This is a genomic window from Undibacterium pigrum (genome assembly GCF_003201815.1).
In the GTDB taxonomy this organism is placed as follows: domain Bacteria; phylum Pseudomonadota; class Gammaproteobacteria; order Burkholderiales; family Burkholderiaceae_D; genus Undibacterium; species Undibacterium pigrum.
The window spans coordinates 57672-288357 of record NZ_QJKB01000001.1; the positions used below are offsets into that span (position 1 = coordinate 57672).

206 protein-coding genes, 9 tRNA genes and 2 pseudogenes (2 of these 217 only partly in view) are annotated in these 230686 nt (G+C 50.2%); 157 read left to right on the forward strand and 60 right to left on the reverse strand.

Annotation, left to right across the window (positions count from 1 at the left end):
- The 21 genes from leuB to DFR42_RS28935 all read left to right on the forward strand — a co-directional run.
- Positions 1-10: the 3' end of a 3-isopropylmalate dehydrogenase gene (leuB, locus tag DFR42_RS00275; RefSeq protein ID WP_110252972.1), read on the forward strand. 1061 nt of this gene lie to the left of the window's left edge; 10 of the gene's 1071 nt are visible here — the last part of the coding sequence; its start codon lies off the left edge, out of view; the stop codon is at positions 8-10.
- A 230-nt stretch (positions 11-240) separates the two neighbouring features.
- Positions 241-1371 carry an aspartate-semialdehyde dehydrogenase gene (asd, locus tag DFR42_RS00280; protein ID WP_110252973.1) on the forward strand — a complete coding sequence of 377 codons (1131 nt, stop codon included), beginning with the start codon at positions 241-243 and terminating at the stop codon, positions 1369-1371.
- A 360-nt stretch (positions 1372-1731) separates the two neighbouring features.
- A complete protein-coding gene (locus tag DFR42_RS00285) occupies positions 1732-4590 on the forward strand; it encodes a motility hub landmark protein FimV (protein ID WP_245936773.1) in 2859 nt (952 codons plus the stop codon).
- 72 nt (positions 4591-4662) lie between these two features.
- Complete coding sequence (gene truA, locus DFR42_RS00290; RefSeq protein ID WP_110254161.1) at positions 4663-5478, forward strand: tRNA pseudouridine(38-40) synthase TruA; 816 nt, start codon at positions 4663-4665, stop codon at positions 5476-5478.
- Positions 5479-5648: 170 nt separating this feature from the next.
- On the forward strand, positions 5649-7442 hold the full coding sequence (gene lepA, locus DFR42_RS00295) for a translation elongation factor 4 (protein WP_110252975.1): 1794 nt from the start codon (positions 5649-5651) through the stop codon (positions 7440-7442).
- Complete coding sequence (gene lepB / locus DFR42_RS00300) at positions 7439-8341, forward strand: signal peptidase I (RefSeq protein WP_110252976.1); 903 nt, start codon at positions 7439-7441, stop codon at positions 8339-8341. The genes lepA and lepB overlap by 4 nt, the downstream gene beginning before the upstream one ends.
- 31 nt (positions 8342-8372) lie before the next feature.
- Positions 8373-8780 carry a DUF4845 domain-containing protein gene (locus DFR42_RS00305; RefSeq protein WP_245936774.1) on the forward strand — a complete coding sequence of 136 codons (408 nt, stop codon included), beginning with the start codon at positions 8373-8375 and terminating at the stop codon, positions 8778-8780.
- A gap of 9 nt (positions 8781-8789) precedes the next feature.
- Entirely contained in the window at positions 8790-9710 is a 921-nt protein-coding gene (gene rnc / locus DFR42_RS00310) for a ribonuclease III (RefSeq protein WP_110252977.1), read from the forward strand.
- A gap of 7 nt (positions 9711-9717) precedes the next feature.
- Positions 9718-10620, forward strand: a complete 903-nt coding sequence (gene era / locus DFR42_RS00315; RefSeq protein WP_110252978.1) for a GTPase Era — start codon at positions 9718-9720, stop codon at positions 10618-10620.
- Positions 10621-10628: 8 nt separating this feature from the next.
- Complete coding sequence (recO, locus tag DFR42_RS00320; RefSeq protein WP_110252979.1) at positions 10629-11516, forward strand: DNA repair protein RecO; 888 nt, start codon at positions 10629-10631, stop codon at positions 11514-11516.
- Positions 11513-12283 carry a pyridoxine 5'-phosphate synthase gene (pdxJ, locus tag DFR42_RS00325; RefSeq protein WP_110252980.1) on the forward strand — a complete coding sequence of 257 codons (771 nt, stop codon included), beginning with the start codon at positions 11513-11515 and terminating at the stop codon, positions 12281-12283. The genes recO and pdxJ overlap by 4 nt, the downstream gene beginning before the upstream one ends.
- Before the next feature lies 1 nt (position 12284).
- The gene (gene acpS, locus DFR42_RS00330) at positions 12285-12686 is read left to right on the forward strand and encodes a holo-ACP synthase (RefSeq protein ID WP_110252981.1); all 402 of its coding nucleotides are present in this window, start codon (positions 12285-12287) and stop codon (positions 12684-12686) included.
- A 45-nt stretch (positions 12687-12731) separates the two neighbouring features.
- Positions 12732-14600: an excinuclease ABC subunit UvrC gene (gene uvrC, locus DFR42_RS00335; protein WP_110252982.1), complete on the forward strand. Its 1869-nt coding sequence runs from the start codon at positions 12732-12734 to the stop codon at positions 14598-14600.
- A 76-nt stretch (positions 14601-14676) separates the two neighbouring features.
- Complete coding sequence (gene pgsA, locus DFR42_RS00340; RefSeq protein WP_110254163.1) at positions 14677-15258, forward strand: CDP-diacylglycerol--glycerol-3-phosphate 3-phosphatidyltransferase; 582 nt, start codon at positions 14677-14679, stop codon at positions 15256-15258.
- A 92-nt stretch (positions 15259-15350) separates the two neighbouring features.
- Positions 15351-15426, forward strand: a tRNA-Gly gene (locus DFR42_RS00345).
- A gap of 51 nt (positions 15427-15477) precedes the next feature.
- Positions 15478-15553 (forward strand) — tRNA-Gly (locus tag DFR42_RS00350).
- A 36-nt stretch (positions 15554-15589) separates the two neighbouring features.
- Positions 15590-15665 (forward strand) — tRNA-Gly (locus DFR42_RS00355).
- Positions 15666-15774: 109 nt separating this feature from the next.
- Positions 15775-15848: transfer RNA gene (locus DFR42_RS00360), tRNA-Cys, on the forward strand.
- A gap of 76 nt (positions 15849-15924) precedes the next feature.
- Positions 15925-16017, forward strand: a tRNA-Leu gene (locus DFR42_RS00365).
- Positions 16018-16258: 241 nt separating this feature from the next.
- Positions 16259-18679 carry an ATP-binding protein gene (locus tag DFR42_RS00370; protein WP_110252983.1) on the forward strand — a complete coding sequence of 807 codons (2421 nt, stop codon included), beginning with the start codon at positions 16259-16261 and terminating at the stop codon, positions 18677-18679.
- A gap of 483 nt (positions 18680-19162) precedes the next feature.
- Positions 19163-19396, forward strand: a complete 234-nt coding sequence (locus tag DFR42_RS28935; protein ID WP_146218762.1) for a hypothetical protein — start codon at positions 19163-19165, stop codon at positions 19394-19396.
- A 178-nt stretch (positions 19397-19574) separates the two neighbouring features.
- On the opposite strand, the gene DFR42_RS00380 is transcribed toward DFR42_RS28935, so the two are convergent.
- Both DFR42_RS00380 and DFR42_RS00385 read right to left on the reverse strand, forming a co-directional pair.
- Positions 19575-20678, reverse strand: a complete 1104-nt coding sequence (locus DFR42_RS00380; RefSeq protein ID WP_110252985.1) for an acyltransferase family protein — start codon at positions 20676-20678, stop codon at positions 19575-19577.
- Positions 20679-20728: 50 nt separating this feature from the next.
- On the reverse strand, positions 20729-21454 hold the full coding sequence (locus DFR42_RS00385; protein WP_110252986.1) for a hypothetical protein: 726 nt from the start codon (positions 21452-21454) through the stop codon (positions 20729-20731).
- 289 nt (positions 21455-21743) lie between these two features.
- On the opposite strand from DFR42_RS00385, the gene DFR42_RS00390 reads away from it, so the two are divergent.
- Genes DFR42_RS00390 through DFR42_RS00400 form a run of 3 tightly spaced genes read left to right on the forward strand, consistent with a single transcriptional unit; the run spans position 21744 to position 25007 of the window.
- Complete coding sequence (locus tag DFR42_RS00390; protein WP_110252987.1) at positions 21744-23630, forward strand: CHASE2 domain-containing protein; 1887 nt, start codon at positions 21744-21746, stop codon at positions 23628-23630.
- On the forward strand, positions 23627-24148 hold the full coding sequence (locus tag DFR42_RS00395) for an SH3 domain-containing protein (protein ID WP_110252988.1): 522 nt from the start codon (positions 23627-23629) through the stop codon (positions 24146-24148). Before DFR42_RS00390 ends, DFR42_RS00395 begins: the two co-directional genes overlap by 4 nt.
- A gap of 1 nt (position 24149) precedes the next feature.
- Positions 24150-25007 (forward strand): M48 family metallopeptidase, encoded by an 858-nt coding sequence (locus DFR42_RS00400; protein ID WP_110252989.1) that lies wholly within the window; start codon positions 24150-24152, stop codon positions 25005-25007.
- 84 nt (positions 25008-25091) lie between these two features.
- Here the strand turns inward: DFR42_RS00400 and DFR42_RS00405 are convergent, their stop codons facing one another.
- Positions 25092-25910 carry a substrate-binding periplasmic protein gene (locus tag DFR42_RS00405; RefSeq protein ID WP_110252990.1) on the reverse strand — a complete coding sequence of 273 codons (819 nt, stop codon included), beginning with the start codon at positions 25908-25910 and terminating at the stop codon, positions 25092-25094.
- Between the two features lie 308 nt (positions 25911-26218).
- On the opposite strand from DFR42_RS00405, the gene DFR42_RS00410 reads away from it, so the two are divergent.
- Positions 26219-26827, forward strand: a complete 609-nt coding sequence (locus DFR42_RS00410; protein WP_245936775.1) for a TetR/AcrR family transcriptional regulator — start codon at positions 26219-26221, stop codon at positions 26825-26827.
- A 41-nt stretch (positions 26828-26868) separates the two neighbouring features.
- Here DFR42_RS00410 and DFR42_RS00415 read toward each other — a convergent pair whose 3' ends face one another.
- Positions 26869-27429: a TetR/AcrR family transcriptional regulator gene (locus tag DFR42_RS00415; protein ID WP_110252991.1), complete on the reverse strand. Its 561-nt coding sequence runs from the start codon at positions 27427-27429 to the stop codon at positions 26869-26871.
- 291 nt (positions 27430-27720) lie between these two features.
- Between DFR42_RS00415 and DFR42_RS00420 the strand changes: the two genes are divergently transcribed.
- The 11 genes from DFR42_RS00420 (at position 27721) to motD (ending at position 41486) form a co-directional block, all read left to right on the forward strand.
- On the forward strand, positions 27721-28923 hold the full coding sequence (locus DFR42_RS00420; RefSeq protein WP_110252992.1) for an FAD-dependent oxidoreductase: 1203 nt from the start codon (positions 27721-27723) through the stop codon (positions 28921-28923).
- A 105-nt stretch (positions 28924-29028) separates the two neighbouring features.
- Entirely contained in the window at positions 29029-30282 is a 1254-nt protein-coding gene (locus DFR42_RS00425) for an MFS transporter (protein WP_110252993.1), read from the forward strand.
- A gap of 96 nt (positions 30283-30378) precedes the next feature.
- Positions 30379-31524 carry a zinc-ribbon domain-containing protein gene (locus DFR42_RS00430; RefSeq protein ID WP_110252994.1) on the forward strand — a complete coding sequence of 382 codons (1146 nt, stop codon included), beginning with the start codon at positions 30379-30381 and terminating at the stop codon, positions 31522-31524.
- Between the two features lie 75 nt (positions 31525-31599).
- Positions 31600-33423, forward strand: a complete 1824-nt coding sequence (locus DFR42_RS00435) for a zinc ribbon domain-containing protein (protein ID WP_110252995.1) — start codon at positions 31600-31602, stop codon at positions 33421-33423.
- Positions 33424-33673: 250 nt separating this feature from the next.
- On the forward strand, positions 33674-34861 hold the full coding sequence (gene flhB, locus DFR42_RS00440) for a flagellar biosynthesis protein FlhB (RefSeq protein WP_110252996.1): 1188 nt from the start codon (positions 33674-33676) through the stop codon (positions 34859-34861).
- Positions 34858-36951, forward strand: a complete 2094-nt coding sequence (gene flhA / locus DFR42_RS00445) for a flagellar biosynthesis protein FlhA (protein WP_110252997.1) — start codon at positions 34858-34860, stop codon at positions 36949-36951. Before flhB ends, flhA begins: the two co-directional genes overlap by 4 nt.
- On the forward strand, positions 36948-38321 hold the full coding sequence (gene flhF, locus DFR42_RS00450) for a flagellar biosynthesis GTPase FlhF (RefSeq protein WP_110252998.1): 1374 nt from the start codon (positions 36948-36950) through the stop codon (positions 38319-38321). Before flhA ends, flhF begins: the two co-directional genes overlap by 4 nt.
- Positions 38314-39144, forward strand: coding sequence for a MinD/ParA family ATP-binding protein (locus DFR42_RS00455; protein WP_245936776.1), 831 nt, complete (start codon positions 38314-38316; stop codon positions 39142-39144). The genes flhF and DFR42_RS00455 overlap by 8 nt, the downstream gene beginning before the upstream one ends.
- A 5-nt stretch (positions 39145-39149) precedes the next feature.
- Positions 39150-39881: an RNA polymerase sigma factor FliA gene (locus DFR42_RS00460; protein WP_110252999.1), complete on the forward strand. Its 732-nt coding sequence runs from the start codon at positions 39150-39152 to the stop codon at positions 39879-39881.
- Positions 39863-40603, forward strand: coding sequence for a flagellar motor protein (locus DFR42_RS00465; protein ID WP_110253000.1), 741 nt, complete (start codon positions 39863-39865; stop codon positions 40601-40603). Before DFR42_RS00460 ends, DFR42_RS00465 begins: the two co-directional genes overlap by 19 nt.
- Positions 40604-40640: 37 nt before the next feature.
- A complete protein-coding gene (motD, locus tag DFR42_RS00470) occupies positions 40641-41486 on the forward strand; it encodes a flagellar motor protein MotD (RefSeq protein WP_110253001.1) in 846 nt (281 codons plus the stop codon).
- Positions 41487-41608: 122 nt separating this feature from the next.
- Here motD and DFR42_RS00475 read toward each other — a convergent pair whose 3' ends face one another.
- From DFR42_RS00475 to flgA, 3 genes are all read right to left on the reverse strand, one after another.
- The gene (locus DFR42_RS00475) at positions 41609-42100 is read right to left on the reverse strand and encodes a flagella synthesis protein FlgN (protein ID WP_110253002.1); all 492 of its coding nucleotides are present in this window, start codon (positions 42098-42100) and stop codon (positions 41609-41611) included.
- Between the two features lies 1 nt (position 42101).
- A complete protein-coding gene (gene flgM, locus DFR42_RS00480) occupies positions 42102-42413 on the reverse strand; it encodes a flagellar biosynthesis anti-sigma factor FlgM (protein ID WP_110253003.1) in 312 nt (103 codons plus the stop codon).
- A gap of 137 nt (positions 42414-42550) precedes the next feature.
- On the reverse strand, positions 42551-43276 hold the full coding sequence (gene flgA, locus DFR42_RS00485; RefSeq protein ID WP_110253004.1) for a flagellar basal body P-ring formation chaperone FlgA: 726 nt from the start codon (positions 43274-43276) through the stop codon (positions 42551-42553).
- Positions 43277-43475: 199 nt separating this feature from the next.
- Between flgA and flgB the strand changes: the two genes are divergently transcribed.
- From flgB to flgL, 11 genes are all read left to right on the forward strand, one after another.
- Entirely contained in the window at positions 43476-43880 is a 405-nt protein-coding gene (gene flgB, locus DFR42_RS00490) for a flagellar basal body rod protein FlgB (protein ID WP_110253005.1), read from the forward strand.
- Between the two features lie 15 nt (positions 43881-43895).
- Positions 43896-44300, forward strand: coding sequence for a flagellar basal body rod protein FlgC (gene flgC / locus DFR42_RS00495; protein ID WP_110253006.1), 405 nt, complete (start codon positions 43896-43898; stop codon positions 44298-44300).
- Between the two features lie 22 nt (positions 44301-44322).
- Positions 44323-44997 carry a flagellar hook assembly protein FlgD gene (locus DFR42_RS00500; protein WP_110253007.1) on the forward strand — a complete coding sequence of 225 codons (675 nt, stop codon included), beginning with the start codon at positions 44323-44325 and terminating at the stop codon, positions 44995-44997.
- 72 nt (positions 44998-45069) lie between these two features.
- Positions 45070-46407 carry a flagellar hook protein FlgE gene (flgE, locus tag DFR42_RS00505; protein ID WP_110253008.1) on the forward strand — a complete coding sequence of 446 codons (1338 nt, stop codon included), beginning with the start codon at positions 45070-45072 and terminating at the stop codon, positions 46405-46407.
- A gap of 75 nt (positions 46408-46482) precedes the next feature.
- On the forward strand, positions 46483-47223 hold the full coding sequence (gene flgF, locus DFR42_RS00510; protein ID WP_110253009.1) for a flagellar basal-body rod protein FlgF: 741 nt from the start codon (positions 46483-46485) through the stop codon (positions 47221-47223).
- Between the two features lie 91 nt (positions 47224-47314).
- Positions 47315-48097 (forward strand): flagellar basal-body rod protein FlgG, encoded by a 783-nt coding sequence (gene flgG / locus DFR42_RS00515; RefSeq protein ID WP_110253010.1) that lies wholly within the window; start codon positions 47315-47317, stop codon positions 48095-48097.
- Positions 48098-48139: 42 nt separating this feature from the next.
- Entirely contained in the window at positions 48140-48805 is a 666-nt protein-coding gene (locus DFR42_RS00520) for a flagellar basal body L-ring protein FlgH (protein WP_110253011.1), read from the forward strand.
- A 59-nt stretch (positions 48806-48864) separates the two neighbouring features.
- On the forward strand, positions 48865-49953 hold the full coding sequence (locus tag DFR42_RS00525; RefSeq protein WP_245936852.1) for a flagellar basal body P-ring protein FlgI: 1089 nt from the start codon (positions 48865-48867) through the stop codon (positions 49951-49953).
- Between the two features lie 9 nt (positions 49954-49962).
- Positions 49963-50880, forward strand: coding sequence for a flagellar assembly peptidoglycan hydrolase FlgJ (gene flgJ, locus DFR42_RS00530; protein WP_110253013.1), 918 nt, complete (start codon positions 49963-49965; stop codon positions 50878-50880).
- A gap of 105 nt (positions 50881-50985) precedes the next feature.
- Positions 50986-53244 carry a flagellar hook-associated protein FlgK gene (gene flgK / locus DFR42_RS00535; protein ID WP_110253014.1) on the forward strand — a complete coding sequence of 753 codons (2259 nt, stop codon included), beginning with the start codon at positions 50986-50988 and terminating at the stop codon, positions 53242-53244.
- An 8-nt stretch (positions 53245-53252) separates the two neighbouring features.
- A complete protein-coding gene (gene flgL, locus DFR42_RS00540) occupies positions 53253-54479 on the forward strand; it encodes a flagellar hook-associated protein FlgL (RefSeq protein WP_110253015.1) in 1227 nt (408 codons plus the stop codon).
- Positions 54480-54582: 103 nt separating this feature from the next.
- Here flgL and DFR42_RS00545 read toward each other — a convergent pair whose 3' ends face one another.
- From DFR42_RS00545 to DFR42_RS00555, 3 genes are all read right to left on the reverse strand, one after another.
- Positions 54583-54852 carry a hypothetical protein gene (locus DFR42_RS00545; RefSeq protein WP_146218763.1) on the reverse strand — a complete coding sequence of 90 codons (270 nt, stop codon included), beginning with the start codon at positions 54850-54852 and terminating at the stop codon, positions 54583-54585.
- 133 nt (positions 54853-54985) lie between these two features.
- A complete protein-coding gene (locus DFR42_RS00550) occupies positions 54986-57256 on the reverse strand; it encodes an OPT family oligopeptide transporter (protein ID WP_245936777.1) in 2271 nt (756 codons plus the stop codon).
- 158 nt (positions 57257-57414) lie between these two features.
- Positions 57415-58683 carry an MFS transporter gene (locus tag DFR42_RS00555; protein ID WP_245936778.1) on the reverse strand — a complete coding sequence of 423 codons (1269 nt, stop codon included), beginning with the start codon at positions 58681-58683 and terminating at the stop codon, positions 57415-57417.
- 496 nt (positions 58684-59179) lie between these two features.
- On the opposite strand from DFR42_RS00555, the gene DFR42_RS00560 reads away from it, so the two are divergent.
- Positions 59180-60040 carry a DUF1653 domain-containing protein gene (locus DFR42_RS00560; RefSeq protein WP_342766827.1) on the forward strand — a complete coding sequence of 287 codons (861 nt, stop codon included), beginning with the start codon at positions 59180-59182 and terminating at the stop codon, positions 60038-60040.
- A gap of 49 nt (positions 60041-60089) precedes the next feature.
- On the opposite strand, the gene DFR42_RS00565 is transcribed toward DFR42_RS00560, so the two are convergent.
- Positions 60090-61598, reverse strand: coding sequence for a peptide MFS transporter (locus DFR42_RS00565; RefSeq protein ID WP_211324099.1), 1509 nt, complete (start codon positions 61596-61598; stop codon positions 60090-60092).
- Positions 61599-61765: 167 nt separating this feature from the next.
- Here DFR42_RS00565 and DFR42_RS00570 point away from each other — a divergent pair, with 167 nt between their 5' ends.
- The 6 genes from DFR42_RS00570 (at position 61766) to DFR42_RS00595 (ending at position 67390) form a co-directional block, all read left to right on the forward strand.
- Positions 61766-62755: an XdhC family protein gene (locus DFR42_RS00570; RefSeq protein WP_110253020.1), complete on the forward strand. Its 990-nt coding sequence runs from the start codon at positions 61766-61768 to the stop codon at positions 62753-62755.
- 29 nt (positions 62756-62784) lie between these two features.
- Positions 62785-63654 (forward strand): PhzF family phenazine biosynthesis protein, encoded by an 870-nt coding sequence (locus DFR42_RS00575; RefSeq protein WP_110253021.1) that lies wholly within the window; start codon positions 62785-62787, stop codon positions 63652-63654.
- Between the two features lie 168 nt (positions 63655-63822).
- On the forward strand, positions 63823-64941 hold the full coding sequence (gene ribBA, locus DFR42_RS00580; RefSeq protein WP_110253022.1) for a bifunctional 3,4-dihydroxy-2-butanone-4-phosphate synthase/GTP cyclohydrolase II: 1119 nt from the start codon (positions 63823-63825) through the stop codon (positions 64939-64941).
- Positions 64942-65041: 100 nt separating this feature from the next.
- On the forward strand, positions 65042-65539 hold the full coding sequence (ribH, locus tag DFR42_RS00585; RefSeq protein WP_110253023.1) for a 6,7-dimethyl-8-ribityllumazine synthase: 498 nt from the start codon (positions 65042-65044) through the stop codon (positions 65537-65539).
- 117 nt (positions 65540-65656) lie between these two features.
- Entirely contained in the window at positions 65657-66121 is a 465-nt protein-coding gene (gene nusB, locus DFR42_RS00590) for a transcription antitermination factor NusB (protein WP_110253024.1), read from the forward strand.
- Between the two features lie 102 nt (positions 66122-66223).
- Complete coding sequence (locus DFR42_RS00595; protein WP_110253025.1) at positions 66224-67390, forward strand: pyridoxal phosphate-dependent aminotransferase; 1167 nt, start codon at positions 66224-66226, stop codon at positions 67388-67390.
- 80 nt (positions 67391-67470) lie between these two features.
- On the opposite strand, the gene DFR42_RS00600 is transcribed toward DFR42_RS00595, so the two are convergent.
- Positions 67471-68373 (reverse strand): transglycosylase SLT domain-containing protein, encoded by a 903-nt coding sequence (locus DFR42_RS00600; protein ID WP_110254166.1) that lies wholly within the window; start codon positions 68371-68373, stop codon positions 67471-67473.
- 534 nt (positions 68374-68907) lie between these two features.
- On the opposite strand from DFR42_RS00600, the gene ubiD reads away from it, so the two are divergent.
- From ubiD to DFR42_RS00640, 8 genes are all read left to right on the forward strand, one after another.
- On the forward strand, positions 68908-70392 hold the full coding sequence (ubiD, locus tag DFR42_RS00605) for a 4-hydroxy-3-polyprenylbenzoate decarboxylase (RefSeq protein ID WP_110253026.1): 1485 nt from the start codon (positions 68908-68910) through the stop codon (positions 70390-70392).
- A gap of 70 nt (positions 70393-70462) precedes the next feature.
- Positions 70463-70960, forward strand: a complete 498-nt coding sequence (locus tag DFR42_RS00610) for an acyl-CoA thioesterase (RefSeq protein ID WP_110253027.1) — start codon at positions 70463-70465, stop codon at positions 70958-70960.
- A 148-nt stretch (positions 70961-71108) separates the two neighbouring features.
- The gene (locus DFR42_RS00615) at positions 71109-72068 is read left to right on the forward strand and encodes a bile acid:sodium symporter family protein (protein WP_110253028.1); all 960 of its coding nucleotides are present in this window, start codon (positions 71109-71111) and stop codon (positions 72066-72068) included.
- Positions 72069-72078: 10 nt separating this feature from the next.
- Complete coding sequence (gene otnI, locus DFR42_RS00620; protein WP_110253029.1) at positions 72079-72882, forward strand: 2-oxo-tetronate isomerase; 804 nt, start codon at positions 72079-72081, stop codon at positions 72880-72882.
- Positions 72883-72983: 101 nt separating this feature from the next.
- Positions 72984-73763, forward strand: coding sequence for a substrate-binding periplasmic protein (locus DFR42_RS00625; protein WP_170133380.1), 780 nt, complete (start codon positions 72984-72986; stop codon positions 73761-73763).
- The gene (locus DFR42_RS00630; protein ID WP_110253031.1) at positions 73764-75668 is read left to right on the forward strand and encodes a PAS domain-containing protein; all 1905 of its coding nucleotides are present in this window, start codon (positions 73764-73766) and stop codon (positions 75666-75668) included.
- Positions 75665-76105: a response regulator gene (locus DFR42_RS00635; protein WP_110253032.1), complete on the forward strand. Its 441-nt coding sequence runs from the start codon at positions 75665-75667 to the stop codon at positions 76103-76105. The genes DFR42_RS00630 and DFR42_RS00635 overlap by 4 nt, the downstream gene beginning before the upstream one ends.
- A 29-nt stretch (positions 76106-76134) precedes the next feature.
- Positions 76135-77763: a hybrid sensor histidine kinase/response regulator gene (locus tag DFR42_RS00640; protein WP_110253033.1), complete on the forward strand. Its 1629-nt coding sequence runs from the start codon at positions 76135-76137 to the stop codon at positions 77761-77763.
- Between the two features lie 67 nt (positions 77764-77830).
- Here the strand turns inward: DFR42_RS00640 and DFR42_RS00645 are convergent, their stop codons facing one another.
- Positions 77831-78856 carry an NADP-dependent oxidoreductase gene (locus tag DFR42_RS00645; protein ID WP_110253034.1) on the reverse strand — a complete coding sequence of 342 codons (1026 nt, stop codon included), beginning with the start codon at positions 78854-78856 and terminating at the stop codon, positions 77831-77833.
- A gap of 260 nt (positions 78857-79116) precedes the next feature.
- Between DFR42_RS00645 and purU the strand changes: the two genes are divergently transcribed.
- The gene (purU, locus tag DFR42_RS00650; protein WP_110253035.1) at positions 79117-79989 is read left to right on the forward strand and encodes a formyltetrahydrofolate deformylase; all 873 of its coding nucleotides are present in this window, start codon (positions 79117-79119) and stop codon (positions 79987-79989) included.
- A complete protein-coding gene (locus DFR42_RS00655; protein ID WP_110253036.1) occupies positions 79989-80531 on the forward strand; it encodes a YaeQ family protein in 543 nt (180 codons plus the stop codon). Before purU ends, DFR42_RS00655 begins: the two co-directional genes overlap by 1 nt.
- Here the strand turns inward: DFR42_RS00655 and DFR42_RS00660 are convergent.
- From DFR42_RS00660 to yjgA, 5 genes are read right to left on the reverse strand one after another with little or no spacing between them, the layout of a single operon-like run.
- Positions 80528-81259 (reverse strand): phytanoyl-CoA dioxygenase family protein, encoded by a 732-nt coding sequence (locus DFR42_RS00660; protein WP_110253037.1) that lies wholly within the window; start codon positions 81257-81259, stop codon positions 80528-80530. The two genes, DFR42_RS00655 and DFR42_RS00660, sit on opposite strands and share 4 nt — an antisense overlap.
- Positions 81256-81933: an alpha/beta hydrolase gene (locus DFR42_RS00665; RefSeq protein WP_110253038.1), complete on the reverse strand. Its 678-nt coding sequence runs from the start codon at positions 81931-81933 to the stop codon at positions 81256-81258. The genes DFR42_RS00660 and DFR42_RS00665 overlap by 4 nt, the downstream gene beginning before the upstream one ends.
- The gene (locus DFR42_RS00670; protein WP_110253039.1) at positions 81930-82478 is read right to left on the reverse strand and encodes a metal-dependent hydrolase; all 549 of its coding nucleotides are present in this window, start codon (positions 82476-82478) and stop codon (positions 81930-81932) included. The genes DFR42_RS00665 and DFR42_RS00670 overlap by 4 nt, the downstream gene beginning before the upstream one ends.
- Before the next feature lie 21 nt (positions 82479-82499).
- Positions 82500-83150, reverse strand: a complete 651-nt coding sequence (gene mog, locus DFR42_RS00675; protein WP_245936779.1) for a molybdopterin adenylyltransferase — start codon at positions 83148-83150, stop codon at positions 82500-82502.
- Entirely contained in the window at positions 83131-83745 is a 615-nt protein-coding gene (gene yjgA, locus DFR42_RS00680) for a ribosome biogenesis factor YjgA (protein WP_110253040.1), read from the reverse strand. The genes mog and yjgA overlap by 20 nt, the downstream gene beginning before the upstream one ends.
- 179 nt (positions 83746-83924) lie before the next feature.
- Here yjgA and pmbA point away from each other — a divergent pair, with 179 nt between their 5' ends.
- Both pmbA and DFR42_RS00690 read left to right on the forward strand, forming a co-directional pair.
- On the forward strand, positions 83925-85277 hold the full coding sequence (gene pmbA, locus DFR42_RS00685; protein WP_110253041.1) for a metalloprotease PmbA: 1353 nt from the start codon (positions 83925-83927) through the stop codon (positions 85275-85277).
- Between the two features lie 398 nt (positions 85278-85675).
- Positions 85676-86767 carry a TRAP transporter substrate-binding protein gene (locus DFR42_RS00690; protein ID WP_110253042.1) on the forward strand — a complete coding sequence of 364 codons (1092 nt, stop codon included), beginning with the start codon at positions 85676-85678 and terminating at the stop codon, positions 86765-86767.
- A gap of 153 nt (positions 86768-86920) precedes the next feature.
- Here DFR42_RS00690 and DFR42_RS00695 read toward each other — a convergent pair whose 3' ends face one another.
- From DFR42_RS00695 to argH, 3 genes are all read right to left on the reverse strand, one after another.
- On the reverse strand, positions 86921-88687 hold the full coding sequence (locus tag DFR42_RS00695) for a TRAP transporter large permease (RefSeq protein ID WP_110253043.1): 1767 nt from the start codon (positions 88685-88687) through the stop codon (positions 86921-86923).
- Positions 88684-89226 (reverse strand): TRAP transporter small permease subunit, encoded by a 543-nt coding sequence (locus DFR42_RS00700; RefSeq protein WP_110254168.1) that lies wholly within the window; start codon positions 89224-89226, stop codon positions 88684-88686. The genes DFR42_RS00695 and DFR42_RS00700 overlap by 4 nt, the downstream gene beginning before the upstream one ends.
- Before the next feature lie 332 nt (positions 89227-89558).
- Positions 89559-90953: an argininosuccinate lyase gene (gene argH, locus DFR42_RS00705; protein ID WP_110254169.1), complete on the reverse strand. Its 1395-nt coding sequence runs from the start codon at positions 90951-90953 to the stop codon at positions 89559-89561.
- A gap of 207 nt (positions 90954-91160) precedes the next feature.
- On the opposite strand from argH, the gene DFR42_RS00710 reads away from it, so the two are divergent.
- Both DFR42_RS00710 and DFR42_RS00715 read left to right on the forward strand, forming a co-directional pair.
- Positions 91161-92198: a sensor histidine kinase gene (locus DFR42_RS00710; RefSeq protein WP_110253044.1), complete on the forward strand. Its 1038-nt coding sequence runs from the start codon at positions 91161-91163 to the stop codon at positions 92196-92198.
- The gene (locus DFR42_RS00715) at positions 92198-92995 is read left to right on the forward strand and encodes a LytR/AlgR family response regulator transcription factor (RefSeq protein WP_110254170.1); all 798 of its coding nucleotides are present in this window, start codon (positions 92198-92200) and stop codon (positions 92993-92995) included. The genes DFR42_RS00710 and DFR42_RS00715 overlap by 1 nt, the downstream gene beginning before the upstream one ends.
- 38 nt (positions 92996-93033) lie before the next feature.
- On the opposite strand, the gene DFR42_RS00720 is transcribed toward DFR42_RS00715, so the two are convergent.
- Positions 93034-93261, reverse strand: coding sequence for a hypothetical protein (locus DFR42_RS00720; RefSeq protein ID WP_110253045.1), 228 nt, complete (start codon positions 93259-93261; stop codon positions 93034-93036).
- Between the two features lie 125 nt (positions 93262-93386).
- Positions 93387-93463 (reverse strand) — tRNA-Met (locus tag DFR42_RS00725).
- 281 nt (positions 93464-93744) lie between these two features.
- Between DFR42_RS00725 and ppnN the strand changes: the two genes are divergently transcribed.
- On the forward strand, positions 93745-95115 hold the full coding sequence (gene ppnN / locus DFR42_RS00730) for a nucleotide 5'-monophosphate nucleosidase PpnN (protein WP_110253046.1): 1371 nt from the start codon (positions 93745-93747) through the stop codon (positions 95113-95115).
- 66 nt (positions 95116-95181) lie between these two features.
- Entirely contained in the window at positions 95182-96138 is a 957-nt protein-coding gene (locus DFR42_RS00735) for a chemotaxis protein (RefSeq protein WP_110253047.1), read from the forward strand.
- A 100-nt stretch (positions 96139-96238) separates the two neighbouring features.
- On the opposite strand, the gene DFR42_RS00740 is transcribed toward DFR42_RS00735, so the two are convergent.
- Positions 96239-96700: a hypothetical protein gene (locus tag DFR42_RS00740; RefSeq protein ID WP_110253048.1), complete on the reverse strand. Its 462-nt coding sequence runs from the start codon at positions 96698-96700 to the stop codon at positions 96239-96241.
- 193 nt (positions 96701-96893) lie between these two features.
- On the opposite strand from DFR42_RS00740, the gene DFR42_RS00745 reads away from it, so the two are divergent.
- The 5 genes from DFR42_RS00745 to DFR42_RS29970 all read left to right on the forward strand — a co-directional run bounded on the left by DFR42_RS00745 (position 96894) and on the right by DFR42_RS29970 (position 103518).
- Positions 96894-98843 carry a CocE/NonD family hydrolase gene (locus DFR42_RS00745; protein WP_245936780.1) on the forward strand — a complete coding sequence of 650 codons (1950 nt, stop codon included), beginning with the start codon at positions 96894-96896 and terminating at the stop codon, positions 98841-98843.
- 24 nt (positions 98844-98867) lie between these two features.
- Positions 98868-100919 (forward strand): M13 family metallopeptidase, encoded by a 2052-nt coding sequence (locus DFR42_RS00750; protein WP_110253049.1) that lies wholly within the window; start codon positions 98868-98870, stop codon positions 100917-100919.
- Positions 100920-101058: 139 nt separating this feature from the next.
- Entirely contained in the window at positions 101059-102189 is a 1131-nt protein-coding gene (gene nadA, locus DFR42_RS00755) for a quinolinate synthase NadA (RefSeq protein WP_110253050.1), read from the forward strand.
- A gap of 43 nt (positions 102190-102232) precedes the next feature.
- Complete coding sequence (gene nadC, locus DFR42_RS00760) at positions 102233-103099, forward strand: carboxylating nicotinate-nucleotide diphosphorylase (protein ID WP_110253051.1); 867 nt, start codon at positions 102233-102235, stop codon at positions 103097-103099.
- Positions 103100-103113: 14 nt separating this feature from the next.
- Entirely contained in the window at positions 103114-103518 is a 405-nt protein-coding gene (locus DFR42_RS29970; protein ID WP_110253052.1) for a pentapeptide repeat-containing protein, read from the forward strand.
- A 72-nt stretch (positions 103519-103590) separates the two neighbouring features.
- Here the strand turns inward: DFR42_RS29970 and DFR42_RS00770 are convergent, their stop codons facing one another.
- The 6 genes from DFR42_RS00770 to nadB all read right to left on the reverse strand — a co-directional run bounded on the left by DFR42_RS00770 (position 103591) and on the right by nadB (position 111324).
- Positions 103591-104358, reverse strand: a complete 768-nt coding sequence (locus DFR42_RS00770) for a hypothetical protein (RefSeq protein ID WP_110253053.1) — start codon at positions 104356-104358, stop codon at positions 103591-103593.
- 59 nt (positions 104359-104417) lie between these two features.
- Positions 104418-105653: an ABC transporter permease gene (locus DFR42_RS00775; protein WP_110253054.1), complete on the reverse strand. Its 1236-nt coding sequence runs from the start codon at positions 105651-105653 to the stop codon at positions 104418-104420.
- Positions 105650-106903, reverse strand: coding sequence for an efflux RND transporter periplasmic adaptor subunit (locus tag DFR42_RS00780; protein ID WP_110253055.1), 1254 nt, complete (start codon positions 106901-106903; stop codon positions 105650-105652). The genes DFR42_RS00775 and DFR42_RS00780 overlap by 4 nt, the downstream gene beginning before the upstream one ends.
- Entirely contained in the window at positions 106900-108855 is a 1956-nt protein-coding gene (locus DFR42_RS00785) for an HlyD family secretion protein (protein ID WP_110254172.1), read from the reverse strand. The genes DFR42_RS00780 and DFR42_RS00785 overlap by 4 nt, the downstream gene beginning before the upstream one ends.
- Positions 108856-108890: 35 nt before the next feature.
- Positions 108891-109562 (reverse strand): ABC transporter ATP-binding protein, encoded by a 672-nt coding sequence (locus tag DFR42_RS00790; protein WP_110253056.1) that lies wholly within the window; start codon positions 109560-109562, stop codon positions 108891-108893.
- Positions 109563-109716: 154 nt separating this feature from the next.
- The gene (gene nadB / locus DFR42_RS00795) at positions 109717-111324 is read right to left on the reverse strand and encodes an L-aspartate oxidase (RefSeq protein WP_110253057.1); all 1608 of its coding nucleotides are present in this window, start codon (positions 111322-111324) and stop codon (positions 109717-109719) included.
- A gap of 435 nt (positions 111325-111759) precedes the next feature.
- On the opposite strand from nadB, the gene DFR42_RS00800 reads away from it, so the two are divergent.
- The 13 genes from DFR42_RS00800 to DFR42_RS00860 all read left to right on the forward strand — a co-directional run bounded on the left by DFR42_RS00800 (position 111760) and on the right by DFR42_RS00860 (position 122561).
- Positions 111760-112032: an HU family DNA-binding protein gene (locus DFR42_RS00800; RefSeq protein ID WP_110253058.1), complete on the forward strand. Its 273-nt coding sequence runs from the start codon at positions 111760-111762 to the stop codon at positions 112030-112032.
- Between the two features lie 51 nt (positions 112033-112083).
- Positions 112084-112159 (forward strand) — tRNA-Val (locus DFR42_RS00805).
- 33 nt (positions 112160-112192) lie between these two features.
- Positions 112193-112269: transfer RNA gene (locus tag DFR42_RS00810), tRNA-Asp, on the forward strand.
- 86 nt (positions 112270-112355) lie between these two features.
- Entirely contained in the window at positions 112356-114278 is a 1923-nt protein-coding gene (locus DFR42_RS00815) for a SurA N-terminal domain-containing protein (RefSeq protein ID WP_110253059.1), read from the forward strand.
- Between the two features lie 233 nt (positions 114279-114511).
- Positions 114512-115951 carry a cytochrome-c oxidase, cbb3-type subunit I gene (gene ccoN / locus DFR42_RS00820; RefSeq protein ID WP_110254173.1) on the forward strand — a complete coding sequence of 480 codons (1440 nt, stop codon included), beginning with the start codon at positions 114512-114514 and terminating at the stop codon, positions 115949-115951.
- Between the two features lie 26 nt (positions 115952-115977).
- Entirely contained in the window at positions 115978-116595 is a 618-nt protein-coding gene (gene ccoO / locus DFR42_RS00825) for a cytochrome-c oxidase, cbb3-type subunit II (RefSeq protein WP_110253060.1), read from the forward strand.
- 49 nt (positions 116596-116644) lie between these two features.
- The gene (locus tag DFR42_RS00830; RefSeq protein WP_110253061.1) at positions 116645-116791 is read left to right on the forward strand and encodes a cbb3-type cytochrome oxidase subunit 3; all 147 of its coding nucleotides are present in this window, start codon (positions 116645-116647) and stop codon (positions 116789-116791) included.
- 2 nt (positions 116792-116793) lie between these two features.
- Entirely contained in the window at positions 116794-117795 is a 1002-nt protein-coding gene (gene ccoP / locus DFR42_RS00835; RefSeq protein ID WP_110253062.1) for a cytochrome-c oxidase, cbb3-type subunit III, read from the forward strand.
- Positions 117796-118072: 277 nt separating this feature from the next.
- A complete protein-coding gene (gene ccoG / locus DFR42_RS00840) occupies positions 118073-119485 on the forward strand; it encodes a cytochrome c oxidase accessory protein CcoG (RefSeq protein ID WP_110253063.1) in 1413 nt (470 codons plus the stop codon).
- Between the two features lie 9 nt (positions 119486-119494).
- A complete protein-coding gene (locus tag DFR42_RS00845; RefSeq protein WP_110253064.1) occupies positions 119495-120040 on the forward strand; it encodes a FixH family protein in 546 nt (181 codons plus the stop codon).
- Between the two features lie 58 nt (positions 120041-120098).
- The gene (locus DFR42_RS00850; protein WP_245936781.1) at positions 120099-120356 is read left to right on the forward strand and encodes a hypothetical protein; all 258 of its coding nucleotides are present in this window, start codon (positions 120099-120101) and stop codon (positions 120354-120356) included.
- Between the two features lie 11 nt (positions 120357-120367).
- A complete protein-coding gene (gene hemN / locus DFR42_RS00855) occupies positions 120368-121771 on the forward strand; it encodes an oxygen-independent coproporphyrinogen III oxidase (protein WP_110253066.1) in 1404 nt (467 codons plus the stop codon).
- A gap of 1 nt (position 121772) precedes the next feature.
- The gene (locus DFR42_RS00860; RefSeq protein ID WP_110253067.1) at positions 121773-122561 is read left to right on the forward strand and encodes a sulfite exporter TauE/SafE family protein; all 789 of its coding nucleotides are present in this window, start codon (positions 121773-121775) and stop codon (positions 122559-122561) included.
- A gap of 13 nt (positions 122562-122574) precedes the next feature.
- On the opposite strand, the gene DFR42_RS00865 is transcribed toward DFR42_RS00860, so the two are convergent.
- From DFR42_RS00865 to trpS, 9 genes are all read right to left on the reverse strand, one after another.
- The gene (locus DFR42_RS00865; RefSeq protein WP_110253068.1) at positions 122575-122898 is read right to left on the reverse strand and encodes a flagellar basal body rod C-terminal domain-containing protein; all 324 of its coding nucleotides are present in this window, start codon (positions 122896-122898) and stop codon (positions 122575-122577) included.
- A gap of 135 nt (positions 122899-123033) precedes the next feature.
- Positions 123034-124962, reverse strand: a complete 1929-nt coding sequence (locus tag DFR42_RS00870; protein ID WP_110253069.1) for an MASE3 domain-containing protein — start codon at positions 124960-124962, stop codon at positions 123034-123036.
- 117 nt (positions 124963-125079) lie between these two features.
- Complete coding sequence (locus tag DFR42_RS00875; protein ID WP_110253070.1) at positions 125080-125919, reverse strand: universal stress protein; 840 nt, start codon at positions 125917-125919, stop codon at positions 125080-125082.
- A 124-nt stretch (positions 125920-126043) separates the two neighbouring features.
- Positions 126044-126931: a helix-turn-helix domain-containing protein gene (locus DFR42_RS00880; RefSeq protein ID WP_110253071.1), complete on the reverse strand. Its 888-nt coding sequence runs from the start codon at positions 126929-126931 to the stop codon at positions 126044-126046.
- A gap of 53 nt (positions 126932-126984) precedes the next feature.
- Positions 126985-127341 carry a response regulator gene (locus DFR42_RS00885; RefSeq protein ID WP_110253072.1) on the reverse strand — a complete coding sequence of 119 codons (357 nt, stop codon included), beginning with the start codon at positions 127339-127341 and terminating at the stop codon, positions 126985-126987.
- Between the two features lie 596 nt (positions 127342-127937).
- On the reverse strand, positions 127938-128579 hold the full coding sequence (locus DFR42_RS00890; protein ID WP_110253073.1) for a response regulator: 642 nt from the start codon (positions 128577-128579) through the stop codon (positions 127938-127940).
- Between the two features lie 113 nt (positions 128580-128692).
- Complete coding sequence (locus tag DFR42_RS00895; RefSeq protein WP_110253074.1) at positions 128693-129148, reverse strand: universal stress protein; 456 nt, start codon at positions 129146-129148, stop codon at positions 128693-128695.
- Between the two features lie 140 nt (positions 129149-129288).
- A complete protein-coding gene (locus DFR42_RS00900; protein ID WP_110253075.1) occupies positions 129289-130515 on the reverse strand; it encodes a winged helix-turn-helix domain-containing protein in 1227 nt (408 codons plus the stop codon).
- A gap of 68 nt (positions 130516-130583) precedes the next feature.
- Entirely contained in the window at positions 130584-131603 is a 1020-nt protein-coding gene (gene trpS, locus DFR42_RS00905) for a tryptophan--tRNA ligase (protein WP_110253076.1), read from the reverse strand.
- Between the two features lie 300 nt (positions 131604-131903).
- Here trpS and hemC point away from each other — a divergent pair, with 300 nt between their 5' ends.
- From hemC to ppa, 5 genes are all read left to right on the forward strand, one after another.
- A complete protein-coding gene (gene hemC, locus DFR42_RS00910) occupies positions 131904-132851 on the forward strand; it encodes a hydroxymethylbilane synthase (protein ID WP_281275103.1) in 948 nt (315 codons plus the stop codon).
- 11 nt (positions 132852-132862) lie between these two features.
- Positions 132863-133663, forward strand: coding sequence for a uroporphyrinogen-III synthase (locus DFR42_RS00915; RefSeq protein ID WP_110253078.1), 801 nt, complete (start codon positions 132863-132865; stop codon positions 133661-133663).
- Positions 133660-134838 carry a uroporphyrinogen-III C-methyltransferase gene (locus tag DFR42_RS00920; protein ID WP_110253079.1) on the forward strand — a complete coding sequence of 393 codons (1179 nt, stop codon included), beginning with the start codon at positions 133660-133662 and terminating at the stop codon, positions 134836-134838. Before DFR42_RS00915 ends, DFR42_RS00920 begins: the two co-directional genes overlap by 4 nt.
- A gap of 4 nt (positions 134839-134842) precedes the next feature.
- Positions 134843-136039 (forward strand): heme biosynthesis HemY N-terminal domain-containing protein, encoded by a 1197-nt coding sequence (locus DFR42_RS00925; RefSeq protein ID WP_110253080.1) that lies wholly within the window; start codon positions 134843-134845, stop codon positions 136037-136039.
- A 138-nt stretch (positions 136040-136177) separates the two neighbouring features.
- Positions 136178-136714, forward strand: coding sequence for an inorganic diphosphatase (ppa, locus tag DFR42_RS00930; RefSeq protein ID WP_110253081.1), 537 nt, complete (start codon positions 136178-136180; stop codon positions 136712-136714).
- 93 nt (positions 136715-136807) lie between these two features.
- Here ppa and DFR42_RS00935 read toward each other — a convergent pair whose 3' ends face one another.
- Positions 136808-137848: a serine/threonine protein kinase gene (locus DFR42_RS00935; RefSeq protein ID WP_110253082.1), complete on the reverse strand. Its 1041-nt coding sequence runs from the start codon at positions 137846-137848 to the stop codon at positions 136808-136810.
- Positions 137849-137879: 31 nt separating this feature from the next.
- Positions 137880-139061 (reverse strand): GNAT family N-acetyltransferase, encoded by a 1182-nt coding sequence (locus tag DFR42_RS00940; RefSeq protein ID WP_110253083.1) that lies wholly within the window; start codon positions 139059-139061, stop codon positions 137880-137882.
- A gap of 26 nt (positions 139062-139087) precedes the next feature.
- Here DFR42_RS00940 and DFR42_RS00945 point away from each other — a divergent pair, with 26 nt between their 5' ends.
- From DFR42_RS00945 to DFR42_RS00955, 3 genes are all read left to right on the forward strand, one after another.
- A complete protein-coding gene (locus DFR42_RS00945) occupies positions 139088-140701 on the forward strand; it encodes an NAD+ synthase (RefSeq protein ID WP_110253084.1) in 1614 nt (537 codons plus the stop codon).
- Positions 140702-140821: 120 nt separating this feature from the next.
- Positions 140822-141160, forward strand: coding sequence for a P-II family nitrogen regulator (locus DFR42_RS00950; RefSeq protein ID WP_110253085.1), 339 nt, complete (start codon positions 140822-140824; stop codon positions 141158-141160).
- A 2-nt stretch (positions 141161-141162) separates the two neighbouring features.
- A complete protein-coding gene (locus DFR42_RS00955; RefSeq protein ID WP_110253086.1) occupies positions 141163-142350 on the forward strand; it encodes an ABC transporter substrate-binding protein in 1188 nt (395 codons plus the stop codon).
- A gap of 45 nt (positions 142351-142395) precedes the next feature.
- Here the strand turns inward: DFR42_RS00955 and DFR42_RS00960 are convergent, their stop codons facing one another.
- Together DFR42_RS00960 and trxB are read right to left on the reverse strand one after the other, a co-directional pair.
- A complete protein-coding gene (locus tag DFR42_RS00960; RefSeq protein WP_110253087.1) occupies positions 142396-143031 on the reverse strand; it encodes a Smr/MutS family protein in 636 nt (211 codons plus the stop codon).
- A gap of 21 nt (positions 143032-143052) precedes the next feature.
- The gene (trxB, locus tag DFR42_RS00965; protein ID WP_110253088.1) at positions 143053-143997 is read right to left on the reverse strand and encodes a thioredoxin-disulfide reductase; all 945 of its coding nucleotides are present in this window, start codon (positions 143995-143997) and stop codon (positions 143053-143055) included.
- A 270-nt stretch (positions 143998-144267) separates the two neighbouring features.
- Here trxB and DFR42_RS00970 point away from each other — a divergent pair, with 270 nt between their 5' ends.
- The 5 genes from DFR42_RS00970 (at position 144268) to serS (ending at position 151592) form a co-directional block, all read left to right on the forward strand.
- Positions 144268-146604, forward strand: a complete 2337-nt coding sequence (locus tag DFR42_RS00970) for a DNA translocase FtsK (protein ID WP_110253089.1) — start codon at positions 144268-144270, stop codon at positions 146602-146604.
- Between the two features lie 81 nt (positions 146605-146685).
- Positions 146686-147321: an outer membrane lipoprotein chaperone LolA gene (lolA, locus tag DFR42_RS00975; protein WP_110253090.1), complete on the forward strand. Its 636-nt coding sequence runs from the start codon at positions 146686-146688 to the stop codon at positions 147319-147321.
- 15 nt (positions 147322-147336) lie between these two features.
- Complete coding sequence (locus tag DFR42_RS00980; RefSeq protein ID WP_211324100.1) at positions 147337-148644, forward strand: replication-associated recombination protein A; 1308 nt, start codon at positions 147337-147339, stop codon at positions 148642-148644.
- Positions 148645-148757: 113 nt separating this feature from the next.
- A complete protein-coding gene (locus tag DFR42_RS00985; protein ID WP_110253091.1) occupies positions 148758-150203 on the forward strand; it encodes a DUF4139 domain-containing protein in 1446 nt (481 codons plus the stop codon).
- A gap of 93 nt (positions 150204-150296) precedes the next feature.
- A complete protein-coding gene (gene serS, locus DFR42_RS00990) occupies positions 150297-151592 on the forward strand; it encodes a serine--tRNA ligase (RefSeq protein WP_110253092.1) in 1296 nt (431 codons plus the stop codon).
- Positions 151593-151661: 69 nt separating this feature from the next.
- Here serS and DFR42_RS00995 read toward each other — a convergent pair whose 3' ends face one another.
- Entirely contained in the window at positions 151662-153431 is a 1770-nt protein-coding gene (locus DFR42_RS00995) for a GGDEF domain-containing protein (RefSeq protein WP_110254175.1), read from the reverse strand.
- Between the two features lie 318 nt (positions 153432-153749).
- On the opposite strand from DFR42_RS00995, the gene DFR42_RS01000 reads away from it, so the two are divergent.
- A tRNA-Ser gene (locus DFR42_RS01000) sits at positions 153750-153839 on the forward strand.
- Positions 153840-154174: 335 nt separating this feature from the next.
- Here the strand turns inward: DFR42_RS01000 and DFR42_RS29595 are convergent.
- Both DFR42_RS29595 and DFR42_RS29975 read right to left on the reverse strand, forming a co-directional pair.
- Positions 154175-154330, reverse strand: a pseudogene (locus DFR42_RS29595) (IS21 family transposase); the annotation flags it as partial.
- Positions 154331-154340: 10 nt separating this feature from the next.
- Positions 154341-154523 (reverse strand): annotated as a pseudogene (locus DFR42_RS29975) (IS3 family transposase); the annotation flags it as partial.
- A gap of 690 nt (positions 154524-155213) precedes the next feature.
- Between DFR42_RS29975 and DFR42_RS01010 the strand changes: the two are divergent.
- The 5 genes from DFR42_RS01010 to DFR42_RS01030 are packed head-to-tail and all read left to right on the forward strand — an operon-like array spanning position 155214 to position 162453.
- Positions 155214-156041, forward strand: a complete 828-nt coding sequence (locus DFR42_RS01010; RefSeq protein WP_110253094.1) for an ABC transporter permease — start codon at positions 155214-155216, stop codon at positions 156039-156041.
- Positions 156031-157380: an ABC transporter ATP-binding protein gene (locus DFR42_RS01015; RefSeq protein WP_110253095.1), complete on the forward strand. Its 1350-nt coding sequence runs from the start codon at positions 156031-156033 to the stop codon at positions 157378-157380. The genes DFR42_RS01010 and DFR42_RS01015 overlap by 11 nt, the downstream gene beginning before the upstream one ends.
- Before the next feature lie 46 nt (positions 157381-157426).
- The gene (locus DFR42_RS01020) at positions 157427-160021 is read left to right on the forward strand and encodes a methyltransferase (RefSeq protein ID WP_146218764.1); all 2595 of its coding nucleotides are present in this window, start codon (positions 157427-157429) and stop codon (positions 160019-160021) included.
- Positions 160022-160075: 54 nt separating this feature from the next.
- On the forward strand, positions 160076-161242 hold the full coding sequence (wecB, locus tag DFR42_RS01025) for a non-hydrolyzing UDP-N-acetylglucosamine 2-epimerase (protein WP_110253097.1): 1167 nt from the start codon (positions 160076-160078) through the stop codon (positions 161240-161242).
- Positions 161239-162453, forward strand: coding sequence for a glycosyltransferase family protein (locus tag DFR42_RS01030; RefSeq protein ID WP_211324101.1), 1215 nt, complete (start codon positions 161239-161241; stop codon positions 162451-162453). The genes wecB and DFR42_RS01030 overlap by 4 nt, the downstream gene beginning before the upstream one ends.
- 10 nt (positions 162454-162463) lie before the next feature.
- Here DFR42_RS01030 and DFR42_RS01035 read toward each other — a convergent pair whose 3' ends face one another.
- The 3 genes from DFR42_RS01035 to DFR42_RS01045 form a co-directional block, all read right to left on the reverse strand.
- On the reverse strand, positions 162464-163501 hold the full coding sequence (locus DFR42_RS01035) for an acyltransferase family protein (protein ID WP_110253098.1): 1038 nt from the start codon (positions 163499-163501) through the stop codon (positions 162464-162466).
- Between the two features lie 425 nt (positions 163502-163926).
- On the reverse strand, positions 163927-164607 hold the full coding sequence (locus tag DFR42_RS01040) for a Fe2+-dependent dioxygenase (protein WP_110253099.1): 681 nt from the start codon (positions 164605-164607) through the stop codon (positions 163927-163929).
- A gap of 59 nt (positions 164608-164666) precedes the next feature.
- Positions 164667-166961, reverse strand: a complete 2295-nt coding sequence (locus DFR42_RS01045; protein ID WP_110253100.1) for a catecholate siderophore receptor Fiu — start codon at positions 166959-166961, stop codon at positions 164667-164669.
- Positions 166962-167367: 406 nt separating this feature from the next.
- Here DFR42_RS01045 and DFR42_RS01050 point away from each other — a divergent pair, with 406 nt between their 5' ends.
- The 5 genes from DFR42_RS01050 to crcB all read left to right on the forward strand — a co-directional run bounded on the left by DFR42_RS01050 (position 167368) and on the right by crcB (position 170420).
- Positions 167368-167889 (forward strand): outer membrane lipoprotein, encoded by a 522-nt coding sequence (locus DFR42_RS01050; protein ID WP_110253101.1) that lies wholly within the window; start codon positions 167368-167370, stop codon positions 167887-167889.
- Positions 167890-168065: 176 nt separating this feature from the next.
- On the forward strand, positions 168066-169268 hold the full coding sequence (locus tag DFR42_RS01055; protein ID WP_245936782.1) for a molybdopterin molybdotransferase MoeA: 1203 nt from the start codon (positions 168066-168068) through the stop codon (positions 169266-169268).
- Positions 169269-169307: 39 nt separating this feature from the next.
- Complete coding sequence (gene moaD / locus DFR42_RS01060; RefSeq protein WP_110254177.1) at positions 169308-169565, forward strand: molybdopterin converting factor subunit 1; 258 nt, start codon at positions 169308-169310, stop codon at positions 169563-169565.
- Positions 169566-169578: 13 nt separating this feature from the next.
- On the forward strand, positions 169579-170040 hold the full coding sequence (moaE, locus tag DFR42_RS01065; RefSeq protein ID WP_110253102.1) for a molybdopterin synthase catalytic subunit MoaE: 462 nt from the start codon (positions 169579-169581) through the stop codon (positions 170038-170040).
- The gene (crcB, locus tag DFR42_RS01070; RefSeq protein ID WP_110253103.1) at positions 170037-170420 is read left to right on the forward strand and encodes a fluoride efflux transporter CrcB; all 384 of its coding nucleotides are present in this window, start codon (positions 170037-170039) and stop codon (positions 170418-170420) included. Before moaE ends, crcB begins: the two co-directional genes overlap by 4 nt.
- A 14-nt stretch (positions 170421-170434) precedes the next feature.
- Here the strand turns inward: crcB and DFR42_RS01075 are convergent, their stop codons facing one another.
- Complete coding sequence (locus DFR42_RS01075; protein ID WP_245936783.1) at positions 170435-171463, reverse strand: phytanoyl-CoA dioxygenase family protein; 1029 nt, start codon at positions 171461-171463, stop codon at positions 170435-170437.
- A gap of 163 nt (positions 171464-171626) precedes the next feature.
- On the opposite strand from DFR42_RS01075, the gene pip reads away from it, so the two are divergent.
- The gene (pip, locus tag DFR42_RS01080) at positions 171627-172592 is read left to right on the forward strand and encodes a prolyl aminopeptidase (protein ID WP_110253104.1); all 966 of its coding nucleotides are present in this window, start codon (positions 171627-171629) and stop codon (positions 172590-172592) included.
- Between the two features lie 31 nt (positions 172593-172623).
- Here the strand turns inward: pip and DFR42_RS01085 are convergent, their stop codons facing one another.
- Positions 172624-173166 (reverse strand): hypothetical protein, encoded by a 543-nt coding sequence (locus DFR42_RS01085; RefSeq protein WP_110253105.1) that lies wholly within the window; start codon positions 173164-173166, stop codon positions 172624-172626.
- Between the two features lie 117 nt (positions 173167-173283).
- On the opposite strand from DFR42_RS01085, the gene clpB reads away from it, so the two are divergent.
- Positions 173284-175887: an ATP-dependent chaperone ClpB gene (gene clpB / locus DFR42_RS01090; RefSeq protein WP_110253106.1), complete on the forward strand. Its 2604-nt coding sequence runs from the start codon at positions 173284-173286 to the stop codon at positions 175885-175887.
- Between the two features lie 98 nt (positions 175888-175985).
- Here the strand turns inward: clpB and DFR42_RS01095 are convergent, their stop codons facing one another.
- The gene (locus DFR42_RS01095; RefSeq protein ID WP_110254179.1) at positions 175986-176771 is read right to left on the reverse strand and encodes an AraC family transcriptional regulator; all 786 of its coding nucleotides are present in this window, start codon (positions 176769-176771) and stop codon (positions 175986-175988) included.
- Positions 176772-176906: 135 nt separating this feature from the next.
- Here DFR42_RS01095 and DFR42_RS01100 point away from each other — a divergent pair, with 135 nt between their 5' ends.
- The 3 genes from DFR42_RS01100 (at position 176907) to DFR42_RS01110 (ending at position 179753) form a co-directional block, all read left to right on the forward strand.
- Positions 176907-178139 carry an MFS transporter gene (locus DFR42_RS01100; RefSeq protein WP_110253107.1) on the forward strand — a complete coding sequence of 411 codons (1233 nt, stop codon included), beginning with the start codon at positions 176907-176909 and terminating at the stop codon, positions 178137-178139.
- Positions 178140-178191: 52 nt separating this feature from the next.
- The gene (gene rraA, locus DFR42_RS01105) at positions 178192-178686 is read left to right on the forward strand and encodes a ribonuclease E activity regulator RraA (protein WP_110253108.1); all 495 of its coding nucleotides are present in this window, start codon (positions 178192-178194) and stop codon (positions 178684-178686) included.
- Positions 178687-178811: 125 nt separating this feature from the next.
- The gene (locus DFR42_RS01110) at positions 178812-179753 is read left to right on the forward strand and encodes an N-acetylmuramoyl-L-alanine amidase-like domain-containing protein (protein ID WP_110253109.1); all 942 of its coding nucleotides are present in this window, start codon (positions 178812-178814) and stop codon (positions 179751-179753) included.
- Positions 179754-179755: 2 nt separating this feature from the next.
- Here DFR42_RS01110 and DFR42_RS01115 read toward each other — a convergent pair whose 3' ends face one another.
- On the reverse strand, positions 179756-180499 hold the full coding sequence (locus tag DFR42_RS01115) for a helix-turn-helix domain-containing protein (protein ID WP_110253110.1): 744 nt from the start codon (positions 180497-180499) through the stop codon (positions 179756-179758).
- Positions 180500-180628: 129 nt separating this feature from the next.
- On the opposite strand from DFR42_RS01115, the gene DFR42_RS01120 reads away from it, so the two are divergent.
- The 8 genes from DFR42_RS01120 to ftsB all read left to right on the forward strand — a co-directional run bounded on the left by DFR42_RS01120 (position 180629) and on the right by ftsB (position 190522).
- Entirely contained in the window at positions 180629-181447 is an 819-nt protein-coding gene (locus DFR42_RS01120; protein WP_110253111.1) for a hypothetical protein, read from the forward strand.
- 48 nt (positions 181448-181495) lie between these two features.
- Complete coding sequence (locus tag DFR42_RS01125) at positions 181496-182302, forward strand: TatD family hydrolase (RefSeq protein ID WP_110253112.1); 807 nt, start codon at positions 181496-181498, stop codon at positions 182300-182302.
- A gap of 3 nt (positions 182303-182305) precedes the next feature.
- On the forward strand, positions 182306-184747 hold the full coding sequence (locus DFR42_RS01130) for a DNA internalization-related competence protein ComEC/Rec2 (RefSeq protein WP_110253113.1): 2442 nt from the start codon (positions 182306-182308) through the stop codon (positions 184745-184747).
- A 16-nt stretch (positions 184748-184763) separates the two neighbouring features.
- Positions 184764-185579 (forward strand): alpha/beta fold hydrolase, encoded by an 816-nt coding sequence (locus tag DFR42_RS01135; RefSeq protein WP_110253114.1) that lies wholly within the window; start codon positions 184764-184766, stop codon positions 185577-185579.
- 31 nt (positions 185580-185610) lie between these two features.
- Positions 185611-186555 (forward strand): lipid A deacylase LpxR family protein, encoded by a 945-nt coding sequence (locus DFR42_RS01140; protein ID WP_110253115.1) that lies wholly within the window; start codon positions 185611-185613, stop codon positions 186553-186555.
- A gap of 111 nt (positions 186556-186666) precedes the next feature.
- Positions 186667-188310, forward strand: a complete 1644-nt coding sequence (locus DFR42_RS01145; protein ID WP_110253116.1) for a CTP synthase — start codon at positions 186667-186669, stop codon at positions 188308-188310.
- 470 nt (positions 188311-188780) lie between these two features.
- Positions 188781-190064 (forward strand): phosphopyruvate hydratase, encoded by a 1284-nt coding sequence (gene eno, locus DFR42_RS01150; RefSeq protein ID WP_110253117.1) that lies wholly within the window; start codon positions 188781-188783, stop codon positions 190062-190064.
- 131 nt (positions 190065-190195) lie between these two features.
- On the forward strand, positions 190196-190522 hold the full coding sequence (ftsB, locus tag DFR42_RS01155) for a cell division protein FtsB (protein WP_110253118.1): 327 nt from the start codon (positions 190196-190198) through the stop codon (positions 190520-190522).
- A 16-nt stretch (positions 190523-190538) separates the two neighbouring features.
- Here the strand turns inward: ftsB and DFR42_RS01160 are convergent, their stop codons facing one another.
- Genes DFR42_RS01160 through DFR42_RS01175 form a run of 4 tightly spaced genes read right to left on the reverse strand, consistent with a single transcriptional unit; the run spans position 190539 to position 193922 of the window.
- Positions 190539-191249, reverse strand: a complete 711-nt coding sequence (locus tag DFR42_RS01160) for an ABC transporter ATP-binding protein (RefSeq protein ID WP_110253119.1) — start codon at positions 191247-191249, stop codon at positions 190539-190541.
- Entirely contained in the window at positions 191246-192013 is a 768-nt protein-coding gene (locus DFR42_RS01165) for an ABC transporter ATP-binding protein (protein ID WP_110253120.1), read from the reverse strand. The genes DFR42_RS01160 and DFR42_RS01165 overlap by 4 nt, the downstream gene beginning before the upstream one ends.
- Positions 192010-192981, reverse strand: a complete 972-nt coding sequence (locus tag DFR42_RS01170) for a branched-chain amino acid ABC transporter permease (protein ID WP_110253121.1) — start codon at positions 192979-192981, stop codon at positions 192010-192012. Before DFR42_RS01170 ends, DFR42_RS01165 begins: the two co-directional genes overlap by 4 nt.
- Before the next feature lie 20 nt (positions 192982-193001).
- The gene (locus tag DFR42_RS01175; protein ID WP_110253122.1) at positions 193002-193922 is read right to left on the reverse strand and encodes a branched-chain amino acid ABC transporter permease; all 921 of its coding nucleotides are present in this window, start codon (positions 193920-193922) and stop codon (positions 193002-193004) included.
- 211 nt (positions 193923-194133) lie between these two features.
- Between DFR42_RS01175 and DFR42_RS01180 the strand changes: the two genes are divergently transcribed.
- The 12 genes from DFR42_RS01180 (at position 194134) to DFR42_RS29600 (ending at position 207562) form a co-directional block, all read left to right on the forward strand.
- Positions 194134-195774, forward strand: a complete 1641-nt coding sequence (locus DFR42_RS01180) for an AMP-binding protein (RefSeq protein ID WP_110253123.1) — start codon at positions 194134-194136, stop codon at positions 195772-195774.
- A 25-nt stretch (positions 195775-195799) separates the two neighbouring features.
- Positions 195800-197002, forward strand: coding sequence for an ABC transporter substrate-binding protein (locus tag DFR42_RS01185; RefSeq protein WP_110253124.1), 1203 nt, complete (start codon positions 195800-195802; stop codon positions 197000-197002).
- Between the two features lie 44 nt (positions 197003-197046).
- Entirely contained in the window at positions 197047-199440 is a 2394-nt protein-coding gene (locus DFR42_RS01190) for a bifunctional salicylyl-CoA 5-hydroxylase/oxidoreductase (protein ID WP_110253125.1), read from the forward strand.
- A 2-nt stretch (positions 199441-199442) separates the two neighbouring features.
- Positions 199443-200225, forward strand: a complete 783-nt coding sequence (locus tag DFR42_RS01195) for an SDR family NAD(P)-dependent oxidoreductase (RefSeq protein ID WP_425450856.1) — start codon at positions 199443-199445, stop codon at positions 200223-200225.
- Positions 200225-200788 (forward strand): MarR family winged helix-turn-helix transcriptional regulator, encoded by a 564-nt coding sequence (locus DFR42_RS01200; protein ID WP_110253127.1) that lies wholly within the window; start codon positions 200225-200227, stop codon positions 200786-200788. The genes DFR42_RS01195 and DFR42_RS01200 overlap by 1 nt, the downstream gene beginning before the upstream one ends.
- Positions 200785-201639: an enoyl-CoA hydratase family protein gene (locus tag DFR42_RS01205; RefSeq protein WP_110253128.1), complete on the forward strand. Its 855-nt coding sequence runs from the start codon at positions 200785-200787 to the stop codon at positions 201637-201639. The genes DFR42_RS01200 and DFR42_RS01205 overlap by 4 nt, the downstream gene beginning before the upstream one ends.
- A gap of 14 nt (positions 201640-201653) precedes the next feature.
- On the forward strand, positions 201654-202835 hold the full coding sequence (locus DFR42_RS01210) for an acyl-CoA dehydrogenase family protein (RefSeq protein WP_110254180.1): 1182 nt from the start codon (positions 201654-201656) through the stop codon (positions 202833-202835).
- Positions 202832-203245, forward strand: a complete 414-nt coding sequence (locus DFR42_RS01215; RefSeq protein ID WP_110253129.1) for an acyl-CoA thioesterase — start codon at positions 202832-202834, stop codon at positions 203243-203245. The genes DFR42_RS01210 and DFR42_RS01215 overlap by 4 nt, the downstream gene beginning before the upstream one ends.
- A 62-nt stretch (positions 203246-203307) precedes the next feature.
- Entirely contained in the window at positions 203308-203700 is a 393-nt protein-coding gene (locus DFR42_RS01220; protein ID WP_110254181.1) for a RidA family protein, read from the forward strand.
- A 2-nt stretch (positions 203701-203702) separates the two neighbouring features.
- Complete coding sequence (locus DFR42_RS01225; protein WP_110253130.1) at positions 203703-205235, forward strand: 3-hydroxyacyl-CoA dehydrogenase; 1533 nt, start codon at positions 203703-203705, stop codon at positions 205233-205235.
- Positions 205236-205327: 92 nt separating this feature from the next.
- Positions 205328-206503, forward strand: a complete 1176-nt coding sequence (locus DFR42_RS01230) for an acyl-CoA dehydrogenase (RefSeq protein WP_110253131.1) — start codon at positions 205328-205330, stop codon at positions 206501-206503.
- A gap of 270 nt (positions 206504-206773) precedes the next feature.
- Positions 206774-207562: a potassium channel family protein gene (locus tag DFR42_RS29600; RefSeq protein ID WP_245936784.1), complete on the forward strand. Its 789-nt coding sequence runs from the start codon at positions 206774-206776 to the stop codon at positions 207560-207562.
- Between the two features lie 30 nt (positions 207563-207592).
- Here the strand turns inward: DFR42_RS29600 and DFR42_RS01240 are convergent, their stop codons facing one another.
- Positions 207593-209236, reverse strand: a complete 1644-nt coding sequence (locus DFR42_RS01240; protein ID WP_110253132.1) for an isovaleryl-CoA dehydrogenase — start codon at positions 209234-209236, stop codon at positions 207593-207595.
- 127 nt (positions 209237-209363) lie between these two features.
- Between DFR42_RS01240 and DFR42_RS01245 the strand changes: the two genes are divergently transcribed.
- The 6 genes from DFR42_RS01245 to DFR42_RS01270 all read left to right on the forward strand — a co-directional run bounded on the left by DFR42_RS01245 (position 209364) and on the right by DFR42_RS01270 (position 215343).
- Complete coding sequence (locus tag DFR42_RS01245; protein ID WP_110253133.1) at positions 209364-210002, forward strand: TetR/AcrR family transcriptional regulator; 639 nt, start codon at positions 209364-209366, stop codon at positions 210000-210002.
- Positions 210003-210011: 9 nt separating this feature from the next.
- A complete protein-coding gene (locus DFR42_RS01250) occupies positions 210012-212354 on the forward strand; it encodes a DNA polymerase III subunit gamma/tau (protein ID WP_110253134.1) in 2343 nt (780 codons plus the stop codon).
- Between the two features lie 81 nt (positions 212355-212435).
- The gene (locus DFR42_RS01255; protein ID WP_110253135.1) at positions 212436-212762 is read left to right on the forward strand and encodes a YbaB/EbfC family nucleoid-associated protein; all 327 of its coding nucleotides are present in this window, start codon (positions 212436-212438) and stop codon (positions 212760-212762) included.
- A gap of 2 nt (positions 212763-212764) precedes the next feature.
- Positions 212765-213361, forward strand: coding sequence for a recombination mediator RecR (gene recR, locus DFR42_RS01260; RefSeq protein WP_110253136.1), 597 nt, complete (start codon positions 212765-212767; stop codon positions 213359-213361).
- 31 nt (positions 213362-213392) lie between these two features.
- On the forward strand, positions 213393-214058 hold the full coding sequence (locus DFR42_RS01265; RefSeq protein ID WP_110253137.1) for an HD domain-containing protein: 666 nt from the start codon (positions 213393-213395) through the stop codon (positions 214056-214058).
- Positions 214059-214095: 37 nt separating this feature from the next.
- Positions 214096-215343 carry a CaiB/BaiF CoA transferase family protein gene (locus tag DFR42_RS01270; RefSeq protein WP_110253138.1) on the forward strand — a complete coding sequence of 416 codons (1248 nt, stop codon included), beginning with the start codon at positions 214096-214098 and terminating at the stop codon, positions 215341-215343.
- Between the two features lie 150 nt (positions 215344-215493).
- Here the strand turns inward: DFR42_RS01270 and DFR42_RS01275 are convergent, their stop codons facing one another.
- A complete protein-coding gene (locus DFR42_RS01275; RefSeq protein ID WP_110253139.1) occupies positions 215494-216096 on the reverse strand; it encodes a MarC family protein in 603 nt (200 codons plus the stop codon).
- A gap of 40 nt (positions 216097-216136) precedes the next feature.
- The gene (gene elbB / locus DFR42_RS01280) at positions 216137-216787 is read right to left on the reverse strand and encodes an isoprenoid biosynthesis glyoxalase ElbB (RefSeq protein WP_211324102.1); all 651 of its coding nucleotides are present in this window, start codon (positions 216785-216787) and stop codon (positions 216137-216139) included.
- Between the two features lie 222 nt (positions 216788-217009).
- Here elbB and DFR42_RS01285 point away from each other — a divergent pair, with 222 nt between their 5' ends.
- The 14 genes from DFR42_RS01285 to DFR42_RS01350 form a co-directional block, all read left to right on the forward strand.
- Positions 217010-217210, forward strand: coding sequence for a DUF1289 domain-containing protein (locus DFR42_RS01285; RefSeq protein WP_110253141.1), 201 nt, complete (start codon positions 217010-217012; stop codon positions 217208-217210).
- Between the two features lie 68 nt (positions 217211-217278).
- Entirely contained in the window at positions 217279-219537 is a 2259-nt protein-coding gene (locus DFR42_RS01290) for a xanthine dehydrogenase family protein molybdopterin-binding subunit (protein WP_110253142.1), read from the forward strand.
- A gap of 222 nt (positions 219538-219759) precedes the next feature.
- Positions 219760-220221, forward strand: coding sequence for a type II secretion system major pseudopilin GspG (gspG, locus tag DFR42_RS01295; protein WP_110253143.1), 462 nt, complete (start codon positions 219760-219762; stop codon positions 220219-220221).
- A gap of 9 nt (positions 220222-220230) precedes the next feature.
- On the forward strand, positions 220231-220695 hold the full coding sequence (gene gspH / locus DFR42_RS01300) for a type II secretion system minor pseudopilin GspH (RefSeq protein WP_110253144.1): 465 nt from the start codon (positions 220231-220233) through the stop codon (positions 220693-220695).
- A gap of 1 nt (position 220696) precedes the next feature.
- Complete coding sequence (gspI, locus tag DFR42_RS01305; protein WP_110253145.1) at positions 220697-221074, forward strand: type II secretion system minor pseudopilin GspI; 378 nt, start codon at positions 220697-220699, stop codon at positions 221072-221074.
- Complete coding sequence (locus tag DFR42_RS01310; protein WP_110253146.1) at positions 221064-221747, forward strand: PulJ/GspJ family protein; 684 nt, start codon at positions 221064-221066, stop codon at positions 221745-221747. Before gspI ends, DFR42_RS01310 begins: the two co-directional genes overlap by 11 nt.
- Entirely contained in the window at positions 221744-222754 is a 1011-nt protein-coding gene (gspK, locus tag DFR42_RS01315) for a type II secretion system minor pseudopilin GspK (RefSeq protein ID WP_110253147.1), read from the forward strand. The genes DFR42_RS01310 and gspK overlap by 4 nt, the downstream gene beginning before the upstream one ends.
- Before the next feature lie 6 nt (positions 222755-222760).
- Positions 222761-224008: a type II secretion system protein GspL gene (gene gspL / locus DFR42_RS01320; protein ID WP_110253148.1), complete on the forward strand. Its 1248-nt coding sequence runs from the start codon at positions 222761-222763 to the stop codon at positions 224006-224008.
- Positions 224008-224508, forward strand: coding sequence for a type II secretion system protein GspM (gene gspM, locus DFR42_RS01325; RefSeq protein WP_110253149.1), 501 nt, complete (start codon positions 224008-224010; stop codon positions 224506-224508). The genes gspL and gspM overlap by 1 nt, the downstream gene beginning before the upstream one ends.
- A gap of 15 nt (positions 224509-224523) precedes the next feature.
- Positions 224524-225303, forward strand: coding sequence for a type II secretion system protein N (gene gspN, locus DFR42_RS01330; protein ID WP_110253150.1), 780 nt, complete (start codon positions 224524-224526; stop codon positions 225301-225303).
- The gene (gene gspD, locus DFR42_RS01335; protein WP_245936786.1) at positions 225300-227477 is read left to right on the forward strand and encodes a type II secretion system secretin GspD; all 2178 of its coding nucleotides are present in this window, start codon (positions 225300-225302) and stop codon (positions 227475-227477) included. The genes gspN and gspD overlap by 4 nt, the downstream gene beginning before the upstream one ends.
- Before the next feature lie 3 nt (positions 227478-227480).
- Positions 227481-228911 carry a type II secretion system ATPase GspE gene (gene gspE, locus DFR42_RS01340; RefSeq protein WP_110253152.1) on the forward strand — a complete coding sequence of 477 codons (1431 nt, stop codon included), beginning with the start codon at positions 227481-227483 and terminating at the stop codon, positions 228909-228911.
- Positions 228912-228915: 4 nt separating this feature from the next.
- On the forward strand, positions 228916-230136 hold the full coding sequence (gspF, locus tag DFR42_RS01345; protein WP_110253153.1) for a type II secretion system inner membrane protein GspF: 1221 nt from the start codon (positions 228916-228918) through the stop codon (positions 230134-230136).
- Between the two features lie 11 nt (positions 230137-230147).
- On the forward strand, positions 230148-230686 hold the 5' portion of the coding sequence (locus tag DFR42_RS01350) for a type II secretion system protein N (RefSeq protein ID WP_110253154.1). Its footprint extends 61 nt past the window's final position; 539 of the gene's 600 nt are visible here — the first part of the coding sequence; its start codon is at positions 230148-230150; its stop codon lies off the right edge, out of view.

A 230686-nucleotide genomic window follows, 5' to 3' on the forward strand; every position in this document is an offset into this window, starting at 1 on the left:
ATTGAGTTAATTTAGTCTTTACGCAAAACCGCCCCAGCTGCGTTGCAGCTCCTAGCCGTACTAAAGTACTGTCTTCGTCGCTAACGGTGTAGCTGGGGTTTCAGGCAACATGTTGCCTGCCAGCATAACGAACCTCTCTTGCAAGAGAGGTTTCCTTGGCGATAGCCTTGCTGGGACAATTTTGCATAAATCCTATTTGTTCGTGAAGGGCAGGGACGTCCTGCAAAATTTTAGGGAAAAATGATGAAGCTGGTAGGTCTGGTAGGTTGGCGTGGTATGGTGGGTTCTGTCCTGATGCAACGCATGCAGGAAGAAGGTGATTTCGATCATATTGAACCCGTGTTCTTTTCAACGTCCAATACAGGTGGCACGGCCCCTGCAATGGCAAAGAATGAAAAGACCTTGCAAGACGCAAATAATATTGATGCGCTCAAGAAGTGCGAAATTATTATTACCTGCCAGGGTGGTGACTACACCAATGAAATTTATCCCAAGCTGCGTGCTACTGGCTGGAATGGCCACTGGATAGATGCAGCATCCAGCCTGCGCATGAATGAAAACGCAGTCATCGTACTGGATCCGGTCAATTTGCCTGTGATCAAGCAAGCCTTGGTCAATGGACAAAAGGACTGGATAGGCGGCAATTGCACAGTCAGCTGTATGCTGATGGGCGTTGGTGCTTTGTATAAGGCAGGTCTGGTCGAATGGATGAGCACACAAACTTACCAGGCAGCATCTGGCGGCGGTGCCCAGCACATGCGTGAATTGTTGACGCAATATGGCACTTTGAACGCAGAAGTTCGTTCACTGCTGGATGATCCAAAAAGCGCCATTCTTGAAATTGACCGTAAAATTATCGCCAAACAGCGTTCCCTGACTGCGGATGAAACCGCCAATTTTGGTGTGCCACTTGGTGGCTCACTGATCCCATGGATCGATAAGGATCTGGGTGACGGTATGTCGAAAGAAGAATGGAAAGGCATGGCTGAGACCAACAAGATATTGGGTCAGGGCGAAGGCTTTGGTACAGCCGCTGTTCCAGTTGATGGTTTCTGTGTACGTATTGGCGCCATGCGTTGCCACAGCCAGGCTTTGACATTCAAGCTGAAAAAAGAAGTGCCCCTGGCAGATATCGAGGCAATGATTGCCGCTGACAATGAATGGGTAAAAGTTGTGCCGAATACCCGTGAAGCCAGCATCCGTGATCTGACTCCTGTAGCTGTTACTGGCACGATGACAATTCCAGTCGGTCGTGTCCGGAAACTGGCGATGGGTCCTGAGTATGTGGGGGCGTTTACAGTCGGTGATCAATTGCTGTGGGGCGCTGCAGAACCATTGCGTCGCATGCTGCGGATTTTGATCGAAGATTGACGTTTTGGGGTAGCCTGAAAAAGATGTTGTAAAATAGAGGGGGGCGTTTAACGCCCCCTTGTCGTTTTTGAAACTTCAAAAACTTCGTCGATTTTACTGACGGGTATTTAGTTTTAATTTTAATAATAAATAATTAGGATTTTGGCGATTATTTTTTCACTTGTCATTTGGCAACAACATTTATGCGATATCCTTGCAACTCAAGGTTCTTAATGTATTTACCACTGTGATAAATCGCGTTAAGCTTGCGTGGCTATGTTTGTAATGTTAATGTGAAACATTAGGACGCGTCGCTAGGTAATGTGAAAAGCGTCAACCAGCGGACTTTGTTCGCCAAAAATTCCCAATATGTCTGACAAAATGCATAATCAAAAAAAATCGTCTGTGATTACCCTGGGACGCAAGGCGTTAAGTGTTGCTGTAGCGTCGTCCTTGTTCATGCTCTCCAGTGCGCATGCTACCGGTCTCGGTAAGCTGACCGTATTGTCCGCTCTGGGGCAGCCGCTTCGCGCTGAGATAGAGTTGACTTCTCCCTCTAAGGATGAAGTCGATTCACTGGTGCCTAAACTGGCATCTCAGGAATCTTTCAAGCAAGCGAACATAGATTTTAATGCGGCATTATTGTCTCTGCGTTTTGCCATTGAGCAGCGCGGCGCCAACTATGTGATACGCGTCAGTTCTTCGCAGCCTATGAACGAGCCATTCGTTGATATGTTGGTGGAGATGAACTCATCCAACGGCAAGCTGTTAAGAGAATACACCTTCTTGCTAGACCCCGCTGAATTGCGAAATAGTCAATCTGCGCAAGTCAGCAATCCAACGGTTGTTGCTGTTAAGCCACAAAATGCCAACATTCCTCCTAACGCAAAAAATAACCGTCCTGTCCCGGCGGAAACCAGTGCAGGAAGCAGGCCCGCAACAAAAAACACTGACGCCGGCAAAGAAGTCACTGCTGCCGGCGAGTATCAGACCAAAGCAGGCGATACCCTGAGCAAGATTGCAGGCGGTTACCGTGCTGAGGGCGTGTCACTTGACCAGATGCTGGTCAGCCTTTATCGCGCCAATCCGCAAGCATTTGCTGGCAACAACATGAATCGCCTGAAGTCTGGGCAGATTCTGACTATACCCGATGCCGATTCTGTACGTGCCAATGCTGGCACCGGTAATGAGGCGCATTCTGTTGTCGTTGCTCATGCCGCCGATTTCACTGCTTACCGTAATAAATTGGCAGGCCAGGTAGCAGAGGCGCCAGCCGAGAAGGCGCCAACCACCAAGCAAAGTGGCGGTGGCAAAATCTCTGCCAAGGTCAAGGAAGTGCCAAATGCAACAACTGACTCACCTGATAAGCTGAAGTTGTCCAAGGTTGGCCCAGCATCTGCGCGCAGCGCAGGTAAAGGTGCAGGGGAAGAAGATAAACTGGCCAAAGAGCGCGCAGCGCAAGAATCCAATGCACGTGTCAAAGAGCTGGAAAAGAACGTCAGCGATTTGAAAAATCTGCTGGAAGCGCAAAAGATAGAAATCAAAAACAAGGAATTGGCAGCCAAGCAAGCTGAACTGACCAAGGCCCGTACTGAAACAAAAGCAAGTGTGCCTGCGGCAGCGAGCGCACCTGCTGTGACTGCGCCTGCACCAGCGCCAGTGTCAACGCCAGCCGTTGCCAGTGTTGCATCGGCTCCAGCGCCTGCATCAGCACCGGCGGCAGCTTCTGTTGTAGCAACTCCAGCGAGTGCACCTGCCAGTTCGCCAGCAACAACTTCTCCAGCCTCTGCGGCCTCGGTAGAAACACCTAAGCCACCGGTAAAACGCAAGGTTGTTGCACCGCCACCACCGCCTCCGCCAGAACCAAGTTTCTTCGACAGTATTTCTGATTACCTGCTGCCAGGCGGCATAGCTTTGCTTGCCATACTCGGTGGTGTTGGTATCTGGAGTAGCCAGCGCAAGAAAAAAATGCAACAGTTTGAAGATAGTATCCTGACTGGCTCCAGCATGAAGGCCAACTCCATGTTTGGTTCTACTGGTGGTCAGAGCGTAGATACTAACAATAGTGTCTTCAATTCAAACTTCGCTCCATCAGCCAGCCAGCTTGATGCTAATGAAGTCGATCCAGTTGCTGAGGCAGATGTTTACATTGCTTATGGTCGCGATTCTCAAGCTGAAGAAATTTTGAAAGAAGCATTGCGTACCCAGCCAGATCGTCACGCGGTCAGGGTTAAATTGCTGGAGATTTATTTTGGCCGTAAGGATGCCAAAACCTTTGAGCGTCTGGCCAGCGAGTTGTATGGCATGACCAGTGGTGAGGGTGATGACTGGGCGCAGGCGGCCTCTATGGGTATCGTACTGGAACCAGGTAATCCTCTGTACGCAGGCGGTAAGGCCAAGGCTGAGATGGCTGCCGCATCTGGCCTGGGTTCTGGTACGCAACCACTGGAAGATCTGGATCCGGAAGCACTGTTGGCCAATTCCTTGTCGCAGGACATGCTGGAAGCCATCAGTATCATTGACACAGCAGAGCGTAATGGTGGTGCTGCAAAAACCAAGGCAGAAGAACCTGCCATGGATGAGCATGCACTCGACTTTGATCTGGATATCTCTGCAATGGCAGAGCCAGAAGTGCCAAAAATTCCTGAGCCTGCTGCTGCCCGCACGGCTCCGGTTGAAGAGTCAGCCGCAGCACCTGAGGTGGATTTCGGTACCATAGATTTTGATTTCGGCACCAAGGACCCGGAGCCTGCTCCGGTGGTTGCTGAAGCTGCTCCAGTTATTGCTCATGAGTCAGAGGCTGACAAGTTTGATCTTGATCTTGGTCATATTGATTTCGCTGATGATAAGTCTGCGTCGGAACCTTTGTCCCTTGATAAATTGTTGGCTGATGACAAGGGCGATGAAAAAATCGATGAGAATCTATTGGCAGCTTCACTTGCAAGCGATGCTGCAGATACACCATTGCCAGAATTGACAACAGCTAAAGAGGCTGAAGCAGAAGCAGTTTCCGCTTTCGAGTTTGACTTGTCTGGTATTGATCTGGATCTGGAACCTGCTGCAACTGAAGCAGAAGTGCCTGCACATAATGCTGAAATGGCAACCAAACTTGATCTGGCCGTTGCTTATCATGAAATTGGTGATAAGGAAGGTGCCCGCGAATTGCTCGACGAAGTGCTTAAGGGCGGCACTGCTGATCAAATTGAAAGAGCCAAGTCCATGATGGCACAAATGGCTTGAGTTTTTTGATGTAGTCACGACGGGCGCGGCACATGCTGGCGCCCGTTTTGTTTTTTTGGATATGGGATAGTGGTGAAGCGATTAGTTTTAGGTGTTCAATACGACGGCAACTCCTGGCAGGGCTGGCAAACACAGCCATCAGGAAATACAGTGCAGGATGCGCTGGAGCGGGCTTTGCAGCAATTCACCAAGGCTGAAGTCAAGACCACCTGTGCGGGTCGTACTGATGCAGGTGTTCACGGTATAGAGCAGGTTGTGCATTTCGATACCGATCTTGTGCGTGAACCTTATTCCTGGGTGAACGGTGTTAACGCTTTTCTACCTGGCACTGTCGCTGTTCAATGGGCAAAGGAATTGCCTGTGCACCCTGAATCTGACGACAATTTTCATGCGCGTTTTAGTGCCCGTGCCCGTACTTATCATTATGTTTTACATAATGCTGCCATTCGCTCGCCCATGTGGAGCGGCAGAGCAGGGTGGACTTTCCGTCCTCTTGACGTAGATCGTATGCGCGCTGCTGCCGCGCATTTACTGGGGGAGCATGATTTTTCCGCCTTTCGTGCCTCGGGTTGTCAGGCTAAAACCCCGGTCAAGCACATGTATGACATTCAGATACGACGTCAGGGTGAAATGATTATTTTTACCCTGCGTGCCAGTGCCTTCTTACATCATATGGTCAGAAATATCGTTGGCTCTCTGATCTTTGTTGGTACTGGTAAGAGGGAGCCGGAATGGATGGGCGAAGTGCTGAGCAGCATGAATCGAGAAATCGCCGCGCCTACCTTCATGCCCGACGGCTTATATCTGGCCAGAATTGACTATGAAGACAAATGGGGCCTGCCACAAAGAGAATTGGTGGAAACTCTGGCTTTCTTGTCTTTTTTGTAGTGCTCAACTGACATCAACTCGACGATTTATCGGCTTTCCGGGGTGAAATCCGGTAAAATGGCGTTTTGCAAAACCCGAACTGAAGGCGCTCGCCTGGGGAAGCTTGCCCAGCTCAGAGCGCTTTTTTTATAGCTGGTATTCGCTTCACCTTTGTTTCTTTCGTAATTTCAATGAATAACATCCGCAATTTTTCGATTATTGCCCATATTGATCACGGCAAATCCACACTGGCAGATCGTATTATCCAGCTTTGCGGCGGCCTTTCCGACCGCGAGATGGAAGCGCAAGTGCTTGATTCCATGGATATCGAGCGTGAACGTGGTATCACTATCAAGGCCCAGACTGCTGCCTTGCATTACAAGGCCCGCGATGGTCAGATTTACAACCTGAACCTCATTGATACGCCAGGCCACGTCGATTTCAGCTATGAAGTCAGCCGTTCCCTGTCTGCTTGTGAAGGGGCCTTGCTGGTGGTCGATGCATCCCAGGGTGTGGAAGCGCAGACAGTAGCCAACTGCTACACCGCGATTGAGTTGGGGGTGGAAGTCGTACCCGTTCTGAACAAGATTGATTTGCCATCTGCTGACCCTGACAATGCTTGCCAGGAAATCGAAGAAGTCATCGGCATAGATGCTTCAGATGCGGTGCATTGCTCTGCCAAGACCGGCCTGGGTGTTGAAGATGTATTAGAGTCGCTGATCGTTAAAGTACCACCTCCACAAGGTGATCCAACTGCACCTTTGCAGGCACTGATCGTCGACTCATGGTTTGATAATTATGTAGGCGTTGTCATGCTGGTGCGTATCAAGAACGGTACGCTGCGCCCTAAAGACAAGATTTTGTTCATGGCGACCGAGGCACAGCATCTGGTTGAAAGTGTCGGTGTATTTACACCCAAGTCACTCAGTCGTACAGAATTGACTGCTGGACAGGTAGGTTTTGTCATTGCTGGTATTAAAGAATTGAAGTCTGCCAAAGTCGGCGACACGATCACTGTTGCCAATAAACCTGCTGCCGAGCCCTTGCCTGGTTTTAAAGAGGTGCAGCCTCAGGTGTTTGCTGGTTTGTTCCCGGTTGAAGCCAATCAATACGATGCCTTGCGTGACTCCCTGGAAAAACTCAAGCTCAATGATGCGGCCCTGATGTATGAACCTGAAGTGTCACAGGCGCTGGGCTTTGGCTTCCGCTGTGGTTTCCTTGGTTTGCTGCATATGGAAATCGTTCAGGAGCGCCTGGAGCGTGAATTTGACATGGACCTCATTACCACTGCGCCAACAGTGGTGTATGAAGTGGTTATGGCTGATGGCACCATTCTGATGGTGGATAATCCCTCTAAAATGCCTGAACCATCCAAGATAGAAGAAATTCGCGAGCCTATAGTCACCGTAAATCTCTACATGCCACAAGAGTATGTAGGCTCAGTCATCACCCTTTGCACACAGAAGCGCGGCGTGCAGATGGACATGAACTACCATGGTCGCCAGGTCAAGCTGACCTATGAAATGCCGATGGCCGAGATTGTGCTGGATTTCTTTGATCGCCTCAAATCCACTTCTCGTGGCTATGCTTCCATGGATTATGAATTCAAGGAAAACCGTGCCGCAGACGTTGTCAAAGTTGACATGCTGATCAACAGCGAGAAGGTTGATGCACTGGCAATTATCGTCCACAGGGCAAATAGTCATTTCCGTGGTCGCGCTGTGGCTGCCAAGATGCGTGAACTGATCCCGCGTCAGATGTTTGATGTGGCAATTCAGGCTGCTATCGGTTCCAACATCATCTCGCGTGAAAACGTCAAAGCCTTGCGTAAAAACGTTTTGGCGAAATGTTATGGTGGGGATATCAGTCGTAAGCGCAAATTGCTGGAAAAACAAAAAGCAGGTAAGAAACGCATGAAGCAGGTGGGTTCAGTAGAGATTCCGCAAGAAGCGTTTTTGGCGATTTTACAAGTGGATGAAAAATGAGTTTTCAATCAATTTTAGGCAATTTTGCTCTGATTCTGTTTGTCTTGACTATAGTGACCGGTGTCATCTGGTTCCTTGATGTCTTTGTCTTTGCCAAACAACGTCGTAAAAATGCTGACAAAGCTTTGGCTGAATATGACGCCCGGCGCACCAAACTGACCGCCGAAGGTTTGAGGCTGGAAGAAAGTACGCGCCACGAACTGGAAGCCAATTTACTCAAGCAGCCCGTCTGGATAGAGTATTCAGGCAGTTTCTTTCCAGTGATTGCGCTGGTGTTTTTCTTGCGTTCTTTCTTGTTTGAGCCATTCAAGATTCCGTCAGGTTCGATGTTGCCAACCTTGTTTATTGGTGATCTGATACTGGTGAATAAATTCACTTATGGCATACGATTGCCAGTGATTAATAAAAAAATCATTGCCATCAATGATCCACAAAGAGGGGATGTCATGGTATTTAAATACCCTGTAGACCCATCTGTAGACTATATTAAACGTGTGATCGGTGTGCCAGGTGATAAAATCGTGTATAAAAACAAGCGCTTATCAGTGAATGGTAAAGATGTTTCGTACACTAACATGCCTGATTTTCGTGATAATCTGGATTACCTCAAACATTACAAAGAAGACCTGACTGGAGTCAGCCATAGTATTCTTATCAATGAACAAAGGCCTGCCTATGTCGAGCCATATGATTTCAAGGATAAAGGACTATGTACTTATGATAATGAAGGCTTCTCCTGTACCGTACCTGCAGGACGTTATTTCATGATGGGTGATAACCGTGACAATAGTCAGGACAGCCGCTACTGGGGTTTTGTACCAGATGAAAATATTGTCGGTAAGGCATTTTTCATCTGGATGAATTTTGGTGATATCGAACGTGTCGGTAGTTTCCATTAAACTTCAATCTTTAATCAGGAACTGAATACTTATGTCTAAAAATAAACATTTTTTCATGAAAAAACAAAAAGGCATTACTTTAATTGGTCTGATTATGGCTATGGCGGTAGTGATTGTGCTTGCTATGGTTGCAATGAAAGTTGTGCCTACCGTGATTGAATATAACTCCATTAACAGAGCCATCAATAGCACAAAAAACGCTGGCTCTACGCCTGCAGAAATACAAATCGCTTTCGAGAAGCAGAGGGAAGTCGGTTATTTCGACGCTGTTACTGGTAAGGATCTGATTATCACCAGGAATACGGATGGTGGCTTCGATCTCCATTTTTCCTATGCCAAGAAAATACCTCTGGTAGGCCCTGCAAGTATCTTGATGGAGTATTCTGGTACGACTGCGAAGAATGGTGTTGTCGTTACCAAGCCTGTCAAGGCAGATTAAGTTACGCGTATGAATCAACAACTATTGCAGAAAAGGCTGGGGCACCAGTTTAGCAACCCCGCTTTGTTGCAGCAGGCTTTGACACATCGTAGTCATAGTGTTTTGCATAATGAACGTCTGGAATTTCTTGGCGACTCAGTCCTGAATTGCGTTGTCGCATCCCTGCTGTTTGACAGCTTTGCCAATATCGATGAAGGTGACTTGTCACGTGTACGTGCCAATCTGGTCAAACAACAATCGCTGTATGAAATCGCCCAGAGAATAGAGCTTTCCCAGTTCCTGCGGTTGGGCGAGGGTGAATTGAAATCCGGCGGATTCCGTCGCCCGTCTATTCTGGCTGATACGCTGGAAGCCTTGTTCGGTGCAATTTTCCTTGATGCTGGTTTTGATGCGGCACGTGAAGTTATCCGTGCCTTGTATGCGCCAGTGCTGGCAAGCGTTGATCCTACTACGCTTGGCAAGGATGCCAAGACCTTGTTGCAAGAGTTTTTGCAAAGCAAAAAAATCGCTTTGCCGCAATACAATGTGGTGGCTACCCACGGTGCTGCACACAATCAGGAATTCGAAATTGAATGCCTGGTTCCTAAACTCGAAATACAAGTTTTTGGTACTGGCGGTAGTCGTCGTGCAGGCGAGCAAGCCGCCGCAAAACTGGCGCTGGAAACAGCCCTGGCCATGTTGGTACGTTCACCTGCTGCCAAGAAATCCAAACCGCGCGCATCACAATTAAAACTGGCTGGCATTGCTACCGTACAAGGCGAGCCTGCCGCTGAAACCAAAGTACAATCTGGCAAACAAAAAAGTTTGCTGGATGCTGAAGCACCCAAGGCTGACAAGCCCAAAGCCGCTCAAAGTACGGCCAGCACGGCTGCAGCAGATGAACTGCTGACGCATGACGCACTCCCCGAGACTCACCCTAAGACTGCCTGACGACCGCATGACTGAATTAATAGACAATCCTGATTTCCGCTGTGGTTACATCGCCATCGTCGGGCGACCCAACGTCGGTAAATCGACCCTGATGAACGCCCTGATAGGCGCCAAGGTCAGTATTACCTCGCGCAAGGCACAAACTACCCGCCATCGTATTACTGGCATACAAACCAAAGACAATACCCAGTTCGTGTATATCGATACGCCAGGTTTTCAGACCCGTCATTCAAATGCATTGAACCGTACGCTGAACCGTACTGTCACCACGACCCTGACAGCGGCAGACGTGATTTTGTACATCATAGAAGCAGGTACATTTGGCCCGGCAGATCAGCAAGTGATAGAGTTGCTACCAAAGAATGTGCCTTGCATCCTCGTCATCAATAAATCAGATCGCGTCAAAGACAAGGCTGTAATGATGCCGTTTGCCCAAAAAGTGGCAGCGCTGCATAATTTCGCGGCTATCGTGCCAGTGTCGGCCACCTTGCGCTTCCAACTGGAAAACCTGGAAGGTGAAATCCGCAAATACCTGCCACTGAACCCGCCCATGTTTGGCGAAGACGATATCACTGACCGCAGCGAGAAATTCCTGGCCGCAGAAATTGTCCGTGAAAAACTGTTCCGTTTTGTTGGTGATGAGCTGCCTTACACCAGCACTGTGCTGATAGAAAAATTTGAGCAGGAAGGCAATCTGCGCCGCGTATTCGTTGCTATCCTGGTCGACAGGGACGGCCATAAATCCATGGTCATTGGTAACAAAGGCGCGCGTCTGAAAGACATCTCCACCCAGTCACGCCAGGATATGGAAAAACTGTTTGGTGGCCCCGTGTATCTGGAAATCTGGGTCAAGGTCAAATCTGGCTGGGCAGACAATGAAGCCGGTTTGCGTGCCTACGGTTACGAGTAAAACCCTCCATGGATGAGCAGGCAGTCGCCGTGCAGGAAGACAGTGTCGTAGCAAATACGGCGACTGTAGCGCAAGCGCCACCTGCTGCCAAAAAAACTGCTGCAAGACCACGCACACCTAGAGCAAACCCGGCAAGCACGGCTAGCTCAACAAGCCCGCGCGCTGCCAGCAAATCTCCCGCCAAAGACTTGCGCATACTGGAACAGCCAGGCTTTGTCCTGCATTCCTGGCCGTACAAGGAAACCAGCCTCATCATCGATGTATTGACGCGTGACCATGGCCGCATCGCCCTGGTTGCCAAAGGCGCAAAGCGCCCGCATTCGCAATTGCGTAGCGTGCTGCAGACTTTTCAGCCTCTACAACTGGGCTGGACAGGCAAGGGCGAGATACGCACGCTGACGACCGCAGACTGGGTAGGCGGCATGCTGCCACTGGAAAAATCTGCCTTGCTATGTGGTTTTTACCTTAATGAATTATTGGTCAAGTTCCTCATGCGCGATGAAGCGCACCCGGATTTGTTTGATCTCTATGTCTCGACTCTTAACCAGCTTGCTCATGATGAGCCGGCCACCATCGTCCTGCGTCGCTTTGAGCTGGCGCTACTGCGTGAGTCTGGTTTGCTGGGTGATTTGACTCGTTGTACCCAACAGCGTGAACGCGTACAGGCTGAACAGTTTTATGTGCTTGATCCTGAGCGCGGCCCCAGGCCAGCGATGCCGGCCGACAGCGTGCCCAGGGTCAGCGGCAAGACTTTGCTGGCTATGCAGCGCGGCGACTACACTGAACAAAGCACGCAATTGCAAAGCAAGTTGCTGATGCGCTTTTTGCTTGCCCATCACCTGCACGGCGCTGCACTGAACACGCGGCAAATACTGATTGATTTGCAAAATCTATGAATATCCATCAACAAAGCCAGTTGATAGAACTGGGCGTGAATATCGACCACGTTGCCACCCTGCGCAATGCGCGAGGTACGACTTACCCAGATCCTTTACAGGCCGCCTTGTTGGCAGAAGAGGCAGGTGCAGATTGCATTACCCTGCATTTGCGTGAAGACCGCAGGCATATCCGCGATGCAGACGTAGAACAGCTGCGTCCACGCATATTGACGCGCATGAACCTGGAAACCGCAGTCAATAATGAAATGCTGGATCTGGCCTGCCGCATCCTGCCGCAAGATGTTTGCCTGGTGCCAGAACGCCGTGAAGAAGTCACAACAGAAGGTGGCCTCGATGTTGCCCGTGATTTTGCCAAAGTGCAGGCCGCAGTCCGGCAATTGCAGGCGGCAGGGATACGTGTGTCACTCTTCATCGATGCAGATGAGCAGCAGATACAAGCCAGCTCAGAAGCAGGCGCAAGCGCCATAGAAATTCATACTGGCCGCTACGCTGATGCGGCTGATCCGGAATTGCAGCTGAAAGAACTGGCGCGTATATCACAAGCTGCTATCGCTGGCATACGTCATGGTTTGAAAGTGAATGCCGGACACGGCTTGCACACGACTAATACTGCTGCAATTGCCGCAATTCCGGAAATCTCAGAATTGAACATAGGCCACGCCATCGTCGCTCAGGCCCTGTTCGTAGGCTGGCAAAAAGCCATCAGCGACATGAAAGCCCTGATGGTCACGGCCCGCCTGTCGAGCTTGCATAGAGCAGCCTGACATGATCTACGGCATAGGCACTGACATCGTACAAATCTCGCGCATGCAAGAAGCCATTGCGCGTAACGGTGAACGCTTTGCTGAAAAAATCCTGGGACCAGAAGAGCTGGCGATTTATCGCGAACGCAAAGCCCTGGTTGAGGCTCGCGGCCTGCGTTATCTGGCTACCCGGTTTGCTGCAAAAGAAGCTTTTTCCAAAGCCGTAGGCATGGGCATGCGTGACCCAATGAACTGGCATGCCATGCAAACCCTGAATAACGACCAGGGCCAGCCTCAGGTGCGGGCCAACGGCAATATGCTGGCATGGATGCAGGAGCGTAATCTGAAGGCGAGTATCTCCGTCAGTGACGAAACTGATTACGCTATTGCCTTCGTCATCATCGAACTGAACAATCCCTGCTAAAGTAGCGACTTCTACCTTCTTCCGGCGCCGCAGATTGATTGCATCATGAACGAACCAAATATCTCAGAAGCACGCCAGCAAGTGCTCGATCTGGTTGCCAAATTGCCCAACCTGCCGGGTGTGTACCGCTATTTTGATAGCAATGACCAGGTGCTGTACGTGGGCAAGGCACGTGATTTAAAAAAACGCGTCTCCAGCTATTTTCTCAAAAACCTCTCCAGCCCGCGTATCGCTATGATGGTAGAGAAAATCGCCAAACTGGAAACCACAGTCACCCGCAGCGAAGCCGAAGCACTGATCCTTGAAAATAATCTCATCAAGGCATTAAAGCCGCGCTACAACATCCTGTTTCGTGATGACAAGTCTTATCCATACCTGAAAATCACCACAGAAAAAACGCCGCGCATGATGTATTACCGTGGTGCGATAGACAAAAAACATCAGTACTTTGGGCCATTCCCATCCGGCTGGGCGGTTAAGGAGTCAATGCAGATTTTGCAGAAAGTCTTTTTGCTGCGCAGTTGCGAAGACAGTGTGTTTGCCAATCGCACCCGGCCATGCCTGCTGCACCAGATCGGCCGCTGCAGCGCACCTTGCGTCAAGATTATTGCGCCAGAAGACTACCAGCAAGACGTCAATAATGCCGCCGACTTTTTGCGTGGCCGCCAGCTCGAAGTCATGCAGACTCTGGAAAAAAAGATGCTGGACTTTTCCATGGAGCTCAAATTCGAGCAGGCAGCCGCAGTACGCAATCAAATGCAGGCCTTGTCCAAAGTCTTGCACCAGCAAAGCATGGAAACTGCAGGCGATGTCGATATCGACATTCTGGCCGTGGTAGTGGAGGGCGGTCGCGCCTGCGTCAACCTGGCCATGGTCAGGGGCGGGCGGCATCTGGGTGACCGGGCCTATTTCCCCACCCATGTTGATGATGCGGTCAGCGTCGCAGAAAATGAAATCGAAGTCGAGGTCATCTCTGCCTTTCTGGCGCAGCACTATGTTGACCAATTCATCCCGTCCACACTGGTCATGAATGTAGAACTCGATGCGCCTGATCTCATGCTGGCGCTGGCTGAGCAATGTGGTCACCGCATCAATCTGTCCTTCCAGCCACAGGAGCAACGCCGTGCCTGGCTGGACATGGCCGTCAAGGGAGCCAAACTGGCACTGGCGCGCATGCTGTCCGAGCAAGGCTCGCAACAGGCGCGTACACGAGCCCTGGCAAGCGTGCTGGAGCTCGAGGTAGAAAACCTCGAAGAGCTGCGTGTAGAGTGTTTTGACATCAGTCACACCCAGGGCGAAGCCACCCAGGCATCCTGCGTGGTGTTCCATCATCACGCCATGCAAAACAGTGAATATCGCCGTTTCAATATCAAGGACATTACCGGCGGCGATGATTATGCCGCCATGCGTCAGGTATTGTTCCGTCGCTATGAAAAAGTAGCTAACAGTGACGAGAGTAACGAGCGTCGCATGCCAGATATTGTCCTCATCGACGGTGGTAAAGGCCAGGTGGAAATTGCGCGCCAAGTTTTTGTCGAGCTCGGCCTGGATATCAGCCTCATCGTTGGTGTTGCCAAAGGCGAGGGCCGCAAGGTAGGCCTCGAAACCCTGGTGTTCGTCGATGGCCGAACAGAAAAGGAACTGGGCAAGGAATCTGCCGCCCTCATGCTGATCGCCCACATCCGCGATGAAGCACATCGCTTTGCCATTACCGGCATGCGTGCCAAACGCGACAAGGCCAGACAGACTTCGCAACTGGAAGAGATAGAGGGCATAGGCCCAAAACGCCGCCAGCGCCTGCTGGTGCGTTTTGGGGGCTTAAAAGGTGTCAGCGATGCCAGCGTCGCTGATTTGGCCAGTGTCGAAGGTATTTCCCGTCAATTGGCAGAAGAAATTTACAAGCGGCTGCGATAGAGAAATATAATTGCGTCAGGCGCTGGCATTGTAGGCAGCGAGCCTGATGCATAAACCGAATAAAAACCAAAAAGACATGCCTTTCAATTTCCCTATCCTGCTGACCTGGCTACGTGTCGCGCTGATACCGCTGGTTGTCGGTGTTTTTTATTTGCCAGACCTCTGGCTCAGCCCCTTTGAAAAAGGCATGGCATCCACCACGATTTTTATCGTCGCCGCAGTCACTGACTGGTTTGATGGCTTCCTGGCACGCAGGTGGAACCAGACATCCTCATTCGGTGCCTTCCTGGACCCCGTGGCCGACAAACTCATGGTTGCCGGTGCCTTGCTGGTGCTGGTGCAACTAGACCGCGTTAACGCCGTGATTGCCTTTGTCATCATCGGTCGTGAAATTACCATCTCTGCCTTGCGCGAATGGATGGCGCAGATAGGCGCATCCAAGTCAGTCGCAGTCAGCTCGTTGGGCAAGATCAAGACCACAGCACAAATGGTCGCCATTCCCATGCTGCTGTATTACGACATGCTGTTTGGTGTTGATACCAAGATGCTCGGCTCCTGGTTATTGCTGGTGGCCGCCGTGCTGACAGTCTGGTCCATGTTCTATTACCTGCGCAAGGCATGGCCTTTAATCAAGGAAACTACCGACAGAATGGGTTAAGCGTGGGGTAGTGGTGTAATAAGTATGTAATGATCTTGGAATGGGTAGTTGACAGAATGGCTGGATGATATATAATTCTGGTCTTTCGCGATGCGGGAGTAGCTCAGTTGGTAGAGCGCAACCTTGCCAAGGTTGAGGTCGAGAGTTCGAGACTCTTCTCCCGCTCCAAAGTTTTTGGAATGGCAGCGAAAAGCAGTAAAGCAGCACGGTAGTAAAAATGCGGGAGTAGCTCAGTTGGTAGAGCGCAACCTTGCCAAGGTTGAGGTCGAGAGTTCGAGACTCTTCTCCCGCTCCAAAATGGCGTAGTACCTGAAGTATCAGCAGCACATCTGCGGGAGTAGCTCAGTTGGTAGAGCGCAACCTTGCCAAGGTTGAGGTCGAGAGTTCGAGACTCTTCTCCCGCTCCAGATTCTGAAGGGAAGCAAGGCTTCCCTTTTTTGTTCAAGTTGCACCGCATTTCAGCAATCATCAAGCGTGATAAAATCACATTGGGCGATTAGCAGAGATAGCACCCCTGGCGGGGTAGCAAAGTGGTTATGCAGCGGCCTGCAAAGCCGTAGACGCCGGTTCGATCCCGACCCCCGCCTCCAAATACAAAAAGCGCTTTTAGAGCGCTTTTTTTCCAGAACCCGACTTAGCGTTTCGCTAAGCAGGTTGTAGTAGTGGGCCCGAGTGGTGAAACTGGTAGACACATCGGACTTAAAATCCGCCGCTTCGTTAATAGCGGGCGTGCCGGTTCGATTCCGGCCTCGGGCACCACATACTTTCCTTGATAGTAACCTCTATCGCTGCATTTCCTCGCTTTAATTCCGCAAAGCTTGTTTTGATTTAAATTTGTTGAGCGCCGCGAACGAGCAATTATTCTGGTGACAGATATCGTTTCTTTGTGTAAGTTTTTTATTGAATAAATCAAGGCAACGTAAAAAATTGTCAATTTAATTATTTGTTAAATAAAATCGATATAATCTTTTTATTAACTTTTAAATTGATATGCGTTGAAATGAAAACATACTTTGATACTCAAGTTGAAGAAATCACTAAGTGTGCCTCCGACATTGAGCGCCGAGTCCGAATAGTTTCATGTTTTCGGATGCTAATGCAGCAGATTACATACGGGTTACTTGAGTGGATTACATATCAAAAACCTGTGCCAGAAATGTATCCTGACCAATCAATTGTTTATGCTTTGCGTGTGCCAGCGGACGGGACTTTAGTCGATGGCTTAGAGGCAATGCTCGTGTCATGTGAACGAATGGGATGGGCTGGAATAGCTAGAGTCTTGAACAAGAGCGTGGAGCACAGACCGGCCAGTAGGTTATGCACAAATTTTCAGAAAACTCTAAAAGGACTTCTTAGAGCAGTCGTGTTTTTAAGGAACGATGGAGCCGAAGGACATGGCCTTGTTGGAGGTTATGATCCTACAGCAGAAATTGATGCGTTGCGTTTTATTTTAGATTGTTTGGCTAGTGTAACTCCAGTCATAGATAACGTGACTGGCAAAGCTTCTATCGATAATGGTTCTGTTAAAGTTATTCTAAATCTCATTCGAAGCAGTAATGGAAAACCTGCACTCATACGTAAGATACAGATTCTTTCTCAAGACAGAGTTCGTGTGCACTGCCAAATTGATACAGGGGGCAATACTAGAGATGAGCTAAAGTTTGAGACATTAAATCCATTTAAATATGTATCTGGAAATCATCAACCAACCTTGTCTATTCGGGAAAATAGCTGGGAGCCATTATGTTACCTGCCAGATAGAATTACAGATTCATTTACTGGCAGAGAAAGTCAAATTAAAGATTTATTGGACTGGATAAATGATGTGGAGTCACGAGCATGTTTAATATATGGAGATGGAGGGTTCGGAAAGACTACGCTAGCTTTAGAGTTTCTCAACAGAATGCTGGATGATGACTTGCAAGTCGAATCTCGTCCAACAATAATAGTTTTTTATACTGCAAAACGGTGGCAATGGAGTTTGGATGGTTTGCAGGCTGTTGGAGCTGGTCAACCACATCTATTAGAACTTCTCGCATTCATTTATACCTTGCTTTTTGGTGAGTACCCTTCCCCAGATTTTTACACTAGTGAGCTAACTAAAGCTACTCAGAACTTGCAGCGAAAAATCAAAGAAGAGTTAAAGTTAGATCGACAGGAAATATTAATTGTTATTGATAATGCTGAAACATTGATTGAAAATGATGCGGAACGAATAACTCTTGGTAAAGAAATAAAAGAGATTTCAAGAAGAATAGCCAGAATAATTCTAACATCTAGACGGCACGAACATATTGAAGCGTCTCCAATTGGTATTGATGTATTTGATGAGACGGAAGCAATTCATTTTTTACGCGATAGAGCAAATAAACTTCAAATTAAACCCTTACTAAGGGCAAAAGATGAGGATATTCTAAATGCATTGAAAAAACTGGAGCGGAGACCATTGGTACTGGAGGCCTTCGCAAATTCCTTTTTAGATCCCTCAATAACAAGAATTGATCAAGCAGCTACTCGCATTGGTAATATGCTACGTGAAGATTTAGGTAATTTCCTATTTGCTGATGCTTGGTCGCGGCTAAATCAGAGCGTAAGAAGACTCCTTCTATTAATGGCTCGCGTTGCGGATGTTCACGATGGGCAATCACTAAAAATATGCTGTGATGTTTTGGGTATTACTGTTCAAGATGCGCAGACAGCACTTGAAGAAACTGGTGGTATAGCCTCTTTAATCATTTTTAAAGGAGATCTCCAATTAACTTTTTCAAAAAATTTCCTTGACTATGCTTTTGAAAAAACTGAATTGCTTTCGGATGGAACAAGGAGCCCAAGCGAATCTGAATTAAACCGAGCTCGAACTGAATACTCAAGTTTTATCAGAGGGAGTCGCCTCTATTCAGGAGATCGAATTGCGGCTGCGTTCAGAACACCATTGGCTAAAGCAGCTCATAGAGCAAGATACGAGGGAAAGTTAGAGGAAAGTAAGCGACTATATGAGTCAGCTTCAATGGTCGATAGCACTAATGGATGGTTGTGGGATCGATATGCCTATTTTCTGTTTCATGATATTCGAGACAATGAGGCAGCGCTTCATAAGGCAAAAAAGGCAGTTGAATTTCTGCCAAATGAAGGGGAGGTATGGTTAACGCAAGGCATAATTGAGGCGAGGTTGGGAGACATTCGTGCTTGCGAACTTTCAGTGACGAAAGCTGAAAAACTTGGAGTTGCGTGGCAGCGCTGCTCAGTTCAGAGAGCATGGGCATATTTGAAAGCGAAACCGAGTCAGTTGGGGCTCGCAGATAAAGAACTGGTTAGGCTGAAAGCTTATAGTGAATTGCATGTTCACGATCTTAGAATAAAAGAAGAGTTACGATTGTTAGAGGCTAGGAAGAGTTCTATTTCTCTGAAACTTAATCGTTAATGTGAAACTGCAAAAAACATGAACTCCTTGTTCAATCGGCAGAGTTTCTAATATTGGATTACAAAACTATTGTGTCTGTACTTATTTCGAATGTATTTTGCTGCGACAAATTTTACCTTGGTATCAGCGTTGCTTGATCTGAAAAATGCTTGTCATTGGTCTATTTGTCGCTTTCTTGGCAAAGGTGATAGGAAGTTAGTCTTACATTATATGGATGTGTTAATTCTGCCGTCATCGAAAGTCATGTCGCGACTTGCTTGAGTTTGCTGGCTTGCACCCTGAAACCAGCAAATAGGTAACCTCGTATTGGTGTCTATATCTCGTTTGCCTAATTCCACTCTTATCCGCACGAGGGAGGCTAGCGGTAGGATCAGGTAAGGCTGTTCCTGCCACATCGACTTTTGCGATTTCATTGTGTTTTAGGGAATTAACATTACACTATGTGACGAGCAATTCTAAACTGATACGAAAAAGGTGATAGAAATGGAATCTATGCATGAAGTTCTGACTTTAAATTTTAAATCCTCGACAGACGACAAAAAAAATGCGGTAACAATTCACATGAAAAGTGGAATATCCCATTTCGGCTACGTCAGGGAAATAAGTGATGCGTCGAAAATTGTAAAAATTCGCTTAGTTAATCCAAGTGGAAAATCATTTCAAGATGCCTATCTGGATATCAGTAGTATTGAATCAATTCTGGCAACTTCTGTTTAATAGTTATCGTAGCGCAGGTGTATGGCTACCGGGGTCAGGAGTGTGAACGCGCAGTTCCTGGACTTTCGCATTTTCAGACGACAATCAGATTTCTCTTGTGAGCACTACTATTCAATAGTCACGTCAGCGAGATTGGGATTTGTTTATCTGACACATGCTTTGCTGCTGTGATACATGATCAATTTGCCTGTGCTTGCTGGCCCAGGCTTGGAAACCAATGCGCTCGTATCCGCATAAACGGCGTCTCCACCAAGCGATATAGCAGCCATCCACCAAACACCCCCGCAGCAGTCACCAGAACAATAGTCAGCGGTGCGCTCGCATTCACGTGCCGTTTGGCTAACTGTTCACCAATCAGCATGAATACAGGCTTATGCACCAGATAGACAGCATACGACCACAGCGCCAGTTGCGCGGCACCTGGCAGGCGCAGGCGGTGCAGGTAGCTGTTAGGGCTGAGGGCGGCCAGGGTGAGGATGGCGAAGCTGATGGCGATGAGTGAAAAGCCCATTGAGTTGACGATCATCAGCTTGTTGTAGTCGTCGCTGTTGATGCAGTACAGGGTGCAGCCAGTGGCTAGCAGGCCTGTGATAAGCAGGGCCTGGCCGTGTCGCATGAGCCTTTCGTATAAGCTCGTATGAAAATTCTTAAGCATGGCGATGGCGACACCGGGGAGTAGCTCGTCAAAGCGGCCAAAGCTGGAGTAATAGACTTGCGCATCAAATGCTGGATGACCGTCCATAAATGCCATGCCACGAAATAGCATACCGCCGCCTATCGCTGCGATGAGCAGGCCCCAGGCCAGCCACAGCGGGCTTTTGAGTCTGACCAGGATGAAGCTGACTATGGGCAGTATCAGATAAAACTGTTCTTCTATGCACAGCGACCATGAATGGGTGAAGGTTTGCCCGTATTCCAGGCCTATGTTTTGGGTGAATGTAAGGAACTGCCATAGCGGTGAAGTGCTGCGCCCGGCCAGTGCCGTCGGAAAAATAAAATAGGCAGCCAGCACGACATAGTAATTGGGCAGGGTACGTAACAGGCGTCTGGCGAAAAAATTCTTTAGCGACAGCGCTTGCCCCTTGGCTACGGCAGACATGATCTGGTTGCCTATGAGGTAGCCACTCAGTACAAAAAATAAATCGACGCCTGCCCAGCCTATGTCGCCAGCAAAACCAAAGGTTTGCTTCCTGCTGACAAAGCCACAGTAGTGCGACATTAATACCAGCAATATGGCGAAGGCGCGCAGGGTGTCCAGGCCGTTGATTCTTTTAGCTTGCATGAAATAAATTGTTTATACCTAAAGCATGGCCGCGATGCGGGGAGGGTCCTTTATTTTCCTGCTTTGCAGATGCGCAAATTGGTACGTGTCGCCTTGATCATGGACAAATATTTTTGATTGTATTCGTCAGTGCATCTGTCGCAATTATTGATGATCGCATTGTCTGCCATTGCGGCTTCTTCGGCGAGGGACTGTAGTGTCGTCATGCAGCGGTCTGGCATTTGCAATTTGTATTGCACCAGGGCCAGGTCATTACGCAACCAGCCCATTTCCAGAGGTTCAAGGATTTTGCCGCAATTGACAAAGACAGGGTCCAGCTTGGCCATGGCTGCTGAATACTCTTTTTTGTCGTACAAGGCTTTGAATTCTTTTCTTGCCTGGCTACGTTCAGGGGCAGTGCAGCCTGGTGGTTTGAAATACAGGTTGGTAATGCTGGCCAGTTCGCAATAATTTTGTTCGCAAATGTCTATCGTTCCATCAACTTCAATATCGTTCTTTTTTTGAGTGAAGCGTAAAAGACAGTTTTGTTTCATGCCGCTTTTGCGTAGTGTTGCTTTGCCAGCGATGATCTCGCCTTTCATTAAACACGAACCTTCGCCATGAGACTCAAGACTGAAGATGAGTTTGCCTGCACTGTTAGTGGTGATATTCAGTTTGCTATAAGCCGCCTCACTGAGATATTCGCCTGGGGTAATCTGCTGTGCCTGTGAATATAAAGACAGGCTGCTCAACACGACTAGCAGGCAAAATTGTAAGGGACGATGGAAAGCGGTCATAGCGAGTTTTGAAGATGGAGGAAATGAGAAATCGGGCCTGTGCCCATTCGTAAAGTGCACAAGGCGGCGGTATCATATCAGAACTGTTTTGCTGCAGGCCTGGAAACTGGATTGTGTGCTTTAGTCTGGCATCAGACGGTTTGTGCGCTTGTTTGTGTGGCTTGTGGCATACACATTCATATTGCTTGTTGTATTTTTGATTATTTGTCTTTGCTGCTGGGCAAACGTATGGAAAATTGCAGGTAAACTCGCTCAACACATATCACCAGTATTACTTCTATCCTGCGGCATGCTCAAAAAACTTTTCCCCTTCATCAATAGTGCCACTTTGCGCTGGTATGCCACGCTGACTTTGTTTCTTGTGACTGTCATGGGTGTTGAGCTGTTTGGCCTGCATTTGCTGGCGACGACAGAGTCACGTCTCGGTGATGTTTATCTGCGCCGTCATGCCCCTGCTTACCAGCCTGATCCCGATATTGTGATTGTGGATATTGACGATGCCAGTATGTTGGGTATGCAAAAGATAGCGGGCTTGTGGGTGTGGAAGCGTGAAATTCACGGTTTTTTGCTGGAGGCGCTTGCGGGGTTTTCTCCAAGGGCAGTGGTGTTCGATATCAGTTTTCAGGAGCGTGATCTGGCAGCGCCCAAGAGCGATGCATTTTTATCGGATCAGATCAGGGATTTTCCTCATACCTATCAGCAGGTGCTGATGCTACAAGATACTAAAAGCAATGCGACTGTAGCTTTGGCAGAGCTGGCTGACGCATTTGCCGTTCGTCAGCCAGGTAAAGCGAATGCCAGGCTCAGCATGCAACTGCCTCTGGCAATTGAGCGCAATGCCTGGCGTCTGGGGTTGGTGAACAGCATCAACGATGCAGATGGCGTGGTGCGGCGCTATCGCCTGTATTCTGATATTGATGGCTGGCGTTTGCCTTCATTGCCTGCACGGGTGGCGGCAGATCTGGGTGGCCAGCTGCCGCCTGGCACTGACTTTCAAATGTTCTGGCCAGCACTGGGACACAAGCGTTTTTCCTATGCAGATTTGTTCAAGATATTGACCGAGCAACGTCCAACTTTGACAGCAGAGCAAGCTACTGAACTGGACAAATTATTTCGCAATAAAATCATTATCATCGGCTCTTCTGCGGCTGGTTTGTTTGATCATCACCTGACACCGCTGGAGCCTGGTTATCCTGGTGTCGATATTTTGGCGGTGGCTTTGGATAACCTCAAAAATGGCCGGAGTATACGGCGTGTAGCGCCTGGCTGGCCCATGCTGGCCGGGGTGATGATGATCTCCTTGCTGGTGCTTGCTTTCCGGCAGCGCCTACATCCCGGCCTCACTGGCGGTTCTTTGCTGATATTGTCACTGGTGGCAGTGTATCTGGCAGACCAGATGGTAACTCATCACTGGATGTTGCCAATAGTAACTCCTCTCATCTTTGCCTGGACCTGGTTTTTGTCGGCAGCCCTTGCCGGATACCTGCGTGAGCGCCGCACTCGTGATCGCACAGTGTCACTGTTTGGCCGCTTTCTTAATCCTGATGTGGTACGCAAGATAGTTGATCATGGCGAGACGGTAGAAAGTCTCTCTGGCCAGATGCGCCTTATCACCGTGTTGTTTTCTGACATACGTGGCTTTACTACGCTGGCAGAAAGCAAGGCTCCGCAAGATGTAGTGAATATTCTCAACCGTTATTTTGAGCGGCAGGTAGAGGTTGTCTGGAAGCACGGCGGCACACTGGATAAATATATAGGCGATTGCATCATGGCTTTTTGGGGCGCACCTATGGATGACCCCGAGCACGCCAGCCATGCTGTGGCAGCGGCCCTGGAAATGCAGGAAAACCTGCTTGCCTTCAGGCAAGAACTGCTTGCAGAAGATGCAGACCTGGTGGACTTTGACGTTGGCATCGGTGTACACACCGGAACGGCTGTGGTAGGCTTTATTGGTGCCAAACGCAAGCTTGATTACACCGCTATTGGCGATAACGTCAATCTCGCCAGTCGGGTTGAGGGCTTGACCAAAGGCATTGCCAGGGCCCTGGTGACCAAAGAAACCATGCTGGCCTGTGGCGACAATGCTGATTTCACTTTCAGTTTGCGCGGCTTGTTTGCCGTCAAGGGCCGGGCTGCTGAAGTCGAATTGTATGAACCTCTGAGGAAGAACGAATGAAAATACCGTTTTTTATGATCGCTGTTCTGCTGGCGGGCAATGTGATGGCCGATTCAGCGACGACATCACAATCCACCGATCTAATGGATAAGGCCAGCCTGGATGCGACCGTGATCCGCACATTGGCAAGCCAGACCAGAGTTGAATTACTGCAGGTTGGGGGGGCATGGACGAATGTCAAGACCTCCTCTGGTCAGGCAGGATGGGTGAAGCTGACCGCCTTGCGCTTTGATGCCAGCCCAGGTAGCAATGCTGCGCCTGTTTCTGGCGGCAATGGGTTTAATGCTTTGCTGACGGGTGGGCGTACTTCGAATACAGGCTCGGTTGGTACAGGTGTCAAAGGTCTGGATAAGGAAGACTTGCGCCGCGCTTCACCGAATTATTCTGAACTACAGAAAATGCAAGCCAATGCTGTCAGCAAGGACAGTGCGCGTAGCTTTGCGCAAAGGTCCAATTTGCCAGCAGTAAATGTAGAGTACATGGATCAAAACAACACTGGCAAGCGGGGGAATAATTAATATGCGCGCTACAAAAAAAATACTGATCGCCAGCCTCATTATTGCACTCTCTGGTTCTGCATTTGCGCAGCTTGGTGACCTCTTCAATAAATTGCCTGGCAACGTAAAAACTCTTGCTGAGGGGGCAAAAAATCTGGTGGATAAAACCAAGGAAATTGATGAGCCCAAAGAAATTGCCTTGGGCAATGAATTTGCGGCCAGTTTATTGGGTGCAAAGCCTTTGTTGAATGACCCAGCTTTGCAGCGCTATGTAAATACATTGGGCCGCTGGCTGGCTTCGCAAACTGAAAGGCCAGATTTGCCGTGGACATTCGCTGTGCTTGATGATGTCGGTTTCAATGCTTTTGCTACGCCTGGTGGTAATATTTTTGTGACCAGAGGTTTGTTGGCGCGCATGCGCAGCGAATCTGAATTGGCAGGTGTGCTAGCACACGAGATTGCTCATGTATTACGTAAGCATCATTTGAATGCGATTCGTAATGCGGGTGGTGTGGGAGTGTTTGCTGATCTTGCAGCATCCCAGCTTAAATGGGATGCTAATCTTAAGACTTTTGCAGCCAATGTTTTTAAAGATTTGTATGCAAAAGGTCTCGACAAGGCAGATGAATATGACGCTGATCGTGTGGGTGTCGTGATTGCCGCACGTGCAGGTTTTGACCCCTATGGATTGCCTGCTGTAATACAAACCTTGCAGTCACAAAGTGCCCAGGATAATAATTTTACTCTGCAGTTTGAAACCCATCCTTCGCCGGCGGACCGCCTGGATAGCCTGGACAAAGCCATGCGCAATCGCTTTGAATCGACTAACGGTTCTCAGGGGCGTCCGTTTAATGAACGTGTCAAAGAATTCAGTCGTTGATCGATTAAGTACTGAATGAAAAACGCCGCACCAGTTTCAACTGATGCGGCGTTTTTTTATGATGAACTGATAATCACAAAACTGCTAGTAAAATTTTGCCAGTACTTTCGGTAGCTTACCGTTCGCCGTTCCTTTGCGTATCACCGCATTCAATTTATCCATCTCTGCTTCGTATTTGCCATTTGCTGCGGCGAAATGGGTAGTGTCGTAAAACACAGGTTTGGCAGAAACATAGAAGGTCTTGCCTGTCAGTTCAGGGTCGTTGAAGCTGGGCACTAGCTGGTCGCGCAGGTAGGCTTCTACCTGGCTTGCGCGTTGCAACTGGCGCACTGGCCAGAGCATGATGTCGCTGCGGCGGTTCATCAGTTTTTTAAAGCGGGCGGCAGATGAGGCAGAATCTTCCTGTACCTGGAACACAACATTTTTGGCCTTTTCAAAATCCATGCCGTGACTAAAGCCGCGGCCTACACTGACAGTTTTGCCGCGCAAGTCTTCCACTGTTTGAAAGTTGGGGCGAGGGTCGCCATACGTAATCGCCCAGATTTTTTCACTGACGACGGGGATGGAAAAGTGATAGAGCTGCAGCCGTTCTGGGGATCTGGAAATGCCAAAAATAATACCTTCGCCATTTTGCGCCATGAGCTGAGCACGGTTCCAGGGCAATATCTGTTTGTCAAATTGAATGCCGGATTCATGCTCAAAATAAATGAGGATGTCTTCCAGATCGCGATCCAGCGGCAAGGGCCGGCCATGGATGTCCAGGTTTTCTTGCAGGAAGAGTTTGATGATGGGTTTGATGGCTGGTTTGCTTGTGCCAGTTTTTGCCGTTGCGGCAAATACAGACGAGTGAGCAAATGCTGACAATAAGAGAAGGCAGATAAACTGTTTAAAGCGGTGCAACATAGGTGGTCTCGACGACAGTTCAACTGCCAATTGGTATTTCTAAAAAAATGTTGCAATGAAGTGGCATTGCATTTTGATAAGCAGATTGTTTTTTTACGTAGACATCATGGTATCAATAAGCCCATGAAGATGGATATCTGAATGCTGTCTCAAAATTCGTGTTTTGGTCCGGCCTGATTGTAGTCTGCAATTGCCCGAATTTTGTGCGTTCTTCAGTCAGGAAAACTTTGTTTGCATTCTTGTGCTTATATTAAGTTGAAAACAAGTAGAATTTGGTCTTGTAACCAAAATAATCAACAGTCTTTCCCATGTCCAGAAAATCCAATACCGAGCAGCGTCGTAAAGAGATCGTTTTTGCCTTGTTGTCTGTCATGGCAGAGCATGGCTATGAAAAGGCGACCATACTGGCGATTGCCAAACAGGCAGGCCTGGCACCGGGTTTGATTCATTACCATTTCAAGAGCAAGGGCGAAATCCTGCTTTATCTGGTCAAGTTGCTGGCGACGATGTCACGGGCACGCTATGACTTGCTGGCGGCAACGGCCAATACCTCACAAGAAAGACTGCAGGCTTATATCAATGCACGTCTGGCCAAAGGCGAGGGCGCGATGCCTGAGGCGGTTTCAGCCTGGGTGGTGATAGGTGCTGAAGCAGTACGCCAGCCAGAAGTGCGTGCGGTATTTCAGGAGGCGATTGCGGCTGAGTTGTTGTTGATACAGGATTTGCTGGCGGCATGTCTGCAAGACCAGAAGAAGGTCATCAGCGGCGTGGCAGAACTGGCTGCTGGCCTGCTGGCCTTTATGGAGGGGGCATTTCAACTCGCCAGTGCAGCGGGGGATATCATGCCACAAGGCTATGCAGCAACCACCGCCAGGGCATTTATAGAGAATAGTCTGGCAGCACAAGCACCAGCCTGATTGATCTTAAGGCTTTCGATAGAGAACCGTGCCCAGGAGCCTCATTCTTTCCAGCCATTCTTCATGAGGCTGAACAAGGTATGCAGTGAAGCTATGGGATCTTCAGCGTCTTTAGAGCGATGGAAGGCATCCAGGATAAAGTGGGCGATGGCTTCTGCCTCAGCTGGGGCAAGTGCATGCTTTGTCTCTTGTTGCAGCGCGACCGCCAGTGATTTTTCATAACGCATCCAGATTTGTTTTGCGTAGATATACAAGTCTGGCGTGGAGTAAATCAATTTTTTGAAAGCCGCCACTTCCTTTTTCTTGTTGGCGTCAAAGGCGGTGTAGCTTGAAAAATGTTCAAGCAGGGCATCGAGGATGGATACACCTTTTTTCCTCTGAGTGACGGCTGCAATCAATCTTTCTTCCCGTTCATCTTCTTCATCAAACACCAGGGTTTCTTTAGTGGGAAAGTATTTGAATAGCGTAGGCACGGATACTTCAGCCAGTCTGGCAATTTCTGCTGTCGTGACTTCGTTATAACCTTTTTCTATGAACAGCCCAGTCGCCAGATCAGAAATCATCTTCCTGGTTTTCGCTTTCTTTAATTCCCTCAGTCCCATCAAAGGCTCCAAATTGTGTTCATGTCACATTTTAGCAGATTTATTACCTCAATAAATAAATTAAGTGACTTTACTTTTTAATTTGATTAAATTATAGTGTGACTCAAGGCAGTATTCAGGTTGCTCATTTTTGGCAAAGATTTTTGACTTCAGCAAAAAATCCCAGCTCTCCTGCAATATTTGCAATTTCAAAACGTCTATCCATTGAGTATGTAATTAAGTTGCAATATCGCAGAGCTATTGCGGTAAAAGCATGCGATGAGATGGATAAAAAAACCCGGAATGACCGCGATGAGACAAATCCATAAGCAAAGCCCAATACAAGACAAGCAAATTGCCATCATCGGTGCAGGGCCGGGTGGATTGACACTGGCGCGCCTGCTGCAAATGCATGGCGCGAAAGTGAAGGTGTTTGAGAGGGATATCAACCAGTTTGCCAGAGTGCAGGGCGCCACCCTGAATTTGAATGAAGGCTCTGGTTTGTCTGCCTTGCGTGCCGCCGGTTTGATGGAGGCGTTTGAACTGGCATATCGTCCAGGGGCCGAGAAAATGCTGTTTGTGGACGCACAGGCAGCAGTCATCATTGATGAGCTTGATTCAGAAAGCAATGACAGACCAGAGATAGATCGTGGTCCTTTAAGGAACTTGCTGCTGGCTTCGCTGATGGATGACACGGTGGTCTGGGATGCCCGTTTCTCTTCCTTGCAAAGAACAGAAGAGTCGGTCGAGATTGCATTTGAAAATGGCAACAAATTTACTGCCGATTTGCTGATCGCTGCCGATGGTGCCAACTCAAAAATACGTCCTTATATCACTCCGCTGGCACCGGAGTATTCTGGGGTGACTGTGCTTGAGGGCAGTGTCGCTGACGTGGCAAACACTATTCCAGAATTGTATGAATTACTGGATGGTGGAAAAGTTTGTGTGCTCGACGATGAAAAGACATTATTCATTGTCTTGAAAGGCGATGGCAGTGTCGCTTTTTATACCGGGCATAAGGCAGATCAGGACTGGTGCAGACAGTGTGGAATTGATTTCTCTGACCGTGAGCAGGTATTGGCCTGGTTCAGACAAGAATTCAAGGGCTGGAGTGATATCTGGGCAGAACTGTTCAGACATGCCACTCTGCCTTTCATGCCGCGCCCGCAATTCTGTGCACCTGTCGATCAACACTGGCAGTCTTTGTCGAATCTGACCATGCTGGGTGATGCTGCCCATGTCATGCCACCCTATGCAGGTGAGGGCGTGAACATGGCGATGCAGGATGCTCTGGTGCTGGCGAGCCAGTTGCTGAACCCGGATATGCCTGATATGCGCGCAGCTATTGCCGCCTATGAAACCGAGATGCGTGAAAGAAATGCACAAACAGCAGCAGAGACACTGAAATTTACCAGGGTCTTTCATTCTTATGAAGCCGTACCATTTTTCAGGGAATTCTTTTCCGGGAACCAGGACGTGCTTTTACAAAATGATGGCTTCAGGGTCGCTGCATAAAAAAACTACGCAAAAACAACGCAAAGCAACACAAAACAAACCCAATAACAATATCTGCTCAGCTAACAATAAATAGCCTGGGTTTTAGTCCAAAAGAAAGAAAATATGAATCAATCCATACCTATAGAATCGCCAGCAAGCTTTACTGGCTATCAAAAATTTGTGCTCGCCATACTGGCGTTTTTGCAGTTCACCATCATCCTGGATTTCATGATCATGTCACCGCTGGGTGCGATCCTGATGCCAGCTTTGAATATCTCACCTTCACAGTTTGGTGTGGTGGTATCTGCCTATGCCTTCAGTGCTGGTATTGCCGGTTTTGCGGCTGCGGGTTTTGCAGATCGTTTTGACCGTAAAAAGCTGCTGCTGTTTTTCTACGCCGGTTTTATCCTGGGTACTTTCCTGTGCGGTATCGCGCCTAATTTCTACTTCCTGTTATTTGCCCGCATAGTGACGGGTTTGTTTGGCGGTGTCATCGGTGCCATCGTGCTGGCGATCACGACAGATTTGTTCCCGTTCTCCATGCGTGGCAGGGTCATGGGCGTGTTGCAAACAGCTTTTGCAGCCAGCCAGATTCTGGGTTTGCCTATTGGTCTTTACCTTTCTGCACACTGGGGCTGGCATGCACCTTTCATGATGATCGTCGGCATGGCAGCTATCGTCGGCGTCATTATCATCGCCAACCTGAAACCTATTGATGGTCATTTGAAATTGCAGTCTGACCGCAACCCCTTCCATCACCTGAAAGACACGATAGCAACCCCAAGATATTTGCTGGCGTTTGCCGCGACTGGCCTGTTAAGCATAGGTGGTTATATGCTGATGCCATTCAGCAGTGCCTTCTCAGTGAATAATCTGGGGATTACGATGAAAGAGTTGCCGATGGTCTATCTGGTGACTGGCCTGGGTGCCATCGTCACCGGCCCGCTGGTTGGCAAACTGAGCGACAAGTTTGGTAAATACCGCGTGTTTTTATTTGGCGCTGTCATGACGATTATCATGGCAGTCATTTATACCCGTCTTGGTGTGACACCTTTACATACGGTCATCCTGGTCAATGTCTTGTTGTTCGTCGGTATCTTTTCACGCATCATTCCGGCTCAGGCGATGATGTCGGCTGTGCCCGCCGCTGACAGCCGTGGTTCATTCATGGCGATTAACTCATCCCTGCAACAAATCGCCGGTGGTGTTGGTTCTGTGGTTGCTGGCATGATAGTCAGCCAGCCTGCTGGCGGCGGACCTATCCTGCATTTTGATTTGCTGGGTGATATCCTGGTGCTGACGGTGCTGATTACCGCAGTCATGATGTATTTCATACACCGCATGGTTGCCGTGCCTGCGGTCGCCCAGCCAGCATAAGGCATTACGTGTCGGGTTGATGTTTGGTTGAGGTCTGGTTGAGTATATGGCAATTTTCTGAGATCATGCCATATCACTCAATCAGGATGAACACGAATGCTCAATTGCGAAAACTGCGGTACTGAAAATAAAGACGGGGCCAAGTTTTGCAAATCCTGTGGATCAGCCATCACTGTCAATGCAGATAACGGTGCCCCGCCCGGTTCGGCCTTGTCATGTGCAAATTGCCAGACCGATTTGGCAGCCGGGGCAAAATTTTGCAAGAAGTGCGGGACCAGCGTCATCGCCCCAGCTTCTGCCGCTGACCCCTTGGCTTCCAGCGAAACTCTTGACATCGATATTGATGATGAGATTCTCAATGGCACCAGCCCGTTAATACAAGCTGACACACCAGCTAACAAACAAGCTGATATAGCATCGCCCAGCCAGGATACTCCCAAAGAGTTACCGCCGGAGCCAGATGGGATTAGCGTCACACCAGCCCCAGACCCTGTTGCCATAGCAGCGCAGGTTGAACTGCCAGCCAGCAAACCAGTTGACCTGAACAAAAAAAGTGCCAGCCCCGATGTCGCCGTACCCGGCGATGTCATCAAATCCAGCATACAGCCTTCTCATGTCATGGCAGCCGCAGTGGCCTTGCTGCTGGTGCTGGTATTGGCTGGTGGCTATTTTTGGCTATCGCCAGGTAAGCCTGCAGATAATCTTGCGCAAAGCAGTAAGCCGTCTGTGCAGAGTCCGATGCTTGTTACAGAAGCTGCTGTCGCCACTCCAGTCGCTGCATCAGCCGTCGCTATGCCACCGCCAACTCCTGCGCCAGAGATTGCGACAACACCGAGCCCGGCAACTGAGCCTGTGCAGTCGGCCCCAATCCCAGAACCAGCTTCAGTTGCTGTCGCATCGAATGCACAAAATGCGAAAAAGAAAACCAAAAAGAAAAATGACGATGATTTCGATGACGACGATGATTTTGATGATGAGCATCCTGCAACTGGCAAGCGCCAGCGCAACCTGAATGCGCAACATCAGGAGTTTGGACGTGGTATGCCCACCCCTTTCGGCAACGGCGGGTTCGGTCAGGGGCAAGGCCAAGTAGTGGCTTTGTTGGCGCGTTCGGACAGTTTTCTCGCCAGTGGCGATTATGACCGTGCCATTGCGACCGCACAAAGCGCGCTGGCTCTGGACCCCAATAATGCGGCAGCCAAAGCCAGGATAAAAAAAGCCCGGCGCTTGCAAGGTGAGTAAATTGCCGCTGAATTTCCACACAGCTCCACTGAGTCCCCTTAATCCCGACGATATTTCAAATAAAGAGTTGCGCGCATGAGCTATGAATTCAATCCGGAAAGCCAGTTATTTGAATTTCCCAATCCTTACAAGGTAGAAAATCTTGCCAGCATGATTTCCGGCGGCTTGTTGGTACTGGCAGGCACCTGGATTATGTTTGATGTGCGCGGGCGTCTGGCACATGCGCCAGATTTGCCGGTCTTTGCTGTACTGGGGATTGCCGTAATACTGTTGTTGTTCGGGATATTATTGTTGGCGCGTGCATTTTCTCAATTGCGCTATTTCTTTGGCCGTAATCGCCCTGAAAGTCTGGCGCCACTACTGCCTGCCGATAAAGATGGTGACTCTGACTATGCCCGTCACTATAAGGAAAACCTCAGGCAAAATGCGATTTCGCTCAAAGAGCCAACAGGGCCTTTGAATGGCCTATTGTATTCATGGGTGCCGCAGTTGATATTTGCACCCATCGTCATCCAGTATTCTGCGCAGACACAGTTTTATAATTTCCTGTCCCTGACCGCGACATTGATCAGCTTTTTATTTTGCTGGCTGGTGTTTGGTCAAGGCGCTGCCCATGCCTGGATAGGGCTGGTATATGGTGCATTTGTGTTTTTCCAGATCATGCGTCCGATGGTGGCGCGCACTGCCACCACGACAGGTGCAATCAAGGAAAGTGCCAATGTGGGTATCAGCAGTCTGATTATCCTGATCGTACTGGCAGTGCTGGGGCCAGTCGTACTGGGTTTGCTGGCATCTCATTTGCCGCCGGTTGAGAATTTGTCTGTCAATGGTGTGGTTTTGCTGACCTTGTTATGTGCACTGGCTGCCTGTGCAGTTTTTGGTCTGGCGTTGAAAAACCAGTTGCAGGCTACTCCGCAAGTCATAGGCGCGGCGCGCGTGGTGGAAACGGTGACCATGAATGCCCATCCCAATAAATTACTGGAAGAGCTGGACAGGATATTGATGGAGAAATGGTTCAGCCGCACGCCTAACCGCAAATATTCGCGCCGTTCACCCATTATCGAAGGCCCACAAGGGCAATTCACTGCCGAAATTTTTGAGGAAACCCAGCCTTGCCCGCAAGTTGGTAAGGTGGCAGAAGGTCTTCAACATGCGTTGTCTACCAAAGAATTTTTCTGGCTGACCTGTCTGACGGCGCTGGCCTTTGTCTTGATTGCCAGTGGTACCCTGATGGCAGTCTGGCTGACACGCGCCATCCTGGCTGGTGACGCAGTGTGGACTAATCTTACGCTGACTTGCAGCTTGTTTGGCGTAGGCATGTATTGCTACCGCGCGTCGCATGTGCTCTGGGGACGTTTTGATTTTGTCTCGAAACTGATCTGGGTTGATATCCAGGGCAGTTTTGAGTCTGCCAGTGTCCAGCTTGGCAATCAAATCTCTGGCAATCTGCAAACCAGCAAGAAAGTCATCAACATAGAATCCATGACTTTGCGTGTCTGGGTATCAGAAATTGACACGGTGATTTTTGGCCGCGACGCACTCCGTCAAATGACAGGCATGCGCGGTCTGCCAGCCTATGCTGAAGAACTGGCGCAGAGCTTAAAGGGCTTTGCTGAGCAAAATTCCATGGTGGTGGCACCGACGTCTGCAAAAGACCTGGCACGTGCAGAAAAAGTCGGCATGATGAACCAGGTGATTGCTGATCCTGCTAATGCAGCAGCTACTGCACTGGCTGCAGGAAAGCAGCAATTGCCAGACCATAGCGAGAAAGAAAAAATGCAATACGCAGCAGCGATGGATAAGATCAAGACCATGCAGGCATGCCGTGCCTGTGGTGCCTCGGTTGATGTGGACGCCAGCTTTTGCGGGGAGTGCGGCAATCGCGTCGCTACGGCGTAGGTCGCCCAGGTTTTACGTCCCGTCTTGAATTGATTAAAAGGCAAAAATCTCTCTGCCTGGCCAGTCTCCAATGCTTGTTGAACAGGCATTTCCTCTGTTTTTTCAGTCTTCACCCCTTCCTTGCTGAGAGGAAGGGGGTATTTCCTCCCTTATTCCACGCATCTTGCGTGTCTGTCATAGCCAATAATTACACCTGTATATTTGCGTAATCAAAGCAGAGCTTGCTTTGTGGAAATAACAGGAGTCGGCAATGGCCGAAGATAGCGATCTCGAAAGAACCGAACCGGCCTCGCCCAAGCGCCTTGAACAGGCGCGGGAAGAGGGCGATGTTCCGCGTTCGCGTGAACTGTCTACCTGCACCATCTTGCTGGCGGCAGGCGGTGCGCTCTGGGGTATGGGCGATGGCCTGGTCAGGCATTTGAATCAAGCTCTGGTGGCGGGCCTGTCGCTGGAGCGGGCGATTATCTACGATCATGAACTGCTGTTTTCAAAAATTGCTGTCAGCCTGATGGATGTGCTGGTGGCTTTTGCACCTGTTGCCGGGCTGTTGATGATAGTGGCACTGGGTTCACCTTTGCTGATAGGCGGCTGGCTGTTCAGTGCCAAGGCATTGACCCCTAATTTTTCGCGCATGAACCCGATTTCTGGCCTGGGCAATATGGTTTCTACTCGCGCTGGCGTCGAACTCATCAAGGCCATCGTCAAAACCATCCTGGTTGGGTCTGTAGCCTGGATCGTCATCATGGGCCAAAAAAATGCCATCTTTGCCTTGCCGCTGGAAGCCTTGAAGTCTGGCCCTGCCCACGTGGGTCATATGATGGGCGTGTGTTTCCTGGCCATTGTCGGTTCACTGGCTGTGATTGCCGCCATTGATGCGCCTTATCAAATGTGGCAATACGCACAAAAACTGATGATGACACATCAGGAAGTTGTTCAGGAATCCAAGGAAGCCAATGGTAACCCGCAGATCAAGGCAAAAATTCGCGCCCAGCAGCGTGAAATGGCACGCCGCCGCATGATGTCTGAAATCCCGACGGCTGACGTTGTCGTCACTAACCCGACGCACTTTGCCGTCGCCCTGAAATATACCGAAGGCGGCAATGGCGCTCCTAAAGTCATCGCCAAAGGTGCGGATGAAGTCGCCGCCAAAATCCGTGAACTGGCAAAAGAACACAAAATACCTTTGCTGGAAGCGCCGCCACTGGCCCGCGCCCTCTATAAGCATACCGACCTCGGTGACGAAATACCTGAAGCCCTGTATGCCGCAGTAGCTGAAGTGCTGGCCTATGTTTATCAACTGCGCAGCTATACCAAAGGCGGCGGTAACAGACCTGAAAAACCAAATGATTTGCCTGTACCACCTGAGCTTGATCCCAATAACCAAGCAAATATTCAAACAAATAATCAAGCAGGCAACCAAGCAGGAGTCCAAGCATGAATAGCTTCACCTTACCTGGCTGGATGAACGGTATCAATACCAGGGCACTGGCAGCGCCTTTCCTCATCATCCTGATGCTGGCGATGATGATTTTGCCCTTGCCAGCCTTTGTTCTCGACGTGTTTTTCAGCTTCAATATCGCCATTGCGATCATTGTCTTGCTGACCAGCCTGTATACCGTCAAGCCGCTGGATTTCATGGTATTTCCTACCGTGCTGCTGGTCAGTACCATGCTGCGTCTGTCACTGAACGTAGCATCTACCCGCGTTGTTTTGACTGAGGGCCATACCGGTCCAGATGCAGCAGGTAAGGTGATTGAAGCTTTTGGTCACTTTTTGATTGGCGGTAACTACACAGTTGGTATCGTGGTGTTCGTCATTTTGACCATCATTAACTTTACGGTTGTCACTAAAGGTGCTGGCCGTATCGCTGAGGTGGGCGCACGTTTTGCCCTGGATGCGATGCCAGGTAAACAAATGGCGATTGATGCTGACTTGAATGCTGGTTTGATTGCCGAACAGGAAGCACGCCGCCGCCGTACCGAAGTTGCGCAAGAAGCTGAATTTTATGGCGCTATGGACGGTGCCAGTAAATATGTACGTGGTGATGCGGTCGCCGGCATCATGGTTACTGTCATCAATATCGTGGGTGGTCTTGTCGTGGGGATGGTGCAGCATGACCTGGATTTTTCCACTGCGCTGAAAAACTATACCTTGCTGGCAATTGGTGACGGCCTGGTCGCACAAATTCCTTCTTTGATTATCTCTACGGCGGCCGGTGTCGTGGTATCGCGCGTGGCCAGCGATCAGGACATCAGTGGTCAGTTGATAGGCCAGTTGTTTGCCAAGCCTCAGGTCATGATCATCACAGGCGGCATCATAGGTGGCATGGGTTTGATACCAGGCATGCCGCATATTGCTTTCATTTTGCTGGCAGCAGTACTTTGTGGTGGCGGTTACCTGCTCAACAAGCGTAATGAAGTCGCACCTGCTGCTGGAGCAGATGAAAGGGTGGAGGCCCCAACTGCCGCGCCACAGGAAATGGAAGAAGCAACCTGGCAAGATATCTTGCCTGTCGATACCCTGGGTCTGGAAGTTGGTTATCGCCTGATCCCGCTGGTGGATAAAAACCAGGGTGGCGAACTCTTGCGTCGTATTAAGGGCATACGCAAGAAGTTTGCTCAGGAAGTCGGCTTTTTATCGCCACCTGTGCATATCCGTGACAACCTGGAACTGAAGCCATCTGCCTACAGGATTACCCTCAAGGGTGTTGAAGTCGGTGCAGGTGAAGCCCTGAGCGGCCAATACCTTGCCATTAACCCAGGCATGGTGACTGGCAATTTGCCAGGCGCAATGACGACTGATCCAGCCTTTGGTTTACCTGCTGTCTGGATTGATGGCGCAATTCGTGAACAGGCCCAAGCCATGGGTTATACCGTGGTCGACTCCGGTACTGTGATTGCCACCCACTTGAATCATCTGATTACCAGCCATGCTGCTGAATTGCTAGGCCGTCAGGAAGTGCAATTGCTGATGGATCATCTGGCAAAAGAAATGCCAAAAATGGTGGAAGAACTGGTGCCAAAATCCATGCCATTGTCCACCTTGCAAAAAGTCTTGCAAAACCTGCTCACGGAAGGCGTGCATATTCGCGATATGCGCACCATCATAGAAACCCTTTCTGAGCAAGCCATGCATACCCAGGATGCCAATGAATTGACAGCACAGGTCAGGATAGCCCTGGGCCGTGCCATAGTTCAGCAAATCTTCCCGACCGGGAATGAGATGACAGTCATGACGCTGGATAGCCGTCTTGAACGTCTGTTGATGCAAGCCCTGCAAACCAGTGGCGCTGATGGATCTGGCATAGAGCCTGGCCTGGCCGACACACTGGCAAGTCAGACCCAGGCAGCGGCTGAACATCAGGAGCAGATGGGCCTGACGCCAGTGCTGTTGGTGCCAGCACCATTGCGTGCCTTGCTGTCGCGTTTCTTGCGCCGTAATTTGCCGCAATTGAAAGTCTTGTCGCACGCAGAAATACCTGAAACAAAAACCATTAGAGTCACCAGTCTGGTCGGAGGTCAATCATGAACGTCAGAAAATTTACCGCGAATACTTCTCGCGAAGCTTTACGCATGTTGCGTGATGCTTTGGGGGCAGATGCCGTGATCCTCTCGAACCGCAATGTGGGCGGCAAGGTCGAGATTCTGGCAATGGCAGATGAAGCCATCAGTGCCATCGCACCGGATGCTGAGCAGGAAGTTGAGTCGCAGCAAATTCTGCAAACCCAGCAAGTACCTCAGGTACCGCGCTTTGCGCCACGCTTCCAGAACGAGGAGGCAGTCAGCTTTCATCGCTCAGTGGAAAGGTCGGTAGAAAGACCAGTAGAGCGCAGCATGAATGTGCCAACTTTCAAGGCGCAGACAGGTGCCAGCAGCTTTGCCAGTGACATGGACACACCGGTCAATGCCAATGAATTGAATGATGTGATGTCAGAAATCCGCGCCATGCGCAGTATGCTGGAATCTCAACTGGCAGAAATCTCGTGGACGCAGACACAAAAACGCCAGCCACAAAAGGCCGAGATCTTGCGCGAATTGCTGGCTACCGGTTTCAGTGCCAGCCTGTCACGCTATCTGGTAGAAAAACTGCCGGAAGCTGGCAAGGTCGAGGATGGCCTGGAGTGGATCAAAAATATCCTGGTGCGCAATCTGTCAACCATCGCCAATGAAAATGAAATGCTGGAAAAAGGCGGCGTGTATGCCCTGGTTGGACCTACCGGTGTCGGCAAAACCACCACCACAGCCAAGCTGGCAGCACGCTGCGTCATGCGTCATGGCCCATCCAAGCTGGCCCTGATCACAACTGACGGCTATCGTATTGGCGGCTTTGAACAATTGCGTATCTACGGCAAAATCCTGGGTGTGATGGTACATGCTGTCAAGGATGAGGCAGATTTGCGCATCGCCTTGTCCGAGCTCAAGAATAAACATACGGTCCTGATTGATACTGTGGGTGTCAGTCAGCGCGACAAGATGGTCACTGAGCAGGTGGCGATGTTGTCTGGAACAGACACTCCAGTAAAGCGTTTGCTGTGCCTGAATGCGACATCGACAGGGGAAACCTTGAGCGAGGTAGTGCGCGCCTATCAGGGTAATGGCCTGGCTGGTTGCATATTTACCAAACTCGATGAAGCTGCAACCATAGGTGGCGCACTCGATATTGCGATACGCCAGAAACTCATGGTGTATTACGTTGCCAGTGGCCAGCGTGTGCCTGAAGACCTGCATATCGCCAACAAATTGTATTTGATCGATCGTGCCTTCAAACTCAAGCGTGAGACTGCGGCTTTTCGCTATCTCGATGAGGAATTGCCTCTGCTGATGGCTGGTGCGGTTTCTGCATCGGCATCAGCTTCCAGAGCAGGTAGTCGTGCAGGCAAGGAGGTGTTCCTTGGCTAGTTTCGATCAGGCAGAAGGCCTGCGCCGCATGCTGGCGGGGCCAAAACCAAGAGTGTTTACCTTTTTGTCGGCCTTGAGGGAAGATGAAAAGAGTGGCATGCTGGTCAATCTTGGTGTGTCTCTGGCGCGCCAGGGCAGCCAGGTTTTGATGGTAGACGCCCGCGCTTCCGAGAATAGTGTGGGGGCATGGTTGAACGCCCGCCATGATCAGACCTTATTGGATGTAGCGAGACAACAGCGTACAATGAAGGAAGCGGTAAAATTGGTAGCTGCTGGCCTGTCCGTAACGATGCTGGCCAGGCATGCTTGGTTGCCGCCAGAAAGTGCGCGTCAGCTGTCCAGGGTTTTTGATACGGTCGCCAATAGTTCAGACCTGGTGATCGTTGATAGCGATATCAATCTGGATGATGCCTTTCCGCTGGCAACGCTGGATGATAGTGAGCTGGTGATACAGGTATCGGCTGATCCCGACATGATCAAGGCAGCATATGGCTTGATCAAGCGCGTCAGCAACCGGGTAGGGCGACGTGGTTATGGTATCGTGGTGTCCGGTGCATCAGAAAAAGAGGCGAGATTGATTTACACTAATATGGCGCAGGCAGCCAGTCGTTATCTGGCAGTGCCATTACACTATGTCGGCAATGTGCCGGAAGATGAACATGTCAGAAAGGCGGCGCATTTGGGACGCTCTGTGATTGATGCTTTTCCTAAAGCCCTCGCATCACTGGCATTTTCCAGGCTGGCCGAGCAATTGGCGCGTACTGCGCGTTCGACTTTATGTTTAGAGGGAGTCCCTGAGCTGGGTGTCGGTCTTGGAATGTAATCAAAATGTACACCGCTAGCGGAAAATCAGATAAAAACTTCCTGTTAAGGGAGCATGCCCCACTGGTCAAGCGTCTGGCTTACCAGTTGAAGGCGCGCCTGCCTCCCAGTGTGGAGGTGGATGACCTCGTGCAGGCCGGTATGATAGGCCTGCTGGATGCCGTTAACCGCTATGAAGATACCCATGGTGCTCAATTCGAAACCTATGCGGTACAACGCATACGGGGTGCCATGCTGGACGAATTGCGCAGTAGCGACTGGTTGCCGCGTGGCGTGCGCCAGAACATGCGCAAGATAGAAAATGCCATGAATGTGCTGCAGCAAAAGCTGGGACGGCCACCACTGGAAACCGAGGTTGCCAAGTCACTCAAGCTCAGCCTGGAAGAATACCAGGACTTGCTGACTGACAGTGGCGGGCATCAACTTGTGTATTACGAAGACTTTCACGACTCGGATACCAAGGAACATTTTCTCGATCATTATTGCTCAGACTTGTCTGGCAATCCTTTACAGGATTTGCTCAATGACGATTTCCGTGATGCCGTCATTGGTGCGATCGACAGCTTGCCAGAGCGAGAGAAACTGCTGATGGGCCTGTACTATGAGCAGGAATTGAACTTGAAAGAGATTGGTGCCGTGATGGGCGTATCAGAATCGCGGATTTCACAATTGCATAGCCAGGCCGTCGCCAGGCTGCGGGCATTTTTAAGGGAGAAAGCGTGGACTGGGCTAGCATAGTCGGATTGATACTGGTGGTATTTGGCATCATCTCCGGGCAATTGCTGGAAGGTGGGCGTCTTTCTTCTCTGGTGCAACCAGCCGCCTTCGTCATTGTGGCGGTAGGTACGCTGGGAGCGGTCTTGCTGCAAAGCAGATGGAATAACTTCAAGCAAGGTGTTCGCATGTTGCGCTGGGTGGTGTCCGAACCACCCGACAGCAGCAAGAAGAATATTGCAGATGCACTGATCTGGAGTGTCGTTGCCAGGCGCGAAGGCTTTTTGAGCCTGGAGCGTTATATGAATGCCTCCAGCGACCCCTTCATAGGCAAGGGCTTGCGCCTGGTCATCGATGGCATAGACCCGATACGTCTCAAAGACATACTGGATGTCGATATTTCCCTGTATGAAATGGAGCAGCGCCAGGCTGCCAAAATCTGGGAAGCGGCAGGCGGTTATTCACCCACGATCGGTATTCTTGGTGCAGTACTGGGTTTGATCCACGTCATGGAAAACCTTAGCGACCCGTCCAAACTTGGTGGTGGCATCGCAGTCGCCTTCGTTGCCACGATTTATGGCGTGGGTATGGCTAACTTATTATTTTTGCCTGTCAGTAATAAGCTGAAGGAAATTATAGGCCGGGAAGTGACGCGCCGCGAAATGCTTTCCGACATTTTTTACAGTATCGCCCTGGGTGACAGCCCGCGCGTGGTGGAAGAAAGACTGACTAATCACCGTACTTAATCTCCAGGCTTGAGCCTGTATATCTGTATACCTATTTATGGCAAGAAAAAAATACCACGAAGAACCAGACAACCATGAGAGGTGGCTGGTTTCTTACGCGGATTTTATTACCTTGCTGTTTGCCTTCTTTGTCGTCATGTATGCCATATCCTCGTTAAACGAGGGTAAGTACCGGGTCTTGTCCAATTCTCTGACCGGTGCTTTTGGCAAGGTCATGACAGTCAATCCCAAGCCTGTCGATGCGCCTAACGAGCAATTGTTGAAGCTTGATCCCTTGCCTTTGGTCAAGAATCGTATCAGCGAGGGTTTGCGTAAAGAGCGGGCGCAAATGACTACCATGGCCAAGGATATTTTGACTGTGCTGGAACCACTGGTACGTGAAGGCAAGGTACGCGTGACCCAGACCAGTCGCGGTATCACGATAGAAATCAATGCCAGCCTCTTATTTGCACCGGGTGATGCGCGCCTGAATGTTGATTCCATACAGGCATTGAAGGCAATTGCCGGTGTCCTCAAACTTGATAATCATGCTATACAGGTGGAAGGTCATACCGATAACCTGCCTATCAAAAATTCTATTTTCCCTTCAAACTGGGAGCTATCTGCGGTGCGGGCCAGTACGGTAGCACGTCTGTTGACCGAGAATGGTGTCGATGAATTCAGGGTCACGGCAGTGGGGCAGGGCGCGAAATTGCCTGTGAGCGAGAATGAAACACCCGAGGGCAGGGCCAGGAACCGGCGTGTGTCTGTAACCATTTTGGCGGTATTGCCAGAGCCAGTAGTGGAAGTGCCGATTGCACCGACACCTGCGGCGACTTCATTGCCCGCACCAGTTGCACGGCCAACTGCTGCGTCTTTGCCTCAAACGGTAACAGACCCATGATTCAGGCGTTAGCCGGAAAAAATAAAACGGGAAAGTGGGTAGCCGGAGCAATCAATATAAGCTTAAATGCGAGCTTAATGCGGGCTTAAATACACAGCGACGCGCCGTATGTGAAAAGCGCCTTAAGTGGCGATATAGCCTTTGCCAGGCGTGGTCTTGACGGTAGACTGGCCATTCGGGCCATACATGGACCCAGCCTGATTTGTATTTTGCTGCAGCAGATTCAAGGTTGCCTGGTTCAGTGACAGGCGACGGTTGATCAGTGAGCCATTGGTGCGGTTATCTTCTTTGGCTTGCGCGGTCAATTCCAATAGCGCATCCCAGCTTTTGGCAATGTCAGGGGTATCAACAGCTTGCTGCAAATAGGCTTGCATGCCTTCTATGTCGGCATTAAAACCCAGGTCATTCAAAAAACGATTACGCTTTTTTTCCAATTCATTCATTTTAACGACAAGCTGTCCCTTGCTCTGGGTATAGTCATTGAGCTGGACCACATCGCTCTCTATCAGTGCAGATTGCTCTTTTTTGAGCAAGTCGGCAAGAGAAGACATGATGCTGACTTCTTCCTGCAGGCATTGTTGGATGGCAGTGTGTCCGGAACTTCTTGTGTTCATGTTATCGTTTTCTGGCGTTGAGCAAATCTTTAACTGTTTCCAGAAGCCCGTCAGCGACTTTTTCCGAGTTCACTTGAAAGCGCCCTTCGGAAATGGCCAGCTTGATTGCTTCCACCTTCTTCGTCTCAAACACGGCACTGCCAGCTTGCGTGTTCTGCAAAGCCTGCAATTGCGTCGAGAGAGTCGAAATCTGTACTTTCGACGAATTAGAATTCGCTACCGGAACCGCAGTATCAGCGGGTTTTTCCGTGCGAGCCTGTTGCGGGCTGACTGGTAGCCCCGCGGTCTTGTTCAGTGCGTCATCAATTTTCACAGCGATACCCTCTAGTGTGGGACTTACAAAGATCTACATCCAGTTTATCGGCCGTGTAATTTTAAACTTTAACCTTACTGTGAAAAAATATTGCATTCACTTAATTCTGCCTGCTTAAACTTTGCAATTACTTGCTATTAGTAAATTATTTCTATAATGCCACCATTTTTTGCAACACCGCTAATGGTCTGGCCAGAATTGGTTTTTGCCTTAGCGACTTGGCCATCGGCCGCATTATTGAGTGCGATGGCATCCGTTGCTACCTGGAAACCCGGGCCAGAACTGACGACCCGCACAGATTGCCCCTGTTGTACTACTACCGGGTTTTTTAATGCATCTATACGCATGACACTGCCAGAAGCCAGGGAAACCTGCATGCTTTTTCCTATGGCTTGTTCAGGAGCAGTAATGACACCGGCAGGCAGTTTTGAGATATCGCCCCTGACTTTGCTCAAGTCTGAGAGGGCAATGACTTGCCCCTGAACAAGTGCATTGGCAGCAACATAATAATCTGCCGTGACTTGTACATTGGCTTGCAGATAGACCAGCCAGGCAGTGGGTGCGGTGCAGCGTATGGCGAGCGTCACTTTGCCCCAGGGTTTGCTGCCTGGTAACATATAGGGGCTAGGGCTGTCGCAAGCCTGCAAATTAAGCCGTTTATCAACTTCACCCACGGTGACCTGTACCTGACCACTCGTGCCAGATGCCTGCTGCGTCAGAAAATCCAGCGCAATCTGGCGTAACTGGCTGGTATCTTGCGGCGCACTGACAGGCGCAGCCTGGCTGATGCCAGTCAGGCATGCCAGTACCAGCGCTAACACTTGTCTGCTGGCGAGTTTGCCAACTATCTTTGCGGCTTTCATCATGATTTCCTGCCTGGGTTGTTCTGAACTCCATTTTAGGATTCACAGATTTTTTTGAATGCGTGAATAAACGGGTTTTTCCCTTTCTGCTTGCCTGATCAAACTTGCGTGGTGACGAATAAGATGCAAGGTATAGAAAACCCTTGTGTGCCTTGAATGTTGAAATACTGCCCGGGGCGCAAGAGTAAAGGAGAGCAAGATGGCTGGCAAACTAGATGACTATTTCCGCTTCCACGAGACTGCACTTTCAGTCCGGGGACAGCGTCAGCAATTGCTGGCATCCAATATTGCCAATGCTGACACACCTAATTACAAGGCCAGGGATGTTGATTTTGCCCGTGCACTCAGTAATGCTCTGGGGCAAAACCTGACGCAGTCGCCTACGGTTTTGAATAAAACCGCCAGCCAGCATATTGATACCCCAGGTGCCATAGGTGGTGTGGCAGCGCAATACAGGCCTACCGTGCAGGGCAGTGTGGATGGCAATACCGTAGACATGGACGTGGAGCGCAATCAGTTCACTGACAATGCGCTACGGTATGAGGCCAGCCTGACCATTATCAATATGCAGATCAAAGGTCTGCTGGCAGCCATACAGGGATAATCAAGGATAACCATTATGTCACTCTTTAATGTCTTTAATGTTGCCGGTTCAGCCATGAGTGCGCAGTCACAGCGCCTGAACGTGGTCACCAGCAATCTGGCCAATGCGGATAGTGTCACCAGTTCAGACGGCACGCCTTACAAAGCCAAGCAGGTTGTATTTAGTGCGGTGCCCGTTGCAGGCACGACTTCGACTGCGGTTAAGGTAAATGAGGTTGTAGAAGACACCAATCCGCCTAAACTGATGTATGACCCTAAGCACCCGATGGCGGATGAAAAGGGTTATGTCGCCATGCCAAATGTGAATGTGGTGGAAGAAATGGTGAATATGATTTCGGCATCACGTTCATATCAAAACAATGTAGAAGTCATGAATGCAGCAAAAACCATGCTGCTGAAAACCTTGACTTTAGGGCAATAAGATTTTCTGTAAGGAATAGATCATGGCTACCAGTGGCGTACAAAGCAGCACCGTTGATCCAGCATTGCTGACAACGATGAACGGGGCAAAAGCTTCGACGAATTCGACAGAAGATGCGAAAAACACCTTCATGACTTTGCTGGTGACCCAGCTCAAGAATCAAGACCCGCTGAACCCTATGGACAATGCCCAGGTGACGAGTCAACTGGCGCAATTGTCGACGGTTTCGGGCATCGACAAGTTGAATGCTTCTGTCACTGCGCTGGGAGCCAGTTTCCAGAGCGGGCAAAACCTGCAGGCTGCCAATATGATAGGCCACGGTGTAATTGCACCGGGCAATGCCATGATAGTCACAGAAGGCAAGGGTATTTACGGCGTTGAATTGCCACAGGCTGCTACTAAGGTAGATGTGGTGATACGTGACAGCTCAGATGCTGTCGTCAGGAAAATAAGCCTGGGCGCCTTGCCACAGGGTGTGAATACCCTGACCTGGGATGGCAAGACCGACGCCGGTACCACAGCTGCCAATGGCGCATACAAATTTGAATTTGTCGCCAATGCAGCAGATAAAAAATTGACGACCACCAGTCTGGCATTTGGCGTGGTGTCGAGCATTACCTCAAGCTCCCAGGGCTTGAAGCTCAGCTTGCCAAATATTGGTGATATCAGTATGAATGATGTAAGACAAATCTATTGATCCTTGGAGTAATCCTGTATCAAATCCTGCAGTAAAAAGTGAATGAACTAGCCTAAGTAAGGGAGAAATATCATGGGTTTTCAACAAGGACTGAGTGGACTTAATGCCGCTTCCAAATCCCTGGATGTGATTGGTAATAATATTGCCAATGCCAGCACCGTGGGTTTCAAGCAAGGACAAACGCAATTTGCCGACGTTTATGCCAACTCGCTGAATGGCTCTTCCGCAGGTACTGTGGGTATTGGTACCAAGGTATCCGGCGTTGTGCAGCAATTCACTCAGGGGAATATCTCGACGACGAATAACCCGCTTGATATTGCGATCAACGGTGGCGGCTTCTTCCGCATGTCGACCAATGGCGCAATTACCTATACACGCAATGGCCAGTTCCAGCTGGACAAGCTGGGTAATATCGTCAATGCACAGGGTGCGCAATTGACGGGTTATGTGGCCAATGCTGCGGGTGTTTTGTCTACCGGTGCTGCTGCGCCTATCAATATCAATACAGCTGATATTCCACCAGCACAGACAGCAACCATCAATGCCGTCATGAACCTGGATTCACGCAAACTGGTTCCGGGTACGCAATTGCCAGTGACTATCCCACCAGTGATTACGCCTATTGCGTTTAGTCCAACAGATCCAACGACTTATAGTAGTTCTACCTCAATCGCTGTGTTCGACAGCTTGGGTAATTCACATGTGGTCCAGTCATTCTTTGTGAAGCGCGACAATATTAACCCGGCTCCTCCAACTCCACCTGTCACCATAGAATGGGATGTATTTGCTACGGTAGACGGCGTTCTGATTGCAGGTGCTGGTGCCACCGCGAATTCCGTTACCCGCCTCGGCTTTGATAATCTGGGTAGATTGAGTAATGTGACGCCACAGTTTTCTGCAACTGATCCGCGTGCAACCACGTTGACAGTGCCTGTCAGTACAGGTGCGGTGACGCCAATTAATACGACGCTGGATATCAAATACGATTTCACCGGCACGACGCAATTCGGTTCTGATTTCAGCGTCAGTAAGAATACCCAGGATGGTTATGCCTCCGGCAAACTTGCAAAGTTCAATACGGCCAAGGATGGCACTATCGTCGGTAGCTACACCAACGGCAAGACTGCAGTGCTGGCGCAAGTTGTCCTGGCGAATTTCACCAATCCTAATGGCTTGCAATCGACTGGTGACAATCAGTGGATAGAAACAGCAACCTCTGGCAATGCGCTGGTCGGGCCACCAAATTCTGGCGCACTGGGAACCCTGACTTCGTCTGCAACAGAAGATTCCAATACTGATTTGACAGGTGAACTGGTGAACATGATCACGGCACAACGTGTCTATCAGGCCAATGCGCAGACCATTAAAACCCAGGATCAGGTTTTGCAGACGCTGGTTAACCTGCGTTAATAGTGAAGTTTTTTATCTGCATTGATATGTGTGTTTTAAACCGTATCTTAAACTTTAAGAGAACAGGAGCAGCTCATGGATAGACTGGTATATACCGCGATGACCGGTGCCAAGCATATCCTTGAGCAGCAGGCCACCGTTTCACATAATCTGGCAAATGTCTCGACGACTGGTTTTCGGGCGCAACTGGATTCTTTCCGTGCCGTGCCAGTCAAGAGCGATGGCTTGCCTACCCGCGCCTTTGTCGTCGATGCTACGGTAGGCACGGATTTTTCTACTGGTGCCATGCAAATCACGGGCCGTGAGCTGGATGTGGCAGTGCAGGGCAAGGGCTGGCTGGCGGTGGAAATGCCGGATGGAACAGAGTCATTCACTCGCCACGGCAGCCTGAAAATCAACGAGAACGGTATCTTGCAAACCCAGAGTGGCCTGAATGTTGTGGGTGATGGCGGGCCTATTACTGTACCGCCCGAAGTATCAATTGCCATAGCCAAGGACGGTACGGTATCGACTGTCCCCACTGGCACCACGCCAAACGCGGTGCAGGTCATAGGTCGTCTGAAACTGGTCAACCCGCCTGAAGAGAATCTGGTGCGGGGCGATGATGGCTTATTCAAAACCAAGGATGGTACAGCCGTTGATGCCGATCCCCTGGTGGGAGTGGCTGGCGGCATGCTGGAAAACAGTAATGTGAATGTCGTCGAATCCATGGTCAATATGATCAACCTGGCGCGCAGCTTTGAAATGCAAATGAAACTTTTGCAGAATGCCGAGAATAACGCCACTAAAGCCAGTCAGATCCTGACTTTGAGTTAAGTGCTTATGTAGCACAATAGCCTTGTAGAAGTCTTTGCTATCAACATCAATCAGGCAAAGTAAAAACACGCAAGGCAAAAAGGGGAAAGCAATGATACGTTCACTATGGATAGCCAAGACTGGTCTTGATGCGCAACAAACGCAGATGGATGTCGTGTCCAATAACCTGGCCAACGTCAGCACCAATGGCTTCAAGCGTTCACGTGCCGTGTTCGAAGATTTGCTGTACCAAAATATACGCCAGCCTGGCGCACAAAGTTCACAGCAAACACAATTGCCTTCTGGTTTGCAATTGGGTGTTGGTGTCCGCCCAGTGGCGACAGAGAAGATTTTTACACAAGGTAATTTGCAGCAAACTGGTAATAGCAAGGACGTGGCAATTCAGGGCCAGGGCTTTTTCCAAGTGCTGATGCCGGATGGTACGACTGGCTATACCAGGGATGGTTCTTTCCAGACCGATAGCCAGGGACAACTGGTTACCTCCAGCGGCTTCGTGATACAGCCAGCGATTACCATTCCTGCCAATGCACAATCCATCACCGTTGCGCGTGACGGCACAGTGTCTGTGACACAGCCAGGTTCGGTCGCTCCGGTACAGGTTGGCTCTTTGCAGCTCGCCACTTTTATCAACCCAGCTGGTTTGATGGCACTGGGTGAAAACCTGTATGTGGAAACTGCGGCGTCGGGCAATCCTGGCACCAATACCCCCGGCACCAATGGCGCGGGTTTGCTGGTGCAAAGCTTTGTTGAAACTTCCAATGTCAATGTGGCGGAAGAGCTGGTTAACATGATACAGACCCAGCGCGCTTATGAAATCAATAGCAAGGCAATCACCACTTCAGACCAGATGTTGCAACGTCTGTCACAACTCTGATCTCTGATACCTGATTTATGCTTTCTGGCGAATGAGTACATCATGACTTATACAAAATTATTTTTATTGTTTCCTGTGCTGGCATTGACGGCATGTGCCATGACGCCACCACCTATCGTGCATCAGCCTACATCAATCCCCGCGCAATCGGCTAAGCCACAAAGACAGGCGAACGGCGCAATTTTCCAGCAGGCGAGTTATCGCCCCTTGTATGAAGATGCCAAGGCACGCATGGTCGGCGACATATTGACAATTTCCATCGTCGAAAAAACTTCAGCAGGCAAAGCGGCGGCAGCTTCAAACAGTAAAACTGGTGCAGCCTCTTTTGCAGCACCTACCGTATTTGGTGTCCCTGCGACTACCACGGCACAAGCTGCTCTGGCGACATCTTCATCGACCAAGTACGATGAAAAAGGTGCACAAACTGCCAGTAATAATTTCACCGGCACGATTGCTGTGACGGTGATCGATGTCATGCCAAACGGTAATTTGCTCGTCAGCGGTGAGAAGCAACTGGCCTTTGATAAAGGGGCAGAGTTTGTGCGCTTTTCTGGTGTCATCAATCCCACCACCATTGCTGCTGGCAATGTGGTCGCTTCTACACAGGTTGCTGACGCACGTTTTGAATACCGTTCAACTTCGCGACTCGATACGACTGAAATGAGTTCCATGCTGTCACGGTTTTTCCTTAGCTTCCTTCCTTTATAGTGAATGGTCAGGGTAGTTTTATGAGCGCACTTTTCCCATCAAAAATGATCAAGGCTGTCATGCTGGCCATGGCGGTAATGGTCGCACTGATCGCACCGGAAAGTCGTGCAGAGCGCATCAAGGACCTGGCCAGTATCCAGGGCGTGCGACAAAATCAATTGCTGGGTTATGGCCTGGTGGTAGGTCTGGATGGTAGTGGTGACCAGACTACGCAAACCCCATTTACTGTACAAAGCATCATCAGCATGATGCAGCAACTGGGTGTTGCCATCCCGGTTGGAACCAGCCTGCAATTAAAGAATGTGGCTGCGGTCATGGTCACCACTTCCTTGCCTGCATTTGCCCAGCCCGGGCAGACTCTGGATATTACCGTTTCATCCATGGGTAATGCAAAGAGCTTGCGTGGCGGTACTTTGTTGATGACACCATTAAAAGGTGCAGATAACCAGATTTATGCGATGGCACAAGGCAATGTGCTCGTCGGCGGTGTTGGAGCTGCTGCCAATGGCAGCAAAGCACAGGTGAATCATTTAAGCGTAGGTAAAATTTCTTCCGGTGCGACGGTGGAGCGGGCTGTGCCAAATTCTGTTGCGCAAGGCACCAGCGTACAGCTGGATTTGAATACTTCTGACTTTTCTACTGCCAGCCGTGTTGTGGATGCCATTAACCGTCGTTTTGGTCCGGATACCGCAGCAGCGATGGATGGCCGTGTGATACAGGTGAAAGCACCGGTATCTGCCGATCAGCGCGTGGCATTTTTGGGTAATCTGGAAAACATCGACGTGACACCCGCACAGATGGCGGCTAAAGTCATCCTGAATGCCAGGACAGGTTCTATCGTCATGAACCAGGCTGTGACACTGGAAACCTGTGCCGTCGCACATGGCAACCTGTCTGTCGTGATCAATACAGATAATACAGTTAGCCAGCCAAATGCCCTGGCTGCAGGACAAACAGCGCCTACAGCCAATTCAACAGTGAGCATTACTAAAGATCCGGGTCAGTTATTGATGCTGAAAGCGGGCGTGTCTTTGGCTGAAGTGGTAAAGGCACTCAATGCGATTGGTGCTACGCCGCAAGATCTGCTGTCGATACTGCAGGCAATCAAGGCATCTGGTGCCTTGCGCGCCGACCTGGAAATTATCTAAGGAATCGTGATGATAGGGCGCACCGATTTCACTGACAGAACGGCCTTCGACACCAAAGGTCTCGATGAGCTCAAGCAGTCGGCCAAAAATAATTCGCCTGAAGCGATCAGGGGGGCTGCCCAGCAATTTGAAGCCTTGTTCATGAACATGATGCTGAAGTCCATGCGTCAGGCTGGTGGCCAGGACGGCCCTTTCGATAGTGAACAAAGCCGCATGTACACTTCCATGCTGGATCAGCAATTGTCCCAGACTATGGCCAAGAAGGGAGTTGGTCTGGCAGATGTGCTGGTCAGGCAACTGTCCAATAATGCCATGAACCAGGCGCTGGAAGCTGATACCGCGAATAAACCTGGAGGGATGGGCGGTCCTGCCAGTTCAGCCAGTGTGCGAGGCATCAATAATTATCTGGATAATCTGAAGTTCGAGCAAATGCCAGCGAATGCGCCCAAGACGGCGTTCACCGGTCCAAATCATGTCCGTGAGTTCCAGGAGAAACTCACAGCGCATGCTGAACAGGCCAGTCAGGAAACTGGTATTCCTGCGAAATTCATGCTGGGTCAGGCTGCTTTGGAAAGTGGCTGGGGACGGCGGGAAATCAAGACCGCAGATGGTTCAAGCAGCCATAATATTTTTGGTATGAAAGCGACCAAAGGCTGGAAAGGTAAAACAGTTGATGCCGTTACAACAGAATATGTCAACGGTGTTGCTCAGCGCAAAGTCGAAAAATTCAAGGCTTATGATACTTATGCCGATGCATTTAAAGATTATGCAAAATTGATCACGAAGAACCCACGTTATGAAAACGTGATGGCTAATGCCAAAGATGCAACAAGCTTTGCTCAGGGCTTGCAAAGAGCCGGTTATGCAACCGATCCTGAGTATGCCAACAAGTTAACAAAAATCATCAAAAATTCCCTTTCAACATAAGTTGTCCCAGTGAAAGTGTAATCAGATTAAAGTTTTGCAGAAACTCACCGAAAACATGATTGATAGCACTGGGTAGCTAACTTAGCAAAAAGAGCAGGTTCAATTATGGGTTCAAATATATTTGGCGTAGGCAAATCAGCCCTGGCAGCAGCTCAGCTGGGTATAGTCACGACCGGCCACAATATTGCCAACGCATCAACCCCAGGTTATAACCGCCAAACCATACTGCAAGCTGCGAATGAACCGCAAAATCTTGGTGGTTCATTCATAGGGCAGGGTGTTTCAGTCACCCAGATACAACGCCAGTACAATTCCTTTTTGAGTAATCAGGTCAATGCATCGCAGTCTGCCAAAAATCAGGCGGATGTCTATTATTCACAGATCAGCCAGATCAATAATCTGGTGGCAGACCCGACTGCAGGCGTTACGCCTGCCTTGCAGGACTTTTTCAAGGCTTTCCAGAATCTGGCTGCCAGCCCGAATGGCACGGCTGGTGCTGCCGCCCGCCAGGCAGCGGTATCTTCTGCGCAATCACTGGCCGGACGCTTGAATGGTTTGCAGACGCGTCTCGATCAAATTTCTGCCGATGTGAATGGACAGATAGAATCGACTGTCGGCGCTATCAATAGTTATGCGTCACAATTGGCTAATTTGAACGATGTCATTGAACAAGCCCAGGGCATATCCAGTAGCAGTAGCGGCCCGAATGATTTGCTTGATCAGAGAGATCAGCTTGTTACTGAGTTGAGCAAGCTGACCAAGGTCAGCGTTGTACCGCAGGGTGCCAAATATAATATATTTATAGGCAATGGTCAGCCTTTGGTTCTTGGTAGTGATGTCACCAAATTGCAAGTCAGCCAATCATTGACTGATCCAACCCGTACTCAGGTGTCGTATGTTACCAATGGTGCCAATGTGCTGTTGCCGGAAAATAGTTTCGGTGGTGGTAAACTGGGTGGCCTGTTTGATTTCAGGTCCGGCACTCTTGATACAGCAAGAAATGGGATAGGGCGTATCGCCATTGGCATTGCAACCCAGTTTAATGACCAGCAAAAGCTGGGCCTGGATTTGAATGGCCAGGTCGGCGGTAATTTATTTAATATCGGCGGGCCTATCTCCACGCCAAGTTCACTGAACACGTCGACCGCGGCTATTAATGCCACGATCACTGATACTTCAGCCTTGACGACCAGTGATTATCGCCTGCAATTCATAGGTGGTAATTACAAGATCACGCGCTTGTCGGATGGTGCTTCACAGACTACGACAAACTTGCCTTTGAAATTTGACGGTATCAATTTTCAGCTGGCGCCACCTCCAGCCGCAGCGGTTCCTGCTGCCGGCGATGAATACCTGATCAGACCAACGGCTGCTGGTGGTTCCAGCATATCTGTCGCTGTTCAGGACCCGGCCAAGCTGGCGGCGGCTGGCCCGTTGAATACGTCTTTCCCTACAACAAATACCGGCACTGGTAAAATCAGTGCGGGTGTAGCCAACTCGCAAGTGGCTACGGCCAGTAATTCAGCAACAGCAACCATAGGCCCGGCAACGGCTGATGATTCATTTATTGGATCTACACTGACTGCGCCAGTGACACTGACATTTGCCTCACCGGCCAATACCCTGACTGGTTTTCCTGCGGGGGCGACTGTGTCCGTGAAGGTGGGGGCGGTCACTACTAATTACCCACCACCGGCAACAGTGCCCTATACCAGTGGTGCAACGATCAGCTTTAGTGGTATCAGCTTTGCCATCTCTGACGGTGCTGCGCCTCCTGCCAATGGCAATACTTTTACACTGTCAGCCGCATTGCCAGTGGCAGCGTCTACCCTGACCTATAATTCGGCTGGTAATACCTTGACTGGCTTCCCTGCTACAGCCAATGTAACAGTGACAAATGGCAGTACTTCAACGACTTATCCTGCAGGTTCAGCAATTCCATATACTGCCGGTTCTACTATCAGTTATAACGGCATCAGTTTTTCTGTCTCTGGCAGTCCTGCCAATGGGGATGTATTTAATGTAGGCCCGAATACCAATGGCTCTGGTGACAACCGCAATGCCGTTATCCTGAGCAGCTTGCAGACACAAAATACCATAGGCGGCAAAACCACGACTTTCCAGGGTGGTTATGCCCAGTTCGTCAGTCTGGTTGGTAACAAGGCACATGAAGTAGAAATTACCAGCGCCTCAGAAACCAAGTTGCTGGCGCAGAACATTACTGCGCAACAGACAGAGTCCGGCGTTAATCTGGATGAAGAAGCCGCCAATTTATTACGTTACCAGCAGGCTTATCAGGCTGCTGGTAAATTGATGCAAATAGCAAGTACATTGTTCGATGCCTTATTGGCCTTGGGCAGATAGAGGTAATCATGCGTATCAGTACTAGTACCATATATCAATCCGCTGGCACCAGAATTAGCGACTTGCAGGTAAGTGTGAACAAGATTTCACAGCAAGTCTCATCTGGCCGCCGTGTGCTGACTCCTGCTGATGACCCTATTGCATCTGCAAGGGCATTGGTAATTTCCCAGTCTGACTCCTTGAATACCCAGTTTGCGACTAATCGTCAGGCGGCAAGAAATAATCTGAGCGCATCTGAAAGTGTATTGAGTAATGTCACTGATACCTTGCACAATATTAAAACCCTGATCGTCAAGGCAGGTAACGGTACGTATACAGATGCCGAGCGTGGTTTTATCGCGCAGGAATTGCAGGGCAATCTTGACCAGTTGTTTGGACAGGCCAATGCGACTGATGGTACTGGCAATTATCTGTTTTCCGGCTTTAATACCACGACAGCGCCATATTCAAAAAAAGCAGGTGGCGCGACTTATAATGGTGACCTGGGACAAAGATTTATCCAGGCGGATTCTTCCAGGCAAATACCTTTGAGTGGCCCTGGTACTGACATTTTTGAGAATATCCGTACCTCGCCAGGGCAGTTCAATGTCCAGCCTAATCCCTCAAATGCTGGTCTGGCAGTGGCTGCAGCCACCATCAATGTACCCACCTCGGCGAATTTGACAGGCAATAATTACGAAGTCGCCTTCGATAACCTGGGTACTTCATTTACTGTCACCAATAAAACCACCAATACAGTTGTGGTGCCATTAACACCTTATGTCAGCGGCACACCGATTACCTTTGATGGCATAGATTTGAGTGTCACCAATGCGGTTGGGCCACCAGTCAGTGCGCCGGGGCCAGGTGACAAGTTCACTGTGCAGCCTGGCAACCAGAATATTTTCGAGACTGTAACCGATATCATCAATGCCCTGAATATACCGGCCGGTACAGCGACTGCAAAAAAAGAACTGACTGCAGCACTGAATCAGGGTAATAACAACGTCGACAAGTCACTTAATAATATATTGACTGTACGTGCGCAACTGGGTACCAGCCTCAAGGAACTGGACGACCTTGATACAGAAGGAGATGCCAAGGGCGTAGCCTTCAAGCAAGACTTGTCTGCTCTGCTGGATCTGGATTATGCCGTGGCCCTGACTGAACTCAGTCAGCAACAAGTAACTTTGCAGGCAGCACAGCAGTCTTTTGTCAAAACTTCTGGATTGTCATTATTTGACTATATTCGCTGATTAATTTGACATCAGTTTAAAAAACAAAAGCAGCCCAGGCTGCTTTTTGTTTTTTGTTATTCCACTTTTACATTGCACTTATCTGTGCCTGAATAAGTGTCATTTAAATTTTTTCCATATCTTCTGCATCCAGTGCAATCACATGGGTTTGCATGATGCCGTGTTCATCGTGCCATTCACGTACTACGCAGGGCGCTCCTTCTTCATCCATGTCTATGACTTTGAAGAACTGACCTATCATTGATTCAATCAGGATACGTTCATCTGCAGGGAAACTCTTGATAAATCTTTTGTCGAGATTGACTACGCGTACGATATCGCCCACGACGACGGGCTGGTTTTTGCAATCGACAGCGGTTTGAGGTGCAGACATGGCTATTTCCGGTAAATTATTTTCAGATATTGTACTTGGTCTCTGCCATTCTGCAGCAGGCAAAATAAAAAGGCTTGATTGTTTCAAACAATCAAGCCTTCAGATCCCAGACTTTATATCCTGGAAATTATAGTCAGGAAGCTTTCTTTTCCCGTGCTACCCAATACAGGGCAAAGGCAATCAAAAGATAAGGGATCATGGACAATGCATTGGCATTGGCACCTTCAAAGAAGGGGTTGTTTGCCGTAGCCCAGTCACCAATTTTCTTGTCGAAATCGGTCAGGATGCCTGCTGTGAATGCAATCACAATACCAGCCAGCGCGCCACCGGCTATGTAGCCAGATGACAGCAAGACACCAGAGCTACGGTCACCCGCTGCCTGTTTCTCTTCTTCACTGAGATTCTTGTTGTGCTCAAGCTTGTTATTACGACGGTCTACTGCCCAGCGTATCATGCCGCCGACAAACAGAGGGGCAGAGGATGACAGCGGCAAATACACGCCCACTGCAAAGGCCAGCGACGGGATGCCTGCCATTTCCAGTACCAGTGCAATCATTACGCCAAACAAGACCAGGGTCCAGGGCAGTTGTTGGTCAAGAATGCCCTTGATGATGTAAGACATCAGCACGGCTTTAGGCGCATCATATTTCTTGACTTCAGTGCCATCAGGGCGCTTGTTGTAAGCACCATTGATACCCGGGTCAACCAGATAGACCGCCTTGCCTGCATTATCAACAAAGTATTTACCAGCAGGGCCGCCGACATTGTCATTCTTGTGCCAGACCTTGTAAGTACCTTTGTCTGTATCAGCTTGCGGGCCTTGCAGTTGTGCAGTGTCGGTCAATTTTGATGCATCTGTCTGCAGAGCAGGGGCAACCTGAGCTGCTGGTACATACACAGTGCCGGAGTCATTCAACTTCAACAGGATAGGGCCAAGAATCAGAGCAGACGACAGGGCACCAGCCAGGATCGCATATTGCTGCAAACGCGGTGTCGAACCGACGATGTAACCGGTTTTCAAATCCTGTGACGTCGTACCAGCATTGCTGGAAGCGATACAGACTATTGCACCAACAGACAGGGCAGTCACATAATACTGACCACCAGTCCAGCCCATGATCAGGAAGATCAGGCAAGTGAACAGCAGAGTCGCCACCGTCATGCCAGAGATGGGGTTGGAAGAAGAACCTATCTCACCCGTCAGGCGGGAAGAGACCGTGGCAAACAGGAAACCGAATACCAGGATTAACAAGGCACCCAGGAAATTCATGTGCAGCGGTGTCGCAAATGTAATGACAGCGATAATGGCCAGCGCGCCGATGACAACCCACTTCATCGGGATATCCTGATCAGTGCGTAAGGGCGCAGTCGCTGCTGCAGCACCTTTGCCCAGACCAGACAAGCCAGCCGACAGACTGCGCCAGATCGTAGGCATAGCGCGTGCCAGACTGACCAGGCCACCGGCAGCAACAGCGCCAGCGCCTATGTACAGGATATAAGCACCACGCACATCATGTGAACTCATTTCACTGATGAGCTTGGTTCCAGGGGCCAGAGGTACACTCAATGCGTCACCAAAGAACTTGATCATTGGTATCAGCAGAAGATAAGACATGACACCGCCGGCTGCCATCACGGCGGCAATGCGCGGGCCGATGATATAGCCTACACCCAGCAATTCAGGCGATACTTCTGCACCCAGCGAACCACCTTTCAGTGGTGCGCCAAATACAACTTCCGGCGTATCTTTCCAGCCTTTGAGGGCAACGTTGGCTATCTTGTACAGCAGGCCGATACCAAAGCCGCCAAAGATAATCGCGGCACGCTTGCTGGCATCATCTGCTGCATTTGGATTATTCTTTTCACCGGCAGCTTCGCGGGAAGAGTCGGTCGCTGCTGCCTTCAAGACCTCGGCACATGCCGTACCTTCAGGGTATTTCAGCTCATCGTGCTTTTCCACAATCATGGTTCTGCGCATGGGGATCATGAGCAAGATACCCAGCAAACCGCCGAGGCAGCCCACCAGCATGACACGGGAAATTTCCAGATCAAAACCCAGGATCAGGATGGCTGGCATGGTTACGCCCAGGCCAAAGGCCAGGGATTCACCAGCGGAACCTGCGGTCTGGGTAATACTGTTTTCCAGGATGGTCGCGTCTTTTGCGCCCAGCTTGTTACCTAGGCGGAACAGGGTGATGGCAATGACGGCTACCGGTATCGAGGCACTGACGGTCAGGCCGACCTTGAGTACCAGATACAAGGATGATGCACCGAAAACCATGCCAAGTAATACGCCCATGATCAGGGCTCTTGCGGTCATTTCGGGAAGGTGGGCTGAGGCCGGGATATAGGGCTTGAACCCTGAGCCCGGCTTGGCAGCGGGTGTTGACATTTCTGTTGGCATTGGTCTACCTATTGTTGTCAAAAAGGCTGAATAAGAGGGTGATCCATTTTCAGCGTGGCGAATAAACAATCCCCCTCTATCTCCTGAGGGGGATCGATGAAAAAACATAAATATTCGCGCATTATCACGCTTTTTTCAGCCTGTTTGCAATGCCATCCTTAAACTTGTTGCATCTCCTCTTGTTTACTCAGGCGTGGCAAGGCCGTAATGCCGCGGATGATGGGGTTTTTTGCTGCAAGTATCGCCAGCAGCAGGGCGGCACCACCGGCAAAGCCCAGGGCATAACGCAAACCCATATGCTCACCCAGCCAGCCACCGATCAAGGCGCCAGGGCCTGCCGGTATCAATATCAGCCAGCGCATGGTGCTGGTCATGCGGCCCAGCATGGCTTCTGGTGTAACTGCCTGACGCAAAGCCAGGAAGTTAATGAAGATCAGCACGCCACCTATGGAGAAGCACATCAGCATGAAACCAAATGCCGCGATACCCCAGTTATTGGCAGGTGCCAAAGCCAGCAAACCCCAGCCCAGGCCGCAGACTGCCACGCCCAGCACCATGCAGGGACCAGGGCCGATGTCACGGCTGATACGGCTGCCATATACACTGGCGATAATGGTACCCACACCCATGCCCATGTAACTGAGACCAACTGCCTGCTCGGACAAGCCCAGCTCACGCGTGGCAAACAGGATTTGTACAACCAGGGCCGCGTTGTAACAAAGCTGCCAGCCACCCACCGTCAGTGCCAGTGCGATGAGCAAAGGTTTATTGGCGACAAAGGACAGGCCCGCCTTCAAGTCACGCCAGAAATGTGCGTCTGCACGTGGCTCCCTGACTTCATTGACATGTATGCCACGCAGGATCAGGGCCGAGGTCAGCAGCAGAATAGCATCTGCCAGCAAGGCTATCGGCGCACCTAGCAGCTTGATCAATGCACCTGCCGTAGCAGGGCCAGCAACTTCAGCCCCTGAGGTTGCCAGGGCATTTTTTGCATGCGCTTCCACCAGGCGGTCACGCGGCACGATCTGTGTCAGTACGATTTGTGAAGCCGTACCTGCCGTGGTATTAACCATGCCTATCATGAAACCAACTATATATAACCAGCTCATGTTCAGGTAACCCAGCCACCAGGCCACAGGTACGCTGGCGACCGAGATGGAAATCATGATTTCGCCAACTACATATACCGGCAACTTGCGCACCCTGTCCAGCCATACTCCAGAGGGCAGCGACAGCAAGACAAAAGGCAGGATTTCCATAAAGGTCAGCATGCCCATCTGGGTGGCACTCGCGTGCAGCAGCAGGGCGGCAGTCAGCGGCAGGGCCAGCATGGTGACCTGCGCACCAAATGAGCTGATCAGTATCGATGTCCAGAGACGCCGATAGACAAGATCGCGTAATAAATCCCGTTCCGGGAGTGAAAACATGTCTAAAATTTTATTTTTCATGATGAGCAATACAATAATTTGCCCGTGTCTTTATTCTTGACGAGATGAATAGCAGTACACAGGTCTGGGCGTCTATGCGCAACCAGGATGTAGCAAAAAAAGCAAAGATGGATGACAGGTAATATCTGGTATGGCGTGGTATTGCCATGTATTGCCTGAAATTGCTGGGTAAGCCGGGCAATGATTACTACCGTATCATCGGGGCATCTGGCGAATTGCGCAGATTAGTCAAACTAATTAATAGGACTAGTTGGACCGGGTAGGGCTTTGGGCATGCGCAAAGCTACGTCGCCAGTGCTGAAAAGCCTGGTTGCACCACGGTGTTGCTAGTGACGCTGTAGTTTGCAAGTGCATTTACCCGAGTCCTGAGGATAGAAAGTGAATGAAAATTAAGGAGCATCACAGATTTTTATTGACGCACAGTGCATATAGATTGTATTGCTCTTCATAAGTTCCCGCTAGTGAAAAAAATATGATGTTTGAAAAACCTGTAGTCATGATTGACTTTGAAACCTCCGGCATGTCACCAGACCAGGGAGGGCGCGTTACCGAAGTGGCAGCCTTGCGCATAGTCGGTGGCGAAATAGTTGACCGCTATGTCAGCCTCATCAACAGCAATGTGCGTATTCCTTATTTTATTACCGAATTGACAGGCATTACCCAGGCTATGGTCGATAAAGCACCGCCAGCATCTGAAGTATTGCCTGAACTCGTGGAGTTTATCGGTACTGATGCGCTGGCTGCCCACAACGCCAGTTTTGATGAAAAATTTTTAATGGCCGAGAGTGACAGGCTGGGCTTGTGGCCTGCCCATGATGGCGTGATTTGCTCCGTCAAGCTGGCGCGCAGGGTGTTTCCTGGCTTGAGTACCTATTCATTGGGGCCGCTGGCGGCTTCCATGGGCATACGTTTCAAGGGTTCTGCTCATAGGGCAGAGGCTGATGCAGAAGTGGCATCTGCCCTGATGCTGCGGATTGCCAGTGAACTGGGGCAGCGTTATGGCTATTCCTCGATAGACCCGCGCTTGTTACAGGATATTAATAAACTGGCAGCGGTGAAAGTGCCTGCATTTTTGAAAAAACACAGAGCCGCTGAGATCGCGGCTGATGCTGCACCCGTACCCTCGATAAAGACAAAAGGCGTTCAACGATTTCGCCACTACAAAGGCGGGATTTATGAACTGGTGTGTGAGGCAACGCAAGAGTCTGACTTCAGCCCTGTCATTGTCTATCGCTCACATGATGGTTCTATCTGGACCAGACCCAGATCGGTCTTTTTTGAAATGCTGCAGATCAATGGCGCAGAAGTTATGCGCTTCACGCCCATCAAGGAATAAAAAAGGCGGGCACATTGCTTCGTGCCCGCCTTACCTGCAACTTTTCTTGTTATGCAGGCTTGGCTTGCGCAGCTGCGTTCACTGCTGCTGACGTAGCATTGGCAGGCCCATCCGTAATCAGTTTGCGCAAGACAGGTATCAGGATGATGAGCACGACGCCAACGCCAACACTACCCCAGCCCAGCAAAGAGAAGATGTAGTTATAAGTTGGATTGGTGGACGATGCCAGACCTTCTGTCGCCTCTGGTATCAGGCCTGAGAAATTACTGGCCAGAATGGAAGCAGTGCCAGTCACCAGCATCCAGGTACCCATCATGACGCCCTGGTATTGACGTGGTGCCAGTTTGCCTATCATGGCATAGCCGATAGGGGAAATCAGCAATTCAGCAATACTTTGCAGGATGTAGCTGATGAATATCCATTTGAAAGCCACCAGACCATTACCGGCAGCAGTCGCAATGCCAATTGGCAGGACAAGGAAACCAAGGCCGATGATGACCAGTGCGGCAGAGAACTGACGCGGGATATCGATATTCCAGCCCTTGGCACGCAGCTTGTCGAACAGCATCGCCATCAACGGGCCGCCAAACATGATGACGAAGCTGTTGATGTTTTGTATCCATTGCGGCGCAACTTCATAACCCCAGACCATACGGTCCACATTGTTGACCGCAAATAATTGCAGACCCATCGGCGCCATCTGATACAGCGTCCAGAATACCAGCGAACCTACTGTCAGCAAGACATAGGCCGTCATATTATTGCGCTCGCGGCGCTCTTTATGAATGACGGTGAGGAAAATGAAGATGGCGGCAATCGCAATGCTGACGATCATGACCAGGTTACCTGTCATTTCTGCGCGATGCAGCATGAATTCGACCAGCGGCACCAGGCCAACCATGATAGCGAGACCGACCAAAAAGCGCATGCGAAACTGTTTGGCAGTGGCGTCCAGCAGTGTGGTGTTCAGGTCGCATAACCTGCGCCAGTTAAGCGCTGCCAGCACGATAGCCATGAAATTGCCTATGGTGGCAAAGATGAAGAGACTGGCGTAGTCCTCCTGCAACTGGTAATAACCGGCAGCGGTGAAGCCAATAAAAAAGCCCAGGTTCATGCCTGCATAATTCCACAGGAAGGCGCTTTCACGGCGATTGTCTTCTGGCTTGAAGCGCTGCGTCAGCATCAGGTTAAGGCAGGTGACGTTCAGGCCGCTGCCGGTCAGGAAAAAGGCCAGGCCCCAGTACATTGTCGCCGACGTACCCATGGAAATAGTCGCGCAGCCTATCACTTGCAAGATCATGCCGCCAACAAACAGGTTGCGGTTGCTGATAAATCGACCGGCCAGATAACCACCAAACAAATGCAGACCATAATTGAAAGCGCCAAACACACCCATGATGGCCGTGGCATCCTTGACGGTGAAACCCAGCTTCTTGGTCGCATACAGCACCAGGGTGGAATACAGGACAGCAAAGCCCAGTGTGGCGAATATCTGTATGAAAAACAGTGCGCCTGCGCCTTCGGGTACGGCAGCCAGTCTTTGTTTGATTGTGGACAAGGTGGTCTCCAGAGTGGTGGTCTGGCAGGCATTGTAAAGCAAAGAAATACTGGAAATAAGACAATTTGTATAGATAATTTCTATGGGAAAGGTCAAAGTCAAAAACATGCGAAAATGAATGATAGTCAAGTCAGCTCAAATCTGAATCAACAAGATCATAGGAAGCAATGGACAGCATAGATCTCGAAGTACTAAAAACCTGTGATGCATGGATCAAGGCAGGACAGCCCTGTGAACTGGTCACTGTCATCAAGACCTGGGGTTCCAGTCCAAGGCCCGAAGGCGCGACACTGGCGATTGCAGGCAATGGACAGGTAGTCGGTTCTGTCTCTGGCGGATGCATAGAAGACGACTTGATAGAAAGAGTGCAACGTGAAGGCATGCAGCGTCATTTGCCAGAGATAGTCACTTACGGTATTACCGCCGATGAAGCGCACCGTTTTGGTCTGCCCTGTGGCGGCACGATAGAACTGGCAATAGAACCCTTATCCGCACGCAGCCAACTTGATGCCTTGTTGCAGGGTTTGCAAAGACATGAACTGCTGGCCAGACGCCTGGATTTGCACACTGGGGAAGTGACACTTGCGAGTGCCGACCCTGGCCAGCAATTGCAGTTTACCGAAGATGCCTTGACAACCGTGCACGGGCCGCGCTGGCGTTTGCTCATCATAGGGGCAGGGCAGTTGTCACGCTTTTTGGCCAGTATCGCAGTTGGTATGGATTATCAGGTCACGGTTTGCGATCCGCGTGAAGAATACCGCAGTGGCTGGCAAGTCGAGGGCGTGCAATTGATTCACGCTATGCCCGACGACCTGGTATTGGAAATGCAACTGGATAGTCGCAGTGCCGTGGTCGCCCTGACGCATGACCCAAAGCTTGACGATCTGGCACTCATGGAAGCCTTGAAGTCTGATGCTTTTTACGTCGGCGCCATAGGTTCGCGCATTAATAATGCCAAACGACGTGAGAGATTAAAAGAGTTTGACCTCAATGATGAGCAATTGGCAAAGCTCCACGGCCCTATAGGTTTGTATATAGGCAGCAAAACACCTGCCGAGATTGCGATTTCCATACTGGCTGAATTGACGGCGGTAAAAAATCGCATCTTGCTGCCTGCGGAAGTTAATGTCGCCCATGCCAAATCCACGCTGGCCTGATTTTTTTGAAAAAGAATAGTGAAACAACGATGACTAACTACGCTTTTCGCCTTTTGAATGTGTTTGCAGAAGAAACTCTCGGCGGTAACCCCTTATGTGTATTTGAAAATGCCACAGGCATGTCGGATGCTCAAATGCAGGCCCTGGCTTTGCAATTCAATTTGTCTGAGACAGTGTTTATTGTGCAATCTGATTTTGCCACTGCAAAAATGCGCATTTTTACTCCTGATACAGAAATGCCCTTTGCCGGGCATCCCAGTTTGGGGACGGCCCAGGTAGTTGGCAGTGTCACCAATTCCTCAGAGGTAAATCTGGAATGCAAGGCAGGTCTGGTAGATCTACGTCTTGAGAATGGCATATGGACACTGACTACGCCGCACAAGGGTGAGCCTGTGGTCAAAGCCAGCGGTTTATCTGTCGCCGAAGCGGCTTCCCTGCTGGGGCTGGATGAAAGTGATATTCATTCTGTGCCGCTGTGGATCAACACTGGTAGTGAACAAATGCTGCTGCCCCTGAATTCGCGCGAGGCGGTTTTGCGCGCCACGCCAGACGCCAGCAAGTTGCCGGTCTGGCCTGCCAATAGCCTGGGGCGCAAGTCTGTTTATGTATTTGCCTTTGATGGGCAAGAAGCAGGTGGTGAACGTCTGGCTGTAACAGCACGTTATTTCTTTGCCAAGCAGGGCGGCAGCTTTGCAGAAGACCCGGGCACAGGTTCTGCCTGCGCCAACCTGGGAGGCTGGTGGCAGCATCAGGGGCGTGATTTGCCAGTCAGCATGCGCATAGCCCAGGGTGCGCAAGTCAGGCGGCCCTGCCAGCTTTATCTGGACGTGGCGACAGACAAGAGCATACGGGTAGGTGGCAAGGTGATAGAAATTGCACAAGGCCAGTTGCAAATCTAGGCAAATTCTTCTGAATCGGGCTTAAATCAGGCTGGACAGCATATAAATAGACATAAAGCACGGGAAGAGCAGGCGTAAATCCTTTAAAATAGCGACTTCATTCATTTGCACTGAAAAACCAGCGGCCTGACGAATTTATGTCTGTGGCCCGGTTCAGGATATTCCCCTATGAGCATGTCTACTACCCAGGAAATCGTTGCCGAATTGCGCGCTGGCCGCATGGTGATACTGGTTGATGAAGAAGATAGAGAAAACGAAGGCGACCTGATCATGGCCGCCGAGTTTGTCACACCAGAAGCCATCAATTTCATGGCCAAGTTTGGCCGTGGCCTGATTTGCCTGACTTTGACAGAAGAGCGGTGTGACCAGTTGAACCTGGCCATGATGACCAGCCGTAACGGCACCTCCTTTGGTACTAACTTCACGGTGTCGATAGAAGCGGCTGAAGGCGTGACCACCGGTATCTCTGCTGCTGACCGTGCCCGTACGGTACAGGTTGCTGTTGACAAGAAATCTACTGCGGCTGACATCGTCCAGCCTGGCCATATTTTCCCGCTGAAGGCGCAAAGAGGCGGCGTCCTCATGCGTGCTGGCCATACTGAAGCCGGTTGCGACCTGGCGGAGCTGGCTGGCCTGACACCGGCATCGGTGATTTGCGAAATCATGAAAGACGACGGCACCATGGCTCGTCTGCCTGATTTGTTCGAGTTCGCCAAAGAACACGATATGAAGATAGGGACGATTGCCGACCTGATTCATTATCGCAGCCAGACCGAGAGCATCGTTGACCGCGTGGCCGAGCGTGAAATGCATACCGTGCATGGCAGCTTCAAGGCGCTGGTGTATCGCGACAAACCGAGTGGCTCTGCTCATCTGGCGCTGGTACATGGCGATATCACGCGTGAAAAAGAAGCACTGGTGCGTGTGCATCAGCCAGTATCCATCATCGATTTGCTGGAAAGCCAGGCTACCACGCATTCATGGAATGTCGCGGCGGCCATGGCAGCCATCAAGAAGGCAGATTCTGGCGTTATCGTCCTGCTCAACTGTGAAGAAACTGCCGAGCAGATGTTTGACCAGTTCAAGGCACTTGATACACCAGAAACCAAGCCAGCAGGCCGTGCCGCACGCATGGACTTGCGCAATTACGGCATAGGTGCACAGATTTTGAAGGATGTAGGCGTGGGCAAGATGAAATTGCTGGCCAATCCACGTAAGATGCCGTCCATGACAGGATTTAATCTCGAAGTTGTTGGGTATCTCGATAAGCCGTGCGCAGACAAATAAGGATGAGCGTGCCGGGCCGCAGCAGTGTCGCCAGCGGTCTTTTTAGTGCATTTTCATCACTCACATCACATCAGGCGCGATAAGCGCAAGAAAGAATATTATGACAGTTGGACATTACGAAGCAAATCTGGATGGCGCAGGCGTACGTGTAGGTATCGTACAGGCGCGTTTTAACGACAATATCGGCAAGGGCTTGCTGGATGCCTGCCTGGCAGAATTGTCATTGCTGGGCGTACTCAATGAAGACATCCTGCATGTGACCGTGCCGGGTGCACTGGAAGTGCCACTGGCATTGCAAAAACTGGCAGAAACCAATCAATTCGATGCTTTGATCGCCCTGGGCGCAGTTATTCGTGGTGAAACCTATCACTTTGAGCTGGTATCGAATGAATCCGGCGCAGGTATCACCCGCGTTGGCCTGGATGCTGGCATTCCTATCGCCAATGCCATCCTGACCACAGAGAATGATGAGCAAGCCGAAGTGCGTATGCAGGAAAAAGGCCGTGATGCCGCCCGCGTTGCCGTAGAAATGGCCAACCTGACCCTGGCCCTGGAAGAACTGGCAGAAGCCACAGAAGACGTGCACTATGATGCCTGATTGTTTTGCTCAGGCTTGAGTTCACATTTAAGTTCAAGCCTGAACGACGATCACCCAGCTTTAAATTAGGTAAGATAAGTAAGTTAAGCAAGTTAAGCAAGATACGTAAGAGAAGATATGAATAATAAAACACTACACGCCAATCCCAGCAAGAACCGTTCGCCACGCCACCGTGCGCGCGAATTTGCCTTGCAGGGCATGTACCAATGGTTGCTGAATAATGAAGATTCTGGCGCTATTGAAGCCCATATCCGTGAAGCTCACGGTTTTGAGAAGGCTGACAGAGAACATTTTGATTCTCTGTTGCACGGTGCTATCAAACAATCCATAGAATTGCGTGAGCAAATTGCTCCTTTGATAGATCGCAGTATTGCGGAATTGTCACCTATCGAACACGCAGCGCTGCTGATCGGTGCCTATGAATTGAAGAATCACATAGAAATCCCTTACCGCGTCGTCATCAATGAAGCGGTGGAGCTGACCAAGTCCTTTGGTGGTCTCGATGGTCACAAGTATGTCAATGGTGTACTCGACAAACTGGCAGCAAAACTGCGCGCGACTGAGGTTGCAGCAGGTAAGTAATTTACTGACTAAGTTACAGACCATATTTGTAAAAGTATCTACCGCCTTATTTTGAAAGATAAATAAGGCGGTTTTTTTCAGCCTGTGTTTTTAGGAAGTGCCATGCATCAAAATCTCGCAGCAAGACTGGACAATATCGCCCCTTTCCATGTGATGGAACTCATGAAAATGGCAGCAGAGCTGGAAAAACAGGGCCGTCATCTGATACATATGGGTATAGGCGAGCCAGACTTTACAGCTCCGCAAGCGGTGATTGATGCTGCCGCGAAGGCCATGGCTGCCGGGCGTTTGCAATATACCTCGGCCCTGGGTTTGCCAGCATTGCGCGCAGCAATATCGCAGCATTACCGTGATGTGTTTGATCTTGATGTGCCCGCTTCCCGCATTATTGTGACTGCCGGTGCATCGGCTGCCCTATTGCTGGCTTGTGCAGCCCTGGTCGAACCGGGCAGGGAAGTGTTGATGCCTGACCCTTGCTATCCATGCAACCGCCATTTTGTCGCAGCGTTCGAGGGCAGGGCAAAACTTATCGCCAGCGGGCCTGATCACCGCTTTCAGCTGACTGAAGAAATCGTTCGCCAGCAATGGGATGAGCGTACTAGCGGCGTTTTGTTGGCCTCTCCATCAAACCCTACCGGCACATCCATAGAACATGAAGAATTGGGAAAGATCGTCGCTGCAGTAAAGGAGTTGGGTGGCTTTAGCATTGTCGATGAGATTTATCAGGGCCTGACTTATGATGGAGCACCATTTTCTGCATTGTCTCTGGATGAAGATGTGGTCGTCATCAATAGCTTCAGCAAGTATTTCAATATGACAGGCTGGCGTCTTGGCTGGCTGGTCGTGCCTGAGCGTATCGTGCCTGCACTGGAAAAGCTGGCGCAAAACTTGTTCATCTGCCCGTCTTCAATCGCCCAGTACGCGGCGCTGGCTTGCTTTGAACCGGCAACTATCGCCATTTATGAAGAGCGCAAGGCAGAGTTCAAGCGTCGCCGTGACTATATCGTGCCAGCATTGCGTGAGCTTGGCTTTGGTATTCCTGTCATGCCAGATGGAGCCTTCTATGTATATGCTGATTGTTCCAGCTTTACCGATGATGCAGACGCTTTTGCCAAACAGGTATTGAATGAAGCCGGTGTGGTGATCGTACCCGGCCTGGATTTTGGTCCGGCGACAGCGACATCGTATGTGCGTCTGTCGTATGCTAATTCAATGGAGAATCTGCAGGAAGCAGTTGCCAGGTTGAAGAAATTTCTGACTGACAGATGATGATGGGTGCGAGGAAGTAAAAAAGCCGCCTGATCAGAAATGATCAGGCGGCTTTTTCAAAAGAGCGGGAAAGAGCAGTATTACAGCGCTGCGACCTGGTCTTTTTTAGTTTCCACTGTCAGCTTGGCTTCTGTCGCTTCAGGCTTGTGCGCTGGAGCTGCTTCGATAGGACGGGCTTGCACAGGTGCTGGTGCAGGGGCGCTAAAGAAGGTTGGTACATTTTTACCTGCCGAGACATCTTTCAGGCGTTTGTATTCATTCAATACACGCGCACCATAGCCAGAATCATTGTCGGCATCGGCTGCACCTACATACATCTTCAGGCCAGCTTCAACAGAGCCGCCACGGGTGACGTAGTCTTTCAATATCAATGCGCCAACACGGATATTGGCAACCGGGTTCAGCGCAGCCTTGACGCCACCAAGGTCCTGGAATTTGTCGTGATGTACTTTGGACATGACTTGCATCAGGCCTTGAGCACCTACAGGGCTTTCAGCAAAAGGATTCAGACCGGATTCTATCGCCATGACAGACAAGATCAGCAAAGGGTCAATCTTGATTTCCTTGGCGGTCAGGTAAGCGGCAGATACCAGCATATTGGTGGCATCAGTCGCTACACGGTAGCGTTTTGCCAGCCAGGTGGTGACCCATTGTTGTTGACGTGTATTGCCCAGCATTTTTGCTTCTTCTTCAGAAGAGCTTATCTTTTGCAAATTGACGTCAGAATTAGCCTGGCCCGGGTTTTGCATCAAATGTGCAAGATTAGGCGCTGGTACGGCTGCTACAGCTTCTGCTGGCTCAGCGTCAGCTTCAACGTAGGGGGACAAACCTTTGAATTTGTCAGTGAGTTCAGGTTTGACATACATCATGACCAAAACGATCATGGCGATAATGCCAGCGAGTGTCAGCAGGTTGCGCAGGGTGGTGAATAAGCCACTGGTTGTATCACGCGCTACCATGGAGAGCGCTTTGCGCTTGTCCATTGAAGAAAAACTACTTTGTTGTACAGCTAAAATAAAACGTTGAAACATTCTTACCTCCTGAATTTTCGCGATGCGTCATCCAACTTATTAAAAAGTTAAACACAGTGCATACTTCCGCGAATCAGAAACATCGTCCCCGTCACAAGCGTGATCGTGAGACGCCGGAGCCGTTTGTCAAATCAGGTCCGTCGAACCTGTTCATGGTGTGTCCAGTGACAAACAACTTTTTTCGGGTTAAGGCAGACGCCTTTTGAAAACAATCCTTACAATGTTATGTGGGGCCCGATCCCCGTGAATGATGTTACCGTGTGGCGAAACTCTCTTTGTGTCGAAAGTGGCGGAAGTCATTAACCTCTTCATCAAGTTGGGCGAATTGTAGGGGCGGTTTTATATCAAGTCAACACTATCAAATGAGAAGTTGATTACTTTTATGTATAATGAATTGTGCTGCAATGCAGCAAAGTTCAATAAAATCAAGCACTTGGCAGAAGTTGCTAGTGCGACTAATGCAGAGATACTAAAAAGCGAAAAATGATGAAATATTCTGATTTGAGAGATTTTATTTCTCAACTGCAAGAAAAAGGCGAACTAAAACAGGTGGACTTGCCTGTTTCACCACATTTGGAAATGACAGAGATTTGCGACCGCACTTTACGTGCCGAAGGTCCTGCTCTTTTATTCACCAAACCTGTTGGTCATACCATACCAGTGCTGGGGAATTTATTTGGCACGACACGCCGTGTCGCACTCGGTATGGGGGCAGAAAACCTGAGCGAATTACGCCAGATAGGCCATGTTCTGTCGGCGCTAAAAGAGCCGGAACCACCCAAGGGTTTTAAAGAAATCATGGGCATGGGGTCATTGATAAAAGCCGTCTGGGACATGTCGCCAAAAGAGCTGCGCGGCGCCAAATGTCAGGAGATAGTCTGGGAAGGCAATGACGTTGATCTCGCCCGTTTACCCATACAGCATTGCTGGCCTGGTGACGTTGCACCCTTGATTACCTGGGGCCTGGTAATTACCAAAGGTCCTAATAAAAAACGTCAGAATCTGGGTATATATAGACAGCAGGTGTTGGGGCGCAATAAAGTCATCATGCGCTGGCTGGCTCATCGCGGCGGTGCGCTGGATTTTCGTGAGCATGGCATCGTCAATAAAGGCAAGCCTTATCCTATCGCTGTTGCGCTGGGCGCAGACCCGGCAACCATATTAGGTGCCGTGACACCCGTGCCAGACAGTTTGTCTGAATACCAGTTCGCCGGGCTCTTGCGCGGCAGCCGCACTGAACTGGTCAAGGCCATAGGCAGCGAGTTGCGTGTGCCCGCGTCAGCAGAAATTGTGCTGGAAGGGCATATCTATCCTGACGAAAATCACCCCAGCGGCTATGAGCATGCGCTTGAAGGACCGTATGGTGACCACACCGGTTACTACAATGAGAAAGACTGGTTCCCGGTCTTTACGATAGACCGCATCACCATGCGCCGTGATCCTATTTATCACTCTACGTATACAGGTAAACCGCCAGATGAACCTGCTGTACTTGGGGTGGCGCTGAACGAAGTCTTTATCCCTCTGCTGCAAAAGCAGTTCAGTGAAATCACGGACTTCTATTTACCACCAGAAGGCTGCAGTTATCGCATGGCCGTGGTGCAAATGAAAAAAGCTTATGCTGGTCATGCCAAGCGCGTCATGTTTGGCGTTTGGAGCTTTTTGCGTCAGTTCATGTATACCAAGTTCATCATCGTCGTGGATGAAGATGTCAATATCCGTGACTGGAAAGAAGTCATCTGGGCGATCACCACCCGTGTTGATCCCTTACGTGATACCACTCTGGTCGATAACACGCCTATTGATTACCTGGACTTTGCTTCCCCCGTTAGCGGCCTGGGCAGCAAGATGGGTATAGACGCTACCAATAAATGGCCGGGCGAGACCAGTCGTGAGTGGGGCACAACCATAGAAATGACGCCGGAAGTCAAAGCCAAGGTAGACCAGATCTGGCAAGAACTGGGCTTGTGATTGGTTTGCGAGTGATTTGTAAGGCCGGTGTTTTAGTGATTAAATTTTTGCGTGTATATATATGACTGTAATGAATGGATTAAATGCTTCAGAGGCTTTAGAGACTTCAGGTACTTCCCTGGTTTGGGATTATCCGCAACCGTTCACGCGGGCAGTGAAACCGCAAGAAAGTGATATCGATGGTTTGAATCACACCAACAATGCAGTGTATGTACGCTGGTGTGAAGAAGTCGCATGGGGGCATTCTGAAGCACTGGGTTTGAATCTGGCAGATTATCATCGGCTGGACCGCGCTATGGCAATCAGGCGTGGTGAATACGATTATGTCTTGCCCACCTTGCTCGGTGAGTCACTGACGCTGGCGACATGGTTGTTTGCCAGTGATGGCAAACTCACCATGGACAGGCGTTTTCAGTTGATACGTGATAGCGATGGTGCCACCGTGCTCAGGGGGCGCTGGGATCTGGTCTGCATCGAGCTCAGCAGCGGTCGCGCCCGCCGCATGCCTGCGGAGTTTTGCGATATCTATTTGCCAGCAGTGGTTCCTGCTTTAGCTCCGGCATCATAGGCTGCTTGCAGCATCTTGCCTTTGCATTTACTGTAATGGCGATGTGTTGGCATCAGGCTACGTTTTTTCTTTATGACGATAGCGCTGCTCAGGTGGTGTGGATTAATCAAGTACAATCAATTAATCACACCTCCTTGCTTTCCTCTATATGAAACGCCCGCGTTTTTTACCTGATAACATGACTTTGCTATTGCTAGGCGTAGTCACTCTGGCCAGCCTGTTTCCTGCGCGCGGAGCAGTTGCTTCAGGCTTTGATCATTTATCCATTGCCATGATTGCCTTGCTATTTTTTATGCATGGTGCGAGGTTGTCGCGTCAGGCAGTAGTAGCGGGGCTGACTCACTGGCGGCTACATCTACTGGTCATGGCCTTTACTTTTGCCATCTTCCCTTTGATGGGTGTGGCCCTGAAGCCCTTGCTCTTGTATATGCTGACGCCAGAATTGTATGTGGGCATACTGTTCCTGTGCGTGCTGCCATCTACCGTGCAATCCTCCATCGCCTTTACTTCTGTCGCTCGTGGCAATGTACCTGCTGCGGTGTGCAGTGCATCGGCCAGCAATATGCTGGGGATATTCCTGACGCCCTTGCTGGTTAGTCTGGTCGTGGTGGCGCATGGCGAGAGCCATTCTTCAATCGATGCCATGTTGAAGATTGTGTATCAGCTATTACTGCCCTTTGTCGCAGGACAGATAGCCCGTCCCTGGCTGCAGGCATGGCTGGAGAAATATGAAGCAGTGCTGAGGATGGTCGATCAGAGTTCCATCCTGCTGGTTGTATATGTGGCTTTCAGCGAGGCCGTGGTACAGGGTTTGTGGCAACAATTGCCACCAGTGATGCTGGCTAGCTTGCTGGGCATCAGTGCCTTGATGCTGGCGATTATCATGGTCCTGACTACCGTCATCAGCCGTCGCCTCGGTTTTAATAAGGAAGATGAAATTACTATAGTCTTTTGCGGCTCCAAGAAAAGCCTTGCCAGCGGTGTGCCTATGGCGAAAGTTTTATTTGCCAGCCATGCTGTAGGTATGGTCTTATTGCCGTTAATGTTATTTCATCAGTTACAGTTAATGGTCTGCGCCATCATGGCGCAACGTTACGCCAAAAGATAAGGAGTCAGATATGCCCCGTTTTGCTGCCAATCTCAGCATGATGTATACCGAATTTGCATTTCCTGAGCGCTTTGCCGCTGCAGCGAAAGATGGTTTCAAGGCGGTTGAATATCTGTTCCCTTATGAATATCCGGCCGCAGACTTGCGTCGTTTGCTGGATGAACACGGGTTGGAACAAGTCCTGTTCAATACTGCTCCGGGTAACTGGGCTTTGGGCGAGCGGGGAATTGCTTCCTTGCCTGGCCGTGAAGAAGAATTCAAGCAAGCCTTCAGCACTTCCCTTGATTATGCACGTATGCTGGGTAACCGTCATTTGCATGTCATGGCTGGATTGATACAGCCTGAGCAAGACAGGGAAAAACACAGGGCCGTGTATTTGCGCAATCTTGCCTATGCTGCCTTGCTGGCCGCCAGGGAAGGCATTACTATAGTTATAGAACCCATCAATACCCGTGACATACCCGGCTATTTTTTGAATCGCCAGGACGAGGCGCAAGAGATTTGCCTGGAGATAGGTGTAGAGAACTTGCGTGTGCAATTTGATATCTATCATTGTCAGATTGTTGAAGGTGATGTTGCTACGAAGTTGCGCCGTGATATGTCGCGCTTGCATGCAGGTATTGGTCATATACAGATAGCCGGAGTGCCAGACAGGCATGAGCCTGATCTGGGTGAAGTCAATTATCCATATTTGTTTGACTTGATTGACGAGCTTGGCTATCAGGGATGGATAGGTTGTGAATATCGTCCCCGGGCTGGCACCAGTGCAGGCCTCGGATGGCTGGCACCCTGGTTACGCCAGGCGAAAGCGTAAGGCAGGTGAGCGGCTAAAATCGGGGGCTAAATTTTAATAGCTCCTTGTGTTTGCATCAATTTGTAGTGCCTGTTACTCCTTGAATAACAATGGGGACGATCATGAGCATGCGAATCAAAACCTGGCTGCTGGCCTCATTGTTGTCGATACTGTCATCGCTGCCGTCGTTCCTATTGCTGCCATTTTTGACAGGCAGCGCTCAGGCACAAACTTCCATTGTATTGAATACCCCTTTTTTTGCGCCCATCACATCCCCCGGGCGTGATGGCGTGCTTGATTTGTTCTACGCGGAGTTATTCAAGCGCGTGGGTTTGAAGGTGGATATCCAGCCCATGTCAGCTGAACGCAGCCTGCTGAACGTGAATAATGGCATCGATGATGGTGATGTCTCGCGTGTGCTGGGTATAGACCAAGCATATCCGAATCTGGTGCGTGTGCCTGAACCGGTGATGTTTTATCAAATGGTGGTGTTTACCCGCAAACCCAGCTTCGTCGTCAAAGGTGCTGCCAGCCTTGAGGCATTTGATGTAGGCATACTCACGGGCTGGAAAATCCTTGAGCGTAATATCGTCAATACCAGATCCCTGTTAAAACTGGAGACTGGTGCTCAATTATTCTCCATGCTTGATAAAGGCAGGATAGATATTGCCGTGATTGAGAAACTGGAAGGTCTGCATTTCATTCAAAGCCTGGGGCTGAAAAATATCAGGATCATGGAACCCGCCTTTGTCGAGGGCGACTGGTTTTTATACTTGCACAAAAAACATGAGGCACTGGTGCCCCGGCTGACAGAAGAAATCCGCAAGATGAAACAGGATGGCACGCACAAGCGTATTTTTGATACTGTATTAAAGCGCTATCAGCCTGTTGCCGGTGCCTGAATGCGCACACTGATGCTTAATCTGGGTGGAGCTGGCGCCACGAATAGTCTGGGGCGCAGGATAGCGATCGCCATACTTTTGTTCAGCTCGGTGGTGACTCTGGTTGCTACTCTGTTCCAGCTGATACTCGACTACAGGCGGGAAGTCGGGGATATAGAAACACAGATGGAGCAGATACAGTCCAGTTATCAGGAAAGCCTGTCATCAAGTTTATGGGTCACCAGCATACGTGATCTGGAACTGCAATTGAATGGCATCTTGCGCTTGCCGGATATGCAGTATGCCGAAGTCCGCAATGACCAGGGGGTATTGGTTGCCAAGGCGGGCCACACCATCAATACGCAAGTCATACGCCATGAATTTCCACTTGATTTCAAGCACAGGCAAAACCAGGTGCATATAGGTAGTGTGCTGCTGGTCGCCAGTCTGGATGGTGTGTATCACCGTTTGCGTAACAAGGTGGTGGTGATCCTGATTACCCAGACCATCAAAACCTTTCTGGTGTCGCTGTTTATCCTCATGTTGTTTCAGTACATGGTGGGCCGGCATTTAAAGAAAATTGCCTTGTTTTCAGATCGCCTGTTTGCTGGACGTACGACTGAAAAACTGGTGCTGGACCGCAAAAATAATGCCAAGGTAGCGGGAGATGAACTTGAACAAGTCGCCAATGCCCTCAATGCCATGCAGCAGCGCCTGGATGAATTTGTTGAAGAATTGCAGGAGAGTGAGTTCCGCTGGAAGTTTGCGCTGGAAGGAGCGGGGGATGGTGTCTGGGACTTGAATCTCGTCACTAATGAAGTGGTGTATTCACGACGCTGGATGGAGATGCTGGGTTACACGGAAGGTGAACTGCCTGGCACTCTGGATACCTACACCATGCTCGCGCACCCTGATGACGCTGCCTGCGCTTTTGCCCAACTCGAGGATAATTTATCAGGCAAAACTGATTTTTTCAGCATAGAGCAAAGAATGCTATGCAAGGATGGTGGCTGGAAATGGGTGATGTCGCGCGGCATGGTCGTTGATAGAAATGTCCAGGGTATGGCCTTGCGCATGATAGGTACGCATACCGATATCAGCGAGCAATTAAAAGCGGCGGAGGATATGAGGGCCTTGCTGGCAGAGAATGAGCAGGCCAGGGCAGAACTGCGTCTGGCCAATGACAGCATGGAAAAACAAGTGCAGGAACGTACCGCGCAACTGGAAACAGCTAACAAGGAACTGGAAGCATTTTCTTACTCGGTGTCGCATGACTTGCGCAGCCCCCTGCGTGGTATTGATGGCTGGAGCCTGGCTTTACAGGAAGACTATGGACCACAACTGGATGCAACGGGGCAGGGATATCTGGAAAGGGTGAGGTCAGAAAGCCAGCGCATGGGCCAGTTGATAGATGACATGCTGCAGTTTTCCAGGTTGGGCCGTTCTGCATTGAATATGCGTGAAACAGACCTGAGCGATCTGGCCCATACCATCGCCAGCCGTATACAAGAAGCCCATCCGCAGCGTCATTTGGAATTTGTCATCAGTCCTGGTCTGCACGCATGGGGTGACAGGCGTTTGCTGGAAGCCGTACTGACCAATCTGTTTGAAAATGCGGCCAAATTTTCGAATATGAAAGAGGTCGCGCAAATTGTATTTGGCCGTTTGCAAATCAAAGAACCTGAATCACAAAATGAAGTCATGGCATTTTATGTGCAAGACAATGGGGCTGGTTTTGACATGCGCTATGCCCATAAGCTTTTTGGCGTGTTTCAACGATTGCATAAATCCAGCGAGTTCAGCGGTACGGGCATAGGCCTGGCCACCGTACAGCGTATCGTCTTCCGCCACGGAGGCATGATCTGGGCTGATTCCACGCCAGGCGAGGGGGCAACGTTCTATTTCACCTTGAAGGAGCATCAATGAATACAGGAACAATCTTGCTGATAGAAGATAATCCAAGTGACATAGGCTTGACCGAGCGCGCCTTCAAGAAAAGCCACATCACCAATGATCTGGTGATTGCCCAGGATGGGCAGGAGGGCCTTGATTTTCTATTTTGTCAGGGGGCTTATGCCAGCCGCGAAGATACTACGCCACCCATGCTGGTATTGCTGGATTTGAAATTGCCCAAAGTCGATGGCCTGGAAGTATTGAGACAGATACGCAATGACCCGCGCACTCACAGAGTACCAGTGGTAATACTGACTTCCTCACGAGAGGAGCAGGACGTGGCAGCAGGCTATGATCTGGGTGTCAACAGCTACATACGCAAGCCGGTAGATTTTCAACAGTTTGCCGAAGTGATCAAGCAATTGGGTCTATATTGGCTGGTGATTAACGAAAGTCCTCACCGGCCATAGCTGGCAGATGAAAATGGAGCAAGCTTGACATGGCGACCCCTCTGGCTTTACTGATGGTCGAAGACTCCGATATGGATGCGGAGCTGGTCATGCTATGTCTGCGGCGTGCTGATTTTGATGTCAGCATGACCCGTGTTGAAACTGCAGAGGAAATGCGCGAGGCCCTGTTGGAAGGTTCCTGGGATGTCATACTCTCTGACTATAATTTACCGCATTTCAATACCAATGAAGCCCTGGCCTTGCTGAAAGAATCTGGTCTGGATTTGCCTTTCATCGTGGTGTCTGCCGAGCTGGGCGAAAACGCAGCCGTTGCCCTCATGAAGGCCGGTGCGCATGATTATGTGATGAAAGATAATCTGCTGCGTTTGCCTCCTGCCATCAAGCGTGAAATGAGCGAGGCAGAGCAAAGGCGTGCCCACCGGCTGGCAGTAGAAGCTTTACGTGAAAGTGAAGAGCGATGGAGCTTCGCTCTTGAAGGTGCAGGTTATGGCGTGTCTGACTGGAACATCAAGACAGGTCATGTGCTGTACTCAGCATGCTGGGCCAGCATGCATGGTTATGTGGAGGATGAAATTCCACAGACGCTGCGTGGCGGTATGGACTTGATACATCCAGATGAACTGCCTTTGGTGACCGCAGCACTTCAGGATTATTTTGCCGCCGCCATGCCGCGCTATCACAGTGAACACCGGATACGCTGCAAGGATGGTAGCTGGAAGTGGGTGATAGACAGAGGCATGATCGTCAGCCGTGATGAGCAAGGTCAGCCCCTGCGCATGATTTGCACGCATGTCGACATCTCTGAGCGCAAACAGGCAGAAGAAGAATTGCGTATCCTCAATGAGCAACTGGAGCTGCGGGTAGAAGAACGCACGCGGGAATTGCGTCGCGCCATGACCCAGATTATTGAGTCAGAAAAACTCGCTTCACTGGGCGTGCTGGTAGCCGGTGTCTCGCATGAGCTCAATACGCCTATAGGGAATATGTTGCTGGCTGCCTCATCCCTGGCAGAAAAACTCAATGAGGTTAGCAAGCTCATCGATACCGGAAAAATGACACGCTCTGGTCTTGTACATGCGCTTGATGAATGTGCCGGCGTCAGTCAGCTGATAGTGCGCAGTGGAGGGCGGGCCAGTGAATTGATCGACAGCTTCAAACGTGTTTCAGTAGACCAGACCAGCCAGCGCAGGCGTGAATTTGATGTGCGTATGGCGGTGCAGGATAGTATCAATGCGCTGGGTGGTCAGATCAGTCGTGCTGGTGTCGCTGTCGACAACCGCATACCCGAGGGGGTGAGGATGGATAGTTTTCCTGGTCACCTGGAACAGATCGTCAATAATCTCATCATGAATTCGCTGGCGCATGGCTTCGAAGGCTGCGCCAACAAGCATATAGTCATCAATGGACATGCTCATGATGGCCTGGTTGAATTTGTCTACACAGATGATGGCATTGGTATCCCGGCAGTGTTGCAACATAAGGTATTCGAACCTTTTTATACCACGCGTTTGGGGCAGGGCGGCTCAGGCCTGGGCTTGTATATAGTCCATAACCTGGTGCAGGGGATATTCAAAGGCAGCGTCAGGCTGGAAAGTGAAGTGAATCAGGGTGTGCGCTTGTATTTCAGTTTTCCGGCAACGACACCAAGGATGAGCTGAGGATAGTTGATAGTAGCCATGACAGTCTGGTTTATGTCAAACCAGACTGTGCCACATCGAATGGGCCTTACTCGTCTGCGACCTGCAAAATCAGCTTGCCAAAGTTCTTGCCTTCAAACAGCATCATCAGCGTGTCAGGGAAGGTTTCCAGGCCCTTGACGATATCTTCGCGTGTCTGGAATTTGCCCTCAGCCATCCATTTACCCATTTCAGCTACTGCTTCACCATAGCGGGCGGCATAATCAAATACCACTATGCCTTCCATACGGGCACGGTTCACCAGCAATGACAGGTAATTGGCCGGGCCTTTGACAGGTGTAGTATTGTTGTACTGCGAGATCGCACCGCAAATGATGATGCGTGCTTTCAGATTGATACGGGTCAGTACGGTATCGAGGATGTCACCACCAACGTTGTCAAAATAAATATCCACGCCATTCGGGCAGTGTTCTTTTAAACCATCTTTGACTGAACCTGACTTGTAATCTATGCAGGCATCAAAGCCCAGTTCATTGACCACGAAATCACATTTATCCTTGCCACCGGCAATACCAACGACACGGCAACCTTTTTGTTTGGCGACCTGGCCTACAGTCTGGCCAACTGCACCGGCGGCACCAGATACCACAACTGTTTCACCTGCTTTTGGTTGGCCAACATCGAGCAAACCAAAATAAGCTGTCATGCCAGGCATGCCCAGCGCATTCATGAATTTTGGCAAAGGGGCGAGTTTTGGGCTGACCTTGTAAAAGCCCGCCGTTTTATCGTCTGCCGCACCTACCCAGTATTGCTGCACGCCTGTACCACCAGAAACATAATCACCCACCGCAAATTTGGGGGACTTTGAAGCAATCACCTTGCCTATGCCACCAGCGCGCATGACCTCATTGATAGCAACCGGGCGGATGTAAGATTTGCCTTCATTCATCCAGCCGCGCATGGCAGGGTCCAGCGAGATATAGATGGTTTGTACGACGATTTCACCATCCGTGATATCGCGCACTTCTTCTGTTGTGAAGTTCCAGTCGCTATGCTTGGGGTTGCCGACAGGACGGGCGGCGAGGCGGTATTGTTGATTGCTGAGTGTGCTCATGTTGTCTCCAGAATGTTGTGCTTGGGTTGCTGCTGTCTAAACCAATTTTTTTTGGGTGGGGCTGCCAGAAGAACGACTATACACTAATTAGAACGATCGTGCTTTTTGTTGTGATTATTTAATTGAAGATGGATTCTATGAATTATGCGACTGATCATGCGACAATAGACGGTTAATCTTTAAGCTTTGCAATCAATTTAACGAATTTAATTTGTTTCTGGCCATGGAAAGCAGCAAATCCTGGCCTATACACTGACATCATGAGCATACGACCAGAATATATCCTGACTTTATCCTGTCCCGATCAGCGCGGTATCGTGCATAGCGTATCGGGATTTTTAGCCAACCACGGCTGTAATATTATCGATTCTGCCCAGTTTGGTGATGCACAATCTGCCACTTTCTTCATGCGCGTGCATTTTGCGGTAGAAGATTCCAGTGTCAGCGATGGTGCCCTGCGCGAAGAGTTTGCGGCTTTGGGTGCGAATATGCAAATGAACTGGCAATTGCATGATGCCCATCACAAGCCGCGCGTCATGCTGATGGTATCCAAGATAGGCCATTGCCTGAATGACTTGCTGTTCCGCTACAAGAGCGGTTTGCTGCCTGTAGAAATCAAGGCTATCGTTTCGAATCACACTGATTTTTATCAGTTGGCAGCCAGCTACAATATTCCTTTCCACCATCTGCCATTGGCGGCTGGTGCACCGGCAGAAGCCAAGCAGGCGCAGGAACAAAAGGTATTGGATATTGTTGCCAGCAATGATATTGAACTGGTGGTACTTGCCCGTTACATGCAGATATTGTCGCCGCAACTATGCGATGCCCTGAAAGGCAAGGCCATCAATATTCACCATTCTTTCCTGCCTAGCTTCAAGGGAGCCAAGCCTTATTATCAGGCGCATGAGCGTGGCGTTAAACTGATAGGCGCAACAGCGCACTTTGTGACGGGTGATCTGGACGAAGGCCCTATCATTGAGCAGGATGTGGAGCGTGTCGATCATTCCATGGAGCCTGAAACCCTGACAGCCATAGGCCGCGATGTAGAATGCGTGGTGCTGGCGCGTGCCGTTAAATGCTTTGTCGAACATCGCATTTTATTGAATGGTCACAAAACGGTGGTGTTCAAATAATGGCACTCAAATCCATCATTTATAAAGCTGACCTGAATATCTCGGACATGGACCGTGGCTATTACGCCGACCATAGTCTGACTATCGCCCGTCATCCATCCGAAACCGATGAGCGCATGATGATACGCGTGCTGGCTTTTGCTATTCATGCGGCCGAGCGTCTGGAATTTGGTAAAGGCATATCCGACACAGAAGAACCTGATATCTGGCTCAAGGATTACACCGACGCCATACAGTTATGGATAGAAGTCGGTCAGCCAGATGACCGACGTTTGTTAAAGGCGTGTGGTCGTTCAGAACAAGTCATCGTCTACAGTTTTGCCAGCGCCAGTGACATCTGGTGGAAAGCAATGAATAGCCGTCTTGACCGCGCCAAGAACCTGCGCGTCATGAACGTGCCTTCAGAGCAAAGCCAGGCACTGGAAAAACTCGCGCAACGCAATATGCAATTGCAATGCACGATACAGGACGGGCAAATCTGGATGTCTGCCGGAGATGCATCCGTACAGATTGACCTGGAAACGCTGAAAGACTTTGCCTAATTTGATGTGCCGGATATCTGCGCTGCCTCTGCCCATTGCATGGGTGCGGGCAGTGCAGTGGCACTGAATTCCAGATGCAAGACTCTGCGTTGGCTGGCATTCACTGCCTTGTCAGAGGCATGCAAGAGCAGAGGCCTCATCAGCAAGGCATCTCCCGCCTGCATGGTGCAAATGTGCATATCTGCATCACGCGATTTTTCTATGTACGCATCCAGTTGCTTACCCTTCAGCTTGCCGTGACGATGGCTGCCGGCCAGCACTTTTAAGGCAGCATTCTCGTGATTGGCAGCATCCATGGCGATGCGCATGGTCAGCATCTGGTCCAGCACCTCAGCAGGTGGTTCGACATGATGCACGCCATTTTTTTGCGTCCATTTGCCGTACCCAGCCAGCTCTGCTTTTTGACTCACACAAATCGTCATGTCCTGATGCCAGGGAACCAGCCAGTTATGCGCTGCATTTTTATTGAAGTACAGGCTGCGTACAGGTTTCGCCGTAGATATTCCGGCAGCATCCAGGACTGATATTATTTTCTGCCAGGGCAGTGACCTGGCTATGTCTGGATGGGTTTGCAAAACCTGGCGCACGCCGTAATCATTGATGATGGGATGACAGGCTTGCTCTAGCCAGGCCAGTTCAGCCTGATCAAGAAACCTGCGCAAGATGACAAAACCCTGGCTTGCCAGGGTTTGCGAAATACTCTGATAGTCAGCTAATGCCGCGCTCATTTTCCCTGCAAGACTTTTTTCAGCCACTGACTGATGTCAGTCAGTTCTTCCTGGCAGACTTGATGTGCCATCAGATATTCATGCCAGTCTACCTGGTAGCCTGATGCTAGCAAAAGATCGCGCGATTCTTTGGCGCGTTGAATTTGAATAACGTCGTCCACCTGGCCGTGCGCCTGAAAGATGGGAGTTTCTATATTCGCTTCATGCCGTTCTGTTGTCAGCAAATTACGCAGTGGCAAATAGCCTGACAGACAGAGCAAGCCCGCCAGTTTTTCAGGATAACGCAGACCGGTTTGCAAGGTCATTGCACAGCCCTGAGAGAAACCTGCGAGGATAATATGATCTGATGGAATGCCACGGGCATTTTCCCTGGCAATCAATTGTTCTATGCGTTTTTGTGATGCACGCAAACCATTTTCATCTTCACGTGCAGCCAGGTCTTTGCCAAGTATGTCATACCATGCGCGCATGACATAACGATCATAAAAAGTGATAGGCATCGTTGGCGCAGTGGGGAAAACAAACCGTATGCCAGGGCAGTTTTCCAAATCGAGTTCCCTGACTATCGACAGGAAGTCATTGCCGTCCGCGCCCAGGCCATGCATCCAGATAATGGCAACACTTGGGTTTGCTGCGGTTTCTCTTTCTACAGTCGCTAAGATATCTTGTGTCATGATGATTTTTGTGAGGATGAAGAATAAGTAGCCAGTTTGACGGATAGCACCAGCAAGCTGCACGGTAACCAGACTGTCAATAATTCGGATTGTATTACACGCCAGCCACGCGCTGTCAGAAAGCGATTTACGCCTATAGGCGATACCTGAATGAATTGCCAGGGGAAGAAATAGCGTTCTTCAGTCAATGGCCAAAAAAATTCCACGCCCAGTCCACCGGTTGTCAGCGCATCGAGCAGGCCGTGCGACAAGGTAGAAAACGCGATGAACAGCCAGCAAACCAGAATAGAGCTACGCAAGCGCGTATGAAATATGCTGGCCATGCTGGCGACCAGCATGGCAAACACGATGGAGTGACTAAAGCCGCGGTGACCAAAGGCTGAATCGTAAGCAATGCCAAGCTTGAAACTAATCACATCCAGATCTGGCAGGATTGCTGCCAGCATGCCTGTTAGCACGAGAGGCCAGGGCAGGCGTTTTTGCCCTAGTCCTAGCATCAAGCCCAAAGTCAGTGGTACAACAGGATGCGTCAGTATGGTCGCCATCGCAATCGTATTTTTTGCAGTTCAGGCAGATGGGGTTTTGGCGCGTATCGCGTTTTTAGGGCGAAAAGCCTTGCAGACGCAGTCATCCGTTTCTATGTACGGGCCGCCTATCAAATCCACGCAATACGGTACAGCTGCGAAAATACCGGCAACTACTTGCTGGCCTTCTGCATCTTTCAAGCCTTCCAGGGTTTCCTTGATGGATTTGGGCTGGCCTGGCAGATTTAAAATTAATGCCGCATGATCCGGCGTTTCGCGTATCACGGCGACCTGGCGTGACAAAATGGCAGTTGGTACAAATTTCAGGCTGATCTGGCGCATTTGCTCGCCAAAACCTGGCATTTCCTTGGTGGCGACTGCCAGTGTGGCTTCGGGTGTCACATCGCGCCTGGATGGGCCGGTGCCGCCAGTGGTGATAACGAGATGACATTGCTCGTCGTCCACCAGGGCGATCAAAGCCTGCTCTATGGCCGCGCGCTCATCCGGGATCAGGCGTGTCACCATCTCCCATGGGCTGGTGAGTGCTTTGCCAAACCATTCCTGCAAGGCGGGCAAACCCTGGTCCTGATAAATACCGGCAGAGGCGCGGTCTGAGATTGATACCAGGCCTATTTTGAGTTTTTCGCCATCTGCTACGGTCATTTGTTCAGGCTCACTTGTCATCAAACTCATCGTCTTCTTCATCCAGGTCTGCGTCATCCGCTTCGTCAGCATTGGCTGCAGCTTTGGATTTTTGCAAATCTTTCAAAATCTGGAAGATTTCGCGATAAGCCTTCGGTGGCTTGTTTTCAGCCTGTTCTTTGCGCGCATTACGTATCATGGTGCGCAATTGCTGTACGTCGAGCTGAGGGTGTTCAGCCATCAACTCAGTCAGGGCATTGTCATCTGCCAGCAATTTGTCGCGACGGCGTTCCAGCGCATGCATGGCTGCAGTCTCGGCCTTGGATGCACCTTTCCAGCTGTCTATGGTTTTCTGGATCAGGGCGATTTCTTCTTCATCCAGGGTACGCATTTTCTTGCCTACGTACTGCATCTGGCGACGACGGCCTTCATGGTCCTTGATTTGCTGGCATTCAAGAATGGCGTCACGCACATCTTCTGGCATGGGTACGCGCTTGACGCGTTCACGCGGCTGCTCAACCAATTCCTGCCCCAATTTCTGCAAGGCGGTCATCTCGCGCTTTAATTGTGACTTGGAAGGACGCTCGTATTCTGGTTCGAACTCACTGGACTGGTAGCCACATGAGCCACGATTTGGATTTGGCATAATTCTGCGCCTTTACTATTAACTTAATGAAACGGCTGCTATGATACCCTTTTTAGCTTGGAATTACCTAAAATCAAGCCCGGATTGCACCTGGTATGGTGTGAATTAAGGTAAATGATTAGGATATTTCCATTTAGCCTTTTAGTTCAGACTCACACTGACCCAGATAGAACCCATTCATGAGCAAACCAGTTTTCACCCATACCCAGGACCAGTTAAAGCAAATCGCGCAGGATATGTTGCGTTTCGCCCGTGAAAAAGGGGCATCGGATGCTGCAGTTGAAATCAGTGAGGGCGGCGGCCTGTCCATTAGTGTGCGCAAGGGCAAGATAGAGACCATAGAGCAAAATCGCGACAAGGGTATAGGCATTACTGTGTATATCGGGCAGCGTCGCGGAAATGCCAGTACCTCGGATTTTTCTGAGCGGGCCCTGCGTGACTCTGTCGATGCTGCCTACAATATTGCCCGCTTTACAGCAGAAGATGATTGCGCCGGCTTGCCGGATGCAGATTTGCTGGAAATGGCACCACGCGATCTCAAATTGTGCTATCCATGGCTGATCACTGCCGAAGAAGCCATAGAGCTGGCAAAACGCACAGAAGCAGCAGCTTTTGCCGTTGATAAGCGTATCACTAACAGCGAGGGCGCAAGTGTACACGCCCAGCAATCGCATTTTGTGGCTGCCAATTCGCGTGGGTTCATGGGAGGGTATCCTGTTTCTCGCCAGACGATCTCGGTCGCACCTATTGCTGGCAGAGGTGCAAAAATGCAAAGGGATGACTGGTATTCATCTCAGCGCAACGCCAAAAAACTGGCAGAGCCAGAAGCAATCGGCCGTTATGCTGCTGAACGCGCACTCGCCAAACTAAATGCCCGCAAGCTTGATACCCGCAAGTGCCCGGTTTTGTTTGAGGCCCCGCTGGCTGCGGGTTTATTGGGTGCCCTGGTGCAAGCGACCTCTGGCGGTGCTCTGTATCGCAAGTCCAGCTTCTTGCTGGATTCACTGGGCACGCAAATTTTCCCTTCCCACATACAAGTGCAGGAAGACCCGCACGTCATTGGTGCTGTCGGTTCATCGCCTTTTGATGATGAGGGCGTCAAGACGCGAAAACGCAATGTTGTTTCTGATGGTGTCTTGCAAGGCTATTTCCTGTCTACTTATTCTGCCCGCAAGCTGGGTATGCAAACTACGGGTAATGCTGGCGGCTCTCATAATCTGTCCCTGACTTCCAGCCTCACAAAACGAACAGACAATTTTGTTGGTATGCTCAAAAAGATGGGTACTGGCTTACTGGTAACCGAGCTGATGGGACAGGGCGTGAATTATGTAACTGGTGATTATTCACGCGGTGCGTCTGGCTACTGGGTAGAAAATGGCGTGATCCAGTATGCAGTAGAAGAAATTACGATTGCTGGCAATATGCGCGAGATGTTCCAGCAAATTGTGGCGATAGGTAATGATAGCTTGATACGTGGTACCAAACAGACTGGCTCTATCCTGATTGAAAGCATGACAGTAGCGGGTAGCTAAAAGCTGCTTGTCTTTACAGCATTCTATGCGCCGGGCAATATCCTTATTTGATATTGTCCGGCATTTTATTTGCCTGCTCAGAATTGTCCTGGATGGATGCGTCCATCAGACCTTAATTTAGTGCACTTGCAAAAAATGAAAGTGTGGATGTTGTTAATCGCCCTCAGTAAAAATACTTAAATTTCCTTTTTTGCAAGCAAAACACAGGCATATGCAGCATTTCAGGGGCATATGCAGGTGCTGCGCTTGTAAATGTTGCATTGCAATATAAACATTTATTGCTAGGCCAGGATTACGCCCATAGAATGATTTCGGTTTTTAGTAAATGACGTCAATGTCATTGATTAGCGTGCAGGCCGGAAGCAATTCAGGTCATTATTCAAAATATCGGAGATAGTATGGAACGTCGTTCCTTTCTTAAAAAAGCCGCAGCAAGTGCATCAGTTGGCGCTGCGGTTGCCGCGCCAGCCCTGGCTGCGGATGCTTTGCCTACCCTTAATTGGCGTTTGACATCCAGTTTCCCTAAAAGTCTGGACACCATTTTTGGTGCATCCGAGGTTTTTGCCGCTCGTGTCAAAGAGCTGACAGATGGCAAATTGAATATACGGGTGTTTGCAGCCGGTGAGATTGTTCCAGGCACTGCGGTTTTGGATGCCGTGCAAAATGGTACGGTGGAAATGGGGCACACAGCGTCGTATTATTATTTTGGTAAAGACCCTACATTTGCATTTGATACAGCAGTGCCATTTGGCCTGACTTCACGCCAGCAAACTGCGTGGATGCTGCATGGTAATGGCATGAAACTCATGCGCGAATTTTTCGCTGACTACAATGTCGTGAACTTCCTGGGCGGGAATACTGGCACTCAAATGGGTGGCTGGTTCCGTAAAGAAATCAAGACGGTAGCTGATTTAAATGGTTTGAAATTCCGCGTCGGTGGTTTTGCTGGCCGCGTCTTGTCCAAGCTGGGTACAGTGCCGCAACAGATCGCTGGCGGTGATATTTATCCTGCACTGGAAAAAGGTACGATCGATGCAGCAGAGTGGGTAGGTCCTTACGATGATGAAAAACTGGGCTTCAACAAGATTGCCAAGTTTTATTACTATCCAGGCTGGTGGGAAGGTGGCGCGCAGTTGTCTTTCTACGTCAGTAAAAAAGAATGGGATAAATTGCCCAAGCAGTACCAGGCAGCGATAGAGGCAGCAACGCATGAAGCGCATAACGACATGCAAGCCAAGTACGATGCACGCAACCCTCCCGCTCTTGGACGTTTGCTGGCGCAAAAAATCAATCTGAAGCCTTTCCCGCAGCCAGTCATGGATGCTTGCTTTAAAGCTGCTCAGGATACGTTTACGGAAGAAGTCGCAAAGAATCCTAAATTTGCCAAGGTGTATGCAGACTGGTTAAATTTCCGTAATAACCAGGGGCAGTGGTTTGGGGTTGCTGAACAAAGTTTTGCTCGCTTTAACTTTGGCAAGGCTTTGAAATAATAGTATTTCAGGTTTTACAAAATAAAAATCCCCGCAGAAAAATTTTTGCGGGGATTTTTTTGCGCCTTGTCTGCGGCAATGAAAAAACCTCTGCTATTGCTGGCCAGAGGTTTTCGCATTGCGAATCTATTACCTACTTATTTTATTCACTGCTTACTTCTGCGGCTCCTGGAACTGGAACTTGGGTTGTTCCTCTTCTGGCGGCGTATCAGGTGTGGCAGGTGCACTGGCTGGCTTTTCGGTACTTTCGCTAAATACCGGTGGCTTAGCTTCTACATCCGGCTCATTGACAGTCTTCTCTATCACCAGATTGCCTGATACCGGTTTGTCAGAACCCTTGTCCAGCAAGGCAGTTACCATGACAGGGAAGCACATGACCAGTACCACCATGATCATCTGGAGGCCTACCCAGGGCAGGGCGCCCCAGTAGATGTCAGAGCTCTTGACTTCTTTAGGGGCTACACCACGCAGGTAGAACAGGGCGAAACCAAACGGTGGATGCATGAATGAGGTTTGCATGTTCACGCATAACATCACGCCAAACCAGACCAGTGCAGCAGAAGAGGCTGCTTGCGGGCTACCCATGCTTTCCAGTAAAACAGGTGCAAGGATTTTTTCTGCGACCGGTGCCAGCATGGGAACCACGATGAAGGCAATTTCAAAGAAATCCAGGAAGAAAGCCAGGAAGAAAATGAACAGGTTGACGATCAGCAAAAAGCCTATCCAGCCTCCTGGCAAAGACGTAAACAAATGTTCTACCCATACCCCACCATCGACACCCTGGAACACGACCGAGAAGCAGGTTGAGCCTATCAGGATAAACACCACCATCGCAGTAATGCGCATGGTGGATTGATAGCCCAGCGTGATCAGGGCGCGCAAGTCAGCAATCCGATAGGCGCGCGTCACCAGCCAGACTATGGCAACGTACACCAGCACCAGGGCTATTTGTAATGCGAGCTTTGCAGGCTTGCTGATTTCATTGGCATCAGAGTAAAAAAACAGGCCGATGATGAGAGCAATACCGAGGCCAGCAAGACCAACACGGAAAGCCAGTTTGTCTCTCTTGTTGAATTCCTTGTCGCGCAAAACCGCCAGGATAATTGCACCCAGTGCTCCCATGGCGCCAGATTCTGTTGGTGTTGCTATGCCCAGCATCATGGTGCCGAGTACCATGAAAATCAATACGGCTGATGGAATAATCCCTTGCAGGCATTTTTTCCACAAGGCCCAGCCTTGCAGGGTACGCGCTTCTTTGGGGACGGCTGGCAGCCAGTCAGGCTTAAGACGTGACAGGATGAAGGTGTACAGAATGAACAAGGCGATCTGTACCAGTGATGGGCCCCATGCGCCCAGATACATGCTGCCTACGTCGGCGCTGGAAGTCTGGGTTTTCAATTGGTCAGCCAATACCACCAGCACCAGGGAAGGTGGGACCAGTTGGGTAATCGTGCCTGAGGCTGCCAATACGCCAGTGGTATAGCGTATGTTGTAACCATAACGCATCATGACGGGCAAGGAAATCATCGCCATCGCAATTACCTGAGCTGCAACCGTGCCTGTGATGGCGCCAAGGATGAAGCCAACGATAATGACAGAATAACCAAGACCACCACGGATAGGACCAAACAACTGGCCCATGGAGTCAAGCATGTCTTCTGCCAGGCCACACTTCTCAAGTATCGCCCCCATGAAGGTAAAGAAGGGAATCGCCAATAAAAGATCATTGGCCAGCACGCTGCCAAAAATACGTTGTGGAACCGCTTGCAGGAAAGCGACGTTGAAAAAGCCCAGTTCTATTGATAACAGGCCAAACGAAAGACCAACAGCCAGCAGGGAAAATGCGACGGGAAAACCGACAAGCATAAACAGCACCAGGCCGCCAAACATCAGTGGCGGCATATACTCGATAGGGATCATTGCACAGGCCTTTCGTATTTCGATTCCAGATGTGTTTTGCCCAGCAAGGATGCAATACGTTTGATGAGTTCAGATACGCCTTGCAATGTCAGCAATGCAAAGCCGACAGGAACGATGAGTTTGATCGGGTAGCGCGGCAGGCCACCGGAGTTACTCGATTGTTCCAGAATTTCCCAGGAAGGCAGGAACAAGGATTTCCAGGCCAGCCAGGAAAACAGGATGCATGAAGGGAAAAGGAAAAAGACGATACCGAAAATATCGATCCAGAGTTGCGCCCGTTCAGAAACATGGGCATAGATCAAATCTACCCGCACATGTTCATTTTTCTGGAAGGTGTATGAAGCACCCAGCATGACGGCTGCACCAAACAAATACCATTGCAATTCCAGTGGCCAGTTGTCGCTCCAGTCGAAACCATAACGTATTAACGCATTACTGGCGCTGACGATACATGATAATAAAATTAACAAGTTTGCCAGACTGCCGATACGTTCATTCATTACGTCGATCCATTTAGACAGACGCAGAAATACTTGCATATACATATCTCCTGAGTTTTTATTTTACAGACGTCAACAACGCGCATGCCAGCCATTGCCTTGCTGCCAGATAAGGGTTGTTGAGTCTTGTTTTTTGTGCTTTTGAAATCACCATGCGCATAGTGCAGGTATTCACATGCCGTCACGAGTATAAGACATTTTTTCACATACACGAGAGTCTGTATGAGTTGAAAAAATACTTTTTTGAAGTGAAAACGACAATCCCAGTATTTCTACTTAGATCAAGATAAAAAGCGTGGAAAGGCTTTTGGGTTATGGGTGCAATTTTCTGATTGTAAATCGCACCCATAACAGTTGATTGAGTAGCTATGTTAGCTGAGTTGGTTGCGCAGTCTGGCAATTGCCAGTTTAACTTGCTGTGGTGCTGTGCCACCGATATGGTTACGCGCTGCAACTGAGCCTTCCAGCGTCAGGACTTCAAATATATCCTCATTGATGAGGCTGGAGAAGGCGCGCAATTCTTCCAGCGACATATCGCTAAGGTCACAGCCTTTTTCTACACAAGTGCGTACCGCCAGAGCGACAGCTTCATGGGCATCACGGAAAGGCAGGCCTTTCTTGACCAGATAATCGGCCAGGTCAGTTGCTGTTGCATAGCCTTGCAGGGCGGCGGCACGCATGGCTTCTGGCTTGACAGTGATACCGCCTGCCATATCAGCAAAAATGCGCAGGGTATCGATGACCGTGTCTACCGTATCAAACAAGGGTTCCTTGTCTTCCTGGTTGTCTTTGTTGTAAGCCAGTGGCTGGCCTTTCATCAGAGTCAGCAGGGCGATCAGGTGACCATTCACGCGACCAGTCTTGCCACGTGCCAGTTCCGGTACGTCAGGGTTTTTCTTTTGCGGCATGATGGAAGAGCCTGTGCAAAAGCGGTCAGCGATATCGATAAAGCCTATGCGCGGGCTCATCCAGATCACCAGTTCTTCTGACATGCGCGAGATATGGGTCATCACCAGCGCAGCAGCAGCGCAAAATTCTATGGCGAAATCGCGGTCAGAGACGGCATCCAGCGAGTTATAGCAAACTTCGTCAAAGCCCAATGTTCTGGCAACGCGCTCACGGTCGATAGGGAAGGTCGTGCCAGCCAGGGCAGCTGCGCCCAGCGGCAAGCGATTCACACGTCTGCGGCAATCCTGCATACGCTCGGTGTCACGGCCAAACATTTCTACATAGGCAAGGATGTGGTGACCAAAAGTGATAGGCTGGGCTACTTGCATATGCGTGAAGCCTGGCAGTATGGTGTCGGCATTTTTTTCTGCCAGATCCAGCAAGGCCAGGCGGAAGTCTTGCAGCAAGCCGAGGATATTGTCGATGGCACTGCGCATGTATAAACGGATATCAGTGGCCACCTGGTCATTGCGTGAACGGCCCGTATGCAGACGCTTGCCAGCATCGCCAACCAGTTCGGTCAGGCGTTTTTCTATATTCAGATGCACATCTTCCAGGTCCAGCAGCCATTCAAACTTGCCACTGTCGATTTCAGACTTGATTTGCGCCATGCCACGTTGTATGTCGGCATAGTCCTGGGCGGTGATGATGTTTTGTGCCTGCAGCATCTCGGCATGTGCCAGCGAGCCCTGGATATCAAAGGCAGCCATGCGGTTGTCAAAGAAAACCGAGGCAGTATAGCGTTTGACCAGATCAGAAACAGGCTCAGAGAAACGGGCAGACCATGCCTCGTTTTTTTTATTGAATTGTGATGTCATAGTGAATTGTTGCCATATTGGCTGCATTTGCGAGAGAATTTCCCCTGATTATCCCAGATTTTGCCCTTGATTACCCTTGGAAATGCTGGATGCTTGTAGAGTCAGGGGGAATAGATCAGCAATTAATGGGTCGCGTGGTCAAATAAAGGCTGAGTACGCCTGGGCCGGAGATGCCATCAAGGTGTTCAACAATAAGACAAAGCAGAGATGACTAACGATAAAAAAGACAGCATAAGCGAGCCATTGGTACCAGATTGCTGCAATCTGGGCGTTTTTTCCCGTGTACTGATCAGTGTTAACTTGCTGGGTTTATTTGTCCTGTGGTCGCGCGGAGACGATTGGCGAATGGTGCTGCAGAATTTTCTGGAAAGCGCAATGTTGCTGGAAACCATATGCCTTTTATCTTTATTGGCCTTGTGTAATTTGCGCCGGCTGGCAATGCGTTTTCCCATGTCGGCCTGGTTTCAGCGCTTATTATGTTGCATGTTACCAACAGCCATCGCATCATTGATCATGGTGTATTTGCGTATGCAAGACTGGTTTTTGGCGGGCTTCCCCAGGCTCAGTCCCATTTTTGTCGTTGCCGCAAGTGGCGTGCTGGCGCTGATATTCCAGCAGTATTTTGAATTGCGCACCCGGGCATATTCACCCGCTTTGGGTGAGGCGAAGCTGCAAGCCTTGCAGGCCAGGATACGCCCTCATTTCTTGTTCAATAGTCTCAATACCGCTTTGTCATTGATACGCACAGAGCCGCGCCGTGCGGAAATGGTACTGGAAGATCTGGCAGATTTATTCAGGGTTTTGATGCGTGATACCCGTAATGTCACCAGCTTGCAAGAGGAAATACGCTTGTGTGAACAATATCTGGCGATAGAAAAAATACGTATAGGTGAGCGTTTGCAGGTGACCTGGGATATGGAGAAAATCTCTGTCAAAGAGTTGAACGAGATACAAATTCCCTCTTTGTTATTGCAGCCCTTGCTTGAAAATGCTGTTCACTACGGCGTAGAGCCTTCAGTGCAGCAAGCCACCATCACCGTAGAGATAAAGCGCCAGCTGGACAAGGTGGAAATTCGCGTTTGCAATCCCTTCCATGCCGACGCCAATACGGTGTCGGGTAACCAGATGGCATTGGAAAACATACGTCAGCGACTAAGTTTGCTTTATGATATCGAAGCGCAGATCCAATATGGGGTGGTAGATGCGTATTTTGAAGTTAAATTGCAGTTCCCAGCTAAAAGATGATGACACCAAGAATATTGATTGTTGATGATGAAGCACCCGCAAGACAAAGGTTGATGACGCTATTAACCGACATCCAGGCAGAGTGCCCGGTGACGGTGGTGGGAGAAGCAGAAAACGCCATGCTGGCGCTGGAAAAAATAGACAGCCTGCATCCTGAAATCGTTTTGCTGGATGTGCAGATGCCAGGCATGAACGGTATAGAGCTGGCATATCACCTGGCGCAACATCAGGCCAGTGTGCGCCCGCCAGCGATTATTTTTGTGACGGCCTATGATGAATTTGCTGTCAAGGCTTTTGAAGTGCACGCACTTGACTACCTGATGAAGCCAGTTCGGGCCAGCAGGCTGGTAGATGCCTTGCAGCGCGCCTGCGAAAAAGTGAAAGTGCAGCATCGCCTGCCTGAAACCATCGCCGCCGATGCACACTGCGCCAAGCGCAAGCATTTTTCAGTATTGGAAAGAGGGCGAATTTTACTTGTGCCCGTCACAGATGTGCTGTTTTTAAAGGCAGAACAAAAATATGTGACCCTGCACACGGCCCAGAGGGAGTATTTGCTGGAAGAGTCACTGACTTCGATAGAGCTGGAGCTGGGAGATTTCCTGATCAGGGTGCATAGGAATGCCCTGGTAGCGCGTGCCGCCATTCATGGCGTCGAGAGAGCAGTGCAAGTGGTGGATACTGATGGCAGTCAGGAAAAGGTGTCGGAATCCTGGCAAGTCATTGTCACGGGTTGTACAGAACGGCTGCCAATCTCACGCCGGCAATGGCCAGCTATAAAGGCATTGGTAAGAGTCTGAGGTGCAGGGATATTTATGGAGTAAGGGTGCCCGGCACCTCAACGCCAGACAGGCAGGCCGGTCAAATCAGTGTTTTCATCCTGTACCCAGGCTGGCAGGCCAGTGCGGTCAGTTGGTCCCAGTACTTCAAGTAACTCTAGTTGCTCTTGTTTTTTGCCGCGCCGACCTGGTGCTGGCTTTACTGGTTTTCTGTTCTCCGGCAATAAAAACGCAGGTTCGCCGAAGCCGGGCAATTCCAGGGTGGCGTGATCTTTATTGTCTTTCATCAGCTTATAGGTAGTTGGTGGTGGTGATGTTTGTACAAATGGAGACAATAAATCCCTGGCTATGCTTTGTCAGGGGTATTAATTGTGCTCGGTAGATTTGTGCGAATGCACCAGAACAAAAACTTTGGTTGCGGGGGCAGGATTTGAACCTACGACCTTCGGGTTATGAGCCCGACGAGCTGCCAGACTGCTCCACCCCGCGTCTGAAGGAGGCGAATTGTACATGGCGCAGGCGCTATATACAATCATTTATAAAAATATTTTTTTGCAAGCCGCAGATCGCTTGTTTGGTATGGACGTAATTTGCCATTCTTCACAATACAAATGTGGAAAATAATGCTGCTGATACAACCCGCAGAATAAATTGGATGCATAATGGAAGTACAGGCATCAGCCTTGTGATGCCATGTAAGTGGCAGAGTATGGATCAGCAGCGTAGAGATCCGCAGCACAGAGATCATTTTCAGGAGTGAAAAAGCAGTTATGGAATTCGAAGTCATCGACACACAAATTTCACCCGGCGGCCGTATGGAGGTTTTGTCCAAGGCCGAGGTTGTGCAGTTGCTCGACAATAGTCATGGTGGCTTGTACCAGGTATTTCGCAGTTGTGCACTGGCGGTACTGAATTGCGGTAGCGGCCTTGACGATGGCAAGGAATTGCTGGAGCGTTACAAGAGCTTTGATATCAGCATCATCCAGCGCGAGCGCGGCATCAAGCTTGATGTCAAGGGTGCGCCTGCGAGTGCTTTTGTTGATGGCGTCATGATCAAAGGTATACAAGAGCATTTGTTTGCCGTATTGCGCGACATCCTGTTCATCAAGGCGGCCATAGAAGATGACCGTAAGTTTGATTTGAATACGACGGAAGGTATCAGCGATGCCGTGTTTCACGTCATGCGCAATGCCAATTTGCTCAAGCCACAGGTCAATCCTAATCTGGTGGTGTGCTGGGGCGGGCATTCAATTTCCAGTGATGAATACGATTACACCAAGCATGTAGGCTATCAACTGGGTTTGCGTGGAATGGATATCTGTACCGGTTGTGGTCCTGGTGCCATGAAAGGCCCGATGAAAGGCGCCACCATAGGCCATGCCAAGCAAAGGATTACCACTGGCCGTTACCTGGGTATTACTGAGCCAGGCATTATTGCGGCCGAAGCGCCTAACCCTATCGTCAATGATCTGGCGATTTTGCCTGATATAGAAAAACGCCTGGAAGCTTTTGTGCGCATGGGCCATGCAGTCATTGTCTTCCCGGGTGGTGCCGGCACGGCAGAAGAGATTTTGTATTTGCTGGGTATTTTGCTGCATCCAGACAATGCCGAACTGCCTTTCCCGCTGATTTTCACGGGGCCAGAGACAGCCGCAGACTATTTCCGCCAGATAGACCAGTTCATTGCGGCTACCCTGGGACCTAAGGCACAGCAGAGTTACCAGATCATTGTGAATGACCCGGTCAGGGTGGCGCAAGAAGTGCAGGCAGGCATCAGGCAAGTGCGCGAATTCCGCAAGGCCAAGGGTGACGCCTATTATTTCAACTGGTTATTGAAGATAGATGCAGAATTCCAGAAGCCGTTTGAACCTACGCATGAAAACATGCGCAATCTGGCACTGCACAAAAACCAGGAAACCCATCTGCTGGCGGCCAACTTGCGCCGCGCTTTTTCAGGCGTGGTGGCTGGCAATGTCAAGAACCAGGGCATACGGGCCATAGAAAAACATGGACATTTTGAAATTCGCGGCGATAGTGAAATAATGGCATCAATGGATACCTTGCTGGCATCTTTTGTTGCACAAAATCGCATGAAATTGCCTGGTAAGGCTTATACCCCTTGTTACCGTGTTATAAAGTAATTGCGTTGCATTAAAACAGTAGGATAATGGTGCATCCCCTGTTCCATCACTATGAGGAAAACAGACATGAGTTCCGTACAGCAAGAAGTCGATGAACGTACCAACCTGACGGCGTCGAACAAGTTTGAGCTATTACTGTTCCGTCTGGGGACGGATGGCAACAACGACAGGTCAGAATTGTTTGGCATCAATGTTTTCAAGGTGCGAGAGATAGTCGCCATGCCGACCATCACTGGTATGGCAGGCGCGATGCCCCATATGCTCGGCGTGGTAAATTTGCGTGGTCAGATCATCCCTGTCATTGATCTGCCTTCCGTAGTCGGTCTTAAACCGAAAACTGGCTTGAATATCATGCTCGTTACCGAGTATGCACGTACCACCCAGGGTTTTGCGGTTGAATCGGTAGAAGAAATCGTACGTCTGGACTGGAACCAGGTCCTCTCTGCTGAAAGCAGTGCGGCAGGTGGTATGGTCACCAGTATCGCCCGTCTGGATGGCGATACCGAAGATACACGTCTGGCCCAGGTGCTGGACGTGGAGCAGATCCTGCGTCAGATCACGCCATCTGATACCAAGGATGTAGATCCGGATACCATAGGTGCCAAGCTGCAGATGATACCGGGCTCTGCCATTCTGGCCGCCGATGATTCCGCAGTTGCCCGTGGTCTGATCGAGCAGGCGCTGACCGCCATGGGTGCCCAGTTCATCATGACCAAGACCGGCAAGGAAGCCTGGGAGAAATTGCAATCCCTTGCGACTGCAGCTCAGGCAGAAGGCAAGGGCGTGCGCGACAAGGTTTCCATGGTGCTAACCGATCTGGAAATGCCAGAAATGGATGGTTTTACCCTGACGCGCAAGATCAAACAGGATGACAGGTTCAAGTTCTTGCCTGTGGTAATTCATTCCTCTCTGTCAGGCGCGACCAATGAAGACCATATCAAGACCGTAGGCGCAGACGCCTATGTCGCTAAATTTGTGGCAGAAGAACTGGCAGCGACGATACGGAGTGTATTGTCGAAATAAATTCCTGCTCTAGCAGTTGGGCATAGTAAAAAGGGTGCAATTAGTGAAATAATTGCACCCTTTTTGTTATCTTGCCGCTTCTATTTCGCTTGGCAGTATTTCAGCGCCTTTGTGCTGGTACACGTTGCCAGCCAGCAGGACATGCTTTGATGGCCGGGTAAAAGCCATCTGGTTGATGGCAATACAGCCAATCCTTGCCTTCGGTAGCTTGCGGGCTGGGATTTGCCTGGTTGATGATGCTGCTGTCATTCAGGTAGTCTGGTCCATACGTGGTATTGCTATCCGTATAAACGATGTTGCTGGTTTGGACTACGGGCGTGACATAGCTTATCGTCGGTGCGATGACGGTGCTGGGGTAGTAGCGCCAGGAATAATCATAGGGGTAATAGCTTGCGCCATAGTTATACCGGTTGCCATAGTGAATATATAGAGGTGGAATGGCAATCCCGATGCTGAGCCTGGAGTGACGGTAATGGCCGCCAGGGCGTGCCGATGCGGATGTCGCGATACTGGCAAGGCTGACAAGGGCGATTGTTACAAGTAAAGTTTTGAAGAGTTTCATGGCTGATTCACAATCAATTGCTGGTTTTGTGTCTGTGTCTGTTTTTGAACTGTTTTTCAGTTTAGGCCGAAATCAGGAAACTTATTGAGATAATTTCACTCTTTATCATTCCATACCTGCAGACTTGAGCCTGTGTTTGCTGACAATGAATAAAACTGAACATCAATAAAAATATCAAATTACAAAGGGAAATATGCAATTTGTGATTAAAAAATGCGCAGCCTTGTGCGCGCTTGCCATGCTGGCACACCTGCCTGCACTTGCCCATGATCTGGCGATGGCAGATGCTCCAGAAGCCCCTAAGTTATCGATACGTGAACAATACACCAAGTATGAATACAATATCCCAATGCGCGATGGTGTGCGCCTGTTCACCGTAGTCTATGTCCCCAAGGATGGCAGCAAGGCTTATCCCTTCCTGATGACCCGTTCACCCTACGGCAGTGGCGTCTATGATTCAGGGCAATCGCGCTATGGGGTGGACTTTTATCCGCAATCGCTAGGGCCTTCCAAAGAATTTGACCAGAGTGGCTATATCTTTGTGAAACAGGATGTGCGTGGCCGCTATATGTCTGAAGGTGTATGGCAAGAAATGACGCCGCATATCAAGACAAGCAGGCTGGCAGGCGAGGGTGTCGAAAGCCAGGACATGCATGACACCGTTGAATGGCTGTTGAAAAACGTCAAGGGTAATAATGGCAAGGTGGGCGTCTGGGGTATTTCTTACCCCGGCTTTTATGCTTCGGCCAGTATCATAGATTCACACCCAGCCATCAAGGCCGCCTCACCGCAGGCACCTGTCACTGATTTGTTCATGGGCGATGACTCCTATCATGGCGGCGCTTTCATGCTGGCTGCCAACTTTGGATTCTTTTCCAACTTCACAGTAGAAAAAAATCCCACTACCTTGCCCAAGCGCTGGGAAGAGTTTGATTTTGGTACCTCGGATGGTTATCAATATTTTCTCAAGCACATGAGTTTGAAAAATATTACTGCGCAACTCAGTGAAAAACAGCGCGAATTGCTGATGCCGACCATAGAACATAGCAGCTACGATGATTTCTGGAAGAGCAGGAATATCGCGCCACACCTGAAAAACATCAAGGCCGCTGTGCTGACCGTGGGCGGCTGGTATGACGCCGAAGACCCGCAAGGCCCATTCACGACCTACCACAGCATCAAAAACAATAACAAAGGCTATTACAATGGCCTGGTCATGGGCCCCTGGTCACACGGAGGCTGGGCCAGTGCCGAAGGCAAATCCATAGGCAATGTCAGCTTTGATACCAAGACTGGTGAACACTACCGCAAGAACATCGTTTTTCCTTTCTTTGAGCAGCATTTGAAAGGAGCTACTGGCAAGGCTTTGCCTGAAGTGACTGTATTTGAAACAGGCACCAATGTCTGGCGCGAATACCCTAGCTGGCCACCGCAGCAGGCGAAAAAACGCACCCTGTATTTTGGCAATGATGGCAGCCTGAGCTGGAAAGAACCACAGACAGAATTCAATACCTTTGATGAGTACGTCAGCGACCCTAAAAAACCCGTGCCTTTCATCTCTTACGCTGCTACTGGTGCGCCCCGTGAATATGTAGTCTCTGACCAGCGCTTTGCTTCTACGCGACCAGATGTACTGGTTTACCAGACTGAACCGCTGGAAGAAGACGTCACCATCGTCGGGCCAGTCAATCCCAAATTGTTTGTCTCCACTTCTGGTACGGATGCTGACTGGGTCGTCAAACTCATCGATGTTTATCCATCGACTTATCCGGATAAGCAGGTAGTGCGTGAACGTGCCAATGATGTGCCGCCACCGCCAGTGGTCATGGCTGGTTATCAGCAACTGGTCAGAGGCGAGCCTTTGCGCGGCAAGTTCCGTAACAGCTTTGAAAAACCCGAGCCTTTTGTGCCTGGCAAAGTCGCAGCAATCAGCTATAGCATGCCGGATATCCAGCACACCTTCCGCCGTGGTCACCGCATCATGGTGCAGGTGCAGAGTAGCTGGTTCCCGTTGGTGGATTTGAACCCACAAAAATTCATGGATATTCCCAAGGCCAATCCTGAAGATTTTCAGAAAGCGACGCAAAGGGTTTATCGTTCACCAGGACAATATTCAGGTATAGCCGTGCAAGTAATGCCGTAAAAATTAAGAAACAGGGACAAAAAAATGAAAACAAAAAATATCTTCAAACGCAGTGTGATGGCCAGCCTGGTTGGCGTGACTTGCATGGGTAATGCAGTATTTGCTCAGACAGCGACTTCAAACCAATTGGTCTTGGAATCCATGACCATGGATAAAAAGGCTGATCCTTGCACAGATTTCTTCCAGTATTCAAATGGCGAATGGCTGAAAGCCAATCCCATTCCTTCCGACCGTGCGCGTTACAGTGCCTACGACGAAGTGACTGAACGAAATCTGATCGCCTTGAAACTGATTGCCGAGACCGCTGCAAAAGGTGACGGCAAGAGCAAGGCAGCACAACTGGTCGGTGCTTTTTATGCCAGCGGCATGAATGAAGCACAGATAGAAAAAGAAGGTATCAAACCGCTGGAACCACAGTTTGCGCAAATCAATAACATCAAGGATAGCCAGCAGTTGTTGGCTGTGATCGCTGGATTGCACAAGCAAGGTGTTTCTCCCTTGTTTGGTTTTGCAGTAGATCAGGACGCTAAAAATACTACCCGTTATATCCCGCAAATCATGCAAGGTGGCCTGGGTTTGCCTGACCGCGATTATTACCTGAAGACCGATGCCAAGACCAGGGATATCCGTGACAAGTATGTCGCCTATGTTACCCAGATTTTTACTTTGCTCGGCGATGCTCCAGACCTGGCAAAGAAAAACGCTGCAGTTGTGATGACACTGGAAACTCGTCTGGCCAAGGCATCCTTGACCAAGGTCGAATTGCGTGACCCGCAAGCCAGTTACCATTTGTCTGACTTGAATGCTCTGCAAAAGACAGACAATAAAACTGCATGGTCCACCTATTTCAATGAACTGGGCCTGGCGCAGCCTGGTCAGTTCAATCTTGCCCATCCCAAGTTCATTGCCGAAGCAGGGCGCATGGTCAATACCATCAGCCTTGATCAATGGAAAACTTATTTGCGCTGGCAACTGGCGAATGCGCGTGCCAGGGATTTGAGCTCAGCCTTCGTCAATGCTAATTTTGATTTCTATGGCAAGACCCTGGCTGGTACCAAGGAATTGCAACCACGCTGGAAGCGTGTTTTGGGTTCTATCGATGTCATGGCCGGCGAAGCCATGGGCGAGCTGTATGTTGCCAAATTCTTTGGCCCGGAAGCCAAGGCAGGTGTGCTGGAAATGGTCGATAACATCAAACTGGCCATGCGCGAAAGCATTAGCAAGCTGGAATGGATGTCGGATACCACCAAGCAGCAAGCCTATAAAAAACTTGACACTATCCTGGTGAAAATAGGTTACCCCGATGTATGGCGTGATTACAGCAGCTTGCAAATTGATACTGGCCCCTATGCTGCAAACATGGCACGCGCCGCTGAATTTGAATTCAAGCGCAATCTCGCCAAGCTCGGCAAGCCCATAGACAGGAATGAGTGGGGCATGACGCCACAAACCGTGAATGCCTATTACAACCCGACCATGAATGAAATGGTGTTCCCGGCAGGCATACTGCAACCGCCTCTGTACCATGTGAATGCTGACCCTGCCGCCAACTATGGCAATACCGGTGCAACAATTGGTCACGAACTGACCCATGCCTTTGATGATGAAGGCCGCCAATATGATGCCCAGGGTAACCTGAAAAGCTGGTGGACCAAGGACGATGAGAAAAAATTCCTGGTCCGTGTCAAAGCTATAGAAAAGCAATTTGATGAGTTTAATCCTATCGACAAATTGCATATCAATGGCAAGCTGACTGCCGGTGAAAATATTGCTGACTTGGGCGGTATGAAGATTGCCCTGCAAGCCTTGCGAAAATCACTGGAACGCAAGCCCCAGGCTAAGGAAATTGATGGTTTGACAGCAGAGCAGCGTTTTTTTGTTGCCAATGCCCAAAGCTTCCGCAGCCTTATCCGTGATGAAATGTTGCGTATGAAACTGGCAACTGATCCCCACTCACCAGACAAATACCGTGTCATTGCACCATTGGCAAATATGACAGAATTTTCTGATGCTTTCCAGTGCAAGGGTGATCGGTCGCCACTGCGTCCAACGGCGACCCGGGTAAATATCTGGTAACAGCGTATACTATGGCTTGAAATGCAGTAGTGGATGCAGGCTAAAGGGGCGCTGGATGCAAATCTGGCAATCCCAAGCCTGCCAATATTTCTTGTCATCAGAGTGCATGCCAGCATGTACTCCAGATATGTAGGGCTATATGGAAACCAAAGTTGTCGAATTTGAACGTCCTCAGATGGATGTGGGCAGTAGCTGTACCGCCAATGCCTGGGCGCGCATACCTGATGCGCCTTCAGCAATAGAAAAACTGGAACTCAAAGCCAGAATACGCCAGCTCTTGAAAGAAAAGCAGGCTGTACTGGTGGCGCATTATTATGTCGATGCCGAATTGCAAGACCTGGCAGAAGAAACCGGTGGCTGTGTTTCTGACTCGCTGGAAATGGCAAGATTTGGACGTGATCATCCCGCCAAGACCCTGGTGGTGGCTGGTGTCAAGTTCATGGGCGAAACCGCCAAAATACTCAGCCCCGAAAAAACCATTTTAATGCCCGACCTGGATGCGACCTGCTCGCTGGACCTGGGTTGCCCGGCAGATGAGTTTGCAGCGTTCTGCGATGCCCATCCTGACCGTACCGTCGTCGTGTATGCCAATACCAGCGCAGCCGTCAAGGCAAGAGCTGACTGGATGGTGACGTCCAGCATAGGTCTGGACATCGTCGCTCACCTGCATGCGCAAGGTAAAAAAATACTCTGGGCACCTGATAAACATCTGGGTGCTTATATCCAGAAACAGACCGGTGCTGACATGCTGCTGTGGCAGGGTTCCTGTCTTGTGCATGATGAATTCAAGGGCATAGAGCTGGATGTGCTCAAGGCTGAGCATCCTCATGCCAAGGTCCTGGTTCATCCTGAGTCCCCGGCAGCCGTGGTTGCACTCGCTGATGTGGTCGGTTCGACTTCACAAATGATTCATGCTGCTATGACGCTGGATGCAGAAGAATTTATCGTTGCAACCGATAATGGCATCCTCCATAAAATGCAGATGGCGGCGCCAGGCAAACGATTCATCGTTGCCCCAACCGCTGGCAATAGCGCGACTTGCAAAAGCTGTGCACATTGCCCATGGATGGCAATGAATGGCTTGCGCAATCTGCTGCAGGTACTGGAGAACGGTAATAATGAAATCCAGGTTGACCCGGCAGTAGGGCAAAAAGCCAAGGTTTGCATAGACCGCATGCTGGATTTCGCAGCGGCCAAAAAAGCCAATGTGCGCCCGTCCGGTGATCTGGCTAAAGAAGCCAAGCTGTTCTCTGGCATAGGCCCTGCCTGAATGCTGCACAAGCTCCATCCAATTAAATCGAGGTTATCTGGACATGTCTGGTAATTTAAAGAATACGCATTTCCCTTTTGATGCAGATTTACAAAAAGCATTTGAACGCAATATCAGTGATGCGCTGGCTGAAGATGTCGGCGCTGCTGATCTGACAGGTTTGCTGGTGCCTGCTGATGAAATCGTGAATGCACAAGTCATCGTGCGTGAAGATGCTGTTCTGTGTGGTGCTCCATGGTTTAACGCCGTCATGGCAGCACTGGATACAAGTATAGAAGTAGACTGGCAATATGCCGAAGGCGAGCAAATGAAGGCCAACACTGTCGTCTGTAAAATCAAGGCACCTGCCAGGGCCTTGCTGACAGCCGAACGTGCTGCGCTGAACTTCCTGCAATTATTATCTGCTGTCGCAACCGCCACCAGCAAATATGTCGCCATCATCGCTGGCACAAAAGCAGCGATACTCGATACACGCAAAACCTTGCCTGGCCTGCGTCTGGCGCAAAAATATGCAGTGCGTGTAGGTGGTGGCAAGAACCAGCGCCTGGCATTGTACGATGGCATCCTCATCAAGGAAAACCATATCGCTGCAGCAGGTGGCGTGGCTGAAGCCATGCAAAAGGCGCTGAGCCTGAATGCTGGTGTCACTATACAAATAGAAGTGGAAACCCTGGAACAATTGCAAACGGCACTGAATGCCGGTGCGACATCCATCTTGCTGGATAACTTCAACACTGACATGATGCGCGAAGCAGTTGCCATTACCGATGGTCGCGCCTTGCTGGAAGCATCCGGCGGTATCGATCATGCAAGCGTGAGAGCAATTGCTGAGACCGGTGTCGACAGAATATCCATAGGCAGCCTGACCAAGGATGTCAAAGCGACGGATTATTCCTTGCGGATTGTTTAATCCCTTCATGTCACATGCTGTTTGAAAACCAGAACTTTATATCCAGGTTGAAGAAACCAGTCAGCCTGGATGAACATGTTTTTCGCTATTGTGAGTTTTCAGATATTCAATTTGAAGGCGGAGACATCACATCTACTTTCCTGGCGTGCAGCTTTGCTGACTGCGGATGGTACTGGGGTTTGTTCAACACCTGCATCTTTGTTGATGTGAAATTCTCGAATTGTATTTTTCGTGGAACAACATTTTCTGGTGCCAGGTTTGTTAACTGCGAATTTGAGAATTGTGCTTTTTTAAAAGATAATCTCAATTCGTCATGCACATTCAATCAGGTCAACTGGTTTGCTTGCGTACAGAGAAATTGTACAGGGCTTGAAAATGAATTTCGTACGAGAGATAAAGGGCGTAGTTATCTCTCATGATTTATTTTGCGCTACATATAGCCAATTCATTACCATCAATTCGCAAGATGTAGCTGCGATATACGAAATAATCTATTCCGTATATCGCAACACCAGCACATGTTGCGATTCTTCTTTTTTGTTCATGACCAGTTCAATCCAGCTCATGGCTTTTTCACCGTAAAGCTTCAGTAAAATATCTGTCAGGTCACTTGCCTGGCTCGGGCTTAGCTGCGATTCCCTGAGGAGGGCAAGGTATGACGCACCGATTCCCATCAGGCTGTAACCATAATTTACTCTGAGATGCCGGCACAGGGCATGATTTTCAAAGGGATTCAGGTCGGATGAAAAATAGCCGTTTGGAAAGGCTGCAAGACTGTCTTCTGCCTTGTTGACGATGGCTCTGAAAGCATAAATGCTGTCATCCAGAATTGATAACCAGTTTTCTTGCGCAGAGATTAATTCTGAAAGTGATTCATCATTTAAAAGCAGGTTTTTTTCCTGAAAAATTCGCTCCAGGCTGCTTTCCTTGCATAGTTTTTCAAAATTTCCCAAACGAATAAAAAATTCAGATTTGCTACTCAGATAGCCGACATGCTCGCCATCTTCAAAGCATATCGCATCAAGTGAGCTTAAGTCGTAACCCTCGGTCTCGTCCAGGTCATGAGAGCCCTTGCTATGCATGGATGTGTACTGAGCTTGTCCCAGATTATCTAAAGTCAGCAGTATTCTGGAGTCGGGGAACATGTCTCCCAACTCTCTCCAGTCTTCCAGTAATTCGGCCTGACTATCGTATTTTTCTGCTTCATATATATCACACAAATATTCAAAATCTTTGGATGATAAGGGAGTGAATTTCATTTTTTCCTCGTCCCAGATTAATGGCATTTAATTGCATTGGAATACGCAGATGTGCTGAGTCAACCATCCGTCCGCAAAGCTGCAATCGGGTCCAGTGCCGCTGCCTGACGTGCAGGAAATACACCAAAGCCCAGGCCCACAGCCACGCAGGCGCTGACGGCAATAAACAGGCTGACAGGTGACCAGGCGACTGACCAGCCTGCCAGTGCGGCGATACTATATGCTGCGATTGCTCCCAGCACGACACCGAGCAAGGCGCCGCTGAAGGCGATGACCAGGGCTTCTGCGAGAAACTGTTCTATGACATCGCGCCTGCGTGCACCAAGGGCGCGTTTCAAGCCAATCTCGCGGCGACGTTCTAGTACATTGGCCAGCATGATATTCATGATGCCTATGCCACCCACTAATAAGGATACGGCAGCAATCGAACTCATGACGATGGTGAAGATGCGCTGGGTCTGCTGGTTTTGCCGATACAAGCCCATGGGGACAATGAGATTGGTATCATCGGTACCTGCATGTCTTTGTTCTATCAGGTTTTGCAGGACTCGCGCAGCGATGTCTGGTGGTGTCTGACCATCCAGGCGCAAACTCATGCTGTCGACCTCGTTTTCCAGTGCAGTGAAATGGAAACGGGCGCGCCCGGTTTGCCAGGGGACAAACAGGCGTTCGTCGTCCAGGCCCAGTTTAACGCCCTCGAATTCTGATTTGCTCAGCGCACGGTTCGCCAGTACGCCAACCACTTCCAGCCAGGCATGATTGAGTTTGATGCGTTCGCCGACAGGATTCTTGTCACCAAACAGTTGATGTGCCAGGCGTGGGCCTATCACACATACCGGTGCCAGACTGGCATCGTCAGAAGGGCTCAACCAGCGCCCCTGGCCTATTTGCAGGCCACCGAGTTCAGCATACGAGTCAGATACGGCAAAGGCGCGGGCAGGAACAACATTGCTGCCATTAACAAGTTGGTCAACCTTGATTTCTTTTTTTAACGCCACTGCTTTTGCGCCAGGCACGACTGCCAGCGCGGCATCGGCGTCGGCGGCAGACAAGCCCAGTGAGCGTGTACGTATATCTTTGAGACGTTTGTCGTCGATGTTCTTGCTTTCAATGATGACATTATCCAGGCCCAGTTCCGCTACCAGACGCAAGGCTTCGCGGCGGCTGCCTTCGCCCACAGCCAGCATGGCAACGATGGCTGCGACGCCAAATATCATGCCCAATAAAGTCAGGCCGGTACGTAATTTGCGCCTTTGCAGTTCATTGATTGCTTCCAGTATCAGGGCGCGGTTCATGACTGTGTATCCTTGTTCTTTTCTTTGTTTTTTTCTTTATCTTTTATTTCCGGCAGAAGAACAATCTGATTACCCTGGCTGATACCTGACTTGATTTCACTGCGCACCGGGCCGCGCTGGCCGAGGACGACAGTCTGGCGTTTGAGCTGATCGCCTTCTTTGATATAGGCCGCGAAGCTGGCACCGTCCTGGATCAGGGCGATATTTGGTATGGTCATGGCTTTGGCTTGATTGATGAGGCTTACTGTGCCCAATAATGCCTGACCTGGTTTCAATGCCAGGCTTTGGGCCTGTTCTTTTTTGAAGGCAGCTTCAAACGTGATGAATTTCACAGGAGAGTCCCGTGAAGTGACGCTGGCGCTGTTGCCAACCTTGGTGATGCTGAGTTCAATTTCCTGGCCACTGCCAGCCAACCTTACTTTAACAGGCAAGCCCACTTTCAAGCCAAAGGTACGGCCTTCTTCTATATTGAATTTGGCAACCAGTTGTTCCAGGTCGGGTAGTGAGCCAAATTCTTCGCGCGGGCGAAAACTTCCTCCCACCTGAGGTTTGCTGCCGTCCCAGTTTGTCTGCAACAAGAAAACGCCATCATGCGGTGCCAGTAATTCCAGCGCATCCAGGTTTTTTTTGTGCTGGACGGCATTCAGGCTGACACTTTCTTTTTGTGAGCTCAGTACCGCTTGTTCTGCTGCGCTACGCGCCTGCACCTGGCCAGTTTTCCAGTTCAGATAGCCGCGCTTGTCTTTGAGGAATCCGCTATCCTGCAGTTCATCCAGAATTTTATTGCGAGAAAAAATGGCCAGGTCAGCATTGGCATAGCGCTCACTCAGGCGCAAGTCTGTCTGGACTTTTGCATGATCTGCAGACAGGGTAGAGCGGCTGCTGGCATCGCTGGCCTGTATGGTTTCTTTTGCCAATTCCTTGCGTAGCAATTCCAGTTCTGCCTGCGATAATTCCATGCGGGATTTGGGCGCATCAAAACGGGCAATGACCTGATCTTTTTTTACCAGGCTACCTTCGGGCAGCATGTCTATCAGGGTGCGGCCATCCCAGCCTTGTCCCGGTACGGTCAAAGGGGTTTTGTTGGCCGCAATAATTTCGCCGTCGACGACGATGCTTTCTTGCCAGGTTCTTGGCGCGAAAGTTTCTGTCGCTACTTGTATCTGATCTGTTTTGCCTGTGCAGGCAAGATTGCTGACGGCTATTGCCAGGCAGGTAAAGATGAGTTTGGATTTGAGCCAGATTTTCATTTTTTAACTGCTCCTGCTATTGTGTCTGTTCCAGCTGCGCTCAGAATGGCTTGCACGGCAGCTCCAGGTTTAAGTCCTTTGGGCATCTGGTCAAATTCAAGTTCTATATCGCGCACAATGATGGGTTGTGAAGTGGATTTGCTATGAAATACATTACCAAGGCCAGTGACGCGTGCAGGCACCGTCAGGTTTGCGCCGGGGATGGTGATGCGTGCGCTTTGCCCTATGGCGATCGCGCTTGACTGCGCTTCTGGTATTTTGGCTGAGACAAATAATTTGTCAGGATCAGCCACACTGGCTATCGACAGGCCCATCCAGATCTGGCTGCCGGTAGTGAATTTTTCGCCGTCCATATTGCTTTTGTAGATCATCATGCCGGGTTTTGTCGCTGTAATGGTCAGTGCTTGCTGACCTTTCACCAATACGTCTATCTTCCCCTGCAACTTTGCTACCTCGGTTTCCAGTCCGGCCTTTTCTGCCTTGCGGGCGCGTGCCTGTGTGACACGCAGACGCAAGGACAGTGCTGCCAGATCACTATTAAGGGATTTTTCTATGACCAGCTTGTCGTAATCCACGCGTCGTATCAATTCTTTTGGCATGGTGGCTTTGCGTGCGGCCTTTTCAGCATTGCTTTGTGCTTCAGCTACTGCCAGGTCGGCAGCTTTTTCTGCCTCTGATTGTTCCAGCTTGAGTTTTTCCAGTGCCCTCAGCTTTTCATTCAACTGACTTTTTTGGTTGGCAAGTTGTGTTGGTACTTCAGCAGCCTGGAACATGGCAAGTATGTCACCCGCTTTTACCGGGCTGCCTTCGGGCGCAATTTTTGCCAGGGTGTATTGCCAGATATAAGGGATGGTTGGCGGCCCTATAGGCGTATTGTTGCGCGATTGTATTTCACCTTCTATGGTCAGTTCCCCGGTTTTATTGATGCGCTTTTCTGAGGCTTGCTGGCTGGCCTGTACTGGCTCAATTAGTGCACTCATGCCTGGCACCAGCTTGAAATTTAATTGTGGTGGCAACTTGATGCTGACGCGAAAATATCTGCCATAACCCCAACTGCTATGCTCTTCAGGGGCATTGGAAATGCTGGTGATACTGGCGATTGTTTCTGATCCGGGTAAGGCATCAAATTTCAGTTTAACGGCTTGCCCCTCTTTCAGGTATATCCTGTCGGCTTCCAGTGCCCAGGCCTGTACCTCCATCTGGCCTGAGCCTATGACCTGGCCAGCATTATTGCCAGGAAAGGCGCTGGAACCTTCTTCCAGTCTCTCGTTACGCCAGGTGCTGTATCCATGGACGACGAAGCCATCCTGAGTGGCCCGTACTTCAGACAGTGTCAGTTGTGCCTTCAGATATTGGATATTGATTTCCTGTTTTTTGATTTCCAGTTCAGCATCTGATTTTTTTCTGTTGATGGCAGCATAGGCGTTATCAAATGCCAGTTGCTTCACTTGCAGGTCGCGTTCTGATTTTTCTTTTTCTCCCTGGTATTTATCAAAATCCAGTGCGGAAATTTGCGACTTTGGCAAGGCTGCATCGACGAGCGCCTTGGCGAGTGCTGCCCTGGCTGTGAGCAGGTTTTTTTCGGCTTCTAGCGTGGCAACTTCCAGCTTGGCCTGCTCAGAATCAGCTTTGGCCCTGGTTTGCTGCAAGCCAATTTCAAGTTGCTCTATATTCGAACCATTAGGCGTTTCTATGCGTAATACCAGATCGCCTTTTTTGACCTTGCTGCCTTCAGCAATAAAATTGCGCAACACTACAGGCGCGGAATTTGAGGGCGGCACAAAAATGATTTGTGAGTCTTTGGCAATGACTTCACCAGTCAATAAGACAGGGCGATTTTTTGCTGTGACTGCGCTAGCTGTGCTGGCCGGGGCGACAGTAGCACCTGACAATAGAGCAGAGCTGCTTGTCAGTGCCAGCATGACAGATAAATGCAGTGCCGATAATCTCATGTGCTTATGTTTGTGCTTATGCTTGTCTATATGCTTCATGCTGCAATCCCCGCGACCTTGCCATCCGCCAGATGGATGGTTCTCTGCGCTTTGGCTGCAACTGCAGGATCATGGGTAACCAGCACCAGCGTCTGCCCACCCGCATGCAATTCGCTCAGCAAGTTCAGAACATCTGCCGCACTCTTTGAATCCAGATTGCCTGTTGGTTCGTCGGCCAGCAGCAGGGCAGGTTGGTTCAGCAGGGCGCGGGCAATAGCTGCGCGTTGCAACTGGCCACCAGATAATTCACCTGGGCGGTGATCCATGCGGGTTGCCAGGCCTATGCGCTCTAGCAATTGGCGGGCGCGTGTTTCAGCCTGGGCATCTGGCGAATTGCTATAGCGCTGTGGCAGCAAAACATTTTCCAGTACGGTCAGGCGTGGCAGTAAATGAAAGGATTGAAAGACAAAGCCGATATTGCGATTGCGGATATCAGAAGCCGCATCATCATTCATGACGCTGATGTCTTCCTTGTTCAGCAGGTAGCTGCCATGATCCGGGCGATCAAGTGCGCCCAGCACATTCAGTAATGTGGATTTGCCCGAGCCAGAGGGCCCCATGATGGCGACGAATTCCCCGCTGGCTATATGGAGATCTATGCCATCGAGTGCCCTGATTTCATTACCACCCTGCTTATAGGTTTTGCGTATCTGGCTCAGCTTTATCATGCAAATTTTCTCTGGATTTTTATATGAATCCCGCCAGAAAATAGTGCGAAAATACCGCCCGGCGAGTTAGCTGGGCAGTATCAGGCTGATAATTTAATTTGTCAAATGGCTATTGGTATGGCAAGCAAAATTACAAAGCATTTTAAGTGCAGATTTACTTTTTCCGTTTTGGTGACAGCACTGTAGGCAAGGCTTTGGGCAGGGTGTCGGGATAGTCGCGGCTGAAATGCAGGCCACGGCTTTCACGGCGGGACAAGGCGCTGTTGACGATCAGTGAGGCCACTTCCACCAGATTACGCAACTCCAGCAAATTATTCGAGATGCGAAAGTTGGCATAGTATTCGTCTATCTCTTCTTTCAGCAGACGTATACGGTGTTTGGCGCGCTCAAGCCGTTTGGTGGTGCGGACGATGCCTACATAATTCCACATGAAACGACGCAGCTCATCCCAGTTATTGGCAATCACCACTTCTTCATCAGCATCAGAGACGCGGCTTTCATCCCAGTCTGGCAGGGCAATCACATTGGCGCGTTCCTGCTTTTCTATGTGTTTGGCAGCGGCGCGGCCGACCACCAGGCATTCAAGCAGGGAATTGCTGGCCAGGCGGTTGGCGCCATGCAAGCCGGTGTAAGCAGTTTCACCAACTGCATACAAACCTGGCAGGTCAGTGCGGCCATCTGTATCGGTGACGATACCGCCGCAAGTGAAGTGCACAGCAGGTACTACCGGTATTGCTTGTTTGGTGATGTCTATGCCCAGCTCCAGGCAGCGCGCATAAATGGTGGGGAAATGCTCTTGCAAAAATTCTGGTGGCTGATGGCTGATGTCGAGTTCAACAAAGTCCAGGCCACGTTTTTTCATTTCAAAGTCAATTGCGCGGGCAACTACGTCGCGCGGTGCCAGTTCCATGCGTTCGTCATGGTTGGTCATGAAGCGTTTGCCTGCTGCAGCCCCCGCTTCGGCAGGCAATTTCAGAATGCCGCCTTCGCCGCGCACAGCTTCGGTGATCAAAAAGGATTTGGCAAAAGGATGATAGAGGCAAGTAGGGTGGAACTGGATGAATTCCATATTGCTGACCCTGCAACCGGCACGCCATGCCATCGCAATACCGTCACCTGTTGCCGTGTCGGGGTTGGTGGTGTATAGATATACCTTGCCAGCACCGCCCGTTGCCATGACGGTATGCTGCGCAGCAAAAGTATGCACTTTGCCGGTTTTTACGTCTTGAACATACAGGCCCAGGCAATGTGGAGTGGGTGAAGTATCACCAAGCTTGGCGGACGTAATCACGTCAATCGCATAATGATGTTCAAACAGACTGATGTTGGGGTGGTTGCGTACTTTTTGTTCCAGTGTGACCTGCACTGCATGGCCGGTCGCATCGGCCGCATGGATGATGCGGCGCTGGCTGTGGCCACCTTCACGAGTCAGGTGGAAGCCCAGTTCCGCTTCTTCGTCACGTGTGAAGGGCACTCCTTGCTCTATCAGCCAGTCTATGGCTTCGCGCCCGTGTTCAATGATATAGCGGGTAGCGCCTTCATCACAAAGCCCGCCACCGGCTATCAGGGTATCTGAAATATGCTGCTCATGGCTATCGTGGGAGTCCAGCACGGCGGCAATGCCACCTTGTGCCCAATTACTGGCGCCATCCAGTAATTCACGTTTGGAAATAATCGCGACTTTGCGTGTTTGTGCCAGATGTAAAGCGACAGATAAGCCAGCCAGTCCACTACCTACAATTGCTACGTCAAAATTCTTCATTATCTTTTGTGAGTATATTTTTTTGGGGTACTACCCGGGATTTTTCAGTGTTCGCGCTTTGTTTTTGCTTCAGGATGCCGGAATGGGTGTCCCATAACTTTAAGCCATACCTTATGCCGACTTGGGAATGGTTGCACAGTATGCTGCTTGTATTCTAATTCAGGATGGCGGGAAGGGTATCTTTTCCATGCAGCAAAAAGCAGATGCTCAACTGATCTTTTACACAGTAAGTTCGTGCTGGAAAGGCAGAAAAATTGTATAAGCAAATTACAAATCACCAAACTTCAACAGAAAGCTTGCAAACAGCTTGACACAAAGCTTTGCGGCTTGCTCTAATACCGGATGCAGATTTCCTGCTTGCCGTGATAGATGCACGACCAATAAAATAATCGAATACATCATCGCGAAATTCAAATTTTTGTGAGGGGGCTATAAGTGAATAAGACTGAGTTGATCGATCATATTGCGAAAACAGCGGACATTTCCAAAGCGGCTTCGTCGCGTGCGTTAGATGCAGTGATCGGTGCGGTAAAAACGACATTGAAGAAAAAAGGCACAGTAACGCTGGTGGGTTTTGGTACTTTTTCTGTTGCCAAACGTGCTGCAAGACCGGGCCGTAATCCTAAAACTGGCGAAGCCATCAAAATCAAATCTGCCTGGGTACCTAAATTTAAATCTGGCAAAGCGTTGAAAGATGCGGTAAACTAATGCTCTTTCGTGGCTCAGTGACATGTGCCGCGATGTTTGTTTGTATGCGTGGGGCGCTTAGCTCAGTTGGTAGAGCGGAGCCCTTACAAGGCTTAGGTCGGGAGTTCGAGCCTCTCAGCGCCCACCAAGATCAGACAAAAGTAGTATTTGTAGTAAAAAAGGAGTGGTAGTTCAGTTGGTTAGAATACCGGCCTGTCACGCCGGGGGTCGCGGGTTCGAGCCCCGTCCGCTCCGCCAGAAAATCGAAAAGGCGAACGAAAGTTCGCCTTTTTTTGTATTCGTCAAATTGTTATTGTGATACTTAGCCACTTGATTGGTTGAACATGTTTGAATTTATTCGTAGCCATCAGCGCTTAATGCAAATTTTGTTAGCTGTTCTCATCTTGCCATCTCTTGTTTTATTTGGTAACACAGATGCTTTGCGTTCTATTGGTAAAGAGGAGGGCATTGCAAAAGTCGCAGGTGTTCCTATTACCCAGGCTGAGTTTGATCTGGCATTACGAGATCAGTTAGACCGTATGCGTCAAATGTATGGTCCGCAATTTGATGCAAAGATGCTCAATACTGTAGAAGCAAGGCAGAGCATCCTGGATGAGTTGATAGACCGGAAAGCTATAGCCGCTGAGATCGCAGTGAGAAAGCTGGCAATTGCAGACACAACTTTGCAGGATAAAATTGCCAAGTCACCTGGCATGCTGAAGGCTGACGGTCATTTTGATAATGAACAGTATACGCGCTTGCTGGCACAGCAGGGCATGACGCCTGTAATGTTCGAGCAACGTTTGCGTCAGGATATGGTGCTCCAGCAATTGCTGTCACCTGTTCAGGCTGGTGCTTTTGTACCAAAAACCGTAGCAGATCGCTTTTCAGCAATCAATGAGCAAGAGCGCGAAGTGCAGATGCTGATGTACAAACCAGGCGATTTCGCGGCCAAGGTCAAAGTCACTGACGAAATGCTCAAGGCTTATTATGAAAAAAACTCAGCGCAGTTTGCGATTCCTGAGCAAATTAATGCCGAGTATGTCGTCCTCAATAGTGAAGCACTGGCTGAGCAAATTACAGTCACTGATGCTGAAGTCCAGGCTTACTATAAATCGAATGAAAAAAGCTACACGACTGAAGAGCAACGTCGTGCCAGCCATATTCTGATTGCTGTTAGCAAGGATAGCAGTGCTGCTGACAAGGCCAAGGCAAAGACCAAGGCAGCCGATATTCTGGCCCAGTTAAAGAAAAAACCGGAAGACTTCGCTAAACTGGCGAAAGAAAATTCAGATGACCCAGGCACCAAAGAGAAGGGGGGCGATCTGGACTTCTTTGGCCGTCCTAGTGGCATGGTTCCAGAGTTTGAAGAAAGTGCATTCAAACTTAAGCAAGGTGAAATCAGTGACCTGGTTCAGACCGAATTTGGTTTTCACATTATTACCATCACAGCAATCAAACCGGCGACTGTAAAAGCACTGGATGAAGTAAAGGCGCAAATCTCTGCTGAAATCAAAAAACAAAAAGCTGTCAAAGCCTATGCAGAAGCGGCAGAGACTTTTGGGAATATGCTGTACGAGCAGGCCGACAGTCTGAAGCCTGTTGCTGAAAAACTGAAATTGAAGATTCAAACAGCCAATGGTTTGACTCGTATCAGCAAACCTGGTGTTCCTGCGACAGTTGAAGTCAATAATTCCAAGTTCTTGACAGCGTTGTTTTCCGACGATGTAGTGAAGAAAAAACACAATACTGAAGCTATTGAGATTGCACCGAATACAAAAATTGCTGGTCGTATCCTTGAGTACAAAGCTGCTTCCAAACGTCCATTTGAAGAAGTAAAAGCATCAATACAGGCGCAAGTAACAGCAACTGAAGCAGCGGCCTTGGCTGAAAAAGAAGGTATCGCCAAACTGGCAGCATTGAAAGCGGCTGATTCGACAGCTGGTTTTACTGAGGCAAAAATGGTGTCGCGCTTGAAAAATCAGGATATTCCAAGCGCGGCCTTGCTTGATCTGATGCGTGCTGATACGCAAAAACTGCCTGCCTTCGTTGGTACGGCTTTGGGTAATGCAGGTTATGTTATTTTCCGTATAGGCAAGGTAACTGCAGGTACGCCTGATGTTGCACGTCGTGCTTCTGAAGCACAGCAACTGGCCAATATGCAATCTTCGCAAAACATGTATGCTTATCTTGAGTTGTTGAAGCAAAGAGCAAAAGTGACTGTCAATAAAACTGCTGTCACTGCGCCAGTTACTGCAGCACCGTAATTTAGCTGCCCCTTATTTGGCTCGCCCTTATTCAGCGAGTTCTGGTTGTAGAGAAAAGGCACCCTTTGGGTGTCTTTTTTTTTGTGTTTTTTGAAATTTGATACTGTGCTTGCTTGCAAGTGTAGTCTTTCACTGGTTATTGACTTTGAATCTGGCCGCATTTGATGTGCATCAATGTAGCTGGGCAAGGCGATTGTTATTCTGGCGGTGTATTTTTACAACAGAGTGAGATCATGACAATAACTAAAGAAAACACATACAACTATCGGGTTGTAAGGCAATTTTCTGTCATGGCAGTGGTATGGGGAATAGTCGGCATGCTCGTGGGCGTGGTGATTGCAACCCAGCTTGCCTGGCCGGAATTTCTTGGGGGGATACCGTGGCTAAGCTATGGCCGCTTGCGCCCTCTGCATACAAATGCCGTGATCTTTGCTTTCGGTGGTTGCGCCTTGTTTGCTACTTCCTACTATGTCGTACAGCGCACATCTAACGTACGTCTGTTTGCAGAAGGTCTTGCCGAGTTTACTTTCTGGGGCTGGCAACTGGTGATTGTTGCTGCGGCCATCAGCCTGCCCATGGGTTTTACCCAGGGTAAGGAATATGCAGAACTCGAATGGCCGATTGATTTGCTGATCGCTGTGGTCTGGGTATCGTATGCCATCGTGTTTTTTGGCACACTGGTCAAGCGCAAGGTCGAGCATATTTATGTCGCTAACTGGTTTTACGGTGCCTTCATTATTGCCGTAGCGGTTTTGCATATCGTCAATAGCGCAGCTATCCCTGTGTCTTTCATGAAATCCTATTCTGCCTATTCTGGTGTGCAGGATGCGATGGTGCAATGGTGGTATGGCCACAATGCGGTGGGCTTTTTCCTGACTGCCGGTTTCCTGGGCATGATGTATTACTTCATCCCCAAACAAATTGAGCGTCCGGTTTATTCTTATCGTCTGTCCATCGTCCACTTCTGGGCTTTGATTTTCACTTACATGTGGGCGGGTCCGCATCATCTGCATTACACCGCCTTGCCTGATTGGGCGCAATCCATAGGCATGCTGTTCTCACTGATCTTGCTGGCGCCTTCCTGGGGCGGTATGGTCAACGGCATCATGACCTTGTCTGGTGCCTGGAGCAAGCTGCGTTCTGATCCTATCCTGCGTTTCCTTATCGTGTCCCTGTCTTTCTACGGTATGTCTACCTTTGAAGGCCCGATGATGGCAATCAAGACTGTGAATGCCTTGTCGCACTACACAGACTGGACCGTGGGTCACGTGCATTCTGGTGCCCTGGGCTGGGTTGGTTTTATCACGATTGGTAGTTTGTATTACCTGATCCCACGTCTGTTTGGTCAGACCCAGATGTATAGCAAACGTCTCATCGAAGTGCATTTCTGGGTAGCGACCATAGGTGTTGTCCTTTACATTGCTTCCATGTGGATCGCCGGTGTCATGCAGGGTCTGATGTGGCGTGCAGTCAATGACGACGGCACCCTGACTTACTCTTTCGTGGAAAGTGTCAAAGCGACTTATCCCTACTATGTGATACGCATGATGGGTGGCTTGCTGTACCTGGGTGGCATGCTGGTCATGGCTTATAACGTTGCTAAAACCTTGATGGCAGCCAAGCCTGTCAATAATGCGATCCCGGCCTTGCCTGCTGCTGCAGCGCATGCATAGATCATAGAAATCAAAGGAGAAATTTGATGCGTAATTTTACTCATGATCTGATCGAGCGGAATGTCGGCTTGTTGCTGGTGCTGGTGATTTTGACGATCAGCGTTGGTGGTCTGGTCGAGATCGTTCCCTTGTTTTTTCAAAAGTCGACGACCCAGCCTGTACAGGGTATGCAACCGTACTCGGCCCTGCAACTTGCTGGCCGCGATATTTATCTGAGAGAGGGCTGCTATGGTTGCCACTCACAGATGATACGTCCCTTCCGTGCAGAAACTGAACGCTATGGTCACTATTCAGTGGCAGGTGAATCTGTCTACGACCATCCTTTCCAGTGGGGCAGCAAGCGCACAGGTCCTGACCTGGCGCGGGTAGGTGGTCGCTATAGCGATACCTGGCACAAAGACCATTTGAATGATCCGCGTTCCGTGGTGGTTGAGTCAAACATGCCTGCCTATCCATGGTTGGCCAAGACCCAGCTGGATGCAAACGCAATCGCTCCAAAATTGCAGGCCATGAAAACCCTGGGCGTGCCATATACCGACGAGCAGATCAAGGCAAGCGCAGCTGAAGTCGCCAATAAGACCGAGCTGGATGCACTGATCGCTTACCTGCAGGTGTTGGGTACAGCAATCAAGAACAAGAATTGATACAGGAATAGCGGGGCCATCGCGGCCCTGCCTCTCGGGGAGAAATAAAATGAATTTCACGATAATCAGCAGCGTAGTGACGGTCATCAGCCTCATCGTATTCCTTGGCATTCTTTACTGGGCATTCAGTGCCTCCAACAAGGAAAAATTCGAAAAAATGGCACGCTTGCCAATTGATAATGAGAATGGAAAATAGCCATGGCAGACTTTTTTAATGAATGGTGGAGTACTGGCATCGCCATCGCTACGGCCTTGTCTATGCTGGCCTGTGTTTTATTGTTGTGGTCACAATCCAAGGTCAAGGTAAAAGTAGGCAGTGATGGCAAACCCTTGCCAGCAGAGACTACTGGTCATGTCTGGGATAATGATCTGATGGAGCAAAACAATCCCCTGCCTAAATGGTGGATGTGGTTGTTTTATCTGACCGTGGTGTATAGCGTCGGTTATCTCGTCGTCTATCCTGGCTTTGGTAAATGGCAGGGTACATTTGGCTGGAGCCAAAAAGGCGAGTATGAAAAAGAGATGAAGGACGGAGAAGCACAATACGGCCCCATCTTCAATAAATACCTGGCCATGGATATCAAGGCAGTGGCCAAAGACCCACAGGCACGTGACATTGGTCAGCGTCTGTTTCTTAATACCTGCGCGCAATGCCATGGCTCTGATGCGCAGGGTGGCAAGGGCTATCCTAATCTGGCCGACAATGACTGGCTGTATGGCGGTGATCCACAAACCATATTGACGACCATACGCGAAGGTCGCCATGGCCAGATGCCACCCATGGGCGCAGCCCTGGGCACGGACGATGATGTCAGGAATGTCGCCAACTATGTGCTGAGCTTGTCCAGCTCTGCCCATGATCCTATCAAGGCGGCTTTGGGTAAATCCAAATTTGCTGCCTGCGCCGCCTGTCATGGTGGTGATGGTAAAGGGAACCAGGCTCTGGGCGCGCCCAATCTGACAGACAAGGTATGGCTGTATGGCGGTGGTATCGACAATGTCATGGAAACCATCAACAAGGGTCGCAATAACCAGATGCCAGCCCACAAGAATATTTTGACTGAGGGCAAAGTGCACTTGCTGGCAGCCTATGTCTGGGGTTTGTCTAATAACTCCGCCTCTGCGCAAATAAGTGATGCAGATGCGGGTGCAGTTAAACAGATCGCTGCAACTGCTTCAGAAGCTGCTGCAAGCAAGTAATTCATGATACCGATGACAGCGCTAATCAGGCATAAGGAGGAGCAATGATCATACAGCACGCCCCGCCTGCCCTGGATAGCGCTGTCTTTTTGCCTTAGAACCTGCTTACGATCTTACTGCGCGAGCGCAACCGAAATTAATGCGGGGCCTCATGCGCTGCTCAAAATGCTCATGTACTAGAGTACATTCCGCTTTTTGCGCTGCTCTTCAACCCGCTGACGCACGCTCGCTACAGATCGTAAACACGTTCTTACTAAATAAGAAGAACAGAATCACCATGAAGCACATACCCATCATCCCGGTGCCGATAGACGAAGCTGAATTGGCGCTTTTTGAAGAACGCAGAAAGATTTATCCGCGTACACAAACAGGCTGGTTTTCTTCCTGGCGCTGGGTATTGGTATTTTTTACCCAGGCATTATTCTACGGAACTGCCTGGCTGAACTGGAATGACAGGCAAGCGGTCTTGTTTGATCTGGTTGCCCGCAAATTCTATATTTTTGGCCTGGTCCTGTGGCCGCAAGACTTTATCTATCTGGCAGTCTTGCTGGTGATTTCTGCCCTGAGCCTGTTCTTGTTTACTGCCATAGCTGGCCGTTTATTTTGCGGCTATGCCTGTCCGCAAACTGTCTATACCGAGATTTTTCTGTGGATAGAAGCGAAGATAGAGGGTGAACGCAATGCCAGAATCAAGCTGGATGCCTCGCCCATGTCGGCGCACAAGTTCTCACTCAAATTCCTCAAGCACTTTATATGGATAACGCTGGCATTGTGGACAGGTTTCACCTTTGTTGGCTACTTCACACCCATCCGTGAACTGGCAATCTCGGTAGGTGATTTTACCCTTGGCCCGTGGGAAACATTCTGGTTCCTGTTTTACGGTTTTGCCACGTATGGCAATGCAGGCTGGATGCGTGAGCAGGTTTGCAAATACATGTGTCCTTATGCTCGCTTCCAGAGCGCCATGTTTGACAAGGACACGCTCATCGTCACTTATGACACCGCGCGTGGTGATCCCCGTGGTTCCAGAAACAAGAAGATCGATTACAAGGCCAAGGGCCTGGGTGATTGTGTCGATTGCGGGATTTGCGTCCAGGTTTGTCCAACAGGGATTGATATCCGCGAAGGCTTGCAATATGAATGCATAGCCTGCGGAGCCTGTATTGATGGTTGTGACCAGGTGATGGACAAGATGGGCTATGAGCGTGGCCTGATACGCTATACCACCGAGCATGCCCTGACACGCAAGCTGGATGACAAAGCCATGTGGAAACGTGTGTTCCGGGCGCGTACTTTGATCTATGGTGGCTTGCTCGGCCTGATCATCTTGCTGGCAGCAGTTTCCCTGGCCATGCATACACCTTTGAAGGTCGATGTCATCAAGGACAGGGGTATGCCAAAAATTACTGAAACGGGTGCGATAGAAAATGTCTACCGTTTGCAAGTGATGAATACCCAGGAATCAGGGCGCCATTACAGCGTGGAAGTGCAGGGCGCTGCCGGTGCTGTCATTGTTAATCCTGCTGATCTTGAAGTTGGCTCTGCAAGTACAAAAGCATTTCCGATCAGGGTCAGGGTGCCTGCCAATGTGCTGGCTGGCGGGTCTAACCGCATACGTTTTGTCGTCAAGGATATTGACTCACCAGAAGTGACGGTCACTGAAAAAGCCGTGTTTACCGTGCCACGATAGGAGAAGAAAATGGAAGCCAGTCTGATGCCCCCAAAATCCAGGCGCGATACCTGGTACAAAGAACCATGGTTGCTGCTGGTTGCAGGCGGCCCCGCCTTTGTGGTGTGTGCCAGTATCTATACCGGGTATGTTGCCATGCGCGGTGCTGACAAGGTAGTCGCCGAGGATTATTACAAGCAGGGCCTGATGATCAATAAAGACATACAGCGCGATGCAAAGGCCAGGGAATTGCAATTGAATGCCTATCTCAATGCCGACTTTGCCAGGGGTAAGATACTATTGCAACTCAGTGGCAAGGGTAATTTGCCAGACAACATACAACTCAGCCTGGCCAATGCGGCAACGGGTGGTAATTCGGTAAGCGAAGTCATACGGCGGTTGCCGCTGAAGCAGATAGGCCCGGGCCAGTATGAAGGCGAGCTGAAACTGCTGCCACATGCCGGGGAAGACGCAGTCAGGTTGTTCCATATCAAACTGGAGACCACAGACTGGCGTCTGACTGGCGACTGGTTTGATCCAGGACAAAAACCAGTGCAACTGAATGCAGCAAAATGAGGGCAATCCCTGAATTTTGCTGATCTGAGGCTGGATAACCACTAGAAGGGGACAGGATTTGGAACATAGCACTCTCACAGCACGCAAACCACAGTTGCGTTCGATGTTAATGATCGTTTTGTGGCCCGCTTTTTTGATGGCTTGTGCGGCAACAGGCTTGTTCTTCAGCATGGTTGATCCCATGGAATTGATCGTGCTGGACAAGCGCCTGCAAATGCATGAGACGGGTGTTTATACCGTAGGTTTTTTTGCCTTCTGGTTGCTGGGTATCCTGTCTAGTGGTTTGACGGCTTTGCTTGTGCAAAAAGCACACTAGAAAATTACATCATGAAAATGAACGAAGCGGCTGCATTTCCAGCGATAGAAATCCCTGAAGACCTGATACGCCGCTTCGATAGTCTGGGGCCGCGTTACACCTCCTATCCGACGGCAGACAGGTTCACTGATGACTTTACTGCAGAGTCATATGTCAGCTATTTGCAGGCCCGTAGCCAGCTGACAGACAAGCCGCCTCTGTCGCTCTACATACATATACCGTTTTGTGCTTCGCTTTGTTATTACTGTGCTTGCAACAAGGTCATTACCAAGGACCATGGTCGCTCGGCCAAATATCTGGAATATCTGGCCAAGGAACTGCGCCTGGTCGCGGCGCACTTGGGTGGGCGTGAAACCCTGAGCCAGTTGCATCTGGGCGGCGGTACTCCCACCTTCCTCAGTCATGCTGAATTACGTCAATTAATGCAATTGCTGCGTCAGTATTTTGACTTTTCTGATGATGCGGAAATATCGATAGAAATAGATCCGCGCACCGTCACTACCGAGACCTTGCACGTATTGGCAGAGCTGGGTTTCAACCGCACCAGTCTGGGTGTGCAAGATTTTAACGCCGATGTACAAAAGGCAGTGCACCGCATACAGCCTTACGAGATGGTGGCGCAAACCGTGGCAGACAGTCGCAACTGTGGTTTTCAGTCGATTAATTTTGATTTGATCTATGGCTTGCCCAAACAAAACCTGGAGAGTTTTTCGCAAACCCTGGATCAGGTCATTGCCTTGTCGCCAGCCCGCATTGCCTTATACAACTATGCGCATTTGCCGACACGCTTCAAGCCACAACGCCGCATTGCTGAGACCGATTTGCCATCGGCTGAACAGCGCCTGCAGATTTTTTTGATGTCCATACGGCGCTTGCTGGCAGAAGGCTATGTCTACATAGGCCTGGACCATTTTGCCAAACCGGATGATAGTCTTGCACTGGCGACACTGGATGGCAGCCTGCATAGAAATTTCCAGGGTTATACCACGAGAGCTGACTGTGATCTTATCGCTCTGGGTTTGTCGGCAATCGGCAAGGTGGGTGCTTCATATGGCCAGAACCTGCGCACACTGGATGAGTATTATGCCTGCCTTGATCAGGGTAAATTGCCTGTAGAAAAAGGTTATCACCTCGATGCCGATGATATCTTGCGCAGGCAAGTCATCATGAGCCTGATGTGCAGCAATACCCTGAATTTTCAATTTTTGGAAATGCAGTATGGAATTTCTTTTCATGAATACTTTGCTGCTGAATTGTTGAAATTGCAGGATTATGCAAAAGAAGGTTTGTTGCTCATTGATGATTACAGCATCAGTATCCCGCCCAGAGGTCGTTTATTTGTGCGCGCACTGGCGATGGTATTTGATGCTTACCTGGCGCAGCAATCAGGTGCCAGATATTCCAAACTGATTTGATATGTTGACCTTGCCTCTGGTATTTGCTGCGATGACTGCCGGAGCCATAGGCGGCGTGCATTGTGTCGGCATGTGCGGAGGCATATCCACGCTGTTGACCCGGACTGGGCAAAATCGCCAAGCACGAGGTGCAAGCAAGATCATTCCGATTGCCATGCTTGCCCAGGGTGCTCAGGGTAGTACAGTGCGGACCGCCAACAGCCTGCCAGGCAACTTGCTTTATCAAGCCTTGTTGCAAAGTGGGCGCATTTTTACCTATGTAATTGTGGGCGCGATATTCGGTGGCTTGGGCACTGCCGGAATGCTGTTCAAACCTTATTTACCAATTCAGCAGATCCTGTTTGTTGTCGGTAATTTGATGTTGATACTTTTGGGTTTTCGCATAGCGGGTTTGTCACCCCATCTGCCATTGCTACAACATGCTTTGGCAAATTTGCATGCCAGTTTGAGCAAGAAACTGCCATCGCTGCAAGAGGCCGCAAAATATCCATTTTTAATGGGGATGAGCTGGGGTTGCCTGCCTTGTGGACTTTTGTATGGCGTTGCGCCATTTGCCCTGCTATCAGGCGATGCCTGGTCGGGCGGCGTGCTGATGCTGATTTTTGGCCTATGTGCATTACCACATCTGTTACTGACTCAAGCACTCTTGCAGCAAGTGCAGGGTAAAGCCATCATGCGTGGTGTGCGTTATCTGGGGGCGCTGATACTGATGGGGATTGGTGTTGCGGGTCTGTGGTATTTTGATATGAAGGATATGCCATCTTTCCTGTGTCTGGTACCAGCTAATTAGCGAGCTGGCAATCTCAGGCCTTGATGTCAATCAGTGTACCCAGCACTTCATCTGCTGTTTTGACGACCTTTGCTGACAAGTCAAAACCTAGCTTGAATTGCAAGGATTGCACAATTTCATTTGCCAGATCAGTACCGCTCAATTCCTGAGATGCCAGGCTGCTGCCTTCCTTACTGATGTTGGCAATCACACCACCGGCTGGCTGCTCCTGGAAGCTGGCTTGTTGCGGTATGAAGCCTGCGGTACTTGCATTCGCCACATTATGGCCAGAGCTGTCCAAAGCCGTGCTATAGGCCTTGAGTCCTGAAAGACCGCTGCTGAGCGCCGAAACTGACATGAAAAAACTCCAAAATAGAATGCGAACTTCCGTAAGCTTATACTGGATTTTGCAAGTCTGCTTGCCTGCCGAATTTGCTTAACTTATTGAATTTCTTTATTTTCTTTACTTATTTACTTTGCTTAGTGGCTTGACTTAATTCATTGGCAAATTAATTTTTAGCCTGGTTCCTTCACCCGGCTGACTATCCACCAGAAATTCACCATGCATGGCCTTGACGCGTTCGCGCATGCCGACCAGACCGAAGGAGCTTGATTTACGCATTTCGTCGGCTTCTATGCCCTTGCCATTGTCAGTAATGCTGAAACTCAACATGCTGGCAGTGCGCTCAAAAATAATTTGTACTTCTGTGGCAACTGCATGTCTGACCACATTCGTCAGTGACTCTTGAACGATGCGGAAGATGGCCGTGCTGCGTGCATCATCAAGCGCGAGCTGTTCTTCATTGGCTTGCAATTCGCAGTCTATGCCATGACGGATGGAAAAATCCTTTTGCAGGGTTTGCAGGGCAAAATACAAACCACCTTCATCCAGAGCACGTGGTCTGAGGTCGGTGGCGATACGCCTCAGGGTAGTGATGGAAGTCAGCAACAACTGGTCCATGCTGTTCATGGTTTGCTGGGTTTTTTCCGTTACCACACTGTCCCTTTGCAGCAATGATAAGTCCATGCGCAGGGCGGCCAGCAACTGACCAAGATCATCATGCAATTCGCGTGCGATATGCTTGCGTTCTTCTTCACGTATGCTTTGCAGGGCGGCTGATAACTGCGTCAGTTCATCGTGGTAAAGTGCCATTTTTTCTTTGGCGACCTTGCGCTCGGTAATGTCGCGGAAAATGACCGTGTAAAAACGCTTGCCGTTTTCTATCTGGCTGGAGATGGAGGCTTCGATGGGAAATTCTTCTCCATTGGCTTTGACACCGGTGACATAAAAATCTTCAAAATTACCACCCATCTTCCGGCGGGTCTCACCTGTTTCTCCAAATTGTTCTACATGTTTTCCGTGTACTTTGCGATGGCGTTCTGGCAGTACGAGGTTGAGCGAGGCACCCAGCAAATCTTCTACGTCATAACCGAAAGTGGCAGCAGCGGCAGGGTTGACCAGAATGATGGACTGGGTTTGATCGATAGTGATAATGCCATCGATGGCGGTATCTATCATGCGGCTCAGGCGCTCCCGCTCTATGCTTAGTTCTTCTGCCGAACGCGCCAGATTCTCGCTGGTCTCAGCCAGGGTCGCATAAGGAGTATGAATATTAATTGCTACCATGCCGCGATAGATGGCGATTGCTGCCAGCAACTGGAATACGTGGCCAATCGCGACGAAGATATCGTAGCCATTGGTGTAAATGGCAAAATACACTTCCGAGATTGCCAATAACACGGCCGCCAGGAACAGAGGGGCAGGTTCAATTTGCAGGCGGCTTCCATGTTCATTTGTTGTTGATACGGCATCACCCTGTTTGTTCATTTGGTAGGCGGTGAACAGGTTGATGGCTATCAGGCCAATTTCACAGGCCAGCTTGAATGAAGTTTGTCCCTGGCCTTCGATATAAGTCAGGGGCAACAGGTGCGGAAATATAAATACCGTCGTCATCCAGCCTGCAGTCGCCAGCAGTCCGGCAATCAGGACAAAGTAAGCCTGCCGCGGGCTGACTTCTGAATCTTCCGGTGCCAGTGCCAGACCCAGCAAGGTAGTGGCGATGAAGGAACGCGACAGCAGCCAGAATAGCAGGGACTTGTGCATATCCTCAGCAGCAGGAAAACCTGGCATACCCTGAAAGCTGATGGCGTGCATGAAACCCAGGATGGCAGTGCACAAAAAGGCGACCGCCAGGATGACACTGCTCTTTTTCCTTGCGCCGCCAAAGGCATTCCAGCACACGATAAACACCGATGTAAAAATGACGATGGTGATGGTTTCCAATACCGTATGTACAGGTAGAGGGGCGGGCATACGTATGGCAGACAAGCTGTCATGATTGAGCCACAGGATGAGGGAAAGGATAGCGAGCGTACCCGCTATCCAGCGGGCGCTTGTCAGTCCGGGGTATTCATGTGCCATATGTTTTTATTGTAGGAAAAGAGAACGGGTATTTTAAGGGCAGTTCACGATACTGATGCTACAAATGAAAATGACACTCCAGTGTGGGAGTGTCATTTGGGCAAGGCTGAAGCCAGACTAATGTGACATAAGTACGGGTACAGTCATGCTTTGTAAAATAGTGCGGGTAACGCCACCCATGATCATTTCGCGGAAACGCGAATGGCCGTAGCCACCCATGACCAGCATATCACTATCAAGATCATGCGCCAGCGAGAGCAGGGCATTGCCAATATCGGTAGAAGTTTTATGCACACCGACTTCTACCTTGATACCATGTCGTGCCAGGTACAGGGCGATATCCGCCCCGGGTTGTTCGCCATGGCTGTCTGGCACGGTCTTGGGATTGAAGATCGCGACCTGGACCAGGTCAGCACGTCGCAGCAGGGGAATGGCATCGGTAATGGCGCGTGTTGATTCGCGACTGGCATCCCAGGCGATCAGGGGGCGCTTTCCAACGGTTGTGAAATCGCCGACATAAGGGATGATCAATATGGGGCGTCCTGAATTCATGATAAGGTATTCGGGAAAGTCTGGCAGCACCGAAGGTGAGGGTTCATCGCGATTGGTCTGGCCTATGACCACCAGGTCGCTATATCTGGCCTGCAAACCTATACCGCCGCCAGCTTCATCATTGGCGATCATGCTTTCGAAAGAATTGACACCGCTGGACTGGGCCTGCTGATTAAAGTTGTCTACCGCTTTTTCTGCACGTTCACGCAGATAATTCAAATGTATGGTCAGATTGGGGTCATTCGCGCTGATATTGCCATCCTGGTAGATGAAGCGTGAGACACCCGTCACTGCAGTGCCTACCAGATGGGCTTCGTCCTTGTTGGCAATTTCTGCAGCGACGCGGACGCGAAAATTAGAACGTTCAGATTCATCAATATGAACCAGGATGGTTTTGTATGGCATGTTTTGCTCCTTGATCTTAAATCGTGGAAAAAAAACAAATTCAGTGATGCTTTTGCTGCATAAGCCAGGGGAAAAATCCCGGAAAAATCCAGCAAAGGCATGTACCTACTTGTTAAAGCTTACACTAATTTAAAGCAACGGCAACTTCTTTGCCCCATTGCGGTAATAAATTCTTGCCAACTAAAGCAGATACTTTTTCACTGACTTTGATGCGCGCCTTGGCAGGTGGCAGGCGGCGCAGGGTTTTCAGTGCAGGCACGTCCAGCAGGGCGATCTGGCGTTGATCAACACTGATCATGCCCATTTCATTAAAGGCTGACAGGGTACGGCTGACGGTTTCCAGTGTCAGGCCCAGATAACTGCCAATTTCGTGACGTGTCATGCGCAAATTGAAAGATTTGCCAGAATAACCGAGCTGACTGAAGCGTTCACCCAGTGTAGTCAGGAAACGCGCCACTTTGGCTTCTGCACTCAGGGCGCTCAGCATGCCTATCATGATTTGCTCACGTACCAGTTCACGACTCATGACGCTGAACATGGCTTGTTCCAGTTCTGCATAAGTGCGGCCCAGTGCAGAGAAAGTCTTGTAAGGCATGAGGATGATATCGCAATCAGACAGGGCGACGGCTTCAGAAGCGTGATGCTGGTTGTGTATGCCATCTATGCCCAGCAAATCCCCTTTCATGGGAAAGCTCAACACTTGCTCATTGCCATATTCATCAATGAGCACGGTTTTCAGGAAACCGGAATTAACGATGTAGAGGGTGTCAAAATCCTGGCCTATGGTATGCACTCTTTGACCTGCTTTATAGCGTACGTGCTGGAACAGCACTTCTTCATCGGCAGAGGCTGCGGGAGTAGGTATGCGCAAGAGTTCACACACTTCACGCAGGTTGGACCAGAGGTTGCCGTGGCAGCGCCACCCGGCTTCATTGGAGACGACCGGAAATGCATTTTTGCTGATAACTGAAGACAGACTGCTGTTACTCTTAGTGATGGCTGCTGTAGTCATGGTAATCCCCTTGAAAGGTGTGCGACATTAGTTAAATGATGATTCGAATCCGGTTACTGCCAACGCAGCAGATAATCTTGTAGCAAGGCAAAGTCGGTGGACTTGTCCAGAAAACCATCTGCGCCGGCACGCAAGGCATGCTGGCGGTTGTTTTCTGTTGCATGATTGGTCAGCACCACTACCTTGATGCCGGGCTTGCTTTGCTTTATATTTTTTAGCAACTGCAAACCATTGCCATCGGCGAGCTGGATGTCCAGTATCAGGGCATCGGCATCATTGCCCAGCAGTGCCTGGTAGGCGCTACCCATATCACTTGCTACCCCCAGTACGTGCATGCCAGGCACTTCTTCAACAAACCGTACCAAACGGTTTTGAATCAGGACTGAATCTTCAACGATGTAGAGGTTCATGTTGTGGCTTGCTGTGCTTGTTTGCTCAGGCTCTATTATCGTGAGCGCGGGCTTTGATTTAAATCAGGGGATGCTGATTTGAACTGTCAGATTTGGCGCTGCCAGGGTAGGAATATTCCTAGAACTCATTTCATAAATAGGGTGAGATGCGTTTGCCTCATAACGTGGGCTGGTAAGGGTAAAGCAGGGGTTTCGTGCAACATGTTGCACGCCTGCGTACGATGTGCGCTTACCAGCGCACATGCGCCCTGCAAGGGGACGAGGCGATCAATAGCGGTGCTATTGATAACGAGTCCAACGCAGTCCAGCGCGCGTTATGAGGCAAACCCTTAGTGAACTGACGATTTGGGCGCATTGCAGCGCGTAGTGAGCCACCCCTCCTTTGCTAAGGCAGGAGCCTTAGCTGCAGAAGGGAAACACCTGAGGCCTTGCACTGCATCCCAAATCGTCTTGTTCGCACTCATCCTATTTATGAAATGAGTTCTAGAGAGCAATGGCGTCAACTGATGAGGCGCAAAATGGCGAAGCGCAAGCCATCCTGCCCAGACTGGCCGCACTGTATCAACTATGCTGGGAAGGGAACTTGCGGGGGAGGGTCAGGCTTGTGGTTGCAAGAGATGGTGCGCAACGGCGTATTGCACCAGGTCAGACAAATTACTCATATTCATTTTTTGCATGATACGGGTTTTATGTGTGCTTACGGTCTTCACGCTCAAATGCAAAAGCTCTCCGATTTCGGTAATGGACTTGCCTTTGACGAGATGGGTAAATACTTCAAACTCACGGTCAGACAGACTGGTGTGCGGCTGGCTGTCATCGGCTGGCATGGCACTCATGGCCAGTTGTTCTGCTACTTCTATGCTGATGTAGGGGCGGCCAGAAGCCACTTTGCGCAAGGCCGTCACCAGTTGCGTGCCTGCGCTTTCCTTGGTCAGGTAGCCACGTGCACCGGCGCGTATGGCACGCACGGCATACTGCTCTTCTTCATGCATGGTAAGTATCAGTATGGGCAGCTTGGGGAACTCATCCTTGATCTGGCGTATCAGGTCTACCCCGCTACGGCCAGGCATGGACAGGTCCATCAGCAAGACATCAAATTCAGTGTTGCGTACTTTTTCCAGGGTATCAAAACCATCTACTGCTTCGGCAACTACTTGTATATCTTCTATACCTTCAAGTATGCGTTTGAGTCCCTCACGCATGATGGTATGGTCGTCGGCGATCAAGATGCGGGTCATAGGGCGATAGGAGTGCAATACATGTTCAGTGGCATGTCAGGCACAAGTTTGTGCCTGGACAAGAATTTCCACTATTGTACTGTAGCCTGTGCTGATGTGTGACTCAGTCTCGTTCAGTGATGCTTGATCCTGTGTACCAGTACCGGTATCAGGCACAATGACAATACCTTGGTGGTAACGCTGCCAAGAATGAATTGCCCCAGGCCGCTGCGACCGTGCGAACCCATGAAGATCAGGTCGCAGGCATATTCCTGGGCAGTATGAACAATTTCTTTTGCGGTGGAATCATTGAATTGTATGACTTGCTGGCAGGCCAGTCCTGCGGCTGCGGCCGCCTCTCTGACGGGTTGCAGGTAGCTTTCCGCCAGGGTTTGCATGGCTGCCTGGTACTCTTCTTCAGTAGGGCCATTGGGCGGCAGGATATCGACATACAGTGGGTATTGATAATTGCCCGCAACATAGACGGCAACTACTTCAGCCTGCAGTTGCTGAGCAAATTCCAGTCCCGCCGTGACGCAGGCATGTGACAGTTCTGAACCATCGGTTGGTAACAATATGCGTTTGTACATGATGTATCCCCTGAAATGTGGCTTCAGACTGCACTTGAATTGTCACATCTGCCTTGATTTCAAACAAGGGAAATAAGAAAAAATGCACAATAAAGTAGCAATGCATTGCCACAATATTGTGCTTTTTACAGATGCATGACTTAAAATTCTGTACTGAGTAGCTGGAATAGCTCTGGCGAGTTGCAGTGTTGTAGCTGGATGTTGGCGCAATCATGCCAGCTGGCAAATTCGCGTAGGGTTTTGCCAAGGTCAGTGGCTAATGCCTGGGAAGTGCGCACACCAGGTTCCATATGCAGGGCCTTGATTTCGAACAAGCCGTCCTTGCGATGGGCTTTGGCATCCATGCGACCTATCAACGCGCCTCTGCGCAATATTGGCAAGGTGAAGTAGCCGTAGCGTCGTTTTGGAGCGGGCGTATAACATTCGAGTTTGTAGTCAAAATCAAATAATTCTATGGCGCGTTTTCTGTCCCAGACTACCGGGTCAAACGGCGAAAGTATTCGGGTGGCTGTTGCCTTGAGTTGATTATCCTGAGCACCTTGCAGTGTATCCAGACGATCTGGATGAACATAGAAAAGTTGCTCCTGATTTTCTATCTGCACCGGTATTAGCAGGCCTTCTTTGACGAGTTGTGCGGGCTGGTTTTTTGCATCGAATTTACCCATGCGAAAATAATCTGCCATCCAGCTGGCTTTGCAAATGCCCAGTGCGCGCACTGCCTGCAAGACCTGCGTGCGTTCGCATTCTGCAGGCGAACGCAGATGTTTTTTGTCATTCCATTTTGGATGCACGCGCTCACGCAAATCATAGATGCGCTGGAAGTTGTGGCGTTTGGCCACCATCACTTCACCTGTCGTGAACAAGACTTCCAGTGAGCGTTTTTCCGGCTTCCATTCCCACCAGCCACCACTCTTGCCATCAGTGCGTTCAAAGTCGGCAGAACGGCTGGCACCCTTGTCACGTATATGCTGGCGTATGGCTTCTACCTGGGCGGCATTTTCCTTGAGCCACTTGTGGTTGTATTTCCAGCCCAGTCCTTGCGGCGACACCATTTGATGACGGTACAAACCATAGTCTTCTATAGGCAGAAAACAGGCCTCATGCGACCAGTATTCAAACAGATGGCCTTCTTCCAGTAATTCATTGAGCCAGGCATGTTCATAGTGCCCAAGGCGGCTCCATAGCACGAGGTAAGGGCTGCGTGCGACGACATTGATCGTATCGATCTGCAGCGCTGACATATTGCGTATGCAAGCCAATACATCTTCTTTGCCAGTTTTGCGCGGAGGTGGCTGTAGCAGGCCTTGTGCTGCCAGATGCAGGGCGCGGGCAGAACTGAGTGTCAGATGAAAGTCAGTTCCGCTCATAAAGTTTTCGCCCAAAGGTAAAAAGAAAGCCCGGGGGGAGAATCCCCCGGTAGATGAGGACAGTGAGTTTAAAAGTGTTTCAAGCCTATTGCTGCTCTGACTTCATCGGTCGTTTGCGCAGCAATTTCACGTGCCTTGCGCGTGCCTTCCTTGAGTATTTGCAAAACCTGACCACGGTCCTTGGCAAATTCTTCACGGCGTTCACGTATCGGTTTCAACAAATCCTGCAAGATACCTTCCAGACGGGCTTTGACGATGCTGTCACCCAGACCGCCACGAACATAATGGTCTTTCATTTCTTGCAGGCCAGCTTTGTCTTCGTCGAAGGCATCAAGGTACATAAAGGCAACATTACCTTCCAGGTGGCCAGGGTCAGCCACGCGCAGATGCAGCGGGTCGGTATAGACATTGCGCACTGCTGCCTTGATTTCTGCAGGTGAAAAATTCAGGTTGATGACATTGCCCAGTGACTTGCTCATCTTGGCCTTGCCATCGACACCTGGCAGGCGGCCAATTTCAGGTACGAGCGCCTGGCATTCAACCAGTATGTCTTTATTTGCCAGACGGTTGAAGCGACGCACGATTTCATTGGTCTGTTCTATCATCGGTATCTGGTCTTCACCGACCGGTACCAGACTGGCCTTGAAGGCGCTGATATCTGCTGCCTGGCTGACAGGGTAAGTCAGGAAGCCGGCAGGTATGTCGCGCTCAAAATTGCGCAAAGTGATTTCTTGTTTGATCGTCGGATTGCGTTCCAGACGGGCTACTGTGACCAGATTGAGGTAGTAGAAAGTCAATTCCGTCAACTCAGGAATTTGCGACTGGATCAGGATAGTTGATTTGACCGGATCTATGCCTACTGCCAGATAATCCAGTGCCACTTCCATGACATTGTCATGTACCTTGGCCGGGTTTTCCATATTGTCAGTCAATGCCTGGGCATCTGCCAGCATGATGTATTGCTCATACTGGTTCTGGAATTTGACGCGGTTGCGCAGGCTACCAACATAATGGCCGAGGTGCAGGGGACCAGTAGGGCGGTCACCCGTCAGTATCAGGTGTTTTTTATCTTCAGTACCAGGGAGCATGCTTAATCCAATTGGGTAGTGCGGTGAAAAATAGCTAAGTATACGTAAAAAAGCCGCTGAATCATGAGCGGCATGACGTATATCAAGGCGTGTTCTGTGGCTATGATGCCGTTTTCAGGCTGGCTGTGTCAAGTTTGACCAGATTTGTCATGCTTCGGCACGCATTCTGTCCCTGCATTTAATTTAATTCATTGAAAACTATCATCTTGTCATCTGAATTACTTATAAAGTCATTTCCTGGGATGATAAAATCGTGCCTGGTTTTTGTATCTCGCTTTTATAGTTGAAAGTAGCCTTATTTTGACATCTTCAAGTTCTAAAAAATTGATTATTGCCTCACGCGAAAGCCGTCTGGCAATGTGGCAGGCAGAACATGTGCGTGACCGTCTGGCCGCACTGTACCCTGATTGGCAGATAGAGATCCTGGGTATGACAACCCGTGGTGACCAGATACTTGACCGTGCACTCTCCAAAGTGGGGGGCAAAGGTTTGTTCGTCAAGGAGCTTGAAGTCGCCATGGCAGAGGGCCGTGCTGACCTGGCTGTGCATTCGCTCAAGGATGTACCCATGGACTTGCCTGAAGGTTTCATGCTGGCCGCCATACTGGAACGTGAAGATCCGCGTGATGCCTTTGTCTCCAATGATTATGCCGGACTGGATGATTTGCCTTCAGGTGCTGTCGTCGGCACCAGCAGCCTGCGTCGCCAGGCCTTGATTTCTGCGCGTTACCCCCATCTGGTGATACGGCCTTTGCGCGGCAATCTCGACACCCGTTTGCGCAAGCTCGATAATGGCGAATACGCGGCCATCATCCTGGCCGCTGCTGGCCTCAAGCGCCTTGGTGTGCCGGAACGTATTCGTGCCTGCCTGGACCCTGAAGACAGCCTGCCAGCCGCAGGGCAGGGTGCCATGGCGATAGAAATACCCGATAACAGACCAGAGCTGCAAATAATGCTGGCTGCCTTGAATCATACTGAGACAGCGCAGGCAGTGACGGCAGAGCGCACCGTATCCAAGGCTTTTGGTGGCAGTTGCCAAATCCCGCTGGCGGCATTTGCCACAGTCAGCCAGGGGCAGATGCAGATCAGAGCCATGGTGGCAACACCTGATGGCACTCGCATTGCCAGAGCAGAAGCAGCAGGGGCAGCAGACCAGCCGCAAGAACTGGGCTTGAAACTCGCACAAGCCTTGTCTGCGCAGGACGCTGAAGCCATACTGGCGGTTTGCAAAGCCCAGATTACAGAGTGATATAGCATCGCATGCAGAACCAGAATGTCACTCAGCACGCACACGCCAGGCAGGTCGTACTGACACGCCCATGGGCACAGGCTCAGGACTTTGCCAGGCAAGTACAGGCAATGGGGCGTGCGGTAGCACATTTCCCTTTGCTGGAAATCGAGGCACTGGAAGACAATACTGCTCTGATCGAGCAATTAGGACGTTTACAAGACTATGCCCTGATTGCCTTTGTCAGCCCGAATGCGATTGATGCTTTTTTTCGCCACCTCACTAGTTTGCCGCCAGAACTGACGTTTGCCGTTATGGGTGAGGGCAGCCGGACAAAACTGGCAGAATATGGTGTCAACGACCAGACGGCGACTGTTTTACGCCCCCGCAATGTGCGCAAGACAGATTCTGAAACCCTGCTTGCCGAACTTGACCTGGATGCCTTGCGTGGCCAGAAAGTCCTGATCGTGCGCGGTGAATCAGGTCGGGAGTTGTTGGCTGATGCCTTGCGTGCACATGGCATAGAAGTCGTACAGGTCGCTGCTTACCGCAGGGTCAAGCCGACTTTAAATGATGAAAATGAAAAGCATTTGGCACAACTTCTTGAAAATCAGAATGACTGGATCATCACCAGCTCAGAAGCTTTACGTAATTTGTGTGACTATGTAGCAGGATTAAATTTAATTGACGGCGTGGCAAAAATGCAACGGCAACATTTGCTGGTGCCACATAGCCGTATCGAAGAAACCGCAAAGTCTCTGGGGTTTCTATCCATAACCTTAACAGCTTCTGGCGACGAACAACTGCTTGTCGCGTTACAATCTCGTCTATGAGTGAACAGCAATCAAATCCCGAAGCCGTCGTAACGGCAAGTACTGTCGACGCTGCGGCACGACAGCCAGCCCCTGTTTTGCCTGCGGAGGCCAGCAAGGAACCCAGAGAGGCTAAAGAGCCAGGCTGGAATCATCCTGCCTATCTGGTATCCGGCGTCCTGGCAATTTTATTGGCAGCCAACTGGTGGTCTTCACAAAACCAGATCAGTGGTTTGCGTGACGAAGTTGCCAAACGTTTGCAGACTGCCGACTCCAATAGCAGCGAAACCAAGATACTCGCGCGCAATGTGCAAGACACTGCGAAAGAAATCCAGTCCAAGGTCATCCTGCTGGAAGGCAAGCAATCTGAAGCCCAGAGCCAGCAACTGGCTCTGGAGCAGTTGTATCAGGATTTATCCAAGAATCGTGATGACTGGGCATTGGCCGAGATAGAGCAGGTATTGGCCACCGCCAGCCAGCAATTGCAATTGGCCGGCAATGTACAGGGTGCCCTGATCGCCTTGCAAAATGCCGATGGTCGTCTGGCAAAATCCGACAAACCACAATTTATTTCGATACGTCGCGCCATAGCCAAAGACATAGAAAGATTGAAGTCTTTGCCTGCCCTGGATTTGCCGGGAGTGGCCTTGCGTCTCGACAGCGTGATTGCCCAGATCGACCACATACCTTTGTGGGCGGATGAGAAATCAGTCGTCTCGGCAACGCCACCAAAAGCACCTTTGCGTGTTTTGCCTAAGTCTGCTGGCAGTGCCAAGGCAGACAAAAAAGTGGTTGACGATGTAGAACAAAGCACCTGGACCATGCGCCTGCAAGATGGCTGGCAAAGTTTTTCCAGTGAAATGTGGAATGAGGTCAAGCAATTGATACGCGTCAGGAATGTGGAAACTCCTGATGTCTTGTTGCTGACGCCATCACAATCCTATTTCGCCCGCGAAAACCTGAAGCTGCGTTTGCTCAACGCCAGGCTCGCACTATTGTCCAGAAATGAAAGTATTTTCAGAAGCGATATGATTGCTGCACAGGACGCCATCGCCAAGTATTTTGATACCCGTGCCAAGCAGACACAGACCGTGCAAGCCTTGTTGCGCCAGGTCCAGGGTAGTAATCTGTCGATAGAAATGCCGACCCTGGGTGAAAGCCTGAACGCGGTACGTAACTATAAAGTGAAGCCATAAGAGTATGCGTATCTTTATCCGGCTTCTGATCCTGTTCGCGCTCGCCGTAGGCCTTGCCGTGGGCGCCCGTTATAACCCCGGGAACGTAGTTCTGTTCTTTCCGCCTTACCGGATAGACTTGTCCCTGAACTTCTTCCTGTTCCTGTTGCTGGTCGTTTTTGTGCTGATCTACCTGGTGATACGTGCCATCTTCACGACCAGGAAAATGCCACGCAAGGTTGCCTTGTATCGTCAGGCCAAGCGTGAAAAAGACAGTAACAAGGCTTTGCGCGAGGCTTTGAAGGCCCTGTTTGAAGGCCGCTTTGGGCACGCTGAAAAAGCCGCCATGCGTGCGACTGAATTGCCGGACAATGCCTCTATTGCCTCATTGATAGGGGCGCGTGCGGCCCATCATATGAGCCAGTTTGAACGTCGTGATTCCTGGTTTGCTGGCCTGGAACAAGACAATGCTTACAAGGTGGCGCGTCTGGTCAGCATGACTGAATTGCTGGTGGATCAGCATCAGCCAGGCAAGGCACTGGAAGCAGTGCGTGAATTGAATGCCAATGGTACGCGCCATATCCAGGTATTGCGCTGGGCCCTGAAAGCCAATCAGCAAGCGCACAAATGGCAGGAAGTATTGAAGCTGGTCCGAACCCTCGACAAGCATAGAGCCCTGCATCCGGCGCTGTCCCAGCGTTTGCGTGAACTGGCTTATGAAGATTTGCTGAAAAACCAGGGCCATGATGCCGAATCGATACGCCGGGTCTGGTATGAAATTCCGCAAGCTGACCGCAAATCTGCATTCGTCGCTTCTACCGCTGCCGCCGCCTTCAATTCTCACGGTCTATTTGATGACGCCCGTGGCATCGTCGAAAAAGCACTGGTGGAAGAATGGGATGAGCGCCTGATGCGCGCCTACCGTGATGCGGCCGCTTCAGAAGGCTCGGCTGCCTTGTTGTCACAAATTGAACATTGTGAAAAATGGTCAGAGCAGTATCCTACTGATCCTGAACTGGCCCTGACCCTTGGTACACTATGTTTACGCCAAAAATTATGGGGTAAGGCACAAAGGCATATGGAGCAAGCCTTATCAGATGCAGTAGATCCGCGTACTGTGCGGGAAGCCAATCTGAAGCTGGCACAATTGCATGAGGCACTGGGGCAGCCGGAAGAAGCTGCCAGCCATTATCGCCAATGTGCGATTGCCACCATGTTATGAGGAAATTGATCGTATACGTGTTTACAAGTGCATGTTAAATTGTATTGATGCCTGTTGCATCGCACAATTCTGCTTTGAAAAACTATATAATCACGCCCAAACCATTTCTTCTATTGATACTTATACAGAAAGTGCAAGATGAGCTTGAATAAAGTACCAGCAGGTCGTGATCTGCCAAATGACTTTAACGTCATTATCGAAATCCCTATGAACGGTGACCCTATCAAATACGAAGTTGATAAAGACACTGGCGCAATTTTTGTAGATCGTTTCATGGGTACTGCCATGCATTATCCTTGCAACTACGGTTATGTACCGCAAACGCTGGCTGGTGATGGTGACCCGGTCGACGTTCTGGTTATCACACCTTTCCCGCTGATCCCGGGTGTGGTTGTGCGCTGCCGTCCTATCGGCATCCTGAAAATGACGGATGAAGCCGGTAATGACGCTAAAGTATTGGCCGTACCTGTAGACAAGATTCTGCCTATCTACACACACTGGCAAAAACCGGAAGATCTGAATGAACTGCGCCTGCGTCAAATCCAGCATTTCTTTGAGCACTACAAAGATCTGGAAAAAGGCAAATGGGTCAAAATTGAAGGCTGGGGCGGTCCAGATGATGCCAGGGCAGAAATCCTGGAAGGTGTAGAAAATTTCAATAAAGCAGAAGCGTAATAGCTTAGCTGATTCAAATAAAAAAGCTGCGATTCAGTTGAGATCGCAGCTTTTTTGTTTTTGCGCTTTGCTTTGTTAGCTTCGTTAAAGCACTTAAAATCTATGCATGAAATAGGCTGCAACTCCAGCAACAGCAAAAGCAACTGCCAGCCAGCTTAACCAGGAGCTTGGCTGCTTGTCTTCATCATCTCTGTAGTTGCTCGACTCGTCTCCCTGTTTTTGACGTTTGCGCTTCAATTTTTTGTCGCGTTCCAGAAATTTTTCCAAAGCCAAAGAAAGTTCTGCTGCACTTTCATAGCGTGCGGCAGGGTCTTTTTGCATGGCTTTCATGACGATTTTGGATAAGGAATCGGGGATGCTGGGGCGAACTTCAGAGGGGTATTTTGCTACTTTACTTACAATCTGTTGCAATAATTTGTCTACATCCTGCGACTGAAAAGGCTTTTGTCCAGTCAACATTTCATACATGACAGTGCCGAGGGAATACACATCAGTCAGTGCATTGACTTGCTTGCCATTCGCCTGTTCTGGTGACATGTAATTGGGGGTTCCCAGGATATTGTTATTAAACAGGGTATGGGCTTGTTCGCGGGTTTCATCCAGCACGCGATTTGGTGCGCGCGCTATGCCAAAGTCCACGACTTTCGGGTGTTGATTAGGCAGTACAAAAATATTGGCAGGTTTGATGTCGCGATGTATCACCCCATTGGCATGAGCATAGGCTAAAGCTTCTGCGACTTTTTGTATGAGGTTGGTCGTCTCTATGATATCGAATTGTTTGCCTTCGGCAAGTAAGTGCCGCAAATCCTTGCCTTGCAGAAACTCCATCGCAATAAATGCTGTACCACCTTCACTCGATGCGTCGAAAATAGTCACAATATTAGGGTGAGATAGTCTGCCAGCAGCACGAGCTTCATTGATGAATTGCTGTTCTCGTTGTTTCTTGTCGGCAGCATTGTTGCCTGCACTAAATATTTTTATGGCGACATCGCGGTCTATGACAGGATCGTGACCCCTGTACACCGCGCCATTTGATCCCATACCTATACGCTCGCTCAGATAAAAGCGTCCTACGCGTTTGGTCGGCAATGCGGCAGAGGGCGTATTTGGTGTGGATATAAAATTATTTTGCATTGCGACAGGATGCCTTGATCCCGTCGAAAATTCAAGTGGCGCTTGCTTCAATGTGTTTCAGGGTTTTGTAGGGCGTATGCTCATGCAAATCATCCAGATATAGCGCAATATCCTGCGATTCTCGTTCGAGGAAATTGGAAACTGCATCAGAAAATTCTGCATGACTCAGATGGTGGGCGGACCAGGTAGTCGTGGGCAAAAAGCCGCGTGCCATCTTGTGTTCGCCTTGTGCGCCGCCTTCAAAAATGGCAATTCTTTCTTGTATGCAAAATTCTATAGATTGGTAGTAAGCTGTTTCGAAGTGCAGGCAGGCGTGTGTTTCCAGGCAACCCCAATAGCGCCCATACAGGCGTTGCGTATCATGTATCACTAAAGAGGCTGCTATTTTATTGCCGTCGCGCAATGCAATAATAAGATGGATATTTTCAGGCATAGTTTTGCCTATGCGCAAGAAAAAATCCAGGTTCAGGTAAGGCGTGGAATGATGTTCTTCATAAGTCTGGTCATAACAACTTTTAAAAAACCGCCAGTCGTCGTCCTGCATCTCCTGACCGCGTACATGCCTGAATTCTATGCCAGCTTCCTGCACTTTTCTGCGCTCTGCGCGGATGTTCTTGCGCTTCTTTTTATCCAGTGTGTCGAGAAAATCATCGAAGCATTGATAGCCCTGATTTTCCCAGTGGAACTGCACGGCCTTGCGCAATAGATAGCCTTCTTCCTTGAGCAATTCTGCCTGCGCTTCAGGCAGGAAAAGCAGATGGCTGGAAGAATATTCTCCAGCCATCTGCAGTTCTTGCAAGGAAGCGATCAAGGCTCTTTGGGCGACCTCGCTGCGGGCCAGCAAGCGGCTGCCTGTCACAGGCGTGAATGGAATAGCAGACAGCAATTTGGGATAATAGTCATAACCATGACGTTCGAAAGCCCTGGCCCAGGCCCAGTCAAATACATATTCGCCGTAAGAATGCGTTTTTTCGTAAAGCGGCAGGGCAGCTTCCAGTTGTTCACCGTCCCAGATGGTGATGAAGCAGGTTTGCCAGCCGGTTTTTTCAATTGCTGAACCTGATTCCTCAAGTGCACTCAAAAAAGCATAAGACAAAAATGGATTGGCATGCGTCTGGTCTGCCACCAGGCTATCCCAAAGTGAAGGTGCGATCTCGCTCAGTGAAGTGACGATACGCATGCGATAATGTGGGGCTGAAGATTCCAATTTCATTTTCGATTTTATACAGATTTGCCACTATGACAGTAAAAGTTGCCATTGCCCAGATGAATAGCGTTGTCGGCGATCTTGCCGGAAACGCTGCACAGATTACAGAGTATGCCCGTCGCGCCGCAGAGCAGGGTGCCGATATACTCGTCACGCCAGAACTGTCCCTGGTGGGTTACCCACCTGAAGATTTATTGCTGCGCCAGGCGTTTTATCAGGAAGCTGCCCATGCTCTTGATGGCTTGAAGAAACAGCTTACGCTATTTCCCGGACTTGCTGTTTTAATCGGCCATCCCAGTGAAGTGGACGGAAAGAGGTATAATGCTGTTTCTGTCGTGCAGGACGGTGTAGTACTGGCAACATATTTCAAGCGCGACTTGCCCAATGATATGGTGTTTGATGAAAAGCGTTATTTTTCATCTGCCAGTCAGGCTTGCGTGTTCACCATCAAGGGCGTGAACTTTGGTATCAATATCTGTGAAGATACCTGGTCGTCCGATGCTCCTCTGCTGGCCAAACAGGCTGGCGCAGAAGTACTGCTGGTACCCAATGGTTCACCCTACCATATGGGCAAGCAGCATCAACGTTATGATGTCATGCGTGCCAATGTCATTTCTCAAGGACTGTCCTTGGTCTACGCCAACCTCGTTGGCGGCCAGGACGAATTGATTTTTGACGGTAATTCCTTTGTCATGGATACCCAGGGTCAGATCAGTGCGCAATTGAAGCACTGTGAAGCTGATTTGCAATTGATAGAATTTGATGGTGCACAGCCTTTGCCAACCCGTATTGAGGCTGCATTACCGCTGGAAGCCGAGGTTTATCAGGCACTGGTCATGGGCGTCAGGGATTATGTAGGCAAGAATGGCTTTCCCAGCGTTTTGCTGGGTTTGTCTGGCGGCGTTGATTCTGCCCTGGTACTGGCAATTGCTGTCGATGCTTTGGGTGCAGACAAGGTCAGGGCCATCATGATGCCTTCGCCCTATACGGCGGATATCTCCTGGCTGGATTCGCGTGACATGGTAGCGCGCATAGGTGTGCGCTATGATGAAATTGCCATCAGTGATTGCTTCAGTGCATTCCGCTCTACCCTGAGCCAGGAATTTGCTGGTTTGAAGGAAGACACGACAGAAGAAAATATCCAGGCCAGGATACGCGGCACACTCTTGATGGCCTTGTCGAACAAATATGGTTCCATCGTTTTGACGACAGGTAACAAGAGTGAAATGGCTGTGGGTTACTGTACTTTGTACGGTGACATGGCAGGTGGTTTTGCTGTGATTAAAGACATCGCCAAAACCCTGGTGTACCGCCTGTGCGCCTATCGCAATACCCTGTCAGCCGTAATACCCGAGCGGATACTGACAAGGGCGCCATCAGCTGAATTGCGACCTGATCAAAAAGACCAGGATTCTTTGCCACCTTATGACATTCTGGATGGCATCATGGCCATGTACATGGAAGAAAACAAGGCCAGGGCAGAGATAGTCGCAGCCGGATATCAGCCGGAAGATGTAGAGCGTATCACGCGTCTCATCAAAATTAATGAATACAAGCGGCGTCAAGCGCCCATAGGTATCAGGATTACTCACCGCGCTTTCGGGCGTGACTGGCGTTATCCTATTACTTCGAAGTTCAGAGACTAAGAGATTGTCACTTGGCACAGCGTGACAGGCATTTGCCTGCCATACTCTGCTAAAGCGATGATCCAATAATGGATTCATTCACACTAATTCGTAATATTCGACATATTTAAGGAGAGGGAAATGAAACAAATTACCGCTATCATCAAGCCATTCAAACTCGACGAAGTGCGTGAAGCACTCGCTGATGTTGGCGTGACGGGCCTGACCGTCGTCGAGGTCAAGGGTTTTGGCCGTCAAAAAGGCCACACTGAGTTATACCGTGGCGCAGAATACGTCGTCGACTTTCTACCCAAGATCAAGGTAGAAGTCGTGGTCGACGACAAAATTGCCGACAATGTTGTCGACGCAATTATCAAGGCAGCCCACACCGGCAAAATTGGTGATGGGAAAATTTTTGTACAAAATGTGGAGCAGGTAATACGTATTCGCACTGGCGAGACGGGACCTGATGCGGTTTAAATATGAAGAAGTTAAAGCAGTTGGCAGTACATGAATTTGTTGGTGTTTCAAAAGCAATAGCAAAAACAAAAATAGGGGTGGCACTGGTGTTGATGGCGATGGCAAATGTCCATGCTGAAACCGGTGTCACCGACAAGAAAATTTTACTGGGGCAGTCCGCTGCATTTTCCGGACCCGCTGCGCAGTTGGGCATACAGTTGAATTCTGGTGCCAAGGTTTATTTTGATCAGGTCAATGCCACAGGTGGGGTATATGGCCGCAAGATTGAAATCATACAAAAAGATGACAAGTATGAGGCAGATTTGGCGGCATCCAATACCAAAGCACTGATAGAAAATGATGGTGTGTTTGCTTTATTCGGCTATGTAGGTACAGCCACCAGTAATGCAGCGCTCCCCATTTTTACGCAAGCAAAAGTTCCTTTCTTTGCCCCCTACACTGGTGCGCAATCTTTGCGTGAACCTTTCAACAAGCAAATTTTCAATATCCGGGCAAGCTATAACGATGAGACTGAATATCTGATCGACCGCCTGGCGAATCTGGGTACTAAAAATATCGCCGTTTTTTACCAGAACGATGCCTATGGCAAGGCCGGTCTGGCTGGCGTAGAACTGGCGATGAAAAAAAGGAACTTGCGCGTTTCTGAGGTAGCAACAGTAGAGCGCAATAGCCTTGATGTGGCCGCAGCGGTGAGCAAGCTTTTGCCCAAACGTCCGGACGCCATCATCCAGATCAGTACCTATGCCGCGAGTAGTGCACTGGTCAAGGAAATGCGCAAGGCATCCTACACAGGCATGTTCTACAACGTGTCCTTTGTCGGCAGCCAAGCGTTGGCGGATACACTCGATAAAGATGGCGTGGGCGTGGTGATTTCTCAGGTGACTCCATTTCCTTGGTCACCATCCATACCTGTTGTGGCTGAATATACCAAAGCACTGGAAAAGGCAGGCAACAAAAACCTGAATTTCTCCAGTCTGGAAGGCTATGTTGCTGCCAAGGTATTTGTTGAGGGCCTGAAGCGTGCCGGTCCTGGCCTGACCAGAGAAAAACTGGTGTCTGCTTTGGAAAGCATCAATCGCAGTAGTTATGATGTCGGCGGTTTTGACGTCAGCTTCTCACCTTCGAATCATAACGGTTCAAAATATGTGGATATGACCGTTATTTCCAAAGACAAGAAGTTCCGCAATTAAGTTTGCTGCGCCTGTGCCCGACAGGGTTCAGGCGCATTAGCTAATTCAGGATTTTAGCAGCACGATCAAGGCACCTGAGCCACCATCAGCCGCAGTCGCCTGACTGAACGCCAATACTTCATCTTTCTGTATCAGCCAGTTCCTGACTTTTTGTTTCAGCACAGGTTCCTTGTTGACCGACCCCAAGCCTTTACCATGGATGATGCGTACACAACGCGTGCCATTGCGCATGCACTTGCGCAGGAATTCTCCCAGGCTATCTCTGGCTTCATCACGACGCAAGCCATGTAGGTCAAGTTGCGCCTGTATGACCCAGTGGCCTTTACGCAGCTTCCTGACGACATCCTGACCTACACCTGATCTGGTATAGCTCAGGTTTTCATCAGTTTCCAGTAAAGAATCAGCGTCAAACTCATCCGACAAGGATTCTTGTAGTGCTGCCTGTTCATCTGCAATGTGCTGAAATGGCAGTGGTTCAAGACGAGCGGGCGCGGGGTGATGTTTCACCACTGTTTTCAAAGCTTCGACCTTGCCTACACTGGAACGAAAAATATTGGCCTCTTCCCTGGCTTTCTTTTCCCGTTCCAGACGTTCTGCTTCGGCACGCTGTCGGCTTTCTTCTTGTTGCTTTAGTTGCTGACTGAGTGACTTCAGGTCAGCAAGATTTTTAAAAGACGACATGCTTACTTCCTTGACCTGAACTTATTCTTCAAGGAAGCGTTGTGCATCCAGGGCTGCCATGCAACCTGTGCCTGCACTGGTAATCGCCTGGCGATAGATGTGATCCTGTACATCACCAGCGGCAAACACACCTGGTACATTGGTGGCTGTTGCCATGCCTTCAGTGCCTGTGCGGGTCTTGATGTAGCCGTTATGCATTTCCAGCTGGCCGTCAAAAATGCTGGTATTTGGTTTGTGGCCAATCGCAATAAAGACGCCGTGTACAGTAACTGGTGTGATAGTGCCATCAGCAGCTTTGACATTGATACCGGTTACACCAGATTCATCGCCAACCACTTCATCGAGCGTATGATTCCATTTAACTTCTATCTTGCCTTCGGCAACCTTGGCCATCAGACGGTCAATCAGAATGGCTTCTGCGCGGAACTTGTCGCGACGGTGAATGACGGTAACCTTGCTGGCGATATTCGACAAATACAATGCTTCTTCAACCGCAGTATTGCCACCACCAACGACGGCGACTTCCTTGCCGCGGTAAAAGAAACCATCGCAAGTCGCGCAGGCAGACACACCTTTGCCCATGAAGGCTTGCTCAGATGGCAGGCCCAGGTATTGGGCAGATGCACCGGTAGCAATGATCAGGGAATCGCAAGTGTATTGCGCCTGGTCGCCGATCAGGCGTATCGGTTTTTCATCGAGCTTCGCAGTGTGGATGTAATCGAAAATGATTTCTGTATTAAAGCGTTCTGCATGCTGCAAAAAGCGCTGCATCAGCTCCGGGCCTTGCACACCCATGGGGTCGGCCGGCCAGTTTTCCACGTCCGTGGTGGTCATCAATTGACCGCCTTGTTCTACGCCCGTGATCAGTACGGGGTTCAGGTTGGCGCGAGCCGCATACACAGCGGCGGAATAACCTGCGGGGCCAGAGCCAAGAATTAATACACGAGCATGTTTTGGTGTGGACATAGCAGACCTGATAAAAAGTTGAAGAGAGCTGAGTTACTAGTAGCAGATGGCGTTTTTCATGCAAATTTCAAGTTTTTTGCTGATTTTGCATCGCTATTCTGAGATAAGGGTAAATTATAGACTATCCTCACAGTGGTCGTCTTCCCGCCGTAGTGGGCCGGGCTTCGGTATCTGTTTCAACTGTTACAGTGCACAAGTTTGGCGCATACACGGCTTCATGCTATCTTGTCAGCTTTTGATGGCTGTCCGAATGAGGTTGCTCTCTGTTTTATGACTACTGGTAACGAAGCTTATACTCGAAGCAAGAAAACTGCAGCACCTGCAGCGCCACCTAACCGCTTTCTGGTCTTGTTGATGGAAGCAAAATGGATAGCTCTTGCCGCATTCTGCATTTGCCTGATACTCATCATGGCAACTTACTCCACGCAAGACCCTGGCTGGTCGCGCTCGGTGGATATCCCGCGTGTACACAATATTGCCGGTAAATTTGGCGCCTGGCTGTCAGACGTGCTGTTCTATGTATTCGGCATTTCGGCATGGTGGTGGTGTGTATTTGCCTGCCGTCAGGTATGGATTTCGTACAGCAATTTATCGCAAAGGGTGAAACTCAACCCCGATCCGGAACCTGATGTCGGTTTTTCTGAAATTCTGGTGCGCAATATTGGATTTGGCCTGTTATTGGCCGGCAGCATGGGCCTGGAATACTTGCGCATGCACAGCCTTAAAGTGGCTTTGCCACTCGGGCCGGGCGGAGTGCTGGGTGAATTGCTGGGTAAGGCCGGTTTTGCAGCGCTGGGTTTCACCGGCGCGACCCTGGCCTTATTGCTGATGATTGCTTTAGGTATCAGCCTCTATTTCCACGTATCCTGGCTGACCATCGCAGAGCGCATAGGCGCGGGCATAGAGTGGGTGTTTGTGTTTGTACAAAATAAACATGCCGATGCAGAAGACCGGCGTGCTGGCCAGACTGCAGCCGTCAAGCGTGAAGAAGTCGTAGTACAAGAGAGAGCCAAGATCGTTGAGGCTGCACCAATACGTATAGAACCGCAAGTAGTTGCTGTGCAGCGTTCCGAGCGTGTGGAAAAAGAAAAGCAGGTATCTCTGTTTAATGAACTGCCAGATACCAATCTGCCACCTTTGTCTTTGCTGGATGAGCCGCCTCCAGTGCAGGAAACTGTCAGCGTACAAACCCTGGAATTTACCAGCCGCCTGATAGAGAAAAAACTCTCAGACTTTGGTGTCGATGCCAAGGTGGTGGCAGCTTACCCGGGCCCTGTGGTTACCCGCTATGAAATTGAACCTGCTACTGGCGTCAAGGGTAGCCAGATCGTCAATCTGGCGCGTGATCTGGCGCGGTCCTTGTCACTGACATCGATACGCGTGGTTGAAACCATCCCCGGCAAAAATTACATGGGTCTGGAATTGCCAAACCCCAAGCGCCAGATTGTGCGCCTGACCGAAATTCTGGGTTCCAAGGTCTATAACGACAGCTCATCAAGCCTGACTGTGGCACTGGGCAAAGATATTGGTGGCCTGCCTATCTGCGCTGATTTGGCCAAGATGCCGCATTTGCTGGTAGCTGGTACTACCGGTTCTGGTAAGTCTGTAGGTATCAATGCCACCATTCTCTCGCTGCTGTACAAGTCAGATCCTAACGATGTGCGCATGATACTCATTGATCCAAAAATGCTGGAGATGTCGGTGTATGAAGGCATACCGCATTTGCTGGCACCAGTGGTGACTGATATGCGCCAGGCAGGGCACGCCCTGAACTGGGCGGTGGCAGAGATGGAACGCCGTTACAAGCTGATGTCCAAGCTTGGTGTGCGTAATCTGGCGGGCTATAACGCCAAAATTGCTGAGGCAACCCGCAAGGAAGTGCATATCCCCAATCCCTTCAGTTTGACGCCAGATGCGCCAGAGCCTCTTGAAAAACTGCCAACCATCGTCATTATTATTGATGAGCTGGCTGATTTGATGATGGTGGTCGGCAAAAAGGTAGAGGAATTGATTGCCCGTATCGCGCAAAAAGCCCGTGCTGCGGGTTTGCATCTGATACTGGCGACGCAAAGGCCATCGGTAGACGTGATCACTGGCCTGATCAAGGCAAATATTCCTACCCGTATCGCCTTCCAGGTCAGCAGCAAAATAGATTCACGTACCATTCTTGACCAGATGGGTGCAGAAGCCCTGCTGGGCATGGGTGACATGCTTTACATGCCACCAGGTACAGGCTTGCCTGTGCGTGTACACGGGGCTTTTGTCTCGGATGAAGAAGTACATCGCGTTGTTGAATATTTGAAATCACAGGGCGAGCCAAATTATGTAGAAGGCATACTCGAAGGCGGCACGCTGGAAGAGGGCGGCGAAGCTGGTGGCGAGAGTGCTGGCGCAGGTGGTGGCGAATCAGATGCCTTGTACGACCAGGCAGTTGCCATCGTCCTCAAAAATCGTCGCGCCTCGATCTCGCTGGTGCAAAGACATTTACGCATAGGCTATAACCGTGCAGCCCGTTTGCTGGAACAAATGGAACAAAGTGGTGTCGTATCTACCATGCAGTCCAACGGCAACCGTGAAATCCTGGTTCCTGCCGGAAATACAGAATAAAGCAGCAGAATAAAGCGACAGAATAATTGCCACAGAATAGCAGCGACAGAATAGGATAAATCAGTGAAGAAACAAGCAAACATGATGGCAAAACTGGTGGCAGGTGCGTTTGCACTTGCCATGATACCTGCATGGGCATCCGCTACTGCGGTTGATCAGTTCAAATCCTTCGTTACCAATAATAAAAGTGCCAAAGGTGAGTTTACCCAGCAGCAAGTCAAGATGGTTGATGGCAATCCCAAGATCAGCAAGACAGCAACTGGCAATTTTGTGTTTGCCCGTCCGGGCAAATTTATCTGGTCTTATGTCAAGCCGTATGAGCAAGTCTTGCAGGCAGATGGTGACAAACTTTACATCTATGACAAAGACCTGAATCAGGTCACGATACGTCCACTTGGCAATTCTCTGGGTTCCAGTCCCGCAGCCATTTTGTTTGGCAGTGCTGGTTCGGCTGACCTGGACAAGAATTTCAATTTCAAGGAGATCGGTACCAAGCAAGGTCTGGAATGGCTGGAAGCCACGCCCAAAGCCAAGGATTCACAGTTTGAAACCATAGGCATAGGCATGAAAGATGGCGTGCCTGTTGCTTTAGAATTGCACGACAATTTTGGTCAATTTTCTACTCTGACCCTGAAGAACCTGGAAAAAAATCCTGCCTTGAAGCCTGAGCAATTCAAGTTTGTCGTGCCTGCCGGTGCCGATGTATTTAGACAGTAGTAGCAGTAGTATCTAATGAATATGTTGCACAATAATTCGCGCAAAAAACCTGCCCCACTGGCTGAGCGCATGCGTCCTGCTACGCTGGAAGATGTCATTGGCCAGCAGCATATCCTGGGTGAAGGCAAACCTTTGCGCGTGGCTTTTCAGTCTGGCGAACCACATTCCATGATTTTGTGGGGGCCGCCAGGTGTAGGTAAGACCACGCTGGCGCGTCTGATGGCTGATGCCTTCCATTGCGAATTCATCGCCTTGTCGGCAGTCTTGTCTGGTATCAAGGATATACGCGAAGCAGTAGAGCGCGCGCAGATATTGCAGGCGACTTCCCATCGCCGTACCATACTGTTTGTTGATGAAGTCCATCGCTTCAATAAGAGCCAGCAAGATGCCTTCTTGCCACATGTGGAAAGTGGCTTGTTCACTTTCATCGGTGCGACCACAGAGACCCCTTCATTTGAAGTCAATAGCGCCTTGCTGTCACGTGCCTCAGTATATGTATTGAAGTCACTGACGGATGAAGACCTGCAAGCCATGGTAGTACGCGCCTGTGAACGTGAACTCGATGGCTTGACGCTGACGCAAGAAGCCATGGCCAGCCTGGTGTCCAGTGCAGACGGTGATGGCCGCAAACTGCTGAACAATCTAGACATAGTTGCCCATGCAGCAGTCGCCAAGCATCTCGATATGGTAGACCAGGGCTTGCTGGGCGAATGCCTGGGTGATGCCTTGCGCCGCTTTGATAAAGGCGGTGATGCCTTTTATGACCAGATTTCTGCCCTGCATAAATCGGTGCGCGGCTCCAACCCTGATGCAGCCTTGTACTGGCTGGTGCGTATGCTTGACGGCGGTGCCGACCCACGCTACATGGCCAGGCGCATAGTCCGCATGGCCTCAGAAGATATAGGCTTGGCCGATCCACGCGCCTTGCGCATTTGTCTCGACGCGGCAGAAACCTATGAAAGACTGGGCTCGCCAGAGGGCGAGCTGGCTTTGGCTGAGGCGGTGATTTATCTCGCCTGCGCTGCCAAATCAAATGCAGTCTATAAAGCCTATAATGCCGTGCGCGCCATGATCGCCAAAGACAAGTCCCGCGTCGTACCAGAACATTTGCGTAATGCGCCGACCAAGCTTATGAAAGAACTGGGGTATGGTAAATTATATCGCTATGCCCATGATGAGCCAGATGCCTATGCAGCGGGTGAAACCTATTTGCCTGAAGGCCTGGAAAATGAATCCTGGTATCACCCTGTATCGCGTGGGCTGGAAATCAAGATAGCAGAAAAACTCGCTTATTTGCGCAGCCTGGACGATCAGGCCAAGTAATTTCAGTTTAGTCTGAATTTCAATTGTTTAAGCTTCATTCGTTTAGATTTCATTCGTCTGAGTTTCATACTTTTACATCTCATTGCAAACCAATAATCATAACAAGGACTTTCATGAATAAAACATTTACCGTCAGCGCAAGCCTGTTGTTATTGTCACTCGCAGGCTCTGTCTATGCACAGACCGAAGAGCAGCGCAGTACCCTCGCTGACCAGAAGGAAGTGGCGGTCACTATCTACAACGAGAATCTGGCCCTGATCAAAGACCAGCGCAAGCTGCCCTTGAAACGCGGTGCAAGCGCACTGGCTTTCCGCGATGTCAGTGCCAAGATGCGTGCTGAAACTGCCTTGCTGCGCAGCTTGTCTTCTCCAGGCAGCTTGTCTGTGGTTGAGCAAAACTTTAATTTTGATTTGCTGACACCGCAAAAACTGCTGGAAAAATATGTGGGCCGCAACGTCAATATCATCCGTACCAACCCGGCGACTGGCGCAGAAACTACAGAATCAGCCACAGTCTTGTCAGCCAATAATGGCGTCGTATTGAAGATAGGTGACCGCATCGAAACCGGCTTGCCAGGTCGTATCATCTATCCGGATGTGCCCGCAAACTTGCGCGACCGTCCTACTCTGGTCATGGCACTTGATAACAACGGCGCCCAGCAACAGGATGTAGAACTCAGTTACTTGACTGGTGGTTTGTCCTGGAAGGCTGATTATGTCGTCGAATTGAACGCTGCCGATGACAAGCTTGACATCTCAGGCTGGGTCACGCTGGGCAATACCAGCGGTACGACTTACCGTAATGCAAAGTTGCAACTGGTGGCGGGCGACGTCAATCAGGTGCTGCAAAGAATAGAAGTGACTGGCAGCGCTATAAGAATGGATGCTCCCAAACCTATGATGGCCAAAAAGGCCATGGCCGAAGAATCTTTGTTTGAGTATCACCTCTACACACTGGACAGGCCAACTACGATTGCAGAGAATCAGACCAAGCAAGTGGCTTTGCTGACAGCTTCAGGCGTACCTGCGCGTAAAGAGTTGCTATTGGCCGGCAATGATTATTACTACCAAAGCAGTTACGGTGACCTTGGCCAAAAAATGAAGATAGGTGTCTTCGTTGAATTTGACAATAAAGAAGCTTCGCAATTAGGTATGCCTTTACCTAAAGGTGTCGTGCGCGTTTACAAAAAAGACGGCGCAGGCAATGCACAGTTCATTGGTGAAGATAGCGTGGATCACACACCAAAGAATGAAAAAGTCCGCCTTAAACTGGGCGAAGCCTTTGATGTGACTGCAGACAAAAAACAGACAGACTTTAAAAAACTCGCAGGTACAGGCAAATACAATTATGTATTTGAGAGCGCCTATGAGCTGGTATTGAAGAATGCAAAGAAAGAGGCTGTTGTCGTTACCGTGCAAGAACCCATGCCAGGTGACTGGCAAGTCTTGAACAGCAGCCATCCTTATGCCAAGGGCGCCAGCAATACCGCTGTGTGGAAAGTCAGCGTGCCTGCAGAAGGTAATACCAAGCTGACTTATCGTAGTCTGGTCAGGTATTGATGTAAAAACGGCATTTCCTTCTACCTGAAAATAGGGGAAATGCCCATCCCTTGATACAATAGTCGATTAGCTTAGTTCACTGCACTTAAAATCATGATAGACATTCAACTTTTGCGCAAAGATATTGCCAGTGCGGCAGCGCGCCTGGCTACCCGTAAGTTCCAGCTGGACGTAGAAACCTTCAATGCACTCGAAGCCGAACGCAAGCAAATCCAGTCCCGTACTGAAGAGCTGCAAGGTAAGAAAAATTCCATCTCCAAGCAGATCGGTAATCTCAGAAGCAAAGGCGAAGATACTTCCGCTTTAATGGCTGAAGCAGCGAGCATTCCAGAAGAATTGAAAGCATCCGAAGCGCATCTGAGTGATTTGCAGGCAAGAATGAGTGCATTTCTGCAAACTATTCCTAATCTGCCGCATGAATCTGTAGCCGTCGGTGAAGACGAAACTGGCAACGTGGAAGTACGCAAGGTCGGTGCGCCACGTGCCTTTGATTTTGAAGTCAAGGATCATGTGGATATCGGTTCTGCCCTGGGCCTGGATTTTGAAACTGCAGTCAAACTCACAGGTTCACGTTTCTCCGTTATGAAAGGTGGCATGGCACGTCTGCATCGCGCACTGGCTCAGTTCATGCTCGACATGCAAACGCTGGAGCATGGCTATACCGAAATGTATACACCTTATATGGTCAATGCTGATTCCATGCGTGGCACAGGTCAATTGCCCAAGTTTGAAGAAGACTTGTTCGCAGTGAAAAAAGGCGGACAAGAAGGCACAGGCGAAACGTTTTACTTGATCCCGACTTCAGAAGTGTCTCTGACCAATACTGTGCGCGACGAGATTCTGGCTGCCGATGCATTGCCTGTCAAAATGACTGCGCATACTCCATGCTTCCGTTCTGAAGCGGGCAGTGCAGGCCGTGATACTCGCGGCATGATACGTCAGCATCAATTCGACAAAGTCGAAATGGTGCAAATCGTTCATCCTGAAAAGTCCATGGAAGCCCTGGATGAAATGGTTGGCCATGCTGAAGCCGTTTTGACCAAGCTGGAACTGCCTTACCGTGTAATGAGCCTGTGCACGGGTGACATGGGCTTTGGTGCCTGCAAGACTTTTGATCTGGAAGTATGGTTGCCAGCACAAAACACTTACCGTGAGATTTCTTCCATCTCGAATATGTTCGATTTCCAGGCGCGCCGCATGCAGGCCCGCTTCCGCAATGCCCAGGGCAAGCCGGAACTGGTGCACACCCTGAACGGCTCCGCATTGGCAGTTGGCCGTACCCTGGTGGCAGTGCTGGAAAATTATCAGCAGGCTGACGGTTCTGTTGTCATTCCGGCAGCTTTGCGCCCATACATGGGTGGACTGGAAAAACTGGCGCCAGCAGCTTAAGTCGTATTCGCTTCAACAAAAAACGCGCTTCAAATGAGGCGCGTTTTTGTTTGTATGAATCTAAAATCATTAACCAACCAGCAAATCCATTTCAGAGCGACGGTCTACAAACAAGCTGTTGCCATGAATTTTCTTGGCCTGTTTCTTGGCATCAGATGCAGCGATGGATATCTGGTGATGTGAGTAATAGCGGTTTGCTCTTGATTTCACCACACCCAGGGACAGGCTCACGAGTGGATAAAAGACTTTCTTGCCCTGCCTGTCTTCACTGAGGTAGCCGCCTCGATCGCGGTCTTCATTGCTGTAAAAATCGTAGATGGCAGCGGAAAAACTCGCCAGTATGGCCTGGCAGCGTACTTCCCAGTCTTCGCTGCGGAACAGGATAATGAAATCATCACCACCGATGTGGCCAATAAAATCCAGTTGCGGATCGCAGTGCTGCTTTAATACATCGCTGGTCATTTGTATGATGTCGTCACCACGTCGGTAGCCATAGACATCATTAAAGGGTTTGAAGTGATCAAGGTCGCAATAGCAGGCGCAAAAAGACTGCTCTTTTTGCAGCAATACATCAATATGCTCATTGATGGGCACATTGCCCGGCAGTTGCGTCAACGGGTTTGCATAACGCGCCGCATTGATTTGCATCTGCGTGATTTCGCGCATCAAGTCAGGGCCACTACCCAGACCTATATAGCGGCCCTGATCAGTAATGATAATGCCGTTGATTAACTGCTCAGGATTCGCTTCCACAATAATGTGGCTGACATCCTGCATGCTGGTATTTTTATCGACAATAACAGGATGGGCTTCCATGAAGACCGTGCATGGTTTTTTGCCGTATAACTCGCGTTGATAAGGGCGGGCAAAACGGTCTATCATGTGATAACGGTTGATCAGCCCCACAGGCATGCCATCATCGACCACAGGGATAATTTGCAGTTTTGGATGTTGCAGGAAGATGTCATCGACCTGGTTGTTCAGCATGCGCGAAGAGATGGTCGGCGGCGTCTTTAAAATCTTTTCTACAGTAGCAGCCTGCTCAAAACTGCCTGCTGTACGCCGCGCAGCCTGATATTGATTCGGCGTTAAAACCCGCGCCACTTCAGCCGATACTGCACGTGCAGGAGTAGGGTGGGGGCGTGCAATATGGTAGCCCTGGCCGCAGGCCACACCCAGGTCACGCACAGCTAATAACTCAGCCTGGGTTTCTATACCTTCGGCAACCACTCGTGTGCCAGATTTTTCAGCGATGCTTTGTATGGAGCGTACAAACTGCGCTTTGACTGGATCATGATCTATGCCCTGGATGAAATGCATATCGATCTTGACATAATCAGGCTTTAATTCTGACCACAAACGCAGGCTGGAAAATCCTTCACCCAGATCATCAATCGCAATTTCAAAACCCATCTCACGATAATGAACGACGGCCTCACACAACAAGGCGTAATCATGCGTGGGCTGGTATTCAGTCAGTTCTATGATGACGCGCTCGGGATTGATACCCAGCTCATGAATATAATCCAGGGTCTCGCCGTAACGTACATCTCTTTGTAGCAGGCACTCAGGGCTGACATTTAAAAACAGTTTGCCTGGCAATTTTTGCGCAGCGAATTGTTCCAATACGACACGACGGCACAAGTGCTCTACCGTCACTGTCAGATTATTGTCCCATGCCGCTTTGAACAAATTAACGGGGGAATGCAGGGGGCTATCCGATGGTCCGCGTATCAAGCCCTCATAGCCCAGAATGTCACCATTCTGCATTTGCACGATAGGCTGGAAGCGCGCCGTCAGCAAACGTTGGTCTATGATGCGCTGTAAATGCGTCAGCATCAGGGATGCTGATTGCGCACCAAACTGATCAGCATCCTGCCCTGATACCAGATTTTGCTGAGACAGATAATCCATCGTATCCCTCGCTACACTACTTTCCATTGAAGCCAATTCCTACTTAAGCATGAAGTGCAAGGACGGACATAAGCCACGGATCTTGCCGCATTGCATCATAATATAGCCTTGCTTTATGACATCTTCATGTCGTACGATTAGCTTGTCATGTCAATTTTTACAATCAAGCCCAAGTCCCAATTTTGATTTAAGCTAGTTCTTTGCTATAATCACAGGCTTCGTTTATAACGAACAACCTAAGCCGGAGAAGTGGCAGAGTGGTTGAATGTACCTGACTCGAAATCAGGCGTAGTAGCAATACTATCGGGGGTTCGAATCCCTCCTTCTCCGCCATAATTATTGATTAAGCCCTTGATTTTAAAGGGCTTTTTCTTTTTCTATTCTCCCCGGTATGTCATTTGGTATGCCATCTTGATGTGGCTTTAGATGGGCGTGCTTGGACAATGTTTTCTAAGCTCTCAGATTTACTGAATGCTTGTGAAGACACCGACTTCAAATTTGTTAATGCATTTTTCCTGAAGCTGCATTGTTTTGTTCGGGCCTCGGTTTCGCATTACTCATCAAGTAACTTGGCGCAGATCGCATTTTGGAGCGCTTGGTAGTTATATTCCCCAAGGTGTTCGTTTGTTGGCTAAATTGACCCTGTCAGTTTGATCCACCTTAGACTTCCTGGCGAAGGCGGCCACCCGGTCATACGGCCCTTCAAATCCCAGTTCGTTCAGATCCAGATGAAGTTGTTTTAAGCTTCGTCGCTGCTTGCGATTCTTGCCAGCTTCGGTTTTAAGCCAGCTTGACAGCTGCAATGCATATTTGTCGATGGCACTGTCGTTTGTCAGAATATCTCTGCCTTGAGCGAACATAGCCCGCCTGCAGAGCGTGACTTTGCTCGTATTCTCGATACCAGCTCATGAGTGCATTCTTTGTTGGATAGCCCAATTGCCGAATGGTAGGGCGAATGCGCTTCCCGAGCTTGATATAAAGCTTGATCGCTCGAATGCGGTCTTCGTATGGGTACATGAGCTACCTCCAAGTAGTCCAAGTTATTGTCCGCATCCCCGTGGGTCAATTTTCAGTGCAATTGAACACAACCGCTTCAGAACCTTCCGCAGAACAGATTTTTCCTACTGGATCGACATAGTTTTCATGCTGGCTATTTTAACGTTGCCACTTATTGCGACAGAACCTGCAAACTGCCTCCAGTCTTTGCGCTAAATAAATAATGGTACGTTTTAATGAGATTGTCATTGCAGGTGGCAGATAAGCAGGCTATTTATTTGCAGGAATCGATGCTTTTAAACGACTGTGAATACTCATACATTCACTACGTGGAACTACTTAGCAGGTACTTTTGCTTGTACAAATAACATACAATTGCACGACATTTGACAGAAATTAGTTTTGACCCCTCTTCGTATAATCGCTACTTGAAATAGTACGCATGTGTTGAGCATTTTTATGATTCAGCAGATGGGTACTCGATAAGCGTATCAAAGTGTTTTTCTTTACAGCGGCTTGTATGTAATTGCCCTGTCAAGATCGCAGTACATTATTTTGTACTGAGAAAAAATTAAAAAAATTGAACTTGTCTGGATGCGCTGCATCCAAAATGCCCTTTTGGGGAATCTGTATATCGCTGATGTTTATGGCGATTGAGCAGCTTTAATGTGGCCATGATCCTGGCGCAATTTTTTGAATCGAAATTTTTTAATGAATCCTCACGCAGTACCGTCTATCACTCCCTATAGCTTGCTCGTTTCATTGAAGCAGCATCGCAGACTCATACTCAGTTTGATACAGCGAGAGGTGCTAATCCGTTATCAGGGTTCCTTGCTTGGTTTATTGTGGTCCTTCTTTAATCCAGTGCTGATGCTGGCGGTGTATACCTTTGTGTTTAGTGTGGTGTTCAAGGCGCGCTGGGCAGGTGGATCTGATTCCAAGACTGAATTTGCACTGGTCTTGTTTGCAGGGCTGATGGTGTTTGGCTTGTTTTCGGAATGTGTCAACCGTGCGCCATCGCTGGTGGTCAGCAACGTTAACTACGTCAAGAAAGTTATTTTTCCTTTGGAAATTTTGCCTGTAGTTGCCATGGGAGCTGCCTGCTTTCATCTGCTGATCAGCCTCACAGTGTGGCTGATTTTTTATTCCATATTTTTTGGTGTGCCACCAGCGACGATATTTTATCTGCCTGCAGTCTTATTGCCTCTGGTGTTGTTAAGCCTGGGGTTGAGCTGGTTGCTGGCTTCGCTTGGTGTTTTTATTCGCGACATCCATCAGGTGGTTGGTGTCGCTATCTCGGTGCTGACATTTTTGTCGCCGGTGTTTTATCCCATTGTCGCCTTGCCTGAAGATTTTCGGGCAGTAGTGCAGGTCAGCCCTTTGACACAGGTTATAGAACAAAGTCGCGATGCCATGATCTGGGGTAAACATCTGGATTGGCAAAGCTGGTTGATTTATTGCATGGTTTCTGGCGTGATCGCCTGGTTGGGATTTGCCTGGTTTCAAAAAACGCGCAAGGGGTTTGCTGATGTCCTCTAAATTTGCCATCAAGGTCGAGCAACTGAGCAAGTGCTACCACCTTTACGACAAGCCGCAGGACAGGCTCAAGCAAATGCTGCTGTCACGTGCCAAAACTTATTATCGTGAATTCTGGGCCTTGCGTGATGTGTCTTTCGAGATCGCGCCAGGTGAAACAGTGGGCATCATAGGGCGTAATGGCAGCGGCAAGTCCAGTCTCTTGCAAATGATATGCGGCACTTTATCTCCTACGGCGGGCATAGTTACCACACATGGCCGGGTTGCAGCTTTGCTGGAATTGGGGGCTGGATTCAATACCGAATTTACCGGGCGCGAAAATGTCTTGCTCAACGCCGCCATTCTGGGTTTCCCACAAGAGCAGATGCTGGGCCGCATGGATGAAATACTGGCGTTTTCCGAGCTGGGTGATTTCCTGGACCAGCCTGTCAAGACTTATTCCAGTGGCATGTATGCCCGCCTGGCATTTTCGATTGCCATTCATGTCGATCCTGAAATACTGATCGTTGATGAAGCCCTGGCGGTAGGTGATGCCCGCTTTGTTGCCAAGTGTATGCGTCGTATCAAGGATATACAAAAAACCGGTGCCAGTATTTTGTTTGTCAGCCATGACGTCAGCTCGGTACGCACCTTGTGCGATCGCGCTATCTGGCTGGACAAGGGCCGTATGCTGGAACAGGGCGATGTTTTTCCTGTGACCGGGCGGTATATGGAAATGATGTTTCAGGACGATGATGCCGCAGCTGTTGAAGATGAAAAAGTACAACCTGTAGCCAGCGTATCCATGTCTGGCGCAGATTTACCTGGCATCAGCGAGAGCTTAAATAATGCAGAGGAGGTAGCTCTTGATAGCAGGCCAACTACGCATTGGGGATCGCACAAGGGCCTGATACTTTCTGCATCTGTACTTGACGCGAATGGCGTACGCAGGGATGTGCATGAGTGGGGTAGCGAACTGGATGTCAGGATCAGTTTGCGCATCCCGGCGAGCATATCGCGCGAACATTTAAGTATTGCCGTGTCCATCAAGGATTTAAAAGGCAGCGACCTCATCGTTTCGACTACACATGATTTTGTAGCGAAGCGTTTGCCAGATGCCGAGCAATTTGAAGTCAGCTTCAAGCTGAGCAACCCCCTGGTCACAGGTAAATATCTGTTGGTGGCAGCGGTAGAAAATCGCCTGCACCGGGATATTCATTATTACGAATACATAGAAGGTGCGCATTATTTCTCATCGCTTGCAGACCAGCGTTTTTTTGGTTTATTCCAGCCGCCGATAGCACAAGAGGTAGTGGTGCCAGTGACGCAAGTGACCAATGCCAGGCAGGTGCTGGCAGCGTAACTGAAGTAAAAAATAGTAGTACACATAAGTGATAGACAGTAAAAACATGCAAACAGAAATTAATTCCCGTGCGTATTGGGATACGCGATTTGATAACGATTGGCTGGCCTGCAAGGGTGATAAGCAATCGCGTTTTTTCGCCAGAGTCGCCATTCAACACTTACCATCCTGGTTGCTGGATCAAATTCGCCAGCAAGAATTCAGCCTGGCTGACTGGGGCTGCGCTCAGGGTGATGGTACGGATGTCTGGGCCAGCTATGTAGTAGCAGAAAAAATTACTGGTGTGGATTTTTCTGCCTCTGCGATTCAACAAGCCAGTGCTCGTTATCCAGGCTTGCAGTTTGTCAATAGCAACTGGCTGGAACAAGCAGTTGGCACACAGGATAATTTCGACCTGGTGTTTTCTTCAAATACGCTGGAACATTTTCACCAGCCTTATCAGGTGTTGCACACCATCAGTCAACGTGCCAGGAAGGCGGTCGTACTGGCTTTGCCTTATCGCGAGCTGGAGCGTGATAGCGAACATTTTTATTCTTTTCTTCCGGAAAATATACCGCTGCAACTGGAAAACGGTTTTAGCCTGATCTGGGCCAAGGTAGTGGATTGCCGCAATCTGGAGAACAGCTTATGGCAGGGTGATCAGGTCATCCTGATGTATGCAGATACTGCCTGGACCAAAAAGCTGGGCTTGCGCCTGAGCCAGGTTCATTTGATGCAACAGGATACGCATTCTGAGCTGCATCAATTGCAGGAAGTATTGAGCAAAAATCAGTTGCTATTGCAACAGTCACAGCAAGCACAAGAAAAGCTGGCACTGGAAAACACACATCAGCAAGACATGCTTGCCCAACATGAGCAATTCCGCCTGCAACAGCAACAAGATCACGCTGGTTTGCTAGAGAAATACGAAACGCTCCAGCAGGATGTACAAGCACGCGATCAGCAAATTTCCATTCTCAATGAGAAGTTCAGGAATCGTGAACATGATTTGCAAACTCAGTTAAGCGATATGCAAGCGCAGATGAGTAAGGAAGCTGAAGCGCAAACACAGTTTTTGCAAGCCGCGCAAACTGATGTCGCAGCACGCGATGCGAAACTGCAGCAACTCAATGCCAGCCATCAGCAATTGTCAGAAAGCTTGCAACAAAAAGAACAAAACTACGCCAAATTATTGCAACAGCTTGACTTGCGTGATGCACAAATGGCGAGATTGAACCTGGATGTACATGGCAAGGAAGAAGCCATCAAATCCCTGAAGCAATCTTTTTCCTGGGTATTGACACGGCCCTTGCGTTTTACCAAACAGTTTGTGCAAAGCCCTGGCCGTGCCTCTTATGACCTGGCCAAGTTCGTATTCTGGCGCTTGCCGGCAAAAATGCGCTGGGCCTTGCATGGCCCGAGACATGATTTTGTGCGCTGGGTGCGTACTGCACCGGCTGGTGCAGCACCTCAGACATTTACTGCAGGCGCGCCTGTAGTGGCAGATCCCTTTGCGGGCAATGCCGTGTTAGCGAAGGCGGCAAACAAGGATTTAAGCTGGCCAGAATTCCAGCAGCAAGTATTGTCGCGTCGCGCTGATTACAAAGGCATCTTCGTGCAAGAGCTGGTCATAGACTGGAATGTGCCTCTGTATCAACGTCCCCAGCATATCGCTGCTGCCTTTGGCCGCCTTGGTTATCTGGTGATCTATCGTACCGACAACTGGGCTGGCGATGATGTGCAGGGTTGCCGTGAAGTGGTCAAGAATGTCTGGATCACCAACCGTCATGAAATCAATCAATTGCAGGACGTGACGCGCTCTCTGTATTCGACAGCCTATGCGAATACGCCGGAACTGCTGCTGGAAAATGGCAAGCGTGGCACCCTGGTATATGAATACATCGACCATATTGATCCACAAATCAGTGGCGACGAAGAAAATGTAAGGCGCTTATTGGCATTGAAGGACTTTGCTTTCAATGGCGGTGCAGATTATGTCGTCGCATCTGCCAAGAAACTCGAAGCAGAAGCAATTGCTGCCGTGGGTGCTGACAAGGTCATCCTGGCGCAAAACGGTGTGGATACGGCGCACTATCGCCATCCCAAACACCTGAGTACGCCCTTGCCACAAAACTTGCAGAACTTCCGCAAGAAATATAACAAAGTCGTCGGCTATTTTGGTGCGCTGGCACCTTGGCTCTGGTATGAAGCCGTGGCTGACCTGGTGACCAGCCGTCCTGATCTTGGCTTTGTGTTTATCGGGCCAGACTATTACGGTGGCTCTGAGAAATTGCTCAAGGCTGACAATCTTTTGTATATGGGCACGGTTGACTACCAGATACTGCCTGCCTATGCGCGCCAGTTTGATGTTTGCTTTATCCCGTTTGCGCCGGGGGAAATTGCCCGTACGACTTCGCCACTCAAATTGTTTGAGTACTTTGCACTGGAAAAACCTGTCGTTGTTACCCGGGACATGGAAGAGTGCGTCGCTTTTGAAGAAGTATTTTCCGGCAATAGCGTGGAAGCACTCAGCGATGCGCTGGATGCCGCCTTCGTAGTCAAGGACGATCCTGCATTTACCCAACGCCTGGCGCAACTGGCTGATGCCAATGACTGGGACTGCCGTGCCAGGGCCATGGAGAAAGCCTTTGAAAAGGCTTGATAGACATTGAATATCATTTTCAGAAATTTCTGAATCAGAAAGAAAAATATCATCATGAAAAAAATACTGTGTGTAGTTGGTACGCGCCCTGAAGCCATCAAGATGGCTCCCGTCATACTTGCCTTGCAACAGCAACCCTGGGCGCAAGTGCGCGTCCTGGCGACTGCCCAGCACAGGCAGATGCTGGACCAGGTATTAGCTTTCTTTGATATTGAAGCCGACATCGATTTGAACATGATGCGCCCCAACCAGTCACTGACCACATTGACTGGCCGCATGTTGCTTGATCTGGATGAAGTCTTGCTGGCAGAAAAGCCGGATGTGGTTTTGGTACAGGGTGATACAACGACAGTGATGACAGTATCGCTGGCCTGCTTCTATCACAGAATAGCCATAGGCCATGTGGAAGCCGGTTTGCGCACCTGGGACAGGGATAATCCATTCCCGGAAGAGATCAATCGCGTACTGACTGGCCGTTTGGCGCACTGGCATTTTGCACCTACTGAAAGCTCACGTCAGAATCTCTTGAAAGAGGGCGTCTCAGATACCGACATTATCGTCACTGGCAATACCGTGATCGATGCCCTGTTGATGACGGCAGAACGTGACCTCGACCTGGGCATAGAGCTTGATGCCAGCAAGCGCCTGGTATTGGTGACTTCTCACAGACGTGAAAATTTTGGTGAACCTTTTGCGCATATCTGCCGCGCCATACTCAAGCTGGCAACAGATAATCCGGACGTGCAATTCCTTTATCCTGTGCATCCAAATCCAAACGTCAAGGAAGTTGCCCACGCTACCCTGGGGCAATGTGCCAATATTCATTTGTGTGAACCGCTGGACTATGCCCCCTTTGTCGCAGCCATGAAGCGTGCCTACCTGATCATCAGCGATTCTGGTGGTGTGCAGGAAGAAGCACCTGCTCTGGCAAAACCTGTACTGGTCTTGCGCGAAGAAACCGAGCGTCCTGAGGCAGTGGAGCAGGGTGTAGTGAAACTGGTGGGTGCCAATTTTGAAAATATCGTCGCCGAAGCCCAAATCCTGCTGGATGATGAGGCAGCTTACCGTGCCATGGCCAGGGGTGTATCTCCTTATGGCGATGGCCTGGCGGCAGGACGTATTGTGCAAGTGCTGCAGCAGCATTTCGCCGGCGAACCGGCATCTGCACTTCAGCCGGTTGATGCGGAGCTTGAAGTTGGCTTAGAAACTGAGCCTGCATGATGCGCCTCGTCTATTTCTCGCCTGTACCCTGGCATAGCTTTGCACAAAGGCCGCATCAGTTTGTGCAGTGGTTTCATCAGCAATTCAAAGCCAGGGTGTTGTGGGTAGATCCTTATCCCACACGCTTGCCGGGCATCGCTGATGTGCAACGCATACTTGCAGCGAAAATGGAGCAAAAGCCGCGCTCTTGTTCAACTGTGAAAACACAGGAAAACCCGCTACAGGCAGACTGGCTGAAGCTGGTGGAAGTGCCAGCACTCCCCATAGAGCCATTGCCTGCCTCAGGTTATCTGCACCAATGGCTATGGCGCAAGACCATGGCAGAAATAGACGCTTTCATCTCTGGCGGCAAGACACAGATTGTGGTGGGCAAGCCTTCCAAGCTCGCCTTGCAAGCCATGGCACGTCATCCTGAACTGCCTTCTCTTTACGATGCCATGGATGATTTTCCTGCTTTCTATGAAGGTATTTCCAGTAAGGCCATGGAATTTACTGAGCGCCACCTGGCTGCCAGGGTAAATAAAATTGTAGTGTCTTCCAGTGCTGTATCAAGGTTTTCTGAGCATGAAGATAAACTCAGCCTGATTTTGAATGCCTGTGACAGTGACAATCTGCCCCCCGCATTGCCAAGGTCAGCGCAGGCACCTGTATATGGCTATGTCGGCACCATAGGCCACTGGTTTGACTGGGAGGCGCTGGTGAAACTGGCGTCTTCACTGATTATCAGCGATCCGCAGGCGCGTGTTCGGCTGATAGGCCCGGTGTTCACGCCGCCACCATGCGCCTTGCCAGACAATGTGCAAATCCTGCCTGCATGCAGCCATGCGGAAGCGATGCGCGCCATGCAAAAGTTTTCCGTCGGACTGATCCCGTTCAAGCGCAAGCTGTTGACGGCATCGGTGGACCCTATCAAATATTATGAATACCGCTCCCTGGGCATACCTGTTTTGTCTTCGAATTTCGGTGAAATGTCATTGCGGGCAGAAGAAGACGGTGTGTTCTTATACGACGAAGGTAGCAAGTTTTCCCGGCTGCTCAAGGCATGCCTGCTACATCGCAGTAGTGCAGAAAGCCTGGTCAGGTTCAGGGCCAACAATTCCTGGCAGGCCAGGTTTGCTGGTTTGATCCCCTTGTTTGACTCCAATATTGATCGCTGGGGCAGAAGAAGATCAACCGCCAAGCTTGAGCAATTTACCTGGCAGGGCGCTTAGAGATAGGCCTTTAGCGTTCAAAGCGCGTTTTCCAGCCCAGGAACCAGGATTCATAATAGCGGAAGCTGACGCTGGCCACGGCGGTGGTGATGAGCAGGGTGAGCAGGAAGACTGTGATACCTGCATCGGTAACGTGGAACGCGTTTAACAGCTTGCTGACTAAGTTCTTGCACAGCATATGCAGCATATACATGCCGTAGCTGATCGTTCCCAGGTAGGCGAGGGGCTTGAATGTAAGCAAGCCTGTGAGGGGATGCTGTTCCCGTATCACGCAAGAACCTACCAGTGCCGCAAACAATATGGATGAAACAAAGCCAGGCACGACATTGCTGAGCAGACCAAGCAGTAATGCAACGAAAGCCAGTGGTGCAGACCATGTCTGTCCAAGCAGGGCGTACAGCCACATAAAAGTTTTTTCATGGTGCATGCCTATCGCCAGCAAGGCACCGAGGACGATGGGCAGTTGAATCACATCAAGACCTTGCAGGCCCAGTAATTGACTCATGATGCAAGCCGTGATGACGACTATCAGGATGAGGCTGGCTCGTCTGGCTGTTCCTGCTAATAAAAGCAATGGCGGCCACACCAGGTAAAATTGTTCTTCAGCGGCCAGCGACCAGGCAAAATAAAAAATCACCCGCCCATCCAGAGCTACAAATAAATTCGATGTATAAGTGGCGAAGTAAATCAGGTTCTGGAAAAAAGCCTGGCCTACCGCTGTATGGCGTTCAAGCAAAAATACCAGGATGATATACAACGCCAATGTGCCGTAATACAGCGGGAAGATACGCAAGGAACGGCGCAGGTAAAATGCCTTGAGATCTATCTTGCCATTGCGTTCGCGCTCTCTGAGCAACAAGCTGGTGATCAAAAAACCGCTGATGGCAAAGAATAATTGCACGCCTTGCGCACCTATACTGGCAAGGATTGCATGAACGCTGGCCGGGGCAGTGTGATGCCAGATGACGGCAATGATGCTGATGGCACGCAAGCCATCAAGGGACTCAAATCTTTTATTGGACAGATATGCGGCAAACGGCTTAAGCATCCATGCTCCGGTTTTTCTGGCTGATAAGTATGTTGAGTTGCATATGCAGATTATTTGATTTTGCAGTTTTCCTCAATCTGTCTGAAGCATTATTGCTATTTTGCTGCCTTGAAGCAGACATACAAAGTAAGGCAGGGCCTGCATATTATAGGGGAATTGCATTTCTCAAAGTTGTACGATAGGAGAGGAAGACGCCCAGGATTGAAAAGAAGGTTTGTATAATTCCTCAAAATTGATATAAATAAGAATAATTCTCATTAAAATTTTTGAGCTTGCCTGTTACCCAGGTAGTGATACGTGAGGAATTGCACAGTTCATTGGCAGGCTTTGCTGGGATTTCTGAGCGGCAGTTTGAGTAGATAAAAAAATCCCCGGCAGTTGTCGGGGATAGTATGAGCAAATACTGATGAAAATCTGGGGGGACTTCAGGTCTCAGACCACATGCGCAAGAGGTTATGGTATTGACCAGTCAGGCTCAACACTTCTGGACTGTCACCAAGCTGGCTACGCAGGCGGGTAATGTTCTGGTCCATTTCAAACAGCATGGTGCGGCGGGCATCATCTCGTATCATGCTTTGTGTCCACAGGAATGAACATACGCGCTCACCACGTGTGACTGGCAAGACCTGGTGCAGGCTGGTGGATGGATAAAGTATCAGGTCACCGGCTGGCAATTTGACTTCATGCGTGCCATAGGTATCAACCACTTCAAGTTCGCCGCCATCATATTCTTCCGGATCACACAAGAACAGGGTGGAAGATACATCGGTGCGCAGGCTGTAATTGGCATTGGCGACATTGCGTACGGCGCCATCAACGTGCAGGCCATAATGTTCGCCACCAGCGTAGGAGTTGAACAGTGGCGGGACTATGCGCAAGGGCAGGGCTGCAGCAAAGAACAGGGGATTGTTTTTTAGGGCAGCCAGGACGATATGACCCAGTTCCTGTGCCAGCGCAGAATGTTCAGGCAGTTGACGGTTGCGTTTGACCTGGGCACCTTGCGCGCCTACTGTTTGCTTGCCATCTACCCAGTTTGCTGCGTCCAGCCGTAGTCTTATTGCGCTGACTTGCTCACGGCTGAGCACGCCAGGTATATGTAACATCATTGCTATTGCTCCAGAAAAAAGCCCCTCAGGGGGAGTGAGGGGCTAATGTTACTTCAGATTTAGAATTTCACATTTGCTGTCAGGCTGGCAGACCTTGGTGCGCCTGGAGTGTAACGGTAACCGCTCTTATTGATGGCAGCAACATAGACTTTGTCAGTCAGGTTGTTGATGTTCAATTGCAGGTCTACATTCTTGGTGATTGCATAGCTGGCCATGGCATCAACTACCCAGTAGGATTCTGTTTTTGCTGGTGTACCAACAGCGCCATCGGTGCCGCGCAACAGTGCATCAACAAAACGTGTACCACCACCGAGTTTGATACCCATAGGCAGTTGGTAAGAAGTCCATGCAGTCAGGCTTTGTTTTGGTGTGTAGCTCAGGTTGTTGATGCCGCTAGCTGTAACCAGAGGGCCGCTCTCAACACTGGTGTCCATGCGGGTATAGCCTGCGCTGACCAGCCAGTTGCGGTTGATTGCACCAGTTACGCCCAGTTCCAGACCTTGTACACGCTTTTTACCAGTTTGGTAGTACATCAAGTCAGCCAGGTTTTGTACGATGTCATTGGATACTTCTGTACGGTAGATGGCTGCTGTGAAGGACAGTTTTTGATCCAGCAAATCCCACTTGGTACCAATTTCCATGTTCTTGGTTTCTTGTGGATCAAACTTGGGATTGGCAGCGCTGCTGGCGGATGTACTCAATGCAAAGTTGGAGCCACCTGGTGGTTGCTTGGAAGTCGAATAAGAAGCATAGATGCTGCTGTCTTTAGTTGGCTTATACAATGCACCCAGTTTGAAGTTGACCAGGTTGCCAGCCATATTGATATTGGTTGGGATAGGTGTGCCAACTGGTAAAGTCGGGTTGGCCGTCGCCGTGGACAAACTGGCGGCAGAATAGTCTGTACTGTAGTGATCAATACGTACGCCTGCATTGGCTTGCCATTCAGGGCTGAACTTGATCGTGTCAAATACATAGGCACTGACAGTATTGGTTGCGCCACGCGTGAAGACTGCATTACGTACCGGGTTCAGGCCAGTGACTTTGTCGTTCGGGTTAGGGTTATAGAAATTCGCTGCTGGCAAAGTACCCAGGCCATCATTGCCCCAGGTATTTTGTTTTTCGCTGGTGACTTCTATGCCGCCGACTACACTATGCTTCAAGCCGCCCAGATCCAGGTCCGCAATCAGATTGGTCTGGTTGGTCAGGATTTCATTTTCCTGGTCTTTCAAAGTGCGTGTGCCGCGTGCCAGTGTCCAGGTCGACAGATCTGTTGTTGATGGTGTCAACAGATTGGCCGCAGAGCCCATGAAAGATGTCAGCAGATAATGCTGACTGGTTTTGCCATAGCGTGCAGTATTGATCAATTTGAGGGTGTTGCTGAAGTCGTGTTCGATACGGCCAGTCAGCATGTCAGCGGTGACTTTGTCAAAGTCGTTCACAGAACCATAGAAATTCTTTGGGTCGACTTTAGGTGCAGTACCGATGAAAGGACGTTTAGCGTCAGGTGAGCTGTAGCCTGGCAAGCCTACTGTAGGCACGCCACCATCGGGCACATTGTCTTGCTGTACATGCAGGTAGTTCAGATAGAAACGGGTAGGGGACTTCAGGCCAAAGGCAAAGGAAGGTGCAACACCCCAGCGTTTGTTTTTAACTTCATTACGGCCAACCACGCCACTGTCCTGATCAAATATGTTCAGGCGGAAAGCAGAGCCTTGCTCAGCGCTGATAGCTTTGTTCCAGTCAAGTGCAATACGTTTTTGACTGGCGCTGCCGATAGTCGCGCTGCCCAGAATCGCATCGTCAAGATGAGCCTTTTTGCTGACCAGATTGACAGAGCCGGTAGGTGAGCCACGGCCACTGTCTGTGCCAGCAGGGCCTTTGAGTACGTCGATTTGTTCTATATTGAACAGGTCACGGGAAATGGAACCCAGATCACGTACGCCATCTACATAAATGCTGCTGGAAGCATCAAAGCCGCGCATGTAAATCGTATCACCAGTGCTGGTGCTGCCGTTTTCACCCAGGAAGAATGCGCCCACGCCTGGCGTATTACGCAGCGCTTCTGTCAGCGTCAAGGCACCTTGCTGGTCTATCAGTTCGCGTTTGATAACGGTAATGGTTTGTGTCGTATCGACCAGCGGTTGTGTGTATTTTGCAGAAGAGGCTTTGTCAGCTTTGAAGTCATTTTCTGTTTTTGCTGTCACTTTAACTTCTGGTAATGCCGGATCAGCGGCCTGAGCAGCGATAGGCAACAAAAATGCGGCAGCGGCGACAGTCATCGTATGGTTGATGCGAGAATTGCCGAGTGAACTAAAAAGGGCGTGCTTGTGCTTGCGACTCTTGATGTGGGCCATGATATTTCCTGGGGGAAAATAAGTTTAAAAATAAATACCGCTGGCTTTTCTTGAGGAATGGCTGAGGTGGGAATGTAAAAAAACAGTGCGCAATTGTAACGAAATGATATGCGAAAGTAAATGATAATCGTTCTTATTTGTACCTAAATTATCATTTGATGATGATTTGAGATTAAATTTATTCTTTTTAAATGCAAATTTATCTATTTTTAATGATTTCTATTAGTTATGAAGGCAGAAATGAGGGCGCATGAGCTATTGTCGGCAATTGGCTCGCCTATGAGAGCCTGCAGATAAGCATGGATGCCGCAGTATTTTCCCACTGGCAGTCAACAAGAATCCTGTTGCTGCGTTAATTGCTTATCTGGTTTTTACTTTTTACTTTTTACTTTTTTTGGAGTTCATTATGCGCAAGCTTACTATCCTGACCACGATTGCCCTTGTGAGCGTACTGGCGGGATGTGCGACTCAGCGTTACCCAGCGCAAGCGCAAAATCAGTATCCTTCACAGTACCAGACCCAGCCTCAATACCCGGCTTATGGACAAAATCCACAGAATTACCCTCAGCAATATCAAAATTCTTATGTGGATACAGCGGTAATTGTTGGTATGCGTGAAGTGAATGTCGGTAGCGGCGGTTCTTCTGGTGGTGGCGCAGTGGTCGGCGCATTGATTGGCGGTGTGCTCGGGCACCAGGTCGGTAAGGGCACGGGACGCGATCTTGCTACTGTAGGTGGTGCGATTGCCGGTGGCGTGATCGGCAATGAAATGGAGCGCAACTCCACGCCAAGAAATAAACTGGAGCTGACGATACGCTTGCACAATGGTGATCAACGTGCCGTACTGGTTGAGCCGAATAATTACTACCGTGTCGGCGACAGGGTCAGAGTAACCGTCCAGAATGGCCAGTTAGCCATAGTGCCTTGAGTTAGTGTCCAGCCAGAGTGGCTGGACGATCACTATTTGAATCTGAAAAAATCCACCAGCTTTATTGCGGGTGGATTTTTTTTTGACCTTCTTCATGGTTCCAGCATGCCCCCTGTTGCCTTGACTCAAGCTACAATGTCGCAACTATAAAACAAGTGGAACCGGGGTCCTGAACCATGTCCAAACCCATGCTGAGCACCAAAGAAGCGCTGGATTTTTTATTATCGGCGGTACGCCCCATTGACTGTGCAGAAACGCTGATGACGATTGCTGCCAATGGCCGAATTCTGGCGCAGGATCAGGCATCGCTATTGCATGTGCCGCCAGCAGATAATACCCAGATGGATGGATATGCTGTATTTGCCAGCGATTGCGCCAGCGGCGAGGCGCTCTTGCGTATTTCACAAAGGATACCGGCTGGCCATGTTCCTCAGGCTCTGGAGCCAGGCACAGCAGCGCGCATCTTCACCGGAGCCATGATACCTGAGGGCGCAGATGCGGTCGTCATGCAGGAGCAGTGCCAGGCTGACGGCGATTTCGTGATGATCAGGCACCAGCCCAAGGCGGGCGAATGGGTTCGTCGCCAGGGGGAGGATATCCAGGCTGGGGCGACGATATTGAAAGCTGGCACGCGCTTGCGCGCGCAGGAACTTGGTCTGGCAGCTTCGGTCGGTCTGGCGCGATTGCCTGTACTACGTCCTCCCAGAGTAGCCGTGTTTTTTACCGGTGATGAACTGACCATGCCCGGTGAGTCTTTGAAGCCAGGGGCCATCTACAATTCCAATCGTTTTACTCTGACAGGTTTGCTGCAAGACCTTGGTTGCGTTGTAACTGACTATGGCATCGTACCAGACAAGCTGGATGCAACACGCGACACTTTGCGCCGCGCCAGCCAGGAGCATGATCTCATCATCACATCTGGCGGTGTTTCAGTAGGTGAAGAAGATCATATACGGCCCGCCGTTGAAGCGGAGGGCAGCCTAAACATGTGGCAGATCGCCATGAAGCCGGGCAAGCCTTTGGCTTTTGGTGAAGTGGGCAAGGCATTTTTCATGGGTTTGCCGGGCAATCCGGTATCAAGCTTCGTGACTTTCCTGCTGTTTGTGCGTCCGTTTATTTTGCGCATGCAGGGCGTGGAAAAGGTGACACCTGCTGCTTATCAGGTGCGCGCAGATTTTGACTGGTTAAAACCGGATCGTCGCAATGAATTCTTGCGTGCCCGCGTGAACGCTGAAGGTGGCCTGGATTTGTTCGCCAATCAGAGCTCAGGTGTGCTTACTTCAACAGTCTGGGGTGATGGACTGATAGATCTTGCGCCTGGACAAAGCATACAAAAGGGTGAGCTGGTACGATATATCCCCTTTAGCAGCCTGATGTAATCTGTCTGCTTTTGTTGCCCATATTTGGTCCCTTAGATGATGAATATACAATTACGTTTCTTTGCCAGTGTCCGTGAAAATCTCGGCATGTCTGAGCAAAAAGTAGTCTTGCCTGAAGATGTCGGCACCGTAGGTGAAGTCAGAGCCTGGCTGGTTGCGCGAGGCGATGTCTGGGCGGAGGTGCTGGCACCAGGGCGTGCCTTGCGCATGGCGTATAACCAGCAAATGTGCGAGCCTGATACCCGTATCAGCGAAGGAGCCGAAGTGGCTTTCTTTCCGCCAGTGACCGGGGGCTGATGGAATGACTGGCATGACTATTCGTGTGCAGACCGCTGACTTTGATCTGAATGCTGAGTTGGCGCAACTGCGCCAGGACAATCCTGGCATAGGTGCCGTAGTCAGCTTTGTTGGTCTGGTGCGTGATATTAATGATGGTCAGAACATCAGTGCCATGGAGCTGGAGCACTACCCTGGCATGACGGAAAAAGCACTGGAAAAGATAGTTGTACAGGCGCAGGAGCGCTGGGATTTGATCAACACTCTTATCATCCACAGGGTAGGCCCGCTGCAACCGCTAGACCAGATAGTATTGGTAGCAGTGGCGACACGCCATCGTGGTGATGCTTTTGCTGCCTGTGAATTCATGATGGATTACCTGAAAACCCAGGCACCTTTCTGGAAAAAAGAGCAGACACCAGAAGGCGCGCGCTGGGTAGATGCGCGTGAGACCGATGATCTGGCCTTGCAAAAATGGGCAGAGGGGGCGGAATGACCTGGCTGGGTGCTCTGGCTGTTGGTATAGGAGCAGCACTAGGCGCATGGCTGCGCTGGGCTTTGGGTCTGTGGTTTAACAATACTGTACCAACGCTGCCACTTGGTACCCTGATCGCCAATCTGGGTGGCGCTTATGTCATTGGTTTTTCTGTCGCTTTTTTCTCTGCCTATCCACATTTATCACCAGAGTGGCGGCTTTTTCTGATCACTGGTTTTCTCGGTGGCTTGACGACATTTTCTACATTTTCAGCAGAAGCCATGAGCCTGCTGCATCGCGGTGATTATGGCTGGGCCTTACTGCACAGTGGCACACATTTACTTGGTTCCATTGCTTGCTGCTTTGCTGGTTTTGCCACCTATAAAGCATTGATGCAATAAATTATCTGTAGGGTTCAGCGCCAGTTCTCATGTATTTGCAAGTGGCTGGGCAACATATTGATGTATTGCACGATGCGCGGTTTCTTGCCACGGTTGGGCCTGCTGCCATGTGGCAGGGCCTGATGCCATATGACCAGGTCGCCAGCCTTGCCGCCTACGGGTATCGAACCCAATGCGTGCAAATCCTGCTCTCTTGGATAAGCATTTTCAGGCAATTCATCCAACCATTTTCCAAGTCTTTGATGAAAGCCTGGAACCAGCGTCAGCGCTCCTTGCTCGGGTGGCGTGTCGGTCAGGTAAAGTACCCCCTGAGTGGCAAATGGCACTGGTTGCTGCAGGCTGACATCCCAATGCAAGTCTGGCCCCTGGAAAACATGGCCGGGGGTTTCTGGTACGTTGAAGCTACAACGGTCGGTAGTCGCCCATAAATTTGACGTTCCCCACAATTGCGCAAATGCCTTATGTATGCGTAGCGAGCGGCGGTTTTTTTCAAATGCAGGTGACTGGAATAACTGCACCATGATGTTGGTATGCCCTTTGTGATACCAGGATGCCTCATCATTTTCGCTTGCTCCCAAAGCATTCCAGATAGTCTGTGCTGCCATTGCGCAATCTGCAAGCGGCACCGCTTCCGTCAAGATAACAAAGCCATGCTCGGCCCAATGCTGTAAGTCTTCTTTATCAAACACGTCAGGCATGCTGTTGACTTGCTCAAATAAACCCGAGATATCGGGCGGGAGAGGTGTGCCCATGTACAAATTTTGTAAACGGGCGATGACGCTATCAGTGGGCATGCCCGCAGTTGCGATGATCCATGCCTTGAACTCATCAAAATCAGGGTGGTTTTGCACGAGATGATGCAATGTTTGCTCCAGACCGAGGCCAAGTACATGCAGGAGCAGGCGGTCACGATGAAATTTCGGATTATGGCCTGTGCTCTTGCCGGTCAGGCTCGCCATCATGCGCGACCAATAGGCATGCAGGCCAGGTATGCTCAGTTGATCATGGTCATTCAAATTTGCATGGGAATCAGATAAAGGCATATTAAGGCTGCTCATGTAAAAACAGCATCATAGAAAATAAAAGTCTATACCGCAATACATCTTCCGGCATTGTAATATTGCCTATTCCATCTTAAGGCACATGGTTATAATCCTTGTTACCTATTCCAAGTTATCCCAACGACACCTTTTCACTCTTATCCTTATGAGCGCTGACACTACTTCCTTGTTTCCTGCCATAGAGCCACACCGTACTGGCATGCTGCCGGTTGATGATACCCATACCCTGTATTGGGAAGAGAGTGGCAATCCCAATGGCCTGCCGGTGATCTTCCTGCATGGCGGGCCCGGAGGGGGTACTGCGCCCAGCCATCGTCGCTTCTTTGACCCTGAGCATTATCGTATCGTATTGTTTGACCAGCGTGGCGCGGGCAAATCCACGCCTTTGGGGGAGTACCGCAATAACACGACAGCCTTGCTGGTAGACGATATAGAAAAAATCCGCACCATGTTGGGTATAGAACAATGGCTGGTTTTTGGCGGCTCCTGGGGTTCCACCCTGGCGCTGGCCTATGGCGAGGCGCATCCTGAGCGCTGCCTGGGATTTGTGCTCAGGGGTATTTTCCTGTGTACCAAGGTAGAGGTGGAGTGGTTTGTGAACGGCATGAAATGGTTCTTCCCAGAGGTGCACCAGCGTTTTGCCGAGGGTGTACCAGCAGAAGAACGCCATGACTTGCTGCAAGCTTATGCCAAACGCTTGTTCAGCGACGACCCGGCGATTTACACCGAGGCGGCACGCAACTGGAGTCGTTACGAAGGCTCCTGCATCTTCTTGCTGCCGCAGGCAGATACCATTGCCGATTTTGAGTCAGATGCCATCGCCATAGGCCTGGGCAGGCTGGAAGCGCATTACATGATCAATGGTGCATTCATGCGCGAAGACCAGTTGATTCAGGAGATAGGCCGCATCCGTCACTTGCCAGCCGTCATCGTGCAAGGCCGCTATGATGTGGTTTGCCCGCCAGTGACTGCGCACCGGCTGCACCAGGCATGGCCAGAAGCGCGTTTGCAGATGATTGCTGATGCAGGGCATTCTGGTGGCGAGCGTGGTATCGCTGCTGCGCTGGTAGATGCAACCAATCAATTTAAAAAATCCGGCAAATTCGATTAAGACTTTGCCGTCTTTCGTTTGAGCTTTTGGTTCAGTTCAACATCCCCGCCGGAGGTGTCTCCGGCGCGTTTCCCAGCATTTCCAGAGTAAAGCCCCAGTCTGCTTTTTCTACGGCATCCTGGAACAATTTGCAAAAGCCATGCAGCAAACGCTTGCCCATGGCAATTTCAAAATTCTTGCCACCGGCAACAGTGAATTCCATCCTGAATGGCAGTTTTGCGTGCACGTGAAATTGTATATTTTCTGGCAACATGGCTTCCTTGCCCAGCGGCCAGCTTTCAACATCGTCTTCCAGCGGCGCATTAAAGTGGCCGCTATCCTTCATTTCAGCCACCGAGGCTTCATGTTCCATTTGCACCAGCTCTGAACTGGCATGGGCGGCGCTGGGTTTGCTCATCTTGACTTGCTTGCCCATGGCTTCCAGCAGCATGGGCCAGAACTGCATGGTGGTACGGCGAGTAAACAAGAGGTCTATCTCTTGCCTTGCTGATTTATCTTTTTCTGCAAATGATAATTTGAGCAGTAATCTATCCTGATCAGGAAGATAAGTAATTTGTATCTGGTGTAAATCCATGTGGTCTTTGATGTAAAACAAACGTCAGGGAATGCGTTGCTAGTTTAGCTCTGCCTATTCTTGAAATTGGCTTGCCTGCCCCAAATTGTATGCTAACTAATTCTTCAGGAGAGAGTCATGCGGCTCGATAAATTAACTACCAAGCTACAAGAAGCGCTCGCCGATGCGCAAAGTCAGGCAGTCGGCAATGATAACCAATACATAGAACCTGTGCACGTCTTGTTGGCATTAATCAACCAGGACGACGGCAGCAGCCATTCCTTGCTGCAAAGGGCAGGGGTGAATGTGACTGCTCTCAGCAATGCCTTGAAAGCCGCTTTGGAGCGTTTGCCCAAGGTCAGCGGTACGGATGGGCAAGTCCAGGCCGGGCGTGAGCTCGTGGGGCTGCTGAATCTGGCTGACAAGGAATCACAAAAGCGCGGGGACCAGTTCCTCGCCAGTGAAATGATTTTGCTAGCCCTGACAGATGACAAGTCTGAGGCAGGCAAACTGGCACGCGAAAATGGCCTGACACGTAAAGCCCTCGAGGCAGCCATAGCCGCCGTGCGTGGCAGCAATAATGTCGATAGCCAGGATGCCGAAGGGCAACGCGAAGCATTGAAGAAATACACGCTGGACCTGACTGAGCGTGCCCGTCTGGGCAAGCTTGACCCTGTTATTGGTCGTGACGATGAAATCCGTCGCGCCATCCAGGTCTTGCAGCGTCGCAGCAAGAATAATCCTGTGCTCATAGGTGAGCCTGGTGTTGGTAAAACCGCCATTGTTGAGGGTTTGGCCCAGCGTATTGTCAATGGTGAAGTGCCAGACAGCCTGAAGTCCAAGCGCGTCTTATCGCTGGACATGGCGGCCTTGCTGGCTGGTGCAAAATACCGTGGTGAATTTGAAGAGCGCCTGAAAGCAGTGCTCAAGGAAATCGCCCTGGATGAGGGCCAGACCATCGTCTTTATCGATGAGCTGCACACCATGGTAGGCGCAGGCAAGGCAGAAGGTGCGATGGACGCTGGCAATATGCTGAAACCGGCACTGGCGCGTGGTGAATTGCATTGCGTAGGCGCAACCACGCTGGATGAATACCGCAAATACATAGAAAAAGATGCAGCACTGGAACGCCGTTTCCAGAAAATCATCGTTGATGAACCTAGCGTAGAAGCAACGATAGCGATCCTGCGTGGCTTGCAAGAGAAATACGAAGTCCATCATGGTGTAGATATTACCGACCCTGCGATTGTCGCAGCGGCAGAATTGTCACACCGCTATATTACTGACCGTTTCTTGCCAGACAAGGCAATCGATTTGATTGACGAAGCCGCGGCCAAGATCAAGATAGAGATAGATTCCAAGCCTGAAGTCATGGATAAGCTGGATCGTCGCTTGATACAGCTGAAGATAGAGAAGGAAGCGGTCAAGCGTGAAAAAGATGAGGGCTCCAAAAAACGCCTGGTCCTGATAGAAGAGGAGATAGGTAAGTTGTCGCTGGAATATGCTGACCTCGAAGAAGTCTGGAAAGCAGAAAAAGCGCTGGTGCAAGGCAGCACCCATATCAAGGAAGAAATAGAAAAAATTCGTCTGCAAATGGATGAGGCCAAGCGTCGTGGCGACTGGCAAACCATGTCTGAGTTGCAGTATGGTCAATTGCCTGAGCTGGAAGCGCAACTCAAGCATGCTGATACCCAGGCGGATAAAAACCAGCAAGATGGCAGCAAGATGAAGCTCTTGCGCACGCAGGTAGGTGCTGAAGAAATTGCTGAGATTGTCTCGCGTGCAACTGGCATACCCGTGTCACGCATGATGCAGGGCGAGCGTGAGAAACTATTGCATATGGAAGATGCCTTGCATCAGCGTGTCGTTGGTCAGCATGAGGCAATTACTGCGGTGTCAGACGCTATCCGCCGTTCACGTTCTGGTCTGGGTGACCCTGGCCGTCCTTATGGTTCTTTCCTGTTCCTTGGGCCAACTGGCGTAGGTAAAACCGAGTTGTGCAAGGCGCTGGCGAATTTCATGTTTGATACAGAAGAATCCCTGATCCGTATCGACATGAGTGAGTTCATGGAAAAACATTCGGTTGCACGTCTGATAGGCGCGCCACCTGGCTATGTGGGCTATGAAGAGGGCGGTTATCTGACTGAGGCAGTCAGACGTAAACCGTATAGCGTGATTTTGCTGGACGAAGTTGAAAAAGCGCATCATGATGTGTTTAACGTGCTGTTGCAGGTGCTGGATGATGGCCGCATGACGGATGGACAAGGCCGCACGGTGGACTTTAAAAATACCGTGATCGTCATGACATCCAACCTGGGCTCGCATCAGATACAGGCGATGGAAGGCAGTGATCCGGGAGTCATCAAGATGGCAGTCATGGGTGAAGTTAAAACTCATTTCCGTCCTGAATTCATTAATCGTATTGATGAAATCGTGGTCTTCCATGCGCTGGATGCGAAAAACATAGGTGCGATTGCGAAGATACAGCTCAAGACTCTGGAACAGCGTTTGCGCCAGATGGACATGGGTTTGCAGGTCAGTGAAGATGCGCTGCAAAAAATTGCAGAGGCTGGTTTCGATCCTGTCTATGGCGCAAGACCTTTGAAGCGTGCCATCCAGCAAGAGATAGAAAATGTCTTGTCCAAATTGATATTGCAAGGCAAATTTGGTCCCAAAGATATAATTGCGATTGATGCCAAAGACCATGAGCTGATATTTAGCAAGGCAGGTGAACTGGTTTGAAATTAGTGGGAACTTAGGAATAGATTACCGGTCTATTCCTTTGTAGGAAAGCAAGTTGGGGCAGCGTGCAAATGCTGCCCTTTTTTTATCAACAGAACTCATCTCTGTTTGAAAAAGCTCGAAGGCGATTCACCAAAAGTCTTTTTGAACATGGCAGAAAATGCTGACTGGCTGGCATAGCCAAGTTCAGACGCTACTTGCGACAAGGGCTTGCCGCTGGTGATCAACGGCGATGCCTTGGACAAGCGCATTTGCTGACGCCATGCAGTGAATGACATATCGAGTTCCTGCTCAAACAGGCGTGACAGGGTACGCGAAGATGCGCCTACCTGCACCGCATAATCTTCCATCGTCAGACCAGAGGCCGGGTCTGCCAGCAAAATTTCACATAGGTTTTTGAGCCGTTTATCCCTGGGCATGGGTAGGCGTATCGGCAGTGCTTTTGCTGCTTGCAATTCATCCATGATGACCGCAGCAATATGAAATTCACGCGGGCTGGCGACTTCTATCACTTCCATGCAAGCGATCAATTCCCTGAGCAGGGGCGAAACTTCAAGTACCAGGCAATCCGTACCGCGAAAAGGTGCAAAATCGGCATGAATGTTCAGCAGCCGCAGATGCGAGGGTTCTATGATGCGTACTTCATGCGCGACATTCGGCGGTATCCAGATGGCCCTTAAAGGTGGCACAAACCAGGTATTGTTATTTGCCAGTATTTGCATCATGCCCTGGGGCGTGTAAGTGAATTGCCCCCAGGAGTGGCTATGCATGCTGATGACTTCTTCGGTCGGTAAATTCCTGGCGGCCAGACGCACCGGGCGCTCAGGCGTAGGGCGCTTGTCCGGTGCCTGGGGGCGGGTATCGGTCAGAATGTCAATTGCCATGATAAATCCCAGTTTGGCGGAAATACGATAAAGTTTGTCCATCTATCTTAAATCAGACTGAGTAAATTTGCATACACTCTTAACTGATAGCTTGCTTTACAGTGCAAGCGCGTTTGGAAACAGGAGAAGACTTCAATGACGACAGCAGCAACAAACCAGGCAGCGCCGGATAATATGAAAAAGGATGTGATGGTGATCAGCCTGGTTGGCCTGGCCCACGGTATTTCCCATTTCTTCCATATGATACTGGCGCCTTTATTCCCCTGGATTAAGGACGTGTTTAGCCTGTCCTTCGCGGAACTGGGTTTGCTGATGACCGTGTTCTTTGTGATTTCGGGCATAGGCCAGGCAATGTCCGGCTTTATCGTCGACAAGGTCGGTGCCAGGGCAGTATTATTTTTTGGGATTAGCTGCCTCGGCGTCTCGGCTCTGGTGTTGTCGATGTCGCAAAATTACGGCATGCTCTTGATGGGTTCCATGCTGGCTGGTGTAGGCAATAGCGTATTTCATCCATCTGATTACACCTTGCTCAACAAGAAAGTATCCAGCCAGCGTCTGGGGTATGCATTTTCTGTGCATGGCATCACGGGCAACCTGGGTTGGGCGGCGGCGCCTGTGTTTCTGGTGACCATCGCTGGCTTGACAACTTGGCGTACCGCTTTGTTTTGTGCGGCTTTCCTGCCTTTTACCGTGTTGGCCATATTGTTTTTTTACAGGGAATTGCTACACACCGAGGTAGTGCAACATCAAAGTGCGGCACATGCATCCAAAGCGGCAGAGGGGGCTATGGATTTCATGCGCATACCTGCAGTGTGGATGTGTTTTGGCTTTTTCTTCATGACTGCCATGGCATTGGGCGGCATACAAAGCTTCTCATCTGCCAGTTTGCGTCAGATGTATGACATGTCGCTGGGGTCAGCCACTACAGCTTACACTTTGTACATGCTGGCTTCGGCGGCTGGTATGTTGTGGGGAGGTTTCCTGGCCGCCAAGACTACCCATCACGACAGAACCATTACACTGGCCTTCAGCTTTGCCGGGGTCTTCTCCCTGATACTGGCCAGCGGTACGGTAAATGCGGCTGTGGCTGTTCTGCTCATGGGGGCCATCGGTTTTGGTTCAGGTATTGCCGGTCCTTCGCGTGACTTGATGATACGCGCTGCTGCACCCAAAAATGCGACTGGTCGTGTATATGGCATCGTGTATTCTGGTCTGGATTCTGGTTTGGCAGTAGCACCGCTGATCTTTGGTGCCATCATGGATGCACACCATCCGTCCTGGGTATTTATCTGTGTAGGTTTCTTCCAGGTGCTGGCAATCTTGACGGCCGTCAATGTTGGTAGCAAAACCAGGGCACTGGCAGTTTGAATATTGTGGTTTAGCTGGTTAGAATGAGGTTCCATACTAACGAGGATAAATCATGAGCTTTGCCACCTGTGATATTTGTGATGCTAACGAAGACAAGATCGCTACGCATGAACTGGCGGTCATTCCGCCTATCTTCATGCGCTATGGCACCGTTATCAAATTCAGCGGTCAGGCTGTGACGCTCAAAGTCTTTGAAGACAATGTACTGGTCAGGGACACGCTAGAAAAACCGGGCAATGGCCATGTTCTGGTCATAGACGGTGGCGGTAGCTTCCGTTGTGCTCTGATGGGCGGTAACCTGGCTGCGCTGGCTGAAAAAAATGGCTGGGCAGGCATTGTTGTCCATGGTTGCATCCGCGATGTGGACGAAATCAATGCTTGCAATATTGGCGTGCGCGCCATGGCACCCATGCCTTTGCGTGCCGCCAAGCATGGAGGTGGCATGCGGGATGCCCGTATCAATGTGGCGGGTGTCGCCATCAAGCCGGGCGACTGGATTTATGCCGATGCAGATGGTGTACTGGTAGCGAGGCAGGCACTGGTGTAAACAGGCAGGGACTGATGCACATAAAACGCATACAGCAAATCAAGCTGTATGCGTTTTTGTTTTTCAGGGTTGAAAATTGCAGGCTATGGTATAAAGCCTGACCTTATCTTTCATTTTGTTTTCTTATGTTGCTTCGTGCTCTTGCTTTCAGCCTTGCTTCTGCCTTTTTGATCGCTGCTCCTGTTCAAGCCCAGGATAAGCTGGTGACGACACCGGCTAAACTGGTTGCTGAACCTTTCCAGAATAAGAAAATCTTCCAGATGACACCGCAAGAGGTGGATCAGTATCTGGCATATTTGTACGTCAACGTACCTGACTTGCGCCAGCGTATTGCCCTTATTGCCAGAAAAAATATAGGTCAGCCCTATAAGCTCAATTTGCTGGGGGAATTCCCTTTCGAGTTGCATGACAGCCTTCCCATGTATAGCCTGACGCATAGTGATTGCCTGGTGTTTGCCGAGCATACCTATGCCATGGCCTTGAGCCGTTCATGGGAAGAGTTTTTCTGGACCCTGCAACGCATACGTTACAAGGATGGTTTGATCGGTGTGGCGACACGCAATCATTACACCGAAGTGGACTGGAATCCCAATAATGCCTGGTTGCTCAAGGATGTCAGTGCCGGTTTTGGTGCAGATAAGGTGGCAAGCTATGACATCGTCGTCGACAGAGCAAAATTCTTGCGCGAGCAACATCACAAGGAAACCGCTATCCCGGTACAAAACAGCCGTGAAGCTTATGTCAAAGCCGATAAAGTAAGTGCCATACTGGATCAGTTGCGTGATGGTGATTTTGTGAACGTGGTATCAGACAAGGATGGATATCAATCCATCACGCACGTAGGTCTGGTCGTGGTTGATGCCAACGGCAAACGCAATTTCCTGAACTCTGGTGAACCACAGGTCAAGGAAGAGAGCTTTGATGCTTTCATTAGCCGTACCAATGAAAGAACCAGGACCAGCAAACTGGCCAAGCCACGTCGCTTGCTGGGTTTTAAATTCTTGCGTCTGCGTGATGATATCGCCATCCCGGGTGCAGTCAGCCTGCCCAGACCAGGTGTTAAATGAAACTAGGTTTTACGTAAGGCAGTAAAACTGGCTGGCTCCCATTCGCGCATGGCCAGTAAAACTGCCGTTCCCCGCCTTTTCTTGAGAGGGCTGCTCAGGCTTTCTGTATGCAGTTCAGCGAGTTTTTGCCGTAGCTGGCGTATTTCAGACTGGAATTTTTCGGCCGCTGCTTCCGTCAACATACCGTGTATGAAATGCTGTGATTCAAATTCGTGACTGAAGGGCGCATTCAAAAAATCTGCCATGCCGGTATGATGGAAGTACTGGCGTATGGGACCCTGTGGCAACCAGTCAAAATCCCTGGCGATATTCAGCCGTATGCGATTATTTGGCATCAGGCTGATCAGGTTTAATTTATCCAGACGCAAGAGTTTGCTCAGGCATTCTGCCTTGCTAAATTGATAGACCTGCAGAATTTCTTCAAACTTCCAGTGATTCAGGGCGCAAACGGCAACCAGCAACAGTTTCGTGTCCGACACCAATTCCTTTTCCTGCGCTGTGCTCAAACTGTGTATGCGGGTATGGCTGGCATTTGCTTCCTGAGTGATTTCCATGAGACTGTAACCCAGCAGGTTGCTGATCTGCGCCAGTCTTTCTATGCTCATATTGGCACCATTACCGGCACTCAGCAGACGCTTGATACTGGCTTCGGACAAATCCAGGGCAGTGGCCACATCCCTGTAAGTTTTGCCTTGCAGCTTCAGTTGCTGTTTGATGCTGTTGAGTAATTGCCGGATTTCAGTCATGGTTTTGCGTGCACAAGGTTGCGGGATTTAATACTTCCACTATTGTATAGTGCTACTTTACCAGTATTGGTTACATTATTTGCAGCCTGTATTCACAATTGCCTGACTGTTAAAACATAGGTGAAAATAATGAAAACTGGTTCGCGTTTGCCGCTTTTGCAAGCCATGCTACCCTGGTTGATTTCTGTGCTGGCTGCTCTGGCATTATTGCTGCACGGGCCAATAGCCCAACTGGCACATTATCATGACTTTGCCGATCAATCTGACTGCTCAGGCATACCTCACGCCATTGATGTGCTGACCAATATTGCTTTTGCGATTGTCGCCATGGCAGGCGGCTGGTTTTTACTCGAAAAACATCGCCGGGACGACACTGGCATTGCATTTCCCGCTTATTGTACATTTGCCCTTAGCCTTGCCGCTACCGCTGTGGGTTCCAGTTACTATCATCTGGCACCTGATGATGCACGCTTGTTCTGGGACAGATTGCCTATCGCTTTCGCCTGTTGCAGCTTGCTGGCAGCAGTCAGGGCAGAGGGACTGCCAGGCATGGATGCCCGCACAGCTTTCATGGAACTGGTGTTGCTATTGATTGCTGCCCTGATGTCCGTGATCTGGTGGAAACAGACTGGGGACCTGCGTCCATATTTATTGATACAGGGTTTAACTCTGGTACTGGTTCCGCTCTGGCAGTGGATATGCAAAGCAGGGCGTGCCGACCGTTTGGCATTTGGCGCTGCCATGCTCTTATATGTGGTAGCAAAAATCACTGAAATGCTGGATGCCCAGATATTGCAGCAACTTCAGGTCATGAGTGGTCACAGCCTCAAACATTTACTGGCAGCCCTGGCTGCAGGCCTGATTGTCTGGTGCTGGCGCTCTCATCAAGAAGCTAAAGTAATCGTCCCAGTGCAAAAGATTGTGGTCCAAAGGCAAACTGCTTCATAATCAGGCTATTAATCAATTAGCCTGGGTTTGAAGCTATGTGTGGATATTATGTGGGTAGATAGCCACTGTCATCTGGATGCAAGTGAGTTTGGCGGTACATCGCTGGTAGTTGCCGAAGCCGCTGCACAAGCAGGCGTGACTGCCATCGTTGTGCCTGCCGTACACAAAAGTAATTTTGATACTGTCATTCATTTAGGTGAGCAGCGGAAAGATTGTTTTTATGCCCTGGGCATACATCCCATGTATGTACCGACTTCAAAAGAAGATGACTTGCTGCTCTTGCGCGAAAAAGTAAGTGCCTTGATGGCTGGCGCAGATACGCAAAAAAAACTGGTAGCCATAGGCGAAATTGGCCTCGATTATTTTGTACCTGCCTTGACACAGAGTCCTTTGAAGGAAAAGCAGGAATACTTCTATACAGAACAACTGAAGCTGGCCAGGGATTTTGATTTGCCTGTGCTGCTCCATGTAAGACGTTCGCAAGATATCATCCTCAAGCATTTGCGACGAATAAAAGTCAGAGGCGGGATTGCCCATGCTTTTAACGGTAGCGTGCAACAGGCACAGACTTTCATCGATATGGGATTTAAACTGGGCTTTGGTGGCGCGATGACTTTCACGCGCGCCTTGCAGATACGCAGACTGGCAACGGACTTGCCCTTGTCCAGCATCGTGCTGGAAACTGATGCGCCAGATATTCCGCCGAGCTGGTTGCCAGAAGGCGCCAACACGCCAGCCCAGTTACCCAGGATAGGTAAGTTATTGGCAGAGCTGCGTCATCTGAGTCTGGCCGAAGTGGCTGCAGCAACCACAGCCAATGCCATGAGCGTCATGCCACGCATGCAAAGGGCCTGATCTGTGCGTGCGGTGATGCTGGGTTTTGTCATCGGCGCCGCCATTTTGCAGCAACAGGCGGAATTACTTGCTCTCAATACCTTATTGCTGATAGCAGCATTGTCGCTGCTTCTCACCCTCTTATTATTCAAGTTTAAATGCCAACCCTGGCTGCATCTGCCTGCACGTCTTGTGCTTGCTGCCACGTTAGGGTTTGTCTGGGCCAGTGGCTATGCACATTTCTATCTGCAGGAAGAGCTACCCAAAAAATGGGAAAATCAGGATATTGTTTTAACTGGCACCATTGATAACCTGCCTTTCCAGTTTGAGCAGGGGCAAAGATTCAATCTTGCGGTTGAGCAGGTGCATGCTGATGATGCTGGTGACTTGAAACCACTCTCGCAATGGCCATCCCGGGTTGCCTTGACCTGGTACGGTGCTGATCGCGGTAGCGATATGCGGCAAGTGACGGCTGTGCTGCCCGGTGAACGCTGGCAATTTCGCGTACGCCTCAAACGTCCACACGGCAATGCCAATGAATTTGGCTTTGACTATGAAGCATGGCTGCTGGAGCAGGGTATCCGCGCAACTGGCAGTGTGCGTCCGGATAAATATGGGCAAGATGCTAAGCAATATAATCGCAAGCTGGCAGATTTTGTCTGGACTCCAGGTACTCTCATTGAGTATGGTCGACATCGTTTACGCGCACGCATACACGCAGCCTTGCCTTTCGCCCCTTACGCCGGTGTGCTGGTCGCACTGGTGGTCGGCGATCAGCGTGAAATCTCGATGGCTGACTGGACAGTATTTAACCGGGTGGGCATAGGTCATCTGATCAGTATTTCAGGCCTGCATATCACCATGGTTGCGGGCTTGTTTGCTGGCCTGGTATTTTATTTCTGGCGACATTCCTTTTTCCTGAACCTGGCATTACCTCTACGCTTGCCTGCACAAAAGGCATCCGCTTTGGCTGGAGCATTAATGGCATTGGCCTATGTCGCCCTTGCGGGTTTTGGTTTGCCCGCCCAAAGAACACTGATCATGCTGAGCGTGGTTGCGGTAGCTGTGTGGACTGGTCGTATCAGCAGCTTTACTGCAGTCCTGAGTCTTGCGCTGGGCCTGGTTGTGGTATTTGATCCCTGGGCCGTCTTGTCCCCCGGCTTCTGGCTATCTTTTTCTGCTGTCGCCATCATTGTATTTGCTACAGCTGGAGAAGAGCGCACGAAACCAATGGGCAGTCATACTCAAGGCGTGGTTAATACTTTGCGTTCAGCATCCTTGATGCAATATGCATTGACGCTGGGCATGATTCCACTGACCATGTTTTTGTTTGGGCAAATGTCGCTTATCAGTCCACTGGCAAATGCGGTTGCTATCCCTCTGGTCAGCCTGGTAGTCACGCCGCTGACACTGGTAGGTAGTGTCATGCCAGCGCCCTTGTCAGGCTGGTTACTGCAAATTGCTCATGTACTGGTCGACTTTCTGGCGCGTTTCCTGACTTACTTTAGCACCTTACCCTTTGCCGTGTGGACTGCACCCATCCCTACATTCTGGTTATTTGCCTTGGCCATGCTGGGGGTCTTATGGCTATTGGCACCCAAAGCATGGCCTTTGCGTGGCCTCGGTCTTATCTGCTGTTTGCCCTTGTTGTTACAGACGGCAAAAAAACCACCAGAAGGTGAATTGCATGTCACTGCGCTGGATGTAGGTCAGGGCATGGCCCTGTTGCTGGAAACCGCACATCATAGACTGCTGTACGATAGTGGTCAGGGTTTTGGGCTGGAAGCAGATAGTGGCAACAGGGTGATTTTGCCGTATCTGCATGCGCGCGGTATTAATGAACTGGATGTCATGATGATTTCGCATAATGACAGTGATCATTCTGGCGGAGCCTTAAGTATACTTAAACATTTGCCTGTTGAGTTGCTAAGCAGTTCCCTGAACCTGGACAGTCCCATTGTTCAGGCTGCAAAGCAGCACAAGCGTTGCGTAGTAGGGCAGACATGGGACTGGGATGGCGTGCATTTTGAAGTGCTGCAACCAGTCGCCGCCAGTTATGAAAGCACGAAATGGAAGCCAAATGCCCGCAGTTGCGTACTAAAAGTATCGACCAAGCTGCACTCCATCTTGCTGGCGGGTGATATAGAGGCGATACAGGAAGATGAACTGGTCAACATGATCCCGCAAAAACTCAGGGCTGATATCCTGCTGGCCCCGCATCATGGGAGTGGCACATCATCGACTGCACCTTTCCTGAAGATAGTGCAGCCAGAGCTGGCAATTTTTCAGGTCGGTTACCTGAATCGCTACCATCATCCCAAGCCAGAAGTCTTCCAGCGCTATGCTGATTTTGGAATAAAACGTCTAAGAACAGATGAATCGGGTGCAATCAGCATACAATTTGGCGCATCATTGAAAACTTCACAATTCAGACAGGAAAACGCGCGTTACTGGTTTGGCCGGTAATGCTATACCCTAAGTTATGAACGAGACCACCGTAAAACCCATCATCCATTTTGTCCATGGTAATAGCTTCCCGTCCGGGACTTATCGTATGTTTCTCGATCATTTGCGTTCTGACTATGAAGTCCATGCGACCGACATGGTGGGGCATGACCCGGCATATCCAGTGACAGATGGCTGGCGCAACCTGGTGCAGGAATTGATTGACACCTTACAGACGAACTATCAGCAGCCCGTGATTTTGCTGGGACATTCACTGGGCGGCATTTTGTCGCTGATGGCAGCAAGAGCCAGGCCAGATCTGGTGCGTGGGGTGGTGGTGCTTGATTCCCCCGTGGTGTCAGGCTGGCGGGCCATGTTGTTGCGTATATTTAAATCCCTGGGACTGGACAAGAAGTTTTCACCTGCACGCTTTTCAGAAAGGCGTCGGCATCTCTGGAAAAGTGAAGAAGAAGCCTATCAGCACTTTGCCTCTAAAGAAATGTTCGCCATCTGGCCACCAGAAGTCTTGCGTGACTATATGAAGGCAGGGCTTAAACCACATCCTGAGGGCGTCACCCTGCGCTTTACCCGCGAAGTGGAAACGGCAATTTACCGTACTTTGCCACATGGTCTGGGTCGTTTGAATAAACGCCCACCCAATGTGCCAGTCGGTTTTGTTGGCGGGACAGAGTCTATAGAATGCAGGCAAGCTGGCCCTCATGCGACAAAGAAATTAATGGGTGATAATTATGTCCTTATTCCTGGCGGCCACCTGATCCCCATGGAAGTGCCCGGCCATACAGCCACTGCCGTGCTGAGCATGCTGGAACGCATGAAGCTGAGCGCCAGGTAAATTTCATACAAACCTTATCGCGACAAAATACATGAATCAAATCAAGCCTTTATTGAAATTTTCCACCTCACTGGCAGCAGTGCTCGTCACCGCCAGCGTCTTTGCCCAGGAGTCCTTGCCATCCTGGGACGAATTTACCCAGGTACGCCAGACTGGCAAGACTACTTTGCTAGTGGATATTGATAATGACAGTCTCTTGTTCAAGAAGGATGACGGGTTTTATACCAGCGGCAACAGAATAGGGCAGAGCTTTACCAAAGGGGATGCCACGCAGGCGCTGACTTATGGCTGGCGACTGGGTCAGGAATTGTATACGGCTTCTGATATCAAGCTGACGCCAAACCAGATTTCCAAAATTGACCACCCATACGCTGGCTGGCTGTTTGCAGGCCTCTACCGCGAAAAGAATGAAGCCAATGGCAAAAGCCAGCGCCTTGCGCTGGACATAGGATGCATGGGTCCATGCGCCGGTGGTGAATGGACGCAGACGCATCTGCACAGATTGCTGAAGCAACCCCTGCCACAAGGCTGGAGTACACAACTGCGTAATGAATGGGGTGCAGTCTTATCAGGTGAATATTCGCCAGGCCGTGTCGTAGCTATGTCCAATGTCGATATTGCACCACGCCTGAAGGGCCGTTTCGGCAATATCTTTACTGATGCCAGTGCTGAGTTGACGCTGCGTGCGGGCAGTCTGAATGCCTTGCCTGAACAGCCAGCCAGTTATGGCTTCCTGCGTACAGAACTCAAGGCTGTTGCCTACAATGCAAGCATACAGGGCGGCTATTTTAATAATCAGGCTACAGCAGTCAAGCCCAAAAGCCTGGTTGGTGAGTTTGAAATTGGCTATTTCTGGCGTGGTGAAAACTACGGCGCATCAGCATCCTTCATCCGTCGCAGCAATGAAATCAAGGAATTGAGCAACGGTCAGGGCGCACAGAATTTTGCAAGATTGCAAATTATTTATGCAATGTAAACCAGCCAGTTCCTGAAATTTCCCAGGATTTGCAGGCGGGAATTTTCGCACATCACGGCTTAGTGATGTATAATTCGAATTTCCCGCTTGTGCCGTTCGGCACCTTCTGCAATGACTAAGTTTGTATTCGTTACGGGGGGCGTAGTCTCCTCTTTAGGCAAAGGCATTGCCGCTGCCTCTCTCGCTGCGATCCTTGAATCGCGCGGTCTCAAAGTCACTATGCTCAAACTTGATCCCTACATCAATGTGGATCCAGGTACCATGAGCCCATTCCAGCATGGCGAAGTTTTCGTGACCGATGACGGCGCTGAAACTGATCTGGATCTGGGTCACTATGAGCGTTTCATCACGGCCAAAATGAAAAAGGTGAATAATTTCACCACTGGCCAGATCTATGAATCCGTTATCCGCAAAGAACGCCGTGGCGAATACCTGGGCAAGACTGTGCAAGTTATCCCGCATATCACCAATGAAATCCAGGAGTTCATCCATCGTGGCGCAGCTGGTGCTGACGTTGCCCTGGTTGAAATTGGCGGTACGGTCGGTGATATTGAATCCCTGCCTTTCCTCGAAGCTGCCCGTCAACTGAGCTTGCGTGCTGGCCGTAATGCGGCTGCTTTCGTGCATTTGACCCTGGTGCCGTATGTTGCCGCTGCCGGTGAATTGAAAACCAAGCCTACTCAGCACAGTGTGCAAAAATTGCGTGAAATTGGTATTTTCCCGGACGCATTGCTGTGTCGTGCTGACCGTCCTATCCCTGATGATGAACGCGCCAAGATTTCCCTGTTCGCCAATGTGGCTGAAGAAGCAGTGATCTCTGTATGGGATGCCGATACCATCTATAAGATTCCACAGATGTTGCACGACCAGGGCCTGGATAAAATCGTTTGCGATAAACTGGGCTTGTCACCAAAACCAGCTGATCTGGCGATGTGGGACAAATTGATCTATGCACTGGAAAATCCGAAAGAAGAAGTTACTATCGGTATGGTCGGTAAATATGTAGACCTGACAGAGTCGTATAAATCTTTGACAGAAGCATTGCGTCATGCAGGTATCCACACTGAGAGTCGTGTGAATATTGAGTACGTTGATTCTGAAGAAATCGAAGCGCACGGTACCAAGTCCCTGGAAAAATACGATGCCATCCTGGTGCCAGGTGGTTTCGGCAAGCGCGGCGTAGAAGGCAAGATTCTGGCTGCCCGTTATGCACGTGAAAACAAGATACCTTATCTGGGCATTTGCCTGGGTATGCAAGTTGCTCTGATTGAATATGCACGTAACAAGGCAGGTCTGTCCATGGCAAACTCGACAGAGTTTGATGCTGAGACAGAACAGCCAGTGGTTGCCCTGATCAATGAATGGCAAAACCATGACGGTAAAGTTGAGACGCGGGATGAAAATTCTGACCTGGGCGGCACCATGCGTCTGGGTGCGCAAACTTGCGCAGTTCGCTCTGGTACTCTGGCGTCAGAGATTTATGGCAATGTCGTGACTGAGCGTCATCGTCATCGCTATGAAGCCAATAACCATTATCTGGGCCGTGTTGAGGCAGCAGGTTTGATCGTTTCTGCCCGTACACCAACAGAAGATTTGTGCGAAATCATGGAATTGTCACGTGATGTGCATCCTTGGTATCTGGGTGTGCAGTACCACCCTGAATTCAAATCGACACCGCGTGATGGTCACCCCTTGTTTATCTCTTTCGCCAGGGCGGCGATAGACCATAAAAAGGCGCAGGGTAACAAGGCATGAGATGTAAGGGATTTGGTGCAGGCCTCCAGCCTGGCAGTTTGAAGACTGGTTTGTCTGTTATCTGTGAATCCTGATTAAAAAGGCGAGCCACTTTTGCGGCTCGCCTTTTTTGCAAGACGGTATGTAGTTGCCTTAGAGAATGTTGTTGACATGCCCCCCGGTGACTGTACCGACAGGGGATAAGCTAGGCTTTTTGAGCCTGCGTTTGCATGATTTGATCTGTGGTGAAGGTTTTTTTGCTTATCAGCGTAAAAAGCCGCAAGAATAAAGTTTTGTCCGGCTCGAAGTGTCGCCGTAATGGGGTATTATCTGCACCATCATTTTGGCTGTATCAAAGTCATTACAGCAGCCAGCTTTATTTATCTGCTGGCATATCCAGCCAGCAGATGTTTTGCAAATCAGATTCGCATTATTTGTTAGATATTTTGTTAGATATTTTGTTCGATATTTTGATTGTTTAGGAGAATTGAATGAGTGCCATCGTTGATATTATCGGTCGTGAAGTTCTGGATTCGCGCGGTAACCCAACTGTTGAATGTGATGTCTTGCTGGAATCCGGTGTCATGGGCCGTGCTGCTGTGCCTTCTGGTGCATCCACTGGTTCCCGCGAAGCAATAGAACTGCGTGATGGCGACAAATCCCGCTATCTGGGCAAGGGCGTCCTGAAAGCCTGCGAACACATCAATACCGAAATCGCAGAAGCCATCATGGGCCTGGATGCGAATGAACAGGCATTCCTGGATCGTACCCTGATCGATCTGGACGGCACTGAAAACAAGAGTCGCCTGGGTGCTAATGCCATGCTGGCTGTGTCCATGGCTGTCGCCAAAGCTGCTGCTGAAGAAGCTGGCCTGCCGTTGTATCGTTATTTCGGTGGTTCAGGCGCAATGCAATTGCCTGTGCCTATGATGAACGTCATCAACGGTGGTGCACATGCTGACAATAATCTGGATATTCAAGAATTCATGATTATCCCGGTTGGCGCGCCAACTTTCCGCGAAGCAGTTCGCTACGGTGCAGAAGTATTCCATGCACTGAAAAAAATCCTGCATGACAAAGGTCTGACGACAGCAGTTGGTGATGAAGGTGGTTTTGCTCCTTCCGTCGATAATCACGAATCTGCCATCAAACTGATCATTCAGGCGATAGAAGCTGCTGGCTACGAGCCAGGTACGCAAATCGCTCTGGGCCTGGATTGCGCTGCCAGCGAATTCTACAAAGACGGCAAATACCACCTCGAAGGTGAAGGCCTGACTTTGTCTTCCGCTGACTTCACTAATCTGCTGGCAACGTGGGTAGACAAATATCCTATCATCTCCATCGAAGATGGCATGGCTGAAGGCGACTGGGATGGCTGGGCTATCCTGACTGAAAAACTGGGCAAGAAAGTCCAGATCGTTGGCGATGACTTGTTCGTCACCAATACCAGGATCCTGAAAGAAGGCATACAAAAAGGTATCGCCAATTCCATCCTGATCAAGATCAACCAGATCGGTACGCTGACTGAAACTTTTGCTGCGATTGAAATGGCAAAACGTGCTGGTTATACAGCCGTTATTTCTCATCGTTCTGGTGAAACAGAAGACAGTACCATTGCTGATATCGCCGTTGGTACCAATGCCCTGCAAATCAAGACTGGCTCTTTGTCCCGTTCTGACCGTATGGCAAAATACAACCAATTGCTGCGTATTGAAGAAGATTTGGGCGAAATTGCCAGCTATCCTGGTCGCGATGCCTTCTATAATCTGAAGTAATCTGCTATCGTATTAGTGAAAAGGGGAACGGTGTTCCCCTTTTTCTTGTTGGGTTCCTCCGGGAATATCTTTGTATTAATTTTTCTGTATTTTCAGTTTTTTTTTTGCCTCAATTTTTGTATCAATAACTCGTGCGTTTGATAGCCCTTTCCTTTGTTGCCTTGCTGATGTTGATCCAATACCCGCTGTGGTTGGGTAAGGGTGGTTGGCTGCGCGTGTGGGAGCTGGACAGGCAAGTCGCCCAGGTGAAAAACAATAATGAAAAACTCAAAGAGCGCAACGGCAAGCTCGAATCTGAAGTCCAGGATTTAAAAATTGGTACCGATGCTGTTGAGGAGCGCGCCCGCTTCGAATTAGGCATGATCAAGAAAAACGAAATCTTCGTACAAATTCTGGATGCAAATTCTCCAGCGTCCACTTCAGACGCACGTACTCCACCGAGCCAAGTCAAGCCTTAGTTAATAACCAGGCAGTTTAAACACCCACATATTTCTGCCAGGTTTCCGGCGACTGCGTCAGGCTTTCGCTATTGCCATGCCAGACTATCTTGCCGCGTTCCATGATGCTGTGCTGATCGGCAAGGGGTATGAGTTTTTCTACATATTTATCGATAACCAGCGTGGTTTGCCCCTGATCGCGCAGCTTTCTCAAACAAGCCCAGATTTCTTCACGCACCAGTGGTGACAAGCCTTCCGTCGCTTCATCCAGTATCAGCAAATGAGGGTTGGTCATCAAGGCGCGTGAGATGGCCAGCATTTGTTGCTCGCCGCCAGATAACTGGTTACCCATATTGCCCGCCCGTTCGGCCAGACGTGGGAACAGTTGGTAAATCTCTTTCAGGCTCCATGGTCTTTTGCTTTGATTGCGATTGGCTGCAAAGGCGACCAGGTTTTCTTTGACAGTGAGATTGGGGAAAATCTGCCGGCCTTCCGGCACCAGGGCTATGCCCATCCTGGCGATTTTATCCGTCGTCATTTTTTCTATGCGCTGGCCCATGAAACTGATATGGCCCTTATGTGCCGGTGTCAGTCCCAGTATCGAGCGTAAGGTTGTGGTCTTGCCTGCACCATTGCGGCCCAGCAGGCTGGCGACTTCGCCCTGGCGTATCTGTAAGTCTATGCCAAACAAGACCTGGCTGTGACCATAGGCGGTAGCGATATGTTCGACTTCCAATATGGTCTTCATGCGACTTCCTTGATTGCGATATCCATTTCATCGCCTAGATAGGCTTTCTTGACTTCCGGGTTCTGGCGTATCTGTTCTGCCGTGCCGGTGGCAATGATGGAGCCTGCTACCAAGACAGAAATGCGGTCAGCCAGTTTGAAGACGGCATCCATATCATGTTCAATCAAGATCACGGCTGCCTTACCACGCAGGGCGGCGATCAGTTCCAGCATCTTGCCCGATTCTTCATGTCCGGTGCCTGCCATGGGTTCATCCAGCAAGAGCAGTTTGGGTTGCGTCGCCAGGGTGAGTCCCAGTTCCAGTTGGCGTTGTTCGCCATGTGCAAGTTCGCAGGCTTTGCTATTGCAGTGTTCAGCCAGACCTATATCGCTGGCAAGTTGCCGGGCTTGCTTGAAAAGTGCCTGCTCATCTAGCGCTTTGCGCCAGAAGCGCATGCTGCTGCCAGAGTGGGCCTGTATCGCCAGACTCAGGTTATCGATAACGGTATATGACTGGAAAATATTCGTGATCTGGTAAGAGCGTGCCAATCCTAGCTTGACGCGCTCATGCATGCTGAGTGTCGTGACATCGACGCCATTGAAAATGATCTGCCCCTGGTTTGGAACTATGGCGCCTGATATCTGATGTATCAGTGTAGTCTTGCCTGCGCCATTCGGGCCTATGATGGCGTGGATCTCACCAGATAATACATCCAGGCTCAGATTGTTGGTCGCGATAAGGCCACCATAGCGTTTGACCAGGCCTTTTAGCTGTAACACGCTCATGCCTGATCTCCCTGCTGTCTTTTGATGGACATGAACTTTTGCGGCAGGCTGGCGAGGCCATTTGGTAAGAGCATGACCACCAACAGCAGGATAATGCCCAGATACAGTTGCCAGTGTATGGTATAGCCAGACAGGATTTCTTCCAGCATCAACATGACGACTGCACCGAGGATGCCGCCAGACAGATAACCAACACCGCCAAGTATCACCATCACCATCAGGCTGCCGGATTGTGTCCAATGCAAAAGGTTGGGACTGACCAGCATGTTCTGGTTTGCCAGCAGGGCGCCAGCCAGGCTGGCGACGCTGCCAGCAATCGCAAAGCACAGCAGCTTGTAGCGAAACACCGGATAGCCTATGGCTTCCATACGGGTTTCATTTTCCTTGATGGCTTGTATCACACGTCCAAAACGGGAATTGATAAGTCTATAAAGAACGAAGAGAAATATGGTGCAAATTACCAGCACCAGATAATAAAAGTTACTGTCATTTGCCATGTCCATACCCGTCACCGAGCGTTGTGCCAGGCTCAAGCCATCGTCACCACCATAATTTTTCAATGACACAAACAGGAAATACAGCATCTGCGCGAATGCCAGCGTAATCATGATGAAATATACGCCGCGGGTTCTAAGTGACACACTGCCTATTGCGAGTGCCAGCATAAAGCCGGTCAGCATCGCCGCTGGCCAACTGATCCAGGCAGATGTGACGCCATGCTGCATCAGGATGCCCACCACATAAGCGCCACTGCCAAAGAAAGCCGCGTGCCCGAGGCTGATCATGCCACCAAAACCGAGTATCAGGTTCAGGCTGCTGGCTACCAGAGCGAAAATCATCAAGCGGCTTAACAGGCCTATATAAAATTCCTGGGCGAAGTAAGTCGCCATCAGAGGGAAGGCAATCAGCAGGCACAAGATGCCTATGCTGGACTTGCGCGATATGCTGTGATGTAGGCTGCTTTGCATGATTACTCTTTTTTTGTTATTTAGCCGCGAGCAGGGAACAGACCCTGGGGTTTGTAAAACAACACGGCTGCCATCAATACGTAAATCAGTATCGACGCCAGGGCAGGGCCAAGATTGGCTGCCATCTCCAGTGGCATCAATAGTTTTAGTGCTCCAGGTAGCAAGGTTTTGCTCAAGGTATCAACCAGCCCCACCAGCAATGCACCTACCAGTGCACCGCGTATCGAGCCTATGCCACCTATAACAATGACCACAAAGGCCAATATCAAGATGCTTTCACCCATGCCCACCTGTACTGCAAGTATGGAGCCCAGTAGCGCACCAGCGATGGCGCACAGGGCTGCGCCAAAGGCAAACAGTAGCGTGAACACCAGCTTGATGTTGATACCCATGGTGACTGCCATTTCACGGTTCGATGCCCCAGCCCTCACCAACATGCCTATGCGGGTTTTGGTGACCACAAAATACAGCAAGCCAGCGACAGCCAGCCCGGTAGCAATGATGAGCAGACGGAAAGATGAATAAAAAAAGTCAGGCAGCAACTCCACTGGTTGTGACAACTGCGGTGGAATATTCAGCATCAGCGGCTGTGCACCCCAGATCATGCGTGCACCTTCGTTAAAGATCAGTATCAATGCAAAAGTCGCCAGCACATGGGACAAATGATCGCGCTGGTATAAATGCCGGAAGACCACTACCTCCAGTATCACACCCAGCAGCGCAGTCGCTATCACCGCTGCCAGCAAGCCCAGCCAGAAAGAACCTGTCATGCCAGTAAAGCTGGCGGCGAAATAAGCGCCTGCCATATACAGGGAGCCGTGAGCCAGGTTGATGAAGTCCATGATGCCAAAGATCAGCGTCAGCCCCGCAGCTAGCAGGAAAAGCATGAGGCCAAACTGCAAGCCATTTAAGCCGTGTTCAAGCAAAAGCGTGATATTCATCCCCTGATCCCTAAATGCTGATGGTGGTACAGATGTGAAATTACTTTAGGCCTAAAATATACTATAAGCGACGCAATTGAAAATATTTTCTTTGAGAAAAATTGAATTTTGATGTGAAAAAACACTTTACCTAAAAATAGTTTAGGTTTAAAGTAGTTTGGTGTTTTCGGGAGTTGCTGTATCTACATTGTGTACCAAAGCCGGAGAAGAAATGAATTCAACTGTGCTACCAGGGTCTGCCCATCTGGATACCTTTGCTTTTGATCACTTGCCACCGCGCGAGCAATGGCCTGAACTGATTTTTTCTTTGCCTGAGTTGCAATACCCTGAACGCCTGAATTGTGTCGCCGATTTGCTCGACAAGATGTGCGCAACCGGCCATGCCGACAGCATTGCCATCCGCAGCCAGACCGAAAGCTGGACTTACTCCCATCTGTTGGCTACCGTCAATCGTATCTCCCACGTCTTGCTGGAAGACATGCATTTGCAGCCTGGTAACAGGGTGCTGTTGCGTGGCGCTAATAATCCCATGATGGCTGCCAGTGTGCTGGCTGTCATCAAGGCGGGTTGCATAGCCGTGCCCACCATGCCCTTGTTGCGCGCCAAAGAATTGGGCGTGATCGCGAACAAGGCGGAAATTGCCGCCGCCCTTTGCTCAGAAAATCTGCGTGAAGAGATGGAGTTAGCCGTGCAAGCCAATCCCATATTGACGCAGGTGATGTACTTCAATCATCAGGGCGATGATGGCCTGGAAGCGCTCATGGCTGGCAAGCCAGCTGAATTTGCCGCTGTAGATACCCTTGCCGAAGATGTCTGCCTCATCAGTTTTACTTCTGGTACGACTGGCATGCCCAAAGGCACCATGCATTTCCACAGGGATGTGCTGGCGATCTGCGATTGCTTCCCGCGCTCCACCTTGCAGTCTGAAAAAAGCGATATTTTCATAGGCACGCCACCACTGGCGTTTACTTTTGGCCTTGGTGGTTTGCTGCTGTTTCCCTTACGCGTGGGTGCAACGGCAATCTTGCTGGAAAAACTGACGCCTGAATTCCTACTGAAAGCCATAGACGAATTCAAGGCCACCGTCTGTTTTACAGCGCCTACCTTTTATCGACAGATGGCCACGCTGGCAAAGAATTTTGATTTATCCAGTCTCAAGAAAACTGTTTCTGCCGGTGAGGCCTTGCCTGCTGCAACCCGTGAAGCCTGGCGTCAGGCGACTGGTCTGGTCATGATAGATGGCATAGGCGCGACCGAGATGCTGCATATTTTTATTTCCGCCGCAGGCGATGAGGCGCGGGCAGGGGCAACCGGCAAGCCCATACCTGGCTATCAGGCATGCATATTTGATGAACATGGCGACATGGCGGCCCCTGGCGTGGTTGGTCGTCTGGCAGTCAAGGGGCCGACAGGCTGCCGTTACCTGGCAGATGACAGGCAAAAAAATTATGTGCACCAGGGCTGGAACCTGACTGGTGATGCCTATGAAATGGATGCCGACGGTTATTTCTGGTACCGCGCCCGCACTGACGACATGATTATTTCTGCTGGCTATAACATCGCAGGGCCTGAGGTCGAAGAAGCTTTGCTGAAGCACCCCTCAGTGTCTGAATGCGCAGTCATAGGCCTGGCTGATGAAGAGCGCGGCCAGATCGTCAAAGCTTTTGTGGTATTAAAAGCTGATGCACAGGCATCTGCGGACCTGAGTAAGGAAATCCAGGATTTCGTCAAGAATAGTATTGCGCCCTACAAGTACCCGCGTGCCATAGAATTCATGACGAGTTTGCCGAGAACAGAAACCGGAAAACTACAGCGCTATAAATTGCGTACGCCTGCTGCCAGCTCCAGCTAACTATTACGTTTGAAAATATTCGCCCATGCCCATTAACCCGAAGGAGACGCTCGTGAAAAAGACCTTGCTGTGTTTATTGTTGTCCAGTATTGCCGCAACGAATGCGAACTGTGCTTTTGCCGCAGACAAAGTCAAAGTAGGCATGGTCACCACTTTGTCCGGTGCCGGCGCTGGACTGGGTGTGGATATACGCGATGGCTTTTCCCTGGCCATGAAACATCTGGACAATAAATTCGGTAACTTGCCTGTCGAAGTCATTACGGGTGATGACCAGCAAAACCCGGACGCGACCAAGCAGTTGGTGGACAAGCTCATCAAGAAAGACAAGGTCGATTTGATGACCGGTATCGTGTTTTCCAATCTGATGCTGGCAGTTGGTCCAACGATTTTCGGTGCCAAGGTGCATTACATCAGCGCCAATGCCGGTCCTTCGCAATATGCGGGCGAGCAATGTAATCCCTATTTCTTTAACGTGGCCTGGCAGAACGACAGCCTGCATGAAGCTGTCGGCAAACAGGTCAATGACAAGGGCTTTAAAAATGTTGCTTTGGTGGCGCCTAATTATCCAGCAGGCAAAGACGCATTGACAGGCTTCAAACGCTATTACAAGGGCAAGGTTGCTGAAGAAATTTATACCAAACTGGGACAGCTTGATTATGCGACTGAACTGGCACAGATACGTGGTCTGAAGCCAGATGCCGTGTATATTTTCCTGCCCGGTGGCATGGGCATCAATTTCATCAAGCAATTTGTGGATGCCGGTTTATCCAAAAATACCCAACTCTTTGGTCCGGGCTTTTCTGCCGATGAAGACATTATCAAGGCAGTAGGTGCACCCATGCTGGGCATGTTCAATGCATCGCAGTGGGGGCATGATATGGATAACCCGCAAAACAAACGTTTTGTAGCCGACTTCCAGAAAGAATATGGCCGCCTGCCATCGTTGTATGCATCGCAAGGCTATGATGCTGCCATGTTGATGGATAGTGCCGTGCGAGGTGTCAAAGGCAAGATAGAAGACAAGGACGCTCTGGGCAAAGCCATCAAGGCAGCCAACTTCAAATCCGTGCGTGGAGACTTCAAGTTCAACAGCAATCACTATCCTGTGCAAAATTATTATGCACGCATCATCAGTAAGGATGCTCAGGGTAGGGTGACCAACAAAACCCTGAGTGCTGTATTTACCAATCACCCCGATGCTTATGTCGCCTCTTGCAAAATGCAATAAGACAGTGATAGCTCAAGTAAAAAATTTATTTCCAAGGTAATTTAATGAACATCCTATGCATAGGCGGTGGTCCGGCTGGTCTTTACTTCAGCCTGCTGATGAAAAAGCAAAACCCTGCGCACCAGATCACCATCGTCGAACGCAATCGCGCTTACGATACCTTTGGCTGGGGCGTGGTGTTTTCTGACCAGACCCTGGGTAACCTGGTCAATGCGGATGAACAGACTGCCCGTTCCATCTTGCAGTCTTTCAATCACTGGGATGATATTGATACCCATTTCAAGGGTCAGGTTGTTACCTCTGGTGGTCACGGTTTTTGCGGCATAGGCCGCAAGCGTTTGCTGAATATCCTGCAAGAGCGTTGCGAAGAGCTGGATGTCAGGCTGGTCTTTGAAACTGATGTGACAGACGACCAGGCACTGGCGCTGGAATATGATGCCGACCTCGTCATCGCCTGCGATGGCTTGAACAGCCGCGTGCGCACCCGTTATGAGCAAAGCTATCAACCCGATATTGATACGCGCAAATGCCGTTTCGTCTGGCTGGGCACCAAAAAACTGTTCTCGGCTTTTACCTTTGCCTTTGAAGAAACCGAGCATGGCTGGTTCCAGGCGCATGCCTATCAATATGATGGCGATACGGCGACCTTTATTGTCGAGACCCCGGAAGAAACCTGGCTCAAGGCTGGCATAGATAAAATGAGCCAGGAAGAAGCCATCGCTTTTTGTGAAAACCTGTTCGCCAAATATCTCGATGGCAATGCCCTAATGTCAAATGCCACGCATTTGCGCGGTTCTGCCAACTGGATCAAGTTCCCGCGCATCATTTGCAAGAACTGGGTGCACTGGAATCAATTGAATGGCAAGCGTGTGCCTGTGGTTTTGATGGGCGATGCCGCTCATACTGCGCATTTTTCCATAGGCTCAGGCACCAAGCTGGCTTTGGAAGATGCCATAGAACTGGCGCGCAGTTTCGAAAAACATGGTGGGCAAGGCATGGATGCGGTGCTGGAAGCCTATCAGGACTTGCGCTCCATAGAAGTCTTGAAGATACAAAGTGCTGCCCGCAATTCCATGGAATGGTTTGAAAACGTCCAACGCTATACCGCCATGGAAGCGCCTCAGTTTGCCTATTCCATGCTGACGCGCAGCCAGCGGCTGTCGCATGAAAACCTGAGGGTAAGGGATGCTGACTATGTGCGCAGTTTTGAACACTGGATAGCAGAACAGGCGTATGCCAGGGCTGGCCTGCCAGTGCCCAAAACAAAAACAGCGATTCCACCCATGCTGACGCCCTACAAGCTGCGCAATGTGATATTGAAAAATCGCATCGTCGTATCACCGATGGCGCAATACTCAGCAGTCGATGGCGTGGCCGGTGATTATCACCTTGTGCATCTGGGTAGCCGCGCCATGGGTGGTGCTGGCCTGGTGTTTGCTGAGATGACCTGTGTCTCTGCCGATGCCCGCATCACGCCTGCTTGCCCTGGCCTGTATGCACCTGAACATACGCAAGCGTGGAAGCGTATCGTCGATTTTGTCCATGCAAATACTGATGCAAAGATTGCCGTGCAGCTCGGCCATGCCGGTGCCAAAGGTTCCACCTGCGTAGCCTGGGAAGGGACGGATCAGCCTTTGAAAGAAGGCAACTGGCCACTGGTGTCTGCTTCTGAGCAGCAATACCTGTCTGGCATTTCGCAAGTTGCGCGTGCTGCCACAGTGGCAGATATGCAGCGCATAAAAGATGATTTTGTCCAGGCGACCAGGGCAGCAGCAGAAGCAGGCTTTGACTGGCTGGAACTGCATTGCGCTCACGGTTACCTGTTATCAAGTTTCATTTCGCCACTGACCAATCAGCGTGAAGATGAATACGGTGGTTCGCTGGAAAACCGTTGCCGTTATCCGCTGGAAGTGCTTACAGCCATACGTGAGGTCTGGCCTGCAGATAAACCGATTTCCGTGCGTATATCTGCGCATGACTGGGTAGAGGGCGGTATTACGCCAGATGATGCAGTCGCCATCGCCAGGCTGTTCAAGGCAGCGGGTGCAGACATGATAGATTGTTCATCCGGCCAGGTCAGCAAGCAGGAAAAACCTGTCTATGGCCGCATGTTCCAGACGCCATTTGCTGATCGCATACGCAACGAAGCACAAATACCCACTATAGCAGTTGGTGCGATCTTTGAAGCTGATCATGCAAACAGCATCATCGCCGCTGGCCGTGCTGACTTGTGCGCGATTGCCAGGCCACACCTGGCTGATTCTGCCTGGACCTTGCATGAAGCGGCCAAGCTGGGCTTTAATGACATGCCCTGGCCCAGGCAATATGTCGCCGGAAAAATGCAGCTGGAACGCAATCTTGAACGTGACAAGCAGGTTGCCGCAGCCAGCGCTGGCCTGACACCACAGCAAGTCGCCGCCAAATTGCTGGAAGGATGAGCATGACTGTGCATCCGCAAAAATTACAAGGCAGGCATGCGCTGGTCACCGGTGGCGGCAAAGGCATAGGTCTGGCGATAGCACAAGCCTTGCTCAGCGAAGGGGCGACCGTGACGCTGGCAGGACGCAGTGAAACGACCTTGCAGGAGGCTGTGGCCTCTCTGGACTATGCCAAAGTGCAGTATGTAGTAATGGATGTCAGCGATGTGGAGTCGGTGCAGGCAGCTTTCCAACTAGCACAGACCAGGGATGGCCGCATCGACATCCTCGTCAATAATGCCGGGCAAGCCAGTTCAGCTTCTTTCCTGAAAACCGATGCCAAACTGTGGCAAAGCATGATGGACGTGAACCTGAACGGCAGCTTCATTTGCATGCAGCAGGCTTTGCCTGCGATGCTGGAAGCTGGCTGGGGCCGTATCGTCAATGTGGTCAGCACGGCGGGTTTGAAGGGTTATGCCTATGTCTCTGCCTATTGCGCTGCCAAACATGGTGTGATCGGCCTGACGCGCGCAGTGGCGCTGGAAGTCGCAGCGAAAGGCGTGACCGTGAATGCGGTTTGCCCTGGTTACACCGAAACCGATATCGTGAAAGAAGCTGTTGCCAATATCGTCGCCAAAACCGGTCGGACTGAAGAACAGGCGAAAGCTGAACTGGCTGCGGGTAACCCGCAAAAGCGCCTGGTACAACCACAAGAAGTCGCAGATGCGGTGTTGTGGCTGTGCATGGACGGTGCATCGGCAATGAATGGGCAATCCATTGCCGTAGCCGGTGGCGAAGTCATGTGATGAAATCTGAAGAACAAACAAAAGCAGGTATGAAAGAAGACAGTAATCCCGTGTTCGACATGGAAACCCGTCTGACGCAAGATGACCATCAGTCCTTGCGCCTGTGGTTGCGCATGTTGTCTTGCACCGTGATGATAGAGGGTGAAATTCGCAGTCGCCTGCGTAGCGAATTTGGTATCACCTTGCCGCGTTTTGACCTCATGGCGCAACTCGAACGGCATCCCGAAGGCTTGCGCATGGGTGAACTGTCCAAGCGCATGATGGTCACTGGTGGCAATATCACCGGCATTACCGATCAGCTGGAACAGGAAAAACTGGTGACCCGTGTCGCTGATCTCAAAGACAGGCGTGCTTACAGCGTCAAACTGACACCTGCTGGCCGCCGAGCCTTCAAACGCATGGCAGCGGTGCATGAAGAGTGGATAGCCGATATGTTTTCCGGTTTACAGTCTGAACAAAAAAGCAAATTATTTGAATTATTGTCGCAAGTGAAAACGCATTTGCATGAGCCGGGCACTGATTGTGGCTTGGACAACAAACCTTTGCAGGAAGAATCCACATGAAATACCTACCCGGACAACCGCAGGATTTACCTGGCAATCGCCAGCAACTGGCAAACTATACAGCACAGCATTTTACTTATGCAGTGGATGCTGGCGTTGCCACCATCACCCTGAACCGGCCAGAACGCAAAAACCCGCTGACCTTTGATTCGTATGCTGAGTTGCGCGATCTGTTCCGCACTTTGTCGTATGGTGATGATGTCAAGGCAATTGTCATTACTGGCGCGGGTGAAAATTTTTGTTCTGGTGGTGATGTGCATGAAATCATTGGTCCCTTGACCAAACTCGACATGCCTGGCTTGTTGAGTTTTACTCGTATGACGGGTGATCTTGTAAAAGCCATGCGCGCCTGCCCGCAGCCGATTATTGCTGCGATTGACGGTGTTTGCGCTGGTGCAGGTGCCATCCTCGCACTGTCTTCTGACATACGCATAGGCACGGCACGTAGCAAGACTGCCTTCCTGTTCACCCGCGTTGGCCTGGCTGGTTGTGATATGGGGGCTTGCTCCATTTTGCCGCGCATCATAGGGCAGGGGCGTGCTTCGGATTTGTTGTATACCGGACGTTCCATGTCGGGTGAAGAGGCAGAGCGCTGGGGCTTCTTCAATCGTCTGGCAACCCCGGAAGATGTGCTGTCAGAAGCGCAGATTTATGCAAAAAACTTGGCCGAAGGCCCGAACTTTGCCCACGGCATGACCAAGAAAATGCTGCAACAGGAATGGAATATGGGCGTTGATGAAGCCATAGAAGCAGAAGCACAGGCACAGGCGATATGCATGATGACCAATGACTTTCATCGTGCCTACCATGCCTTTGTTGCCAAACAAAAACCTGTCTTTGAAGGGGATTGAGCATGACACATATCATGTCTGATACCAGTTATCTGGACTGGCCCTTCTTTGATGATAAACACCGTGAGTTGCAACGCACGCTGGATGCCTGGTCTGCTGAGAATCTGCCTGATCATCATGCAGCAGATGTCGATCAGGCTTGCCGTGATCTCGTCAAACAACTCGGTGCGGCTGGCTGGCTCAGGAATGCCATAGGTGGCAGTGCTTATGGCGGCAATGCTGATGTCATCGATACCCGCGCCATTTGCCTGATACGCGAAACCCTGGCCCGTCATTCTGGTCTGGCAGATTTTGCCTTTGCCATGCAAGGGCTGGGTTCTGGCGCGATCAGCTTGCATGGCACAGAAGTACAAAAGCAAAATTATCTGAGCAAAGTCGCCAAAGGTGAGGCGATTGCTGCCTTTGCCTTGTCTGAGCCTGAAGCTGGCTCTGATGTGGCGGCCATGCAATGCGCGGCAGAATTTGTTGTTGATGCAGATGGTGGTCATTATGTATTGAATGGCGAGAAAACCTGGATTTCCAATGGTGGCATTGCTGATTTCTATGTCTTGTTCGCTCGCACTGGCGAAGCACCTGGTGCGCGTGGCATTACTGCCTTTATCGTTGATGCTGGTTTGCCCGGTTTTGACATTGCCGAACGTATCGATGTGATTGCACCACATCCGCTGGCACGCCTGAAGTTTACTAATTGTCGCATCGCGGTTACGCAGCGCCTGGGTGAGGCAGGACAGGGCTTCAAGGTAGCGATGGCGACGCTGGATATCTTCCGTACCTCCGTCGCTGGCGCTGCACTTGGCTTTGCCCGTCGTGCCATGGATGAAGCCATGCACAGAGTAACAACACGCAAGATGTTTGGCCAGACCCTGGCTGATTTTCAACTGACGCAGGCCAAGCTGGCGCAGATGGCTACGACCATAGACAGCTCAGCACTGCTGATTTACCGTGCTGCCTGGCAAAGAGACCAGGGCAGGAAAGTCACCAAAGAAGCTGCCATGGCCAAACTGACTGCGACTGAAGGTGCGCAGCAAGTGATAGATGCAGCGGTGCAGATGTTTGGTGGCCTGGGTGTGGTTTCAGAAGTGCCAGTAGAGCGACTGTATCGTGAAATTCGTTCCCTGCGTATTTATGAAGGTGCGACCGAAGTGCAGCAACTGATCATAGGTCGTGAATTGCTGAAAGAGTTTGCTTCCGCATGATTTTTACGGCTGAGTTGCCCATACGCTTTGCTCACTGCGATCCGGCAGGCATCGTGTTTTATCCGCGTTATTTTGAAATGATGAATGGTGTGGTAGAAGACTGGTGCGCGCAAGGTCTGGCTTGCAGTTTTCATGAAATGCATATTGCACGCGGCATAGGCCTGCCCACCGTGCATCTGGAAACCGATTTTATTAAACCGACAGAACTGGGTGAAAGCTTGCTGGCAGAATTGGTCGTGACGAAGCTGGGAAAGAGTTCAGTCGAACTGCAAATTTGCTTTCGCGGACCACAACAGGATATGCGCCTGAAAGCGAAGTTGGTGCTGGTCATGATGGATTTGAAATTGCGCAAATCTATAGCCATATCAGATGAACTGAGTACTGCCATGCAGAAGTACTGCAAAATATAAGATAGATATAATGGACTTTTCAGACTTTAGGGGCTGAATAGTCATCAATGAAAGGATAGATGATGGACATTTTGCAACCTCCAGGCTGGGCCAGACCACGTGGTTATTCGAATGGCATTTCTGCCAGTGGCCGCACTGTGTGCGTCAGTGGCATGGTGGGCTGGGATGCGCAATGCGCCTTTCAGACCGATGATTTTGCAGGCCAGGTAAGACAGGCATTGCAGAATATCGTTGAAGTATTGACAGAGGCAAACGCCAGACCCGAGCATATCGTGCGCATGACCTGGTATGTCATCGATAAAAAAGAATATGTAGGTGCCTACAAAGAAGTTGGCGAAGCTTACCGCGATATCATAGGCCGCCATTACCCAACCATGACTGCGGTACAGGTGGCAGGCTTGATAGAAGACAGAGCCAGGGTAGAAATAGAAGTCACAGCCATCGTGCCGGAGTAAATATGAAGACCAGTATTGCTGTTGTTGGCGCCGTTGGCATCGTCGGTGCCGGTGCCATGGGCCGGGGTATCGCCCAGATTGCGGCACAGGCAGGTTTTACCGTGCTCTTGTTTGATGTGCAGGCAGATGCCGCCAGCAAAGCCAGCCAGTTGATAGCCGAGCAATGGCAAAAAATGCTGAGCAAGGAAAAGCTCAGTGCAGAACAATATCAGCGCGCTGTGGGAAACCTGCAAGTCGTCAATAGCATGCAGGAATTGGCCAAATGCGATCTGGTCGTAGAGGCAATTGTTGAAAAGCTGGAAGTCAAGCGTGCCTTGTTCCAGCAATTGGATGGCATCGTCAGCGACACTTGCATACTGGCGACCAATACTTCGTCTTTGTCAGTGACCGCTATTGCGGCTGGCACAAAAATACCTGAGCGTGTCGCGGGGCTGCATTTCTTTAATCCTGTCCCACTGATGAAGGTCGTGGAAGTCATCGATGGTTTGCTGACCGATGCTGCGGTCTCAGAGCAACTCATGGCGTTTTCCACACAGACCGGGCACTTGCCTGTGCGCGCCAAAGATACACCTGGCTTTATCGTCAACCATGCAGGCCGTGGTTATGGCACGGAAGCCCTGCGGATATTGCAGGAAAATGTTGCCAGCTTCCGTCAGATAGATCAGATCATGCGTGAGGCAGCAGGTTTCAAGCTTGGCCCGTTTGAATTGCTGGACCTGACCGGGCTGGATGTATCTCACCCGGTCATGGAGGCGATTTATCATCAGTATTATGAAGAGCCACGTTATCGCCCCAGTGTCATCACTGCGCAGCGGGTACATGCAGGTGTGCTGGGTCGCAAGACCGGGCGCGGTTTTTATTCTTATAGCGGCAACCTGGATGTACCGGCGGTTCCTGAGCAACAGCCTGCCTGGACAGGGCCAGTTTGGATCAGTCAGGAAAACGTGGACGCAGTGCCAGCACTGCTTGCCTTGTTTGAGCGTTGCGGCGTTACTATCGAAAATGGTGAGCAGCCATCTGCAGGCGCGCTGTGCATAGTCAGCCCTTATGGCGAAGATGTCAGCACCTGTGTAGCAAGAGCCGGGCTGGATGCACGTCGCACCTTTGGCATAGACGCACTGACTGCTTGCCAGGGGCATCTGAGCCTGATGATGAATCCCGCTACAGATGCAAACCTGGCAGCACAATGCCAATCCCTGCTCCAAAAAAGCGGGCAGGGCGTCAGCCTGATACAGGATAGTGCCGGTTTCGTGGTTCAGCGCATATTGGCGACCATCATCAATATTGCCAGCGACATAGCCCAGCAAGGCATATGCAGTCCGCAAGACCTGGACAAGGCAGTGGTATTAGGCCTCGCTTATCCGGCAGGCCCGTTGGCTTGGGGCGACAAACTCGGCACTTCGCGTATACTATTGGTTTTGCGGAACTTGTATGTCAGCACTGGCGACCCGCGCTATCGCCCCAGCCCCTGGCTGGTACGCAGGGCGCAACTGGGTTTATCCTTGCTGCATTTGCCGAGTCAGGTAAGTAGTTAAGACCGCATAAATCATGACATGTCACTTCTTGTTGTAGAAAAGTGGCATGCAAATAAATATATAACGGTACATATTCAAATCAGGAGAAACAGATGGCCAAGGCTGTATTTAGTTGGGAAGATCCCTTGTTATTGTCCTCGCAACTCAGCGATGAAGAGCGCATGGTGCAGGATGCAGCACGTGTTTATTGCGAAGAAAAACTGACGCCAAGGGTACTGGAAGCTTTCCGTCATGAAAAAACAGATCCGGCCATTTTCCGTGAAATGGGTGAGCTTGGTTTACTGGGTTCCATGATCCCTACGCAATACGGTGGTGCTGGCTTGAACTATGTCTGCTATGGCCTGGTAGCACGCGAAGTAGAGCGCGTTGATTCTGGTTACCGTTCTATGATGAGCGTGCAAAGCTCGCTGGTCATGGTACCTATCAATGAATTTGGTAGCGAAGCACAAAAACAAAAATACCTGCCCAAGCTGGCGACGGGTGAATGGATAGGCTGCTTTGGCCTGACTGAGCCTAACCATGGTTCTGACCCCGGCAGCATGGTGACCCGTGCCAAGACTGTGCCGGGTGGTTATTCCCTGAGTGGCGCGAAGATGTGGATCACGAATAGTCCTATCGCTGATGTCTTTGTGGTCTGGGCAAAAACAGATGATGGCCGTATCCGAGGCTTTATCCTGGAAAAAGGCTGGAAAGGCCTGAGCGCACCGGCCATTCACGGCAAGGTCGGCTTGCGTGCTTCCATCACTGGCGAAATCGTCATGGATGAAGTATTCGTGCCAGAAGAAAACCTGATGCCAAATGTAGAAGGCCTGAAAGGCCCGTTCACTTGCCTGAACTCTGCCCGTTATGGTATCGCCTGGGGTGCATTGGGTGCGGCAGAATTCTGCTGGCATACAGCACGTCAATACACCATGGATCGCCTGCAATTCGGTCGCCCACTGGCAGCAAATCAGTTGGTACAGAAAAAACTGGCAGACATGCAGACAGAAATCACGCTGGCCCTGCAAGGTTGTTTGCGTCTGGGCCGTATGAAGGATGAAGGTACGGCTGCCGTTGAAATCACGTCTATCATGAAGCGTAATTCTTGCGGCAAGTCCCTGGATATCGCCCGCACTGCACGCGATATGCTGGGTGGTAATGGTATTTCTGATGAGTTTGGCATTGCCCGCCATCTGGTGAATCTGGAAGTCGTCAACACCTATGAAGGTACGCACGATATCCACGCGCTGATACTGGGCCGTGCTCAGACTGGAATCGCTGCTTTCTAAAATCGCAGCATTCCAAACTGCTTGTGAAAGCATAAAAGCCGCTTTGCCTTTAAGGCAAGCGGCTTTTATTTTATGGCATGGCTTTACTTGCCTTCTTGATTTTTTTACCGCAATTTCTTCCGCCTATTCTTCGATTTTCTATAAAACTTGCGCCATCGCAAGATGTGCTCAAATTTTTCCATTGATGATTGCCAAAAGCGATAAAGCAGGATTCAGATTCCAAAGATGCTGTCGCGTGTTTGTCTTGATGAGATTTTTGGTGAAAATACAATGAAATTTCCAGTGACTCAACGCTTCTGGACCTGGTTTACCCGTCCCTTGTTATTGGCGGGTTTGCTGCTGACCATTCCGGCATTTTATCTGGTGCTGGGTGGTACTACTGACATCACCGAACTGGCCGGGCGCAGTCTGTACGCGGCCTCAGCTTTGTTGATGCTGGTCGATACTGGTCTGCAATGGCAAAAGAACAGGAATCAAAAAAGGCGTAGTGGCAAGCTGGCACTGGATGGCGTGATTATCGCTGCTTGCCTGCTGAGCGTCATTTTTACCGGAGAGGCCTGGGGCACGCTGGAATGGCTGCTGCGTCTGGCGCTGGTAGCCGTCATTCTGCTGCGTCTTGCGACCCTGGTTTTGCAGCACATGAAACCCAGTCATCTGGTGCAAATGATAGTGCTGGCCTTGCTGATGCTAAGTTCCGCAGGTGCCGGGTTTTACTGGCTGGAACCCAATGTGCATAGCTATGCAAATGGTGTCTGGCTGGCTTTTACGACGATAGCTACCGTGGGTTATGGGGACATCGTTCCATCTACACCCGCGTCCAAGATATTTGCCGTCTTCATTGTTTTGCTTGGTTACGCCATGTTTTCCATCGTAACAGCCAATATTGCTGCCTTGTTTGTGGAGGAAGAAGAAGCGAATCTGGAAAAGCAGCTGCATGCTGATATACGCCACTTGAGCAGAGAAGTGGCTGCGCTCAGGGAAGAGTTGCGCAGCCGGGATCGTCTTTTCCTGGAGAGGGAAAATGCAAGGGAATTGAAACAGGCTGCGCAAACTGAGTAATGTCTGGCAGCCTCAAGTGAATGGATTTTTTTAGTAAATAAATGAGCGGCTAATAATGCGGTCCAGCAAAGCGCTCGTCGCCTGTCCATGCAAGCTTCCATATACACGACCACATTCAGCATCTGCTCGGCTTTGTACAAAGGCGAGGCCGATATCTTCTTCGGCATATTCTGCCATCAGAAAAGCCTGTGCTGTCAGTACCAGTTTCTGGGTAATACGGCGGGCATTCATTTCCCTGAATTCTGTTGGTGCCAGGTCTTTTTGTAATTCCACCACTATCTGTCTGACTTGCTCAGATGCTGAACTACTCCATAATTGCAGCAGCAATTGCAGGCCTTCCGGGTCTCTTTCCATCGCACGCAAAACATCCAGGCACATGACATTGCCTGAGCCTTCCCAGATGGAGTTGACGGGCGCTTCGCGATATAACCTGGCCATGGGGCCAGTCTCGACATAACCGTTGCCACCCCAGACTTCCATGCATTCACCAGTAAATTCCAGCGCACGCTTGCATATCCAGAATTTTGCCGCCGGCGTCATGATGCGTTTCCAGGCGCGTTGCAAGGCGTCATCAGGGGCATCCAGTGCGGCTGCCAGATGCAGCATAAGGCGGGTTGCTGCCTCACTTTCCAGTGCCAGGTCAGCCAGTACATTACGCATTAAAGGTTGATCTGCCAGCTTCTTGCCGAAAGCCGTGCGGTGGCGTGCATGATGGATGGCTTGCACCAGTGCCTGCCGCATGAGGCCTGCGCTACCAATGACGCAATCCAGCCGGGTCAGGTTGGCCATTTCTATGATGGTTGGTATGCCCCGGCCTTCATTGCCTACCATGACGCCATAAGCATCCTGGAATTCGACTTCGCTGCTGGAGTTGGACTTATTACCCAGTTTGTCTTTCAATCTTTGTACCAGGACAGAATTCTTGCTGCCGTCAGGACGCCAGCGTGGCACAAAGAAACAGGATAAGCCAATTTCGGTTTTGGCCAGGACCAGATGCGCATCACACATGGGGGCTGAGAAAAACCATTTGTGGCCGGTGAGTGCATAGCCCTGGCCTCGTCCCTCGGCACCCAGTGCCACAGCCATGGTGGTATTGGTGCGCACATCCGAGCCGCCCTGTTTTTCTGTCATGCCCATGCCGATCAGGATGGATTTTTTCTGGGCTATGGGCAAATCACGCGGATCATGTTCCAGCGAATACAGCTTGTCTTTGAGTTCTGCGAACAAGGCAGCTTCGTTTTGCAGCACGGGGATGGAGGCAAAAGTCATGGTGCTGGGGCACAGGGAGCCAGACTCTACCTGTGACTGCATGAAATAACCTGCTGCACGGGCTACATGTGCACCCATGCGCGGTTGACTCCAGGGGCTGGCATGCAAGCCTTGTTTACGTAATATGCCCAATAACTGATGCCAGCTTGGGTGAAAATTGACCCTGTCTATGCGCTTGCCCTGTCTGTCATGGGTATGCAGTTCTGGCAAATGCGTATTGGCCAGCGCGGCAGCTTCCAGCACAGCGCTGCTGCCCAACTCCAGTCCAGATTCTGTCAAGGTGTTTTGATACCAGTCCGCCTGATACTGCGCCAGGCTGGTCATTAGAACGGCATCACTAGTGAAAATATTGTAATCTTGCAGGTCTGCGACCTGATTGCTTATATCATGGGTTTGCCACTGCATAGGTGCCTCATTGATATGGGTAAGCTAAATAGGTAAGCCAGATGAATAGTGTAGTCTGATGAAGTAATCAAGATGTTCGCCTTTTAGCATTCCCCCAAGTACCTGAACTTATAAAACAAGAAACACCATGAGCGAGACTGCCAGCCCTTTGAAATTACGCCGCAAGCCAGTGCAGCAACGCTCTAAAATGACACAATTGGCAATCCTTGATGCCTTTGTTCGGCTTTTGGTCGAGAAAAGCTATGCCGATCTGACCATGCGCGATATCGCCCTGGTTGCTGGCGTGGGCCTGGGCACCTTGTATGAATACTTTCCTGGCAAGAAATCGATAGCGGCCCATTGCATCCATGAGCGCATGAAGAATATCGGTGCCCAGATGCGCATCTGGGTGGCGTTGCAACATGGTCAGCCCTTGCAAGACATCGTCACGGATCTGCTGGAGCGCATTATTCTTTTGCATGCAGACAAGACCGAGGAGTGGTCTGCCCTGATCTTCCTGGAGCGGCAGATTTCCAATATGGAGGCCTATAGCGCCTTGTACGGGCAGGTTGTTGATATCTGGGAATCTGCTTTTGCGGCAAGCTCAGACCGTGCAGCTTACCCAAATACCAGCCCGGCGATAGTCCATGCGGCTGTCTACGGTGTCTTGTACCAGACCCTGATGTTGTCGCCGCAAAGCCTGCAAGAGCCTGAATTTCTTGCTCAGATGAAAAACTTGGTGTTGGGATATCTGCAAATCACTGATCAGAGCGTCCGAATAAGGTAAAATCGAGGGATGTCCTATCAAGTCCTCGCCCGAAAATATCGCCCCAAGAGTTTTGAAACTCTGGTGGGGCAAGAGCACGTGGTCCGTGCCTTATCGCATGCGCTAGAGCAGCAGCGGCTGCATCACGCCTATTTGTTTACCGGTACCCGAGGTGTCGGCAAGACGACGCTGTCACGTATCCTTGCCAAATCCTTTAACTGTGAGACTGGCATTACTGCTCATCCTTGCGGTGTTTGCGAAGCCTGTACGGCAATTGATGCCGGGCGCTTTGTTGACTATATAGAAATGGATGCCGCTTCTAATCGCGGTGTCGATGAAATGGCCTCGCTGCTTGAGCAGGCGATTTATGCGCCGTCCAATGCGCGCTTTAAAGTCTATATGATAGACGAGGTGCACATGCTGACCAACCACGCTTTCAACGCGATGTTGAAAACGCTGGAAGAGCCGCCTGAGCACGTCAAATTCATTCTGGCAACGACAGACCCGCAGAAAATCCCTGTCACGGTCTTGTCACGCTGTCTGCAATTCAATCTCAAGCAAATGCCGCCTGGGCATATAGTTGGCCATCTGGAAAACATCCTGGGGCAAGAGCAAATCGAATTTGAATTGCCTGCCTTGCGTTTGCTGGCTCAGGGTGCCCATGGCTCCATGCGCGATGCCTTGTCGCTGACTGATCAGGCAATTGCCTATGCCGCTGGCAAAGTCAGCCTCGATGCGGTGCAAGGTATGCTGGGTGCGCTGGATCAGTCTTACCTGATACGTTTGCTGGATGCCTTGCTGGCCCAGGATGGCAAAGCCTTGCTGGATGTTGCCGACGAAATGGCCGCACGCAGCCTGTCTTACAAGGCTGCCCTGCAGGACCTGGGCAGTTTGCTGCACCAGATCGCCGTGGCGCAAATGGTGCCAGCTGCCGTGGCAGAAGATATTCCTGAGCGTGAACAGGTCTTGCGCCTGGCGCAGAGTTTCGCCAAAGAAGAAGTGCAACTGTTTTATCAAATTGCCGTGCATGGCCGTAATGAGCTGGCACTTGCTCCTGATGAATATGCAGGCTTCAGCATGACGCTGTTGCGCATGCTGGCGTTCAAGCCTGTCAGTGGTGAGCAATGGGCGCAGCCGCCTTCCAGTACGCCACCGGCTGGTGGGCGTCCGGCTTTGCCAGTCAATAATGCGAACAATGCTGCGTCGGCACAAAGTCCTGTGCGTTCCAGCCCTGTTTCCAGTCCTGCGGCTTCATCAAGTAATAGTGTTGGTACTGCTAACACTGCACCTGTCGCAAATGTAGTGTCGGCAGCAATGCCAGCACGCGCTCCGGCAGAAGTGCCGAAACCGGTTGTACAGGATAATGCCGGGACACCCGCAACACTCGCAACTGCGCCTGCTGCTGGCGCACGTGTCAGCCCGGTACTGGCGGCCCTGGCTGCTGCACGCGCAAATACCAAGAATGGTACGCCAGCAGGAAAAACTGCATCAGCCGAAACGGCACCAGAAATCAAAGCGGCAATTGCACCTGTGGCTCCTGTGTCCCCAGTTGCTCCAGTCTCGCCCGTCGCCCCGGTCAGACCCGTTACTCCTGTCGCAACACCGTCAGTCAAAGTAGCTCCACCATCGGCGCAGCCGTTAGTCAAGCCTGCCCAGCCTGTGTCTGCACCCGCACCTTTGATTGCCGAGCAGGATATGCAATCCATGGGTATGGATGATATGCCGCCGCCCTGGGATGAAGAAATGTTCTTCGATGCAGAGCCTGCAAAACCGGCGATGCCGCCACGAGTGATGACTCCTGCTCTTGCTCCCGCTGTAGTGCAGGAACAAGGCGCGCCCGTTGAAGTCGCTGTGCTTGCAGATGCTGCTGCATTTGTCGCAACTGCTGATCAGGAGCCGCAAGCTGCCGCTGCAGAAGTGGTCAAGCCCAGGGAGTCAATTACCCTGAATGCAGACCGTCTGATCGCGAATGCGCCAGTTCCTGAGTTGAACTGGGATGGTCATTGGCCTTCTCTGGCAGCCAGCTTGCCAGTACGCGGTGTAGCCCAGCAAATGACACAGCAAAGTGAACTGGTCAGTTGCAAGCAAGACGGCAATGCCCATGTATTCCGTTTGCGCCTGCCTTTGTCTACACTCTTGTCTTCAGGCAGTGTAGAAAAACTTAGCGCGGCCTTGTCTGAACGTTTTGAAAAAACCATACGGGTAGAAACCGAGATAGGTGCCGTTGAGCATACTGCCAACGCACAGGCTGTGGCTGAGCGTGAAGTGCGCCAGCAACAGGCAGAAAAATCCATACAGGGCGACAGTTTCGTGCAGACTTTGATGCGCGAATTTGGTGCCACTATCGTCACGGGTAGCATACGGCCGGTCTGATGCCGGTGATATGCAAAAATAATTACAAGTCTGCGTGACCAAATTTAATCAATATTCCATTTTTATTTTCGGAGAAATTTTATGATGAAGAATCAATTAGCTGGCCTGATGAAGCAAGCCCAGGCAATGCAGGACAATATGAAAAAAGCCCAGGATCAATTGGGCCTGGTAGAAGTAGAGGGCCAGGCTGGTGCTGGCCTGGTCAAGGTCGTCATGACCTGCAAGAACGATGTCAAGCGCGTTACCATCGACCCGTCTCTGCTGGGTGACGACAAAGACATGCTGGAAGACCTGGTTGCTGCTGCATTCAATGATGCAGTACGCAAGGCAGAAGCCACTTCACAAGAAAAAATGTCAGCTTTGACAGCTGGCATGCCATTGCCACCTGGCTTCAAGATGCCATTCTGAGTGTGAAAAAACTTGGTAGTCTGGAAGCCTTGTCTGAGGCGCTGCGCCGCTTGCCGGGCGTAGGGCCAAAGTCAGCTCAGCGCATGGCTTATCACTTGCTGCAACATGACAGGGAAGGCGCCGCCATCCTTGGCATAGCGCTGACTCACGCGGTTGAGCGTATACAGCATTGCGCATCCTGCAATACCTTCAGTGAGAGCGAAGTTTGCGAAACCTGTCTGGATGCCGTGCGCGACACCAGTCTGCTGTGTGTGGTGGAAACACCTTCTGATCAGATGATGATAGAGCAGACCATGACGTACAAAGGCTTGTACTTTGTACTCATGGGACGACTCTCGCCGCTTGATGGCATAGGCCCGAAAGACATCCATCTGGAAAAGCTGGTTTCCAGGGCTACCGACGGTAAAGTGCAAGAAGTGGTGCTGGCTACCAATTTCACCAATGAAGGTGAGGCAACCGCGCATTACATCAGCGAGACACTGAAGGCACGTGGCTTGCGGGTCAGCCGCCTGGCACGTGGTGTGCCGGTGGGTGGTGAGCTCGAATATGTGGATGCAGGCACGATTGCCCGCGCCATGCTGGATAGACGGACTACTTAATACAGTAACTGAGATAATAATATAAGCCATCATGTTTCTGATCCCCGCCGAACAAAAAAGCAAATTGCAGTTGCAATGGTCAGACCTGATACAGGGCTTGGCTGGTAGTCCCCGGCATGCCAGGGAAGTGTGGGTTTTGCTGGATAAGCATTACTCCGAACCTCAGCGTAGTTTTCATAATTTCACGCATATCCAGTCCATGCTCAGGCATGCTGAAGACAGGCGTGCAGATATCCATAATTTTCCTGTCGTCTCCCTGGCGATCTGGTTTCATGACATGGTGTATGACACCCATGCCAACAATAATGAACTGAAAAGTGCAGAGCTGGCAGGGGAATTGATGATGCGCATGGAGATCAATCCCACTGTCATCATGCATGTGCAGCAATGCATACTCGCCACTGCCAGGCATGAAGTGGCTGATTTTAAAAACCGTGCGGCAGATATCCCCTTGTTTCTTGATATTGCACTGACCATCCTTGGTGCACCCAAGGACGTTTATCAGCAATATAGCCGGGCGATCCGCAATGAATTTCGCTGGCTGGAAGCGCCTGCCTACAGGGCAGGGCGCCTTAAAGTGCTGAAGCGCTTCGCCGACCGCGAACAATTATATTTTCATCCCATCATGGCAGCGCAGTTTGATGCACAGGCGCGTGCCAATATCGCGTGGGAAATCAAGAAGCTGACTTTTGTATAGGTCCGTCCCATAAATTTTTCTGAGCGCATTTCTTCTTATGCAGTCACAAGCTAAAGCACATGGCCCTTTGGCGGGCATCAAGGTTCTGGAGTTGGGTACGCTGATCGCAGGGCCATTTTGTTCGCGCATGCTGGCTGAATTTGGTGCCGAAGTGATCAAGGTAGAGTCACCCGATGGCGGTGACCCTCTGCGTCAATGGCGTGTGTTGAAAGATGGCACCTCACTGTGGTGGAGTGTGCAGGCACGCAATAAGAAAAGCATCACCCTGAATATGAAGCAGGAACAGGCACGTAAAATTGCCAAACGCCTGGCGCTGGATGCCGACATCATCATAGAAAATTATCGCCCCGGTGTACTGGAAAAATGGGAGCTGGGATTTGAAGATTTAAAAGCGATCAACCCTGCCACCATCATGGTGCGTCTGTCTGGTTATGGTCAGACAGGACCCTTGAAGGACTTGCCTGGCTTTGGTGCCATCGGTGAATCCATGGGCGGTTTGCGTTATGTCTCCGGCCATGCTGACCGCCCACCTGTGCGTGTAGGCATTTCGATAGGAGACTCAGTCGCCGCCTTGCATGGCGTCATCGGTGCCATGATGGCCTTGCGTCATCGTGATGTCACCGGCGGGCGCTGGAATGGCAAGCAGGGCGAGGCATGTGTCGCTGGTCAGGGGCAAATGGTGGATGTGGCTTTATATGAGTCAGTCTTTAATTTGATGGAATCGCTGGTGCCAGAATTTGACCATGCCGGTGTCGTGCGTGAACGTACTGGCGGTGCCTTGCCGGGCATCGTGCCATCGAATACTTATACCACGGCGGAAGGTGAAAATATCGTTATTGCAGGTAATGGCGACGCGATCTTCCACAGACTGATGAAAGCCATAGACCGCGATGACCTGGCGCAAGACCCAGGTTTGGTGCGTAATGATGGCCGTGTCCCGCGCACGGCGGAAATTGATGAGGCCATTCAAACATGGTGTTCAGGCCGTGATATAGATACAGCCTTGCAAATACTCAAGGCAGCCGATGTGCCTGTGGGTAAAATCTACTCGGTGCGCGATATGATGAGTGACCCGCAATTTCTGGCGCGCCAGATGTTTGAACAGCATGCATTTGAAGATGGCACGCCAGTCAAGCTGCCTGCCATTACACCCAAGATGTCAGAGACTCCTGGTCAGACGCAATGGCTGGGGCCGCGTCTGGGGCAACATAATCAGGAGGTATTGAGCGGGCTGGGTTATAGTGATGCCGAGATCACGCAAATGCTTGCGGATAAGATAATTTAAGTAGAATAAGGTAAATGTCAGCTATGAATCGTCAGATGATTAAACAATTCCTGATTGCTTTAGCTTTATTTTTGCTGGGTTACTTCACTTTTAACCACTGACGCTCTGGATATGGCTGACCAAGTTTTTTGCTTGGTCAGCCATGCATGATCAGCTCAGGGTTTTCAGATAATCCCTGATACCTGCCAATAGCATTTCAACTGACATCGCCGTCAGTATCAAGCCCATCAGGCGCTCAAATGCTGTCATGGCGCGTATGCCCAGCACTTTTTGCATGCGCTCAGCACTCAATAATACCACCAGCCACACCACGGCAACGGCAGTCAGTGCTGCCAGATGCACCACCATGTCCTGGCGGCTATCGGATGAAAACAGCAGCACTGTCGCCAGTGCAGACGGGCCAGCCAGTGCTGGTATCGCCAGTGGCACGATAAAGGGTTCGTGACCATCTTCCACATCGCCGAAAATGCCACCTTCCTGTGGGAAAACCATGCGCAAGGCAATCAGGAACAGGATCACGCCACCACCTATGCGCAAGGACACTTCAGTCAATTGCAATGCGGTCAGGAAGTGTTTGCCAAAGAACATGAATAGCAAAAGCAGGCCAAAGGCTATCGCGCATTCACGCACGACTACGCGCCAGCGCCGCTCAGGTGCAACATGGGATAGGGCGCTGACAAAGATGGGAACGTTGCCAAACGGGTCGGTAACCAATATCAGCAACATCAGGGATTGAAAAAAATCTTGAGTCATGAAGACCTTGTTTTAAAAATGATACTTGGAGCTTGCGGGTTCAGATTAATCCCAGCGTCGCTTTGACGGCAGCTTCTATGCCTGTCGCTGCTTCAGCAATATTTTCCGCCAGCATATAGGCGGGGGTGCTGACAACTTTCCTCTCTTTGTCGACGACAAATTCTTTGACCGGGCAATTGAAGTGCTGACCACCCATGGCTGTGACAGCAGCGGCCGTGCCTTCATCATTGCCTATGGTGACAGCAATGCCCTTACCATACACCAGTGGCAGTATGGCAGGCGCTATGCAGATATAGCACGCTGGTTTGCCAGCGTCGGCGATAGCTTTGGCGAATCGCAAGACATCAGGCTGTATCTGGCAGTCAGCCCCTTTGCTGGCAAAATCAGACAGGTTTTTTGCCGCACCAAAACCGCCAGGGAAAAATACGGCGGCATAGTCGTCGGCATTGGCCAGCGCGATATCCTTGATTTTGCCGCGGGCGATGCGGGCGGATTCCACTAACACATTGCGGCTTTCACCTTCAGCGACCAGGCCAGTAAGGTGATTGACAACATGTGCTTGCGGGATATCGGGTGCCAGGAATTCTGGTTCTGCACCGGCTCTGACGAGAGCCAGCATGGTCAGGACACTCTCGTGAATTTCAGCGCCATCGAAGACGCCACAACCGGAAAGAACGACGGCTACTTTCATGATGTACCTTTATATTTGTTGGAGAAGGACAGAAAGTAGCTAATTTTCCCGCTGAAGCCTGTAGGCTGTCAACAAAGTCCGCCAGTTTCTGGAAAAATAGAGTCCCGCTACCAGCGCACTAAGCAAAAAAACATTTATTATTAGCCAGAAAAAGGCGAACGCTCGTTTTATTATTCCGGGCTTTGCTCATTCAGGCGCATTCCTGAAAGCCAGAGTAAGACTATGTCAGTAATTAAGACGGAAGGTAAAGAACGTCCCGATACCCCTTGTGTTGCCGTTTGCTCAACGACATTTGATGATGTTTGTCGTGGTTGTGGTCGTACAGTGGCTGAGGTGGCGGAATGGGTGTTTATGACTGACGAACAGAAAGATGTCGTCTGGACCAGGATATTGGCTGAGGGGTATCCCAGACGTAATACCTGATCAGGTACCTGATGTACTACATAAGCACGCGATATAAAAAAGAGCGGCAAAAATAACGGAGACAGTGCATGTCAGAGCAAAAAAAATCAGGACGCCGCCGCTTCATCCTGGGTGGATTGGGGTTGACGGGCGCATTACTGGTAGGCTGGGGTGTCATGCCGCCACGCCAGCGCCTGAACACCAGTACGCCCTTGCCCGTGTCAAATGGCGAAGTCGCCATGAATGGCTGGATCAAGATTGCGCAAGATGGCACAGTCAGTGTCGCCATGCACAGGAGCGAGATGGGGCAGGGCATACACACTGCCTTGCAAATGCTGGTGGCTGAAGAGCTGGACGTGCCCATGAGCATGGTCAAACCCATGTATGTGCCCGCAGATAAAATTTACGGCAGCATGGCGGCACTGGCCGACGGCTTGCCATTTCATCCCGACGACCATGGCAGCGTGAAACGCGTTGCGCAATGGGTGACGCTCAAATTTGCCCGTGAACTGGGTTTGCAAATGACGGGCGGCTCATCCAGCGTCAAAGATGCCTGGCAACCCATGCGTGAAGCAGGTGCCACGGCCCGTGCCATGCTGATTGCCGCTGCAGCAAAAAAATGGAGTGTGGCTGCGACAGAATGTACAACCAAAGATGGCATAGTCAGCCATTCATCCGGCAAGCATGCCAGCTACGCTGAGCTGGCTGCCGATGCTGTCAACAGCAAACCTGGCGAGATACAGCTCAAGCGTCCGCAAGATTTTAAAATCATAGGCCAGCCGCAGCCACGTACTGATGCAGCACCTAAAGGCGATGGCAGCGCCCAGTTTGGTATTGATGCGCGACCAGAAGGCATGGTCTATGCCGCCATCAAACAAAGCCCGACCATAGGTGGTCACATCAAGTCTTTCGATGCTGCAGCAGTCAAGTCCATGCCGGGTGTTATGCAGGTCATGGATTTTTCCATGGAGGGAGCGGTGGCCGGTGTTGCCGTGGTCGCTCAGTCATATTGGCAAGCCAAGCAGGCACTGGATAAACTGCCCATCACTTGGGATGCGGGTGAGTATGCGCAACTCTCTACAGAAAATATATTCAAGGACTTTGCCAGCAAGCTCGATAGTGAATCTGGTTTTGCCTATCACAAGGCAGGGGATGTCGAAGAAACCTTGGCTGGCAAGGGCGTAGCAAAAACCGTAGAGGCAGAATATCGTGCGCCGTTTCTGGCGCATGCTGCGATGGAGCCTATTAATTGCACGGCGCAACTCAAGGATGGCAAGCTGCAAATCTGGGTGTCAACACAAGTACCTGGTGTTGCCGCAGATGTTGCTGCCAAAGTTGCCAAGCTTAAATCTGAGGACGTTACTCTGCACATGGCCCATCTGGGCGGTGGTTTTGGCCGCAGGCTGGAAGTGGACATGGTCGCACAAGCGGCGCGTATCGCCCTGGAAACCAGGGGTGCACCTGTCAAGATTATCTGGAGTCGTGAGGAAGATACGACGCATGATATGTACAGGCCAGCTGCACTTGCGCGTTTCAAGGCAGGGCTGGATAGTGCGGGCAAATTACTGGCTTACGATAACAAGTCAGTCTCAGGTTCGATTACGCATCAGGTCTTGAAGCGCACATTTGGTTTGATGGGGGCTGGTCCGGACAAGACTACGGCAGAAGGTGAATTTGACATGCCTTACGAAATCCCGCACCAGCGCATCCGACATGTCATTGTGCCCAGTCCGGTGGCGCTGGGTTTCTGGCGCTCAGTGGGGCACTCACACAATGCCTTTTTCAAAGAGAGTTTTATCGATGAAATTGCCCATGCAGCGAATCAGGATAGTTTGACATTCCGCCGTGCTTTGCTGAAGGAGCATCCACGTCATCTGGCGGTGCTGGATGCGGTAGTGCAAAAAGCTGGCAAGCCAGCAGAAGGCAGGGCGCATGGTCTGGCGCTGCATGAATCCTTCGGCAGTATTGTCGCCCAGATCGCTGAGGTCTCAGTACAGGACGGCCAAATCCGGGTACACAAGGTAACTTGTGCGGTGGATTGCGGTATTGCAGTCAATCCCAATATCATTGCCCAGCAGATGGAATCAGCCGTAGTATTTGGCCTGAGCGCAGCCTTGTATGGCGAGATCACCATCAAGGATGGCAAGGTCATGCAGAGCAATTTCAATGACTACCAGGTATTGCGCATCAATGAAGCGCCTGAAGTGGATACCATCATCATCAAGAGCGCAGAACCACCTCAGGGGATAGGCGAACCAGGTGTGCCACCGATTGCGCCAGCCGTCGCCAATGCCATATTTGCCTTGACTGGCAAGCGTTTGCGCAGTTTGCCCTTGAAATTGAGTTGAAATATACTGGTGGTAGTATGTCGGGCTGCAGGACAGAATTCATACATATAAAATGCTTTTTTGTGTAAATATATTGTCTTGTTAGCATTTTTTGTTACTATTCGATACAGAATGCAGCCCCAGTGGCATTTGCAGGATTTATACTGCGTCAGCCTCATATATTTGATAGTCGTGTGTGGCGTATTGTTTGTTTATCCAGTTTTTATTTTTTAGAATTTTGCCATGTCCAATTTTTCAGTTCCTGTATCTGCAGGCAAGGCTCGTCAGTCTGAGCGCGGCTTTACTTTGATCGAGATCATGGTGGTTGTGACCATCATTGCCATTCTTGGTGCGTTTATGGTCCCCAAGCTTACGGGTTTTACCCATGAGGCCAGAGTGACAGCCGCCAAACAGGATATTTCTACTATCATGGGCGCGCTGAAGATGTACAAGCTGCACAATCAGCGTTACCCGACCACAGAGCAGGGTTTGCAAGCCCTGATAGAAAAACCTACATCCGGCCCTGCTGCAAATGCCTGGATCACTGGCGGCTATATAGAAAAACTGCGCAATGACCCCTGGGGCAAGCCTTATCAATACCTGTCGCCAGGTATACGGGGTGATATTGATGTGTTTTCGCTGGGTGCTGACGGGCAGCCGGGTGGTAGTGGTGAAGATGCCGATATTGGCTCCTGGGATTTATAAGAAGCACAAATGAAGATCATGCGTGGACAGCGGGGTTTTACTCTGCTGGAGTTGCTGGTGGTGCTGGCTATTTTTGGCCTCATACTCGGGGCGGTCAGTATCAATGCCATGCCGGGTGAGCAACAGCGCCTGGAAAATGACGCCAGAAGAATCTCCTTGCTGCTGCAACTGGCACGCGATGAAGCTATAGTGCGAAACCTGCCCGTGGCTTTTGAAGTCGATCAAAATGGCTACCGCTTCCTGGTCAGGGAAGACAGGGTCTGGTCTCTCATCAAGGATGACATGTTGCGCGAGAGGAGCTTCCAGAGCGCACCTGTGCAGTTATCCATGCAACCACAAACCGCTGATACTACTACCATACGCATACTGTTTGGGCGCGAACCCGTAGACAAGCCTTTTGTATTAACCATCAAGTCCGCAGACAAGCAGGTCAGTGTCAGGGCGGATGGCATAGGTCATTTTTTTGTAGAATAAGATGCGACATCTACGCTCACAATCCGGGTTTACATTGCTGGAAGTGCTGGTGGCCCTGGTCATCGTTGGCACTGCCCTGGGTGCCAGCCTGCGCGCTGTTGGCAGCCTGACGCAAAACAGCAGTAGCCTGCGGGCGTCCATGATGGCGACCTGGTCTGCCGAAAACCGCCTGGCACAAATCCGTCTGGCACATGAATGGCCTGCTTTTGGTGAACGTACATTTGCCTGCCCGCAGGGCGACTTGCATCTGATGTGTGAAGAGCATGTTATTGCTACTCCAAATCCCTCTTTCCGCAGAGTCGAAGTTTTTGTCTATGAAGCAGATAGCCCTGAGCGTCGCATCATCAAGCTGACCCAGGTGGTGCCGAATGCGCTCTAAGTTGACGGCTGGCAGCAAAAAGCATACAAGCAGGCTTTCTGCTGCTGGCTTTACCCTCATAGAATTGCTGGTCGCCATCAGTATTCTGGCGATCATTGCCGTATTGGGCTGGCGTGGCCTGGACAGTATCGTGCGTGCCCGTGTGTTGCTGACGGCTGAAATGGAACAAACGCGCGGCATGCAACTGGCCTTTGCGCAGTTGGAAAATGATTGTGCACATTTGGTTGATGCCAGCAATTTCACCGGTCGTGAAGTATTGAGCGCGGTTGGCCCCAGGCTGGTCATGGTACGCAATGTGTTTGAAGAAAATCAGCCTACCCGTCTGCAGGTGGTCGTATATAGGGTACGTGATGGTGTACTCAACCGCCGTGAAATGCTGCCTACCCGTGAACTTGCTGTGCTGGATCAGGATTGGCAAAGTGCACTGGCTGATGCCGAGGTCAGCCCGTCTATCGCTCTGCAAAGCCAGGTAACGGGTTTTGAAATGCGTACCTGGAAAGAAGGTGAGAACGGCTGGCGCAATGGGGGTACTGAACTGGCTGGTGTAGAAAAGCCTGCTCCTGCACCTGGTATACCGTTTAAATCAGGCAAGCTGACAGGACTGGAAATCTCCATACAAATTAGTGGACGTGAATTGCCGGCGACTAAAGTGTTTTTGCTGGGTGCGGTATGAGGAAGAAAAATTCTCTTCACCGCCAACGGGGCGTCGCTGTTATTACTGCCTTGTTGTTGACTACTTTGGCCATCACTATCGTTGCCAGCCTGTTCTGGCAACAGCAAGTGCAAGTCAGGTCGATAGAAAATCAGCGCATGCAGTTGCAAAAAAAATGGATTTTGCGCGGTGCCATCGATTGGGCACGATTGATCTTGCGGGAAGATGCCAAGCAATCAGTGGCCATTGATCATCTTGGAGAACCATGGGCTGTGAAACTGGCGGATACCAGGCTGGACCAATATGTAGAAAATGCCAGAACTGAAAATGAAGATAGCGATGCCACCCTGTCTGGTCAGGTTGTTGATGCGCAAGGCATGTATAACCTCAATAATCTGGCGACCGACGGCAATGTAGATCAGCGTGAAGTGGATGTCTTTAGCCGTCTGCTGATTAACTTGCGTTTTGATGGGCAACTGGCGCAGGCCGTGGCAGACATGGTGGCCAAAACGCAAAGCAAGCCGGTTGCAGGCCCAAGCTCTGGCTCTGCTGGTGCAGAAACGGGTGCCGGAAAAGCCCCGGATTTGTCGGTTCCTGAAGTACAATTCCTGCGGTTTACGCAAATTGATGATTTGCTGGCAATTAATGGATTTACGCCGGATATGCTGGAGCGTTTGAAAACTTTCGTGACTGTTTTGCCGCGCAAGACAGCCATCAATATCAATACGACTTTTGCAGAAGTGCTGGCAGCAAGAATAAATGGCCTGAGTATGGGCGATGCGGCAGCCATGATCGCCAGTCGTGACCGTGCTTATTTTCGCACCGTGGGCGAATTCAAGTCACGCTTTGAGGATAAGCTGAAAACAATGACGGAAAAGGATGTTGCGGTTTCAACCAATTTCTTCATCGTCAATGGTAAAGTCAAAATGAATCGCTCGGCACTGGATGTCAGTGCACTGATAGAGCGCGCCGATAACATCGGATCGACGGCGATGACAACAACAGTGCTTTGGGTACGGGAAAATTAAATAAAAATGGCAAGCACACTGTATATCTCTTTGCCCTCCAGAGTGGCGGCACAACATTCTCCTGACTGGACGGCGCAGGCACTGGCTTTCGCCCTGATTTCAACAGAAGGCCGCCTGCAACAGCAGGGCCAGTCTACTCTACAAGAGTTGAAATCCCTGGCCCTCAGTGCAAAACAGGTAGCTTTTATCCTGGCAGCAAGCGACACCAGTTTGCTGACGACAAAAGTACCACCCATGTCGGCGGCGAAGCTGAAGCAGGCTTTGCCCAATTTGCTGGAAGATCAATTGATTTCTGATCCAGCTGATCTGGTATTGGTCAGTGGTGATCTGGTAAATGGTGAAATTACCGTTGCGGTCACTGATAAATCCTGGCTGGAAAGCTTGGCAAAGCGGTTGAAAGACTGGCCGCTGAAAAAAATCTCGGCTTACCCGGCGCAACTGGCGCTGGCCTTTGATTTGAGCAGCCAAACCGCCTCGGCCCTGATCGATGAAAAAAATGAGGGGCTGGAGCTGAGCCTGCGCGATGGTGTCTGGCACGGACTGGGCCTGAGCCTGGAAAATTCCAGTGTTGCAGCAGCTTTGCCCATGCTGGCGCAACTCAGCAATAGTGCGAAAATCGCCGCGTATGTTCCGGCAGGTGCAGTAGAGGATTGCCAGCTCGCATTGAAAACAGAGGAACTGGAAGACAGGCTCACTGTCATGCCAGTGAGTTGGGTCAATCGTGTGGCGGGTATCGGTGCTACCACGCCTGATCTGATGACTGGTGTGGCTACAGAACACATGGCCGGTTTTGACTGGAACAAGTGGCGCTGGCCCTTGCGCCTGGCAATTGCCTTGCTGATCGTTAATGTACTGGCCCTGAACCTGGAATGGTTCAATATGAAACGCGAAGAAAAAGAACAGAAAAATGCCTTGAATCAGGTTTTCAGGAATGCCTATCCAAAAGAAACTGTCATTTCCGACCCGCTCAAGCAAATGCAGCAAAAGGTCAATATAGCCAAGCGCGCTGCCGGTCAATTTGCGGTCAACGATTTTGCTGTCATGGCAATGCAGTTTTCACAGATATGGGACAGGGTAGGTGTGCCAGGCGGTATTGCATCCATAGAGTATAAAGACAGGTCATTGTTCGTCAGGGCGAAGCCCAATGTACAAATTCCCATGGATGCCTTGCGTTCTGCGCTGGCTGAACAATCCATGAAAATCAGCACGTCTTCGGATGGGTCTTTGCGTATTGCTACCGGAGGTAAGAACTGATGTTCAGCGCAATCAAAGAACAATTTAATTTATTCTGGCAAGCACGCATAGAGCGCGAGCGCAAAATGCTGGTGATTTGCGCCTTGTTTATCGCGGCTGCCATTACCTATGGTTTTTTTCTGGCCCCAGCCTTGAGTGGCCGAAAACAATTGAGTGAGTCGCTGCCAATCTTGAATCAGCAACTGGCAGAAATTAATGAGTTGAGTAAACAGCAAACAGGCTTGACAGCCAATCTGGCTGAATTTATCGCGCCTGTGAGTCGTGAGCAAGTTGAGGCAGTGCTGGGCAGGCGTGGTATCAAGGCGCAAACTGTCGCTGTCAGTGATGATCTCGTGCGTTTGCAAATCCCTACAGCGGCTTATGCGAATTTGATGGAATGTCTGGTGGAGTTGCAAAAGGCATCGCGATTGACGGTAGAAGAAGCAAAACTGGTTGCCTTGCTGGAAAATGGCCAGGTGAGTGCGACGCTGACTTTGAGACAACAAAGAAATGCTCCCTGAGTCCAGGATCGAACGATGTTAATTTCAAAACGTTTGACATGGATTTTTGCAGCAATCGTGACTGTGTTTGCCACGGTGCTCATGTTTTTGCCTGCCAGTTGGCTAGGCATGCTGGTGGAAAAACAAAGCCAGGGCAGGTTGAGTCTGGGGGATGTGCAAGGTAGTTTTTGGCAGGGTTCGGCATTTATTGGTGTGGCTGCGGGCAAGACCGGCCCGGTAACACCCTTGTTTCCGGGACGTTTCCAGTGGCGTATCTCACCGCTGTTGATGCTGGGGCAAATCAAGGCTGAGCTGGAAAATTCTGCGGCATTGTCTGTACCAGTCAAAATTGCAGGAAATTTTAGTCAGTGGCAAGTCACTCCTTCGGTATTGCTATTGCCACCAGAGCGTCTTGAGGGGCTGGGAGCGCCATTGAACACCATAGGGCCGACAGGCTTGCTGCATTTGTCATGGAATGAGTTACTGTTTTCTCGTAAGAATGAGCAACTTAGCATGACTGGGCATATGCAGCTGGAACTGGCGGAAATGGCTTCGCGCCTGTCGCCGATCAAGCCTCTGGGAAGTTATCAGTTGGCTTTTGATTTGCGCGGAACAGAAGCAGATATGCAGTTATTGACGATGAAGGGCCCGATGATGCTGGCGGGAAGTGGAAAAATGACGAATGGTCGTTTCCAGTTTTCAGGCAAGGCATGGGCAGAGGCAGGACAAGAAGCAAGGCTGGCAAATTTATTGAATTTGCTTGGGCAGCGTCGTAATGACGGTGAAAAAGATGTAATTGCGTTAGAGTTCAAATGAAAACATTTCCATTAAAGCACAGGGTCGCCATGACAAGAAATTCGCTACGCCAACCTATCCAGCAATTGTCTGCATTGACTGGTGCAGCCGTATTGACTGCAGGCTTTTTACTGGCACCCATGGCCATGGCTCAGGACCCGTCAAAAAATACGGTAGACATCAATCTGGTAGGTGCAGACATAGAGTCTGCCATCAAGGCCATCGGCCACTATACCGGTGTGACTTTCATCATTGACCCCAGGGTCAAGGGACAGATCAATCTGGTCTCGGAAACACCGCTGACCAAGGATCAGGCCTACCGACTGCTGACCTCCACCTTGCGCCTGCAAGGCTATTCAGTAGTAACTGCAGATGGCTATTCCAAAGTGGTGCCAGAATCGGATGCCAAGCTGCAACCAGGCCCGACGCACAGTAACGGCGGTGAAAGAACCGATACAGCAGCTAAAGGTGACCAGGTTGTCACGCAGATTTATAAACTGAATTATGAATCTTCTGCTAATATCGTGACGATATTGCGACCCCTGATTTCACCAAATAATACAATTAGCGGCAACCCTGGTAATAACACAGTGGTTATCACTGATTACGCAGACAATATCAAGCGCCTCAACAAGATTATTGCCGGGTTGGATGTGCCAGCAACGACGGATATGGATGTCATCCTGATCAAGCATGGCATTGCATCTGATGTCGCGGCTATGGTTGCCAAGGTGATCGATTCGGGCGGTGGCGCGGCTGACCCAACCAAGCCGGTGTTGCTGGCAGACCCGCGTTCAAACTCCATACTGTTGCGTGCTTCTTCTGTCGCCAAGGCAAATCAGATCAAATCGCTGATCTCCAAGCTTGACCAGCCAACATCGCAGCCTGGCAATGTGCATGTGGTTTATCTCAAAAATGCAGAAGCCGAGAAGCTGGCGCAAACCTTGCGCTCCATTATCTCGGGCGATACCTCGTCCGGTCGTAGTGGTGCCAGTACCAGTAGCCTGTCAAATGTAGGTAGTTCTGCCAACGGTACGAATAGCCCGGTAGCTTCTGCATCCGGCACCAGCACGCAAAGCAGCATGCCTTCGTTCTCAAATAACAGCACCAGCGGTACTTCTGGCGGTGGTGGTGGGGCAGCTGGTTTCATCCAGGCAGATGCTTCGACCAATACCTTGATTATTACCGCCAGTGAGCCTGTTTACAGGAACTTGCGCACCGTCATTGAGCAATTGGATGCACGTCGTGCCCAGGTTTATGTAGAGGCACTGATCGTTGAAATTGGTGCTGATAAATCGAATGAGCTGGGTGTGCAGTGGATGGGCTTGTCTGGTGACAGCACCAGCAATTATCGCGTAGGCGGCGGTACATCCTTCTCTACCAAGGGCAATAACCTGCTTAATCTCGCGGCAGGTAATGCAACGACAGCTGGCTCTGTATTGCCAGGAGCTGGTTTGTCGCTGGGTATTTTCAAGCAAATCAATGGACAGTTGGGACTGGGCGCCCTGGCGCGTGTCTTGCAGACTGATGGTAATGCCAACGTTCTGTCGATACCCAATATCGTCACTCTGGATAATGAAGAAGCCAATATTATTGTTGGCAAGAACGTACCTTTGATTACCGGTCAGTTTACGACTCCATCAAGCGGTACTGCAGGCGCTAATCCATTCCAGACCATAGACCGCAAACAGGTGGGTATAAAACTCAAGATCAAGCCGCAGATTTCTGAAGGTGGCACGGTCAAGCTGGCGATTTATCAAGAAGTATCCAGTATTGATGATACGACCAACGTTGCAGGTATTATTACCAAGGAACGTTCTATCACCACCAATGTGCTGGTTGATGATGGGCAAATCATCGCGCTGGGCGGCTTGATCGAGGATAGTACAAATGACGGGGCAGAAAAAGTAACCGGGCTGGGTGATATTCCCATCATCGGTAATCTGTTCAAATACCAGACCAGCAAGCGCTCCAAAACCAATCTGATGGTGTTTTTGCGCCCTACAGTGATACGTAGCGCCGAGCAAAGCAATAATGTGTCCATGGACCGTTACGACTATATGCGCGCCCAGATCACGCCATCCAAGGACGTTGCGAATAATGGTTTGCTGCCTACACCAGAAAAAGGGAAATTGCTGGCTACACCCCTGGTAGTCTCTCCTGAGAAATCAGCGACAGGCAAGGAAGGCAAATAAGCCATGCTTGATCATCGTTTATTACCTTATGGTTTTGCCAGAGATTTCTCTGTGCTGGCTGTCAGGGACAATGCTGTCGTCAATGGCGTCGTTGAAATCCAGATTTCCAAAATGACGCCATCAGCAGCAATATCCGAAGTCGGACGCAAGTTTGGTAAAGTCAAACTGCTGATGTTGCCACATGCTGAACTGGCTGAGGCAATTGCCAGGGCCTATGCGGGCTCGGGCGGAGATGCTGCCGATGTGGTCGGTGAGGTTGAGTCTGATCTTGATCTTGCAAAGCTCATGCTGGACATGCCAGCCATCGAAGACTTGCTGGAGTCAGCAGATGATGCGCCAGTAATACGCATGATCAATGCATTGCTGACACAGGCTTTGCGCGATGGTGCGTCGGATATTCATATCGAGCCGTTTGAGCAAATTTCTGTTGTGCGTTTCCGTGTGGATGGCGCCTTGCGCGACGTAGTACGTCCCAAGAAAGCCATTCATGCATCCTTGATCTCGCGTATCAAGATCATGGCGCAACTCGATATTGCCGAAAAGCGTTTGCCGCAGGATGGCCGTATCACTTTGCGTATAGGTGGCAAGCCGGTTGATGTGCGGGTTTCTACCTTGCCAACCGGGCATGGTGAGCGTGCAGTGCTGCGTTTGCTGGACAAGGAAGCCGGGCGTCTGGATTTGGGACACCTGGGCATGAGTGCCGATGTGTTGACGCAATTCGATAAATTGATTGCGCAGCCGCATGGCATCGTGCTGGTAACAGGCCCAACCGGCTCTGGCAAAACCACGACCTTGTATGCAGCTTTGTCGCGGGTGAATGCAGGTACCACCAATATTTTGACGGTAGAAGATCCTATCGAGTATGAACTGGCTGGCGTAGGCCAGACCCAGGTCAATGCAAAAATCGAAATGACTTTTGCCAAGGCATTGCGGGCAATTTTGCGACAAGATCCTGATGTCATCATGATAGGTGAGATCCGTGATCTGGAAACAGCGCAAATTGCAGTGCAGGCTTCGCTGACAGGTCACCTGGTGCTGGCAACCCTGCATACCAATGATTCTGCGGCAGCAGTCACGCGCTTGCTGGATATGGGGATAGAACCTTTCCTGTTATCTTCATCCTTGCTGGGCGTTGTTGCACAGCGCCTGGTCAGGAAACTATGTACGCATTGCCGTGTTGAAAAAGAAGGTACATGGCATGCAGTGGGTTGCGAGCATTGCGGTCACACTGGTTATCAGGGGCGTGTTGGTGTCTATGAGTTATTGGAAACTACCGATGCCATTCGTGCCCAAATACATCATGAAGCTGCCGAAGCAGAAATACGTGCTGCTGCGCAGGCAGATGGTATGAAAACCATGCGCGAAGACGGCCAGCGCTGGCTGAAAACTGGTGTCACCACACCAGAAGAGTTATTGCGCGTGACGAAGGAATAAGGGCATGCCAGCATTTCGATATGAGGCGGTTGATACTGCAGGCCATACCAGCAAGGGTGTACTGAACGCAGATAGTGCCAGGTCGGCACGCAGTGATTTGCGCGCTCAGGGCCTGGTGCCAGTCAGCGTTGAGTCTATCGCCAGCCAGATGGATGCGGGTGGCAAGCGCAAGGCGGCCTTTTTTGGCGACCGTTTGTCGACAGTAGAAATTGCCTTGTTTACGCGTCAGTTGTCCAGCCTGCTGGAAGCTGGACTGCCTCTGGAGCAATCCTTGTCCGCCTTGCTGGAGCAGGCCGAACGTACTTATGTGCGTGATCTGGTTGGCTCCATACGTTCAGAAGTGATGGCGGGTAATTCCCTTTCTGATGCGCTGAAACAGCATCCCAATGACTTTGCAGATATCTATTGCGCGCTGGTGGCATCGGGTGAGCATATCGGTCATTTGTCGCGCGTCTTGTCACGGCTGGCTGATTACATAGAAAGACGTAATGCGCTGGTGCAAAAAGTCAGGCTGGCGTTTACCTATCCGGCGATTGTGACTGTCGTGGCTTTTGCGATTGTCATTTTCCTGTTGACGTATGTAGTGCCGCAAATTGTTTCTGTATTTGCCAATACCAAGCAAAAATTGCCCTTCCTGACGCTGGTCATGCTGGCGATTTCTGATTTTGTGCGAGCCTATGGCTGGATAGTTGCCATACTCGCAGTCGGCGCTTTTTCTTTGTGGCGACTGGCTTTGCGTAACCCTGACTTCAAGATGCGCTGGCATCGCTGGTTATTGAGTGCGCCACTGTATGGCAAGTTTGAACGCAGTTTAAACACCGCCAGGTTTGCCAGTACCCTGGCAATCACTACCGGTTCTGGCGTGCCAATTTTGCAGGCCTTGCAAACCAGTCGCGAAACTCTCTCGAACGTTGCCATGCGGTCCCAGGTGGAAGAGGCAACGGCCAGCGTCAGGGAAGGTGTCAGCCTTGCACGTGCCTTGTCGGCGCACAAGCACTTCCCGCCCATGCTGATACACATGATACGCGCAGGCGAAGTAACCGGTGAATTGCCAGCCATGCTGGAACGGGCGTCAAATACCCAGGAACAAGACCTGGAACGCAGAGCACTGACCATGGCTGGCTTGCTTGAGCCAGTTCTGATATTGACCATGGGTATTGTGGTCTTGCTCATTGTTTTGGCAGTATTGATGCCTATCATAGAAATAAATCAGTTGGTACGCTAAAAAGGATAAAAATGAAACGCTTACCTGTCCTTGTGACTTTTCTTATGTTTATCGCACTTTGTGCGTCTCTGAGCTTTTGGGGTTTGGGCTTGTTCAAGCCCCAGGCCAGGGCAGTTGCTGCAGTGTTCCAGCAAGGCAGTTATGAACCTGGAGCAGGGCAGTGGGGTGGCATATTTGGTGCCAGCCAGGTCATGCAGGCCAGTGCTACCAATTACCAGTTAAAGGGTATAGTTCTGGCCAAAAGAGAAGAAAAGAGTCTTGCCATCATTAGCGCCAATGGCAAGCCTGCCCTGGCTGTGGCAATGAATAAAGAAATTGCTCCCGGTGTGACCCTCAAAGAAGTTCATGCACAATATGTCATGGTGTCAGAATCTGGCATCATGCGCCGTGTCGATTTACCACAGTTGCCAGAAATGACGCATGGCGCTGTGCAAATCCCGTCTTTGAATCCTGGTGCTACTGTGCCGCCGCAGGTAGCGCCTGTGGCTTTTCCTCCGCCTAAACGCAATGAGGCACCTGGTGGTCCTGTAAGTAGTCCACCACCGCCTAT

Bases quoted from the DNA above. Each gene is read 5' to 3' on its own strand.
- asd (WP_110252973.1), top strand. From the start codon at position 241: ATGATGAAGCTGGTAGGTCTGGTAGGTTGGCGTGGTATGGTGGGTTCT.
- DFR42_RS00285 (WP_245936773.1), top strand. From the start codon at position 1,732: ATGCATAATCAAAAAAAATCGTCTGTGATTACCCTGGGACGCAAGGCG.
- lepA (WP_110252975.1), top strand. From the start codon at position 5,649: ATGAATAACATCCGCAATTTTTCGATTATTGCCCATATTGATCACGGC.
- lepB (WP_110252976.1), top strand. From the start codon at position 7,439: ATGAGTTTTCAATCAATTTTAGGCAATTTTGCTCTGATTCTGTTTGTC.
- DFR42_RS00305 (WP_245936774.1), top strand. From the start codon at position 8,373: ATGTCTAAAAATAAACATTTTTTCATGAAAAAACAAAAAGGCATTACT.
- rnc (WP_110252977.1), top strand. From the start codon at position 8,790: ATGAATCAACAACTATTGCAGAAAAGGCTGGGGCACCAGTTTAGCAAC.
- era (WP_110252978.1), top strand. From the start codon at position 9,718: ATGACTGAATTAATAGACAATCCTGATTTCCGCTGTGGTTACATCGCC.
- recO (WP_110252979.1), top strand. From the start codon at position 10,629: ATGGATGAGCAGGCAGTCGCCGTGCAGGAAGACAGTGTCGTAGCAAAT.
- pdxJ (WP_110252980.1), top strand. From the start codon at position 11,513: ATGAATATCCATCAACAAAGCCAGTTGATAGAACTGGGCGTGAATATC.
- acpS (WP_110252981.1), top strand. From the start codon at position 12,285: ATGATCTACGGCATAGGCACTGACATCGTACAAATCTCGCGCATGCAA.
- uvrC (WP_110252982.1), top strand. From the start codon at position 12,732: ATGAACGAACCAAATATCTCAGAAGCACGCCAGCAAGTGCTCGATCTG.
- pgsA (WP_110254163.1), top strand. From the start codon at position 14,677: ATGCCTTTCAATTTCCCTATCCTGCTGACCTGGCTACGTGTCGCGCTG.
- DFR42_RS00370 (WP_110252983.1), top strand. From the start codon at position 16,259: ATGAAAACATACTTTGATACTCAAGTTGAAGAAATCACTAAGTGTGCC.
- DFR42_RS28935 (WP_146218762.1), top strand. From the start codon at position 19,163: ATGGAATCTATGCATGAAGTTCTGACTTTAAATTTTAAATCCTCGACA.
- DFR42_RS00380 (WP_110252985.1), bottom strand. From the start codon at position 20,678: ATGCAAGCTAAAAGAATCAACGGCCTGGACACCCTGCGCGCCTTCGCC.
- DFR42_RS00385 (WP_110252986.1), bottom strand. From the start codon at position 21,454: ATGACCGCTTTCCATCGTCCCTTACAATTTTGCCTGCTAGTCGTGTTG.
- DFR42_RS00390 (WP_110252987.1), top strand. From the start codon at position 21,744: ATGCTCAAAAAACTTTTCCCCTTCATCAATAGTGCCACTTTGCGCTGG.
- DFR42_RS00395 (WP_110252988.1), top strand. From the start codon at position 23,627: ATGAAAATACCGTTTTTTATGATCGCTGTTCTGCTGGCGGGCAATGTG.
- DFR42_RS00400 (WP_110252989.1), top strand. From the start codon at position 24,150: ATGCGCGCTACAAAAAAAATACTGATCGCCAGCCTCATTATTGCACTC.
- DFR42_RS00405 (WP_110252990.1), bottom strand. From the start codon at position 25,910: ATGTTGCACCGCTTTAAACAGTTTATCTGCCTTCTCTTATTGTCAGCA.
- DFR42_RS00410 (WP_245936775.1), top strand. From the start codon at position 26,219: ATGTCCAGAAAATCCAATACCGAGCAGCGTCGTAAAGAGATCGTTTTT.
- DFR42_RS00415 (WP_110252991.1), bottom strand. From the start codon at position 27,429: ATGGGACTGAGGGAATTAAAGAAAGCGAAAACCAGGAAGATGATTTCT.
- DFR42_RS00420 (WP_110252992.1), top strand. From the start codon at position 27,721: ATGAGACAAATCCATAAGCAAAGCCCAATACAAGACAAGCAAATTGCC.
- DFR42_RS00425 (WP_110252993.1), top strand. From the start codon at position 29,029: ATGAATCAATCCATACCTATAGAATCGCCAGCAAGCTTTACTGGCTAT.
- DFR42_RS00430 (WP_110252994.1), top strand. From the start codon at position 30,379: ATGCTCAATTGCGAAAACTGCGGTACTGAAAATAAAGACGGGGCCAAG.
- DFR42_RS00435 (WP_110252995.1), top strand. From the start codon at position 31,600: ATGAGCTATGAATTCAATCCGGAAAGCCAGTTATTTGAATTTCCCAAT.
- flhB (WP_110252996.1), top strand. From the start codon at position 33,674: ATGGCCGAAGATAGCGATCTCGAAAGAACCGAACCGGCCTCGCCCAAG.
- flhA (WP_110252997.1), top strand. From the start codon at position 34,858: ATGAATAGCTTCACCTTACCTGGCTGGATGAACGGTATCAATACCAGG.
- flhF (WP_110252998.1), top strand. From the start codon at position 36,948: ATGAACGTCAGAAAATTTACCGCGAATACTTCTCGCGAAGCTTTACGC.
- DFR42_RS00460 (WP_110252999.1), top strand. From the start codon at position 39,150: ATGTACACCGCTAGCGGAAAATCAGATAAAAACTTCCTGTTAAGGGAG.
- motD (WP_110253001.1), top strand. From the start codon at position 40,641: ATGGCAAGAAAAAAATACCACGAAGAACCAGACAACCATGAGAGGTGG.
- DFR42_RS00475 (WP_110253002.1), bottom strand. From the start codon at position 42,100: ATGAACACAAGAAGTTCCGGACACACTGCCATCCAACAATGCCTGCAG.
- flgA (WP_110253004.1), bottom strand. From the start codon at position 43,276: ATGAAAGCCGCAAAGATAGTTGGCAAACTCGCCAGCAGACAAGTGTTA.
- flgB (WP_110253005.1), top strand. From the start codon at position 43,476: ATGGCTGGCAAACTAGATGACTATTTCCGCTTCCACGAGACTGCACTT.
- flgC (WP_110253006.1), top strand. From the start codon at position 43,896: ATGTCACTCTTTAATGTCTTTAATGTTGCCGGTTCAGCCATGAGTGCG.
- DFR42_RS00500 (WP_110253007.1), top strand. From the start codon at position 44,323: ATGGCTACCAGTGGCGTACAAAGCAGCACCGTTGATCCAGCATTGCTG.
- flgE (WP_110253008.1), top strand. From the start codon at position 45,070: ATGGGTTTTCAACAAGGACTGAGTGGACTTAATGCCGCTTCCAAATCC.
- flgF (WP_110253009.1), top strand. From the start codon at position 46,483: ATGGATAGACTGGTATATACCGCGATGACCGGTGCCAAGCATATCCTT.
- flgG (WP_110253010.1), top strand. From the start codon at position 47,315: ATGATACGTTCACTATGGATAGCCAAGACTGGTCTTGATGCGCAACAA.
- DFR42_RS00520 (WP_110253011.1), top strand. From the start codon at position 48,140: ATGACTTATACAAAATTATTTTTATTGTTTCCTGTGCTGGCATTGACG.
- DFR42_RS00525 (WP_245936852.1), top strand. From the start codon at position 48,865: ATGCTGGCCATGGCGGTAATGGTCGCACTGATCGCACCGGAAAGTCGT.
- flgJ (WP_110253013.1), top strand. From the start codon at position 49,963: ATGATAGGGCGCACCGATTTCACTGACAGAACGGCCTTCGACACCAAA.
- flgK (WP_110253014.1), top strand. From the start codon at position 50,986: ATGGGTTCAAATATATTTGGCGTAGGCAAATCAGCCCTGGCAGCAGCT.
- flgL (WP_110253015.1), top strand. From the start codon at position 53,253: ATGCGTATCAGTACTAGTACCATATATCAATCCGCTGGCACCAGAATT.
- DFR42_RS00545 (WP_146218763.1), bottom strand. From the start codon at position 54,852: ATGTCTGCACCTCAAACCGCTGTCGATTGCAAAAACCAGCCCGTCGTC.
- DFR42_RS00550 (WP_245936777.1), bottom strand. From the start codon at position 57,256: ATGCCAACAGAAATGTCAACACCCGCTGCCAAGCCGGGCTCAGGGTTC.
- DFR42_RS00555 (WP_245936778.1), bottom strand. From the start codon at position 58,683: ATGTTTTCACTCCCGGAACGGGATTTATTACGCGATCTTGTCTATCGG.
- DFR42_RS00560 (WP_342766827.1), top strand. From the start codon at position 59,180: ATGTTTGAAAAACCTGTAGTCATGATTGACTTTGAAACCTCCGGCATG.
- DFR42_RS00570 (WP_110253020.1), top strand. From the start codon at position 61,766: ATGGACAGCATAGATCTCGAAGTACTAAAAACCTGTGATGCATGGATC.
- DFR42_RS00575 (WP_110253021.1), top strand. From the start codon at position 62,785: ATGACTAACTACGCTTTTCGCCTTTTGAATGTGTTTGCAGAAGAAACT.
- ribBA (WP_110253022.1), top strand. From the start codon at position 63,823: ATGAGCATGTCTACTACCCAGGAAATCGTTGCCGAATTGCGCGCTGGC.
- ribH (WP_110253023.1), top strand. From the start codon at position 65,042: ATGACAGTTGGACATTACGAAGCAAATCTGGATGGCGCAGGCGTACGT.
- nusB (WP_110253024.1), top strand. From the start codon at position 65,657: ATGAATAATAAAACACTACACGCCAATCCCAGCAAGAACCGTTCGCCA.
- DFR42_RS00595 (WP_110253025.1), top strand. From the start codon at position 66,224: ATGCATCAAAATCTCGCAGCAAGACTGGACAATATCGCCCCTTTCCAT.
- DFR42_RS00600 (WP_110254166.1), bottom strand. From the start codon at position 68,373: ATGGACAAGCGCAAAGCGCTCTCCATGGTAGCGCGTGATACAACCAGT.
- ubiD (WP_110253026.1), top strand. From the start codon at position 68,908: ATGAAATATTCTGATTTGAGAGATTTTATTTCTCAACTGCAAGAAAAA.
- DFR42_RS00610 (WP_110253027.1), top strand. From the start codon at position 70,463: ATGAATGGATTAAATGCTTCAGAGGCTTTAGAGACTTCAGGTACTTCC.
- DFR42_RS00615 (WP_110253028.1), top strand. From the start codon at position 71,109: ATGAAACGCCCGCGTTTTTTACCTGATAACATGACTTTGCTATTGCTA.
- otnI (WP_110253029.1), top strand. From the start codon at position 72,079: ATGCCCCGTTTTGCTGCCAATCTCAGCATGATGTATACCGAATTTGCA.
- DFR42_RS00625 (WP_170133380.1), top strand. From the start codon at position 72,984: ATGAGCATGCGAATCAAAACCTGGCTGCTGGCCTCATTGTTGTCGATA.
- DFR42_RS00630 (WP_110253031.1), top strand. From the start codon at position 73,764: ATGCGCACACTGATGCTTAATCTGGGTGGAGCTGGCGCCACGAATAGT.
- DFR42_RS00635 (WP_110253032.1), top strand. From the start codon at position 75,665: ATGAATACAGGAACAATCTTGCTGATAGAAGATAATCCAAGTGACATA.
- DFR42_RS00640 (WP_110253033.1), top strand. From the start codon at position 76,135: ATGGCGACCCCTCTGGCTTTACTGATGGTCGAAGACTCCGATATGGAT.
- DFR42_RS00645 (WP_110253034.1), bottom strand. From the start codon at position 78,856: ATGAGCACACTCAGCAATCAACAATACCGCCTCGCCGCCCGTCCTGTC.
- purU (WP_110253035.1), top strand. From the start codon at position 79,117: ATGAGCATACGACCAGAATATATCCTGACTTTATCCTGTCCCGATCAG.
- DFR42_RS00655 (WP_110253036.1), top strand. From the start codon at position 79,989: ATGGCACTCAAATCCATCATTTATAAAGCTGACCTGAATATCTCGGAC.
- DFR42_RS00660 (WP_110253037.1), bottom strand. From the start codon at position 81,259: ATGAGCGCGGCATTAGCTGACTATCAGAGTATTTCGCAAACCCTGGCA.
- DFR42_RS00665 (WP_110253038.1), bottom strand. From the start codon at position 81,933: ATGACACAAGATATCTTAGCGACTGTAGAAAGAGAAACCGCAGCAAAC.
- DFR42_RS00670 (WP_110253039.1), bottom strand. From the start codon at position 82,478: ATGGCGACCATACTGACGCATCCTGTTGTACCACTGACTTTGGGCTTG.
- mog (WP_245936779.1), bottom strand. From the start codon at position 83,150: ATGAGTTTGATGACAAGTGAGCCTGAACAAATGACCGTAGCAGATGGC.
- yjgA (WP_110253040.1), bottom strand. From the start codon at position 83,745: ATGCCAAATCCAAATCGTGGCTCATGTGGCTACCAGTCCAGTGAGTTC.
- pmbA (WP_110253041.1), top strand. From the start codon at position 83,925: ATGAGCAAACCAGTTTTCACCCATACCCAGGACCAGTTAAAGCAAATC.
- DFR42_RS00690 (WP_110253042.1), top strand. From the start codon at position 85,676: ATGGAACGTCGTTCCTTTCTTAAAAAAGCCGCAGCAAGTGCATCAGTT.
- DFR42_RS00695 (WP_110253043.1), bottom strand. From the start codon at position 88,687: ATGATCCCTATCGAGTATATGCCGCCACTGATGTTTGGCGGCCTGGTG.
- DFR42_RS00700 (WP_110254168.1), bottom strand. From the start codon at position 89,226: ATGCAAGTATTTCTGCGTCTGTCTAAATGGATCGACGTAATGAATGAA.
- argH (WP_110254169.1), bottom strand. From the start codon at position 90,953: ATGACATCACAATTCAATAAAAAAAACGAGGCATGGTCTGCCCGTTTC.
- DFR42_RS00710 (WP_110253044.1), top strand. From the start codon at position 91,161: ATGACTAACGATAAAAAAGACAGCATAAGCGAGCCATTGGTACCAGAT.
- DFR42_RS00715 (WP_110254170.1), top strand. From the start codon at position 92,198: ATGACACCAAGAATATTGATTGTTGATGATGAAGCACCCGCAAGACAA.
- DFR42_RS00720 (WP_110253045.1), bottom strand. From the start codon at position 93,261: ATGAAAGACAATAAAGATCACGCCACCCTGGAATTGCCCGGCTTCGGC.
- ppnN (WP_110253046.1), top strand. From the start codon at position 93,745: ATGGAATTCGAAGTCATCGACACACAAATTTCACCCGGCGGCCGTATG.
- DFR42_RS00735 (WP_110253047.1), top strand. From the start codon at position 95,182: ATGAGTTCCGTACAGCAAGAAGTCGATGAACGTACCAACCTGACGGCG.
- DFR42_RS00740 (WP_110253048.1), bottom strand. From the start codon at position 96,700: ATGAAACTCTTCAAAACTTTACTTGTAACAATCGCCCTTGTCAGCCTT.
- DFR42_RS00745 (WP_245936780.1), top strand. From the start codon at position 96,894: ATGCAATTTGTGATTAAAAAATGCGCAGCCTTGTGCGCGCTTGCCATG.
- DFR42_RS00750 (WP_110253049.1), top strand. From the start codon at position 98,868: ATGAAAACAAAAAATATCTTCAAACGCAGTGTGATGGCCAGCCTGGTT.
- nadA (WP_110253050.1), top strand. From the start codon at position 101,059: ATGGAAACCAAAGTTGTCGAATTTGAACGTCCTCAGATGGATGTGGGC.
- nadC (WP_110253051.1), top strand. From the start codon at position 102,233: ATGTCTGGTAATTTAAAGAATACGCATTTCCCTTTTGATGCAGATTTA.
- DFR42_RS29970 (WP_110253052.1), top strand. From the start codon at position 103,114: ATGCTGTTTGAAAACCAGAACTTTATATCCAGGTTGAAGAAACCAGTC.
- DFR42_RS00770 (WP_110253053.1), bottom strand. From the start codon at position 104,358: ATGAAATTCACTCCCTTATCATCCAAAGATTTTGAATATTTGTGTGAT.
- DFR42_RS00775 (WP_110253054.1), bottom strand. From the start codon at position 105,653: ATGAACCGCGCCCTGATACTGGAAGCAATCAATGAACTGCAAAGGCGC.
- DFR42_RS00780 (WP_110253055.1), bottom strand. From the start codon at position 106,903: ATGAAAATCTGGCTCAAATCCAAACTCATCTTTACCTGCCTGGCAATA.
- DFR42_RS00785 (WP_110254172.1), bottom strand. From the start codon at position 108,855: ATGAGATTATCGGCACTGCATTTATCTGTCATGCTGGCACTGACAAGC.
- DFR42_RS00790 (WP_110253056.1), bottom strand. From the start codon at position 109,562: ATGATAAAGCTGAGCCAGATACGCAAAACCTATAAGCAGGGTGGTAAT.
- nadB (WP_110253057.1), bottom strand. From the start codon at position 111,324: ATGAAGAATTTTGACGTAGCAATTGTAGGTAGTGGACTGGCTGGCTTA.
- DFR42_RS00815 (WP_110253059.1), top strand. From the start codon at position 112,356: ATGTTTGAATTTATTCGTAGCCATCAGCGCTTAATGCAAATTTTGTTA.
- ccoN (WP_110254173.1), top strand. From the start codon at position 114,512: ATGACAATAACTAAAGAAAACACATACAACTATCGGGTTGTAAGGCAA.
- ccoO (WP_110253060.1), top strand. From the start codon at position 115,978: ATGCGTAATTTTACTCATGATCTGATCGAGCGGAATGTCGGCTTGTTG.
- DFR42_RS00830 (WP_110253061.1), top strand. From the start codon at position 116,645: ATGAATTTCACGATAATCAGCAGCGTAGTGACGGTCATCAGCCTCATC.
- ccoP (WP_110253062.1), top strand. From the start codon at position 116,794: ATGGCAGACTTTTTTAATGAATGGTGGAGTACTGGCATCGCCATCGCT.
- ccoG (WP_110253063.1), top strand. From the start codon at position 118,073: ATGAAGCACATACCCATCATCCCGGTGCCGATAGACGAAGCTGAATTG.
- DFR42_RS00845 (WP_110253064.1), top strand. From the start codon at position 119,495: ATGGAAGCCAGTCTGATGCCCCCAAAATCCAGGCGCGATACCTGGTAC.
- hemN (WP_110253066.1), top strand. From the start codon at position 120,368: ATGAAAATGAACGAAGCGGCTGCATTTCCAGCGATAGAAATCCCTGAA.
- DFR42_RS00860 (WP_110253067.1), top strand. From the start codon at position 121,773: ATGTTGACCTTGCCTCTGGTATTTGCTGCGATGACTGCCGGAGCCATA.
- DFR42_RS00865 (WP_110253068.1), bottom strand. From the start codon at position 122,898: ATGTCAGTTTCGGCGCTCAGCAGCGGTCTTTCAGGACTCAAGGCCTAT.
- DFR42_RS00870 (WP_110253069.1), bottom strand. From the start codon at position 124,962: ATGGCACATGAATACCCCGGACTGACAAGCGCCCGCTGGATAGCGGGT.
- DFR42_RS00875 (WP_110253070.1), bottom strand. From the start codon at position 125,919: ATGCCATACAAAACCATCCTGGTTCATATTGATGAATCTGAACGTTCT.
- DFR42_RS00880 (WP_110253071.1), bottom strand. From the start codon at position 126,931: ATGACTACAGCAGCCATCACTAAGAGTAACAGCAGTCTGTCTTCAGTT.
- DFR42_RS00885 (WP_110253072.1), bottom strand. From the start codon at position 127,341: ATGAACCTCTACATCGTTGAAGATTCAGTCCTGATTCAAAACCGTTTG.
- DFR42_RS00890 (WP_110253073.1), bottom strand. From the start codon at position 128,579: ATGACCCGCATCTTGATCGCCGACGACCATACCATCATGCGTGAGGGA.
- DFR42_RS00895 (WP_110253074.1), bottom strand. From the start codon at position 129,148: ATGTACAAACGCATATTGTTACCAACCGATGGTTCAGAACTGTCACAT.
- DFR42_RS00900 (WP_110253075.1), bottom strand. From the start codon at position 130,515: ATGAGCGGAACTGACTTTCATCTGACACTCAGTTCTGCCCGCGCCCTG.
- trpS (WP_110253076.1), bottom strand. From the start codon at position 131,603: ATGCTCCCTGGTACTGAAGATAAAAAACACCTGATACTGACGGGTGAC.
- DFR42_RS00915 (WP_110253078.1), top strand. From the start codon at position 132,863: ATGCAGAACCAGAATGTCACTCAGCACGCACACGCCAGGCAGGTCGTA.
- DFR42_RS00920 (WP_110253079.1), top strand. From the start codon at position 133,660: ATGAGTGAACAGCAATCAAATCCCGAAGCCGTCGTAACGGCAAGTACT.
- DFR42_RS00925 (WP_110253080.1), top strand. From the start codon at position 134,843: ATGCGTATCTTTATCCGGCTTCTGATCCTGTTCGCGCTCGCCGTAGGC.
- ppa (WP_110253081.1), top strand. From the start codon at position 136,178: ATGAGCTTGAATAAAGTACCAGCAGGTCGTGATCTGCCAAATGACTTT.
- DFR42_RS00935 (WP_110253082.1), bottom strand. From the start codon at position 137,848: ATGCAAAATAATTTTATATCCACACCAAATACGCCCTCTGCCGCATTG.
- DFR42_RS00940 (WP_110253083.1), bottom strand. From the start codon at position 139,061: ATGAAATTGGAATCTTCAGCCCCACATTATCGCATGCGTATCGTCACT.
- DFR42_RS00945 (WP_110253084.1), top strand. From the start codon at position 139,088: ATGACAGTAAAAGTTGCCATTGCCCAGATGAATAGCGTTGTCGGCGAT.
- DFR42_RS00950 (WP_110253085.1), top strand. From the start codon at position 140,822: ATGAAACAAATTACCGCTATCATCAAGCCATTCAAACTCGACGAAGTG.
- DFR42_RS00955 (WP_110253086.1), top strand. From the start codon at position 141,163: ATGAAGAAGTTAAAGCAGTTGGCAGTACATGAATTTGTTGGTGTTTCA.
- DFR42_RS00960 (WP_110253087.1), bottom strand. From the start codon at position 143,031: ATGTCGTCTTTTAAAAATCTTGCTGACCTGAAGTCACTCAGTCAGCAA.
- trxB (WP_110253088.1), bottom strand. From the start codon at position 143,997: ATGTCCACACCAAAACATGCTCGTGTATTAATTCTTGGCTCTGGCCCC.
- DFR42_RS00970 (WP_110253089.1), top strand. From the start codon at position 144,268: ATGACTACTGGTAACGAAGCTTATACTCGAAGCAAGAAAACTGCAGCA.
- lolA (WP_110253090.1), top strand. From the start codon at position 146,686: ATGATGGCAAAACTGGTGGCAGGTGCGTTTGCACTTGCCATGATACCT.
- DFR42_RS00980 (WP_211324100.1), top strand. From the start codon at position 147,337: ATGAATATGTTGCACAATAATTCGCGCAAAAAACCTGCCCCACTGGCT.
- DFR42_RS00985 (WP_110253091.1), top strand. From the start codon at position 148,758: ATGAATAAAACATTTACCGTCAGCGCAAGCCTGTTGTTATTGTCACTC.
- serS (WP_110253092.1), top strand. From the start codon at position 150,297: ATGATAGACATTCAACTTTTGCGCAAAGATATTGCCAGTGCGGCAGCG.
- DFR42_RS00995 (WP_110254175.1), bottom strand. From the start codon at position 153,431: ATGCTGACGCATTTACAGCGCATCATAGACCAACGTTTGCTGACGGCG.
- DFR42_RS01010 (WP_110253094.1), top strand. From the start codon at position 155,214: ATGAATCCTCACGCAGTACCGTCTATCACTCCCTATAGCTTGCTCGTT.
- DFR42_RS01015 (WP_110253095.1), top strand. From the start codon at position 156,031: ATGTCCTCTAAATTTGCCATCAAGGTCGAGCAACTGAGCAAGTGCTAC.
- DFR42_RS01020 (WP_146218764.1), top strand. From the start codon at position 157,427: ATGCAAACAGAAATTAATTCCCGTGCGTATTGGGATACGCGATTTGAT.
- wecB (WP_110253097.1), top strand. From the start codon at position 160,076: ATGAAAAAAATACTGTGTGTAGTTGGTACGCGCCCTGAAGCCATCAAG.
- DFR42_RS01030 (WP_211324101.1), top strand. From the start codon at position 161,239: ATGATGCGCCTCGTCTATTTCTCGCCTGTACCCTGGCATAGCTTTGCA.
- DFR42_RS01035 (WP_110253098.1), bottom strand. From the start codon at position 163,501: ATGCTTAAGCCGTTTGCCGCATATCTGTCCAATAAAAGATTTGAGTCC.
- DFR42_RS01040 (WP_110253099.1), bottom strand. From the start codon at position 164,607: ATGATGTTACATATACCTGGCGTGCTCAGCCGTGAGCAAGTCAGCGCA.
- DFR42_RS01045 (WP_110253100.1), bottom strand. From the start codon at position 166,961: ATGGCCCACATCAAGAGTCGCAAGCACAAGCACGCCCTTTTTAGTTCA.
- DFR42_RS01050 (WP_110253101.1), top strand. From the start codon at position 167,368: ATGCGCAAGCTTACTATCCTGACCACGATTGCCCTTGTGAGCGTACTG.
- DFR42_RS01055 (WP_245936782.1), top strand. From the start codon at position 168,066: ATGTCCAAACCCATGCTGAGCACCAAAGAAGCGCTGGATTTTTTATTA.
- moaD (WP_110254177.1), top strand. From the start codon at position 169,308: ATGAATATACAATTACGTTTCTTTGCCAGTGTCCGTGAAAATCTCGGC.
- moaE (WP_110253102.1), top strand. From the start codon at position 169,579: ATGACTATTCGTGTGCAGACCGCTGACTTTGATCTGAATGCTGAGTTG.
- crcB (WP_110253103.1), top strand. From the start codon at position 170,037: ATGACCTGGCTGGGTGCTCTGGCTGTTGGTATAGGAGCAGCACTAGGC.
- DFR42_RS01075 (WP_245936783.1), bottom strand. From the start codon at position 171,463: ATGCCTTTATCTGATTCCCATGCAAATTTGAATGACCATGATCAACTG.
- pip (WP_110253104.1), top strand. From the start codon at position 171,627: ATGAGCGCTGACACTACTTCCTTGTTTCCTGCCATAGAGCCACACCGT.
- DFR42_RS01085 (WP_110253105.1), bottom strand. From the start codon at position 173,166: ATGGATTTACACCAGATACAAATTACTTATCTTCCTGATCAGGATAGA.
- clpB (WP_110253106.1), top strand. From the start codon at position 173,284: ATGCGGCTCGATAAATTAACTACCAAGCTACAAGAAGCGCTCGCCGAT.
- DFR42_RS01095 (WP_110254179.1), bottom strand. From the start codon at position 176,771: ATGGCAATTGACATTCTGACCGATACCCGCCCCCAGGCACCGGACAAG.
- DFR42_RS01100 (WP_110253107.1), top strand. From the start codon at position 176,907: ATGACGACAGCAGCAACAAACCAGGCAGCGCCGGATAATATGAAAAAG.
- rraA (WP_110253108.1), top strand. From the start codon at position 178,192: ATGAGCTTTGCCACCTGTGATATTTGTGATGCTAACGAAGACAAGATC.
- DFR42_RS01110 (WP_110253109.1), top strand. From the start codon at position 178,812: ATGTTGCTTCGTGCTCTTGCTTTCAGCCTTGCTTCTGCCTTTTTGATC.
- DFR42_RS01115 (WP_110253110.1), bottom strand. From the start codon at position 180,499: ATGACTGAAATCCGGCAATTACTCAACAGCATCAAACAGCAACTGAAG.
- DFR42_RS01120 (WP_110253111.1), top strand. From the start codon at position 180,629: ATGAAAACTGGTTCGCGTTTGCCGCTTTTGCAAGCCATGCTACCCTGG.
- DFR42_RS01125 (WP_110253112.1), top strand. From the start codon at position 181,496: ATGTGGGTAGATAGCCACTGTCATCTGGATGCAAGTGAGTTTGGCGGT.
- DFR42_RS01135 (WP_110253114.1), top strand. From the start codon at position 184,764: ATGAACGAGACCACCGTAAAACCCATCATCCATTTTGTCCATGGTAAT.
- DFR42_RS01140 (WP_110253115.1), top strand. From the start codon at position 185,611: ATGAATCAAATCAAGCCTTTATTGAAATTTTCCACCTCACTGGCAGCA.
- DFR42_RS01145 (WP_110253116.1), top strand. From the start codon at position 186,667: ATGACTAAGTTTGTATTCGTTACGGGGGGCGTAGTCTCCTCTTTAGGC.
- eno (WP_110253117.1), top strand. From the start codon at position 188,781: ATGAGTGCCATCGTTGATATTATCGGTCGTGAAGTTCTGGATTCGCGC.
- DFR42_RS01160 (WP_110253119.1), bottom strand. From the start codon at position 191,249: ATGAAGACCATATTGGAAGTCGAACATATCGCTACCGCCTATGGTCAC.
- DFR42_RS01165 (WP_110253120.1), bottom strand. From the start codon at position 192,013: ATGAGCGTGTTACAGCTAAAAGGCCTGGTCAAACGCTATGGTGGCCTT.
- DFR42_RS01170 (WP_110253121.1), bottom strand. From the start codon at position 192,981: ATGCAAAGCAGCCTACATCACAGCATATCGCGCAAGTCCAGCATAGGC.
- DFR42_RS01175 (WP_110253122.1), bottom strand. From the start codon at position 193,922: ATGAATATCACGCTTTTGCTTGAACACGGCTTAAATGGCTTGCAGTTT.
- DFR42_RS01180 (WP_110253123.1), top strand. From the start codon at position 194,134: ATGAATTCAACTGTGCTACCAGGGTCTGCCCATCTGGATACCTTTGCT.
- DFR42_RS01185 (WP_110253124.1), top strand. From the start codon at position 195,800: ATGCCCATTAACCCGAAGGAGACGCTCGTGAAAAAGACCTTGCTGTGT.
- DFR42_RS01190 (WP_110253125.1), top strand. From the start codon at position 197,047: ATGAACATCCTATGCATAGGCGGTGGTCCGGCTGGTCTTTACTTCAGC.
- DFR42_RS01195 (WP_425450856.1), top strand. From the start codon at position 199,443: ATGACTGTGCATCCGCAAAAATTACAAGGCAGGCATGCGCTGGTCACC.
- DFR42_RS01200 (WP_110253127.1), top strand. From the start codon at position 200,225: ATGAAATCTGAAGAACAAACAAAAGCAGGTATGAAAGAAGACAGTAAT.
- DFR42_RS01205 (WP_110253128.1), top strand. From the start codon at position 200,785: ATGAAATACCTACCCGGACAACCGCAGGATTTACCTGGCAATCGCCAG.
- DFR42_RS01210 (WP_110254180.1), top strand. From the start codon at position 201,654: ATGTCTGATACCAGTTATCTGGACTGGCCCTTCTTTGATGATAAACAC.
- DFR42_RS01215 (WP_110253129.1), top strand. From the start codon at position 202,832: ATGATTTTTACGGCTGAGTTGCCCATACGCTTTGCTCACTGCGATCCG.
- DFR42_RS01220 (WP_110254181.1), top strand. From the start codon at position 203,308: ATGGACATTTTGCAACCTCCAGGCTGGGCCAGACCACGTGGTTATTCG.
- DFR42_RS01225 (WP_110253130.1), top strand. From the start codon at position 203,703: ATGAAGACCAGTATTGCTGTTGTTGGCGCCGTTGGCATCGTCGGTGCC.
- DFR42_RS01230 (WP_110253131.1), top strand. From the start codon at position 205,328: ATGGCCAAGGCTGTATTTAGTTGGGAAGATCCCTTGTTATTGTCCTCG.
- DFR42_RS29600 (WP_245936784.1), top strand. From the start codon at position 206,774: ATGAAATTTCCAGTGACTCAACGCTTCTGGACCTGGTTTACCCGTCCC.
- DFR42_RS01240 (WP_110253132.1), bottom strand. From the start codon at position 209,236: ATGCAGTGGCAAACCCATGATATAAGCAATCAGGTCGCAGACCTGCAA.
- DFR42_RS01245 (WP_110253133.1), top strand. From the start codon at position 209,364: ATGAGCGAGACTGCCAGCCCTTTGAAATTACGCCGCAAGCCAGTGCAG.
- DFR42_RS01250 (WP_110253134.1), top strand. From the start codon at position 210,012: ATGTCCTATCAAGTCCTCGCCCGAAAATATCGCCCCAAGAGTTTTGAA.
- DFR42_RS01255 (WP_110253135.1), top strand. From the start codon at position 212,436: ATGATGAAGAATCAATTAGCTGGCCTGATGAAGCAAGCCCAGGCAATG.
- DFR42_RS01265 (WP_110253137.1), top strand. From the start codon at position 213,393: ATGTTTCTGATCCCCGCCGAACAAAAAAGCAAATTGCAGTTGCAATGG.
- DFR42_RS01270 (WP_110253138.1), top strand. From the start codon at position 214,096: ATGCAGTCACAAGCTAAAGCACATGGCCCTTTGGCGGGCATCAAGGTT.
- DFR42_RS01275 (WP_110253139.1), bottom strand. From the start codon at position 216,096: ATGACTCAAGATTTTTTTCAATCCCTGATGTTGCTGATATTGGTTACC.
- elbB (WP_211324102.1), bottom strand. From the start codon at position 216,787: ATGAAAGTAGCCGTCGTTCTTTCCGGTTGTGGCGTCTTCGATGGCGCT.
- DFR42_RS01285 (WP_110253141.1), top strand. From the start codon at position 217,010: ATGTCAGTAATTAAGACGGAAGGTAAAGAACGTCCCGATACCCCTTGT.
- DFR42_RS01290 (WP_110253142.1), top strand. From the start codon at position 217,279: ATGTCAGAGCAAAAAAAATCAGGACGCCGCCGCTTCATCCTGGGTGGA.
- gspG (WP_110253143.1), top strand. From the start codon at position 219,760: ATGTCCAATTTTTCAGTTCCTGTATCTGCAGGCAAGGCTCGTCAGTCT.
- gspH (WP_110253144.1), top strand. From the start codon at position 220,231: ATGAAGATCATGCGTGGACAGCGGGGTTTTACTCTGCTGGAGTTGCTG.
- gspI (WP_110253145.1), top strand. From the start codon at position 220,697: ATGCGACATCTACGCTCACAATCCGGGTTTACATTGCTGGAAGTGCTG.
- DFR42_RS01310 (WP_110253146.1), top strand. From the start codon at position 221,064: ATGCGCTCTAAGTTGACGGCTGGCAGCAAAAAGCATACAAGCAGGCTT.
- gspK (WP_110253147.1), top strand. From the start codon at position 221,744: ATGAGGAAGAAAAATTCTCTTCACCGCCAACGGGGCGTCGCTGTTATT.
- gspL (WP_110253148.1), top strand. From the start codon at position 222,761: ATGGCAAGCACACTGTATATCTCTTTGCCCTCCAGAGTGGCGGCACAA.
- gspM (WP_110253149.1), top strand. From the start codon at position 224,008: ATGTTCAGCGCAATCAAAGAACAATTTAATTTATTCTGGCAAGCACGC.
- gspN (WP_110253150.1), top strand. From the start codon at position 224,524: ATGTTAATTTCAAAACGTTTGACATGGATTTTTGCAGCAATCGTGACT.
- gspD (WP_245936786.1), top strand. From the start codon at position 225,300: ATGAAAACATTTCCATTAAAGCACAGGGTCGCCATGACAAGAAATTCG.
- gspE (WP_110253152.1), top strand. From the start codon at position 227,481: ATGCTTGATCATCGTTTATTACCTTATGGTTTTGCCAGAGATTTCTCT.
- gspF (WP_110253153.1), top strand. From the start codon at position 228,916: ATGCCAGCATTTCGATATGAGGCGGTTGATACTGCAGGCCATACCAGC.